181 protein-coding genes, 11 tRNA genes, 1 rRNA gene, 1 other RNA gene and 4 pseudogenes are annotated in these 190,865 nt (G+C 62.9%); 109 read left to right on the forward strand and 89 right to left on the reverse strand.

Translation table 11 applies throughout. The annotated features are described in order from the left end of the window. Nucleotides 1-146 precede the first annotated feature (146 nt). From ACSFC5_RS19090 to ACSFC5_RS19125, 8 genes are all read left to right on the forward strand, one after another. Nucleotides 147-1,448: a DUF8167 domain-containing protein gene (locus ACSFC5_RS19090; protein ID WP_440766813.1), complete on the forward strand. Its 1,302-nt coding sequence runs from the start codon at nucleotides 147-149 to the stop codon at nucleotides 1,446-1,448. Nucleotide 1,449: 1 nt separating this feature from the next. Continuing rightward, nucleotides 1,450-2,679: a DUF8167 domain-containing protein gene (locus tag ACSFC5_RS19095; RefSeq protein ID WP_440766814.1), complete on the forward strand. Its 1,230-nt coding sequence runs from the start codon at nucleotides 1,450-1,452 to the stop codon at nucleotides 2,677-2,679. 389 nt (nucleotides 2,680-3,068) lie between these two features. Then, entirely contained in the window at nucleotides 3,069-4,019 is a 951-nt protein-coding gene (locus tag ACSFC5_RS19100; protein WP_440766815.1) for an aminopeptidase, read from the forward strand. A 136-nt stretch (nucleotides 4,020-4,155) separates the two neighbouring features. After that, nucleotides 4,156-5,085 (forward strand): DUF7351 domain-containing protein, encoded by a 930-nt coding sequence (locus ACSFC5_RS19105; protein ID WP_440766816.1) that lies wholly within the window; start codon nucleotides 4,156-4,158, stop codon nucleotides 5,083-5,085. Between the two features lie 64 nt (nucleotides 5,086-5,149). Then, entirely contained in the window at nucleotides 5,150-6,193 is a 1,044-nt protein-coding gene (locus ACSFC5_RS19110) for a M23 family metallopeptidase (RefSeq protein ID WP_440766817.1), read from the forward strand. A gap of 154 nt (nucleotides 6,194-6,347) precedes the next feature. Continuing rightward, the gene (locus tag ACSFC5_RS19115; RefSeq protein ID WP_006087684.1) at nucleotides 6,348-7,007 is read left to right on the forward strand and encodes an HVO_0476 family zinc finger protein; all 660 of its coding nucleotides are present in this window, start codon (nucleotides 6,348-6,350) and stop codon (nucleotides 7,005-7,007) included. A 102-nt stretch (nucleotides 7,008-7,109) separates the two neighbouring features. Beyond that, nucleotides 7,110-7,742 carry a protein-L-isoaspartate(D-aspartate) O-methyltransferase gene (locus ACSFC5_RS19120; protein WP_440766818.1) on the forward strand — a complete coding sequence of 211 codons (633 nt, stop codon included), beginning with the start codon at nucleotides 7,110-7,112 and terminating at the stop codon, nucleotides 7,740-7,742. 64 nt (nucleotides 7,743-7,806) lie between these two features. Further along, nucleotides 7,807-8,556, forward strand: coding sequence for a protein-L-isoaspartate O-methyltransferase family protein (locus ACSFC5_RS19125; RefSeq protein WP_440766819.1), 750 nt, complete (start codon nucleotides 7,807-7,809; stop codon nucleotides 8,554-8,556). A 630-nt stretch (nucleotides 8,557-9,186) separates the two neighbouring features. Here ACSFC5_RS19125 and ACSFC5_RS19130 read toward each other — a convergent pair. The 4 genes from ACSFC5_RS19130 to ACSFC5_RS19145 form a co-directional block, all read right to left on the reverse strand. Beyond that, nucleotides 9,187-11,298 (reverse strand): bacterio-opsin activator domain-containing protein, encoded by a 2,112-nt coding sequence (locus ACSFC5_RS19130; protein ID WP_440766820.1) that lies wholly within the window; start codon nucleotides 11,296-11,298, stop codon nucleotides 9,187-9,189. Nucleotides 11,299-11,420: 122 nt separating this feature from the next. After that, complete coding sequence (locus ACSFC5_RS19135) at nucleotides 11,421-11,834, reverse strand: group I intron-associated PD-(D/E)XK endonuclease (protein WP_440766821.1); 414 nt, start codon at nucleotides 11,832-11,834, stop codon at nucleotides 11,421-11,423. A gap of 411 nt (nucleotides 11,835-12,245) precedes the next feature. Then, a tRNA-Asp gene (locus ACSFC5_RS19140) sits at nucleotides 12,246-12,318 on the reverse strand. A 385-nt stretch (nucleotides 12,319-12,703) separates the two neighbouring features. Next, nucleotides 12,704-12,776 (reverse strand) — tRNA-Asp (locus ACSFC5_RS19145). 311 nt (nucleotides 12,777-13,087) lie between these two features. Between ACSFC5_RS19145 and ACSFC5_RS19150 the strand changes: the two genes are divergently transcribed. From ACSFC5_RS19150 to ACSFC5_RS19185, 8 genes are all read left to right on the forward strand, one after another. After that, on the forward strand, nucleotides 13,088-13,315 hold the full coding sequence (locus ACSFC5_RS19150) for a DNA-directed RNA polymerase subunit H (RefSeq protein WP_440766822.1): 228 nt from the start codon (nucleotides 13,088-13,090) through the stop codon (nucleotides 13,313-13,315). Further along, a complete protein-coding gene (locus tag ACSFC5_RS19155; protein WP_090308556.1) occupies nucleotides 13,316-14,890 on the forward strand; it encodes a DNA-directed RNA polymerase subunit B'' in 1,575 nt (524 codons plus the stop codon). Nucleotides 14,891-14,896: 6 nt separating this feature from the next. Then, complete coding sequence (gene rpoB, locus ACSFC5_RS19160; protein WP_440766823.1) at nucleotides 14,897-16,726, forward strand: DNA-directed RNA polymerase subunit B; 1,830 nt, start codon at nucleotides 14,897-14,899, stop codon at nucleotides 16,724-16,726. Nucleotides 16,727-16,735: 9 nt separating this feature from the next. Further along, nucleotides 16,736-19,663 (forward strand): DNA-directed RNA polymerase subunit A', encoded by a 2,928-nt coding sequence (locus ACSFC5_RS19165; RefSeq protein WP_440766824.1) that lies wholly within the window; start codon nucleotides 16,736-16,738, stop codon nucleotides 19,661-19,663. Next, nucleotides 19,656-20,849, forward strand: coding sequence for a DNA-directed RNA polymerase subunit A'' (rpoA2, locus tag ACSFC5_RS19170; RefSeq protein WP_440766825.1), 1,194 nt, complete (start codon nucleotides 19,656-19,658; stop codon nucleotides 20,847-20,849). The genes ACSFC5_RS19165 and rpoA2 overlap by 8 nt, the downstream gene beginning before the upstream one ends. Before the next feature lie 3 nt (nucleotides 20,850-20,852). After that, nucleotides 20,853-21,296 carry a NusA-like transcription termination signal-binding factor gene (locus tag ACSFC5_RS19175; protein ID WP_440766826.1) on the forward strand — a complete coding sequence of 148 codons (444 nt, stop codon included), beginning with the start codon at nucleotides 20,853-20,855 and terminating at the stop codon, nucleotides 21,294-21,296. A 185-nt stretch (nucleotides 21,297-21,481) separates the two neighbouring features. Further along, nucleotides 21,482-21,910, forward strand: a complete 429-nt coding sequence (locus ACSFC5_RS19180) for a 30S ribosomal protein S12 (RefSeq protein ID WP_004267302.1) — start codon at nucleotides 21,482-21,484, stop codon at nucleotides 21,908-21,910. A 2-nt stretch (nucleotides 21,911-21,912) separates the two neighbouring features. Beyond that, entirely contained in the window at nucleotides 21,913-22,521 is a 609-nt protein-coding gene (locus tag ACSFC5_RS19185; protein WP_440766827.1) for a 30S ribosomal protein S7, read from the forward strand. Between the two features lie 72 nt (nucleotides 22,522-22,593). On the opposite strand, the gene ACSFC5_RS19190 is transcribed toward ACSFC5_RS19185, so the two are convergent. Next, entirely contained in the window at nucleotides 22,594-24,567 is a 1,974-nt protein-coding gene (locus ACSFC5_RS19190) for a hypothetical protein (protein WP_440766828.1), read from the reverse strand. A 195-nt stretch (nucleotides 24,568-24,762) separates the two neighbouring features. Here ACSFC5_RS19190 and ACSFC5_RS19195 point away from each other — a divergent pair, with 195 nt between their 5' ends. Together ACSFC5_RS19195 and ACSFC5_RS19200 are read left to right on the forward strand one after the other, a co-directional pair. Beyond that, nucleotides 24,763-25,332 carry a HalX domain-containing protein gene (locus tag ACSFC5_RS19195; RefSeq protein ID WP_440766829.1) on the forward strand — a complete coding sequence of 190 codons (570 nt, stop codon included), beginning with the start codon at nucleotides 24,763-24,765 and terminating at the stop codon, nucleotides 25,330-25,332. A gap of 163 nt (nucleotides 25,333-25,495) precedes the next feature. Then, nucleotides 25,496-25,618 (forward strand): DUF7503 family protein, encoded by a 123-nt coding sequence (locus tag ACSFC5_RS19200; RefSeq protein WP_436346662.1) that lies wholly within the window; start codon nucleotides 25,496-25,498, stop codon nucleotides 25,616-25,618. Here ACSFC5_RS19200 and ACSFC5_RS19205 read toward each other — a convergent pair. The 3 genes from ACSFC5_RS19205 to ACSFC5_RS19215 form a co-directional block, all read right to left on the reverse strand. Further along, the gene (locus ACSFC5_RS19205; RefSeq protein ID WP_440766830.1) at nucleotides 25,603-27,570 is read right to left on the reverse strand and encodes a hypothetical protein; all 1,968 of its coding nucleotides are present in this window, start codon (nucleotides 27,568-27,570) and stop codon (nucleotides 25,603-25,605) included. The genes ACSFC5_RS19200 and ACSFC5_RS19205 overlap by 16 nt on opposite strands. A gap of 183 nt (nucleotides 27,571-27,753) precedes the next feature. Beyond that, nucleotides 27,754-28,476 (reverse strand): DUF7504 family protein, encoded by a 723-nt coding sequence (locus ACSFC5_RS19210; RefSeq protein WP_440766831.1) that lies wholly within the window; start codon nucleotides 28,474-28,476, stop codon nucleotides 27,754-27,756. A gap of 505 nt (nucleotides 28,477-28,981) precedes the next feature. Further along, nucleotides 28,982-29,746 carry a DUF5781 family protein gene (locus ACSFC5_RS19215; protein WP_440766832.1) on the reverse strand — a complete coding sequence of 255 codons (765 nt, stop codon included), beginning with the start codon at nucleotides 29,744-29,746 and terminating at the stop codon, nucleotides 28,982-28,984. A gap of 364 nt (nucleotides 29,747-30,110) precedes the next feature. On the opposite strand from ACSFC5_RS19215, the gene ACSFC5_RS19220 reads away from it, so the two are divergent. Beyond that, on the forward strand, nucleotides 30,111-32,297 hold the full coding sequence (locus ACSFC5_RS19220; RefSeq protein ID WP_440766833.1) for an elongation factor EF-2: 2,187 nt from the start codon (nucleotides 30,111-30,113) through the stop codon (nucleotides 32,295-32,297). A 593-nt stretch (nucleotides 32,298-32,890) separates the two neighbouring features. Next, a complete protein-coding gene (locus ACSFC5_RS19225; protein ID WP_440766834.1) occupies nucleotides 32,891-34,567 on the forward strand; it encodes a S8 family serine peptidase in 1,677 nt (558 codons plus the stop codon). A gap of 77 nt (nucleotides 34,568-34,644) precedes the next feature. Here ACSFC5_RS19225 and serS read toward each other — a convergent pair whose 3' ends face one another. Beyond that, a complete protein-coding gene (serS, locus tag ACSFC5_RS19230; RefSeq protein ID WP_440766835.1) occupies nucleotides 34,645-36,024 on the reverse strand; it encodes a serine--tRNA ligase in 1,380 nt (459 codons plus the stop codon). Between the two features lie 143 nt (nucleotides 36,025-36,167). On the opposite strand from serS, the gene ACSFC5_RS19235 reads away from it, so the two are divergent. Continuing rightward, on the forward strand, nucleotides 36,168-37,376 hold the full coding sequence (locus ACSFC5_RS19235; protein ID WP_440766836.1) for a potassium channel family protein: 1,209 nt from the start codon (nucleotides 36,168-36,170) through the stop codon (nucleotides 37,374-37,376). Between the two features lie 55 nt (nucleotides 37,377-37,431). On the opposite strand, the gene ACSFC5_RS19240 is transcribed toward ACSFC5_RS19235, so the two are convergent. The 6 genes from ACSFC5_RS19240 to ACSFC5_RS19265 form a co-directional block, all read right to left on the reverse strand. Next, complete coding sequence (locus ACSFC5_RS19240; protein WP_440766998.1) at nucleotides 37,432-37,569, reverse strand: hypothetical protein; 138 nt, start codon at nucleotides 37,567-37,569, stop codon at nucleotides 37,432-37,434. A 317-nt stretch (nucleotides 37,570-37,886) separates the two neighbouring features. Further along, entirely contained in the window at nucleotides 37,887-38,165 is a 279-nt protein-coding gene (locus ACSFC5_RS19245) for a hypothetical protein (protein ID WP_440766837.1), read from the reverse strand. A 59-nt stretch (nucleotides 38,166-38,224) separates the two neighbouring features. Further along, a complete protein-coding gene (locus tag ACSFC5_RS19250) occupies nucleotides 38,225-38,809 on the reverse strand; it encodes a magnesium transporter (protein WP_440766838.1) in 585 nt (194 codons plus the stop codon). Next, nucleotides 38,809-39,378 carry a magnesium transporter gene (locus tag ACSFC5_RS19255; RefSeq protein WP_440766839.1) on the reverse strand — a complete coding sequence of 190 codons (570 nt, stop codon included), beginning with the start codon at nucleotides 39,376-39,378 and terminating at the stop codon, nucleotides 38,809-38,811. The genes ACSFC5_RS19250 and ACSFC5_RS19255 overlap by 1 nt, the downstream gene beginning before the upstream one ends. A gap of 566 nt (nucleotides 39,379-39,944) precedes the next feature. Beyond that, nucleotides 39,945-40,340: a fluoride efflux transporter FluC gene (locus tag ACSFC5_RS19260; RefSeq protein WP_440766840.1), complete on the reverse strand. Its 396-nt coding sequence runs from the start codon at nucleotides 40,338-40,340 to the stop codon at nucleotides 39,945-39,947. Then, complete coding sequence (locus ACSFC5_RS19265) at nucleotides 40,337-40,750, reverse strand: fluoride efflux transporter FluC (protein ID WP_440766841.1); 414 nt, start codon at nucleotides 40,748-40,750, stop codon at nucleotides 40,337-40,339. Before ACSFC5_RS19265 ends, ACSFC5_RS19260 begins: the two co-directional genes overlap by 4 nt. A 244-nt stretch (nucleotides 40,751-40,994) precedes the next feature. Between ACSFC5_RS19265 and ACSFC5_RS19270 the strand changes: the two genes are divergently transcribed. Next, nucleotides 40,995-41,900, forward strand: a complete 906-nt coding sequence (locus tag ACSFC5_RS19270) for a cation diffusion facilitator family transporter (RefSeq protein ID WP_440766842.1) — start codon at nucleotides 40,995-40,997, stop codon at nucleotides 41,898-41,900. Nucleotides 41,901-42,008: 108 nt separating this feature from the next. Here ACSFC5_RS19270 and ACSFC5_RS19275 read toward each other — a convergent pair whose 3' ends face one another. Next, nucleotides 42,009-43,253: an ATP-binding protein gene (locus ACSFC5_RS19275; RefSeq protein ID WP_440766843.1), complete on the reverse strand. Its 1,245-nt coding sequence runs from the start codon at nucleotides 43,251-43,253 to the stop codon at nucleotides 42,009-42,011. 158 nt (nucleotides 43,254-43,411) lie between these two features. On the opposite strand from ACSFC5_RS19275, the gene ACSFC5_RS19280 reads away from it, so the two are divergent. The 3 genes from ACSFC5_RS19280 to ACSFC5_RS19290 all read left to right on the forward strand — a co-directional run bounded on the left by ACSFC5_RS19280 (nucleotide 43,412) and on the right by ACSFC5_RS19290 (nucleotide 47,455). Then, on the forward strand, nucleotides 43,412-44,338 hold the full coding sequence (locus ACSFC5_RS19280) for an MBL fold metallo-hydrolase (RefSeq protein ID WP_440766844.1): 927 nt from the start codon (nucleotides 43,412-43,414) through the stop codon (nucleotides 44,336-44,338). Between the two features lie 359 nt (nucleotides 44,339-44,697). Then, the gene (locus ACSFC5_RS19285) at nucleotides 44,698-46,653 is read left to right on the forward strand and encodes an AMP-dependent synthetase/ligase (protein ID WP_440766845.1); all 1,956 of its coding nucleotides are present in this window, start codon (nucleotides 44,698-44,700) and stop codon (nucleotides 46,651-46,653) included. A 355-nt stretch (nucleotides 46,654-47,008) separates the two neighbouring features. Further along, a complete protein-coding gene (locus tag ACSFC5_RS19290) occupies nucleotides 47,009-47,455 on the forward strand; it encodes a DUF2391 family protein (RefSeq protein WP_440766846.1) in 447 nt (148 codons plus the stop codon). A 20-nt stretch (nucleotides 47,456-47,475) separates the two neighbouring features. Here the strand turns inward: ACSFC5_RS19290 and ACSFC5_RS19295 are convergent, their stop codons facing one another. The 3 genes from ACSFC5_RS19295 to ACSFC5_RS19305 all read right to left on the reverse strand — a co-directional run bounded on the left by ACSFC5_RS19295 (nucleotide 47,476) and on the right by ACSFC5_RS19305 (nucleotide 50,282). Then, nucleotides 47,476-48,078, reverse strand: a complete 603-nt coding sequence (locus tag ACSFC5_RS19295) for a magnesium transporter (RefSeq protein WP_440766991.1) — start codon at nucleotides 48,076-48,078, stop codon at nucleotides 47,476-47,478. Nucleotides 48,079-48,098: 20 nt separating this feature from the next. Then, a complete protein-coding gene (locus ACSFC5_RS19300) occupies nucleotides 48,099-48,671 on the reverse strand; it encodes a magnesium transporter (protein ID WP_440766847.1) in 573 nt (190 codons plus the stop codon). Nucleotides 48,672-49,022: 351 nt separating this feature from the next. Continuing rightward, on the reverse strand, nucleotides 49,023-50,282 hold the full coding sequence (locus ACSFC5_RS19305; protein ID WP_440766848.1) for a magnesium transporter: 1,260 nt from the start codon (nucleotides 50,280-50,282) through the stop codon (nucleotides 49,023-49,025). 219 nt (nucleotides 50,283-50,501) lie between these two features. Between ACSFC5_RS19305 and ACSFC5_RS19310 the strand changes: the two genes are divergently transcribed. Beyond that, nucleotides 50,502-51,698, forward strand: a complete 1,197-nt coding sequence (locus tag ACSFC5_RS19310) for a potassium channel family protein (RefSeq protein ID WP_440766849.1) — start codon at nucleotides 50,502-50,504, stop codon at nucleotides 51,696-51,698. 145 nt (nucleotides 51,699-51,843) lie between these two features. Next, nucleotides 51,844-52,116, forward strand: a complete 273-nt coding sequence (locus ACSFC5_RS19315) for a hypothetical protein (RefSeq protein WP_440766850.1) — start codon at nucleotides 51,844-51,846, stop codon at nucleotides 52,114-52,116. A gap of 140 nt (nucleotides 52,117-52,256) precedes the next feature. Here the strand turns inward: ACSFC5_RS19315 and ACSFC5_RS19320 are convergent, their stop codons facing one another. Continuing rightward, nucleotides 52,257-52,694: a DUF4260 domain-containing protein gene (locus tag ACSFC5_RS19320; protein WP_440766851.1), complete on the reverse strand. Its 438-nt coding sequence runs from the start codon at nucleotides 52,692-52,694 to the stop codon at nucleotides 52,257-52,259. Between the two features lie 70 nt (nucleotides 52,695-52,764). Further along, nucleotides 52,765-53,334: a DUF2391 family protein gene (locus tag ACSFC5_RS19325; protein WP_440766852.1), complete on the reverse strand. Its 570-nt coding sequence runs from the start codon at nucleotides 53,332-53,334 to the stop codon at nucleotides 52,765-52,767. A 172-nt stretch (nucleotides 53,335-53,506) separates the two neighbouring features. On the opposite strand from ACSFC5_RS19325, the gene ACSFC5_RS19330 reads away from it, so the two are divergent. Then, entirely contained in the window at nucleotides 53,507-55,192 is a 1,686-nt protein-coding gene (locus tag ACSFC5_RS19330) for an aldehyde ferredoxin oxidoreductase family protein (protein ID WP_440766853.1), read from the forward strand. Nucleotides 55,193-55,274: 82 nt separating this feature from the next. Here ACSFC5_RS19330 and ACSFC5_RS19335 read toward each other — a convergent pair whose 3' ends face one another. Continuing rightward, on the reverse strand, nucleotides 55,275-56,450 hold the full coding sequence (locus ACSFC5_RS19335; RefSeq protein WP_440766854.1) for an MFS transporter: 1,176 nt from the start codon (nucleotides 56,448-56,450) through the stop codon (nucleotides 55,275-55,277). 226 nt (nucleotides 56,451-56,676) lie between these two features. Between ACSFC5_RS19335 and ACSFC5_RS19340 the strand changes: the two genes are divergently transcribed. Genes ACSFC5_RS19340 through ACSFC5_RS19350 form a run of 3 tightly spaced genes read left to right on the forward strand, consistent with a single transcriptional unit; the run spans nucleotide 56,677 to nucleotide 60,292 of the window. Continuing rightward, complete coding sequence (locus ACSFC5_RS19340; RefSeq protein ID WP_440766855.1) at nucleotides 56,677-58,038, forward strand: ethanolamine ammonia-lyase subunit EutB; 1,362 nt, start codon at nucleotides 56,677-56,679, stop codon at nucleotides 58,036-58,038. Between the two features lie 2 nt (nucleotides 58,039-58,040). Then, nucleotides 58,041-58,829, forward strand: a complete 789-nt coding sequence (gene eutC / locus ACSFC5_RS19345; RefSeq protein ID WP_440766856.1) for an ethanolamine ammonia-lyase subunit EutC — start codon at nucleotides 58,041-58,043, stop codon at nucleotides 58,827-58,829. A gap of 14 nt (nucleotides 58,830-58,843) precedes the next feature. Then, nucleotides 58,844-60,292 carry an ethanolamine ammonia-lyase reactivating factor EutA gene (locus ACSFC5_RS19350; RefSeq protein ID WP_440766857.1) on the forward strand — a complete coding sequence of 483 codons (1,449 nt, stop codon included), beginning with the start codon at nucleotides 58,844-58,846 and terminating at the stop codon, nucleotides 60,290-60,292. A 43-nt stretch (nucleotides 60,293-60,335) separates the two neighbouring features. Here the strand turns inward: ACSFC5_RS19350 and ACSFC5_RS19355 are convergent, their stop codons facing one another. Together ACSFC5_RS19355 and ACSFC5_RS19360 are read right to left on the reverse strand one after the other, a co-directional pair. Then, entirely contained in the window at nucleotides 60,336-60,764 is a 429-nt protein-coding gene (locus ACSFC5_RS19355) for a PLD nuclease N-terminal domain-containing protein (RefSeq protein WP_440766858.1), read from the reverse strand. 418 nt (nucleotides 60,765-61,182) lie between these two features. Beyond that, complete coding sequence (locus ACSFC5_RS19360) at nucleotides 61,183-62,319, reverse strand: thiolase family protein (protein ID WP_440766859.1); 1,137 nt, start codon at nucleotides 62,317-62,319, stop codon at nucleotides 61,183-61,185. A 172-nt stretch (nucleotides 62,320-62,491) separates the two neighbouring features. Here ACSFC5_RS19360 and ACSFC5_RS19365 point away from each other — a divergent pair, with 172 nt between their 5' ends. After that, complete coding sequence (locus ACSFC5_RS19365) at nucleotides 62,492-63,250, forward strand: DUF5806 family protein (protein ID WP_440766860.1); 759 nt, start codon at nucleotides 62,492-62,494, stop codon at nucleotides 63,248-63,250. Nucleotides 63,251-63,614: 364 nt separating this feature from the next. Beyond that, the gene (locus ACSFC5_RS19370) at nucleotides 63,615-64,574 is read left to right on the forward strand and encodes a hypothetical protein (protein WP_440766861.1); all 960 of its coding nucleotides are present in this window, start codon (nucleotides 63,615-63,617) and stop codon (nucleotides 64,572-64,574) included. Nucleotides 64,575-64,622: 48 nt separating this feature from the next. Here ACSFC5_RS19370 and ACSFC5_RS19375 read toward each other — a convergent pair whose 3' ends face one another. Together ACSFC5_RS19375 and ACSFC5_RS19380 are read right to left on the reverse strand one after the other, a co-directional pair. Then, the gene (locus ACSFC5_RS19375) at nucleotides 64,623-65,120 is read right to left on the reverse strand and encodes a DUF7529 family protein (RefSeq protein WP_440766862.1); all 498 of its coding nucleotides are present in this window, start codon (nucleotides 65,118-65,120) and stop codon (nucleotides 64,623-64,625) included. Nucleotides 65,121-65,277: 157 nt separating this feature from the next. Next, the gene (locus tag ACSFC5_RS19380; RefSeq protein ID WP_440766863.1) at nucleotides 65,278-66,009 is read right to left on the reverse strand and encodes a lipoyl protein ligase domain-containing protein; all 732 of its coding nucleotides are present in this window, start codon (nucleotides 66,007-66,009) and stop codon (nucleotides 65,278-65,280) included. 62 nt (nucleotides 66,010-66,071) lie between these two features. Between ACSFC5_RS19380 and ACSFC5_RS19385 the strand changes: the two genes are divergently transcribed. Continuing rightward, complete coding sequence (locus ACSFC5_RS19385; RefSeq protein ID WP_440766864.1) at nucleotides 66,072-66,956, forward strand: DUF8155 domain-containing protein; 885 nt, start codon at nucleotides 66,072-66,074, stop codon at nucleotides 66,954-66,956. A gap of 11 nt (nucleotides 66,957-66,967) precedes the next feature. On the opposite strand, the gene ACSFC5_RS19390 is transcribed toward ACSFC5_RS19385, so the two are convergent. After that, a complete protein-coding gene (locus ACSFC5_RS19390) occupies nucleotides 66,968-68,368 on the reverse strand; it encodes a serpin family protein (RefSeq protein WP_440766865.1) in 1,401 nt (466 codons plus the stop codon). Between the two features lie 427 nt (nucleotides 68,369-68,795). Next, nucleotides 68,796-69,233: a DUF4385 domain-containing protein gene (locus tag ACSFC5_RS19395; RefSeq protein WP_440766866.1), complete on the reverse strand. Its 438-nt coding sequence runs from the start codon at nucleotides 69,231-69,233 to the stop codon at nucleotides 68,796-68,798. Nucleotides 69,234-69,386: 153 nt separating this feature from the next. Here ACSFC5_RS19395 and ACSFC5_RS19400 point away from each other — a divergent pair, with 153 nt between their 5' ends. Beyond that, the gene (locus tag ACSFC5_RS19400) at nucleotides 69,387-69,878 is read left to right on the forward strand and encodes a PaaI family thioesterase (RefSeq protein WP_440766867.1); all 492 of its coding nucleotides are present in this window, start codon (nucleotides 69,387-69,389) and stop codon (nucleotides 69,876-69,878) included. A gap of 23 nt (nucleotides 69,879-69,901) precedes the next feature. Here the strand turns inward: ACSFC5_RS19400 and ACSFC5_RS19405 are convergent, their stop codons facing one another. The 4 genes from ACSFC5_RS19405 to ACSFC5_RS19420 form a co-directional block, all read right to left on the reverse strand. Further along, nucleotides 69,902-70,867, reverse strand: coding sequence for a dimethylarginine dimethylaminohydrolase family protein (locus ACSFC5_RS19405; RefSeq protein WP_440766868.1), 966 nt, complete (start codon nucleotides 70,865-70,867; stop codon nucleotides 69,902-69,904). A gap of 231 nt (nucleotides 70,868-71,098) precedes the next feature. Then, nucleotides 71,099-71,257 (reverse strand): hypothetical protein, encoded by a 159-nt coding sequence (locus tag ACSFC5_RS19410; RefSeq protein WP_440766869.1) that lies wholly within the window; start codon nucleotides 71,255-71,257, stop codon nucleotides 71,099-71,101. Between the two features lie 75 nt (nucleotides 71,258-71,332). Beyond that, entirely contained in the window at nucleotides 71,333-71,494 is a 162-nt protein-coding gene (locus ACSFC5_RS19415) for a hypothetical protein (protein WP_440766870.1), read from the reverse strand. A 191-nt stretch (nucleotides 71,495-71,685) separates the two neighbouring features. Then, a complete protein-coding gene (locus tag ACSFC5_RS19420; RefSeq protein WP_440766871.1) occupies nucleotides 71,686-72,264 on the reverse strand; it encodes a cysteine hydrolase family protein in 579 nt (192 codons plus the stop codon). 224 nt (nucleotides 72,265-72,488) lie between these two features. Here ACSFC5_RS19420 and ACSFC5_RS19425 point away from each other — a divergent pair, with 224 nt between their 5' ends. From ACSFC5_RS19425 to ACSFC5_RS19445, 5 genes are all read left to right on the forward strand, one after another. Continuing rightward, nucleotides 72,489-74,114, forward strand: a complete 1,626-nt coding sequence (locus ACSFC5_RS19425; protein WP_440766872.1) for an Hvo_1808 family surface protein — start codon at nucleotides 72,489-72,491, stop codon at nucleotides 74,112-74,114. Nucleotides 74,115-74,204: 90 nt separating this feature from the next. Beyond that, nucleotides 74,205-75,638, forward strand: a complete 1,434-nt coding sequence (locus ACSFC5_RS19430) for an Hvo_1808 family surface protein (RefSeq protein ID WP_440766873.1) — start codon at nucleotides 74,205-74,207, stop codon at nucleotides 75,636-75,638. Nucleotides 75,639-75,768: 130 nt separating this feature from the next. Continuing rightward, on the forward strand, nucleotides 75,769-75,936 hold the full coding sequence (locus ACSFC5_RS19435; RefSeq protein ID WP_440766999.1) for a hypothetical protein: 168 nt from the start codon (nucleotides 75,769-75,771) through the stop codon (nucleotides 75,934-75,936). A 148-nt stretch (nucleotides 75,937-76,084) separates the two neighbouring features. Next, nucleotides 76,085-77,368, forward strand: a complete 1,284-nt coding sequence (locus ACSFC5_RS19440; RefSeq protein WP_440766874.1) for an RNA-guided endonuclease InsQ/TnpB family protein — start codon at nucleotides 76,085-76,087, stop codon at nucleotides 77,366-77,368. Between the two features lie 294 nt (nucleotides 77,369-77,662). After that, a complete protein-coding gene (locus tag ACSFC5_RS19445; protein WP_440766875.1) occupies nucleotides 77,663-78,823 on the forward strand; it encodes a nicotinate phosphoribosyltransferase in 1,161 nt (386 codons plus the stop codon). Nucleotides 78,824-78,841: 18 nt separating this feature from the next. Here the strand turns inward: ACSFC5_RS19445 and ACSFC5_RS19450 are convergent, their stop codons facing one another. The 4 genes from ACSFC5_RS19450 to ACSFC5_RS19465 all read right to left on the reverse strand — a co-directional run bounded on the left by ACSFC5_RS19450 (nucleotide 78,842) and on the right by ACSFC5_RS19465 (nucleotide 81,773). Next, on the reverse strand, nucleotides 78,842-79,741 hold the full coding sequence (locus ACSFC5_RS19450; RefSeq protein WP_440766876.1) for an ABC transporter permease subunit: 900 nt from the start codon (nucleotides 79,739-79,741) through the stop codon (nucleotides 78,842-78,844). Next, on the reverse strand, nucleotides 79,738-80,748 hold the full coding sequence (locus ACSFC5_RS19455) for an ABC transporter ATP-binding protein (RefSeq protein WP_440766877.1): 1,011 nt from the start codon (nucleotides 80,746-80,748) through the stop codon (nucleotides 79,738-79,740). Before ACSFC5_RS19455 ends, ACSFC5_RS19450 begins: the two co-directional genes overlap by 4 nt. A 2-nt stretch (nucleotides 80,749-80,750) precedes the next feature. Next, a complete protein-coding gene (locus ACSFC5_RS19460) occupies nucleotides 80,751-80,888 on the reverse strand; it encodes a hypothetical protein (RefSeq protein ID WP_440766878.1) in 138 nt (45 codons plus the stop codon). 102 nt (nucleotides 80,889-80,990) lie between these two features. After that, nucleotides 80,991-81,773: a sensor domain-containing protein gene (locus ACSFC5_RS19465; protein WP_440766879.1), complete on the reverse strand. Its 783-nt coding sequence runs from the start codon at nucleotides 81,771-81,773 to the stop codon at nucleotides 80,991-80,993. Between the two features lie 294 nt (nucleotides 81,774-82,067). Here ACSFC5_RS19465 and ACSFC5_RS19470 point away from each other — a divergent pair, with 294 nt between their 5' ends. The 4 genes from ACSFC5_RS19470 to ACSFC5_RS19485 all read left to right on the forward strand — a co-directional run bounded on the left by ACSFC5_RS19470 (nucleotide 82,068) and on the right by ACSFC5_RS19485 (nucleotide 83,972). Next, on the forward strand, nucleotides 82,068-82,424 hold the full coding sequence (locus tag ACSFC5_RS19470; protein WP_440766880.1) for a helix-turn-helix domain-containing protein: 357 nt from the start codon (nucleotides 82,068-82,070) through the stop codon (nucleotides 82,422-82,424). Next, nucleotides 82,421-82,858 carry a DUF7521 family protein gene (locus tag ACSFC5_RS19475; protein WP_440766881.1) on the forward strand — a complete coding sequence of 146 codons (438 nt, stop codon included), beginning with the start codon at nucleotides 82,421-82,423 and terminating at the stop codon, nucleotides 82,856-82,858. Before ACSFC5_RS19470 ends, ACSFC5_RS19475 begins: the two co-directional genes overlap by 4 nt. A 2-nt stretch (nucleotides 82,859-82,860) precedes the next feature. After that, nucleotides 82,861-83,130: a DUF7521 family protein gene (locus ACSFC5_RS19480; RefSeq protein WP_440766882.1), complete on the forward strand. Its 270-nt coding sequence runs from the start codon at nucleotides 82,861-82,863 to the stop codon at nucleotides 83,128-83,130. A 131-nt stretch (nucleotides 83,131-83,261) separates the two neighbouring features. Then, nucleotides 83,262-83,972, forward strand: coding sequence for a sensor domain-containing protein (locus tag ACSFC5_RS19485; protein ID WP_440766883.1), 711 nt, complete (start codon nucleotides 83,262-83,264; stop codon nucleotides 83,970-83,972). Nucleotides 83,973-84,045: 73 nt separating this feature from the next. Here ACSFC5_RS19485 and ACSFC5_RS19490 read toward each other — a convergent pair whose 3' ends face one another. Then, on the reverse strand, nucleotides 84,046-84,648 hold the full coding sequence (locus ACSFC5_RS19490; protein ID WP_440766884.1) for a TIGR00296 family protein: 603 nt from the start codon (nucleotides 84,646-84,648) through the stop codon (nucleotides 84,046-84,048). A gap of 213 nt (nucleotides 84,649-84,861) precedes the next feature. Here ACSFC5_RS19490 and rnpB point away from each other — a divergent pair. Continuing rightward, an RNA gene (rnpB, locus tag ACSFC5_RS19495) (RNase P RNA component) lies at nucleotides 84,862-85,265 on the forward strand. 557 nt (nucleotides 85,266-85,822) lie between these two features. After that, nucleotides 85,823-86,110 carry a hypothetical protein gene (locus ACSFC5_RS19500; protein WP_440766885.1) on the forward strand — a complete coding sequence of 96 codons (288 nt, stop codon included), beginning with the start codon at nucleotides 85,823-85,825 and terminating at the stop codon, nucleotides 86,108-86,110. Nucleotides 86,111-86,306: 196 nt separating this feature from the next. Here ACSFC5_RS19500 and ACSFC5_RS19505 read toward each other — a convergent pair whose 3' ends face one another. Then, on the reverse strand, nucleotides 86,307-87,209 hold the full coding sequence (locus ACSFC5_RS19505) for an alpha/beta hydrolase (protein WP_440766886.1): 903 nt from the start codon (nucleotides 87,207-87,209) through the stop codon (nucleotides 86,307-86,309). A gap of 203 nt (nucleotides 87,210-87,412) precedes the next feature. On the opposite strand from ACSFC5_RS19505, the gene ACSFC5_RS19510 reads away from it, so the two are divergent. Then, a complete protein-coding gene (locus tag ACSFC5_RS19510) occupies nucleotides 87,413-87,976 on the forward strand; it encodes a hypothetical protein (protein ID WP_440766887.1) in 564 nt (187 codons plus the stop codon). Nucleotides 87,977-88,303: 327 nt separating this feature from the next. On the opposite strand, the gene ACSFC5_RS19515 is transcribed toward ACSFC5_RS19510, so the two are convergent. After that, nucleotides 88,304-88,376 (reverse strand) — tRNA-Arg (locus ACSFC5_RS19515). A gap of 300 nt (nucleotides 88,377-88,676) precedes the next feature. Between ACSFC5_RS19515 and ACSFC5_RS19520 the strand changes: the two genes are divergently transcribed. The 3 genes from ACSFC5_RS19520 to ACSFC5_RS19530 all read left to right on the forward strand — a co-directional run bounded on the left by ACSFC5_RS19520 (nucleotide 88,677) and on the right by ACSFC5_RS19530 (nucleotide 91,668). Further along, nucleotides 88,677-90,140 (forward strand): single-stranded DNA binding protein, encoded by a 1,464-nt coding sequence (locus ACSFC5_RS19520; protein WP_440766888.1) that lies wholly within the window; start codon nucleotides 88,677-88,679, stop codon nucleotides 90,138-90,140. A 66-nt stretch (nucleotides 90,141-90,206) separates the two neighbouring features. After that, nucleotides 90,207-90,638 (forward strand): histone, encoded by a 432-nt coding sequence (locus ACSFC5_RS19525; protein ID WP_440766889.1) that lies wholly within the window; start codon nucleotides 90,207-90,209, stop codon nucleotides 90,636-90,638. A gap of 1 nt (nucleotide 90,639) precedes the next feature. Further along, a complete protein-coding gene (locus ACSFC5_RS19530; RefSeq protein WP_440766890.1) occupies nucleotides 90,640-91,668 on the forward strand; it encodes a histone deacetylase family protein in 1,029 nt (342 codons plus the stop codon). 31 nt (nucleotides 91,669-91,699) lie between these two features. Here the strand turns inward: ACSFC5_RS19530 and cca are convergent, their stop codons facing one another. Then, nucleotides 91,700-93,097, reverse strand: a complete 1,398-nt coding sequence (cca, locus tag ACSFC5_RS19535) for a CCA tRNA nucleotidyltransferase (RefSeq protein WP_440766891.1) — start codon at nucleotides 93,095-93,097, stop codon at nucleotides 91,700-91,702. Nucleotides 93,098-93,192: 95 nt separating this feature from the next. On the opposite strand from cca, the gene ACSFC5_RS19540 reads away from it, so the two are divergent. Both ACSFC5_RS19540 and ACSFC5_RS19545 read left to right on the forward strand, forming a co-directional pair. Continuing rightward, nucleotides 93,193-93,265, forward strand: a tRNA-Asn gene (locus tag ACSFC5_RS19540). Nucleotides 93,266-93,427: 162 nt separating this feature from the next. Further along, nucleotides 93,428-93,892, forward strand: a complete 465-nt coding sequence (locus ACSFC5_RS19545; RefSeq protein ID WP_440766892.1) for a group I intron-associated PD-(D/E)XK endonuclease — start codon at nucleotides 93,428-93,430, stop codon at nucleotides 93,890-93,892. A 13-nt stretch (nucleotides 93,893-93,905) separates the two neighbouring features. Here the strand turns inward: ACSFC5_RS19545 and ACSFC5_RS19550 are convergent, their stop codons facing one another. Continuing rightward, entirely contained in the window at nucleotides 93,906-94,328 is a 423-nt protein-coding gene (locus ACSFC5_RS19550; protein WP_440766893.1) for a CopG family ribbon-helix-helix protein, read from the reverse strand. Nucleotides 94,329-94,437: 109 nt separating this feature from the next. Between ACSFC5_RS19550 and ACSFC5_RS19555 the strand changes: the two genes are divergently transcribed. The 12 genes from ACSFC5_RS19555 (at nucleotide 94,438) to ACSFC5_RS19610 (ending at nucleotide 107,543) form a co-directional block, all read left to right on the forward strand. Next, nucleotides 94,438-95,643: a GTP-binding protein gene (locus ACSFC5_RS19555; RefSeq protein ID WP_440766894.1), complete on the forward strand. Its 1,206-nt coding sequence runs from the start codon at nucleotides 94,438-94,440 to the stop codon at nucleotides 95,641-95,643. Beyond that, a complete protein-coding gene (locus tag ACSFC5_RS19560) occupies nucleotides 95,644-97,026 on the forward strand; it encodes a CobW family GTP-binding protein (protein WP_440766895.1) in 1,383 nt (460 codons plus the stop codon). 82 nt (nucleotides 97,027-97,108) lie between these two features. Continuing rightward, on the forward strand, nucleotides 97,109-97,702 hold the full coding sequence (locus tag ACSFC5_RS19565) for a MogA/MoaB family molybdenum cofactor biosynthesis protein (protein WP_440766896.1): 594 nt from the start codon (nucleotides 97,109-97,111) through the stop codon (nucleotides 97,700-97,702). Nucleotides 97,703-98,029: 327 nt separating this feature from the next. Continuing rightward, nucleotides 98,030-99,562: an ABC transporter substrate-binding protein gene (locus ACSFC5_RS19570; RefSeq protein WP_440766897.1), complete on the forward strand. Its 1,533-nt coding sequence runs from the start codon at nucleotides 98,030-98,032 to the stop codon at nucleotides 99,560-99,562. Nucleotides 99,563-99,643: 81 nt separating this feature from the next. Next, entirely contained in the window at nucleotides 99,644-100,585 is a 942-nt protein-coding gene (nikB, locus tag ACSFC5_RS19575; protein ID WP_440766898.1) for a nickel ABC transporter permease, read from the forward strand. A 35-nt stretch (nucleotides 100,586-100,620) separates the two neighbouring features. Continuing rightward, nucleotides 100,621-101,499, forward strand: coding sequence for a nickel transporter permease (gene nikC / locus ACSFC5_RS19580; protein ID WP_440766992.1), 879 nt, complete (start codon nucleotides 100,621-100,623; stop codon nucleotides 101,497-101,499). After that, nucleotides 101,492-103,477 carry a dipeptide ABC transporter ATP-binding protein gene (locus ACSFC5_RS19585; RefSeq protein WP_440766899.1) on the forward strand — a complete coding sequence of 662 codons (1,986 nt, stop codon included), beginning with the start codon at nucleotides 101,492-101,494 and terminating at the stop codon, nucleotides 103,475-103,477. Before nikC ends, ACSFC5_RS19585 begins: the two co-directional genes overlap by 8 nt. After that, complete coding sequence (locus ACSFC5_RS19590; protein ID WP_440766900.1) at nucleotides 103,474-104,280, forward strand: NAD(P)/FAD-dependent oxidoreductase; 807 nt, start codon at nucleotides 103,474-103,476, stop codon at nucleotides 104,278-104,280. Before ACSFC5_RS19585 ends, ACSFC5_RS19590 begins: the two co-directional genes overlap by 4 nt. A 34-nt stretch (nucleotides 104,281-104,314) precedes the next feature. Then, nucleotides 104,315-104,421 (forward strand) — tRNA-Ile (locus tag ACSFC5_RS19595). A gap of 223 nt (nucleotides 104,422-104,644) precedes the next feature. After that, nucleotides 104,645-105,853, forward strand: coding sequence for an FAD-dependent oxidoreductase (locus ACSFC5_RS19600; RefSeq protein ID WP_440766901.1), 1,209 nt, complete (start codon nucleotides 104,645-104,647; stop codon nucleotides 105,851-105,853). 108 nt (nucleotides 105,854-105,961) lie between these two features. Then, nucleotides 105,962-106,567 (forward strand): helix-turn-helix domain-containing protein, encoded by a 606-nt coding sequence (locus ACSFC5_RS19605; protein ID WP_440766902.1) that lies wholly within the window; start codon nucleotides 105,962-105,964, stop codon nucleotides 106,565-106,567. Nucleotides 106,568-106,760: 193 nt separating this feature from the next. Then, the gene (locus ACSFC5_RS19610) at nucleotides 106,761-107,543 is read left to right on the forward strand and encodes a DUF3267 domain-containing protein (RefSeq protein ID WP_440766903.1); all 783 of its coding nucleotides are present in this window, start codon (nucleotides 106,761-106,763) and stop codon (nucleotides 107,541-107,543) included. A gap of 101 nt (nucleotides 107,544-107,644) precedes the next feature. Here the strand turns inward: ACSFC5_RS19610 and ACSFC5_RS19615 are convergent, their stop codons facing one another. Then, complete coding sequence (locus ACSFC5_RS19615) at nucleotides 107,645-107,971, reverse strand: hypothetical protein (protein WP_440766904.1); 327 nt, start codon at nucleotides 107,969-107,971, stop codon at nucleotides 107,645-107,647. A 358-nt stretch (nucleotides 107,972-108,329) separates the two neighbouring features. Between ACSFC5_RS19615 and ACSFC5_RS19620 the strand changes: the two genes are divergently transcribed. Then, on the forward strand, nucleotides 108,330-108,776 hold the full coding sequence (locus ACSFC5_RS19620) for an SRPBCC family protein (protein ID WP_440766905.1): 447 nt from the start codon (nucleotides 108,330-108,332) through the stop codon (nucleotides 108,774-108,776). Between the two features lie 222 nt (nucleotides 108,777-108,998). Here the strand turns inward: ACSFC5_RS19620 and ACSFC5_RS19625 are convergent, their stop codons facing one another. Both ACSFC5_RS19625 and ACSFC5_RS19630 read right to left on the reverse strand, forming a co-directional pair. Next, on the reverse strand, nucleotides 108,999-109,619 hold the full coding sequence (locus ACSFC5_RS19625; protein ID WP_440766906.1) for a CPBP family intramembrane glutamic endopeptidase: 621 nt from the start codon (nucleotides 109,617-109,619) through the stop codon (nucleotides 108,999-109,001). A 144-nt stretch (nucleotides 109,620-109,763) separates the two neighbouring features. Next, a complete protein-coding gene (locus ACSFC5_RS19630) occupies nucleotides 109,764-110,426 on the reverse strand; it encodes an SdpI family protein (RefSeq protein WP_440766907.1) in 663 nt (220 codons plus the stop codon). A gap of 132 nt (nucleotides 110,427-110,558) precedes the next feature. Between ACSFC5_RS19630 and ACSFC5_RS19635 the strand changes: the two genes are divergently transcribed. The 4 genes from ACSFC5_RS19635 to ACSFC5_RS19650 all read left to right on the forward strand — a co-directional run bounded on the left by ACSFC5_RS19635 (nucleotide 110,559) and on the right by ACSFC5_RS19650 (nucleotide 114,417). Then, complete coding sequence (locus ACSFC5_RS19635; RefSeq protein ID WP_440766993.1) at nucleotides 110,559-111,410, forward strand: ABC transporter permease; 852 nt, start codon at nucleotides 110,559-110,561, stop codon at nucleotides 111,408-111,410. 2 nt (nucleotides 111,411-111,412) lie between these two features. Next, nucleotides 111,413-112,321: an ABC transporter ATP-binding protein gene (locus ACSFC5_RS19640; RefSeq protein WP_440766908.1), complete on the forward strand. Its 909-nt coding sequence runs from the start codon at nucleotides 111,413-111,415 to the stop codon at nucleotides 112,319-112,321. Between the two features lie 115 nt (nucleotides 112,322-112,436). Beyond that, nucleotides 112,437-113,987, forward strand: coding sequence for a multicopper oxidase family protein (locus tag ACSFC5_RS19645; RefSeq protein ID WP_440766909.1), 1,551 nt, complete (start codon nucleotides 112,437-112,439; stop codon nucleotides 113,985-113,987). A gap of 1 nt (nucleotide 113,988) precedes the next feature. Continuing rightward, nucleotides 113,989-114,417 carry a hypothetical protein gene (locus ACSFC5_RS19650; RefSeq protein WP_440766910.1) on the forward strand — a complete coding sequence of 143 codons (429 nt, stop codon included), beginning with the start codon at nucleotides 113,989-113,991 and terminating at the stop codon, nucleotides 114,415-114,417. An 89-nt stretch (nucleotides 114,418-114,506) separates the two neighbouring features. Here the strand turns inward: ACSFC5_RS19650 and ACSFC5_RS19655 are convergent, their stop codons facing one another. Then, the gene (locus ACSFC5_RS19655) at nucleotides 114,507-114,944 is read right to left on the reverse strand and encodes a DUF6653 family protein (RefSeq protein ID WP_440766911.1); all 438 of its coding nucleotides are present in this window, start codon (nucleotides 114,942-114,944) and stop codon (nucleotides 114,507-114,509) included. 694 nt (nucleotides 114,945-115,638) lie between these two features. Beyond that, nucleotides 115,639-116,856 (reverse strand): ABC transporter substrate-binding protein, encoded by a 1,218-nt coding sequence (locus tag ACSFC5_RS19660; protein ID WP_440766912.1) that lies wholly within the window; start codon nucleotides 116,854-116,856, stop codon nucleotides 115,639-115,641. A gap of 154 nt (nucleotides 116,857-117,010) precedes the next feature. Here ACSFC5_RS19660 and ACSFC5_RS19665 point away from each other — a divergent pair. Further along, nucleotides 117,011-117,233: pseudogene (locus ACSFC5_RS19665) on the forward strand (amphi-Trp domain-containing protein); the annotation flags it as partial. Nucleotides 117,234-117,253: 20 nt separating this feature from the next. On the opposite strand, the pseudogene ACSFC5_RS19670 reads toward ACSFC5_RS19665, so the two are convergent. From ACSFC5_RS19670 to ACSFC5_RS19680, 3 genes and pseudogenes are all read right to left on the reverse strand, one after another. Further along, nucleotides 117,254-117,355: pseudogene (locus ACSFC5_RS19670) on the reverse strand (DNA starvation/stationary phase protection protein DpsA); the annotation flags it as partial. A gap of 228 nt (nucleotides 117,356-117,583) precedes the next feature. Further along, the gene (locus ACSFC5_RS19675; protein WP_006087766.1) at nucleotides 117,584-117,856 is read right to left on the reverse strand and encodes a PadR family transcriptional regulator; all 273 of its coding nucleotides are present in this window, start codon (nucleotides 117,854-117,856) and stop codon (nucleotides 117,584-117,586) included. Nucleotides 117,857-118,425: 569 nt separating this feature from the next. Continuing rightward, nucleotides 118,426-118,620 carry a cold-shock protein gene (locus ACSFC5_RS19680; protein WP_006087767.1) on the reverse strand — a complete coding sequence of 65 codons (195 nt, stop codon included), beginning with the start codon at nucleotides 118,618-118,620 and terminating at the stop codon, nucleotides 118,426-118,428. Between the two features lie 345 nt (nucleotides 118,621-118,965). Here ACSFC5_RS19680 and ACSFC5_RS19685 point away from each other — a divergent pair, with 345 nt between their 5' ends. From ACSFC5_RS19685 to ACSFC5_RS19695, 3 genes are all read left to right on the forward strand, one after another. Further along, nucleotides 118,966-119,703 carry a queuosine precursor transporter gene (locus ACSFC5_RS19685; RefSeq protein WP_440766913.1) on the forward strand — a complete coding sequence of 246 codons (738 nt, stop codon included), beginning with the start codon at nucleotides 118,966-118,968 and terminating at the stop codon, nucleotides 119,701-119,703. Between the two features lie 77 nt (nucleotides 119,704-119,780). Next, complete coding sequence (locus ACSFC5_RS19690) at nucleotides 119,781-120,875, forward strand: aminopeptidase (RefSeq protein ID WP_440766914.1); 1,095 nt, start codon at nucleotides 119,781-119,783, stop codon at nucleotides 120,873-120,875. A 366-nt stretch (nucleotides 120,876-121,241) separates the two neighbouring features. Then, nucleotides 121,242-121,856, forward strand: coding sequence for a DUF309 domain-containing protein (locus ACSFC5_RS19695; protein WP_440766915.1), 615 nt, complete (start codon nucleotides 121,242-121,244; stop codon nucleotides 121,854-121,856). 142 nt (nucleotides 121,857-121,998) lie between these two features. Here ACSFC5_RS19695 and ACSFC5_RS19700 read toward each other — a convergent pair whose 3' ends face one another. Together ACSFC5_RS19700 and azf are read right to left on the reverse strand one after the other, a co-directional pair. Beyond that, nucleotides 121,999-122,970: an aldo/keto reductase gene (locus tag ACSFC5_RS19700; protein WP_440766916.1), complete on the reverse strand. Its 972-nt coding sequence runs from the start codon at nucleotides 122,968-122,970 to the stop codon at nucleotides 121,999-122,001. A 129-nt stretch (nucleotides 122,971-123,099) separates the two neighbouring features. Beyond that, a complete protein-coding gene (gene azf, locus ACSFC5_RS19705; protein WP_440766917.1) occupies nucleotides 123,100-123,843 on the reverse strand; it encodes an NAD-dependent glucose-6-phosphate dehydrogenase Azf in 744 nt (247 codons plus the stop codon). Between the two features lie 145 nt (nucleotides 123,844-123,988). On the opposite strand from azf, the gene ACSFC5_RS19710 reads away from it, so the two are divergent. Continuing rightward, the gene (locus tag ACSFC5_RS19710; RefSeq protein WP_440766918.1) at nucleotides 123,989-124,351 is read left to right on the forward strand and encodes a dihydroneopterin aldolase family protein; all 363 of its coding nucleotides are present in this window, start codon (nucleotides 123,989-123,991) and stop codon (nucleotides 124,349-124,351) included. A gap of 275 nt (nucleotides 124,352-124,626) precedes the next feature. Here ACSFC5_RS19710 and ACSFC5_RS19715 read toward each other — a convergent pair whose 3' ends face one another. After that, entirely contained in the window at nucleotides 124,627-125,958 is a 1,332-nt protein-coding gene (locus tag ACSFC5_RS19715; protein ID WP_440766919.1) for a hemolysin family protein, read from the reverse strand. Nucleotides 125,959-126,360: 402 nt separating this feature from the next. On the opposite strand from ACSFC5_RS19715, the gene ACSFC5_RS19720 reads away from it, so the two are divergent. Further along, nucleotides 126,361-126,843, forward strand: a complete 483-nt coding sequence (locus tag ACSFC5_RS19720) for a DUF5790 family protein (protein ID WP_440766920.1) — start codon at nucleotides 126,361-126,363, stop codon at nucleotides 126,841-126,843. A gap of 45 nt (nucleotides 126,844-126,888) precedes the next feature. Here the strand turns inward: ACSFC5_RS19720 and ACSFC5_RS19725 are convergent, their stop codons facing one another. Further along, nucleotides 126,889-127,626 carry a creatininase family protein gene (locus tag ACSFC5_RS19725; protein ID WP_440766921.1) on the reverse strand — a complete coding sequence of 246 codons (738 nt, stop codon included), beginning with the start codon at nucleotides 127,624-127,626 and terminating at the stop codon, nucleotides 126,889-126,891. Nucleotides 127,627-127,748: 122 nt separating this feature from the next. Between ACSFC5_RS19725 and ACSFC5_RS19730 the strand changes: the two are divergent. The 5 genes and pseudogenes from ACSFC5_RS19730 to ACSFC5_RS19750 form a co-directional block, all read left to right on the forward strand. Then, nucleotides 127,749-128,345, forward strand: a pseudogene (locus tag ACSFC5_RS19730) (phosphatase PAP2 family protein); the annotation flags it as partial. A gap of 411 nt (nucleotides 128,346-128,756) precedes the next feature. Next, nucleotides 128,757-129,101: pseudogene (locus ACSFC5_RS19735) on the forward strand (DUF5789 family protein); the annotation flags it as partial. A 96-nt stretch (nucleotides 129,102-129,197) separates the two neighbouring features. Next, complete coding sequence (locus ACSFC5_RS19740) at nucleotides 129,198-129,830, forward strand: TetR/AcrR family transcriptional regulator (protein ID WP_440766922.1); 633 nt, start codon at nucleotides 129,198-129,200, stop codon at nucleotides 129,828-129,830. Between the two features lie 135 nt (nucleotides 129,831-129,965). Beyond that, nucleotides 129,966-130,937, forward strand: coding sequence for an ABC transporter ATP-binding protein (locus ACSFC5_RS19745; RefSeq protein ID WP_440766923.1), 972 nt, complete (start codon nucleotides 129,966-129,968; stop codon nucleotides 130,935-130,937). Beyond that, on the forward strand, nucleotides 130,934-131,782 hold the full coding sequence (locus ACSFC5_RS19750; RefSeq protein ID WP_440766924.1) for an ABC transporter permease subunit: 849 nt from the start codon (nucleotides 130,934-130,936) through the stop codon (nucleotides 131,780-131,782). Before ACSFC5_RS19745 ends, ACSFC5_RS19750 begins: the two co-directional genes overlap by 4 nt. Before the next feature lie 48 nt (nucleotides 131,783-131,830). Here ACSFC5_RS19750 and ACSFC5_RS19755 read toward each other — a convergent pair whose 3' ends face one another. Together ACSFC5_RS19755 and ACSFC5_RS19760 are read right to left on the reverse strand one after the other, a co-directional pair. Further along, the gene (locus tag ACSFC5_RS19755) at nucleotides 131,831-133,774 is read right to left on the reverse strand and encodes an ABC transporter ATP-binding protein (protein WP_440766925.1); all 1,944 of its coding nucleotides are present in this window, start codon (nucleotides 133,772-133,774) and stop codon (nucleotides 131,831-131,833) included. A gap of 92 nt (nucleotides 133,775-133,866) precedes the next feature. After that, entirely contained in the window at nucleotides 133,867-134,361 is a 495-nt protein-coding gene (locus ACSFC5_RS19760) for a DUF192 domain-containing protein (RefSeq protein WP_440766926.1), read from the reverse strand. 60 nt (nucleotides 134,362-134,421) lie between these two features. Between ACSFC5_RS19760 and ACSFC5_RS19765 the strand changes: the two genes are divergently transcribed. Both ACSFC5_RS19765 and ACSFC5_RS19770 read left to right on the forward strand, forming a co-directional pair. Beyond that, nucleotides 134,422-134,495 (forward strand) — tRNA-Val (locus ACSFC5_RS19765). 274 nt (nucleotides 134,496-134,769) lie between these two features. Continuing rightward, nucleotides 134,770-137,979, forward strand: coding sequence for a PAS domain S-box protein (locus ACSFC5_RS19770; RefSeq protein ID WP_440766927.1), 3,210 nt, complete (start codon nucleotides 134,770-134,772; stop codon nucleotides 137,977-137,979). A gap of 108 nt (nucleotides 137,980-138,087) precedes the next feature. Here the strand turns inward: ACSFC5_RS19770 and ACSFC5_RS19775 are convergent, their stop codons facing one another. Beyond that, nucleotides 138,088-139,875, reverse strand: coding sequence for an ABC transporter ATP-binding protein (locus tag ACSFC5_RS19775; protein WP_440766928.1), 1,788 nt, complete (start codon nucleotides 139,873-139,875; stop codon nucleotides 138,088-138,090). Between the two features lie 144 nt (nucleotides 139,876-140,019). Between ACSFC5_RS19775 and ACSFC5_RS19780 the strand changes: the two genes are divergently transcribed. Further along, entirely contained in the window at nucleotides 140,020-140,820 is an 801-nt protein-coding gene (locus tag ACSFC5_RS19780) for a hypothetical protein (RefSeq protein ID WP_440766929.1), read from the forward strand. A 116-nt stretch (nucleotides 140,821-140,936) separates the two neighbouring features. On the opposite strand, the gene ACSFC5_RS19785 is transcribed toward ACSFC5_RS19780, so the two are convergent. From ACSFC5_RS19785 to ACSFC5_RS19795, 3 genes are all read right to left on the reverse strand, one after another. Next, a complete protein-coding gene (locus tag ACSFC5_RS19785; RefSeq protein WP_006087788.1) occupies nucleotides 140,937-141,113 on the reverse strand; it encodes a hypothetical protein in 177 nt (58 codons plus the stop codon). 85 nt (nucleotides 141,114-141,198) lie between these two features. Further along, complete coding sequence (locus ACSFC5_RS19790) at nucleotides 141,199-141,993, reverse strand: hypothetical protein (protein ID WP_440766930.1); 795 nt, start codon at nucleotides 141,991-141,993, stop codon at nucleotides 141,199-141,201. A 510-nt stretch (nucleotides 141,994-142,503) separates the two neighbouring features. Continuing rightward, the gene (locus tag ACSFC5_RS19795; RefSeq protein ID WP_440766931.1) at nucleotides 142,504-142,950 is read right to left on the reverse strand and encodes a DUF7344 domain-containing protein; all 447 of its coding nucleotides are present in this window, start codon (nucleotides 142,948-142,950) and stop codon (nucleotides 142,504-142,506) included. A 224-nt stretch (nucleotides 142,951-143,174) separates the two neighbouring features. Between ACSFC5_RS19795 and ACSFC5_RS19800 the strand changes: the two genes are divergently transcribed. Beyond that, a tRNA-Phe gene (locus ACSFC5_RS19800) sits at nucleotides 143,175-143,248 on the forward strand. A gap of 509 nt (nucleotides 143,249-143,757) precedes the next feature. Continuing rightward, nucleotides 143,758-144,432: a cysteine dioxygenase family protein gene (locus ACSFC5_RS19805; RefSeq protein WP_440766932.1), complete on the forward strand. Its 675-nt coding sequence runs from the start codon at nucleotides 143,758-143,760 to the stop codon at nucleotides 144,430-144,432. A gap of 116 nt (nucleotides 144,433-144,548) precedes the next feature. Here the strand turns inward: ACSFC5_RS19805 and ACSFC5_RS19810 are convergent, their stop codons facing one another. Then, entirely contained in the window at nucleotides 144,549-145,130 is a 582-nt protein-coding gene (locus ACSFC5_RS19810; protein WP_440766933.1) for a carboxymuconolactone decarboxylase family protein, read from the reverse strand. A gap of 232 nt (nucleotides 145,131-145,362) precedes the next feature. Between ACSFC5_RS19810 and ACSFC5_RS19815 the strand changes: the two genes are divergently transcribed. Together ACSFC5_RS19815 and ACSFC5_RS19820 are read left to right on the forward strand one after the other, a co-directional pair. Continuing rightward, nucleotides 145,363-146,160, forward strand: a complete 798-nt coding sequence (locus tag ACSFC5_RS19815) for a putative sodium/potassium/calcium exchanger (RefSeq protein ID WP_440766934.1) — start codon at nucleotides 145,363-145,365, stop codon at nucleotides 146,158-146,160. Nucleotides 146,161-146,243: 83 nt separating this feature from the next. Then, entirely contained in the window at nucleotides 146,244-147,104 is an 861-nt protein-coding gene (locus ACSFC5_RS19820) for an aldo/keto reductase (RefSeq protein ID WP_440766935.1), read from the forward strand. A 15-nt stretch (nucleotides 147,105-147,119) separates the two neighbouring features. On the opposite strand, the gene ACSFC5_RS19825 is transcribed toward ACSFC5_RS19820, so the two are convergent. Then, nucleotides 147,120-148,397 carry a DUF2238 domain-containing protein gene (locus ACSFC5_RS19825; RefSeq protein ID WP_440766936.1) on the reverse strand — a complete coding sequence of 426 codons (1,278 nt, stop codon included), beginning with the start codon at nucleotides 148,395-148,397 and terminating at the stop codon, nucleotides 147,120-147,122. 96 nt (nucleotides 148,398-148,493) lie between these two features. Continuing rightward, on the reverse strand, nucleotides 148,494-148,661 hold the full coding sequence (locus tag ACSFC5_RS19830; RefSeq protein ID WP_440766937.1) for a hypothetical protein: 168 nt from the start codon (nucleotides 148,659-148,661) through the stop codon (nucleotides 148,494-148,496). Nucleotides 148,662-148,786: 125 nt separating this feature from the next. Between ACSFC5_RS19830 and ACSFC5_RS19835 the strand changes: the two genes are divergently transcribed. Further along, a complete protein-coding gene (locus ACSFC5_RS19835; protein WP_440766938.1) occupies nucleotides 148,787-149,665 on the forward strand; it encodes an alpha/beta fold hydrolase in 879 nt (292 codons plus the stop codon). A 676-nt stretch (nucleotides 149,666-150,341) separates the two neighbouring features. Here the strand turns inward: ACSFC5_RS19835 and ACSFC5_RS19840 are convergent. Continuing rightward, a tRNA-His gene (locus ACSFC5_RS19840) sits at nucleotides 150,342-150,413 on the reverse strand. A gap of 179 nt (nucleotides 150,414-150,592) precedes the next feature. On the opposite strand from ACSFC5_RS19840, the gene ACSFC5_RS19845 reads away from it, so the two are divergent. Next, nucleotides 150,593-151,048 carry a DUF5814 domain-containing protein gene (locus tag ACSFC5_RS19845; RefSeq protein ID WP_090308999.1) on the forward strand — a complete coding sequence of 152 codons (456 nt, stop codon included), beginning with the start codon at nucleotides 150,593-150,595 and terminating at the stop codon, nucleotides 151,046-151,048. Between the two features lie 220 nt (nucleotides 151,049-151,268). Here the strand turns inward: ACSFC5_RS19845 and ACSFC5_RS19850 are convergent, their stop codons facing one another. Further along, entirely contained in the window at nucleotides 151,269-151,688 is a 420-nt protein-coding gene (locus ACSFC5_RS19850) for a DUF8146 domain-containing protein (RefSeq protein ID WP_440766939.1), read from the reverse strand. 115 nt (nucleotides 151,689-151,803) lie between these two features. Between ACSFC5_RS19850 and ACSFC5_RS19855 the strand changes: the two genes are divergently transcribed. Together ACSFC5_RS19855 and ACSFC5_RS19860 are read left to right on the forward strand one after the other, a co-directional pair. Continuing rightward, nucleotides 151,804-152,793, forward strand: a complete 990-nt coding sequence (locus tag ACSFC5_RS19855; RefSeq protein WP_440766940.1) for a VOC family protein — start codon at nucleotides 151,804-151,806, stop codon at nucleotides 152,791-152,793. Beyond that, nucleotides 152,790-153,467: an alpha/beta hydrolase gene (locus ACSFC5_RS19860; protein WP_440766941.1), complete on the forward strand. Its 678-nt coding sequence runs from the start codon at nucleotides 152,790-152,792 to the stop codon at nucleotides 153,465-153,467. The genes ACSFC5_RS19855 and ACSFC5_RS19860 overlap by 4 nt, the downstream gene beginning before the upstream one ends. 4 nt (nucleotides 153,468-153,471) lie before the next feature. On the opposite strand, the gene ACSFC5_RS19865 is transcribed toward ACSFC5_RS19860, so the two are convergent. From ACSFC5_RS19865 to ACSFC5_RS19875, 3 genes are all read right to left on the reverse strand, one after another. After that, nucleotides 153,472-153,951 carry a VOC family protein gene (locus tag ACSFC5_RS19865; RefSeq protein ID WP_440766942.1) on the reverse strand — a complete coding sequence of 160 codons (480 nt, stop codon included), beginning with the start codon at nucleotides 153,949-153,951 and terminating at the stop codon, nucleotides 153,472-153,474. A 98-nt stretch (nucleotides 153,952-154,049) separates the two neighbouring features. Continuing rightward, a complete protein-coding gene (locus tag ACSFC5_RS19870) occupies nucleotides 154,050-154,694 on the reverse strand; it encodes an RPA family protein (RefSeq protein WP_440766943.1) in 645 nt (214 codons plus the stop codon). Between the two features lies 1 nt (nucleotide 154,695). Further along, a complete protein-coding gene (locus ACSFC5_RS19875; protein ID WP_440766944.1) occupies nucleotides 154,696-155,625 on the reverse strand; it encodes a replication factor A in 930 nt (309 codons plus the stop codon). 214 nt (nucleotides 155,626-155,839) lie between these two features. Between ACSFC5_RS19875 and ACSFC5_RS19880 the strand changes: the two genes are divergently transcribed. Continuing rightward, entirely contained in the window at nucleotides 155,840-156,157 is a 318-nt protein-coding gene (locus ACSFC5_RS19880) for a DUF7091 family protein (RefSeq protein WP_440766945.1), read from the forward strand. Nucleotides 156,158-156,173: 16 nt separating this feature from the next. Here ACSFC5_RS19880 and ACSFC5_RS19885 read toward each other — a convergent pair whose 3' ends face one another. The 4 genes from ACSFC5_RS19885 to ACSFC5_RS19900 are packed head-to-tail and all read right to left on the reverse strand — an operon-like array spanning nucleotide 156,174 to nucleotide 159,259. Continuing rightward, nucleotides 156,174-156,410 (reverse strand): CbaC protein, encoded by a 237-nt coding sequence (locus ACSFC5_RS19885; RefSeq protein WP_440766946.1) that lies wholly within the window; start codon nucleotides 156,408-156,410, stop codon nucleotides 156,174-156,176. After that, nucleotides 156,410-158,212: a b(o/a)3-type cytochrome-c oxidase subunit 1 gene (locus tag ACSFC5_RS19890; protein WP_440766947.1), complete on the reverse strand. Its 1,803-nt coding sequence runs from the start codon at nucleotides 158,210-158,212 to the stop codon at nucleotides 156,410-156,412. Before ACSFC5_RS19890 ends, ACSFC5_RS19885 begins: the two co-directional genes overlap by 1 nt. Beyond that, a complete protein-coding gene (locus ACSFC5_RS19895; protein ID WP_440766948.1) occupies nucleotides 158,205-159,059 on the reverse strand; it encodes a cytochrome c oxidase subunit II in 855 nt (284 codons plus the stop codon). Before ACSFC5_RS19895 ends, ACSFC5_RS19890 begins: the two co-directional genes overlap by 8 nt. After that, complete coding sequence (locus ACSFC5_RS19900; RefSeq protein WP_440766949.1) at nucleotides 159,056-159,259, reverse strand: hypothetical protein; 204 nt, start codon at nucleotides 159,257-159,259, stop codon at nucleotides 159,056-159,058. The genes ACSFC5_RS19895 and ACSFC5_RS19900 overlap by 4 nt, the downstream gene beginning before the upstream one ends. A gap of 99 nt (nucleotides 159,260-159,358) precedes the next feature. Between ACSFC5_RS19900 and ACSFC5_RS19905 the strand changes: the two genes are divergently transcribed. Together ACSFC5_RS19905 and ACSFC5_RS19910 are read left to right on the forward strand one after the other, a co-directional pair. Continuing rightward, the gene (locus ACSFC5_RS19905; protein ID WP_440766950.1) at nucleotides 159,359-159,565 is read left to right on the forward strand and encodes a DUF8131 family protein; all 207 of its coding nucleotides are present in this window, start codon (nucleotides 159,359-159,361) and stop codon (nucleotides 159,563-159,565) included. A gap of 239 nt (nucleotides 159,566-159,804) precedes the next feature. Then, nucleotides 159,805-162,318 (forward strand): heavy metal translocating P-type ATPase, encoded by a 2,514-nt coding sequence (locus ACSFC5_RS19910; RefSeq protein ID WP_440766951.1) that lies wholly within the window; start codon nucleotides 159,805-159,807, stop codon nucleotides 162,316-162,318. Between the two features lie 39 nt (nucleotides 162,319-162,357). On the opposite strand, the gene ACSFC5_RS19915 is transcribed toward ACSFC5_RS19910, so the two are convergent. Continuing rightward, a complete protein-coding gene (locus ACSFC5_RS19915) occupies nucleotides 162,358-162,588 on the reverse strand; it encodes a CDGSH iron-sulfur domain-containing protein (RefSeq protein ID WP_440766952.1) in 231 nt (76 codons plus the stop codon). Nucleotides 162,589-162,733: 145 nt separating this feature from the next. Between ACSFC5_RS19915 and ACSFC5_RS19920 the strand changes: the two genes are divergently transcribed. From ACSFC5_RS19920 to ACSFC5_RS19930, 3 genes are all read left to right on the forward strand, one after another. Further along, nucleotides 162,734-163,027: a DUF7521 family protein gene (locus ACSFC5_RS19920; protein WP_006087815.1), complete on the forward strand. Its 294-nt coding sequence runs from the start codon at nucleotides 162,734-162,736 to the stop codon at nucleotides 163,025-163,027. A 39-nt stretch (nucleotides 163,028-163,066) separates the two neighbouring features. Beyond that, the gene (locus tag ACSFC5_RS19925; RefSeq protein ID WP_440766953.1) at nucleotides 163,067-163,705 is read left to right on the forward strand and encodes a class I SAM-dependent methyltransferase; all 639 of its coding nucleotides are present in this window, start codon (nucleotides 163,067-163,069) and stop codon (nucleotides 163,703-163,705) included. Between the two features lie 111 nt (nucleotides 163,706-163,816). Beyond that, nucleotides 163,817-164,845 carry a lysylphosphatidylglycerol synthase transmembrane domain-containing protein gene (locus tag ACSFC5_RS19930; RefSeq protein WP_440766954.1) on the forward strand — a complete coding sequence of 343 codons (1,029 nt, stop codon included), beginning with the start codon at nucleotides 163,817-163,819 and terminating at the stop codon, nucleotides 164,843-164,845. 259 nt (nucleotides 164,846-165,104) lie between these two features. On the opposite strand, the gene ACSFC5_RS19935 is transcribed toward ACSFC5_RS19930, so the two are convergent. Beyond that, nucleotides 165,105-165,176: transfer RNA gene (locus ACSFC5_RS19935), tRNA-Thr, on the reverse strand. A gap of 90 nt (nucleotides 165,177-165,266) precedes the next feature. Then, nucleotides 165,267-166,016 carry a DUF7114 family protein gene (locus ACSFC5_RS19940; RefSeq protein WP_440766955.1) on the reverse strand — a complete coding sequence of 250 codons (750 nt, stop codon included), beginning with the start codon at nucleotides 166,014-166,016 and terminating at the stop codon, nucleotides 165,267-165,269. A 60-nt stretch (nucleotides 166,017-166,076) separates the two neighbouring features. On the opposite strand from ACSFC5_RS19940, the gene ACSFC5_RS19945 reads away from it, so the two are divergent. Further along, complete coding sequence (locus ACSFC5_RS19945) at nucleotides 166,077-166,787, forward strand: enoyl-CoA hydratase/isomerase family protein (RefSeq protein ID WP_440766956.1); 711 nt, start codon at nucleotides 166,077-166,079, stop codon at nucleotides 166,785-166,787. Between the two features lie 108 nt (nucleotides 166,788-166,895). Continuing rightward, on the forward strand, nucleotides 166,896-167,438 hold the full coding sequence (locus ACSFC5_RS19950) for a GNAT family N-acetyltransferase (RefSeq protein ID WP_440766957.1): 543 nt from the start codon (nucleotides 166,896-166,898) through the stop codon (nucleotides 167,436-167,438). A gap of 374 nt (nucleotides 167,439-167,812) precedes the next feature. On the opposite strand, the gene ACSFC5_RS19955 is transcribed toward ACSFC5_RS19950, so the two are convergent. Beyond that, nucleotides 167,813-168,607, reverse strand: a complete 795-nt coding sequence (locus tag ACSFC5_RS19955; RefSeq protein ID WP_440766958.1) for an NAD+ synthase — start codon at nucleotides 168,605-168,607, stop codon at nucleotides 167,813-167,815. Between the two features lie 263 nt (nucleotides 168,608-168,870). Between ACSFC5_RS19955 and ACSFC5_RS19960 the strand changes: the two genes are divergently transcribed. After that, nucleotides 168,871-168,941: transfer RNA gene (locus ACSFC5_RS19960), tRNA-Gly, on the forward strand. A 23-nt stretch (nucleotides 168,942-168,964) separates the two neighbouring features. Here the strand turns inward: ACSFC5_RS19960 and ACSFC5_RS19965 are convergent. The 3 genes from ACSFC5_RS19965 to ACSFC5_RS19975 all read right to left on the reverse strand — a co-directional run bounded on the left by ACSFC5_RS19965 (nucleotide 168,965) and on the right by ACSFC5_RS19975 (nucleotide 170,923). After that, on the reverse strand, nucleotides 168,965-169,456 hold the full coding sequence (locus ACSFC5_RS19965) for a PIN domain-containing protein (RefSeq protein WP_440766959.1): 492 nt from the start codon (nucleotides 169,454-169,456) through the stop codon (nucleotides 168,965-168,967). A gap of 13 nt (nucleotides 169,457-169,469) precedes the next feature. Then, a complete protein-coding gene (locus ACSFC5_RS19970) occupies nucleotides 169,470-169,772 on the reverse strand; it encodes a CopG family ribbon-helix-helix protein (protein WP_440766960.1) in 303 nt (100 codons plus the stop codon). 185 nt (nucleotides 169,773-169,957) lie between these two features. After that, complete coding sequence (locus tag ACSFC5_RS19975) at nucleotides 169,958-170,923, reverse strand: transcription initiation factor IIB (protein WP_440766961.1); 966 nt, start codon at nucleotides 170,921-170,923, stop codon at nucleotides 169,958-169,960. Nucleotides 170,924-171,267: 344 nt separating this feature from the next. On the opposite strand from ACSFC5_RS19975, the gene ACSFC5_RS19980 reads away from it, so the two are divergent. After that, nucleotides 171,268-172,176, forward strand: coding sequence for an NAD-dependent epimerase/dehydratase family protein (locus ACSFC5_RS19980; protein WP_440766962.1), 909 nt, complete (start codon nucleotides 171,268-171,270; stop codon nucleotides 172,174-172,176). Between the two features lie 34 nt (nucleotides 172,177-172,210). Here the strand turns inward: ACSFC5_RS19980 and ACSFC5_RS19985 are convergent, their stop codons facing one another. From ACSFC5_RS19985 to ACSFC5_RS20005, 5 genes are all read right to left on the reverse strand, one after another. Then, nucleotides 172,211-173,575: a hypothetical protein gene (locus ACSFC5_RS19985; RefSeq protein ID WP_440766963.1), complete on the reverse strand. Its 1,365-nt coding sequence runs from the start codon at nucleotides 173,573-173,575 to the stop codon at nucleotides 172,211-172,213. A 173-nt stretch (nucleotides 173,576-173,748) separates the two neighbouring features. Continuing rightward, nucleotides 173,749-174,183, reverse strand: a complete 435-nt coding sequence (locus tag ACSFC5_RS19990) for a universal stress protein (RefSeq protein ID WP_440766964.1) — start codon at nucleotides 174,181-174,183, stop codon at nucleotides 173,749-173,751. A gap of 153 nt (nucleotides 174,184-174,336) precedes the next feature. Then, nucleotides 174,337-174,699, reverse strand: a complete 363-nt coding sequence (locus ACSFC5_RS19995) for a hypothetical protein (RefSeq protein ID WP_440766965.1) — start codon at nucleotides 174,697-174,699, stop codon at nucleotides 174,337-174,339. A gap of 15 nt (nucleotides 174,700-174,714) precedes the next feature. After that, on the reverse strand, nucleotides 174,715-174,954 hold the full coding sequence (locus tag ACSFC5_RS20000) for an amphi-Trp domain-containing protein (protein ID WP_440766966.1): 240 nt from the start codon (nucleotides 174,952-174,954) through the stop codon (nucleotides 174,715-174,717). Nucleotides 174,955-175,067: 113 nt separating this feature from the next. Beyond that, nucleotides 175,068-176,123, reverse strand: coding sequence for a KaiC domain-containing protein (locus tag ACSFC5_RS20005; protein WP_440766995.1), 1,056 nt, complete (start codon nucleotides 176,121-176,123; stop codon nucleotides 175,068-175,070). A 261-nt stretch (nucleotides 176,124-176,384) separates the two neighbouring features. On the opposite strand from ACSFC5_RS20005, the gene ACSFC5_RS20010 reads away from it, so the two are divergent. Beyond that, nucleotides 176,385-177,242, forward strand: coding sequence for an NAD(+)/NADH kinase (locus ACSFC5_RS20010; protein ID WP_440766967.1), 858 nt, complete (start codon nucleotides 176,385-176,387; stop codon nucleotides 177,240-177,242). A 180-nt stretch (nucleotides 177,243-177,422) separates the two neighbouring features. On the opposite strand, the gene ACSFC5_RS20015 is transcribed toward ACSFC5_RS20010, so the two are convergent. Continuing rightward, the gene (locus tag ACSFC5_RS20015) at nucleotides 177,423-178,043 is read right to left on the reverse strand and encodes a DsbA family oxidoreductase (RefSeq protein WP_440766968.1); all 621 of its coding nucleotides are present in this window, start codon (nucleotides 178,041-178,043) and stop codon (nucleotides 177,423-177,425) included. 125 nt (nucleotides 178,044-178,168) lie between these two features. Here ACSFC5_RS20015 and ACSFC5_RS20020 point away from each other — a divergent pair, with 125 nt between their 5' ends. Then, nucleotides 178,169-179,233, forward strand: a complete 1,065-nt coding sequence (locus tag ACSFC5_RS20020) for a pyridoxal-phosphate-dependent aminotransferase family protein (protein WP_440766969.1) — start codon at nucleotides 178,169-178,171, stop codon at nucleotides 179,231-179,233. 20 nt (nucleotides 179,234-179,253) lie between these two features. On the opposite strand, the gene ACSFC5_RS20025 is transcribed toward ACSFC5_RS20020, so the two are convergent. Both ACSFC5_RS20025 and ACSFC5_RS20030 read right to left on the reverse strand, forming a co-directional pair. Further along, nucleotides 179,254-180,027 (reverse strand): DNA-directed RNA polymerase subunit epsilon, encoded by a 774-nt coding sequence (locus ACSFC5_RS20025; protein WP_440766970.1) that lies wholly within the window; start codon nucleotides 180,025-180,027, stop codon nucleotides 179,254-179,256. A gap of 341 nt (nucleotides 180,028-180,368) precedes the next feature. Beyond that, complete coding sequence (locus ACSFC5_RS20030; RefSeq protein ID WP_440766971.1) at nucleotides 180,369-181,301, reverse strand: nucleotidyltransferase domain-containing protein; 933 nt, start codon at nucleotides 181,299-181,301, stop codon at nucleotides 180,369-180,371. Nucleotides 181,302-181,793: 492 nt separating this feature from the next. On the opposite strand from ACSFC5_RS20030, the gene mptA reads away from it, so the two are divergent. Continuing rightward, the gene (gene mptA, locus ACSFC5_RS20035; RefSeq protein ID WP_440766972.1) at nucleotides 181,794-182,732 is read left to right on the forward strand and encodes a GTP cyclohydrolase MptA; all 939 of its coding nucleotides are present in this window, start codon (nucleotides 181,794-181,796) and stop codon (nucleotides 182,730-182,732) included. Between the two features lie 233 nt (nucleotides 182,733-182,965). Here mptA and ACSFC5_RS20040 read toward each other — a convergent pair whose 3' ends face one another. From ACSFC5_RS20040 to ACSFC5_RS20050, 3 genes are all read right to left on the reverse strand, one after another. After that, nucleotides 182,966-183,805, reverse strand: a complete 840-nt coding sequence (locus ACSFC5_RS20040) for a PGF-CTERM sorting domain-containing protein (RefSeq protein WP_440766973.1) — start codon at nucleotides 183,803-183,805, stop codon at nucleotides 182,966-182,968. Nucleotides 183,806-183,969: 164 nt separating this feature from the next. Beyond that, nucleotides 183,970-184,773: a TrmB family transcriptional regulator gene (locus ACSFC5_RS20045; protein ID WP_440766974.1), complete on the reverse strand. Its 804-nt coding sequence runs from the start codon at nucleotides 184,771-184,773 to the stop codon at nucleotides 183,970-183,972. Between the two features lie 86 nt (nucleotides 184,774-184,859). Continuing rightward, nucleotides 184,860-186,509 (reverse strand): DUF255 domain-containing protein, encoded by a 1,650-nt coding sequence (locus ACSFC5_RS20050; RefSeq protein ID WP_440766975.1) that lies wholly within the window; start codon nucleotides 186,507-186,509, stop codon nucleotides 184,860-184,862. Between the two features lie 159 nt (nucleotides 186,510-186,668). Here ACSFC5_RS20050 and ACSFC5_RS20055 point away from each other — a divergent pair, with 159 nt between their 5' ends. From ACSFC5_RS20055 to ACSFC5_RS20075, 5 genes are all read left to right on the forward strand, one after another. Then, nucleotides 186,669-187,280, forward strand: coding sequence for an FxsA family protein (locus ACSFC5_RS20055; RefSeq protein ID WP_440766976.1), 612 nt, complete (start codon nucleotides 186,669-186,671; stop codon nucleotides 187,278-187,280). 67 nt (nucleotides 187,281-187,347) lie between these two features. Then, nucleotides 187,348-187,421, forward strand: a tRNA-Ile gene (locus tag ACSFC5_RS20060). Between the two features lie 550 nt (nucleotides 187,422-187,971). Further along, on the forward strand, nucleotides 187,972-188,676 hold the full coding sequence (ric, locus tag ACSFC5_RS20065) for an iron-sulfur cluster repair di-iron protein (RefSeq protein ID WP_440766977.1): 705 nt from the start codon (nucleotides 187,972-187,974) through the stop codon (nucleotides 188,674-188,676). 221 nt (nucleotides 188,677-188,897) lie between these two features. Further along, nucleotides 188,898-190,244 (forward strand): RNase J family beta-CASP ribonuclease, encoded by a 1,347-nt coding sequence (locus ACSFC5_RS20070; protein WP_440766978.1) that lies wholly within the window; start codon nucleotides 188,898-188,900, stop codon nucleotides 190,242-190,244. A gap of 556 nt (nucleotides 190,245-190,800) precedes the next feature. Continuing rightward, nucleotides 190,801-190,865, forward strand: a 16S ribosomal RNA gene (locus ACSFC5_RS20075); the annotation flags it as partial.

The following is a 190,865-nucleotide window of genomic DNA, read 5'->3' on the forward strand; positions in this document are numbered from 1 at the left end:
TCACGATTAGCTATGAACTGCAGACGCACGACTCGGCGGTGTCCGGTGGACGGGAGTGAGACCGCTCCGAGCGGACGGAGAGCTTCGCGAATAACGCCCTCGAGAGCCGACCAGAACCGGTCTCGAGACCGACGTACGAGGTGTCGATGATCTCGTTGTTCGTAACGCCCGTCGAGATTCTCACGGGTGTGTCCATCGCCATCCTGTTCGGCACCGTCTGTGCCGCAGTCGTCGGCTGTGCCTCCGTCGTGATCGGCTACGTTGCAGACGAGGGGGTCCCGTCGGTTGGAGGCGGTGTGACGACCGTCGTGCTCACCGGCACCGGCCTGTACGTCGCGGCCGTCGTCGACTCGAGTACGATCCAGCCCGGATTGCTTCTCGGCGTCGGTCTCGGCTTCGTCTTCGGACTGTACGCGACGAGTTGGGGGAGTCGGCTCGCTACCGACCTGCCGCGGGCTACCGCCGGCTCGACCGAACGAACGCAACCGCTCGCAGCGGACGCGATCGACGCGGTCGACGCGATGGGGCAGGTGACGATTCGTTCGAGCGGCGGCGTTCGCGAGTTCGAGGGCTACCCGCCGCTGGGTCCGGCGCTCCGAGCCACACTCGAGGACGGTGCCTGGAGACTCCCCGCGGACTGCCCGATCGCCGCACTCGAGACGCGCCTCGAGGATCGGCTGCGGACGAGCTACGACCTCGAAGCGGCGTCCGTCTCCGTCGACGGCCGCGGCCGGGCGACGATCACCGCGGCGCCACCCGCCAACAGCGTCGCAAAGCGGGTGCCCGAGGGGTGGCGCGCCGTGTCGACTCGAGCGCTTCTCCCGACGGGACTGGCGCCAGGCGACGACGTCCTCGTCGTCACTGAGTCGACGACCGTCTCCGGAACGGTGCTCAGCGCGACCGTCGACCCAGTTGCAGATGGTGTGTATACCAGTCCGAGCACGGCTCCACATGGCGATGGGCCGAGTGACGACCGATCTAAGCGCGGCAGTGGTTCGCTCTCGCCTGACGCTGTAACGGATGGGGGCGACGGATACGTGACCGTCGCCGTTCCGACTACTGATGCGGATGTGCTTCTCGAGGGCGAACAGGCCAGGATCGTCGTCAGGCCGTCCGACTCCACCCACGAGTTCGACGCGGTTTCGTTGCTCGAGCGGGGTGGCACGTCGATTCGGCAGGTGACGGTGACCGACGTAGTGCTGGACGACGTCTCCGACTATGAGACCGAACTCGACGTGTTCGCGGTCCGAACCGGTGAAGCGAGCACCGACGAGCCGGCAGGCGAGTTCGAGTGGGGGTTCGAACCCGATTTGGGCGCACTGGAGGCCGGTACCGAGGCGTTTCTCCTCGGTCCTGGCGCGGCCGCCTTCGGGTCCGAACCGGTCGAACGGGACGAATCGAACGCGTTGGACGAACGAACACCGGCGGCTCCCGAGGTGAGTCACTGAGATGACGACCGCACTTGGACTCGAGGCAGTTATCGCGGCGTACCCGATGCAAGCCGGTGGGGAGTTCGGCGGTGAAACGACGCTCGAGTGGTCCCGAACCGCACTGCTCGGCATTCTCGGCTACGGACTGCTGGCGGGCGTCGGAGCGCTCGTGGTCGCGTTCGGGTATCGAGCACTGACCGTTCGCGAACTCCCGATCGGACCGGCAGTCCTCGCCGGAACCGCCCTGCCGGCGGGCTGGCTGACGGCGGAGGTGCTTCGCCACGGCGAGGTCGTCGCCGACTCGCCGCTGGTTCACTACACCTCGGGGACCTTCCTTCTCGGCGTGTTGTTCGTCGGCTGTGTCACCGCGATCGGTGGCCAGCGACTCGGCGACCACCTCGCCTGTGGCGTCTACGAAATTACGCCGATCGAGCACGGCGGTCCGGTCGCAGCGCTCGTCCAATCGGCCGGCCTCGCGAGCGTCGTGCAGTTGCCTGCATCGATCGACGACGCCGAAGGCTACCCGACCGTCGACGACGAACGCAAGCGAGCGCTCGCGGATCGGGAGTTCCTGCTCCCGAGCGGGCTGTCGGTCCCGGAGCGCCGGTCTCGACTGGAATCTCGTATCGAGTCGGATTTCGGCGTCGGCTACGTTCGCGCCGACCTCTCCGATGCAGGTGCCGTGACGGCGATCGCCGTCGGCGACCGACGGGTCGGGGTGAGTTCGACGCTCGGACCAGATCAGGTCGCCGTCGCAATCGAAGGCGAGCCGTCGCCGCGAGCGAGTGCCGGCGATCCGATCGAGGTTTGGACGGCCGACGAGGGCTCGAGCCGGCTCGTCACGACCGGATCGCTACGGGCGAGTGCCGGGTCGGCCACGACCGTAATCGTCAACGCGGACGATTCGGATGCGTTCGAACCGGGCGGCTGCTACCAGCTCACGACGCGGCCGGAGACGCCGAGCGACGGACGCGCGCTCGTCTCAGCGATCCGGGCTGGCGACGAGACGGTCACGGCAATTACCGTCGAGGATGACGGCCCGCTCGCGAGCGAGTTCGCCGGCTGGGTTTCCGGAACCGTCCTTGCGATCGACCGGGGCGAAGAGATCCTGTCGCTGCCGGCTGACAAGGAGCCGCTGCAGCCCGACGACAGGGTGTACGTCTTCGGGACGCCGACGGAACTCGAGGCGCTTGCTACGACGAAGACGAACCCGATACCGACGCCCACGAGCGCGGTGCCAAGGAAGTGAACGCCGATGACGATTTGCGAGAGCGCGATCAGGAAGATGATCGCGCCAGCGACAACCTACCGTTGGAGTCGGTGCCGGTGTCTGCGACCACGGCGAGCGCGCCGTAGGGTGTGGCATGTCCCTATCGCGTGTGCGCTCGAAACGCTGTCCCCTCCGTAGCCGCCCGATAGCTCCGGTCGAGGACGGACGAACACCCCTTTCATCTCGGCGCTGATCGCGAGCGCACCGAGTCCGATCGCCTCGTTCGTCGTTTCGTCTCGAAGACGTCCTCGAGCGTCGCCGTCACCGTGCGTTGCGTAAACGGTCGTCTGTCGGTCTGAAAACGGTATCGTCCGAGGCGATGGCCGATAAAGCCAACAGTTTTCGGGGTCGTTGCGTAGATATATTCTATGTCCGAACTCCGCGCAGCCGCCGAGACGGCTGTTCGTCAGTGTCTGGCCCTCGAGAGCGACGAATCGTGTGCGATCGTCACCGACGACAAACGCGAGCCGATCGGGAACGTGCTGTACGAGGTCGCCGGCGAGATCACCGACGAGACGGTGATCGTTTGCTATCCACCCGGAGAGACTCACGGCAGCGAGCCGCCCGCACCCGTCGCGGCGGCGATGGCCGGCGCGGACGTCGTGCTCGCGCCGACGACGAAGAGTCTGAGTCACACCCGCGCTCGAACCGAGGCCAACGAGGCAGGCGCTCGCGTCGCGACGCTTCCGGGGATCACCGAAGACGTCTTTACGACGGGGCTGGACGCCGACTACGAGTCCATTGCGGCCCACTGTGACGATGTGCTCGAGCAGGTCGCCGACGCGGACGAGATCCGGGTCACTACGCCGGCCGGCACCGACATCACCTTCGGGATCGGCGACCGGGAGTGGCTCGCCGATACCGGTATCGTCCACGAGCCCGGTATCATGTCGAACCTGCCGGCGGGCGAGGTGTTCGTCAGTCCTGAAACGGCAACCGGGACGTTCGTCGTCGACGGGACGATGCGTCCCCACGGATTGCTCGAGGAGGACCACCGGCTGACGTTCGAGGTCGAAGACGGTCTCGTCACGCATATTTCGGACGACGAGATCCGCGGGACGGTCGAGGGCGCGGCCGAAGACGTCGGAGATGCGGCGTACAACCTCGCGGAGCTGGGAATCGGGACGAACGTGGCTGTCACCGAACTCGTCGGCTCCGTCCTGCTCGACGAGAAGGCTGCCGGGACCGTCCACATCGCGATCGGTGACAACGCTGGCATCGGCGGCGAGACCGAGGCACCGATCCACCTCGACGGAATACTGCGGGAGCCGACGGTGTATGCGGACGACGCGGAAGTGGAACTTCCGCGGGCAGAGTGAACGGCGAAAGCCGCGAACAGGGCAGTCGTTAGACTTCCAGTAGCGAACGGCAACGAGCCGTGAGCAGGGGAGGTCGTAGACCTCCCGGGAAGTCGAACCGTAAAGACACTCGAGTCCGTCTACTCTCCCAGAGCGAATGAACGACGCCGAGACCACAACCGACGGAAACGATGCCTTCGCCGCCGAAGACGTCGACCCCGCAGACGCGTTTGCCGCGCTCGGCAACTCGACACGCGTCGAGATTCTGCAGGCGTTTCGCGAGCATCACCTAGCGAATCCGGCGGCGTCGGCGGTCGCGTTCTCGACGCTCCGAAAGGCCGTCGGAATTAGGGATTCGGGCCAGTTTCGGTACCACCTCGAGCAGCTTCGGGGGACGTTCGTCGAGAAGTGCGACGACGGCTATCGGCTCACGTACGCCGGATCGAAGGTGATCAACGCGATCATCGCGGGCACCTACACCGGTCGGACGCGACTCGGCCCGGTCGCCTTCGACAGCAGCTGTAGCCGTTGCGGAACGGCTGCCCACGCGAGCTACCGAGACGGCGTTCTCGAGGTGACCTGCGAGAACGATCATCCGCTGTTTTATTGGTCGGTGCCGCCGAACGCCGCGGTCGGGACCTCGCTCGAGGAACTGGTCGAACTGGCGACGACGCTGGCCGTACAGTCCTACGAACTGGTCGCCGACGGCATCTGTTCGGAGTGTTACTCTCCCGTCGAGCCGACCATCCGAACCGTCGATAGCGAGGATGCCGGCGGATCGGTCCGGTTCTCAGCCCGGTGTCGAGCCTGCGCTGCCACCTGGGACGCGCCGGTCGGCTTCGTCTTGCTCGGCCATCCCCAGGTCGAATCGCTGTACCACCGACAGGGACGGCCAATCGGCGGCCAGTACTGGTGGGAACTCGAGGTCGTCGATCGAACCGAAATTGCGGTCCTCGAGACGGACCCGCTCCGCGTTCGGCTGTCGGTCACCATCGGCGATACGGCCGTTCGGGCGACGGTCGACGAATCGGCTCGCGTCGCCGATCTCGACTGTTCGGCGGGAACCGACGGCTCTGGCGATAATTGATAGAATCGCAATAGAAAATCGCTTCACCAAACCTTGATTCATCCGCGTGTGCATTCGAGAGTGCATGACAGTCCGTCATCCGATCAGTTCGGACGCCGAGACCGAGTCGGGACGACTGGCAGCGATCCGTCGTCGGGTTCCCGATCCGATGTACGTATTCCTGCTGGGATTCCTCTCGGTTCCCGGCTACTTGTTCGACTCACTCGCGCGACTCCAACTCTTCGCGCTGTTCTTTCTCGCCGGTCTGTGGCCGCTGGTCGTCGCCGTCGTCGGAACGGTTCTCGGACTCGGGAGCGGATCCGACGGTGCAGACGAGGAAGCGCCGACCGACTGGATCGACATGGGTGACCGGGCCACCAACGTCCGCACGCTCGTCGCGATGCTGGCCCTCCAGTTTCAGCCGATCCTCCTCGTCACGGGGATACTGCAGACGGCCGGCCACGTTCCCATCCTCGCACGCTACCGCGGGAGCCTCCCCTCGCCAACGTCGTTCGAGAGCGACGTCGACTACCGGCTCCCTTTTGAGGGGACCTGGACCGTCGTTAACGGCAGTCCGGATCGCGACTACTCCCACTCGTGGGGGATCCTCACCCAGCGATACGCCCACGACTTTGTGATCACCGACGACGACGGCCGAACGCACGAGGGGGAGCGCGGCCCGCCGGCGGCGTACCACTGCTTCGGCGAACCGATCCTCGCGCCCGCGGACGGCGTTGTTGTAAGCACTCGAGTCGATCACCGTGACTACCACCGGACCGATGGCTGGATGGATCCCCTCCAGCGGAGCATTCTGGGCAATCACGTCGTGATCGAACACGCCGACGACGAGTACAGCGTGCTGGCCCACTTAGAACGGGGAAGCGTGCAGGTCGAACCGGGCGACCGAGTCGAGCGCGGCCAGCGGATCGCCCGCTGTGGCAACTCCGGCAACTCGACGGAACCCCACCTCCACTTCCACGTGCAGGACCACCCGAACTTCTTCCTCGGGGCCGGACTGCCGGTTCGGTTCGGACCGCTCGAGACCGACCACCCGCGGACCGGGCCGGAACGCCACGACGAGACGTACGTCCACGCGGGCCAGCGCGTGCGGCACGTCGGCCGTCGGTAGCTCGTCTCCACCGACTCCCAATTCGATCGCTTCGCCTCGCGTTCCGAGCGCATCCACGTGTGACTCGAGACCACTCCGCTGGTCCCCGGCCGCCGTTCAGTAGACCCAGCCCGCAGTTCAGTTCGCTTTTAGGTGCGCGCCGTCTACGACGGGTATGAACGATATTCCGGACCGGGTTCCGACGAACTGCCCGTCCTGTTCGCCGGACCTCGAGACGGTCCACGAGGTCCTGACGGTAACGGAAGGCGGCGGGACCGTGACCGTCCGCTGTAGCGAGTGCGCTCACGTCCACAAGATCCAGCCTGAACAGGAAAGCGAAGTAACCCTCGACGTCGTCGTTTCCCAGGAGGGCGAGTCTTTCACGGCGAACGTGACGACCCCCGAAGGCGAGACCATCGAGACGGGCGACGAGTTCATTCTCGAGACCGACGAGGTGCTCTCGACGGTCCGCGTCACGAGCCTCGAACTCGATGGGCAAAAGCGCCGGGAGGAAGCCGTCGTCGACGACGTCGAGACCGTCTGGACCCGCGAGGTCGACAACGTCGCGGTCAACGTCACTGTCCACCCCCAGGACGGCTCGCGAAACGACAGTCGGTCCATCACGGTTCACGTGCCCGGCGACTACGAGTTCACTGTCGGTGAAACGGAGGAGTTCGGCGACGACGAGTTCGAAATCGACGCCTTCGTCGTCCGCAAGGATTCCTCGGGCTACCACCGAGATCGGTACGAAGAGCGCGGCGACACGATCCTCGCGAAGGACGCGAAACGGGTCTACGCCTACGACGAACAGACCAGCGCCTGGTCCGCCTGGTAGCGCTATCGGTCTCGAGTGCGGTAGACTCCGTCGGCTCCCGGTCGCTGCCCGGCACTCGCCACGAACACCCTCTTGCTCGCGAGACACGAACACGCAGTATCCGTGTCCGACAGCGACGAGGCCGCTCGCGAGCGCATGGTTCGGACCGTCGCCTCGCGTGTCGACGACGAGCGCGTCCTCGAGGCACTCGAGTCGGTCCCTCGACACGCTTTCGTCCCGCCGAATCGCCGGGATAGTGCCTACGAGGACCGACCGCTGCCGATCGGCGACGGGCAGACGATCAGCGCGCCCCACATGGTCGCAATCATGGCCGATACGCTCGATCTCGAACCGGGAACGACGGTTCTCGAGATCGGGACCGGCTGTGGTTACCACGCCGCGGTGACGGCCGAAATCGTCGGCGCGGAACACGTCTATAGCGTCGAGTACGGCGATGAATTGGCCGAACAAGCCCGCAAGAAACTCGCACGAATCGGCTACGGAGACGTCTCGATCCGTATTGGCGACGGTCGCGAGGGGTGGCCCGAGCTCGCGCCGTTCGACGTCGCGTATTTCACCTGTGCGACCCCGGGGTTTCCCGATCCGGTCGTCGAACAAGTACGGTCCGGCGGACAGCTTCTCGCGCCGATCGGAACTCGATTTCAGACGCTCGTCGAAGCCACGAAACGCGAGGAAGGCGGACTCGAGCGCACCGAACACGGCGGCGTTCGATTCGTCGAGATGCGCGGCGAGTAACGCCGTCTTACCCGCCGGGTCGCGCAAGCGCGCCTTTGATTACCGACCGAGCGATACTCCGAGTATGGACCCCGCGGTACTGCGAGAAGATATGGTCGACGGCCTCGAGTCCGATGCCAAGGACGTCCTCCACGACGAGACCGTCGCCGTCTCGATGCGAGACGTTCCCCGCCACGAGTTTCTCGAGGACGATCGGTCGGCCTACGCCGACCGGGAACACGAGGTGCTCGGCACTCGCGTGCTCGCACCGAGTACGGTCGCCCGACTGTTGCAACCGCTCGATCTCGAGGACGGCCACGACGTGTTGCTCGTCGGTGCGGGTGTCGGCTACACGGCCGCCATCGTGGCCGAAATCGTCGGTGAGGCGAACGTCCATGCGGTCGACATCTCCCGGCCGCTCGTCATCGAGGCCCGCCAGAATCTCGCTCGAGCGGGCTACGACGGCGTGCTCGTCGACTGCCGCGACGGGGCGAACGGGTTCCCCGAGTACGCGCCGTTCGATCGTATTCTGCTCGAGGCTGCCGCCGTCGACCCGCCGCGAGCGCTGCTCGAGCAACTGACCGACGGGGGCCGAATCGTCTTTCCATGCGGGACCCAGCGACAGCGCCTCGAGGCCGTCTCCGCCGACGACGAGCGGGCGACGTTCGCGGCCGTCACGTTCGACCCGCTGCTGGTCGAGGGCGAACAGTCGGGTGCCGTCGAACGCAACCGAATGACTCGCGAGGACCGTGAACACGCGATGCGCCGAGCCGAATCGCGTCGCGGCTGGGAGCAGGAGTGGATCGAGTGGGAGGAATCGGTCGGCACCCGGTGAGCGGACTTTCGCGTCGCGAACACCACCAGTCGACGTGATCTACCGACGCAGCAAGGAGTGCATTCACGCCAGTAGTCAGCAACAACGACGGGCTAACGGCCCGTCGACCACTGTAGGAGTTCCATCTCGACGGATCGAACGGATACAGCGGACGCTCGCTGTCCGATACCGCGCAAAAGTGGGGGTGGGGGGATTGGGGGTGGCGAGAGGTATCGCAGATCGCCAGTTATCAGTACGATCGACTGGGCGTTAACTATACTTCCTAATTAGTTAGCTATGGCTTGTCAAGGATTACTATATAATTAGTACCCCATACTGAACGCACTGGTTAAGCAGTGGATAGTCCAGTTCAGTTCGAGCGTTCTACACGGATAGATGTCGACTTTATTGGTCCTGAGCGACCGACTACACGACACGATCTCGACAATACCAATCTCTCTTGGCGTCCGTTCGAAGCTGAACGTCGTCGATGACGGATGCCTCTCGAAAGGAGTAGTTCAGGGGGAAAGTTGGGGGGGTGGGGGATTGGGGGTGGCGATAGACTATCGCAGATCGCCAACGTATCGTACGAACTGATTGAAAGTAAGTATACCTCCTAATCAGTTAGTGGGGAACGAATATCGATACTAATCACCTAGATTTCCCGTCGAACGCCAGTGTGACGAGCTTTCGCTCGGCCGCTCGCAAGTGGTAATGGTACGTTGGCGGTGAGACGTCGAGGGCGTCCGCGAGCTCTTCACCGGTGCTCTCACGCGGCCACTCGAAGAACCCACTGTAGTGGGCCGCCTGTAGCGCCTCGAGCTGTTTGGCGGTGAGCCGTTCCTCGAGGTGCGTATCGAGCTGGCGCGCCGAGCGCGTGCTGGTCGTTTCGCGTCGAGCCTCGAGCTCCGTCTCCGGATACCCTTCCCTGATCGCTTCGACCAGCGATCGGGGCTCGACCTGCTGTGGCACGTCGAGGACGAGCGTCGTCGTCCCGTTTTTGGCTATCGCAGTCTGCAAGTGGACGTCGTAGGTCCGCAGGATGTCCAGGATCGGGGAGGACGTAACCGTCAGTTCGAACAGCGTCTCGTCGTCACCTTCGGAGACGATCGAGAGGGTATCTATCGACGCCCACTGATCCAGCGGCGCGAGATCCGCTGTCGTCGGGACGCTGACGAACACGACGACCTCGTCGTCCCGATAGATCACCCCCTCGATGGCGACCGTTCCGTCGATTCGCTCGGCGACGCGGTTCAAGAGCAATCGCGAGTCGTGAATCGCGAGTTCGAGCTCGAGCCGGCTATCGGTCAACATCGCGCGCGTGCGCTCGACCGATCGGATCGCGTGGCCGATCGTCTCACCGAGTTCGCCGAGCACCTCCCGCTCGCTGTCGCCGAGCGAGTCGACGCCCGCGACGTGGACGAGCAACACGCCGTACTGACGCTCGGTGTCGGCGAGCGGGACCGCGAGGATCGTCTGGTAGCCGTACGTCAGCGCCTCTTTCCGGCGTCGGTCCCAGCCGTCGGCCTCGAGGACGTTTCGGACGACCTGCACGCGCTCGGTCTCGAGGGTCTCTCTGACCACCTCGAGCTCCGGGGCTCGGTCGCCATCGTCACGGATCCGATCGATGAAGGCCGCGTCGATGCCGGCCCACGCGGTCGGCTCGGGCGGGTCGTCGTCGGCCGAGGCGACCCAGGCGAAACAGTAGCGTTCGGTGTCGGCAAGCCGATCACACACCGTCGTCTCGATCTCCGTTCGCGTCGAGGCCTGTGCGACGCTGTGGTTGATCTCCCTGACGATCTCGTTCGTGTGGTTGAGTCGTGTCAATTCCTCGTTCTGCTTGGTGAGCGTTCGATCGTGCTCCCGAAGCAACTGCTCGCGTTCCGCGCGGTCTAAGGCCGCTTCGGTGTTCGCCGCCAGAATGTGGAGCAGCTCCGTCATCGTCTCGTCGAATCCGTCGACGTCCTCGGTCCCCGCAACCAACACGCCGTGGGTTCCGAGCGGGACGATCAGCTCGCTTCGACTCAGCGTCTTGGCGTTTGCACCCTCACCCGCTCGCGTCGCATCCTCGTAGTAGGTGCTCTCCCCCTCGGAAAACACGTCCCAGATGTGGCCCTCGCCCTGTTCGAACTGCATCTCCGGATCGACGAGCTCTCGCGACTCTCGGGTCGACGCCGCGTGCTCGAGGCGTCCCGCCGTCGGTTCGAACGCGTACGCCGCGGCGATGGGGACGTCGAGGATCTCCCGCGCAGTATCGACCGCCGACTGGTAGATCTCGCGTTTCGTCCCCGCTCGCATCAGATCCCGCGTCGTCTCGTGGAGCGTCGTCAACGTCCGTTCGTATCGGCGCTCGCTCTCGCGCAACTCCGTCTCGGTCCGATACTGAGCGACGGCGTTCGTGATCTGGTTCGCGAGCAGCGCGTACTGTTCCTTGCCGGACTCCTTCTGGAGGTACTGCGTCACACCCGCGGCGATCGCCTCGCTGGCGATCTCCTCCGAGCCGCGACCGGTAAAGAGGATGAACGGGAGATTCGAATCGTCTCCGCGCACGCGTTCGAGCAACTCGAGGCCGGTTAGCGCCGGCATCTCGTAGTCGCTGACGATACAGTCGATCGAGCGTTCCTCGAGGATCTCGAGTGCCTCCTGGGCGTTCGTCGCCGCTTCGGCGACGATCGCGTCGCGTTCGCGTTCGACCATTTCGCCGGCTAGATTGGCGAATCCCGGTTCGTTGTCGACGATGAGGACGGTGATCGGGTTCGTCATTGGTGAGCGTCGACGGGCGTCGCAGCCGTCATGGGGTGGAAAGATGGCGTAGATACTAAATGATTAGTGTTCTCGACGAGTACTCCAATCTCCTGTCTCCGAGTGACTGAACAGTCCTTTCCTCAGGGAATCGTTCCATCGAACTCGTATGCGTCCGCCCAGTTTATTGATGGGTGGTTGATCTCTGATTCGAATCGAAGCTCCATCTTCTGCCCGGTCGCGTCGGCGGCGTCGATCCAGTAGAATGTCTCGTTTTTCGGGTAGTAGACCAGAAATGCGTCGATTTCCCCGTGATACGTCTGTTCGTGATACGAGCCGTCCCTCGTCGTCTGTGAGTGGGTATTGAAGCGCATCGTTTCGGTCTTATTCCGCCAGCCGGTCTTGCACTGCACACGATGCAGGTCTCCCTCGTCGTCAACGACGAGGTCGTACCTGTCGTTGTCGCCGAAGGGAATCGAAACGCTGTATCCGCACTCGAGTAGTTCTGTCAGTGCTTTCGATTCCGTTTTGTCTCCGACATGTTTCGAGTTTCGCATACGACGTTTCGTCCGGTCATCGATTATAAATCGTCAGTCGCAGACTCGCGATGACGAGCACCCGCTATGCGGTGCTCGTCAGAACTGTTCGCGGAAGAAGACGCCCGGAGCGGGATTTGAACCCGGCAGAGACGATCCGGGCCTGCGGCGCTTCGCGCCGTTCCGGGCCTGGGGCTCTTTGTTTTCAAATCCCCAATCGACGTTTCGCTGACGCTGTCGCTCGCTCGTCGTTACACGCCTCGCTCACGAGTTGGCGCCAGCAGAAAGCGCCCGGAGCGGGATTTGAACCACGGTCGTTTCGCTCACTCCGTTCGCGTTACTCCCTGATTCAAATCCCCCGTCTGCGTTTCTCGAAATTCGATTGTTCGCAACACAGCAAGCTGGTTGCTCACGAGTTTGAATTTCGAGAAGCGCCCGGAGCGGGATTTGAACCCGCGTCACAACCGTGACAGGGTTGTATGATGGGCCACTACACCATCCGGGCAACCTGCATCCCTTGGTTTCCCGGTGACACTCTTAAGGGTTGTGTTCCAGCTATCCTTCAACTGTGTTATCACACGATTTTGATACCATTCCCGTTACCGTTCAGCGTCGAGTGATGCAGCGTTCTCGCGTTCTGTTGGGCCGTCGATCCCCTATCAGGGTCCATCTCTGGGAAAGAAGACAGCTCACGGATGATGAGCACACGCTATGCGGTGCTCGTCGGAACTGTTCGCGGAAGAAGACGCCCGGAGCGGGATTTGAACCACGGTCGTTTCGCTCACTCCGTTCGCTTTACTCTCTGATTCAAATCCCTCGTCTGCGTTTCTCGAAATTCGATTGTTCGCAACACAGCAAGCTGATTGCTCACGAGTTTGAATTTCGAGAAGCGCCCGGAGCGGGATTTGAACCCGCGTCACAACCGTGACAGGGTTGTATGATGGGCCACTACACCATCCGGGCTTACAACACATCGTTTCCCGGTGACGGTATTAAGACTTTCCAATCGATCACCGTGTGGTACGGTGAATCGGGCCACGGAGTCGCCTCGATCCCGCTCTTTGCTACACAGTTACATGCTCCACAAGGAATTTAACTGATACTGGGGTACTGTCGCATGTGATCGGCACCTCCGATCAGGGCTGCCCCGGTCGGATAGCTGTCGCTCCCGCTCGAGTTAGTAACCGTTAAATGCGTCCCGCCGGTATCTGCCTGTAGTATCTCGTGACAGCCGCTTCTCTCCCGATAGCCGACACGCACACCAATCCCAACACATGGTAGACGTAAGCCAACACGAACTCGTACCGGAGCACACCGTGCTCGACGAGGACGTCCTCGAGGAGGTCCTCACCGAGTACAATATCGATCGTACAGACCTGCCGAAAATCAAACGCAACGATTCCGCCCTGCCCGACGAGGCGGAGATCGGCGACGTCATCAAAATCGTTCGGGACTCACGGACAACCGACCAGGCAGTCGTATACCGACTCGTGGTGGAATAAATGGCAACAGAACTGAACAGATCCAAACGACGCGACATTTCGCGCGAATACTTCTCGAGGGAACGACTCGCCGAACACCACTACCGATCGTTCAACGCCTTCCTCGGCCGAGGGATGCAGGAGGTCGTCGACGAGAAGGCGACGATCGATACGGATATCGGTGACAAGGAAGGCGAGGAGCCCGTCCACGTCGAACTCGGCGACGTCCGGGTCGTCACGCCCCGCGTTCGAGAGGCCGACGGCTCCGAAGAACTGCTGTACCCACAGGAGGCTCGCCTCCGGAACATCACCTACTCCGCGCCCGTCTTCATGGAGATGTCGATCGTCAAGGGCGAGGAGGGCGACGAGCGCGTCGTCGACTCGACCGAGACGAAGATCGGTCGGATGCCGATCATGGTCGGCTCCGAGAAGTGTAACATCGCCGGCTTCTCCGATCAGGAACTGATCGAGATCGGCGAGGACCCGGCCGACCCCGGTGGCTACTTCATCGTCAACGGCTCCGAGCGCGTGCTGATGACGAGCGAGGACCTCGCGCCGAACAAGATCCTCGCCGAATACGACACCAAGTACGGCGACGAGATTCAGGTCGCCAAGACGTTCTCCCAGCGCCGTGGCTACCGCGCCCTCGTGCTCTGTGAACGAACCCGTGACGGCCTGCTCGAGGTTTCGTTCCCCTCGGTGTCGGGATCGATCAACTTCGTCACGCTCGTTCGAGCACTCGGCCTCGAGTCGGACGAAGAGATCGTCCACAAGGTCTCGAACGACCCCGAGGTCGTCAAGTACATGCTCGAGAACCTGGAGGAAGCCGACGTCCAGACCGAGGAGGAGGCGATCGAGACCCTCGGGAAACGCGTCGCCTCGGGTCAGGGCAAGAACTACCAGCTCAAGCGGGCCAACTACGTCATCGACCGCTACCTCCTGCCACACCTTCACGAAGAGGGTGTCGAGGAGGAAGACGTCCGGATCAACAAGGCTCACTACCTCTGTCGGATGGCCGAAGCCTGTTTCGAACTCGCGCTGGGCCGACGCGACTCCGACGACAAGGACCACTACGCGAACAAGCGCCTGAAGGTCAGCGGCGACCTGATGAAAGACCTGTTCCGGACCGCGTTGAATAAACTGGCCCGGGACGTGAAGTACCAGCTCGAGCGCGCCAACATGCGAAACCGAAATCTGTCGGTTTCGACGGTCGTGCGCTCCGACGTGCTCACCGAGCGTCTCGAGCACCCGATCGCGACGGGGAACTGGGTCGGTGGCCGCTCCGGCGTCTCCCAGCTGGTAGACCGAACGGACTTCATGGGAGTTCTTTCCCACCTGCGTCGGCTCCGCTCGCCGCTCAGTCGCTCGCAGCCGCACTTCGAGGCGCGGGACTTACACGCGACCCAGTGGGGTCGTATCTGTCCCTCCGAGACGCCGGAAGGGCCGAACTGTGGGCTGGTGAAGAACTTCGCGCAGGCGATGGAGCTCTCCCAGAACGTCGAGGACGAACAGGGACTCAAACGTGAACTTGCATCGATGGGTGTCGAGGGGATTCCGGGTCTCGAGGGCATCGAACGATCGACTGCGGACGACTAATCAACAATGAGCAGCCAAGAGCGAGAAGCGAAAGTCTACGTCAACGGGTCGCTGGTGGGGACGCACCCCGATCCGCACGAGTTAGCCGCACAGATCCGCGAAGCGCGCCGTATCGGGGACGTCAGCGAGATGGTCAACGTCTCGGTCAAAGAGCGCACTCGCGAAGTAATCGTCAACGCCGACGCCGGCCGGGCGCGACGCCCGCTCCTGGTCGTCGAAGGCGGCGAACCTCGCATCTCCAATCAGGAGATCGAGGCGCTGCAGGACGGCGACCTCGAGTTTGAGGACCTCGTCGACCACGGCTACATCGAGTTCATCGACGCCGAGGAGGAAGAGGACATCCTCGTCGCCGTCGACGAAGACGATCTGACCGAGAAACACACCCACCTCGAGATCGATCCGTCGCTGATCTTCGGGATCGGTGCGGGGATGATTCCCTATCCCGAGCACAACGCCTCTCCGCGTATTACGATGGGTGCAGGGATGGTCAAACAGTCGCTCGGTCTGCCGAGCGCGAACTACCGGATCCGACCGGACACGCGCCAGCACCTGCTGCACTACCCACAGCTGTCGATGGTGAAGACGCAGACAACCGAACAGATCGGCTTCGACGACCGGCCCGCCGCCCAGAACTTCGTCGTCGCCGTGATGAGCTACGAGGGGTTCAACATCGAGGACGCGCTGGTCATGAACAAGGCCAGCGTCGAGCGCGCACTCGCCCGCTCGCACTTCTTCCGGACCTACGAGGGCGAGGAACGCCGCTACCCCGGCGGTCAGGAAGACCGCTTCGAGATTCCCTCCCAGGACGTCCGCGGCGCACGCGGGGAGGAAGCGTACGCACACCTCGACGAGGACGGCCTCGTGAACCCCGAGACGGAGGTCGACGAGAACTCCGTCCTGCTCGGAAAGACGAGTCCGCCGCGATTCCTCGAAGAGCCCGACGACATGGGCGGCCTGAGCCCGCAGAAGCGCCGAGAGACGAGCGTCACGATGCGGTCGGGCGAGTCCGGCGTCGTCGACACCGTCACGCTCATGGAGGGCGAGGACGGCTCGAAGCTCTCGAAGGTCTCCGTGCGCGACGAGCGAATTCCCGAACTCGGAGACAAGTTCGCATCCCGACACGGACAGAAGGGGGTCGTCGGCCACCTCGCACCGCAGGAGGACATGCCGTTTACCGAGGAGGGGGTCGTTCCCGACCTCGTTCTCAACCCGCACGCGCTGCCGTCGCGGATGACCGTCGGCCACATCTTGGAGATGATCGGCGGCAAACTCGGCGCGATGGAGGGACGCCGCGTCGACGGGACGCCGTTCCTTGGCGAGGACGAGGACGAACTCCGCGGCGGTCTCGAGGACGCTGGCTTCAACTCCGCGGGCAAGGAGACGATGTACTCCGGCGTCACCGGCGAGAAGATCGAGGCCGAGATCTTCGTGGGGATCATTTTCTACCAGAAGCTCTACCACATGGTCTCGAACAAGCTGCACGCCCGCTCGCGCGGGCCGGTGCAGGTGCTCACCCGCCAGCCGACCGAGGGGCGGGCCCGCGAAGGCGGACTTCGTATCGGGGAGATGGAACGGGACGTGTTCATCGGCCACGGGGCGGCGATGACGCTGAAAGAACGACTGCTCGATGAGTCCGACCGCGAGTTCATCCACGTCTGCGGCCAGTGTGGGATGAGCGCGGTCGAGAACGTCGAACAACGGCGTGTCTACTGCCCGAACTGCGACGAGGAGACCGATATCCACGAGATCGAGATGAGCTACGCGTTCAAGCTCCTCCTGGACGAGATGAAGGCGCTGGGTATCGCGCCGCGACTCGAACTGGCAGACGCCGTCTAAGCAACCACCATGCAACACAGTACACCAAAAGACATTGGATCGATCAACTTCGGGCTCATGGAGCCCGAGGAGTATCGGGAGATGAGCGCGACGAAGATCATCACCGCCGACACGTACGACGACGACGGCTTCCCCATCGACATGGGGCTGATGGATCCACGGCTTGGCGTTATCGACCCCGGACTCGAGTGCAAGACCTGCGGGAAGCACTCGGGATCCTGTAACGGCCACTTCGGCCACATCGAACTGGCCGCCCCCGTCATCCACGTCGGCTTTACGAAGCTCATTCGGCGACTCCTGCGCGGTACCTGCCGTGAGTGTTCGCGACTCCTCCTGACGGAGGACGAGCGCGACGAGTTCCGCGACGACATCACGGAATCCCGAAAGCTGGGCCGGGACCTCAACGACGTGACCAAGGCGGCGATCCGGCAAGCCCGAAAGAAGGATCGCTGCCCGTTCTGCGGCGAGATTCAGTACGACATCGACCACGAGAAGCCGACCACCTACTACGAGGTCCAGCAGGTCCTCACCAGCGAGTACTCCCAGCGCATCGCGGCCGCGATGCAGGGCGACGAGGAAGAAGGCATCGAGCGAACCTCGCCGGACGAACTCGCCGAACAGACGGAGATCGAACTCTCCCGGGTCAACGAGATCCTCTCGGGTTCGTTCCGCCCGCGAGAGAGCCAGCGCAAGGCCATCGAGAAGGCCCTGGATATCGATCTCACCGAGGAGGACACGAACAAGCTGATGCCGAGTGACATTCGGGACTGGTTCGAGAACATCCCGGACGAAGACATCGAGGTGCTCGGAATCGACTCCGACCGCTCCCGGCCGGAGTGGATGATCCTGACCGTGCTCCCGGTGCCGCCGGTCACCGCACGACCGTCGATCACCCTCGACAACGGCCAGCGCTCCGAGGACGACCTCACGCACAAGCTGGTCGACATCATTCGAATCAACCAGCGGTTCATGGAGAATCGTGAGGCGGGTGCGCCTCAGCTGATTATCGAGGACCTCTGGGAGCTGCTGCAGTATCACGTCACCACGTTCATGGACAACGAAATTTCGGGGACGCCGCCGGCCCGCCACCGCTCGGGACGGCCGCTCAAGACCCTTTCCCAGCGACTCAAGGGGAAAGAAGGACGGTTCCGTGGCTCCTTGTCCGGGAAGCGTGTAAACTTCTCCGCCCGGACCGTTATCTCGCCGGACCCGACGCTCTCGCTTAACGAGGTCGGGGTTCCGGACCGCGTCGCAAAGGAGATGACCCAGACGATGAACGTCACCGAGCGCAATCTCGAGGACGCCCGACGGTTCGTGTCCAACGGACCGGAGGGCCACCCCGGTGCGAACTACGTTCGACGACCGGACGGCCGCCGACTGAAGGTGACCGAAAAGAACTGCGAACAGCTCGCGGAGAAGGTCGAGGCCGGCTGGGAGGTCAACCGACACCTCATCGACGGCGACATCGTCATCTTCAACCGTCAGCCGTCGCTCCACCGGATGTCGATCATGGCCCACGAGGTCGTGGTCATGCCGTACAAGACGTTCCGACTCAACACCGTCGTCTGTCCGCCGTACAACGCCGACTTCGACGGCGACGAGATGAACATGCACGCCCTCCAGAACGAGGAGGCCCGCGCCGAGGCCCGCGTCCTCATGCGCGTCCAGGAGCAGATCCTCTCCCCGCGCTTCGGTGAGAACATCATCGGCGCCATCCAGGACCACATCTCGGGTACCTACCTGCTCACTCACGACAACCCGCGGTTCAACGAGACGCAGGCGCTCGACTTGCTTCGGGCCACCCGAATCGACGAACTGCCCGAGCCGAGCGGGATCGACGACGAAGGCACACCGTTCTGGACCGGACACGACGTCTTCTCCGAACTTCTGCCTGATGACCTCAATCTCGAGTTCACCGGCACCGTCGGTGACCAAGTCGTCGTCGAGGACGGCCAGCTCCTCGAGGGAACCATCGCCGAGGACGAGGTCGGCGAGTTCGGCGGCGAAATCGTCGATACCATCACGAAGGTCTACGGCAACACGCGCTCGCGGATCTTCATCAACGAGGTCTCGACGCTCGCGATGCGCGCGATCATGCACTTCGGGTTCTCGATCGGGATCGACGACGAAACGATCCCGGCGGAAGCACAGGACCGCATCGACGAAACTATCACCGACGCCAACGACCGCGTCGAGGAACTCATCGAGGCCTACGAGAACGGCGAACTCGAGAGTCTCCCGGGTCGAACGATCGACGAGACGCTCGAGATGAAGATCATGCAAACGCTCTCGCGTGCGCGTGACAATGCGGGGACCATCGCGGACGAACACTTCGAGGACGACAACCCGGCCGTGGTCATGGCCAACTCCGGTGCGCGTGGTTCGATGCTCAACCTCACCCAGATGGCCGGCGCCGTCGGCCAGCAGGCAGTTCGAGGCGAGCGAATCAATCGCGGCTACGAGGACCGAACCCTCAGCCACTACGAACCGAACGACCTCTCCGCGGAGGCCCACGGCTTCGTCGAGAACTCCTACACGAGCGGGCTGACCCCGCGGGAGTTCTTCTTCCACGCGATGGGTGGCAGGGAAGGGCTGGTCGACACGGCAGTCCGGACCTCGAAGTCCGGCTACCTCCAGCGCCGACTGATCAACGCCCTCTCGGAACTCGAGAGCCAGTACGACGGCACCGTCCGGGACACCTCGGACACCATCGTCCAGTTCGAGTTCGGTGAGGACGGCACCTCGCCGGTCAAGGTATCCTCGGGCGACGAGAACGACGTCGACGTCGAGGCAATCGCGGACCGCGTGCTCGACACGGAGTTCGAGTCCGAAGCCGAGCGCGAGGAGTTCTTCGGCACGAAACGAGAGGTGACGAACCTCTCGGAACACGCCGACGAGCGACTCGCCGAGGGAGCGGAGGTGACCTCCGATGACTAACGTCCACTACGATGTCGACGACGATATCATCGCAGTCGTCGAGGACACCAATCTGCCGCGACGACTCAAAGACGAGGTCTACGAGACGCTCGAGGACCGCGGCGACGCGACCGTCGAGGACGCCGACGAACTCTCGAAGGCCGTCGAGGCCCGCTATATCGATACACGGGTCGATCCACTCGACCCCGTCGGTACCGTCAGCGCACAGTCGATCGGCGAACCCGGAACGCAGCTGACGATGAACACGTTCCACTACGCCGGTGTCGCAGAGATCGACGTGACCCAGGGGCTGCCCCGACTCATCGAACTCGTCGACGCCCGGAAGACCCCCGACACGCCGATGATGACGGTCTACCTCGAGGACGAGTACGCCACCGAACGCGAGAGAGCCCACGAGGTCGTCTGGAACCTCGAGGCGACGAAGATTCTCGCACTCGGCGACGTCTCGACGAACGTCGCGGACATGCGCGTCCAGATCTCGCTCAACAAGGATACCTTAGAAGAGCGGATGATCACGGCCGAGGAAGTCGCCGAGATCATCGAGGACAACCTCGGCGTGAGCACGGTTCAGCAGGGTACCGAGATCCAGTTCGGTCCCGAAGAACCCTCCTACCGCGACCTGCTCCAGCTGGTCGAGGAGCTCCGCGATATCACGTTCAAGGGAATCGAAGAGGTCTCTCGAGTCGTCATCCGACGCGAGGAACTCGACGAGGGCGAGCAGTTCGTCCTCTACACCGAGGGATCGGCCTTCGGCGACGCTCTCGAAATTGACGGCGTCGACGCCTCGCGAACGACGTGTAACAACCTTCACGAAATCCACCGCAACCTCGGCATCGAGGCCGCACGCGAGACGATTATCGAGGAGACGCACAACACGCTCGCCGAGCAGGGCCTGGACGACGTGAACGTCCGCCACCTGATGCTGGTCTCGGACATGATGACGAACCGCGGCGAGATCGAGTCGATCGGTCGCCACGGTATTTCGGGCTCGAAGCAGTCCGTCCTCGCCCGCGCAGCGTTCGAGGTGACGGTCAACCACCTGCTCAACGCCGCGATCCACGGCGAGATCGACGATCTCGACGGTGTCACGGAGAACGTCATCGTCGGCAAACCGATCAAGCTCGGGACTGGCGACGTCGACCTCCGGATGGGATCGACGGACTCCGGTAGCAGTCAAGCCGACTGATCGATGGGTGTTACCCTCGACGACGACGCCCGTCAGTACCTCGCCGCGTTCGAGGACGTGACGGGTGTGAACGGCCAGGACTGCCTGGTAACTGACGCGACCGACGCCGATCCCGCGGACGAACGACTCGTCCTCGTCGTCTCGAGCGGGGGGATGAGCGAGGCGATCGGTCCTGGCGGCCGGACCGTCACGAAGTACGAAGACCGCGTCGGGAAGCCGGTACGGCTCGTCGAAGACGCCGACGATCCCGAAACGTTCGTCGCGAACACGCTCGCCCCGGCGGCGGTGTACAACGTCACGATCAGCGAGAACGAGGACACCGTCGCCTACGTCGAGGTCGCCAACGACGACCGCGGCGTCGCAATCGGAACCGGTGGTCAAACGATCGAGGCTGCACGGGAACTCGCTGATCGGCATTTCGGGATCGACGACGTCCAACTGATCTAACGTTCGCTCCGCTTCTCCGTTCGGCGACCTCACGCCCGCCGAGGCACGCTACGCCATTCTCCGTCCGTAACTTGATAAGCGAAACGCGCTCAGATTCGGCGAGCGGGGTACCTCGAGCGTTCTCGAGCCGTAACGGGTCGGTTCGAAACGGGTCGCTTAAGTGCCTTCAACGGATATCGCTTCCCATGGCAAACGGCAAGTACGCCGCGCGCAAGCTCAAGAAGGACCGCCAGAATCAGCGGTGGTCCGACTCTGACTACGCGCGCCGCGCCCGTGGACTTCGCGAGAAGTCCGACCCGCTCGAGGGCGCTCCACAGGCTCGAGGTATCGTACTCGAAAAAGTCGGCATCGAAGCAAAACAGCCCAACTCGGCGATCCGAAAGTGTGTCCGAGTTCAGCTGATCAAAAACGGCAAGCAGGTCACCGCGTTCTGTCCCGGTGACGGTGCCATCTCGTTCATCGACGAACACGACGAAGTCACCATCGCCGGTATCGGTGGGGCGAAGGGTCGTGCGATGGGTGACCTCTCCGGTGTCAACTACAAGGTCGACAAGGTCAACGGTGTCGCCCTGAAGGAACTGGTCCGCGGAAACGCAGAGAAACCGGTGCGATAATCATGGCGGCAGAAGACCAACCCGACCCGGACGCCCCCGCAGGTGGCGCAGATGTCGGCGCGAAGCTGTTCGGCACGTGGGAAATCGACGAGATCGCGTACAACGATCCGTCCACCGAGCGCTACATCACGGTGACGCCAGTCGCACACACCGCCGGCCGTCACGCCGGCAAGCAGTTCAAAAAGTCCCAGATCTCGATCGTCGAACGGTTCATCAACCGCCTCATGCAGACCGAGGAGAACACGGGTAAGAAACAGCAGTCGCTCAACCACGTCCGTGACGCGTTCGAACTCATCCACGAGCGCACCGAGGAGAACCCGATTCAGGTGCTCGTGACCGCTGTCGAGAACGCAGCTCCTCGAGAGGAGACCGTCCGCCTGAAATACGGTGGAATTTCGGTCCCCAAGGCCGTCGACGTCGCACCCCAGCGTCGCGTCGACCAGGCCCTGAAGTTCCTCGCCGAAGGTGTCTACAACGAATCGTTCAAGACGCCGACGCCTGTTTCGGAGGCTATCGCACGGCAGTTGATCGGTGCGTCGAACTACGACGTCCAGACCTACGCGATCAGTCAGAAAGAAGAGAAAGAGCGCGTCGCGGCAGCTGCACGTTAATCGCCTCGGGCTTTTTGGCCCGATAACGGGTGTCTGCAAGTTATAATGCTCTTCCTATAGCTGCGCCAACTGTTATATCTCACTCACTGTTATCTCGTCGCTCCAGCGCAACTCGCCATCCAGGAGAACTGGCATCGTTTCTATTTCAAGGAACTGAACGAGTTCTGGTTTTGTTACCGAAATTGGTCCGGCTATTTTCGGGGCCAAATTATACCATTCAACAGACTCGAGGTATGGAGACGATAGGCTTCCAATACTCCTATACCCGGCGAGATATCCGCTTATTTTGATTTCAATCCCATTTGTTGTGTTTATAATACAGATATTTGGCAGACCATTTTCGCGCTGTGATACTGTTGCTTGGCCCTCTCCGACAATATGATATTGTTTTCCAACTTTGTTTTCCTTCCGCACAATATCAATTGCTCCATAGAAAGAGTAACCAATGTTCAATAGACGTGCGATTGTACTTCCAATTTCGACAGCATCTTTATTTTGTACATCCCTATAAGTAACGATTCCGCTAACGCTTCCTGCTTCTATTAGATGCAATCCTTGATGATGAGACTGACATGCATTAAGGAAAAATGATTTTGCACCGACAGACCGTAACGACTCTGCGTTAAGCTGACCGTCTGAACAACGGAAACCTTGCTTATCTATGTGTCCTATGTAATGTATAAAATCGCTTTCTCTCTGTAGAACCTCTTTGAACTCCTTTGTAGAGAGTTCATGATGAATTGTAACATCAAATGGGAATTCGTCCCGACGCTTATAAACGCTATTAACAGACACAAATTCTTCACTCATAGCTGGATCATTACAAATAACCTCTATCTCTATCGGACCTATCTCTGGATCTCTATTAATGTTATTTTCGTACGATTGAATTGATGTTTCTCCCTTTATTTTAGAAGTTTTATTGCGTTCCCATGATTGTTCAATCGTTGGTGATGCTAATTCATTAGCTACCGCAAACCTTGACTGATTGGTTTCGTCTTTCACTTTAACGATTGCAAGATCATTAGCTATGAATGGAAGAAATGGGATGTTTTCGGGAATCGGTTCAATTTGTACCTTGAGTCGCCATTCTGGGAGAAAGGGCTTTACGGTAGAGAACGGAACTTTGAGGTAGGTATTGAGTTGTTCAGAGAGAGATTCCCCATACATACATTTAGAATTAAATCCTATGCTTTCCTCTACTTTCTTTCGCTCACGTAGGGGTATCTCTGTCACCCCTTCGGTTCGAACAATACAGTCGAAGAAATGGATTTTCTTCAGCGTTCTTTCAACTGTTTTTTCAAATCCTTCTGGCCCATTTAGTGAATATGTGCGTCCATCATCTGTCAGGATCTTTGGTTTGGCGCTAGGGACCATCTCAGCACCGAGATAGTAAGCTAATGGTGTTACTGTAAAGATTTGTGAAAGAGTTGGAACAACTCCGAGTGTCACGCCTGTTTTAGGCCGATCAACATTCTCAGGGACCATAAGTTCATTTCCCAACTTAAGCGTGGGTGGATGTCCGCGCATTGTTGGGAAGGACCGTTCGGCAGATTTAGTTTTCAGTGCCGAACTGAACTTAGATACTGCTTGCATTACGTCAGTTGGTGATTTTGTCGTAGTAATCGTCCCTGCTGGTTGTCTATGGTATGAACGGGCACCAACAGTTACACTTGTTAGATCATCTAGTTGAATATATGTCTGATTCCTGTCAGAGTATATTTCCACACCACCTTCGAATAAAGCATATACTTTTATCTGCCCAGATATATCTAAAATATATTCTCCTTGGCTAAAGGACGTGTGTTCACTTGGCTGAATCTCGCTTATCATTTGATTTTTATCAAGTACGTAGACCGTATTGATTACTGGTAGCGAGATATGGTCAGTTGTTATTTTGACTGCAGTATCGACTGGATACGGAACTCGATCACGGTCAACCGGTTGTGGTTCAATCGGTTCGTGTACTGTAAACTGATAGCGGTGTCGTTCGATTGGATCAATAATCTCCAACCTTTTTCCGGAGGATCTAAATTGTGGTTTCATCGATTCTTGGCGGAGGGCTATCGCGTACCCTCATTGAATTTGTATATTAAAATGAATCTAATAAAAATATATGTTGCGGCCATCTTTCGTGGCTCGACAGATATTGGACCACAGCTATCTCTGAAAATTGTTTGATGGATCTGCTTTTTCTCGGCTACATTTAATAGTATCTGCCCGAGTATATTGGTAGGAACTGTGTTGCTGAAATCCACATCCCAGTTGCTGGTGGTTCATCCTTCTTTATCTCTACCAGACATGGAAATAGATCAATCTCGGGTTGCTGCACAGATCAATAGAGCGGATTTCAATCGGTCGATCCTCGAGCAAATCGATGAGCGCTATGATCTGCTTGTGTTGGATTGGGGACTAGAGAGGCCAGACGCTCGTGGTATTCTTGATGCATTTCGACAGAACGCTCCAGAGACACAAATCCTTGTAATTGCAGGAGATACCCCTCCAGATGATCCAGTTGATCGCGGTGCTGATGAGCTTCTTATTGGTCCGTTTTCAGATGAGGCGTTACACTCAACGATTGAGCGGTTGCTTCTGCAAAAGGAATACGAGGCGGTGATAGACGAATTTTTTAGGTTATCGACCGAGCGTGCATTGCTCGAAAGTGAGCTACAATCCGGTCTCGATGTCGCCAACCAGTACCAGTCCGTTGTCTCTGAACTCTACGACTATCGCGAACGAGCAACTTCGATTCGAGACGAAATTTCAAGCGACGAGTTCAATCAGGCGCTTCGCCAATTGTTGGACGAATAGTTGGCTCTAAGTCAATTTTCCAGACTCCATTGGTTTACTTTATAGCCGGTTATAAATATGCTGCCTTTTCACGCAGTTGGATCATACAATAACACTACTATTTATTTATATGATTTATTAAAATAAATTTATATCTCGCTGTGGCAACGTCTAAGATGTACCAATGGAAGACCTAACCCAGTACCTAAAGAACCACCCACGAAAGATCGGCGTCCTGTTCACGATTATGCTGGCACTGTCCCAGGCTGGCAGTGTTGCAGCAGGCGGATATTACGGTGGGTTGTAGAGTTCGCTGAGCGTAACTTCGTTACTCCAGTAAACCGTTCCATCACAAAAGACTGGAAGTTCTTCTAGTTCAAAAAATTCGGTAAGCTGTGGCTTTGTTACTTGTATCTGTTCAGTTTTGCCTGGAAGTACGTGATATAAGCTAATTGGCTCTAGATACGGTTTGAAGAGACCACCTTTTCCAGTTGTGGAACTCACGTACATCGTTAACTCGACGCTGATAGCTTCGTTTGTACTGACCGTACAGAGAGTCGGTGTCCGGGTTTTCGATTGAGCGATTGTGGTTATTCCATCACCGACGATTCTATACTGTTCGCCAGTGACATTCTTTTTTCGGCTGATTTCGAGCGCTGCATAGAGTGGAAATCCTTGATTTAGCAACCGTGCAATCGTCTCGCCAATACTGATTGCACCGCTGTTTACTACGTCTCCAAACGTAACAATTCCACCAAGACTTCCGGCTTCTACCAGATGTAATCCCTGTTCGTAGGATTGGCAGGCGTTGAGCAAAAATGCTTTTGCGCCGACTGATTCTATTCTTTCTCCGTCAATTTTCCCATCAGAACACTGGTAGCCGTCGTGATCAATGTGACCGATGTAATGAAAAAAATCGTTTTCCCTCGATAAGACGTCAGTAAACTCCTCGCGGCAGAGGTCATAGTGAACTGTCACATCGAATGGAAGTTCTTTGTGGGATCCGTAGACCCCATTGACAGTCTGTAATTCTTCCCGCATATTTTGATCGTTGCAGACGACTTCGATAGCGATTGGGTCCTCTGTCGGCTTTCGGCCGATGTTGTTCTGAAATGCTGACAACGACGCGGTGCTTTTGACACTCGATGAACCCGCGTCATTCCAGAGTTGCTCGACCGTTGGAATCGAGTACTCTGTCGTAGACAGTTTTTTCGCTCCACGGACTGACCTTGTATTTCGAGTAGATGCACCTCGTACGAACCCTTCGATTGCGTTTTTTTCCGGTCGGTCGGTTACTTTCTTCCGGCTCCCCTCCTGGACGCTTACGATAGACAGCCTATCAGTTATGAACGGGAGAAATTCGATATTTTCTCCATTTGGAGTGAGGTAGGTTTTGAGTCGCCACTTTGGGAGATGTGACTCTACTGTGTCGACTGATTCAGAAAGATATGTTTCGAGTTGCTCGGCTAGCGGTTGGTCGTAGAGCGACTTGATATCGAACGTGAGGTTGGGCTCAATCGCTTCTCGTTCGGGGAGCGATAGTGGTGTCGCTCCTTCTGTCCGGAGGATACAATCAAACAGGAACACCTGCTTTAGAATCCGCTCGACCGTCTCTTCAAGTCCACCATCCTCGTCCAGTTTGTAGGTAAACCCACTGGTAGTGCAGACTTGTGGAACTGAACCAGGAACGACCTCGGCGCCGAGATAGTATGCCAACGAGGTGATAACGAAGACGTGACCAAGTGTTGGTGGGACCTCGATTCGGACACCTGTCTTCGGCCGTTCAAACTCATCAGGAATATCTAATTTGTCACCGAGTTCTATAGCAGGCGGATGGCCCCGCTGAGTCGGATAGGATCGTTCAGGTGCCGTTGATTTGAGTGCTGAACCGAAGGCCGATACCGCCTGCATTACGTCGGTCGGCTCTGTTGTCGTCGTAATCGTTCCTGCTGGTCGCCTGTGGTACGACCGTGCACCGAGGGACACTTGTGTTGAACTGTCGAACGTAATATATGTCCGGTCAGTATCCGAGTAGATCTGCATCCCACTTTCGATACACGCATACACTTTTATCGGGCCCGATAGATCAAGTGTGTACTTATCCCGAGAAAGCGTCGCTTGTTTACTTGGTCGAACTTCTGCGACCATTGCCCCATCTCCGTCACGAACATAAACCATGTCGTTCGTCGGCAACGTTATCATCTCGGCCGTAAACTTGACGGCCGAATCTACGGGATACTGAATCCGATCCGGATTCATTGATGTGATTGTCACTGATTCGTGTGTTGTAAGTCGATACCGATGCCGCTCTATCGGATCAATAATTTCAACCCCATCTTTTGTCGACTCAAATTTCGGTTTCATTGGAATAGATAGAAAATAAGCGACGATTGTGGACAACCTATCGCTAGTATCAGACGTAACGTTCGAGCAACCATAACCCTACGACTGATCGATCGAAATCCACCCAGAACTCTGATCACCATCGTTGATCGACCATCGCTCCTGAAAGTCTCCGCTTTGTTCTCGAAGTTCGACGATGATGTCGAACAGTGGTGCCAGCACGGAGACGACATCCGAGTCGCGGTCCATCGGGAGGTAGTAGTGAATCATACCGTTGGCGTCTCGAGTCCGACCGTTGGTCAGATGAACGAACTTGAAGACGCGTTCGGCACCGAACTCCTCGAGGAGCGGCACCAGCGAATTGATGCCAACGCGGAGCTCTGCGGGGGCGAAACCGTTCGCTTCGGACTCGAGTGCTTCGATAGCGCTCGAGATTTCGATGCCGAGGTCGGCAAGGGTGGTCGTGGTCGGCGACGACTCAAGCGATGGGGAGTCAGTCTCCGCCGTATCTTCTCCGGTGTCGCGTGCGGCGGTGCTGCGGGCCTGTGTGGCGTAGCTAACGAATCTGAGCGTATCCGACGTGTTGATGTCTGCGTCGACCATGTGTGAGACGTCGTGTAAATCGCCGGTGGTCGAAACCAAGACGCGTCGACGTGGCTGGACGGTCGCCTGTCCCAGTAGCCGTCGACAGACGTCTCGTCGCTGATCCGTTCGAACGGAACCGACGACGAGAACGCTTGCCCCCTCACGTTTCAGTCGGGATAGCGTTTCGGTGAACTGCTCGCCGTCCGACCCGCTCCCCCAGTCCTTGCGCGAAAACATCAATATATGTTACGCCATTCGTCGAATCATACATTAAATGTTCGGGTTGAAGCGAAGCCGCATACTTGAGCCTTATGGCCGCTACGTTCGATACACCGTTTTGAACACATCTCCGTGTACAACTTCGCGATGTCCGTTCGACAAAGGACCGATCCGTCTCAGTTCGCGCGATTCTCGCAGTTCGGATCGACAGGTGTGGATTACTCGTCGTCGCCGGTATCGCTTCCACCGTTGTCACCGTTCTCGCCGATCTCGTCGTCACCGCCTTCGTCGTCCGAGATGACGTTGGTGCCGTCTGCGGCGGCCTCGAGGACGTGCGCCCCAGTGTCGTCTGCTCGACGGACTACAGGAACTCGTACTCGTCGATCGGGAGTTCGCGTTCGTCGATCACCTGTGAGTCGTCCTTGAGCGCGTACGAATGGACTCGGAACGGTCGCATTCGGATATCTCGCTTCTCTCGGCGAAAGTAAGAGCGCCGAATCAGTTCGGTGACAGCCAGCGACGGTCAGTCCGCCGCGGGCGCCTCATGCCCGTCTCCACCGACGTACGCGCGGGTCGCGTCGACGAGCACCTGGCGATAGGTACTCGAGTCGGGATCGCGAGCGAGTTCACGAAAGCGGTGTTTGAACCCCTCGAAGTCCACCTGCGGAGCGTCCATTGCGGCCGCGTACGCGAGGTCGTACAGTCGGTGATCGTCCTCGACGAGGTCGTGGCGCTCGGCAAGCGCGAGCGCGAACGCGGCGTTGACCGCCGTGATATCCGGGTCGGCACTCGCCGAGAGACGCTCGAGTCCGGGTCGGGACGGCGTCTCGGGGCGGTCGGCGATCGCCATCGCGAGACTCGACTCGAGGAACGAGAGCAGTTTCTCGCCGGGGCCGACGGCGAGCGTGATGTCGTCGGCGTAGATGTCTTTCATGTGATTGGCGATCTGGTAGCAGTGGGCCAGTTTGCGCCGTTCGACGCTCTTTCCGGCGAGCGCGAGGTAGAGCACCTCCTCCGTCGACTGCGTGTGTGAGGGGTGTTCCTGTTCGTGTCGGGCCATGTGGGCGAACTCGTGGAGGGCCAGTTCGCGAGCCATGGCGCTCGAGGCGGCCTGTCTCGAGATGTTCAGGACGTGGCGGTCGTCGTGGTGACCGGCCCAGGTCCGTTCGTCGGGATCGTCCCGGAGCTGGACGTGAACCGGCAACGAGAGATCGTGTTCGGTCTCGAATAGGTCTCGAGCACCGAGGAACGGAGAGGTGGGACCGGAATCCTGCACGCGGAGATCCATGTGTGTAAGTACCACGTTCCGGCGGCCTATGTCTCTTGCGCCCGGTTTCGATGACCGAAGGTTGCCGTTGCGTGTCACGACCGACGGCCATCAATGAGGACGCGATACCGACTGTCCCGTTCGATCAAGTTTGTGATAGTACCGGTTTAGCGATTCGGAACGTGACAGCGGACCGGTTCTGTCGACACCACGGTCTCGACCAGAGTCCGCTTCGACGGGAAATACTCGCCAGATTCGCGCTGTTGCTTGTGTGGTATTCACTCACTTAAACTGGAAATTCCGGCGCGAAAACCGGGAAATTCGACGGATTCCGGCGGCGACGAAACACTACCCTTTTGACCCCGCTACCGGTAACAGGGTGTATATGGGCCGACGCAAGAAGATCGTCCAAGAGTGTGAACGGCTGATGGACGAACCGGAGAACATCCGGAACATCGCCATCGCCGCTCACGTCGACCACGGAAAAACGACCCTTTCTGACAACCTCCTCGCGGGTGCGGGCATGATCTCCGACGAGACTGCCGGCGAACAGCTCGCGATGGACACGGAGGAAGACGAGCAGGAACGCGGGATCACCATCGACGCGGCGAACGTTTCGATGACCCACGAGTACGAGGATACCAACCACCTCATCAATCTCATCGACACGCCGGGCCACGTCGACTTCGGTGGCGACGTCACCCGCGCGATGCGCGCCGTCGACGGTGCGCTCGTCGTCGTCGACGCCGTCGAAGGGGCCATGCCCCAGACCGAGACCGTCCTGCGACAGGCGCTCCGCGAGGGCGTCAAGCCGACCCTGTTCATCAACAAGGTCGACCGTCTCATCTCGGAGCTTCAGGAAGGACCCGAAGAGATGCAACAGCGTCTCCTCTCGGTCATCCACGACGTCAACGAACTCATCCGTGGCATGACCCAGGACATGGATGACATCGACGACTGGACTGTCTCCGTCGAAGAGGGGACCGTCGGCTTCGGGTCCGCCCTCTACAAGTGGGGCGTCTCGATGCCGTCGATGCAGCGCACCGGGATGGATTTCGGCGAAATCATGGAACTCGAGCGCAACGACAACCGCCAGGAGCTCCACGAGCGGACGCCGCTGTCGGACGTCGTGCTCGACATGGTCTGTGAGCACTTCCCGAACCCGGTCGACGCACAGCCGATGCGTATTCCGCGTATCTGGCGTGGCGACGCCGATTCGGAACTCGCAGACACGATGCGACTCGTCGACGAGGATGGCGAGGTCGTTTTCATGGTCACCGACATCGCAATGGACCCACACGCAGGCGAAGTTGCTTCCGGCCGTGTCTTCTCGGGCTCCCTCGAGAAGGGCCAGGAGCTGTACGTCTCCGGGACCGCGGGCAAGAACCGCGTCCAGTCCGTCGGTATCTACATGGGTGGCGAGCGCGAGGAAGTGGATCACGTTCCAGCCGGGAACATCGCCGCCGTCACCGGTCTCCGAGACGCTATCGCCGGTTCGACCGTCTCCTCTATCGAGATGACGCCGTTCGAGACGATCGAGCACATCTCGGAGCCGGTCATTACGAAGAGCGTCGAGGCCCAGACCATGGACGACCTGCCGAAACTCATCGAGACGCTGCGCCAGGTCTCCAAGGAGGACCCGACGATCCAGATTACGATCAACGAGGACACCGGCGAGCACCTGATCTCGGGACAGGGTGAGCTCCACCTCGAGGTCATCACCCAGCGTATCGAGAAGAACCAGGGTATTCCGGTCAACACCGGTGAACCGATCGTCGTCTACCGCGAGCAGCCCCAGCAGCCGAGCGCCGAAATCGAAGGCATCTCGCCGAACCGCCACAACCGCTTCTACGTCTCGATCGAGCCGATGACGGACGAGCTGGTCGACGTGATCAAGATGGGCGAGGCGTCGATGGACATGCCGGAGCAGGAACGCCGAGAGGCCCTGCAAGAGGCCGGCATGGACAAGGACGACTCCCAGGAAGTCGAGCACATCCACGGGACGAATATCCTCATCGACGACACGAAGGGGATTCAGCACCTGAACGAGACGATGGAACTCGTGATCGAGGGATTCGAGGACGCCCTCGACAACGGCCCGCTCGCGAACGAGCCGGTCCAGGGGACCCTCATCCGACTGCACGACGCCCGACTCCACGAGGACACCATCCACCGCGGTCCGGCACAGGTCATCCCGGCAACCCGAAACGCGCTCCACAAGGCGCTGATCGACGGGAAGATCAAGCTACTCGAGCCGATGCAGGACGCCCGGATCGACGTGCCGAACGACCACATGGGTGCCGCCTCCGGCGAGATCCAGGGTCGTCGTGGCCGCGTCGACGACATGTACCAGGAGGGTGACCTCATGGTCGTCGAGGGTATCGCCCCCGTCGGCGAGATGATCGGCTTCGCGAGCGACATCCGCTCCGCGACCGAGGGTCGTGCCTCCTGGAACACCGAGAACGCCGGCTTCGAGGTCATGTCCGACTCCCTCCAGCGCGAGAAGATTATGGAGATCCGCGAGCGCAAGGGCATGAAACTCGAACTGCCCCCGAGCATCGACTACATCTAAGACCGACGACTGCGGAGCGGCCACCAGATCAGCGCTCGGTTCCGGTCAGTCTCTGCGCGGACTATTCGGTCGACCGACGCCGCCACCGTTCGAAGTTCAGGCGGTGGTACCGTGACGAAAGATGGGGGGCATCGCCGCGAAGGCGAGTATCGCGCTCCTTCACGAAAACGGGACGCACCCGGAAACGAACAGGGTTCCGACGATTGTGTCGGTTGCATTCTAGCGCGTCTTCAGGCACAGGTGGATCGCAACGATACGGATACCTCGATATGATTTTCGTCCAGAGGTGTTCGGCGGATCGAACCGATTGTTGTCGGCCGAAGGGATACCGATAGTTGATTCCTGGATTCGAAATCGGTCGGTAACTGCATCTTCGCCCATAATCCGACTTTTTATGGTCGACAGAATTAATTTATCTAAACCTAAACTATGTTTATTCTTTTGACGAATATAGTAATGAGTAACCCCTCTGTGAAAAACACGATGAGCGCAGCGGGAACGCACGTGTTAGTGGAGACCCCTTCGATGTTTTATTGAATCCTGAAAGATTTAAAAAGTATTTAATAATTGGTTAGAATACGATCTTCCGGGTTATGTTAGAAAATAACACCCGTGATCTTGACAGGCGATCGGTGCTGCAAGCAGCCGGCGCGCTCGGCGCGCTGTTCGGCCTCAGCGGCGTCGCATCCGCGACTCCGGGTCGCAAACCGGGGCCAAAAAAGAACGAAATTGTCGTCGGTGTCGGCGCCTCAGTCTCGAGTCCGGAACAGGCGGTTAGGCCGCAGATTCCGAGTAACGCAAAGATCGTCCATACTAACGAAACGCTCGGCTATGCGGCCGTGGAGTTCCCCGAAAACGCGGCCGGAACGGCGAAAGAAAACTTCAAACAGAACGTTTTGCAGGGCAAGGGAATCGAGTACGCCGAAGACAACGTCACCTTCGAGACGCTCGAGATGCAGGCTCTCGAGAACGACACTGAGGACGATGGCGCGGGTACCGAAGACGTCGACGTAAGCGCCGTCAACGATCCCCTGTTCGACAGGCAATACGCGCCACAGCAGGTCAACTGTTCTGAAGCCTGGGAGACAACGCTCGGTGACCCGGACGTGACGATCTCGATCGTCGACCAGGGGGTGCAGTACGACCACCCCAACCTCGCGGAGAACATGGACGGTACCGTTTCGAACTACGGGTACGACTTCGTCTCGGGCGACGGCGATCCCTACCCCGCCAGCGTCGGCGAGAACCACGGTACCCACGTTGGCGGGATCGCGGCCGGTGGGACTGACAACGGTGAGGGCCACGCCGGCATCTCGAACTGTTCGATGCTGTCGGCTCGAGCACTGGGCGACGGCGGCGGCGGGTCTCTGACGGACATCGCCGACGCGATCCAGTGGTCTGCCGACCAGGGTGCCGACGTCGTCAACATGTCGCTGGGTGGTGGCGGGTACACGCAGCTGATGGCGGACGCATGTGCCTACGCCCAGAACGAGGGATCGCTACTCGTCGCAGCGGCCGGTAACGATTACGGCGGCAGCGTCTCGTACCCGGCCGCCTACGAAACGGTAATGGCTGTCTCCTCGCTCGACGAGGGTGAGACGTTGTCGGCGTTCTCGAACGTCGGGCCGGAAACGGAACTGGCCGCTCCCGGAGGCGACGTCCTTTCGACGGTCAACTGGGACGATTACGACTCCTTCTCCGGGACGTCGATGGCGTCGCCCGTCGTCGCGGGCGTTGCCGGACTTACACTTTCGGCGTGGCCGTCGCTCTCGAACGAGGAACTTCGAAGTCATCTCCACGAAACGGCCGTCGATATCGGCCTCTCGGACGATGAACAGGGATACGGCCGCGTGGATGCGGGCAACGCAGTGACGTCGGAGCCGGGAACAGAGCCGAACCCGGATCCGGACCCTGATCCTGACCCGGACGAGTGCGGCGACGAAGAAAACACCGCCAGCGCCGAGGGATCCCTCAGCGACGGCTGGTGGGGCAACCAGAGCGACAGCTACAGCTACGAACTCGCGACGGAGAACCCCTGTAGCGCTACCGTCACGCTAGACGGTCCCTCCACTGACGCGACGTTCGATCTCTATCTGACCCTCGACGGTCGCCAGCCGACGACTAGCGACTACGACGAGGCGTCGGCCGACTGGGGCGCTGACGAGGTGATTGAGGTCAATCTCGACGGCGACGAGGCGTTCGGGATCCTGGTTAATCGGTACAGCGGCAGCGGCTCCTACACGATCACGGTCGAGGAATTGGGTCAGTAATGCGGTAACCGATTCCGACGCGGACCCACAAACACATTTCTTCGGACGGTGATATCAGGACAACGGAAGAGCGGTCGTCACTCCCGTTCGCCTGCACCGAGCGCACTCTCGCCGACCTTCTCGTGGCCTTCAATGACCTCTTGTCCACCCATGTACGGCTGCAGCGCCTCGGGAATCTCTACTGTGCCGTCGTCGTTCTGGTAGTACTCGAGAATCGCCACCATCACGCGCGGAATCGCCAGTCCCGAGGCGTTCAGGGTGTGGAGGTACTCGGCCGACTCGTGGCGCTCGGGCCGGTAGCGCAGGCCGGCGCGTCGGGCCTGGAACTCCTCGAAGTTCGAGGCCGACGAGACCTCGAGCCAGCGGCCGCCGTCTTCGGGGCCGTCGTCCATATCGTCGCCGGGAGCCCAGACCTCGATGTCGTACGTTTTGGCGCTGGCAAAGGTCAGATCACCGGTGCAGAGCTCGAGGATGCGGTAGGGCAGTCCCAGCTGCCGGAGCACTTCCTCGGCCTCGCTGAGCAGGGCCTCGAGGCGGTCGTAGCTTGCCTCGGGTTCGACGAAGTTGACCAGTTCGACCTTGTTGAACTGGTGGACGCGGACGATGCCGCGGGTTTCGGTGCCGTGCTCGCCGGCTTCGCGACGGAAGTTCGGGGTATAGGCCTGGTGTTTGAGCGGGAGATCGTCCTTCAGGAGGATCTCATCGGCGTACATGTTGGTGACCGGCACCTCCGCGGTGGGACAGAGCCAGAGGTCGTCGTCCTCGTACTCCTCTTCGTTGCTCCCTCCGAGCCGGTAGGCGTCGTCGGCGAACTTGGGGAGTTGGCCGGTGCCGCGCATCGACTCGCTCGTGACGGGAACCGGCGGGAAGACGTCGACGTACTCCTGTTCACGGTGGAGATCCAGCATGAACTGGATCAGCGCGTGCTCGAGTCGCGCGCCGTCGCCTTTGAGGAAGTAAAAGCCCGAGCCGGTGGTCTTGGCACCGCGGGCCTCGTCGATGATGTCCAGGTCCTCGCCGAGTTCGTAGTGGGGGGTGATCTCGTCGGCGTCGACGCGGAGGTCGTCGAACCCCCAACGCCGGTCCTCGACGTTGTGGCGTTCGTCGACGCCTTTCGGGACGCTCTCGTGGGGGAGCTGTGGCACCTCGAGCAGGCGCTCTTCGAGTTCGTCCTGCAGTTCGGTGGCCTCGCTCTCTACCTCCTCGATATCGGTTTTGAGCTCCTTCGACTGGGCGATCGCCTCGTCCTTCTCCTCCTGTTTGCCGTCGGCGACCAGTTCGCCGATCTGCTGAGTGACCTGGTTGCGCTCGTGACGGAGTTCGTCGCCGCGAGCTTTCAGTTCCCGCCAGCGTTCGTCGATCTCGAGGAGTTCGTCGAGATCGACGTCGGCACCTCGAGCCTCGAGGCCATCGCGTACCGCCTCGGGGTTGTCGCGTAGATAGGTCCGGTCGAGCATTGCTCGTGCGTTCTTTGCGCCCGGCCAAAACCGTGTCGGAAGCCAGCGTCGAGCGACTGCGCTGGTCGGTGCGGTCGATCGATGGCTCGTCGGCCCGGTTCTCGCGGGAAACGCTTTTTTCGACGGGCGACCGAGTTCGACCTATGGACCCGCTCGAGGGCGAAGCGTCGTCGGTATCGGTGGAGTACGAACCGGTTAGCGTCAAGGACGTGCTCATCGAGATGAAAGACACCGCGGAGTTACTCATCGACCTCTCGTACTCGGCCGTCCTCCACCGCAACGCGGATCTCGCACAGGAGGTGCTTCGACTCGAAGAGCGGATGAACGTCCTCGAGCTTCGCGCGCGGATGAGCCTCATGATGGCCGTCCGCAAGCCGGCCGACGCAGAAGAGCTCGCGCCCGTGCTGGGGATCGTCGCGGCCGCCGACGCGATCAGCGACGCGGCGGGCGACATCGCGAAGATCGTCTTAGAGGAGATGGGACTACCAGAAGCCATGCGCGCCGCCCTGCCCGAGGCCGCCGAAGTGCTCGTTCGCGGCGTCGTCGATCCCGACTCGGAGTACGCCGACCGCACGCTCGAGGATATCAACCTCGAGTCCGAGACCGGCGTGCGCGTAATCGCGCTCCGACGCGGTCAGGACTGGCTGTTGAATCCCGGGCCGACGACGACCGTCTCGAGCGGCGACGTCGCGCTCCTCCGCGGTCCCGATACGGCGATCGGCAACGTCTGCGAGGTGTTGACCGGCGACATCTACGAGACGCCGACCGTCGATGATCCGGGCATTCCGGACCTCGAGCGCGCCGTGGACACGATTATCCACATGAAGAATCTCTCGGAGCTGGCGGTCGATCTGGCCTACAGCAGCGTGCTGTTCGACAGCGCGGAGCTGGCCGAGGAGGTCCGCAATCTGGAGGTCGAGGTCGACGCCATGCAGTCCCGGTTCGAGGCCTGGACGCTCCGGGCGGCCGCCGACGCGGAGGACCCGGTGGCGCTGCGGGGACTCATCCGACTGGGGACCAGCACGGAAGTTATCAGCGACGCGGCGATCGACATCAGCGAGGGCGTGCTCCGGGATATCGAGGTTCACCCCGTCGTCCAGCTTGCCGTCCAGGAGAGCGACGAAATCATCACGCGCGTCGAGATCGAACCCGGGAGCGAACTCGACGGGACCGCGGTGGCGGCGGGCGTTCCCGATGTCGAGTCGACGATGTCGGTGATCGCCATCCGTCGGCCCGATGAGGGGTGGCTGCTAGTGACCGATGCTGACGCCGAACTCCGCGGCGGCGACGTCTTGATCTCGAAGGGGACCCGAACAGCCGCGGAGGCGTTCGAAGAACTGGCTCGAGCGTGATCGAGTCGCGAGGGTGTCCGTCTCGATTCCGATTCTCTGTTTCTGTAGTCGACTGCTATCCGGCGTAGGCGAGCAGCATCGAGACGAGTTCGAGGTAGACGAGCGCGCCGAGGACGGCGACGACGATGGCGAGGGTGAGCGGCACGAGCGTCGGTGGCTGTTTCTGGAACTGGATCGTCCGGAGCAATCCCATCATCGGTCCGCTCGCCTCCGTCCTGGGGGCTCTCGGTGGGGGGACTGTCGTGGTCGGCTGCGTCGGGTCGGGTGGGTGACCATACAGATGAGGCCCACATCGTCACACTTGAAACTCAGTCAGACGTCCGACGGACGGGCAGCAGACGGCGATTTCACGAGTTCGCGGACACCGTCCGAAGCGGTTCTCTACGCCCCGTTAGCCCGCGGCTCGCTCGTTGCGCGTCACCGGTGTTCTCATCACTCGTCAGCAGTACACTCGTCGCTCGTCAGCAGTACACTCGTCGACTACCGGTGGGCCGCTCGCATCGATCGCCGTTACTCGTCTCGAAGCGCGCTCGCGACCGATTCGAGTTCCGCCTTTCGGAGCGGACGCTCGGCGCGCTCCGGATCGTCGTCCTCGAGGACGCCGATTTTCCAGAGAATCCCCGCACGCATCTGGGGTTTCGAGGGGAGGCCGTTCGTCCCGAGATCGTAGTCGACGGACTCGCAGATCGCCGCGAGCGCTTCTTTCGTAAAGGCGGTCGACTCCACGCGCTCGTACCGACCCACGGCCTGTCGGATTTCGTTTCGGAGATCGTCGACGGTTGGTGACACGCGTACAGCAACGAACGGATTCCCCGTGTAGATTCCGGTCACGTACCGACCGCGCCGAGTCAGAAACCGAGTACGACCGCCGAAACACCGATGAAGATGACCATCCCGAAGACGTCGACGACGTTGGTGACGATCGGAATCGTCGTGTCGTCGGGGTCGATCCCCAATCGGTAGGAGCCGTAGGTCGCCGCGAAGCTGAAGACGATCGCGATGACGGCGACCGACATCCCGCTGACGAGCGAGATGAGGAGGAGCGGACCGAAGCCGACGACCCTGCCGAAAACGATCGCGTCGATCGCGGCTGCACCGATCGCCAGCGCCGTAAAGATCGTCGCCGCGAGTGCGAGAATCGCCGCCACGTTCGCCCAGAGTTCTCGATCGCGCGGGTCGAGTTCGGTCGTCCCCAGGTGAAAGCGCGTCGACAGCCGCGAACTCAAGATCGCGCCGAGGTTGCCGCCCATGTCGACCATCGTCGGCACCATCACGGCGAGGACGGCGAACTCTTCTAACATCTCCTCGGCTCCCTCGAGCGTGACTCCGGCCCAGAGGACGATGATCGAGAGCGCAACGAGCAGCGGGAACATGTTGGCGACGATGCGTTTCCACTCCCAGGTCCCGAGCGAGCCGCCGGCGGGGGCGACCATCAGACGAGCACCTCCACGAGACCGATCGCGAACAGCATGAACAGCATTCCGAAGATGTCACCGAGGGTCGTCACGATCGGGCCGACGAGGTTGTCCGGATCGTAACCGTACTCGTAGCCCAGAAAGATCAGCGCGAGCAGGCCGAAGATGAGGACGACCGAGGTCAAAACGCCGGCGATCAGCATAATGCCGACGAGTTCGTACAGGGCGGCGACCTCCCAGCCGAGCACCAGCAACGCGGCCCAGGTAACCACGCCGATGATGACCGAGATGCCGATCCCGTTGACGAACGAGGCGACGACGGCGTTGACCAGCCGATCGTTCCGCTCGAATCGGGGTTCGAGAAGCCCCTGGTGGAGCCCGCTCGAGATACGCCCACCCAGCGCGCCGTAGACGTTTCCTCGCGTCGCCAGAAACACGGGCACCATCACGAGCAGGCCGGGAAACCGCTCGACGCTCTCGAGGATTCCCTCGAGAACAAGCCCGGCGAAGAGTCCGCCACCCAGTGCGATCAACAGGATGGGGAGCGCCTCCCGGTAGATGGACCAGAAGTCACCGCGAACGCTCATATCAGCAAATCACTGAGTCCGATGTTAAACGTACCGGGACTGAAGCGACAGCAGTGGGAACGACGAGCGTCTCTGCGGGTCGACGGTTCGGTACGATCGACGGGATCGATCGCTCCCGTTCCCAGACGGTCCGGAACCGATCCGATCGCTGCCCTCCGGACGCCGGCATTCGATCGAGTTTCTGTTTCTGACTTCACCGTCGCCTGACGGCGATGTCGAACGACGAGTTCGCGTTTCGCACAGGTATACTAGCCACTGCAAGTCAGTGGACACCTGATCGCCGGACGGGTCGGCGATCAGTGTGTAAACCGTTGCAGTGACTACGATACGTCTCGAGACAGCGGTGACCGGGCTGGGGAGGTCTTGTCAACAGACGGTGCTCTCCGGGTCGAATCAGCACTCGATCCGTGACTGGTATTTCTTTTTGCGTACGCTCCGGCTACAATCGTATCGACTGCCAGATTCTCGTCCCCGTCGACGGCACGAGACTCGCGCGACCGGTCCTCGAGTACGCACTCGAGAAATTGTTGGACGCCCGACTGACGCTGCTGTACGTCGTCGGACGATTAAAACGGACCGAGGGAAACGAGCCCCCACGCGAGCCCGATCGCCAGAAGCGAGAGCGCGAGGTTTCCCCCGGCGTTGACGACGGCGAGCAGTCGGTCGCCGCGCTCGTACAGTCGGACGGTCTCGACGGAGAACGATGAGAACGTCGTGAACGCGCCGCAGATTCCGGTTCCGACGAACTGGAGCGTCGACTCGCCCGCGCCGGCGAACATCGCGAGTCCGAAGACGAAACTGCCGAGCACGTTCACCGCGAGCGTCGGCCAGGGGAACCGATCGCTCGAGAACTGCAGGTAGACCCAGTGGCGCAACACGGCTCCAATCGCGCCGCCAGTGCCGACGATGTGTGCGGGTTCGGGGTCGAAGGTAACGAACCCGGGAAACGTGTTTTCGATCACGCCGTCTCACCTCCCGCAGCGGGAGTGGGGTCGTCGTCGCGAAGCCGGCGTGCGAGCTCTCGACTCGCGAGGACGGCGGTAAAGCCGAGTCCGTAGTTCGCAGCGACGATGGCGACGAATAGGAGCGGGTCGGCCGCAAGCGCGGACTGGATCGCGAACGTGCTGTAGGTCGTCAGCGACGAGAGGAAGCCGGTCGTGAAGACGGTTCGGGAGCTTCCGGCGACGAGCCCCGCGTACTCGGCTTCGTAGACCAGAAACCCGAGCGCGAAACAGCCGAGGACGTTGACCAGCAATACGGCCTGGACGTCCGAAAACAGGCCGAGGACGAAGTACCGAAGGTTCGCGCCGGCGAAGCCGCCGATACCGATCAGTGCGAGCGTCTCGAGTCGAACGATGGGGTGGGCTGTCATGGCTGATGAGGTACCAGGGACCGTCAGCCGCCCTCGCGTCCGATGCGACCGTCGGCGAACCGACCTCGGTCACGTCGGCTGCGAGCGTTCGGCAGTTGGGTCGGGCGGGCCCCATCGCCCGGATACGCCGGTGTTCTCACAGGATGGGATTGAGGATTGCGGATTCGTCACTCTGACCGACGGTCGTCGCGTCGACCGAAACCAGAAGGAAAGACCCAAGTTTAGACTCCCTCTAATCCCTGCCATGACCGACGCCGAGGCGGATCGACGCGGGTTCATGCGAGCCTCGTGGGCGAACGTTCTCGGCAACGCCGTGAAAATCGTCGTCGAGGGGGCAGTGGGGCTTGCGTTCGGCAGCGTTGCGCTGGTCGCCGACGCGGCCCACTCGGTCGCGGATCTGGTCGCGAGCGTCGTCGTGTTGATCTGGGGCCGGAGTTCCTACGATGAACCCGACGACACGCATCCGCACGGACACGACCGGATCGAGCCGCTGACGGCGCTGTTCGTCGGCGCGATCATCGCCGTCCTCGGCCTGCTGTTGCTCTCGGAGTCCATCCAGGGGCTCCTCGAGCAGGAGCCGCCGGACGCGAGCCTGCTGTTGCTCGCCGCGTTGGCGTTTGCGATCGTCGACATGTATCTCGTCTACTGGTACACGACGCGGGTCAACGAGGACCTCGACTCGACCGCGCTGAAGGCGCTTGCGACGGACTGTCTGAACGATATCTACACCTCCTTTGCGGCCGTCGTCGGCGTTCTCGGAGTCTTCCTCGGATTCCCGCTGCTCGATCCCATCGCCGGCGGTCTCGTCAGTCTGCTGGTCGTCTACCAGGGCGTCGAGATCGGCCGCGAGAACGTCGACTACCTCATCGGGGCCGCACCGGACCCCGAAAAGCGCGTAGCGATCACCGAGCGCCTGCGCAATCACCCAGAGGTTCGGGGCGTCCACGATCTGACCGTCTTTTACGACGGAACCGTCCTCGAGGTGGAAGTTCACGTCGAGGTCGACGGCAACATGCCGTTCCGACAGGCTCACGACATCGAGTCGGAACTGGTGGACCGGCTCCGGGAACTCGAGGACGTCGGTGACGCGCACGTCCACCTCGATCCGTCGGGGATCGGCGAGTGGAAAGACTGCCTCGAAGAGCGATAAGCTGCCGTCGGTGATTGATCGACGGTCTCCTCGGTAGTCACCGCTCGTGACCGCTCCGTTCGGAGACGAGCGATCACCGGCCCGCGGCCGGCGTCTCGAGACGTTAGTTCAAGGAAATCCCGTCCCCGCCTCCCCGTCGTCCGACTCTGAACCCGTGTTCGGGATCGATTCGGTCTCCGCGCGTTCCGCAGTCGCCGTCTCCGACACGTCCCCGTCCGTAACCGGAGCGCGTGCCGGTTCTCCATCCGTGTCGTCCGGACCGTGCGCTCGAGGCAGCGTGACGGTGAAGACGCTCCCATCGGGTCCGGTCGCCGTCAGTTCGACGGCTCCGCCGTATCGGCCCACCAGGATCCGGACGAGGTACAGCCCCAACCCGTGGTTCTCCGACTTTCGCTCGAACAGCGTCTCGCGCGTTTCGGGCGGAATTCCCGGCCCGTCGTCCGCGATTTCGACGGCCACCGTCTCGGGTCGGGTCGCGACGGTGACCGCGACCCGCGGTTGCTCGCCGTCGTTGTGTTCGACGGCGTTCTCGAGTAGGTTCTCGAAAACCCATCTGAGGCCCTCGTTTCCCGCGACGAACACGTCGTCGGGGACATCGGCGTCGATCTCGAGTGCATCGAACCGGTCGTCGAGGCTCCTCAGTTCGGCCTCCAGCAACGCACCGATGTCGACGGTCCCGGACACGTCCGGCTCCCGATTCGCGTTCAACATCGCCCGGACGTCGTCGATCACGTCGGTGAGCGCGTCGCTCTCGCGATCGATCGTCTCGAGGTGGGGTCGCGAGCGGTCGTCGGCGTCCTCGAGCAGCAACGAGGCGTGGCCGCCGATGATCTGGGTACTGTTCAGCACCTCGTGTCGCAGGAGATCGTTCAGGTAGGTGAGCACCTTCCGTTCGTCCGCGAGTCGCTCCGCGCGGACGGCGGCCGCCGTCGCCTCGACTTCGCGCTGGATCGCTCGGGCTTCGACGTAGCCGACGGCGAATCCGCCGACGGCGCCCACGTTCAGCGAGAACTGCGCCCAGGAGATGTTGCCGGTAGTGGACGGCCAGGGGAAAAAGACCATGATGAGGACGTTGATCGCCAGAAAGCCGATCCCACCGCCGAAACACCACTGCGCGATGCGCCCGTACCGGTCGAGGCCGACCGTGCTTCGCTCGAGTCGATAGCCGCCCCAGACCAGTCCGAGCGCGGGGACGGCGACCGTTAGGAAGCCCAGTGCGATAGCCGTCGCGTCGAGTTCCGACGCGAACCAGCGACTCCAGCCGAGAAAGAAGGCGAACGAAAGACTACCGAAGCCGCCGATGAGCCACGGCACTGTCGGGTTGGTTGGTTGCCGAACGGCGCCGCCGCTCATGGCAGTCTCGTCGATGCCGGCGCGGTGTGCTCCCCCATACAGGGTAGCAACGGCTTCCCGTGGTAATGGGTGTAACGGCCACGACCGACGCGAGACCCCACAGTCGTTCATTCGGCCGCGACGCCAGCTTTTATCCTGCACGGCGACAGGCTACCGGTATGGAACCGGATATCGGCGACGTTCGCGAGGTGACGGTCGGCGACTGTACGGACTGTTACTATCTCGACACCGGCATGTACGACGTACCGGAGTACGGGGCCGCCTACATTCTCGACGACGAGCGACCCGCCGTCGTCGAAACGGGACTCGGCACCAACCACGAACTGATCCTCGAGGCCCTCGACGAACTCGGGATCGAGCGATCGGCCCTCGAAGTGATCGCGGTGACCCACATCCACCTCGATCACGCCGGCGGGGCGGGCTTTCTCGCCGAGGCGTGCCCCAATGCGGACGTTTACGTCCCGGCCGCCGGGGCGGGGCTGCTCATCGACCCCGAGCGACTCGTCGCCGGCACGAAAGCCGCCGTTGGCGAGCAGTGGGAGTACTACGTCGAGCCGCGACCGCTCGACGAGGAGCGCGTCGTCGAGATCGAAGACGGCGACGTCGTCGACCTCGGCGACCACGAACTGCGCGTCCACGAGGCACCGGGCCACGCGTTCCACCAGGTCGTCTTCGAGGACCCGGCGAACGACGCCGTCTTCACCGGCGACGCGGCGGGAATCTGGGTGCCCAGCACCGAGGAGATTCGGGAGACGTCGCCGCCGTCGGACTTCCACCTCGAGCAGTGTCTCGAGGACTGCGAAACGCTGAAATCGATCGATCCGGACGTGCTCTGCTATACGCACTACGGCCCGCGGGAGGTCGGCGACGACGTCGACCGGGCGCTCGAGGAGTACGCGACCGTCCTCGGCGAGTGGGTCGATGCCGTCGAGACGAAGCGGGCGGAACTCGGGGACGACGACGCCGTAATCGAACACTTCGCGACCTCGAGCGAGATGGTCGACGTCTGGGGCGAGGAGAAGGCCACCGCCGAGGCGGCGATGAACACGCGGGGCGTTCTGGGTCACCTCGACGGGCGCGACTGATAGTCGGCACGAGTGCGTCGAACAGTGAGTGAACCGCGTCTCCGCCGGTCATCGGGTGCGGTTCTGCCGGTCATCGGGTGCGACCCGACCGCACCGCTACCGATCGAACTGTACGAACGTTCGCTTCGTTCCGCGTATCCGATCGATCTCCGTGCTCGATGCCGATTCTCGACCTAATTGTGTCGGTTGTTACCATAAACCTCTGAACAGTGGGAAAACGGGTCGGATATTTTCGGTACAGCGGTCGATATCGGGCGGGACAGATCCGCTGAGTCGTTCTCCGGAACGTGAATAAACGCGACCACAGATGAATTCCGTTTCATCACGTTTTATCGCACGGGAGGTACTGTCACACGTATATGAACTGGCGGGATGCCGAACGAGAGTACGAGGACGAGGTAATCGGGGAGACGACGCTCGCACGAATGTTCGAGGAGTCCGCCGAACGGAACGCGAACCGTCCGGCACAGAAGTACAAGGGTGGGATCTACGACCGATCGCTGACCGACTCGGTGCTCCCGGCCGCGACGCCTGGCGAGTTCCGGACCATCTCTTACACCGAGATGCGCGACATCGTCCGCAAGCTCTCGGCGGGCTTTCACGATCTCGGCGTCGAACAGGGGGATCGCGTGGGAATCTTCGCCGACACTCGGATGGAGTGGGCCCAGTCGGACTTCGCCCTGCTCGGCGCCGGGGCCGCCGTCACGACGGTCTACACGAGTTCCTCGCCGAATCAGGTCGAGTACCTGCTCGACGACCCAGACGCCTCCGCCGTCGTCGTCGAGAACGAGGAGCTACTCGAGAACGTCCTCGAGGTCGAGGACGAACTCGACCTCGAGTTCATCGTCTCGATGGACGAGCTTTCGGGGTACGACGACCGCGACGACATCTACACCTTGGACGAGGTCTACGACCGCGGCGAGGAGACGTTCGACCTCGAGGCCTACCAGACGCGCGTCGACGCGCCCGACCTGGACGATCTGGCGAGCCTGATCTACACGAGCGGGACGACGGGCCAGCCGAAGGGCGTCCAGTTGACCCACTGGAACTTCCGATCGAACGTGAACGCGGTGCGCAAGCGGTTCGCGCCGCGGCCGGACAAACCCGACGGCGTGCCGGCGCTCGACGAGGAGTCCCAGGCGGTCTCCTACCTGCCGCTGGCGCACGTCTTCGAGCGGACGGCGGGCCACTTCGTCCTCTTCGCGACGGGCGCCTGTGTCGCCTACGCGGAGAGTTCGGAGACGCTCCAGGAGGACTTCAGCCTCGTCCAGCCGACGACGGCGACGAGCGTCCCGCGGGTGTACGAGAAGATCTACGACGCGATCCGCGAGCAGGCCAGCGAGTCGTCGGTCAAAGAGCGGATCTTCGAGTGGGCGACGGACGTCGGCGTCGAGTACCAGCGAGCCGACTCGCCGGGTCGGATTCTGAACGCCAAACGATCGCTCGCGGACAAACTCGTCTTCTCGACGGTCCGGGAGGCGCTCGGTGGCGAAATCGAACTGTTGATCAGCGGCGGCGGCAGCCTCTCCCCGGAGCTCTGCCAGCTTTACCACGCGATGGGGCTGCCCATCTACGAGGGGTACGGCCTGACCGAGACCTCGCCGGTCGTCACGACGAACCCGCCGGAGGCGGTGAAGATCGGGACGATCGGCCCGGCGCTTCCGGGGATCGACCTGCGGGTCGACGAGACCGTCGTCGATCAGGAGACGTTCGACGACCCCGGCGAGGTCGGCGAACTCCTCGTCAAGGGACCGAACGTCACCCAGGGCTACTGGAACAAGCCCGGCGCGACCGAGAGTGCCTTCACCGAGGACGAGGACGGCGACCGGTGGTTCCGCACCGGCGACATCGTCCACATGCGTCCCGACGACTACATCGAGTTCCGCGACCGCGCGAAACAGATCATCGTCCTCTCGACGGGGAAAAACGTCGCGCCCGGACCGCTCGAGGACGGCTTCGCGGCGAGCGAGATCATCGAACAGGCGATGGTCGTCGGCGACGGCGAGAAGTTCATCGGCGCGTTGCTGGTGCCGAACACGGAGCACGTTCGCGAGTGGGCCGCCGAGGAGGGGATCGACCTGCCCGACGACCCCGAAGCGATGTGTGACGACGAGCGCGTTCGGGAGTACGTCCAACAGGAGGTCGATCGGGTCAACGCGGACTTCGAGAAGCACGAGACGATCAAGCAGTTCGAACTCGTGCCCCGGGAGTTCACTGAGGAGAACAAGATGCTAACGCCGTCGATGAAGAAGAAGCGGCGCGTCATCTTGGACGAGTTCGAGGACCGCGTCGACCGGATCTACGCGGACGACTGATACGGCTCGCTGTAACGATGTATCAGTGCAACCGCGAGCCGTTTTCGGTTGCACCGTCACTGACTGACAGTAGTCCGTATGAGCGGGCTGGGAAACCGATTCGGTTTTCGCTCCGTTCACCCACCGATTCGACCGCGACGTCTGAAATCCGGCTGCGACTTGATCGAACCGTCAAGACGTCTCGCCGCTAACTCCCGATCTCTGGCAGCGAACGACCGCCGCTCCTTCCCCAGCGTTCATCCGTCATAGCGGGGGTTTCGGCTGACCGGTGGCTGCTCTCCGAACCGTTCTCTCGGAATTCGATACGGCTCTCCCGATCGGTTGGTATTTCGTCGCCAAGTCGGAACACTCCGGTATGAAATTCCAACGGCTGAGTCGTTCTCGACGATTTCGACCCGCTGATTCGGCACAGCAAATCGTCGGTGGCTTCCTGCTCGCCGGCCCGTTCGTCGTGACGGAGGAAGTCTGGCTCTTGGCGGCGAACATGAGCCTCCTCCAGGCGCTGGCGACGGTGAGCATCGTGTTCGGCATCGGGTACGCGACGTTGTACAAGGCGGATACGAACCGGGATGCGACGGAGGAGCAGCACATTGGTGGTATCCCGATCAGATTCATTTCGTTGATGTGCGTTTCGTTCGGATCGGTGACGGTTCTTGCACTCTTGTTCGATGCTCCCGATACGTTCCTCGAATTTACCGAGACGACCGGCGAAGTCGCGCTGATCACCTTCAAAGCCGTGAGCGTTGGTTCCGTGTTCAGCGTCGTCGGGGCGGCGACGGCCGACAGCGTCTTCTCACGGTAGAACGGGTGTCTCGTTCCGTGTTAGAGCACGATCCAGACCACGGTGAAGAGGATCAGAACGCCCGTGATGTCACAGACGTTCGTGACGACGGGGATCGTCGTGTCGTCGGGATCGTAGCCGAGTTTGTAGGAGCCGTAGACGGAGAGGGTACTGACGAAGACGACCCAGCCCGCGAGCACCATTCCGCTGACGACCGTGATGAACAGGAGCGTGCCGAGACCGAGCGTCCCGCCGAGCGCGCGACCGATGCCCCACGAGGCGATGCCGAGCAGGACGAAGACGGTCGCCGCCAGCCCGAAGACGGCCCCGATGTTCGCCCGGATGTCGGGGTTGGCCGGCGAGAACTCGAGGGTCCCCAGGTGCAACTGCGTCGAGAGCCGCGAGCACATGATCGAGCCGAGATTCCCCGCGGTGCCGATCATCACGGGCACTAACACGAGCAGGGAGGGGTTCTCGAGCAGTTGCTCTTCGAACGTCTCGAGGACGGTCCCCGAGATCATCTGCAGGATCGAGAGCGCGATCAGGAGTGGGACGAGCGTCGAGACGATGTTGCCGACGGTCCAGTCGGCCAGCAGGTCGTCCTCCAAGTCCTCGCCCTGCAGGAGGTCGCTGCCGACGCTCAACGGATCCTTGTCGCTGGAACTCACAGGACCACCCCGGCGACGGCGATGCCGACGAGCAAGAAGGCGACGCCGAAGACGTCACCGACGGTCGTCACGACGGGGCCGATGACGTTGTCCGGGTCGAGTCCTCGACGATAGCCCTTGAAGATCACGGTGAGTAACACCCCGAGCATCGCGAACGCCGACAGGAGCGCGGCGACGAACAGGATGATGACGAGTTCGAGCAGGCTTCCGCCCCGACCGAGCGCGAGCAGGATGCCCCACGCCAACACCGCGATGAAGACGGAGACGATCAACCCGTTCAAGAACGAGGCGACGACGGCGTTCCGCAGGCGGTCGTTCCACTCGAAGTGAGGATCGATCAGTCCCTGGTGGAGTCCGCTCGAGAGGCGTGCGCCGAGCGAGCCGTAGACGCCGCCGCGCGTCGCGAGAAATGCGGGGAGCAAGAGCAAGATACCGGGGACGCTTTCGATCCCCTCGCGCATGGTTTCGGTGCCGAGCAGCGTGCCGGCGAACAGTCCTGCCACGAGACTGACGAGGATAACCGGCAACGCCTGTCTGTAGACGTCGGCGGCGGAGTCGTGGCCTACCATCTGTCCGTACGTGACGCTACGGCACATTAGTTTTCGCGATTGTATCCGCACGAGTGAGGAAGTACAGCTTCAGTCGTACACTCGCCGTCGAGTGTCCGTCTCGGCGGTTTCCGAACTCGTTCGAATCAGTCCGGGGCGACCACGACAGGCGTTCGGTTGTGGTCGTTCCGTTGACCGCCGATGTTGAACGTTCGATGAGGGGTTCCGGTCGTCCAGTTCGGCTGGCGTCCCGACGGCTCGGTATCCGTTTGAGTGGCGTCAGCGGTTGCCGATCGCTCGACTGTCGAACCGAACGACGGTAGGGTGTTCACCGAAGCGAACCACGCACTGGCTCTCACCGCGATACAGCGGTCACAGGAGCACTGCCTGGGCCAGTCCGAGGAAGACGAAAAAGCCCAGCACGTCGGTCGCGGTGGTGATGAAAATCGTCGCGGAGGTGGCCGGATCGTAGCCGATGCGGTCGAGCAACAGCGGGGTAATCGCCCCAAAGAAGCCCGCGATCACCAGGTTTGCGACCATCGAGACCCCGATAACGGCGCCGAGCAGGATGCCGAACTCACCGAAGGAGAACGCGATCGCGATGACGGCGACGAGCGCACCCGTGATGAGTCCGTTCGCGGCGCCGGCGATGACTTCGTTAGCGACGACGCGCTTGCCGGTCTTGAGCGACACCTGGTCCAGAGAGATCCCCCGGACGGTGACCGCCATCGCCTGCGTTCCGGCGTTGCCACCCATACCGGCGACGACCGGCATGTAGGCTGCCAGAATCGCGACGGCGGCGATCGTCGACTCGAACAACCCGACGACCGCGGCGGCCATAAACGCCGTTCCGAGGTTGAGGATCAGCCATTTGTATCGCCGCCGAACTTTCTCCACCGGCCCGTCGAGGACGCTCTCCTCCTCGGCGACGCCGGTGAACTCGTAGAGGGTTTCGCCGGCGGCCTCCTCGATCATCATCAGCAGGTCGTCGGCGTGGATGACGCCGAGAATATCGTCATCCTCGTCGAGCACCGCGACGTTCCGCTCGCGGTTCTGTCGGAACACCTCGAGTACGTCTTCGTCGTCTCGGTCGTACCGGATGTGTGGCGTCTCCTGGACGTAGTCTGCGATCGTCTCCGTCTCTCGGTCGGCCACTGAGAGCGCTGCCCCCGGAAGCTCACCAAGGAGCGTCCCCTTGTCGGTGACGAAAATCGTCGGCACCTGTCCCGTTCGATCCTCGAAGCGCCGAATGCGCTCGACCACTGCGGGGAAATCCCGGGTTTTGTCGACGGTGACGTAATCGAGGCTCATCAGCCCGGCCGCGCTCTCGGGGTTGAACGACAGCAGAAAGTTGATCTTCTCGCGGCGCTCGCTGTCGAGCGTCGCGAGGACGGCCTCGCGGGTCTCCTCGTCGGCGTATCCGAGGACGTCGGTCACTTCGTCCGGATCGAGCCGATCGATGAAGGTCTCCAGCTCCGAGCGGTTCAACTCCGCAACGAGTGGTTCCCGAACGTTCTCCGGAAGCGCAAAGAACACGTCGCGCCACTCGTCCCGTGGCAACGACGTAAACGGATCCGATGGATCCGAAGACATCGCGATTGTTTCCTGTACGTCCCGTATCTGACTGCTCATACGCTGGAACTATAGAGGGGACACTAAACGATACCGGAGCCGTCACCGGCTTCTCGATCTTCTCGCGTGTCAGCTCTCGACGCCTCGCTGTCGCTCGTCATTCCGTTGTTCGATACCTCGTCGGTCTTCGGCACTCCGGGTAGCCACCCCGTCGTCTCTCGGCACCTCGTCTGGCCGCCGTCCCAACCCTGATTACGGAGCCATCCCAGTTCAGGGGTAATGCGCGAAATCTCCTACGAGCCCCGGAACGTCCGGAAGACGCTCGTCGAACTCAAAGACTCCTCGGAGCTCGCGATCGATCTCGCCTACTCTGCCGTGCGCTACGACGACGCCGATCTCGCCGACGAAGTCGTCGAACTCGAGGCCCGGGTGAACTACCTGCAGTATCACAGTCGAATCGCCCTGATGCTCGCCGCGAAACGCGCCGAGGAGGCCGAACGCCTCGTCGGGCTCTTTCAGGTCGCCTCGAGCGCCGTCCGGATCACCGAGGCCGCGGGCGACGTTGCCCGAATCGTCCTCGAGGAAGACGGCGTTCCGGCCGCGTTCGAACACGCTTTCCCGGACGCCGACGAGCGACTCGTTCGGACGACCGTCGGCGAGGACTCCGACTTCGCCGGGAGCCGATTGCGGGACCTCGAACTCGACCTCGAGGAGGGCGTCCGACTCATCGCGATCCGACGCGACGGCGAGTGGGCGTTTGCGCCCGACGGTGGCGACCAGTTGCAGGCGGGCGACGTCATCGTCGGTCGCGGTCCACGCGATGGGATCGAGACGGTTTATCGACGGGCGACCGGCGAGGCGTTCCCGGCCCCGACCGAGCCGCCGGAGACGACCGACGACCTCGAGCGCGCGGCCGATGCCGTCGTCGAACTCAAGGACATGGCCGAACTCGCCGTCGGGCTGGCCTACGGCGCGGCCCGATTCGACAGCGACGAACTCGCGCGGGAGGTCATCTCGCTCGAGGAACAGTCCGACGTCCGGAAGGCCGACCTCGAGACGTGGGTTATCGAAACCGGCGGGGACTGGAACGCCGACGAGCTTCGGGGACTGCTCCACCTCGCGGCGGCCTCCGAGGCGATCTGTGACGCCGCCGTCGACATCGCCGAGGTCGTCCTCCGAGACGTCGAACTGCCGCCCGTGTTCGGCGCGGCGCTCGAGGACAGCGAGGAGGTCATCGCGGCCGTGACCGTCGTCGCCGGGAGCGATCTGGACGGGACGACGATCGCAGACCTCGAGTTCGAAGAGGGCGCGGGCGTGGTCGTCCTCGCGATCCGTCGGGGTGACGGCAACGGGTGGACGTTCGATCCGACCGGGGACCTGGTCTGTGCAGCCGACGACTCGCTGCTCGTTCGCGGCCCGCCCGTCGGCGTCGATCACCTGCGCGAACTCGCCGGTGACGGGGCCGGGTTCGCGTAATCGGATTCGATCGATCGTCACGCAGTCGTGCGGGTCTGGTCGTGCTCTCGTGCGAGTTTGCTCTCACTGCCGTTCGATACCCTCTCGCCGCGTGGTCTGGGGCGTGCTCCACAAGAGATATAATCGCCTCCGAACGTGCTCGCGTATGGACTTTCCCCGTCCGCTTCCCCTCCAAACGACCGCTGCGGCCCTCTTTCCCGGCACGACCGTCCACTACGCCTACCGAACCGGTGACTCGCTCGCGACCGTCGTCGAACGCACCGATCGCTTCGTGACGTTCGTCGGCGCGGAGTGCGACGGCCGGTTCACCCACGAGCAGATTGATCGACTGATCGACGACGGGCGGCTCGAGGTCGTGCTCGACGACGAGCTGCACGTTCCGGACCACGAGATTCCGAAACTGCAGTCGTCGGAGTAGGGTTCTCGAGCGATCCGCGGCTCGCTCTTTTCTCGTCCGATCCTCGGGTGGACGCGAGGTGTCGTAGAACGGTTCGCATACCTTCTCTACGATTACCCGGTGAACGGTAGGTACGGTGTGTATGCAGCGGCGCAGGTCAATTACCGATCGGATTCGGCAGCGGTCTCGAGTGGAGCGGGCTGGGTAGAGAGATGCGTATCCTTGAACCCGGATTCGAACTTGAGCCCATAACCGAATAATCGGTCAGCGCCGATGTGTCCGGCCCAAATCAGTGCAATGAGAAGGGCCAGTGGAATAGTAGCCCAGAATCCGAGCGCTCCGAGAGCAAGCGGTAATGTGTACGTATGGACGACATTGTAGCTCAGACTCCCCAGTCGAGGGCCAGCGAGATATGCGACCATTGATAGGTCCGGAGCCAGTGCAAGGATGACCAGCAGCCAAATCGGTCCGTCGAGCGTGAAATAGCCCCCCAAAGCGATACCCAGAACCATCAGTCCTTCAATACGTAAAATTGTTCGCGGTTCCATAGTCACCCCTTCTATGCGCGACATTGAAAATCCGGAGATCGTGGTACTCATACGCACGTGTAGTGAACGGACAGCAGTCCAAGTCGAGCGAGAAGACGGCCATTGCTTGTGACGGAACCGATCACTCCTCGCCGGGAATGATGTCGCCCAGCGAGCCGCCGATTGCCATCGCGGTGAAGACCACGGACACCTGACAGAGGTTGACCCAGGGCTCGTTCCACGCAACCCGGCCCCACAGCGTCATCATCGCCGTCGCCGTCACGAACGCGATGCCCAGGACCCACACCGGTCGGCGCGGCACGAGGCCGAAGTAGGGGTTGTGGATCTGGACCTCGCGGAAGTCGGCGACGTAGAGGATGCCGACGACCAGCGAGACGGCGAGTGCGATGTTGACGGCGAAAAACGCCGGGGTCGTCGCGAGGAACGCGCCGATGTCGATGACGCCGTCCTCGACGAGCATCGGGAGTCCGATGATGACGCTGCCGACGAACGCCTCCGCCTTGTCCTTCCCGGTGAACTGCGTGATCACCCGGTTGACCACCCCGTTGTGTGAGAGTCGGTCGGCCAGTCGCATCGTCCGTCGGACCTCCGTCCGCTCGTCGGGATCGTCGACCGTCTCCGCCAAGGTCTCGAGTTGCTCGTAGAGATCGTCCAGCGTCGGATCGTCGGACGTCCCTTCCGATCGTGACATTGCCGAGTGCTCACACCAGGGCGGCTAAAGTTCGTCGGACTGCGCGTCTGCGTGACAGCTATCGTACCGGTTTCGGACGAGACGGTCTACGTATCGGTCAGCGAACCGGACCCTGTGTCCGCGTAACAGGAACCGGTACCATTTTGCAGTCAGGGAGGGCATGATCCAGTATATGAAACACGTACAGGGACCGCTGTGTACGGTCGACGTCGGCGCACGAACGAGCGAGACCGAGGACATCGACGATGTCCTCGAGTCGTTCCTCGGCGGGCGTGCGCTCGGTACGAAACTGGCACACGACCGCGTCCCGTTCGACGTCGACCCGCTGGGGGCCGACAACCGCCTCTACTTCGCGACGGGGCCGCTTCAGCACTCGACGATGAGCTTCACCGGCCGAATGTCGGCGACGAGCGTTTCGCCGCTGACCGACGGCCTGCTCTCCTCGAACGCGGGCGGGTTCCTCTCGCGAAACTTCACCGGGACGGGCTACAGCGCCGTCGAGATCACCGGCGCGAGCGACGACCTCGTCATCGTCCACGTCACCGACGAGGGCGTCGAGTTCGAGGAGGTGCCGGATCTCGAGGAGGCAACGGTGCCCGAGACCTGCGAGTACATCGAGGACGAACACGGTCTCGAGAACGAACACACGGTCGTCATCGGGCCCGGCGGCGAGAATCAGGTTCGCTTCGCCTCGATCATGACCTCGAAGGAGCGCGCGTTCGGCCGCGGCGGCCTCGGTGCGGTCCTCGGCGCGAAGAACGTCAAGGCGATCACCTTCGACGGCGACTCGACCAACGAGATCGAGATTCCGCCGGTCCAGATGGAGATCCACGGCGAGGCCGCCCAGGCCGAGCACCCGATGAAGGAGTCGGGAACGACCTCCGTCACCGAGTACGCGAACATGGTCGAAGCGCTGCCGACCCGCTACTTCTCGGAGCTGTCGTTCGAGGGTGCCGCCGGCATCGGCGGCGACGCCGTCGCCGAGAAGAAGTACAAGAAGGGGACCTGTTCGGCCTGTGCCTTTGCCTGCAAACTCCCCACGAAAGACGAGGAGTCGGGCGTCGTCACCGAAGGCCCCGAGTACGAGACCGTGATGGCCTTCGGTTCGAACTCGGGCATCGACGACGTCGTCGACGTGATGAAGTCGAACAAGCTCTGTGACGACCTCGGACTCGACACGATTTCGGCCGGCGACGCCGTCGCGGCCTACCTCGCCAGCGAGGACGAGTTCGGTAACGCCGACCTCATCCACGAGACGGTCGAGAAAATCGCTTACCGAGACGGGATCGGCGACACGCTCGCGGAGGGCATCGACGAGTTCCACGACGAACTCGGCGTCGAGAACTGGACCGTCAAGGGGATGGAGTTCCCCGCCCACGACGGCCGCACGCTGAACGGACAGGGACTCGCCTTCGCCACCTCGAACCGCGGCGCCGACCACATGTACGCCGAGTTCTATCCCTACGAGTACCCGCTCGTCGACGCCGACGACGCCTTCGACAAGGACGGCCTCGAGAACAAGCCGCCGAAGGTGATCGAACTCGAGAACGTCAACGTGATCAAAGACAGCGGCGTCCTCTGTAAGTTCTCCCGGGACTTCGTGACGCCCGAGCGCCTCGAGACGCTGCTTGACGCCGACTACGAGGAACTCCTCGACCTCGGCGGCGAGGTCGTCAGCCTCGAGCGCCACTTCAACAACCAGCGCGGCTTCGACCGCGGCGACGACGCGCTGCCCTACGAGATTCCCGACTTCGATCAGGGCCTCACGGAGTACTACGAAGAACGCGGCTGGAACGACGACGGCACCGTTCCCGACGGGCAGTTCGGCGGCGATACGGCCGCCCCGGCGGACGACTGACCGGGATCCGACGGCGCCGATCCCGATCCCGGCGCCGGTGCGGTCGTGCGGTCGTTTTCTTCGACTCGCGCGTTCGGGACGATCACTCCGCGGCGGGCCCGGCCGTCGGCGCGTTCGCCGTGCCGGTCCACGCCCACGTTCCCGCGATCGTCACCGAGAGTGCAGCCGCGAATGCCACGGTGAGCCACAGGCTCCGGCCGATACCGTACCACTCCGCGAGGACGCCCACGACGGCGGGCGCGATCGCGATCCCGGCGTACGTCGCGCCGGCGGTCAGGGCGGTGAGGGGCCCGCTGTACGCCGGTGCGGCCTCGACGGCGTACGCCGACAGCGTCGGGAATCCGCTGGAGAGTCCGGCACCGGCGACGAAGACGGCGAGAAATAGCAGCGGGCCGGTGATCCCGGAGAACGCGAGCGCGAGCGCCGGAATCGCGGGTAGCGTCGCCGCGAACAGCAATGCCAGGTGAGGAACCCGTTCGACGACGACCGTGTAGCCGGCCCGTGCGGGGACGTACGCAAGCAGGTACGCCGACAGCAGCAGGTTGGCCGTCGCCGTCCCGTAGAAGCCGCTCGCGTAGTAGGCGAGCCAGGTGAACACGATTCCCTCGACGCTTCCGACGAGGAACATCCCGGTACAGGCACCGACGACGGCGGGTCGCCGAAGCAGGGCGCGAAGGGCGTCTCGAGAGATCGATCGTTCGGCGTCCATCGCGGGGAGATCGACGCGGCCCGCGACGACGACGACCGGCACGAAACAGCAGGCGATGACGAGGAAGACGACCCGCCAGTCGGCGACGGCGAGCACCGCGCTGACGAGCTGCGGGCCGAGGACCGCACCGATCGCCCAGACGAGCGCGTAGGCGGTGAAGATCCGCCCGCGTCGGGCGGTGTGCAGGTGGCTCAACACGACCCGGTCGAGGCCGCGAAACACCCCGGCCGCCGCCCCCTGTGCGAGCAGCGCGACCAGAAAGAGCGCGTACAGCGGCGCACCGGCCATCAGGACGAGTGCGATACAGACGCCGGTCACGCCGAGGAGCAGGGTCCACCGCATTCGGAGTCGGCCGGCGAGGACGCCGGTCGCGACGACGGCGACGACGAAGCCGACCGTTCCGGCGGGTGCGACCAGCCCGAGCGCGGCCTCGGAGACGCCGAAACTCGACTCGAGGCTGGCGAGGAGCGGTCCGCGGGCTTGCATCGCCATCGCGTCGCCGAAGACGAACAGAAAGATCGCTGCCGTCCAGATGCGGGCCCGGTCCATATCTGCTCTGCCGTCCCGCGGATAATGACGCTGGCCATCTCGACCGACGCGCTCCGACCGTCTGGCCGACGCGTGATTGGGTCGCCGTCCCAGTCAGTCGCGACCGGAACGGCGACGAACGGGTGTTCTCACCGCCCGCATCGCCGGCTCGAGTCGCACCGCTGGACTATCGGATCGGGACCAAACTGTGAAGCCGATTCGCGGTGTAGCCGTCGCCATCCGTGCCATGTCTATTCAAACCACGCATTCGTCCGCCGGGGACCGGTTCGACTCCATCGTCGAAGTGCTGGCGAAAGCCAACGAGCCGAAAACGGGGGACGAACTGGCCGGAATCGCCGCCGAGTCGGACGCCGAACGGGTCGCCGCCAAACGTGCGCTGGCCGGGATGCGTCTCGAGACGCTCCGCGAGAATCCCGTCGTCCCGTCCGAGGAGGACGAGGTAACCCGAGTCATCCAGGACGCGGTCCGAGAGCCGATCTACGAGGAAATACGGGAGTGGACCGTCGCCGATCTCCGCGAATTTCTCGTGGCCAGCGAGACGGGCGACCGCGAGATCGCGGCGATCCGTCACGGACTCACCAGCGAGATGATCGCCGCGGTGACGAAGCTTATGTCGAACATGGACCTCGTGCTCGTCACCTCGAAGCTGGAGGTGACGGCCCGCTGCAACACGACCGTCGGCGAGGACGGCACCCTCTCGTTTCGACTCCAACCCAACGACCCCGCGGACGATATCGACAATATCATCGACGCGACGCGGGAGGGACTGGCTTACGGTGCCGGCGACGCCGTGATCGGCGTCAACCCGGTCACGGACACCGTCGAGACGACGACGCGGATTCTCGAGGCGACCCACGAGTTCATCGAGGAGTGGGACGTCCCCACGCAGAACTGCTGTCTCTCCCACGTGACGACCCAGATGGACGCGATGCGGGAGGGTGCGCCGGCCGACCTCGTCTTTCAGAGCCTCGCCGGCACCGAGACGGGTAACGACGAATTCGGTGTCGACGTCGACCTCCTCGACGAGGCGTACGACCTCGCCCAACGTCGCTGTACCTCGTCTGGACCGAACGTCATGTACTTCGAGACGGGACAGGGCGCAGAGCTCTCAGGTGACGCCCACCACGGCGTCGATCAGCTAACCCTCGAGGCCCGCTGCTACGGCCTCGCGAAGCGGTACGACCCGTTCCTCGTCAACACCGTCGTCGGCTTCATCGGCCCGGAGTACCTCTACGACGGCCAGCAGGTCATCCGCGCCGGCCTCGAGGACGTGTTCATGGGCCAGTTGCACGGCATCTCGATGGGGATCGACGCCTGCTACACGAACCACATCCAGGCCGACCAGAACGACATCGAGAACCTCGCCGTGCTGCTCGCCGCGGCGGGGACGAACTACTTCATCACCGTCCCGATGGGCGACGACGTGATGTTGAACTACCAGTCGAACAGCTATCACGACGCCGCCGCGCTCTGGGAACTGTTCGACCTCGAGCCGACGGCGCCGTTCCGGGACTGGCTCGCCGACACGGGGCTCTGGGAGAACGGGCGACTGACCGACCGCGCGGGCGATCCGACCATCTTCACGTGATCATGGCATCCGATTCAAATCGCACTCACGACGCCGATTCGACCGGCAAATCCGAGCAGTCAGACGACCGACGCGACGAAACGCTCCGGCGCATCGTCGACCGAACCCCCGCTCGGTTGGGCGTCGGCCGCGCCGGCCCGCGACCGACGACGGCGTCGCTCCTCGAGTTCCGTGCGGACCACGGACTCGCGCGCGACGCCGTTCACTCGCGGGTCGACGAGGCCCTCGTTGACGACCTCGGGCTGGTACAGTTACGGACGCAGGTCGCGGACACGGACCAGTATCTGGCCCGTCCGGACCTCGGCCGGGAACTCGCCGACGAGAGCCTCGACAGGCTCCGAGACGAATGCGAGCACGCGCCCGAGGTCCAGCTCGTCGTCAGCGACGGGCTCTCCTCGACGGCCGTCGAGACGAACGTCCCGGAGCTGTTGGCGGTCCTGCGGGACGGCCTCGCCGACCGCGATCTCGAGGTCGGGACGCCGGTCTTCGTCGAGTTCGGACGCGTCGACGTGATGGACGCCATCGGCGAGGAGCTCGAGGCCGACTGCTGTATCAATCTCGTCGGGGAACGCCCGGGTCTCAGAACTGCCGAGAGTTTGAGCGCGTACCTCGTCTACGGGCCGGAACGTGGGCTGCCGACGGCGAAAAAGTCCGTCGTCTCGAACATCCACGACGGCGGGCTGCCGCCGATCGAAGCCGGCGCGGAACTCGTCGACCTGATAGCCGAGATGCTCGAGCGGAAGGCCAGCGGGATCGACCTCCGCGACGACGACCGTGAGTTCACGACGTAGCGGGGGCGGTCGCCGTGGCTGACGCCCGGCGAACGCTCACCAGCATCGGCGTCGACGTGGGGACGACCACGACGCACGCGATCGTCAGCCGACTGCGAGTCGAGACGCCACCGGGCGGTGCCGCCAGTCCCGAAATCACGGAGCGCGAGATCGTTCACCGGGGGACGGTTCGGGAGACCCCGCTGCTCGATTCGGAGACGATCGACGTCGACCGCGTCGCCGCGTTCGTCGACCGCGAACTCGAGGTCGCGGGCGTGACGGCCGCCGACATCGACACCGGCGCGGTCATCGTCACCGGCGAGACCGCTCGCCGGGAAAACGCCGAACCGCTCGTTCATCGACTGGCCGCCGACAGCGGCCAGTTCGTCGCCGCGGTGGCCGGCGCGTCGCTCGAGGCCGTCCTCGCTGGTCGGGGCTCCGGCGCGGCGGCTCGCGCCGCCGAGACGGGTGGGCTGGTCGCCAACGTCGACGTCGGTGGGGGGACGACGAACGTCGCGATCTTCGATGGGGCTGGGGCCGGAAATAACGGGACTGCTGTCCGGGAGACCCGTTGTCTCGACGTCGGCGGTCGACTCGTCACGTTCGACGATCGGCGACGCGTCGGCTCCGTCTCGCCGCCCGCCCGAACGCTCGTCGAGGCGCTCGAGGTACCCATCGCGACGGGTGAGTCACCGACTGCGGATGCGCTGGACGACCTCGCGACCGCGATGGCCGACCTGGTCGTCGACCTCTGTGCGGGACCGCCGTTCGACGACCTCACTCGCAGCCTCGCGATCGGTCCGCTGCCCGACGAGTCGCTCGAGTTCGACGGCGTCGTCTTCAGCGGCGGCGTCGGTCGACTCGTCGGCTCGCCACCGGAGGATCCCTTCGCCTATGGCGATCTCGGCGGTTCGCTGGCCGCTGCGCTCGCGGATCACGCGGTCGTTCGATCGTGGCCGGTACTCGAGGCCGCGGCGGACATTCGAGCGACCGTCGTCGGCGCCGGGACGGAGACGACAGCCCTCAGCGGCCGGACCGTCTCGCTCGAGCCGTCGGCGCTCCCCCTTCGAAACGCGCCAGTTGTGGCGGTTCCGGCGGTTTCGGAGCGTTCGGGCGAGGCGCTCGAGCGGCGCTTCGAAGCGAGCGTTTCGCGGCTGCTCGAGCGTCACGATCCCGACGAGGTCGACGCGGTCGCGCTCTCGATCGACGACGTCGGGCCGCTCGCGTACGACCGGCTGCGAACGATCGGCGACGCGCTCGTGCCCGCGCTCGAGGCGCTTTCGCCGTCGCTCCCGGTGGTGGTCCTCACGCGGCAGAACTGCGCGAAGGCGCTCGGACAGGTGCTCCGCAGGCGAACGGATCGCCCCCTCCTCGTCCTCGACGAACTCGTCGTCGGCGACGGGGACTACCTCGACGTCGGCGAGCCGATGCCGGGCGGCGAGAGCGTCCCCGTCGTGGTGAAGACGTTGGCGTTCGGGGAGTAACGTCGGGCTTTGTCCTCCTGACGGACGTACAGTAAAGCGGGCTCTACCGACGCTTGCGCGCTTCGTCGCCGTCGTCTCGGCTCCCCCAGTCGCCCTCGCGACCGCCCCACTCCTCCTCGTTCGCCTCGTTCCGGTCGCTCGTTCCCTCCCAGTCGTCGGTGCCGTTCCAGTCTGCGTCGTCGGGGTCCGGCCGGTCGTCGCCGCGAGACCGCAGCGGCGCGTCGTCTGCTCTCGAGGGGTGGATGTTGAAGTTGTGCCCCCGGTAGGGATCCTCTTCCGGCTTGTAGTCGAGTTCGCTGCGCTCGAAGAGGTAGATGAAGAAGCCGAAGATGGGGATGCAGAACGTGATCGCGGCCCACTTCTTCGGGGGCTCGAGGCCGACCTTCCCCGCGTCGTAGTAGGCGAACGCCGTGAGGGCGAGGTGCCAGGCGAGCGGGATGCCGACGATCGCCGCCAGCAGGAGGTTGCTCATGCGTGTTCTTCGGGTTCTGGCTATCTAAACTCCCGGCCAAACTGGGTATTCGGTCGGATCGTTGACGGTGTTTGATTGCCGCTAGAACCGATAGCGGAGGACTCGAAGGTCCCGAGACGTATTGGAACGGTAATGGGCGTACTGCCATCGCTGGCAGCGGTGATTGCCACGTCCTCCCCAACCGATTCACTCACTCACTGCGTTCCTTCGTTCATCTAAAGGAAGACGCTTCGCCTCTTCCCAGCCGCCACTCGCTACCGCTCGCGACGACCTCGCACGGCTCGTTCCGCGTCTCACTATTCGTTCGCCACGGAACAGCGCGCGCCACCGCACGTGGATCACTCTCGCTCCCCGTCGCCGTGTCGTTCACGAGAAAAATAGCGTTCGAACGGGCTGGACTCGATTGAGGTCGAACGCGTTAATTGACGTCGAACTCGATCGCTGCACCCTGTCCGAAGCCGACGCAGAGCGTCGCGAGACCGAGGCCGCCGCCGCGTTTCTGGAGTTCGTGGATCAGCGTGACGGGGAGGCGCGCACCGGAGGCCCCCAGCGGGTGGCCGATGGCGATGGCGCCGCCGTTGACGTTGAAGATCTCGGGATCGATGCCGAGTTCGTCGCGCGAGTAGACCGACTGGCTCGCGAACGCCTCGTTGAGTTCGACCAGATCGTACTCGTCGATGTCGCGGCCGTTGCGCTCGAGCAGCCCCTCGGTCGCCGGCACCGGGCCAATCCCCATGACGGTCGGGTCGACGCCGGCGACGTTGTTCATGCCGACTTCGGCCATGATCTCGAGGTCGTGCTCCTCGGCGAACGCCTCGCTCGTGACGAGCAGCGCGGAGGCGCCGTCGGAGATCTGGGAGGCGTTGCCGGGCGTGACGGTACCGTCGGATTTGAAGACGGTCGGCAGCCCCGCGAGTTTCTCGGCGGTCGTTCCTGGGCGGATCCCCTCATCTTCGGAGACGGTGCCCTCTTCGGTCTCGATCGGGACGATTTCGTCGTCGAAGCGGCCTTCCTCGGTCGCTTCCTCGGCGTTCTGCTGGCTGCGGGCGGCGTACTTGTCCTGTTCTTCGCGGCTGACGCCGTACTCCTCGGCGACCTTCTCGGCGGTCATTCCCATCTGAAGTTCGCCGATGTTGTACATCTCGGCGAGTCGCGGGTGGACCTCCATCGTGTTCTCGCCCATCGGGACGCGGGACATGCTCTCGACGCCGCCGGCGATGACGGCGTCGCGGTTACCCGCCGCGATCGCGTCGGAGGCGGAGATAACCGCCTGCATGGAGGAGGCACACCAGCGGTTGATCGTCGTCGCCGGGACGCCCTCGCCGAGCTCCGAAAGGAGGGCGATGACGCGGGCGACGTTGTTGTCCTGTTCGCCGCGCTGCTGGGCGCAACCCCACATGAGGTCGTCGACCTCCTCGCCGGAGAGACCAGTCTCGGCGAGGATCTCGTCGATCAGCGGCACCGAGAGGTCCTCGCTGCGGACGTCGGCGTACACGCCGTCTTCTTTCCCTTGCGGAGTTCGTACTGCCTTCACCACGACTGGCGTCTGTGACATATCGTAGCGAACATCCCTCACGAACTTAAACCCGGTAGAACTCCTGTACACAGAGCAACTGTTTACGATGGCGACGAGGCTCCTCGACGCGAATTCCGAACGGCTGATCACATCCGTCGACGAGACACACTCGAGAACAACGCTTATCCCGAGTTGTTCGCAATACGCGGTTATGGACGACGACGGACCGAACGCCGCTCGAGTCGACGCCGAACCCGAACCGGCGTCCGACGCCGATCGTGACGCCGAACCCCCCGCCGAATCGAACGCTCAATCCGAGACGCCCGAAACTGACGCCGCTACGAGTGCTGAGGACGCCGCTACGAGTGTTGAGGACGACGGTGCTGTCGCTGCGAGTGCTGACGACAACGCTGATGCCGCGGATACCGACGGCCCGATGCCGAACGTCCCGGATCCCGAACCGGAGGAGTCCGACGTTCCCGAGGACGTCCAGAAGTACGCCCGGTTCACGAAGATGGACGGTGCGCAGTACGACCGGGTCAACGAGTTTCTGCGGGATCGAACCTACATCACCGCCCGCGAGTGGGCCATCGCGCGACTCTGTTCCGATTTCCGCACCGAGACCGGCGTCGAGATGACCAAGATCGGCGAGAATCTGCCCGAACTCGTCCCCTTCATGACCGACACCTACACGCCGCAGGCGGTCAACCAGGCCCGATCCTCCTTCGAGGACAAGGTCCGGACGGCCGGCGCGACCTTCCTCTACGGCGCGATGTGTGACTTCTTCACCGCCGAGGAGCTCGACGACGTCATGTACGAGTCGACCGAGGTTGCCAAATTCCTGCTGGAGGTGGAGGGCGTCGACCTCTCCGTCGAAGACGAACTCGAGGCCGAAGAGCGAATCTCGAGTGTCATGCGCGAGGTGCGTGCGGCGAGCGAGGAGCTGCGGGTGCAGGAAGACGCGGAGTAAGTCGTCCCGCGTTCGCACGTTCGATTCGAAAGGGCGGACCGTCCGTCGACCGCGCGTAAGGGAGTCCCTGTCTACTGTTGTTCGTGAACGAACGATCGGCTCCGCCGGTATACCGCCGGTAACGCGGCGAACGTCGGTCGGCTCGACGCCCACTACGCGAGTCGTCCACGCCGCAGGCGCCGAACGAAGCGTGGCTATTGCCATCCGTAGCGGACTTCCGTCCGCAATCGCTCGAGCGGACTGAGTAATCACGGCACTACGACTGTCTCGCGTTCGACAACGGTTCGTGCGGTGGTTCGTGACGGATCCCGGGTTTCGTAGTCCATTCGATACAATGGACGACCCTCGCACACCGATAGAGTGGATGCCTGCGAATACCACAGAGGCGAACCCGCGTGCGGGCGATGAATCGAGCGAAAAACCAACTAGCGGCGGTGTCACCAGACGTCGGACGCTGCAGCTTGGCAGCCTCGTCGGCGCCGGCAGTCTGCTCGGCGTGACCGGACTCGGAACCGATACCGCGGCTGCGAGCTGTAACCGACCGGATTCGATCGTCCACCTCGACTACGACGACTACGGTAGCTGGGAGGAGATCTACCGCGTGTCGAACGGCGACCCCGACAACATGACGATCGTTTCCGATCCGACGGCGTTCGGAGAGAGCGCCTTGCAACTCCGGGTCAACGAAAACGACCACTGGGGCGTGAGTACGCACTACGACTTCGAGGACGGACTGTTCGAACTCAACGGGCGCGTCACCTTCGCGCTCAACACCAACTGGACGATGGGCGGCCGCAATGCGCCGTCGAACTGTCGGCTCTGGAACTGTGCGATCGCCCGCGGCGAAGGGAGCGCCGGCGGCGGTAACCCCGACGGAACCAACGGCTGGAGTAATCGCATGTACGTCACCGACGGAGGTGGCGGTTCCAATGGTCCGTTCCGTCTCCTCTCGAACACGTACCACATGGGGAACGGCGACGGAACCGGGGATCACGATTACCTCGTCGACGGCGCGGAATACGCGCGGGGATCGCCCGAGATCGAACCCGGCGTGTGGTACGATTTCGAGTACTACGTGTGCGTGAATACGGTCACCGACGGAGAGGCGAACGCCGACGGAATCGTGCGGTACTGGCTCGATGATGAACTCATCTTCGAACGTGAGAACTTCAAGTTCACAGAGGACTACGACGATAACATCATCGACACGAACGGTCCCGTCGGCCACTACGGCGGGCGATACACCGCACCGCAAAACCTCTATGCGTACTACGAGGACCACTCGATGGCGCTCAACGGTGAGTTCGAGTTCGATTCGTGCTGAACAGTTCCGCCTGGCCGGAATAACCGCCGGCCGAGCGGGAGCCGTTCCTCACTGACTCCACTCCCGGACGTCGGATTCCTCGAGGAACAGCGACGGGTCGTCGTGCGAGAAGGTGACCCAGCCGTCGTCCGCCGGCGCGGCGGTCGTCACGTGAAGGAGGAGCTCCTCCGCCCGCAGCGCCGTCTCGAAGACGGCTCGCGAGTCGTCGAGATCGTATTGCAAGGGGATGAACACGGCCGTCTCCGTCTCGTCGTCGCGCTCGACCGCGAGGGCGATCCGTGGATCGGTGTCGGTCTCGGGCGGGCGGTAGTAGACGTCCGCCGTCGTGACGGTGACCTCGCTGCTCTCGATGAGCCGCTCGAGGAACGCGTACTCGTCGGGCGACACCTCCACGTCGAACCCCGTTCGCTCCTCGGCGTCGACCGGTGAGACGGCGTCGGGCTCGAGGACGACTGCGTCCCAGCCGTTCTCCTGGTACTCCTCGGCGATCGCCGTCGCGTCCTCGAGGACGGCCGTCCACTGCGAGTCGGCTGCGTCCGTCGTCATCGCGCTTCCTCCACGGGTGGTCGGACTCGAGTCATACTCGACCCCGACGGCACCGAGACGAAAAACCTTGTCTCATCGCCACGATACCGTCCCGTCGACAGCCCTCAGTCGCCAAATATCGTCCGTTGAACTCGGTGTTAGCCACCGTTGGATCGACTCAGTTGCCGTCGAGGTCGGGTACGGAGTCGACCGTTACGGTCGATCGCACGTCGCCGACGAGGGCGTCCTCGAGCGCCGACCGAACGACCGCCGGATCCGACGGCCCGCCCGCGTCCGCGACGGTGCCGACCGTCTCGGGATCGAACGGCACCGCGAGCGCGTCGTAGACCGACTCGAGAACGGCTGCGAGACCGTCTCGGTTCGAGACCAGGACGCAGCCGGCGACCACGGCGGCGTCCTGCCGAACGCGTTGGGCGATGCCGACGACCTTGCGCCGGCGGCCGTCCGCTCCCTCGAGCGACAGCGAGTGCGTGCCGGGACAGAACGAGTCGTCGGGCTCGCCGCGAACCGGCTCGAGCGATTCGCCGCCGGACTCGAATCCTCGAAGCGCCTCCTCGACGGCGGCGGTGGCGCGTTCGTATCGGTCGTCCGTGCCGCGACGAAAGTCCGCAACCGGCTCCGCGCGGGCGAACGCGAGCGCCGTCTCGCCGTCGTAGGCCACCGCCCGTCCGCCGACGTCGCGATCGACGGGCGGAAACTCGCGCGTCCGAGCGCGCTCGCGAGCCAGTTCGTATCCCTCGAGTCGCTGGTCCCGACGCCCGAACGCGACCTGTCGGTGGGGCGTCCAGACGCGAACCGCGGGCTCGCCGGCGGCGGCCGTCGAGAGCAGTCGCTGTGTCACGTCGCGGTCGGCCTCGATTGTCGCCGCGCGGCCGCGAAATACTCGCATCGGCACGCGGTTGGTCCCGACGGACCTAAACGCTCCCGCTGCGCAGACGGTACTGATAACCGATGGTCGTGACGCTCCCCGAACCGCTGCTGGGGCAGTACAAGCGCTTCTCGCTGTACAACTCACCGTACCCCGCCCACGACGAGGGCTGTGCGATCGATTGCTACCCCGGCACGCTTCGAGACGGCCGCACGACCGAAGCGCCGAGTCCGGTCTCGGGGACGGTCCTCGAGACCAGAGCCGTCCGCGCGCCGCCGAAACCCTACGCGCCCGAGCACGACTATCTGATCTTGGTCGACTGCGACGGCCCCGCCGACCTCGAGGGGCTGACGGCTCGAATCCTCCACGTCGACCCCGCAGTGGAGACGGGACAGCGAGTCGACCGGGGGGAGTCGCTCGGCGAACTCGTCCGCGCGGGCTTTTTCGCCCCGTGGGTCGACAACCACCTCCACGTCGGCTTCCGGCGACCCGATCAGAACCCGCATCGGGCGTCGGGATCGCTCCCGCTCGAGGTGGGCGTCGAGATTCGGCCGCTCGAGTGGGACGGCACCGGAACGGTGGTTTCGACCGGCGACACCTACGCCGTGCTCGACGCGCCGGTCCATCCCGACCCGGGCGAGACGTTCGTGGGGGTTCGGGCCGACGGTGGTGGGGTACTCGACGGTGGCCTGCCGCACTACGACGGCGGCGGGGTTCACGGCCGAGACGAGACGCTCGAGCGCGAGCCGACGCCCATTTCGCTGAACGGCGACCGACTCGGCGTCGCTCGAGGGCGGACGATCGAGTGGGACGACGTCGTCGTCACTGCGAACGGCGAGGCGATCACCGGGCTCTCGCTGTTTTGCGCTCGAGACGCCGACTTCGGGGCGAAGCTAATCTGTCCGGACACGGATTTCGAGGTCGGCGAGGCGGTTCGGGTGCGGGTTCGCTCGAGCGTCGGCGACTGATTCTCGTTTCGTCAGTCGTCCTGGAGCGTCTCGCCGTCGACGACGCGGCCGACGAACAGCGGCGTTTCGGTCGGCCGGTCGCGGATATAAAAGAGGAACGGCCGATCGACGGTCATCTCGACCTGCTCGGCCGCCGCTGATTCGTCCATCACGACGGCCGTCGCGGCCGCCGCCTCGGTCCCCTCCTCGTCGACCTCCACGAAGCTCTGGTGGACGATCTCGGCGATGAATAGCTCGTTAGTATCGGGTTCCGTCATCCCGCCGAAGTCCGCGCCGCTGGTGAACGCCCGCTCCATTCCGAGTTCCTGCATCGTCTCGACGAGGCTGAATTTCGATTGGATGCCGAACTTCGGGAGCGCGAGGTCGACCTCCGGACGGGACGTCTCCTCGAGCATCGTGGCGAGTCGGTCGACATTGAACGATGCTTCGAACGACTCGAACTCGCCTTCGGCGGGAAGGACCACGACCATGCTCGTGTCGCCGTTGGCGTGGGGTAACTCGACGAGTTGGTGGCCGTCGATCTCGGCGTAGGAGAGTTCCTCGCGCTGGTGCATCAGTTCGACATCGGTCTCGCTGCCGTCGAGGCTCGTGAACGGCTTCGTCTCGGTGTCCGCGGGGTCGAACTCGTACTCCCAGGCGGCGAGGAAGTAGACGGCGTTGGTGAGCACGAGTCGGGTCGCACTGCTGATCGAGCCGCCGGGGAGCAGGTCCTCGATTCGGTCGTTCGTCCGCTCCTCGACCCAGCCGTTGATCTCCTGGCGGGCTTCCTCCGGACTGCCCGAGAAATCGACGAGGTGATCGCCGGCGTCGTAGGAGGCCTCGAGCAACTCGAGGTAGTCGTCGTCGAACGGGTACCCCTCATCGGCCCAGGTGGCGTTGGCGCTCGAGAGCTGAAAGCCGAGGTCGTCCTCGTCGCCGTCACCGTCTTCCTCGGGGTAGCCGCGGTCTACCTCCTCACCGTCCGCGTTTCGCTGTTCGAACTCGGCCTCCAACGCGGCGAACGCGCCGTGGAGGTCCTCGCCCTCGAGCACGTAGCGCAGGGCTTCGCCCATCTCCGCGGCCGTCCCGCCGCGCGCGCCGGCGTAGGTCATCGCCAGCGCGACGGAGACGCTGTACGGCGAGAAAAATAGGTTCTCGTTTGGCTCGTCCTCTCGAAGCTGTGCGAGCAACGCGAGGGCGAAGTCGACGTTGCCCCGCACCTGCTCGGCGAGCAGGCCGGTCTCGATGTCGTGGTCGGTGGTGGGCTCGATTCGGGGGAACTCGGGGGTCTCGTAGCCGTCGAACGGGTCGTCCTCCGTCCCGTTGTCGTTCGTGCCGTTCGTATCGTTCGGATCAGTGGTACCCGCACAGCCGGCGGCCCCGGCGAGGAGGGCCCCGGTCAGCGCGAGCACGGTTCGCCTGTCGGCGCTCATACTCGAGTCCCCACCGACCGTCGATAAACGCTTTCCGTAGGCTGAAAAATCAGTTTGAGTTTGGCGTTCGTTGCCGTCGGTCGTCCCCTGGGTGTCGCCCTCGATCAATCGTTGGGCGTAGTGAATGGTGCTGTTTCGATTCGGATGTGACCAGAACGAGCGTGTTGCTGCCGCTGGCGGCGATGAGTGCCACGTCCTCCCCAACCGATTCGTTCGCGCCGGAGGCGCTCACTCATCCACTGGAAGACGCTTCGCGCCTTCCAAGCCGTCGTTCACTCCGTTCACGACGACCTCGCACATATTCGAGCCGCGGTTCACCGTCGGTTCACCGCGGCTCAGCGCGCCACCGCAACGCTGTTTGATCGGCCCGAAGCGGTAACGCCTCAGGCTGTATTGAGCGCTGCATGCCGTTTGCTCCTCCCCCGTCTTATCGCCCTCGGTGGGCGTCTTTCGCCTCGAGATAGGCTTCGTCCTCCCGAACCCGCTCCCAGTAGCGCTCGAAGACGAGCGCGGCGTCCCGTTTCTCCGGGTCGGCCCAGTGCTGGGGCTCGCGCTCGTTATCGTCATCGTACTTTTTCCCACCGGGGTACTTCGCGTAGCGCATCGCCCGCGTGTACCCCATCTGGAGGTACTTTCGAGCCATATCCATCCCGGGAAAGTCGTCGTCCTCGAGGTAGCGTTCGTACCGCTCGTAGATTGCCTCGGCGGACTCGCGGGCCGCCTCTTCGTCTTTGTACGACCAGAGCGGGAGGAGTTCGCTCTTGTACGGTTCGACCTTAAACACGCCTTCTTCTCCGCGGCCGATTTCGTACTGGTCGGGGTGTGCTCGAAAGTCGACGTCGTACTCGGGGTCGGTGTCGGACACTGAGATCACCACGAGACCTGCGGGGCAGGCTCGTCTGCGTCTACGGCGCGGGAGACGGGTGAGGACGCTGCTTGCGACAGGCGGTATGAACGGTTGTCAACGGGCAAACCCTGAAGCGGAGGCGTAAAGAACGTCGGTCCGGGAGCAACGCACATGACCGAGGACATGCGGACGATGGTAGACGAGTTCGACGACCTCGAGAGTCTGCTCCAGCACTTTATCGACGAGAATCAGGAGTTCCTCTCGTGGATCGGGACGCGCGTGGACGACGTCGGCGACGGCACGATGACGCTCGCGCTTCCCTACGACGAGAAACTGAGCAACACGCGCCCGAACGCGCCGTTGGACGAGCGCGCTGACCTCCACGGGGGCGTCGCCGCGACGCTGATCGACACCGTGGGCGGCCTCGCGCTCCGGACGGCGATGGACGACCCGTTCGGCGCCCGAATCGCGACGATCAACCTGAACGTCAACTACCTCCGGCCCGCGGTCGGCGACCTCTCCGCGACGGCGAACGTCGTCCGTCTCGGCGGCAGCGTCGGCGTCAGCGAGATCACCGTCGAGAGCACGACGCCGGACGGCGAGACGAAGGAGGTCGCGACCGGGCAGGGCGCGTATCGGGTGTTTCGGCCGGAACGGGAGTGATCGGTCCACACGAAGCGATTCGTTCAGGCGACCGACCCGAGTTCGAGTTTCAGACAGCAGACGGAGCCGCCGGCCTTCTGAAACTCGTCGGTCGGGATCGCCATCGGCTCGTATCCCGCATCCGAGAGCACGCGTTCCGTCTCGGGGTTCCCGGCACCGAGGAGGACGGTATCGCCGTCGACGCAGTGGCAGTTCCCGGCGAGTCCGTCGCGTGACTCCTCGCGGGGGACCTCGAGAACGCGCTCGAAAACCGATCGGATCGTCGCGAGCCCGTCGCCGGTGAACGCCTCGGGTTGAATCAGGACGGTCGATTCGCCGAGCGGGGCGAAACAGACGTCGAGGTGGTAGTAGTGGTCGTCCGTGAGTTCGAGCGTGAGCACGGTGGTCTCGAGCCGGTCGGCGAGCTCGTCGTAGGCCTCGCGATCCGTTCGGACGCCGTAGCCGCCCCAGAGCAGTCGCTTGCCGGGGTGCCAGATGGCGTCGCCGGTGCCCTCGAACCGGCAGTCGGGTGCCTCGAGGACCTCGTACCCCCGTTCGTCACACCACGCCGCGAAGTGGGCCGGTTCGCCGGCGCGTTCTGCGGTCGCCATTTCGGCCAGGACGACCCCGGTCCCGTCGGGCGTCGCGACGCCGTGGTTCGCACAGAAGACCATGTCGGGGAGGCGGTCGGGGGCGACGGCTGTCCCGTCGGAACTATCGACGGGATCGCGTTCGGCTTCGCGCTCGAGCGTCGCCCACGTCTCCGCTGGATCGAGGACGGCGACCGAGTCCGCGTGGGTCTCGTAGGCCGCTTTGAGCGTTCGCCACTGCTCGCGTGCGCGGTCGGCGTCGACGCGCCCGCCCATGTAGGGGTTGATTCGGTACCGAACGTCGAAATATCGTGGCCGAACGAGCAACACCGTCGAATGGTCGGGTCGGGAGGGGACCTCGTCTAGCTGAAACGGACGAGTGTCCTTCTGAATCAGGGTAGAGGGAACGTATGTAGTCATATCCTCCATGAATACAATCATACGTATATCCTTTTTGCCGATTGGACTCCGTACTCCATCTTTATTCGGTTCGGACCGCCGTTCGGTCGGATATCGGCTCCAGTTGCCCCTCGTCGGTCAACTGGCGAGCGCCGAATGAGTCGTCTGAGACGCTGTACGGGCGACGAGAACAGGACCTCGAGGATTGATAGCCGCACCGACGCTCTCTGTGACGTGCGGTGGTGGGACAGCTTAGCTCTCGATACCGGGCGTCTCGTCGGCTAAATCGTCACTATTCCGGCTCCGAGCGCCGATCCAGAGGCGCCCGTGGAGGTAACAGCCGATCGCCGCGACGAGGAGGAAGTAGCCGTAGATAGCCGTTTCGACGAGTGGAGGGACCGACTCGAGCATCGGTTTTCGGTACAGTCTCGCCGTCGATACTGTTTCACCTGAACTGCGACACGCTTCTTAGGCGGTCGCGATCGGTTAGGCCTTCGAAACCATCCAGTAGCGCACCCCGAGGTAGATCATGACGATGCCGAACGTGACCGCGAACAGCGGCGAGCCGTCCATCGCCGCGTAGATCAGCGCGACCGCGTTCAGCGCGATTCCAACGGCGTACATCGTCTGCATTCGTCGTTCGTTCATGCGGTTTCACCCGTCTCGTCTGCGAGGCGCTTGAGCCGCCGGTCCCGAGGCCGCCGTGGGCTTCTCATACCACGCCCTTGGAACGGGGGGTAGAAAACGCTCCTACTTCGGCTCGATCGGCGGTCGCCGACTGTGGCTCGAGCGTAGTCGCGTCTCATCGCACAGTCCCACCGCTCACCCGTCCTCGCCACTCACTCGGCACCGAAGTCGAGGTCGTCGCTGTCGACGACCTCGCCGAACAGCCAGTCGGCGTGGTCGATGGCGTACTCCTTGTGGGCGTCCTCGATCGCGCCGATACAGTCTTCGACCATGAGCGGGCGGAAGTCCCGAAGTCCGGCACTGCCGCCCGTGTGGAGCACGCAGACGTTCGCGAGGGTGCCGCAGATGACGAGCTCGTCGATCCCGCGGGCGTTCAGCCAGCCCTCGAGTTCCGTGTTGTAGAACGCGTCGTAGGTGTGTTTCTCGACGACGTGGTCCGCCGCTTCGACGGGGAGTTCGTCGACGATGTCGGCCTCCCACGACCCCTCGAGAACGTGTTCGCCCCACTGCTCGAACTCGTCGTAGTAGTGGGCGTCGTCGAACTGTTCGGGCGGGTGGACGTCTCGCGTGTAGACCACCGCGGCGCCGGTCTCGGCGGCCTGCTCGACGAGGTCGGCGATGGGCTCGATGACGGTCTCGCTGCCCGGCGCGTACAGCGACCCGTCGGGGTGACAGAAGCCGTTTTGCATGTCCACGACCACGACCGCGGTGTCGGTTGGCTCGAGGTGCATCACTACGGTATCGTACGAACTCGGCGCTAAAAACGTTCGTGACGGGGCTGTCGTCACTGGCGATGTAGACGCCGATCGCGCAGGGCTGAATCGACCGACTGTCGACGATACGGAACTGACTGAGAGCCGACGATCCAGTACCGGACCGACTGAGAGCCGACGAGTACAGCACCAACCAGCGACCTTTTTAGACTCCTCTCCCTACTGCCTGTCAACGCACCCAAATGACGGCCACACTGACGCGAACACGGGTCCTCGCCGCGCTGGTCGCGGTGTCGACGCTCGCACTGCTGTTCGTCGCGGCCAGCGGCGCGGTTCCGCTGTTGCCCGCGGGCGACTCCGTCGACCGGCCCGACGATCCGTCCACCGAAGACACCGTCGGCTACGTCGAGGGCTACTGGCACGACGACGAACTGGACGTCGACGACCGCGACGACGCCGCCATCGAAGACGAGGACGAACTCGAGGCGGTGATCTACCGATCGATGGCGCGCGTCGAGGAGATCCGCGGGCTGACCTTCGAGGACGAGGTCCCGGTCGACGTGATCTCCCGCGAGGAGTTCCAGGAGGACCACGACGAACTGTTCGTCGAACTCTCTGCGGAGGAACGAGTCCAACAGAACGTCACCTACGAGGCGCTGTTCATGGTCGACGGCGAGACCGATGCGGAGGCGGAACTCGAGAACATGTACGGCGATAACGTCGGCGGCTACTACGACCCGGGCGCCGACGAGATCGTCCTCGTCTCCGACAGTCCGGAGTCGCCCGAGGTTGACGAGGTGATCCTCGGACACGAACTGCTTCACGCGCTGCAGGACCAGCACTTCGATCTCTCGGGGTACGACCGCGAGACCATCGATCAGGACAACGCGAAGAACGGCCTGATCGAGGGCGACGCCGTAACGGTGGAGACCGAGTACGACCGCAACTGCGGGACCGAGTGGGACTGCCTCCCCGAGACCGACGTCCAGCCGTCCCAACCGAGCGACGTCAATTGGGGACTCTACACATTGCTGTACCATCCCTACGACGAGGGGCCGGCGTACGTCGACTTCCTGCTCGAGGCCGACGACGGCTGGTCGGCAGTCGATGCGGCCTACGACGATCCGCCACAGCACTCCGCCGAGGTGATCCACCCCGACGAGGACCGTGCACTCGCCGACGTCAGCGTCGCGGACGAATCCGACGATTCCTGGGAACCGTTCGAGGTCGACGGCGAGGTCGCGACCGAGACGGCGGGCGAAGCGGGAATGGTCGCGATGTTCGGCGGTAACGCCCTCGACCCGAACCAGCCGTCGGTGATCGAGGACGACGCGTTCCTCACCCCCGATTTCCGCATCGACTACGATCAGCCGTACACGGACGGCTGGGCGGGCGACCAACTCGTCACCTACGTCGATTCGGAGGCGGCGAACGGAACGCCCGCGACCGAGGAGACCGGCTTCGTCTGGCGGACCGAGTGGACCTCGAGCGAGGACGCCGACCAGTTCGCCGACGGCTACGGCGAGTTGCTCGAGATCAACGACGCCGAGACCGTCGACGACCGCGACGGCCTCTACGTGATTGACGACGCCTACCCCGGCGCGTACGCCGTCCGGACGGACGGCGAGACGGTGACGGTCGTTCGTGCGCCCTCGGTCGACGAACTGGACGCCGTCGCGGCGGGTATCACCGCCGAGGGCGAGTCGACCGACGGGACCGACGAGACGAGCGGATCGGACGAGACGGATAGGGCGGAGAGCGAGGACGATGACACTGGGGCCGACGACGACTCGATCCCTGGATTCGCCGCCCCCGGTGCGGTGATCGCCATCGTGGCCGCCGTGCTCGCGGCGCGCCTCCGGAACTGAGCGGTCCGACTGCGGACTCCTTCCACGACGGGCGCCCGCGAGTCGCGGCGAGCGATGAACCTATGGCCCCGCCGTCGAAAGAGATGCTCGATGCAACGGGGCCACCTCGGACTCCTCGCGGTCGTCTCCCTTCTCGTGCTCTCGGGCTGTGCACTTCCCGACGCTCCGGACCGGTTCGACACCGACCGAGAGCTCGGACACGTCGGCGGCTACGCGCACGACGACGCCTTCGAGTTCGACGACGCGGACGCGCTCACCGAACGCCAGGTCGAGGCCGTCAAGTACCGCTCGATGGCCCGAATCGAGGTCGTTCGCGGGCTGCAGTTCGAACACGACGTCAGGCTCGAAGTGATCTCCAGGGACGAGTATCGAAGCCAGCGCGGCGCCCCCCGATCGGCGTCGCCGTTCGTCAACGAGGTCTGGCGCGGCGCGTTCGTCGTCGACGGCGAGACGGACGTCGGTCAGGCGATGAACACCCTCTACGGCGGGGCCGTCCAGGGCTACTACACGAGCGATCGGATCGTCATTATCACGGATAACACGGACGAAATTCGGATCAATCGGAACACGCTGGTCCACGAACTCGTCCACGCACTGCAGGACCAACAGTTCGGGCTCGACCGGAGCGGGCAAACGATCGACGAACAGCGAGCCGAGATCGGGCTCACCGAGGGCGAGGCGAACTACATTCCGCACCTGTATGACCGGCGTTGCGGCGAGGAGTGGCAGTGTCTGGCCGAGTACGAACGCCCGCCAGCCACCAATCTCGGCGGGACTCCGTTCAACGCCGGACTGTTCCTCTCGATCTACGCGCCGTACTCGGAGGGGCCGCCGTTCGTCGATCACCTCCGCGATCGGGGCGGCTGGGCGGCCGTCGACGACGCCTACGACGATCGACCTGCGAGCACGAGCCAGCTGATCCACCCCGAGCGCTACCCGGACGATTGGCCGGTCGACGTCGAAGTACCGGACCGCTCGAGCGACGATTGGGAGCCGTTCACTCGCGGGAGCGAGCCCCGCACGGAGACGGTCGGCGAGGCGACGCTGTTCGCCGCCCTCTGGACCAACAACGCCGTCGATCGGTGGCTCACCGACGGCGCGACGGAGCTCTCGCCGTACAACTACTCCTACCCGGCGACGGACGGCTGGGCCGGCGATACGATCCAGGTCTACCACGACGCGGACGACGAGGACCGGACCGGCCACGTCTGGTATCTCGCCTGGGAGAGCGACGACGACGCCGACGAGTTCGCCGCGGTCTACCGAACCCTTCTCGAGAATCGCGGGGCGACGGCGGTCGAGCGCGCGGACGACGTTTACCGAATCGAAGACGGCGAGGCGTTCGCCGGCGCCTACCGCGTGACCGTCGACGGGGACACCGTCGAAATCGTCGGCGCGCCGACGGTCGACGATATCGAGGCGATTCACGGGTCGGAAACGGCCTCGGCGACGCTCGAGCGGCCGGTCACGGCGCCGACGCCGGCGACGACCGTGCCGGGGCCGGTTGTGGCTGCGCGGCCGTAGAAACTGCCGTCTCCGTTCGACGACGTGTCGGTGCGAGCCGTGCTCTGTTGCCGTCCTCGCGTTCCCCACCCGTTTTCGAGGGACGTGTCGTTCGGTACGTTCAAGCAGGGATGCGGACAACACCTGGTTCGTGACCCGATATCGGAACGGCGGCCTGTTTCTCACCCTCTGTCTCATCTGGGGAACGACGTTCGTCGCGATCAGCGCCGGCCTACTGCACTTTCCGCCGGTGCTTTTCGCCGCGTTTCGGTACGATCTGGCCGCGATACTGCTGCTCGCGTACGTCTATTTCACCTAAATTTCAAGGCGGAGGCCCCTTCCTCTACGGAGTGAGCGGAGCGAACGGAGTAGGGAGGGGAGGAGCCGACAATCCCTCAACGTACCACGGTCTCTGGCAGGCTCACTCCCGAACGTTTAAGTAACACTCCCATATTATGTGAAACGTCGTGGAATACCGTCGTACCGCCATAATCAAGCTCGACGTGGATCAGGACGCCGATGCGTCCCTCCGTGAGACAGTCGAGCAATTCAAACATTGTGCGAACACCGCGAGCGAACGGTGTTGGCATGGCGACGACGGATACCACGTTACCTCGAAGGCCAAAGCCGAACGTGCCTTGTACGACCAACTGCGGGACGAAACCAACCTCACCGCAAACCTCGTTCAGAAAGGGATTCGTCGAGCAGTTGAAGCCGTCAAGAGCGGTGTAGAACGACTGAAGCGCGGTGAACGCACGTCGCAACCCTACTTTTCTGCCGACAGCGCGGTCTACGATAAGCGCAGTGCGACGTTCCACCGCGACCACGTTTCGCTTTCAACTGTCAATGGGCGTGTTGAGTGTGACTACATCCTCCCCGACGACTCGGAGACACCGCCCACGAAGTACGTCTCCGATGAGGACTTCGAGTTTCGGATGGCTCACTTGCAGTACCGCGACGGTGACTGGTATCTCCACGCTTCGATGCGGAAAGTCGAAGCAGACGAGGAATCGCCTGAATCCGAATCCAAGCACAGAACAGTCCTTGGTGTGGATTTAGGCGTCAACAATGTCGCTGTCGCTTCAACGGGGCGCTTCTGGTCGGCAGACGAGTTTAACCACTGGCGTCAAGAATACGAGAAACGCCGTGCATCGCTTCAGCAGTGTGGTTCTCGACAGGCCCACGAGAACATCGAATCAATCGGGCAGAAAGAGTACGGACGGTTCGAGATATACCTACACACGGTGGCGAACGAACTTATCGAGGAGGCTGTCGAGAACGACTGTTCGCACATCGTGTTCGAGGAGTTGACCCACATTCGGGAGAACATCCCTGAGGCGACGTGGCAACACATCTGGGCGTTCCGACGCCTCTACGAGTACGTTGAATACAAGGCTGAAGAACACGGCATTGAAGTCGTACAGGTTGACCCGCGAAACACATCGAAGCGCTGCTCGACGTGTGGGTTTACCCACGACGACAATCGGCATCAAGAATCGTTCGAGTGTCAACAGTGTGGGTATGAGAACCACGCCGACTACAACGCCTCCAAGAACATCGGTTTGCAGTATCTCCGTCGCAGGCAAAATGCAGGCGACGGAGGCGCACCAGTAGACGTGCGCTTGAATCGCGGGACGCTGAACGTGAGTGGGGAGTACGTCCCCCCTGCTACCACCGACGGTGGCATAGAACGGGAGTCCACGCGAAAGCCCTACCCTCAACGAGCGAGGTCGTCAGACCGAGCGAAGTAGGGTAGGGTAGTTTACGAAGCGGCGGTTTATCGTGCGGGAGCTGTCGGCGCTAAAAGCCGAATCGACTGCCGAGTAACGTCCGCGGGAACGCAAATCGGACGTTTGCCAGTTCTTCTCGCGGTCGGAGTCGCTCCGGTACTGTGCCCTGTTACTGATCTCGACGGCTATCGCCCCCTCACTTGTGAGGCTGTCAAAATATCACTCGATCTGGGTTTCGACAGCGACAAAACGGACGCAATCGTGGCTCCGACCGCAGACGAGTAGCTTTTTTGTCCGCCCCGGAAAACCGTCGGTATGTCAAACCCGTTCGGAACCGTCCCAGCGGAGGCGATTCTCGAGGGGCGTGCCACCGACGCCTACTTCGAGCGTACCCGGGACACTCTCGAGCACGCGGGGAAGAACCCACACGTCGTCGCCGAGGTGACGGCAGACCAGTTCCCGACCGGCGATTTCGAGGTGTTCACCGGGATCGCCGACGTCGCGACGCTCTTCGAGGGCCGCGACGTGGATATCGACGCGCTGCCCGACGGCCAACTGTTCGACGGCGGCCCGGTGATGCGAATCGAAGGGCCGTACCTCGAGTTCGCCGAACTCGAGACCTCCCTATTGGGATTCCTCTCGCAACCCAGCGGATTCGCGACGGGCGCACTCGAGGTTCGACAGGCCGCGCCCGACTCCCTCGTGCTCTCGTTCGGCGCGCGCCACGTCCACCCCTCGATCGCGGCGACGGTCGAGCGCGCCGCGTTGCTCGCCGGCCTCAACGGCTTCTCGCACGTCGCGGCGGGCGACATTCTGGGTCGCGAGGCCGGCGGGACGATGCCCCACGCGCTCATGTTCTGTTTCGGCGAGGGGAACCAGGCCGAGGCCTGGACGGCGTTCAACGAGGCCGTCGGTGAGGACGTCCCGCGGATCGCGCTGACCGACACCTTCTGGGACGAGAAGAGCGAGAGTCTGCTGGCCGCGGAGACGCTCGGGGACGACCTCGAGGGCGTCCGCCTCGATACCACGGGCTCGAGACGCGGCGACTTCCGTCACATCGTCCGCGAGATCCGCTGGGAACTCGACGCGCGCGGCCACGAGGACGTCGACATCTTCTGTAGCGGCGGGCTCACCCCCGAGTCGATCCGCGACCTGCGAGATATCGCGGACGGCTTCGGCGTCGGCAGCCACATCACGGGCGCCGACTCGGTCGATTTCAGCCTCGATATCGTCTCCCTCGAGGGAGAACCGGTCTCCAAACGAGGCAAGCTTTCGGGGGTCAAGGACGTGTACCGAACGTCGGCGGGGGGTCACCACGTCGCGCTCGCCGATCGTGAGGGGCCCGAAGACGGCGAGGCTCTGCTCGAGCCGCTCGTTCGCGACGGCGAGGTGGTTCGGGAGTTCGACCTCGAGGACGCCACCGAACGGTGTCTGGCTGACGCGGAGCGAGTCGGCTTCGGCGGCGACGCAGCGTAGTTCTCCGGCGACCGTCGGTCAGTTCAGATCCGCCCGCTCGAACCGCCAGTAGCCGATCGCGAGCGGGATCACGATCCAGCACAGCAGGACGACGGCGGCGAACCAGTCGCTGAGGTAGAACGGCAGGTCGCCGCTCACGCGGTTCGAGACCAAGAGCGCGTCCGGATTCTCCATCGTCTCCTCCGGAATATCCTCGACCATGGTCTGCCAGCCGAGCATCGGCCAGATGAACTGGTCGGCGAGTTCGCTCGAGACCGCGCGGTAGGCCTCGAGCGGGTTCAGCTGGAGGAGGAAGAAGTACCACTCGGGGGCCTCGAGTCCCGGTAAGTTGCCCTCGAGGAGGTAGTGGACGGCCGTGACGGCCGGATGCCAGACGAGCGTGAAGACGACGTAGCTCCCGATCGCACCGCCCATCGCTTGCATCCTCGAGGACGACATCGCCGAGACGCCGACCGCGATGGCGGTAAAGGCCATGCCCAGCAGGATCGTCAGCGCAGAGAATCCGAGGAACGTTTGGAGGGGGACGTCGTCGAACAGCCCGACTGCGATCACGATGGCGACGAGGCAGGCCACGACCGACGCGACGGCGATGACGGCCAGTCGGCTCAGCAGTTTGCCGGCGAAGACATCCCAGCGGCTGTGGGAAAGGCCGAACAGCACTCGCAGGCTGCCCGACTGCCGCTCGCCGACGACGGCCATGTAGCCGACGAGCAGTGCCAGGATCGGGATGAGGAGGAGTCCGCCGATGTTGGCGACGACGCCGATGACCGCCGTCGGCTCGGTCTCGGCGAGGTTGTCGGTCGCGGCGCCGACCGCGATGATCCCCATCAGGAAGACGAAGACGCCCATCACGGCCCAGATCATCCGCGAGCGGATCGCGTCCTCGAAGTCCTTCCGAGCCAGCAGCGTGGTGCTCATCGAACCACCTCCTCGTCCGCCACGCCGCCGTCGGCTGCCGTTCGGTGTGCGACCGCCGAGTCGTCGGCCGCCGTCGCCCGCTCACGGGCGGACGCCGCATCGACGCCGGTGAACGCCGAGAAGAGGTCCTCGAGCGTCGCCTCTTCGATGTCGAAGTCGACGATCGGCGTTCCGGACTCGACGAGGCGGTGGATCGCGTGCGCCTTCGCGGCCGGATCGGCGTACGTGACTCGGAGGCGGCCGTCCTCGGTCGTCACCTCGGTGACGCCATCGACGTTGGCGAGTTCGGCGTGGTCAACTGCAGGCTCCCCCGCCACGTCGACGACGAGACTCGAGCCCACGCCCGAGCGCTCGCGCAGTCCGGCGATGGTGTCGACGGTGACCAGTTCGCCGCCGTCTAGGATGCCGACGCGATCGCAGACCGCCGCGACCTGGCCGAGGATGTGACTCGAGAAGAAGACGGTCGTTCCGTCCGCGGCTTCCTCGCGGATGATCTCCTGAAAGGTCCGAATGCCGTGGGGATCGAGCCCGCTCGAGGGCTCGTCCAGGACGAGGAGGTCGGGGTCGCCGACGAGCGCCATCGCCATCGCGAGTCGCTGTTTCATCCCCTTCGAGTAGTCGCCGACCGGCCGCTCGGCGTCGGCGAGGTCCAACCCGACGCGCTCGAGCAGGGCGTCCGGCGATTCGGTCCCGCCCTTGGAGTCGAGGGCGAACTCGAGGTGGCGGAAACCTGAGGAACGCTCCCAGAGGTCGAAGCCGTCGGGGAGGATGCCGACGCGGTCGCGAACGGCGTCGGTCTCCTCGTGGGTGTCGTAGCCGAGCACCGTCGCCGACCCCTCGGTTGGTCGGATGAAGTCCAGCAGGAGATCGATCGTCGTCGTCTTCCCCGCGCCGTTCGGCCCGAGGAAGCCGAACACCTCGCCCGCCTCGACGGTCAACTCGAGAGCCTTGAGGGCCGTCTCCTCGCCGTAGCGTTTCGTCAGCCCGGTCGTTTCGATCGCGGTCATCGTTACACCTCCCTCGCCGGCTGTTGGCGACGGTTCCGGCCGTCGCTGCGCTTGAATCGCCGGTACTGGTCGTCTCGATTCGGGTCCGCTGCGTCGACCGGCCCGGTTCCGGAGCCGGTATCGGTCTGCGTGTCTCCCATTGCGTCCTGACCGTCGACCGGGAGCATCCTATAAGCGGATTCACAGTTGTCTGATCGCCAGTCGTGGCGAACAGTTATATACGAGTTGTGCGCCCCGGCGAGTTAGTTGGCAATCCGTTCGCGCACGGACTCGAGTGCGTCCCGTCCGGCCGTCCCCAGAAACAGCCGGCTGACCTGCCCGTTGAGCCACGCGAACGCGTTCAATAGCGCGAGCGAGGCGACCAAGACGACGACTCCGACGACCGAAACCGCCAGCGCCTCGGGGAGCGTCGTCGCCTCCCACTCGGCGATCGTGACGGCGAACTCGACCCCGACGAGCAGTTCGTTCCACGGGAGTTCCAGCGACGGCGTGAGGCGGATCGGTTCGCCCCCGTTGATTAGGCCCACCTGTACGTTCGGCCGGTCGTAGTACAGCGGTGTCAGGAGCAGGGCGACCGACGTGGTGAGCATCGTCGTCAGCAGGACGAACGAGACGATGCCGACGACGAACTTGAGGAAGAGGTAACAGATCGCCGCGTAGGTTTCGAGGCCGAAGACGAGCAATCGAACGCCGTCGACTCCGTCCTCGCCGTCGAGAAACGGGTAGCCGGGCGAGTCGATCTCGACCGACAGCAGGTGTCTGGTCGTCGCGCGCTCGAACGCCGCGAAGACGTGGCTCGCGGCGAGGACGAGGAGCAGGACCGGGACGCCGACCGCAATAATTAGCAGACTGAACCCGAGCGAGAAGCCGGTAACTAAGAAGACGAAGTAGACGATGCCGAGGGGGAACGCGAGCAGCAGGTAGAGGAGATTCAGATAGGTCTGCGGGCGGAACGGACTCAGCGCTGCGGCCCGCACCGTTCGACCGACGTCGTCGATGCGGACGGATCCCGCTCGAAGACTCACGTCCGAACTCTCGTCGATCAGTTAACATAAACCTTGGTGGGTAGCTCCGAACTCGGGGAGTGCGGGCCGGGACCTCCGCTAATCACGGATCCGCACCGCAAACGGTTCGCGGATCCGAACGATTATTGCCCTTCGAGCGGGAGTCGAGAGGGACGTGTCGGCTCGGCAACCCGATCCCGGCGGCGACCCGCGGTCACCTACCCGCGGGACTCCCGGTTCGGTCGCGACGGCCGTGCGACTCGAGCGCCGCTCGGACTCGCAGAGTGCCGTCGACACTCGAGGGAAGGATCACCGATGACGACCGTCGTCGACGCCGACACCGAGGAGCTACTCGCCCTGCTCGAGGACGAGTACGCGCGGACGATCATTCTCGAGACCTACCGCGACGCACAGTCCGTCGAGGCGCTGAGCGACGCCTGCGACGCCGATCCCTCGACCGTCTACCGCCGAATCGATCGCCTCCAGGAGCGCGACCTCCTGGCGGACCAGCAACGACTCGACCCGAACGGCCACCACTACAAGGTCTACGTCGCCCGCCTCGAGCACGTCGCGATCGACGTGACCGACGACGGCTTCGACGTGACGGTCGACTACCGCGAGGAAGACGCCGCGGACACCTTCACGCGGCTCTACGAGGAGTTCTCCGGATGAGTGGAGCGATCAGCACACCGACGAGCGGGCTCGAGGCGGCGCGCCGAGTCACGACGGTCGGCGATTCGGTCGGCTCCGAGTTGGCGACGTGGATTGGGGCACTCGAGCCCTCGCTGCTCGCCTCGTTGCCGCTGCAGGTCGACGTCGAGGGCGGCTCGACGCCCGTCGTGCTCGCCGCCGTCGTGACGTTCTTCGTGGCGTCCGTCCTCGCCGTCCTCGTCACCTACCGGTTCGTGGAAGGCTACCGGCGGACGCGGGCGCGTCCGATTCTGCTGCTCGCCGTCGGGATGTTCCTGCTCGCGCCGGCCCCGATGTTCGTCCGACTGCTCTCGGGGAATCTCGAGGCCGTGCCGCTTGCGGCCCAGTTGCTGCTCACGACGCTCTCCGAGTTGTGTGGGTTGCTGGTCATCCTCTACGCCGTCTACACCACCTGACCATGCTCGAATCCATCACCGCATTCGCGTCCGCCCTCACCGCAGTCGTGGGGCTGTTCGTCGCCCACCTCGCCTACCGGGGCTACCGGCGGAACGACAGTCAGACGATGCGCGCGCTCGCGATCGGGATCGTCTGCATCGCCGTGATTCCGTATCTGATCCTCTACCTCTTCGATCCCGTCCTCGGACTCAGAGACGCCCAGAGTCTCCTCGCGATCACGCTCTTTCACACCGCCGGACTGCTCGCGATCTACCGGACGTTCGATCGGTGACCGGCGGCGGTCGACGGTCGATGGCGGGAGTCGCGATCGACCCCGGTATATAACCGTTGTGCAGGGTTGGTGACCCGCCAACTCGTCGGCTCGGTATAGGGTCCGTCGGCCCGTCGCCTCGAGCGAGGCCAATGACACATGCAACGACGACCGCTCGAGACGGCACTGACGGACCGGACGACCGACCGCTGCGCTGGTTCTTCGGGGTCCCGTTTCGCGCGCGGACCTACCTGAACCTCTGTTATCTGCTGCTCGCCTTCCCGCTCGGTATCGTCTATTTCACCGCCGTTACCGTCGGGTTTTCGCTCGGGTTCGGCCTGCTCGTGACGCTCGTCGGACTCCCGCTGTTCGTCCTGACGCTGATCGGCACGACGGTGCTCGCGGCGTTCGACGCGCGACTGACGAGCCACCTCGTCGGCGTCGACGCGCCGCTGCCCGAATCGCTCCGCGCGGAGAACCCCCGCAGTCTCTCGCGAGCCGAGGACGGCGTCCTCGACGCCATTTCGGCGCTGGTGACTGCGCCGACGACCTGGACCAGCCTGGTGTTAGTGGCCGCTAAATTCGTCTACGGCATCCTCGCGTTCACCGTGATTGTTACCGCCGCCTCCGTCGTCTTGGTCGCGCTCGCCGCACCGTTGGTGTACGCGGACCCGACGATCACGTACACCGTCGGCGCGCACGACGTCAAGACGCTCCCGGCGGCGCTCGCCGTCTCCGTGGCTGGCGTTCTCGGCGGCTTCCTCGCCATGCACCTCTGTAATGGCCTGGCGATCGCCGGCGGTCGGCTGTCGGCCGCGCTGCTCAAGATCGATTCGTCGAACCCAACGCGATATCAGGAGTAGGATCGGGACGGCACGCTGCAGCGGCCCTCGCTAGCGTCGGCGGGTCGACCAGCACGCCTCGTCGCGTCGTCGGTTAGAGTTCCTCGATGCTGCCGTCGGCGTCGCGCTCGCGGAAAACCTGTCCTTCGAACAGCGTGACGATGACGTCGTCGTCCTGCCAGGCCTTCGGTGCCAGCCCCGCCTTTCGGCTGGTTCGATCGAGATACTCCTCGGCGCTCCACTGGTTCTCGACGGGGACTGTCGGATAGAGCCAGCCGCCCTCGCCGCCGCCGTCGATGGCGACGCCGTGGGTCCCCAACTCAAGGTCGGCCAGCGGATCGTCGGTCAGGACGACGTTCCGGACGGCACAGACCGAGACGGTGAGATTCGGGAGTTCTGAGGGAGTCACTTCGGAGCCACAGGAATCCTCGCTCGCGGCTTCGATCGCCGCGTCGACGATGACGTGGCCGAGTTGCTCGCCCGAGCGATAGCCACCGGCGCAGCCGCGCAGGCTGCCCCGGCCGCGAGTGGACTCGAGGCGAACGAACGCGCCGGTTCGTTCGTAGAAGGCCTCGCGCATGCTGCCCGGTTGTTCTCGTTGCCCGTGTTGTACGAAAGATTCGACGGATTCGCGCGCGAGTTCGACTGCGCGTGCACCGTCTTCGTAGGAGAGGTTGACGCCCTGTCGCTGGGACATACAGATATACATGGGAATTGTTCTCCTAAAGCGCTTCCATTCGAATCGAACGGTGAGTCGTCGCGTCGACCGGGGGACTTATTCGGCCGACGCCCCTACGATAGCTGGGAGAGAGAGCCTGGCTGCCGCGGTAGCGGTCCCGGAAACGGGGTCGCTATCTGACGTGGCCCATCTCTCCGAGATGCGCCACGCTCTGACGTTGGCCAACTCTTTGAGTTGCTCGACGCACGCGAGGAAAGTCCCCCCACCTGTTCGGGCAGGTGACCGGACGCAAGTCCGGAGCGGGAGACCGCTGGCTCTGGAACAGAAACGACACGTCTCGGCCCGACCGATGATGCGCGCGAACCCGACCGAGAGGAAGGGGAGCTAACCCGCAGAGGATTGCGGTTGATACCCCGTGGTTCGAATCCGCGGATCGTGTACGCGGTTCGAAGCGTCTTCGGCGCGAAAACCGCGAGTCACGATCGACCGCACGCAGACGGCCGAGGAGCGATGGAACGGCGAACCCTCACCGGTGCAAGTCCGCGCCGTGGTAGCCCGAACGCCCCGCGGCCTCGCCGCGGACGGCGCGGACGCTCAGCCGAATGCCGGGATGAACAGAAGGGGGCTTACTCCTCTCACCCGACTCTGCTACCTCGAGTGACGACGCTACCCGACGCTGGAATCTCGTGTCACTATTCGGCGGACTCTCTAGCGATCGTCGGTCCGCTGTCGCTCTGTACACCCGTAGACGAACGATCAGGCGTTCCGGATTCGTTCGAGGGGAATAGCTCACCGCTCTACTCTCGGAGATGTTCTACCTCGCAGTTCGAAAACAAAAACGAGGTACCGTGCGGTGCGATCGCTGAACCAGAAACGGACGTCGATCGAACGACACAACGGACGAGCTACGCGACAGAGGCCGGGAATGGAGAAGCACGTGCCGACTCCTGTCAACAGTTGTCGACGGGTAATCGTCGAACAGCGTACGATCTTGGCGTGTGAATTCGTGCAGTTGTTCCATCGACGTTCGTCGGTCGACGGTTCACACTGGTCTCTATGAGTTTCCGTTCACTAGTCTAATTCCCATATAATTTCAATAATTCAAACCAGTCAGAGATATTTACGGTCGAACCGGGGTGCAGGAATATAATGGGTGTCAGTTTATACACATTGGCGACGAATGATTTTTGTCATGGAACGAGATGATTTACTGACGCGGCGACGAGCGCTCCAGATAGCGGGTGTCGGAGCTTCAACGACACTGATCGCTGGTTGTACTGGCCCCGGTGACGGCGGCGATAACGAGACGGAAGAAGATCCCGCAGAAGAGGAGAACGAGACCGAAGACGGGATGAACGAAACCGAGGAGAACGAGACCGAAGACGGGATGAACGAAACCGAGGAGAACGAGACTGAGGAAAACGAGACTGAAGAGAACGAGACTGAAGAGAACGAAACCGAAGAAAACGAGAGTGGATAACGCACAGCGTATCGACGGGAACAGCGATTCACGTCCACGTCGCCTATACCAGCGATAAGACGACCGTAGGGATAGTTCCGCGTAGCAACTAGTTCGTAGCGGTATCAAGAGGTAACTGTCCAGTGTGCCACCGCTACTGGACAGAAATAGGGACTATCGGTTCGCCTTTCAAGAGTCAGCTCGTTACTCGAGCCCCTCACTCGAACCCGGCGACGATCTGTGGCACGCAGCCCACCTCGGGCTTCGTGTAGTCGCAGTGGTCGTCGACCGCGTCGGTGACGTCCACGTCAGTGTAGTTGTCCGGCACGGAGCCGCTGTCGTCGGTGACCCAACCGCCGTCGCAGTCGGATCCGCCACAGCCGAGGCCGCTCGAGAGCGACTGGAGGTCGTAGCCGTAGCAGACGCTGTCGTCGTTCTCCGAGTGATAGTTGGAGACCGCCTCGACACCGGTGTCGATGCCGTAGGCGTACTCGCCGTCCGTACAGACCGAATCGTCGTCTGCCGCGGTGCCGAGCAGGGCGACGGTATCGCCCGTCGCTTCGCCGTCGAGCGCCGTCAGCGTCTTGAGACAGAGTCGCCCGCCGAGCGAGTGGCCGACCAGTCTGATCGTTCGCTCCTCGAGATTCGCTCGATCGGATGCGAGCCACGACGCGAGCCGCTGGCCGGCCATTTCGGTCCTGCTCTCTGCCCGCCAGTAGTTTCGGGTGTCCGCTTCCCACGAGGCCGCGACCACCGGCGTGTCGTACTCGTTCTCCGCGAAGGCTTGCTCGAGCGTGTAAGCCTGGTCGGTGCTGGTCTCGAGGCCGAGCCAGCCATGGACGGAGACGACGAGTTCGGTTTCGTCCTCGAGAGACTCGAAGTTCGATGCGGACGGATTGCTGCGCGTGAGATCGATCTCCGGGTACTCCGCCGGGGCGTCCAGCCACTCGTCACAGCCCGTGAATCCGCTCCCGGCGGCCGAGCCGGAGGCGCCGGCGAGACCAGCCCCACCGACTGCGATTGCTGCCGGCGACTGAAGCAGTCGCCGTCGGCTGACGGTCGTCGATTTATCGTCGGTTCCGTACGCTTCACCTGCTGTGTCTGCGTAATTGTCACTCATGTGTCCCACCGATTGCACTGCTGGTTGGCTGCGTGTCGGGGGCGGAGACGGGTACCGTCCCGGCCGGCATGTTCCAGTTGGGGTTGGTAGGCGTGCTCGAGCGCCGAAGAGACGAACACGGAAGCGCTGTGTCCCGTGCGTTGATTCCGGTTTTTGGCACCGTTTCAGATAGACTATACGGCCTGAAATTCGACGTGGCTATCATGAGTACTGCTGGACTCGGGGAGCAACTGGTTGGGGCCTACCACAAACTGATCAACGAGTGTGAGGTCGTCAGTTACAACGAATTTTCTGAGAAAGAGGGCGATCAGATGGAGGTCGACGTTTTGGCGCTTGGGACTGATAACGGACGACAGTGTGTCTACATCTGTGAAGTCGTGACTCACCTCGATGGGCTCAACTACGGGGGGACCCCTTCGGACGGCTCCTGGAGCGACTTCGGCGGTAAATCGTATCAGGGGACCCTGGATACGATCTACCAGAAGTTCGAGGCCGACTACGAGTATGCGACTCGAGTCTTCGACGATGCTGACGCCTACACCCTGCAACTCTGGTCACCGTACGTTCCGAACGGAAAACTGACTGACGGACTGGACGAAGTATCCGCTCGATTCGAACGGGAGCACGGCGAACGAGTGGCACTCAAGATCAACGAAGCGTACACGGCCGAAATAGACCAATTACGAGCGAAGGCCGGAACGGAGACGAAACGCTACGGAGAGCCAGCCTATCGATTTTTACAGATTTTGGAACATATGCGGCGGTAATCCCGCCCGAGTTTCTCCCCTGCTAGCTATCTAACGTAAAACGCCCTGACGGAGTCCAACGCGAGCGGTAGCGAGCGTTGGGCACGTCAGGACCGAACGCAAGAGCGAGTGCTGAACAACGTGAAGCACTCGCGATAAGTGAGCGTCCTGACGGAGATTTGAACACGGAAAGACGGTCGCCCTCGCTTCGGTCGGCCGCTGCGACTTTCCTGCTCAAATCTCTGGGGAGTTTCGTCGACACCAGCAGCTCGCTGCTCACGGCTACGCCGTTCGCTTTTCGTGGCGCTGTCGCGCCACGCATCGCTCGCGGTTTGGTGTCGACAGAAACGTCCTGACGGAGATTTGAACTCCGGTCCCTGGCTCCGCAAGCCAAGAGGATAGTCCACTACCCTACCAGGACTCATCTCTTCGTAACCCGGTGGACACTAAAGCCCTTTCGAAAGAGACCGGCAGACGGCCGGCGAATCGCCGGTTCGTGCGTGGCTGCATCTCCCACGGTCGAGCCTCAAGAGTCACCTACCGAGCTACGAGTTTATATACGATGACGGGACCAGCAGGAGTATGCTCTCGGACGCGATGGCGGGCCGGCCGAAGTGGCGGAACCGAGCGCGGGCGAGCCGAGCCGATCCCCGTCGAAACTCCGGTCGACGACACCGAATGAACAACGCTTATGCGCGACCTACGCATGCACGAACCTAGAATGAGCGACATCGAGGGCGTGTACGAAGACCTCGAGGCCGACGTTTCTCTCGAGAAGTTTCGCGAGGCCGTCGAGGCGAAAGTCGAGCAGATGGGGGGTCTCGCGGACGAGGAGACGGCGGCGATGCTCGTCGCTCACGAGATCGGCGAGAGCGAGGTCGGCGGCATCGCCGACATCGAACCCGGCATGGAGGACGTGAAGTTCGTCGCCAAAGTCACCAGTATCGGTGAGGTTCGCACCTTCGAACGCGACAGCGAGGACGAAGACGGCCGCGTCGTCAACGTGGAAGTCGCGGACGAGACCGGTTCCGTGCGGGCCGCCTTCTGGGACCAGCACGCCGAAGCGGCGATCGAGGAACTCGAGGAGGGCCAGGTGCTGCGCGTCAAGGGCCGCCCGAAGGAGGGCTTCTCGGGCGTCGAGGTCAGCGTGGACGACGTCCAGCCCGATCCGGACACGGAGGTCGACGTGCAGGTTGCCGACACGCACACCGTCGAGGCGCTCTCGCTCGGGCTCTCGAACGTCAATCTCGTCGGCCTCGTGCTCGACACCGACAGCGTCCGCACGTTCGACCGCGACGACGGCTCCGAGGGGAAGGTCTCGAACCTCGTGCTCGGCGACTCGACCGGTCGCGTACGCGTGACGCTATGGGACGAGCAGGCCGACACCGCGACGGCGATCGACCCCGGCACGACCGTCGAGGTGATCGACGGCTACGTCAAGGATCGCGACGGGACCCTCGAACTCCACGTCGGCAACCGCGGCGCCGTCGAGGAGGTCGACGAGGAAGTCGAGTACATCCCCGAGAGCACGCCAATCGAGGACCTCGAGATCGACCAGATGGTCGACATCGCGGGCGTCGTCCGCTCGGCTGATCCGAAGCGCACCTTCGACCGCGACGACGGCTCCGAGGGCCAGGTTCGGAACATCCGTGTCCAAGACGCGACCGGCGACATCCGCGTGGCGATGTGGGGCGAGAAGGCCGATATCGACATCGGTCCGGGCGACGAGGTCGCCCTCGGCGACGTGGAGATTCAGGACGGCTGGCAGGACGACCTCGAAGCCTCCGCTGGCTGGCAGTCGACGGTCACGGTGCTCGAATCCGACTCCGCCGCTGCCGGCGACGCAGCCGACGAGTCGGGCGACTCGAGCGACGCGAACGCCGGACTGTCGGCGTTCGCCGGTGGCGACGGCGACGACAGTGACGACAGCACCGAGACGGATTCGGACGCCGAGACGGCCGCTACCGACACCTCGAGCGACGCGGCCACCGAGTCGGACGACCCGACTGACGGCGAGGAACTCGAGTTCACCGGAGTCGTCGTGCAGGCCGGCGATCCGGTCGTCCTGGACGACGGCGAGTCGACGATGAGCGTCTCGACCGACGTCGATGTGGGTCTCGGCGAGGAGGTAACCGCCCGAGGGGTCGTCCGCGACGGTCGCCTCGAGGCAAACGACGTGTTCTGACGCCGCGAGCAACCTCATCGAGCGGCTAGGAAAAGCGTTAAGGGAGTTAGCTTCGCCTATCATGGTATGAACGTCGAACTCCCGTTCGCCCCGGTGGACACGATAATCCGGCGGAACGCGGGCGAACTTCGGGTGAGTGCCGACGCGTCGAAAGAACTCGCAACGCGGATCCAAGAACACGGAAGCGAGCTCGCGATCGATGCCGCCGAGCACGCGACCGAGGACGGGCGCAAGACGCTGATGGCGGAGGACTTCGGCGTCGCACGGGTCGTCGACAAGGACGATCTCGAGCTCCCCGTTGCCCCCGTCGACCGCATCGCCAGGCTGGATATCGACGATCGCTATCGCGTCTCGATGGACGCTCGCGTCGCCCTCGCCGATATTCTCGAGGACTACGCGGACAACGTCGCTCGGGCGTCCGCGACCCTCGCCCACCACGCCGACCGACGAACGATCACCGAGGACGACATCGAGACGTACTTCTCGCTGTTCGAGTGAGATGCAATTCGGCTACAGCGAGATCTGTCTCGCACACGATCCCGGTTCGCGCCACCCCGAGTCGCCGGACCGGCTACGAGCGATTCGGGAGCGACTGAAGAAAAAACACGGCGTCGAGTACGTCGAGGCCGACCCCTGCGATATCGATCGGATGGCGGCCGTCCACGAACGGAAGTACATCGAATCCGTCGAGGAGTTCTGCGCCGACGGCGGCGGTAACTGGGATCCCGACACGACGGCCGTCGAGGAGAGTTGGGACGCGGTCTGTCATAGCTCCGGACTCGCCTGTTGGGCCGCCGAGGCCGCACTCGAGGGCGCGACCGGGCGGAAGACGCCGTTTTCGATCGGCCGACCGCCGGGCCATCACGCCGTCTACGACGACGCGATGGGGTTTTGCTTCGTCAACAACGCCGCGGTCGCGGCCCAGTACGCGCTGGATTCCGAGGAACACGACGTCGATCGAGTCGCAATCGTCGACTGGGACGTCCACCACGGGAACGGCACGCAGGACATCTTCTACGACCGCGACGACGTCTTCTTCGTCTCGATTCACGAGAAGGGGCTGTATCCGGGAACCGGCGCAATCGACGAGACCGGCGAGGGCAACGGTGCCGGAACGACGATGAACATCCCGATGCCCGCCGGGACGGACGACGGCGAGTACCTCGCCGCGGTCGAGGGCCCAATTACGGCGGCGTTGACGGACTACGACCCCGACCTGCTGCTGATCAGTGCGGGTTTTGACGCCCACCGGCACGATCCGATTTCGCGAATTCGGCTGTCGACGGAGGCCTACGCCCTGATGACCGATCGGTTCCGAACGCTCGCCGACGAGACCGACGCCGCGCTCGCGTTTATCCTCGAGGGCGGCTACGGACTCGACGTGCTCGCCGACAGCGTCGCCATCGTCCACGAAACGTTCGACGGCCGGGAGCCGATCGAGCCCGACTCGGCGTGCGACGAGAAGGCGGAGTCGACGCTCGAGGATGTCCTCCAGGCGCACGAACTGGATACCGATCTCGATAACTGAGTGGTTTCGGACGTTCTGACGCTGGCTCTGATCAGGGGCACGGCTCGAAGTACCGGCCGAGTTCAGATCCGAACTCCTCGAGTAGCGCCGTGATCTCTTCGCTCACGAGGACCTCGTACTCGTCCGCGAGTGCCGTCTCGACGTGGGCACCGAGGCCGACGTCGAAGAGGCGGTCGCTCTCGAGGAACTCGCGGGCGGTGGTGAACTCCCGCGGCCGTTCGGTGACGTAGCGATCGCCGGCGATGAACGGGCCGTACGCTTCGGGATCGTCCGCGTAGGCGTCGTAGAACCCTTCGGCGTGGCTGCGGACGTGGATCGGTGGTCCGCGGTGGGCTTCGACCGCGGGACGTTCGCTGACGGCGAGTTCGACGAAGATCACCGCGGTATCGTCGGCCATCGTCGTCGCACGAAAGACGTCGAAGCCGCGGTCGTCGAGCCCGGTTGCGATGCCGTCGACGGATTTCTGTAACTGGGGGTAGAGCTGGTCCTCGACGAGATCCGGCGCCTCGAATCGGACGGCGACGGGCGTCGTCCCCCGGCGCTCGAGGTGCTCGTGAAGATCTGACCGGGTGAGCGGCTCTGGCACCGCGGGTTCGAAGACCTCGATTCGAGGGGTCTCGAGGAACGAGCGGGCGTAGTGCTGAAGGCGCGCGACGTTTTCGGGCGAGCAGACGGCGGCGACGTTACGTTCGGGGTCCGTGGGATCGATGACGACGAGTGGGTCGTGGAATGTTTCTCGCCCGTGGTCTTCGGGATCGAGTTCGACCTGCGGGTGCCAGTTTTCCGCTGCCTCGAGCAGGGTACGGAAGCCGCCGTACTCGACGACGAGCAGTTCGGTCAGGTAGCCGCTGAAGCCCCGGGTCCGGAGGTCGCTGCCATAGGCGCCGATCCCCTTCAGGAACTGCTTGGTGAGGCGAACGTCGGCGGCGAGGTCGTCGTCGAGGCGGGCCTCGAGGTACTGCGTGTGAAACGGTGTGCGATCGACGGCCGAGCGAATCTCGGTGGCCGACTCGAGGCGAAAGCAGGGGACGACGTCGATATCGAACCCCTCGACCGTCCCTTTGACGTAGGGGTGTTCGGCGTACTCCTCGTGGCCGTCGGGGAGGGTCGCGTGACCGACCTCGAGGCCGTATCGCTCGAGCCGTTCGCGCTCGAGATCCGGCGGGAAGCGCACGAAGATGTCGATGTCGCGGTCGCCGCTAATCCAGGTGTTTCTGGCGGTCGAGCCGACCTGGATGACGTCGGCGTCGGGACAGCGGTCGGTCGCGGCGGCTTCGGCGCGGGCGACGAGTCGGTCGGCGACCGCACGGAGGCGTTCTCGTTCGTCCGCGTCGGGTTCGATTCGCTCGTGGATGGTGGCGACGACCGACTCGAAGCCGTCGTCGCTGGTCGGGTCGGGGTCGTCGCTCTCGGCGTCCTCCTCGCTCATTGGGAGATAGTACTCGAGGGGTGCGTGAAAGGGTGTCGAACACGGAGCAAGCAAAACGAAAGCCCTATCAAACACACCCGACTATTTGGAAATGAGCCGAAGTAGCTCAGTTGGTAGAGCACCTCGCTGTTAACGAGGTTGTCCCAGGTTCGAGTCCTGGCTTTGGCGCTTCTTCATACGTCTTTTCGCCGATAGAGCGAACAGTAGTCGACTCGAATCGCGTTCTACTCGTCGTTTCGTCTCCGTCACGGTCGAACGTGGTCGTGAACGCTCTGCTGTCTGTAACGAGCAGTCCGGTAGTTTATATGGAATAGCGCGGCGAAACCGTGCATGCTCGACCGAAGCACGCGATACGAACACCTCGAGGAGCCACAAAAGCGCGGCCGGGCCACCGAAGCGATCGTTCGGGCGGCGTTCGCCGTCTGCGACGTTCCAGTGCTCGTGCCGGCCTCCGACGACGAACCCTACGATCTAGTCGCTGAAGTCGGTGGTCGATTCTACCGCATTCAGTGCAAGACGGCGTACCGGAAGACTGCGGGAACCGTCGCGTTCGAGACGGCCAGTACACGCCAGCGACGTGAGCGGTACGACCGTCGCGGAGACGACGGCCGTGCGGAATACTTTGCCGTATACGACCCGATAAACGACAACCGATATTTGATCCCCGTCGCGGACGCTGCGAGCGGGACGATGGAGATCCGATTTCGGGCGCCGAAAAACGGCCAGCGAGACGGAATCAACTGGGCCGAGGAGTACCTGTTCGACGAGCGACTCGAGGACCTGCACCGACCCTGAGACGCGCTTCGAATCAGGCGTCCTGCAACTGCCCGATGGACTCGAGCGGAACCAGCGAGTAGTCGACGGTCTCGACGCCTTCGATCGCTCGCAGTTTGCCCACGAACGTTGAAATCGCCTCGAGATCGCTCTCGAGGACGAAGCAATCGACGCAGTAGTCCGCGACGTGGCTATGGTCGTTGGAGGCGATGTTAGCGTCGTGTTCGTGGCGCAGTTCCGTCACACGGCGCTCGACGCGCTGGGTGCCGAAATCGTAGAACACGGTGACGACGCCGGCGAGGGACTCCTCTGCGAGCCGCTCATCGTCGAACTCGGTGAGTAACGACCGTGCACTCTCGCGGACGACCTCGCTGCGGCCGGTGTAGTCGTGTTCGGTGGCGTGTGCATCGAGTCGGTCGATCAGTTCGGCGGGCATCGAGACGCTGACGACGGGCATTGTCAGTATGAACTCGAGGGTCTTAGATAATAGAATTTGTTATGAGATGGCAGTCGCTTACGTAATAACTAACATTAACAAGGATCGGGTGCACATTCACAATCGATCTATGAGCAGCAACCGTATTCCCGTCACCGTTCTCAGCGGCCCGCTCGGTGCGGGCAAGACGACCGTCCTCAACCACGTGCTGACTGCAGACCACGGTCTCGAGGTGGCCGTCGTCGTCAACGATATGGGCGACGTGAACGTCGACGCCGAGCACGTCACCCAGCAGACCGACCTGGGCGGCGACGAAGAGATCATCGAACTCTCGAACGGCTGTATCTGCTGTCGCCTGCGCGGCGACATGCTGGACGAAGTCGGCCGACTGGCCGACCGGCGCGACTTCGACTACCTCCTGGTCGAATCGTCGGGCATTTCGGAGCCGATTCCGGTCGCCCAGACGTTCGCGATGGGGTTCGAGGACGCCGACTTCGATCCGACGGACACCTACGAACTGGACACGATGGTCACCGTCGTCAACGCCCACAGCATCTGGGAGTCGTTCGACACCGGGACCGCGCTGACGGACCAGCAACTCGAGGGCGACTCCGGTCGCGTCCCGGAGGAGGTCCTGCTGGACCAGATCGAGTTCTGTGACGTCCTCCTGTTGAACAAATGCGACCTCGTCCCCGACGAGGCGCTCGAGGAGATCGAGGCCGTCTTAGAGCGGCTTCAGCCACGGGCTGACATCGTCCGAACGGAGTTCGGGAACGTCGATCCCGACGCGATTCTCGGCACCGGCCAGTTCGACTTCGAGCGCGCACAGGCGTCCGCGGGCTGGAAACACGAACTCAAACACGACCACCACCACGACCCACAGGAAGAACACGGCGTTACCTCCTTCGTCTACCAACGCGACCGACCGTTCCACCCCGAGCGGATCGCGAGCCTGCTCACGGAACTGCCGGACGAACTCGTCCGCGCGAAGGGCTTTTTCTGGAGCGCGGGCCGCGAAGACGTCGCGATGGGCATCGACAAGGCCGGCACGTCGGTCCGTGCCGGCCCGTCGGGTCAGTGGCTCGCGACCTTGCCCGAAGCCCAGCGCGAGCAGTACTTCGCCGCTCGTCCCGGCTTGAAAGACGACTGGGACGACCAGTGGGGCGACCGGATGACGCGGCTCGTTTTCATCGGCCGCGATTTCGAAGACGAGGACCTGATCGACCGCCTCGACGACTGCGTACTGACCGACGCGGAGATGGACGACGACTGGGAGCGCTACGCCGATCCGTTCGAACCGGAAGAGCAACGTGAACTCGCGCTCGCGAACGAGTAAATGAGCGTTCCCGTCACCATCCTCTGTGGCGAACTCGGCGCGGGTAAGACGACGCTGTTGTCCGGCCTGCTCGAGTCGACCGACCGAGAGATCGCCGTCCTGGTCAACGACGTCGGCGCGGTCAACGTCGACGCCAACCTCGTGGAGGCTCGAACCGACCTGACGACCGGCGAGGAGGTGCTCGCCCTCGAGAACGGCTGTATCTGCTGTAGCCTCGGCGGCGAGCTTTCCCGGTCGGTGATCCAACTCTGGAAGGAACACGACTTCGACTACCTCGTCGTCGAGGCCTCGGGCGTCGGCGAACCCGAACCGATCGCGCGCCAGTTCGTCCGCGGCCCAGCCGGCGGTCCCTACGATCTGGACGCGGTCGTCACCGTCGTCGACGCGCGGCGGTTCTACGATCGGTTCGCGGCGGGCAGTTCGGACGAACGAACGGATCCGCCGATTCCGGAGCCACAGGGCCCCGACGAGACCGGGAGCCGACCGCTCGGCGATCTGCTGCTCGAGCAAGTCGAGTTCTGCGACCTGCTCGTCGTGAACAAGTGCGACCTCGTGAGCGACGACGAACGCGAGGAGGTCGTCGCCCTGCTCGAGACGCTCCAGCCCCGCGCCGAGATAGTCACGACCGAGTACGGCGCGCTCGAGCCCGAGGCGTTGCTCGACAGCGAGCGATTCGATCTCGAGGCCGCAGCGGAGTCGGCGGGCTGGAAGCGGGCGATCGAGACCGACGCTGCCGATCCCGACGAGGACGGTGCGCACGAACACGATGCGGACGACTCGGCTCACGGCCACGATGGCGGCGAGCACGGTCACAGTCACGACGATCACGATCCGAGCCACGACGAACATGATCACAGTCACGGCGACGAGCACGACCATGGCGAGCCACACGGGCATGGGGATCACGATCACGCCCACCCGCCCGAGCGGTACGGTATCGAGGTCGACACCTACCATCGACGACGGCCGTTCCATCCCGAGCGCCTCGCGGCCTTCCTCGCCGATCTTCCGGACACCCTCGTGCGCGCGAAGGGATTGTGCTGGATCGCCGGCCGCGAGAAGCAGGCGATCACGGCGAGCTACGCCGGATCGGAGACCAGTCTCGAGGTCACCGGCCGCTGGATCGCCAGCTTCTCCGAGGAGCGACGGGCGCAGTACCGACGCGGCCAGCCCGATCTCGCGTGGGACGAGGAGTGGGGCGACCGCGAGACGCGACTCGCACTTATCGGCCGAAATATCTCGATGGAGGACCTGCAGTCCAGACTCGACGACTGTCTGTTGACCGACGAAGAGATGGAAGCGGACTGGACCGCCTTCGAGAATCCCGCACCGACGGGGATGAGCGAGACGGTAACGATTTCGCACGGGGGGAGCCGATCGTGAGCCACGCGTACGGAACCGGTCGCTCGCGTCGACGGCTCCTGAGAGGGGAGCTATTATCGCCCTCCGGCGAGGATATCGTCCCATGACGACCGACACCGACGACCGCCGGAGCACCGACGATCACGGCCACGATATCATCGATCCGCTCTACGTGGGGATCGTCACGGTCTCGAGTTCGCGCGCGCAGGCAGACGAGCCGGATCCCGACGATCCGGGCGGGGATACCATTCAGGAGTGTTTCGAGACCGAGGGTCACGAGGTCCACGAGCGGCTGCTGGTTCGGGACGACTACTCGTCGATTCGGACGGCGGTGCGCGGACTGGTCGCCCGTCGAGATATCGACATCGTGCTCACGACCGGTGGCACGGGGGTCACCGCGGACGACGTTTCGCCCGAGGCCACGGCCTCGCTGTTCGAACGCGAGTTGCCGGGTTTCGGCGAACTGTTCCGTTCGCTCTCGTGGGACGAAGTCGGTACCCGCGCGATGGCCTCGCGCGCGACGGCCGGAATCGCCGTCGACACGCCGGTGTTCTGTCTCCCCGGGAGCACGAACGCCTGCCGGACGGCCTGTGAGCAACTGATCGTCCCCGAAGCGCCGCATCTGGCCGGCCTCGCGACCCGCCACCGACAGGGTGGAACCGATCAATCGCTGTCGGCTTACCAGAACGAGGAGTAAGCAGGCTCCCCGTTCACGACGGCTCGACTAATTTCGTTTTCGGCACTGTGCGCTGCTCGAGCAGCCAGCGCCGTCTCTGTCCGTCCGCGTGGAAGCCGGTTCCGTATCCCGTTGGTATTAAAACTCAGTTTCACTTAGACAAATATATTTGCCTTCAGACGAGAGGCACGACGTGATGGCTGCGTCAGCACTCCCTCCATCCGACACTGCCTCTATTGTACGGTCCCAGTCTATGCAGCGGTCCCGTTCGGACGGGCTAGCCTACTTGTTAGACATGAACTCTAAATTAGCAAGATATATTAAAATAGAGTTTAGATTTAGTAACACATGACTGGACGCCAGACGCGACGGGCCGTTCTCGGTGGTATCGGAGTCGGTGTCGCGACGCTCGCAGGCTGTCTCGGTGACTCCGCCCCATCGGGCGACGGTGAGTCGGTAACGGTCGCTCGCCCCCAATCGTCTCAGGACGGCGAGTGGGACGTCTACGGTGGCGTCATCCCCTACTTCACCGGCGTGTTCGAACCGCTCGTCGGGACGAACCAGGAGATGGAACCGGCGCCGCTGCTCGCGACCGACTGGATGCACGAGGACGAGTACACCTGGCGATTCGACCTGCGCGAGGACGTCACCTTCCACAACGGGGCGGCGCTTACCGCCGACACCGTCGTCGACTCCTTCCGGGCGATCATCGACGACCGCAGCGCTACCGGCTGGATCAACGTCGAACCCGACGGCGTCTCCGCGATCGACGACACTACCGTCGAGTTCGAGACGATCGAACCGTTTCCGTCGCTGCCGGGAACGATCTCGCACAACTACTTCGGCGTCGTCCATCCCGACACCGAGGTGGACGACGATGTCGCGATCGGCACGGGGCCGTTTCAACTCGAGGAGCGCAGTGGAGACGACGTCACGCTCGCTCCCTACGACGATCACTGGGCTACCGTGCCGTCCGTCGAACGACTTTCGTTCGAGGTCGTCTCCGACGCGACGACGCGGGTTACCGCACTCGAGAGCGACGACGTACAGGTCGCGATCGACCCGCCGCGAAACACCGTCGCCGGACTCGATTCGAGTGCGGACACGGCTACCGCGAGCCAGCGGACGCCCCGAACCTGTTTCGGCGGGGTCAACATCTACAAAGCGCCGACGGACGACGCGGCTCTTCGGCGGGCGCTCGCCCACGCAATCGACCAGGACCAACTCGTCGAGACCATCCTCGAGGGCGTCGGCGATCCGGCCCGCGGACCGATCTCTCCCGAGATCCCGTGGTCGAGCCACGCCGACCTGCCGGCGTTCGGTCCGGACCACGACCGGGCGCGCGAACTCGTCGCCGACTCGAGTTACGACGGCGAGACGCTGACGATCCTGATCGACGGCAGCGAGCCGGACGATCGAAACGTCGCCGAGCGACTCCAGTACCAGTTCGAGGAGATCGGCGTCGACAGCGAGATCCGCAGCGTCGAATCGGCCGCGTTCTACGAGACGTTCACCGACGGCGACGCCCACGTCTCGATCGTTACGCTGGGCTCGAACAGCGCCGCGGCCGATTACCTCATCCGCGCGATGTTCCACTCGGAAGGCAGCGACAACGAACAGCGCTACGAGTCGGAGGGAACCGGCGTGATGAATCTCGGCGCCGAGGTCGACGCGCTCATCGAGGAGGGGTATTTTGCCGAATCCCTCGAGGACAAACGCGAAGTCTACGGCGAGGTTCAGCGGCGAGTCGTCGAGGAGGCCGTCGCCCTCCCGCTGTACTACGTCGAGTACGTGCTCGCCCACCGGGAGGGGGTTTCGCTTCCCGATCTCCACCCGATCAATCCGATGACCGACTATGCACACCTCGAGTACGAGGGCTGACCGTGGGTCGGTTCGGGCTCGGCCCGGAGCCGGCGATAGAGCGGACTCGTCCGGCGGCGACCGACGACTGACACCCATCCCATGAGCTATCTGTTCCGTCGCCTCGCGAGTTCGACCGTCGTCCTGTTCGGCGTTACCGTCCTCACCTTCGGGCTGGTTCATCTGACCCCCGGTGATCCCGCGCGGACGGTCCTCGCCGAGCGGCAGGGACGACAACCCTCCGAAGCGGACGTTCGGGAGTTCCGGGCCGAACAGGGGCTGAACGACCCGGTTCCGATACAGTACGGTAACTGGCTCGGTGACGTCCTGCGGGGGGATCTCGGCCGATCATACTACGGCGACGGCGATATTCTCGAGTTACTGCTCGCGTACCTTCCGAACACGATCGAACTCGCCGGCGCATCGATTCTGGTCGCGGTCGCGATCGCGATTCCGGCCGGCGTAATCAGCGCCGTCTATCGGGGAACCTGGATCGACTACGCCAGTCAGGTAACCTCCTTGATCGGCGTCTCGATGCCCAACTTCTGGCTCGGCTACCTGCTCATCATCGGCGGCGCACTTCGACTCGGACTGTTTCCGGTCTACGGGGCCGGGGCGCTCGCCCATCTCGTGCTCCCCGCGATCACGCTCGGAACCGGGATGGCCGCCGTCCTCACCCGTCTCGTGCGCTCGTCGCTGCTCGAGACGTTGGAGGAGCCGTACGTCGACGCGGCCCGCGCTCGCGGGCTCGCCGAACGCGGCGTCGTGACCGCTCACGCGCTGCGAACCGCGCTGTTGCCGGTCGTGACGATGATCGGGCTGCAGCTGGGGTACGTCCTCGGCGGCGCGGTCGTCGTCGAGGTCGTCTTCCAGCGGCCCGGACTCGGCACGCTGCTCGTCGACGCCGTCTTCGCGCGGGACTTCCCCGTGATTCAGGGCGTCACGCTCCTGGTCGGCGCGACGTTCGTCGTCGTCAACCTGCTGACCGACCTCGCCTATCACCGACTCGATCCCCGCGTCTCGCTCGGTGGTGGTGGCGCGTGAGCGTCACCGGCGTCCTCGCGAATCGTCGGTCCACGCTGGCTGCGGTCCTCGAGCACCCGACCGTCCGCGCCCTCCGTCGCAATCCGTCGGCGGTCGCCGGCGGCCTCGTCGTCGCGGCCATCACTGTCCTCGCGATCGTCGGCCCCGTTCTCACGCCGTACGATCCGAACGCACAGCACCTCGGCAACCGGCTGCAGGGACCGTCGCTCGCCCATCCGTTCGGCACCGACCAACTCGGGCGCGACGTCGCGACCAGATTGCTCTACGGCGCCCGCATCACGCTGGGACTGGCCGTCCTCGTCACCGTCGTTCGACTGACGATCGGCGTCGTCGTCGGGCTCCTCGCGGGCTACTGCGGCGGCTGGGTCGACGAGGCGCTGATGCGACTGGTCGACGTGCTGCTCGCCTTTCCCGGGATCGTCCTCGCGCTCGTCGTCGCCGGTATCCTGGGTCCGAGCCTGACCAACCTGGCGCTCGCACTCGCCGTCGTCGGCTGGACGCGCTACGCCAGGGTCGTCCGCTCGAGTGTCCTCGAGATGCGCGAGCGACCGTTCGTCCAGGCGTCGCGGTTGACAGGGGCACCGCGTCGCCGCGTGCTTCGACGCCACGTCCTGCCCAACGTCGCGGGGCCGGTCGTCGTGTTAGCGACGCTCGACCTCGGCGGCGTGATCCTCGCGGCGGCCGGCCTCTCCTTTCTCGGCCTCGGCGCACAGCCGCCCGCACCCGAGTGGGGAACGATGCTCTCGACGGGTCGCCACCACCTTCGGGAGGCCTCGTGGCTGGTCAACGCGCCCGGTCTGGCCATCGTCATCGCCGTGCTCGGCTCGAACCTGTTGGGCGACGGCCTTCGGGACGCACTCGACCCGAATGATCGGGCCGACCGCGGCGGCCGGGAGGTGAATCGCCGTGACTGACCCGCTACTGTCCGTCGACGAGCTGGCGGTTCGGTTCGAGACCGGCGCGGAACCCGTTCGTGCGGTCGACGGCCTCTCGCTGTCGGTCGAGGCGGGCGAGACCGTCGGCCTCATCGGCGAAAGCGGGTGTGGCAAATCGGCTGCGGTCCGTGCGATCGCGGGATTGCACGACGACAACGCACACGTCGACGGAACCGTCACGTTCGACGGCATCGATCTCCGTTCGCTTCCCGACGAACGACTTCGGCGGATTCGCGCGACCCGACTCTCGACGGTCTTTCAGGATCCCGCCGCGACGCTGACGCCGACGCGCCGGGTCAGTTTCCACCTCGAGGAGGCGCTCCGGCTCGCGGACCGTCCCGACGACCGTTCGCTTCGGTCGGCGCTCGGTCTCTCCCGGCGCGACTGGGGAGAGCCGAGCCGAATGCGCCGGGAGCGAGCGCTCGCCCTCCTCGAGCAGGTGGGCCTCGACAACCCAGACTACCTCGAGCGCTATCCCCACGAACTGAGCGGCGGTGAGGCCCAGCGGGTCTCAATCGCGACCGCACTGGCGTCGGACCCCGACCTGTTGCTGGCCGACGAACCGACGACGGCCCTCGATGCGACGACGCGCGAGGCGATCCTCGATCTGCTCGACGACCTCGTCGCCGAGCGCGACCTGGCGACGGTGCTCGTCAGCCACGATCTGGGGCTCGTCGGCGAGCGCTGCGATCGCATCGTGGTCGCCTACGCCGGCGAGGTGATGGAGGCCGGACCGGCCGATCGGGTGATGAAATCGCCTCGCCACCCCTACACGCGGGCGTTACTCGCCTGCCGACTCGAGGGGACGACGCCCGGCGACCCGCTCCCCACGGTCGACGGGACGCTCCCGGATCCGACCGCCGAGACGACGGGCTGTCCGTTCGCGGCCCGTTGCGTGCACGCGACCGAGAACTGTCGGACGACGGCCCCGCCGACGGTCGATCGCGAGGACGGCGGACGGCTCCGCTGTGGCGAACTCGAGTCGATCGCTGCCGTCAGCGTCGACGGCGGGACGGTCGTCGACGATACCGGCACACCGTCGTCGCCATCGGGAGCACCGGCTGTCGACGCGCTCGGTTCGAATGCGTCCGCGAGCGTCGCCAGCACTGACCCGATTGATGGCCCGATCCTCGAACTGCGTGGCGTTTCGAAACGGTATCCGATCGACGACTCGTGGCTCGCACGTTTGCGCGGGCGAGACCGGTACACGAACGCCGTCGACGACGTCTCCCTTGCCGTCGGACGCGGCGAGACCCTCGGCATCGTCGGCGAGAGCGGGGCCGGCAAATCCACCGTTATCGATCTCGTGACGGGCCTCGAGTCGGCAACGTCGGGCGAGGTCGTCGTCGACGGCGACGCGCTCGGCACGGTCGACGATCGCTCGCGCGACCAACTGGCCGCGATCGGTCGGCTCTTTCAACATCCACAGTCGAGTCTCGATCCGCGACAGCGCGTCCGGGCGGCGATCGCCGAACCGCTGCTCGAGGCCGGCTGGAAGCGCGACCGACGGCGGGAGCGGATCTCAGAACTGCTTTCGCTCGTCGGCCTCGACGACCGCCACGCCGACCGTCGACCGCACCAGCTCTCGGGCGGCCAGTGCCAGCGGATCGCGCTCGCCCGGGCTATCGCCCTCGAACCGGCGCTCGTCGTCCTCGACGAGCCGACCGCCGCGCTGGACGTCTCCGTGCGCGCGCAAGTGTGCAACCTGTTGCTCGACCTGCAGGCGCGACTGGACTGTGCGTTCGTGCTCGTGAGCCACGATCTCGGCGTCGTCCGTCACCTCGCCGACCGTATCGCCGTCATGCGAGACGGCCAGGTCGTCGAGTCCGGCACCGCGGAACGGCTCTGTACCGATCCCGCCACCGCGTACACCGAGCGGCTGCTCTCGGCTGCAACCGGACTCGAGGATACTGATACTGAATCACCCGCTGCTCACCAGCGCACATCCAACCAATGACGAACCCCAATCCATCGACCGACTCGACCGCTGCATCGGAGCCGACGACCACACCAGCCGACGACGTCCCGACCTACGACGTCGCCGTCATCGGCGGCGGCCCCGCCGGCTGTTCAGCCGCGGTCTTCACTTCGCGTGGGGACCTCGAGACGGTCCTGTTCGAACACGACCGCTCGGCGCTGTTGAAGTCGGCCCACCTCGAGAACTACCTCGGCTTTCCGTTCGGCATCCAGCCGGCACAGTTCCTCGAACTGGCCCGCGAGCACGCTCGCGAGGCCGGTGCTCGCACCCACCGAGCGGGTGTGACGACAGTTCGGCGCGTCGAGGACGGCGACGAGAGCGATTGCGGGTTCGTCCTCGAGACCGAGGACCGAACCGTCTTGGCCGACCGACTCATCGTTGCGTCGTGGGCCCGGACGGCATTTCTCGAGGACCTCCCGGTGACCCGCAAGCCCGAGGAGCCGGGGCCAGTGATGGTGGTTCCGACCGATTCGGACGGCCGCACCGACTGCGATGGGCTGTACGCGGCCGGACGAATCACGAGTCAGAATCATCAGGCCATCGTCAACGCCGGCAACGGTGCCGATGTCGCGCTGACACTCATTCGTGACGTTCGACCGGACTACTACAACGACTGGGTCGTCCCCGACGGCTACTACGAGTCGTACGACCGAGCCGTTCCTGAGGGCGTCGAGGAGATTTCCGTTCCAGAACGACGACGGCGGCACGAGGAGGCCCAAGCGGGGATGCTCGAGTTCTTCGGCGAGACGGCTGGAGCGGGACTCGAGCAGGACGGAGAGTAAGGGTTAACTATATTCCTCGATTTCGTTTGCGTGAGGGCCCTTAGCTCAGTCTGGTTAGAGCGCTCGGCTCATAACACGGTCGCAACCGCTGCGGGTGTGTGAGATACCGAGTGGTCGATGGTTCGAATCCGTCAGGGCCCATGGTTCCCGTAAAATCGACTTTGAGGCGTTTAAACGGCTGAATTTGGCATTTCGCCCATTTTCGGCCGACGGGGTAATCCAAAATTTGCGGGGTTCTGAGCCATCAATATTCGAGGGAATGACGTGTCCAGAGGCCTGGTCTACATGTTCATCTGAATCTTGAATCACGATTAAGTGCTAACACTCATTGATGAACCGACATAACGGTCGTGACATTAAACAAATGAGTAGTAATCCATCAGAGGCCTCAGATCAAAAAGCACTACTCATCGGTTGTGGGGTCGCAGGACCAGTCCTTGCGATGTTTCTCCAGCAGATTGGAGTCACATCGATTATTTACGAAGGGAGACCCCAACCGCGAGACGATGCGGGTTTTTTCCTCAATCTGGCGGCAAACGGGACTAACGTACTCGAAACCCTCGGGGTCGAAGAACAGGTTCTCAAACACGGTCACCTATCGGAGAAAATAGTCTTCCAGAACCACGCGGGCAAACGACTTGGTGAAAATCAACAGGAAACCGTACTCCTCAAGCGCGGGCACCTTACGAAGGCGCTACGAGAAGAAGCGCTTGAACGTGGAATCACCATCAAGTTCGGAAAGCGCCTCACTGACGTCAAGAGCTCGCATGAGGACATGGCCATCGCATACTTCGATGATGGAACAGAAGCCCATGGGGATTTCGTCGTCGGTTGCGATGGCATCCACTCCCAGACCCGGAAGTCAATCTTCCCAGACGCACCTGAACCGGAGTACACCGGGATCATCGATTCCGGTGCATTCACGCGAAACGAGTCGGTCCCGCCATCCGACGGAATCATGCAAATGACCTTCGGCGTGAACGGGTTTTTTGGCTACCAGAAAGTCCCGACGGGGGAAATCTACTGGTTCGAGAATCACGAACGGCCGCAGGCACCGAGGCGTAGGGAACTGGACGAAATCTCTCGGAGCCAGTGGAAAGACAAGCTGCTCGGGCTACACGAACGAGATCACGAGCCAATTACCGAGATCCTTCGTTCGACTGATGGGGACATCGGCAAGTGGCCAGTATACGACCTTCCATCGCTTCCGACGTGGCATCGAGACACGGTCTGTCTGATCGGTGACGCTGCTCACGCAACGTCTCCACACGTCGGTCAAGGAGCGTCGCTGGCTATGGAAGACGCGATCGTACTGGCAAAGTGCCTACGTGACGTTGAGGGAGTGCCAGATGTCTTTGCAGCGTTCGAAGCACTTCGGCGAGAACGAGTTGAAGCGATCGTAAAGATATCTCGGGAGACCGGAAATCAGAAGGCTCCCTCGAACGTGATAACTCGAAAATTCCGGGATCTCGCCCTTCCGTTTTTCCTCAAACGAGGAGTTGAAAGCTTCGAGCAGATCTACTCGTATCGAGTAGATTGGGATGTTCCGACGGAAGTAGGAAAATTTGATTGAAACCTTTCATCACGGGAACGCCAACATGTTCACCTGTACCCCCAATAGGCCACCTCTCCAAGGGAACGTATGCCACGAGTTCGTCTGAAAGTTGGACCGATGCCGGATATGAAAGCATTGGCAGAGGAGTTTCCAGAAATCTCTATCCGGTTTCTAGCGAATTATCCGATAGACGAAGATGTTTGTAGCGTACTGGAAGTTCGAACGGATGAAACGGAACGGTTCAAAGAGACGATGGAGTACTGGGACACGAAGACTGTGGAATTGTTGCACAGTGATGACGAGACGGTGGTCGTAATGCTGGAAGGGCAACCACCGGAGGGGTATTTTGTTTCCGATGATATCGGATATCACCCCACGTCTCCCGTCGTCGCTCGTGACGGCTACCTGTTCATCGAGTTTGTCATGCCAAAATCGAAGATGGATACCTTGTGGAAGTCCCTTGATGAACGAGATGTTGATTACGACGTGTTATCAATCACAGAAGGATACGACGTGGTCGATTCACTCACGGCTCGTCAGCGCGAGATAGTGACCGTTGCTATCGAACGAGGGTATTACGATAATCCACGTGAGTGTTCACTTACTGATCTCGCCAACGAATTTGACGTTAACAAATCAGTTATCAGCGGCGTCCTCCACCGGGCAGAAGGAGAGATTATCAAGGATGCTCTCGGGGATCCACGAGATTCCGAAACAACAGTTCAAATATGACACTCGGATATTTCGGTAGTTATTCACAGAAAGTAGTCCGCGTTTCAGGTTTGATCGAAGAGACGAAATGAACAGCTCTACGGATACAGCAATAGCCGCTACTGATCGGCCTCAACTACTGAAAGAGTGGCACCTGACTCGTCGCGTAGCCGGTCACTGGCTACTGGTTTCGACGGGAAGTTTCTTCGTCGCTATGTTTGCGTTCGGTTGGCTCTTTCACTATCTCACCGGACATCCTCCGGACGTAACCTTCTCTATCGAAAGTGGGCGAGATGGGCTACTAACGTTCGGAACGTTCGCTGCATTGTTGCTCGCAGCAATTGTTCCCCACGAGTTGATTCATGGTGCAGCAATGTCCAGATGCGGTGGTAAGCCCCGATACGGAGTTGGTGTCGCCTATTTCGTCCTTCCATACGCGTATGCGACGAGCGACGAGACGTACACACGCAACCAGTTGTTGGGTATTCTCCTCGCACCCCTCGTTCTCATCTCACTCGCGGGTCTGGTAATAATGGTGATCGTTCCATCGAGTTGGTTGTTCGTCCCGCTCGCTGCAAACGTGGCTGGTTCCGTCGGGGATCTTTGGATGGCAATCTTGCTACTTGAGTACTCATCGAACGTTCGTATCCAGGAGACGGCCAACGGAGTCGGAATCGGAATCTACGGCTCCGAAACCGATCGGCAGACGTATTCGTACGCGTCACTCTTCTGGAATACGATTCTAGGCTCGACCGTAACATTCGGAACACTTGCTGGGGCTAGTATTCTCGCGGTCTTCGGTGCGCTCATATTTGGGGCCGAGTCGCTTACAGTCGGTGACCCCGAGACGTGGTGGTACGTCCTCGATTACCACCGCGATCCTGATGGAAGCGGTGCTAGCTTCGGAGTCGGGGTTCGATTACTCGGCGTTCTTAGCGTCATTGGCGGCGGAAGTTATGCACTGCTAACCATCGTTCATGAGCGCTATCCGAAATAAGCGAATTACCCAGTGTCGGTCAGAAATCGCATCGTTACACACCGCGTGACTGGGCGCTAATAGTTCCTATTTAAGAGCACACTCCCGCTCTACGCATGCTTCTAATTGTCAAAAACCACCGGTTCTAGTTTCGCACCGAGAATCCCGGCGATGATAGTGAGCAGGAACCGAACTCCCATCGTCGGATCGAGTGCGCCGAAGGCGAGCCCGATTGCGGCGACGAGGAATCCGACGGCGAATCCGTGCGTAGTGGCGGCCTTCGAATCAACTTTGCTGGCGACCCACGCCGCAACCGGTATCGTGAGCAGAATTGTCACCAGGGGAAATAGCTGCGTCCCGACTACCGCGTTGAATTGGTCCAACGATCCCTGGTCGGGTTCACCACCAGTCCCGAACGCGAGGAGGAACGTATAGGCGACGATTGCCACGATCAACAGGCCTAGTGAGAGAACGTGGGGTACGGTGCCGCCGATTACGATCCGTCTCCACTGCATGTCTGATAATTCCGTCATCAGCTAGAAGATGGTCGCGCTGACGGTTGAGAATTGACGACCACATGTTCACTTCGGGGTTCTGGGCCGTTACCGGACGCGGGATAGAGATCCTCTAGGTAGACTGCTCCTCCGTACTCGCTCATTGTCGCTTACTTCTTGCGACTAGGACGCCATCTCGGTTTGTACTGAATATAGCGGTTATGTGTGTCGAAGCGGTTCGGACGGTGCAAAATTGTACAACTGGCACACCGAGAGTACGTTTATCTAGAGAGGCAGCGACTGACGAACTAGAATGCTGTTGGAAGAGACGACGGGCATGAAGGCGTCGCCAAGAGAAGTCTACCACTTTTTTGAAAAGATGGAGGAGAATTACGAGCGGTGGCATCCCGATCACATTACGTTTCGATGGCTCAATGAAGGTGCTTTAGAGGAGGGTAGCAAAGCCTATTTTGAGGAAGAGATCGCGGGAAAGATGCAAAAGAAAACGGTTCGATTCACGCGGATCGAACCGGATCGACACATCGAATTCGAACCGACGTCACGTGTGATCAAGCTTCTCATGCCAACCATCAGCTTCACTATCTCGCCTCGCTCTGACGGCTGTGAACTTACGCAACACATCAAGGTACGAACAGGGCCGATCGGCGCTCGACTCAATCGACGGGAATTCGACGCCGTTCGAAAGCATATGAAAGAGGAAGGCGAAAATCTAAAACGCATCTTAGAAAGTGACGAGTAACCACTACCCGAGAGAATCGTCACGTCGCAAGTAGACCATCCGTAGCAGAGCGTCTCGTTCAGCCTCCTGTTCCGGTTCTGCCGACTACGCGGTGTGTGTCTTGCGGAGGTTCGCATACCAAGGCAGAAGTGTGAGCACGCGGATACGAGAGACGCTCCTTCCACCAATTATTCAGCCGACTATCTCTCACCGTTGACTCTTGATCCAGAGATTCGAAGATGTCTACGTGAGAATCCCCGATGCCAGTAACGTGGCAATCATAATGGCACCGTTCACGACGTTGTGGGCGACGATCGGTGCGACCAGACTCTCCGTCTCGTGGTATGCGATCGCGTAGTAGATTCCGAGGACGAACGCGAGCGCGATCTGTGGGATCTGAAGGTGATAAATTCCCAGTGGAAACACCGTGAACCCGACGTGGGCGACGGTGAAAATCACCGCCGCAATGAGTCCTGATAGTGGGAGCACGTGGCCGAATACGGTGAACGTTCGATCGAAATACTGGGTCAGATACGTTTGAATGAATCCCCGGAACAGGATTTCCTCGGAGAGGCCCGAAACGATCCCCATGAAGACCAGGATCCCGATCACGTTCACGACAGTGACTTCGTACCCGAATTCCGGCGGTGTATCAGTCAGCAAGGGGACGAGCAACTCACCGAAAAACAGGAATAGGACTAGAACCGGAAAGAATCCCCGAGTGAGCAGCCGCTTCGACTCGCCCAGATTCTTCGTGTTCAGGCCCCACGAACGCCAGTCACCGCCGCTGAGATACCAGATACAGCCGAGTGCGAAACACAGCTGTACGACGTGGTGGTCAATCGCGCCGACCCACTGAACCATCCTCAGATCGCTACCGAGCGGTAGGTACGCTCGGAGTCGTACCACGTCCGTGAGCCACTGGCTGAGATAGTAGAGAGAAACCGCGACGACGACGGCGAGTAGTTGTGAGCTCCGAAGTGGAAGGCGCGGACGAGTCGTGGACATTCAGGTACCCTCGGCATCGACTTCACGTTCGACCCGTTCGTACAGGTAATAAGAGTATACAACCGTCACGACCGCGGTCAGGAGCGCCGGAACGAGCAAGAAGTAGATCGCCCACTCACCGAACAAAAGCCCGACGAGCGCCAGGATCGCCGTGAATTTGAACAGCCGTCCGCCGAGTTTGTTGGTTCGGTCCCACACTTCGTCGCTACTGAGCGTCCACGGAGTTCGAATCCCGATGAACCAGTTCCGTTTGGATTTTGTCAGAATGACTCCGGTATAGTAGAACAGGAGCGCTACTCCGGCGAGTAACAGGTGTACGAAGTGAAACTCGTACCCAAGGTTGAACGCGAGAATTCCGGCGTGAACGAGAAAGAGGAAGGCGGTGAGGACGACGACGAACCAGTCGTAATACCGGCGGAAAGTAGCGATGTTCTCTCGGAGCGGGTCGATCCGCGGAAGCACGGCGAATAGTCCGATGAGGACAGCCATGAGCGCGGGCGGGAGCCACAGCGCCTGTTCTTTCGGCATGGTTCCGCTCGGCTCGCCAGCGGCGTCCCAGTTCGTGACGAGTTGTTCGGGTACTGAGTCTCCGACGAAGGAACTCAAGAGCGCTGCGAGTACTGCAATTCCACCTGCTATTGCGAGCCTGTGCGCTGGCTTCATGCACCAGTGTTCTCACTGCATCGTATCAAGGTTCACCGATGATGATCGACTCACGAACCGAAGAATCATACTCCTACAAATCTTCCCACCTGTTTCCAAAGGGGGGGCGTCCATGTCTACATGTTCACCACAATGGTGAGACTCATTGATGAGCGACCTCTTCTCGTGTATCCCAACCCAACCACTGTACGATGGACGCACCAGGTCGGTGTATTCGCGCAACGGTACCTTCGGAGTCTCTCCCGAAGTAAGCTCATACTCGCTCTTGCAATCGCCTGGCCGGTAGCGTGGTACCTGCTAACGATGGAATTTTTCATTCCGTTGGAGGAACAGGTCGGAGCGATCAAGGCTAACAACGCGATTTCGTTCGGGCTCTTCGGCGCGTTTACCGTCACTGTCGCGGTCTTTGCAGGGGCGTTCGCGGGAGACCTTGAATCTGGTCGCTTCCGCATGTTTCGGTCGCTTCCGATCTCGCCGACCGCGGATCTAACGGGTCGATTTCTCGCTGGGTTTGCGATTGCTGTCCTATCGTTTCTCGTGACGATCGGCGCGGGATACGTCCACGGCGCAACCTACAGCCCTCGCGGGATCCTCTCGATCCCGGTCGCGTTTCTGACGCTCCTCGTGTTCTGTCTCATTGCGATGGCGCTCTCGATGGGACTCGCAGTGCTTATCACGAAACCGGAGTACATCACGACGCTCGCGGTCGTTATCGTCATCATGTCCTTTTTTCTCACTGGGTTCAACGGCGTCCAGCCAGCGATGCTGTCCGAAAATCAAGCGCTCGTCAACTACGTCCCGAACGCGCTGGCAGCCCGCGTTCAGATTTTCTACCTGACCGACGCTGACTTCGCTCACTGGGGGTTGACACCACCAACGATGCCTGATGGAGCCGAACACTTGGGACTGCTCGTCGGATACGGCCTCGTACTGCTCGTCACGTCCGTCGTCGTTATTCAGCGGGTTGCCTATCGGAGGGAGTGAAAATGACTGTACTCGAAGCCACAAACGTACACAAGCGATTCGGTGACGAACAGGTTCTACGAGGTATTGACATGCTCGTTGAAGAGGGAGAAATCGTCCTCTTGATGGGGCCGAACGGGGTCGGGAAATCAGTGTTCATGTCCTGTCTCGCAGGAAGCAACCGGATTACGGAGGGGAGCATCACACTGTTCGACTCGTACGATCCCGTCGAAGCGCGATCGATGATGAGCGTCATGAAACAGGGTGAGATGACCGTTCCTGACCTTACCGGCCGAGAGAATATCGAGTTCTACCGTGGGCTTCATCCACGGGGGACCGGTGACGTCGAACAGATACTCGAGCGACTCGAAATGGAAGACGATGCCGATCGTCTCGTCCGGTCGTACTCCGGCGGGATGAAACGAAAAATCGAAGTTGCAATCGCACTGTCGGTGGACGTTCCGTTGTATCTCCTTGATGAGCCCGTCGCCGAACTTGATCTGTCGATGATTCGGGTGCTACACGATATGATCCTCGAACGCAGGGAAACCGGAGCTGCGTTCCTCATCACGAGCCACACACCGCTCGATGCACAGATCGCCGATCGTATCGCCTTCGTTCAGCACGGGCGGATTGTCACAAGTAGCGCACCGGAAGCGCTCCTCGAAACGCTTCCGCGCGTGCTTCGGATTCGTGGCGGCGTGCCACCGGAAGAGTTGCTCGTTGGTGGGCGTGCGTTCCACCGCGGCGACGAAGTGCGTGGGTTTCTCTCGGAGGGAACCTCACTCACCGACGTAAAGAGCGCACAGGACGCGAATTTCGAGAGTGCACTCGTCGAAATTGATCGGCCATCCTACACAGATCTGTTCAATTTCTACACCTACCTCGAACCGTCTGTAATGGATGGGATTCAGCCCGTCGCCGAACAATAGCTGGCTGTCACTTGCAGAGTCAACCCGCGAACCTACACCGGGATCCGTTTTCTGTTCGAGAACAACATGTTCACCAGCATCTTGAACGGAATCTGACTCCAGATCCGAGTGTCGCATGGAATTCACCCGCAGACGGCTGACGAAGCTCGGACTGACGGCCGGAGTCGGAGTGGCCCTCCCGGTCGGTGCGCTCTCGCGCCCTGTTGCGCGCCTCCTTGAAGCGAATCAGGTTTCGAGTCCAGAAATCAAACGATTCGAGGTGTCGCTTCCCGTTCCACCGACGGCGGAACCGATCCGTACCGATGAAACGACCGACTACTATGAAATTACACAGCGGGAGGAAATGATCGAAATTCTCCCCGGATACGAAACAACGATCTGGGGGTACGACGGGCTCTTTCCCGGTCCAACGATCGAAGCAGATAGCGGACGGGAGGTCGTGATCGAACAGCAAAACGAGTTACCCGTTCCGGTCGCCGTACATCTCCACGGCGGCGTCACACCTCCGGAGAGCGATGGATACCCGACGGATCTTCTCTTTCCCCAAGACCTCGATCACGATGCGATCCCCAGTCATCACACTGCTGGCACTGTTGATGGGGTTTCCCACGGGTCCAAAGAGTACACGTATCCGAACGAACAGCGGGCGGCGACGCTCTGGTACCACGATCACCGGATGGATTTCACCGGGCCACAGGTGTACAAGGGCCTCGCAGGCTTCTACATCATCCGCGACGAAATCGAAGACGACCTTCCGCTCCCATCGGGCGAGAAAGAGATTCCACTCCTGATCTGTGATCGGACCTTCCGAGAGGACGGCGAACTGTATTACCCGTCACTTGACCCGTCGCTTCTCGGCGAACACGGGGTCCTGCCGGTTGCGAGCGACGGCTGGTACGGCGATACGATACTCGTCAACGGGGCACCGTGGCCCAAATTAGAAGTTTCGAACACGAAGTACCGCTTCCGAATGCTCAACGGATCGAACGCGCGGGTGTACGATCTCGAACTCGATCCGGCACCATCCGATGGCAGTGCGTTCGTACAGATCGGAAGCGATGGTGGCCTGCTTGAAACGCCACTCTCACACGATCGTCTACGTATCTCACCAGCGGAGCGATTCGACGTCGTCATCGATTTCTCGAACTATTCGATCGGGACGGAAGTAACCCTCACGAACCGGCGTGGATCGGGAAGGACGGCCGATGTCATGCAGTTTGAGGTGACCCGCGAGGAATCCGATAAAAGTGAAATCCCCTCGACGCTCGCACCCCCATTGGAGTTCCCCGATCCAGACAACGCTGTTGAAACTCGCCGGTTCAACTTCCTCGCGGGAATGGAAGGGGGAATGTCTACGATCAACCTCCAATCGTTCGACCCGGAGCGAATCGACGCCAAGCCGAAACTCGATACGACCGAAATCTGGGAGCTCGATAGTGACCCCGCCCATCCTGCTCATCTCCATCTGGTTCATTTCAAAGTCCTCTCTCGAAATGGCGATCCACCCGGACCGTACGATAGAGGATGGAAAGACACGGTATTTTTAGATGGAGACACTGTCGAAGTCGTCGCTCGATTTGGACCGTACCGTGGGAAGTACGTCTTCCATTGTCACAACCTTGAGCACGAAGACATGATGATGATGGCAAATTTCGAGGTGGTCTGACGTGAGTTTGGATCCCCAGCCGGACTCGGAGAGAACACTGGTTGGCGCTCTCACCAGTGAGTCGGTTACTCGCCTGCAATATTTCACAGCCGGTCTTGCGTTCGTTGTGGAACTGCTCTATCTCTGGGTAGCGGCGGAGGCGCTGTTATTTTGGCCAGTACACGGGGCGTTTTTTGCAGCGCTTGCTATTGGACAGGGCCTACTGGCTGTCAACTTGTTATTCGATCCCGGTCGGTGGACGTTCAGACTGGGAGTTCTATTCAACGCTGGTCTTCTCGTGTTCTGGGTTCTCGTTCGTGCCATTGAGACTATGTTCCCAGTATGGATTATTTCTGTCCGAACCCCTATTGATGGCGTTGAATACATCGTGATGGCACTAGTACTCTCACTACTACTGTCCTTGATGTGGATGTGGAATAATTCGAACTAACCGCAGTAAAGCCACGCCGAGAGGATACCGCGTTACGTACAGGTGACGCACGCATCGTTCTGGACGGAGGATCAATATGGGATATATTCTTACTGCGAATCGACTTCTTCGTAGTACTCGATAATCTCCGTCAAACACCACTGGTTGAGTCCTTGTGATGCGAGCGTGAAAACCAACGTTGAGACGGGCTTGCGTTTGTACGCCGCGTAGAGACCATAGAGCCCGATTGGGATACTCACGGTGTTTAGGATCTGTGGGTAGCCGAGACCGATGAGGCGGTGCCCGTCATTAGTCCAGCGTTCTTCAGCACGTACGACCTTGTACATCCAGTCATCCAACTCTTCACTTGGTTCGCGGAATAGCACCGGATTGATGATTAAGAATAGGAGAATGAGCCCCAACAACTTCCATTGCCGATGGTAGAGTGCGCCCACGGCCACGAACCCTGCTGCCATTCGACTCCACCCGCTCTTCGGATTGGAGTGTCTGGCCCACATATTCTCCATCTCCGTCAACTCTTTGAGCATATCAACTATCTCGAAAGTGAGACGTTCCACTGTCACATTAACATTCCGCCACAGCGTTGAGTAGGCATTTGAACATAACAGATAGTTCTGATCACTTGCGGTATTAGGGTGTAGAAATTTGCCCCAAATAAAACGACACCAATGACACGGTAGTGAGGATCAGCAGCATCAACATTCTCGCGTCCACTAACAGCTGGCTGAGAGCCCCGAAGATTGTGGACGTTCCCCGTCAGGGCCCATTATTTCCGCAAAACTGGCTTTGAGACGTTAATACGTCGGACACGTCATTTATAATTTCAACCCAAAGGAAAATCTAAAAATTGCGGGAGTCTGAGCCAGCTACATTCGAGGGAATGAAGGTTCCAGGGACGAATATCCCTGTTATTGACTCTCTCACATAATAGAAAGTGTGAAAATCCTAATTGAATTGCATTTTGTCTGTATATTCGTCTGAATCTTGAGTCGAGATCGAATGTTACTATATTAACCAACCGACATAGCTATTGAAGCGCCGAGCACACGGCTAACAAATCATTTGGAAATTTTAAATCAAAGAACACTACTCATCAGCGTGGTGTCGTAGAGCCGTTCCTTGTGGTATTTCTCCAGTGAATTGGTGTTCAACTGATTATTCACGAGCAGATCCGAACCACGTGATTGTCAAGTATTTTAAACTAAACGGTGCCGCTCATATTCAAATGTCTCCGGTGATGATGTTCGCAATTCGCTGGCGGTCGAACAGCTGTTCCTCATCAGGCACGTTCAGCGGTGCGTCCAAATCGAGTTCTCCGAATTCCTCCGGATAGAACAGTCGTGCTGTTAGTTCCGTCTGGAAGGCATTGACGAGCGGCCCCTGTTCGGCTGTCGGTCCGGGGAGCACGCGACCCTCCTGAACTGCAGTCAGTTGACTACCAACCTCGTGGTTCTCCATCGGCTCGATGAACTGCTCGCGGAATTGCTCGCCGTCGAATGCGCCGTCGCCGCCGAACGTTACCGACCCAGTCGTGATTCCCCAGTGAACCAGGATCAGATCCGGGTCGACCTCGATCATCGTTTCGTAATCGGTGAGGCCATACTGGCCGGTCTCGACGCCCCCGAACGCATCGGCGTCAACCAGTTCGAGGTCGCGATACGGCTTCATCTCGTAGCCGTTATCCTCCAGATACAGCACGTAGAATTCGCCTTTTTCCGGGGACGAGCCGCTATTTATCAACCCGATAGAGGGTGGCTCGTCGTTGGGAATTCGGGACTTAACCTCGGACAGCAGTTCATCGTGCAGGTCGAGCCACGCCTCCGTGCGCTCTCGCTCGTCCATGACGGTCCCGACTGCGTCGAACGCCTCCATCAGCGAGGGTGCCTGCTCCGGGTAGCCCAGCTCCTTCTGCCAGTCGCCGCGGATTCGGCGGTTATGACAGCCGAAGAACGGGGCGACGTTCTGCCCAAGTTCCGCGGTGTCCTCCTCGGACCAGTTATCGCTCCATTGACTCATCAGGTTCGGGTCGATGAGGAAGACGTCCGGGTCAAGTTCGTACATCACTTCCTTAGACCAGCCGCCGTCCTGCCACAGCGCGGGGTAGTCGGCGTCCCAGTCGATATCGAAGCGGTCGTAGAACAGTGTCGGCGCAGTCAGCCGGTTCGTCTTGAGCTTGTCCGCCTGTCCGAGCGAGACGAGCATGTCTGCCCAGCCCATGTTGTACGGTGTTACGGATTCTGGAACCGACTCGAACTCCACCTCACCTACCGGAAACATTGAAACGGAATAGGAGTCGCCGGCCGACCCGTTCTCGTCGGATTGTGCTCCCCCATCATCTCCGGTACAGCCGGCGAGCAGTCCCCCGCCAACGACCGCCCCACCGTACTTCATGTAGTCGCGCCGCGTTGATGCCTTCTGCCGTGTGTCGTCCCTCGACATGTGAATTAGGCTGGCCTAAAACACTAAAGTGCTTTCGAATCTTAGGCTGGCCTAAAACAGATAACTCCCATGGAATCGCAGGGTGAACCGGATACCACCGACGACAAGACGGGTGAAGCCAACGAAAAGCCGTTGATCACGGCATACGAACTCGTATCGTCTTACTGCGAGCGACGCGGGTGAGTTCCTGATCGAACTGGGCGAACAACTTCAAGATGACGACAATATCACAGTTGTGGATAAGGAATGGGAACTCCCATTTGCCTTCGGTGAACCGATTGTTGGAGATTGATTTCGACGGTGTTGGAGAATCGGAGCTCGAAACCGAGACGGAACTCCCCGGACCCACGGACGACGAAGCGCCAGATATTGTCTAAAAACGGGACCAGATGGCGGGTTACTTCGTTTCTTCTTTGAGGACCAGTGTATCGTCTTCGAGGTAGTGGTCGATCACGTGGATGCGCTCTTCGAGGTAAACCAACTGTTCGCGGAGCAATTCGAAGCGGCCGCTGGACTGGACGTCTCGAGAAGAGTTCATCAACTGCGAGAGGCCGAAACGTGAGACCCAAAGATGACACTCACAAATCCGCCGGCTGGTGCTCGTCCCGGCGGAGATCGGATCGCTCGAGCCGCCGCTGAAGCCCCGAGTGGCCGCCGTCGTGCGACGGTAAAGCGCCTGCACGACATCGACTGTCACGCGCCGCTCAGTCGATCGGCTCGAATTCGATTACTCGATGTACTGTTGTTCCCACTCTCTCCGGTCTTCGATTTGCTCGAGGCCGCTGTCGCTGATCGCGTAGTAGTTCGTTCGGCGATCGAGCTGCCCTTTCTCGACGAGCGCTTTGTTGACGAGCGTGTCAAGATTGGGGTACAGCCGGCCGTGATTGATCTCGCTGTTGTAATACTTCTCGACTTCGTCTTTTACTTCCTGGCCAGACGGCTCATCGGCGCCGGCGATCACGTACAGCAGATCGCGTTGAAATCCGGTCAGATCGTCCATGTTGCAACCACACCGACACACCAACTGTTCGACTATTTGTTATCGTTCTCGTATCAACTGTTTCTCGACTGTGTGTACGGTCTAACTGAGATAATTACAGTGAGAGTCTGTTTCATTGTCGGTAACAGCGGGCTACACGTGACGCTCGCCGGTACACCGCTTGCTGGTGATTCGTCGCTCGAGGTATCGTATCTGTGTGTCTCGCGTCTCTGTGGGCTAGTGTTAGCTCTGCGAGACAGTCAACGACCGCTTACTATCGAAATGGAACGTGAACGGATCGTGAAACGATCGTTGCGTCTCCAAGTACGTGACAGCGGGCGTGAACGTGACGGAACGAGGCACGTTCGCTGACGATCGTCCTCCGCGTCGGCTGACGAGCGGGTGGGGACTCACTTAGGTATCGGTCTGAGTCACTCGACTATCGGTACCGATGATATGCGAGCGAGCAACTCGTCGACGTTCGTCGTACTCAAGCGACTCCCCTGTCGCTATCGCGGTCGCTTGCCGTGTAGTCTACCGAAGAATGTGTATTGAATTGTGAAATCCGCTACCGAACGTGTAGAGCCGTTTTACAGGCGGGTGACGTTGGTGGCGCGGGGGCCCTTGGGGGCCTGTTCGATGTCGAATTCGATGTCTGTGCCTTCTTCGAGGTCCGGACCGCCAACGTCTTCCATGTGGAAGAAAACGTCATCGTCCGCGTCGTCCGTCGAAATGAAACCGTAGCCGCCTGTGTCGTTGAAGAAATCAACGTTTCCTTTCGCCATTGCAATCCAAGAGAGTGCCGGGTTACGTATAACAGTTGTGTTATACTCGTCCTCTCGAGAGACAGACACACGCTCGAGTAAACCGTGTCACACGTCGAATTTCGGCTCCCGAGCGACGGTTTCATAACGGTGCTGAATCTGACTATATAATCCTCACGACCGTAAGAAATGCCCGTTCAGGGGTGTACGTTCGCCCGATCTCACTCGTACTCGGGTGATACGTTCGCTCGTCCTCGCCTCGACCGTTCGCTTCGAGTACCGATCGGACCGGTCGCAACGAGCCGCTCGAGGCGGGCTCGAGCCCGTCTCGAATCGTTTAGGTGGCTCCGCTGATACGCGACGGGCATGACAGAGTCGAACTCGCCATCGCAGCCGCCCACCGGCCCGACGGTCGCGCAGGTGGCGTTGATCGGGCTGTTCGTGACGGCGCTCGTGACCGCGCAGTTGACGGCCTCGAAGGTGCTCGCGTTCTCGCTGCCGTTCTCGCTTCCGGTCACGGGCGCGGAGTTAGTGTTACCCGGTGCCGCGCTCGCCTACGCGCTGACCTTTCTGGCCAGCGACTGTTATGCGGAACTGTACGGCCGACGGGCGGCACAGATCGTCGTCAACGTCGCTTTTGCAATGAACTTCGTCGTCCTCGTGCTCGTCTGGTCGACCATCGCGGCTCCCGCGGCCGCGACCAGTATCGACCCGGGGATGTTCGCGGACGTGCTCGGTGCGTCGACGAACATCGTCCTCGGAAGCCTGCTCGCGTACGTCGTCAGCCAGAACTGGGACGTGATCGTCTTCCACCGGATCCGCGACTACACCGGCCGTGAGAAACTCTGGCTGCGAAACGTCGCGTCGACGGCGAGCAGTCAGGCCATCGACACCGTCATCTTCGTCGCCGTCGCCTTCTCGCTCGCGCCGGCCGCCCTCGGCGTCGGTCCCGTCCTCGGCGTCGGCGACCTGCTGGCGCTGATGATCGGCCAGTACCTGCTAAAACTCGCCATCGCCGTCGTCGACACCCCGATCGTTTACGCCGTCGTCTCGTTCGTCCGCTCGCGCGAGGCGACGGCCGACGAGGAGACGACGGTCGCCTGAGCGACGGGGCGCTTCCCGCGCATCCGCTTTTCGCGTCGAACGAGGACGTTTAGTAACCCGCCTCGAGAGAGGTCGGTATGGACGAACGCGTACGCGAACACGCCGAGGTACTGGTCGACTGGAGTGCCCGCGTCGAGGCGGGCGACGACGTCGTGCTCGCCGTCGGACCCGACGCCCACGAACTCGCGGTCGCGGTCGCCGAGGCGCTCGGCGAACGCGGGGCGAACCTGCTCGCGACCTACAGCTCCGGCGAGGTCACGCGCGCGTATCTCCGCGCCCACGACGGCGAGTTCGACGAGAACCCGGCCCACGAACTCGCACTGGTGGAAAACGCCGACGTCTACCTCTCGCTCGGCGGCGGACGCAACACGAGTGCGACGGCCGACGTTCCGGGGAAGACTCGACAGGCCTACGGCAGCGCAAGAGACGAGATCCGCGAGGCACGGATGGACACTCGCTGGGTGTCGACGGTCCACCCGACCCGGTCGCTCGCCCAGCAGGCGAACATGGCCTACGAGGAGTACCAAGAGTTCGCGTACGACGCGATCCTTCGGGACTGGGAGGCATTAGCCGAAGAGATGGGCCGGATGAAGGACATTCTCGACGACGGCTCCGACGTTCGTCTCGTCTCGAGCGGAACCGACCTCACGATGCAGATTGAGGGTCGAACGGCAGTCAACAGCGCCGCATCGGTCGCGTACGACTCGCACAACCTCCCCAGCGGCGAGGTCTTCACCGCGCCGTACGCGACCGAGGGCGAGGTCACCTTCGACGTTCCGATGACGCTCCACGGCGAATCGGTCCGGAACGTCCGCCTCGAGTTCGATTCCGGCGAGGTCGTCGACTACGACGCCGAACAGGGCGAGGACGTGATCGCCGAGATCCTCGAGACCGACGCGGGCGCCCGCCGACTCGGCGAACTCGGCATCGGCATGAACCGCGGCATCGACCGCTACACGGACAACATCCTCTTCGACGAGAAGATGGGCGATACGATTCACCTCGCGCTCGGCCGGGCCTACGACGCGAACCTTCCGGACGGCGAGTCCGGCAACGACTCCGCGGTCCACGTCGACATGATCACCGACGTCAGCGAGGACTCGCGACTCGAGGTCGACGGGACCGTCGTCCAGCGTAATGGCCGCTTTCGGTGGGAAGACGGCTTCGAGTAACGCACGATCTGCGGATTTCGCGTCCCGTTCACGTTCGCACGTTAGTCACTACAGCCGATAGTAGCAGCCCGTTAATACCCTCTTATGCGCTGACAACCCATACCACGAAACGGCGAAGCGGCTGCATAATAATGTAGGGAATCGTCGTTGGAATCGAGTACCGCCATGACCGGTGGCGGCGAAGTAACCGGTCGGGACTCGCTGCTCGTCCCGTACGCTGCCGCCGACTGAGCATCGGTGGGCAGCGTATTCCCTTTCCACAGTTGTCTGCCCGCCCCGCCGGAGGCGGTACGTATCCGGCGATCACCGTCTTCGGTGTTCAGTATCCTCCGACAGTCTCACCCGTCTCGAGCGCCTACGCCGACTATGCGCGATCAGCTCCGGGCCGGCGCCGCCATCTACAACGCCGGCTTCTATCACGCCGCCCACGACGCCTGGGAGGAGCACTGGCTCGACCTCGAGACCGGCACGGAGGACGAGCGGCTGCTCCACGGCTTGATCCAGTTTACGGCCGCGATCCACCACGCTCGGCACCACAACTGGGAGGGCGCCGTCGGGCTGACCGAGAGCGCTTGCGAGTATCTCGAGGGGCTGCCCGCCGACTACCGCGGCGTTTCGCTCGAACCCGTGCGGTCGTTCCTCGAGGCCCTCGCGGCGGATCCCGAACTGCTCGAGCGTCGGCGACCGATTCGGCTCGAACACGAGGGATCGCTGCCGACGCTTGCGGACCTCGGGTTCGAACCGACCGCGGTCGCCGCACCGGTCCTCGCGGCGGAACTGGGCTACGACGAGGAGCCGATCGAGCGGGCCCGAGCGTACGCTCGTCGGGACCTCGAAGCCGGCGACGACAGCAGTCGGTTCATCACGCTGCTGTTCGATTTCGTTCGCAAGGACGACCACCGCGGAATCATTTATCAGCGCCTTACGGACCACGTCGACCGACAGGAAGCTCGAGAGACCGACGTTGAGGGACTGTTCTGACGGCCGGTGGCCGCTCGGTTCGCGACGCGAATCGACCCGTCGGATCGAGGTGTCCCTCCCGTTTGCGCTGGTTTACGTCGTCGTCTCCTTTCAGGAGCGGTTCGACTGGGACGGCAAAAGCAGGGTTTCGGTCTCGGACTGGTTACTCGTGGCCGGCGATCCGCAACGGTTCGTACGGCTCCTCGAGATAGGCCATGTCCGACGCCGAGAGATCCAGTTCGATGGCCTCGACGGCTTCCTCTAAGTGTTCGACGCTGGTCGTCCCGACGATGGGAGCGTCGACCCGCTCCTTGTGGAGCAGCCAGGCCAGCGAAATCTGTGCCATCGTGACGCCCTTCTCAGCGGCCAGTTCCTGAATACGCTCGTTGATCTCCTCGCCGCCGCCCTGCAGGTAGGGAATCTGCTCTAAGTACTCGTCTGTCTGCCCGCGCGTCGTCGACTCGAGGGCCTCGAGCGGGCGGGTGCCGACGCCGCGGGCCAGCGGCGACCACGGAATAACGCCGATTCCCTCCTTCTCACAGAGGGGTAACATCTCGCGTTCCTCCTCGCGATAGAAGGCGTTGTAGTGGTTCTGCATGGTCGCGAATCGCTCGAGTCCCAGGTCGTCGCTCGTCTGTAAGGCCTCGGCGAACTGGTGGGCCCACATCGAGGAGGTGCCGACGTATCGGGCCTGCCCCCGTCGCACGGCGTCGTCGAGCGCTCGGAGCGTCTCGTCGATCGGCGTGTCGTAGTCCCAGCGGTGGGTCTGGTAGAGGTCGACGGTGTCCATCCCGAGTCGCTCGAGGCTCGCCGCGAGTTCCTGCTCGATGGTCTTCCGGGAGAGCCCGCCGGAGTTCGGGTTGTCGGGGTCCATTTCCGCGTACACCTTCGTCGCGACGACCTGCGAATCGCGGTCGTAGTCCGCGAGCGCGTCGCCGAGGATTGCTTCGGATTCGCCCGTCGAGTAGACGTTCGCCGTGTCAAAGAAGTTGATTCCGAGGTCGATCGCGCGCTCGATGAGTTCGGTGCTCTCCTCGCGGTCGAGCATCCAGTCGCGGCCGCTGCCGAAGCTCATGCAGCCGAGCCCGATGCGACTGACCGACATGCCGGTCGACCCGAGCGTCGTGTACTCCATAGGAGTTGCTGCGACCGCCGAGCGTTAAAACGTCGCGGCTCGAGGTCGGATTGCCGGCTTCCGGTTGCGACGCCGGAGAACGAAACAGCCCGCCTCAGTCGTGCTCGGCGAAGAACGAAACGGCCGGCATCAGTCGTGATCCGCGGAGTTGTCCTGTGGCGCGTAGCCCAGCGCCTCCTTCGCGCGCTCAAGGGAGTAGTACTTGCGGTTGTTGTCGGAGATGCCGTAGACGATTTCGTACTCGTAGTCGGCCCGAATACAGCGATCGAATAAGTGTGCACAGTCGCGGTAGGAAAGCCACATCGCCTGTCCGCGCTCGTAGTCGATCGGCGGGTGGCCCCGGGTGAGGTTTCCGATGCGGACGTTGACGACCGAGAGCCCGTACTCGTCGTGGTAGTAGCGCCCGAGGGACTCGCCGGCGACCTTCGAGACGCCGTAGAGGTTGCCCGGGCGGGGGAGTTCCGTCCCGTCGAGCAGGTAGTCGTCGTCTGCACGGTACATGTCGGGCGTTCGCTCCTCGGTCTCGTAGTGGCCGACGGCGTGGTTGGAGGAGGCGAACGCGACCTTCTCGACACCCGCGTCGACGGCGGCCTCGAAGACGGTTTGGGTCCCGTCGATGTTGTTCGTCAGGACGCTGTCCCACGGTGCGGTCTTACGGGGGTCGCCCGCGAGATGGATGACGACGTCGATGTCTTCCATCGCCTCGCGGACGGCCTCGTCCTCGGTGATATCCGCGACGACGAACTCGCCCGGATAGTCCTCCGTTGGCGGATCGCGATCGAGCAAGCGCCACTCGTGGTCGTCCGCGAGGCCCTCGAGGATGGCCTCTCCGACGCGCCCCGCAGCCCCGGTCAGCAGGACCGACTGTGCCATTCGTTCGGTGGGAGGGAAAGCGGCGATAAGAACCATGCGATTCCGAGTCGGTTCGGTTACGTGTCGCACCCCTCAGTCCCGCGGAACAACGCGACACGCCGCTCGCATCGCAATCCCCTTGCCGACCGCACTCGAGCACTCCCACATGACCAGCGATACGGACCCCACAGTCGCCGAGGCCGCCTGCTTCGAGGCCGGCATCAAGTTCGGGACGCTCTACCACCAGTTCGCCGGCACGCCGGTTTCGCCGGATAGCGCTGCGAGTCTCGAGCGGGCGATGGAGGACTCGATCGAAAACCAGCCCCACTGTGCCGATGTGACCGTCGACGTGATGATCGACGAACTCGAGGCCGAACTCGCCGATTCGGCGGCCGACTACACCGAACTGACCGGACGATTCCTCGAGGTCGAGATCGTCGTCGACTACGAGGGCTGTGAGGTCGTCACGCGGATGGCGATGGAAGACGGCTATCCCCTGATGCGCGTGGCGTCAGTTCGGGGTCGGTAGTGTAAGGGCTTCCGAACACTCTGTAGACTTCTTGAGCACTGCGGGCTCTATCAGACAAAGTGCTGTTCACGAAACCTTGCTGAATACAGGGCGCGTATCTTACAGTGCCTTCCATCTGATTATACCGCAGATCTGCTTCCTCCGCTGAAACCCAAGACTCATCAATTGTCGATCCATTCGATGAACAACTACGGATCAGACCAGTAGAGAACGAAACACCAATTAAACGGTGGCGTGAGGCTGAACAGACCTAAACGATCAAGTTCATACCCCACTCAGTCTACCGCTGGATCATCGACATCTCTTTCGTGGACCCATACCGTCGAAATTCGGGCCCCCTCGACGCTCGTTATCTCAACGACGTGACCGTCGACCTCGACGCGGTCGCCAGGTTCTGGCGCGCGGTTGAGTTGCCCGAGCACCAGTCCACCGATCGTTTCGACCTCCTCGCTTTCGAAGTCCCCAGCCAGAGTATCGTTAACGTTCGACAATTGGACTCCTCCGTCAATGTCGTACCCCTCATCGTCACGCTGGCGTATCGAGGGTTCGCGCTCATCGAGATCAAACCCGTCCCGAAGGTCACCGACGAGGGCCTCAACGACGTCTTCAACCGTTGCAATCCCCTCGAACGCTCCCCACTCGTCGATGACTGCGGCCAGCTGCTGCCGATCCTCCCTGAACTGTATCAGGAGATCGCTAATTGTCATCGTCTCCGGAACGATGATAATCTCGCGGGCGATGTCACCGACTATCTCGGCATCCCCATCGTCCACCTCTGCTCGCAGCACGTCCTTGACATCTACGAATCCGACCACTTGGTCACCGTCGTTGGCATCAAGAACCGGATAGCGCGTGTGTTCGGCCTCTAAGACGATCGAGTGAAGTTCGGATAGTGTGGCATCCGCCGGAACGCTCACCACGTCCGGTCGTGGGACCATGACCTCCCGCACCACGGTGTCGTCAAGATCGAAGACGCGCTCGATCATCGTCACTTCTGTCACGTCAATGTCCCCGCCCTCGCCGGATCGTGTTAGTACCCGAAGGAGCTCCCGCTCACCGAGTGTCTCATCCGTTTCGGAAGCGGGTGGCACACCGAGCGACCGCGTGAACGCGTTGGCCGCCCCGTTGAAGACGACAATTCCCGGATAGAGTATGTAATAAAAGGCCTTCATGGGCGGGGCGAGGAACAGCGAGAGTCGCTCGGTCTTGGCAATTGCGATCGTCTTCGGCGCGAGTTCACCGAAAACGACGTGGAGAAACGTGATGATACTAAAGCCGATTGCAAACGCGACGAGATGGATGAGATTCGCCGGGAGAACCGATTCCAGTATGGGCTCGATGAGTGCTGCCACTGCGGGTTCGCCAACCCATCCCAATCCGAGTGAGGCGATGGTGATGCCGAGTTGCGTCGTGGCGAGGTAGTTGTCGAGATTCGTCATCACTTCTTGGAGCGTCCCCGAGCCGGGCCGCCCCTCCTCGACGAGCTGGTCAACGGATGTCCCCCGAATTCGAACGAAGGCGAATTCTGCAGCGACAAAAAAGCCGTTCAATACCACGAGAAACAGCGCTAAGACGAGTTGTCCCACCGAGAGCGCGATGTCTACCATCGGGTATCCCAGTAAATACTGCCGTTCGATTGGAGTGTGGCCATATCTATGAATCTCGTTCTATTTACTAAAATCCTCTACAGGATTCCGCCAACTACCTGCGAACATAGGGCCTCGAGATTCATCAGGCAAAGCAGCATCCGGGTCTGCTGAAGAGACTCTCTGTATTCAACACCCTCATCCTGACAAGATCCATAGAAATGCAATTCTGCCCCCGGTAACTGTTCAACCTGTACCGATCGGTTCGAAGTCAGCCCACGCCACCGCTCGTTCCGTCCTCGAGGCCGACCGACCTCCCTTTCGAAATTCCGCTGCCGTTCGGTCGATATCGGCCCGCTCGAGTCGCTTTTCACTTTCACTTTCGGGCGACCTTTTAACCCCAGTCACCGTGAAGGGAATGACATGAGCCAAGCGACATTCGGCGACGACGAGGAACTGTTCGGCGAAGCCGCCAACGAGATGCGCGAAGACGTCGAAGCATCGCTCGAGGAGGCCTGGGATGCGCTTCCGAGCGCCGACGACGTCTGGGAGACCGACGCGGACAACGTGCTGGGCGTGCTCAACGGACTGAATTCGGCGCTGAACGCCGGCGACGCCGAAGACCACCTCCGCGACGCCAAGAAGTGGTTCACGATGGGCCAGCGAGCTGACGCCTTCGAGGACGCCGACGACCTCGAGGAGGAGATCGGCGATCTCGAGGCGGCCATCGAGGACATCTCCGACGCCGGCGAACAGGTCGGTGAACTCACCTCGACGATCCCGGCCCTCCGCGGCACGCTCGAGGACGCCGGTCCGGCCGAGGACGACGCGGACGACGCGGACGACGAGGAGGCGGAGGAGGCGGACGCCGACGAAGACGACGACGAGGAAGAAGACGAGGAGTAATCCCGAGTCGGGTACGATCGTCGACTATCGGCGCGCTCGAGTCCGTTATCGACGCTCAGGTCGGGAGACGTCTCGCTCCGCGACGGCCTCGAGCAGCCTCGCCAGCGCGTCGCCCGCTAGCTCGAGCAGTTCCTCGCCGCGCCGTTCGTCGCCCGCGGCGGGGTCCCCGACGACGCCGTTTTCGCTGAACTCCGCTGAATCGTAGGCCAGATTCGTGTAACTCACCCACTCGCCCCAGCCGTCGGCTCGTCCGGCCTGTGCTTCGTCCATCCGATCCTCGCGAATCAGGTCGGGCTCGCAGTGGCGAAGCAGGGCGGTCTCGAGCGGGCCGCCGTGGCCCATTTCGGCCGAGTGTTCGCCGACGGCTTCGAACCAGGTGAACGGGACGGCGTAGGCGTCGCCGTCGCGGGTGAGCCGGCCGCCGACCTCCCGCAGCGCGTCGACGTTGCCCCCGTGGCCGTTGACGATGACCACCCGGTCGAAGCCGTGGTGGGCGAGGCTCTCGACGGCCTCTCGGACGTAGTTCCGGAACGTCTCGTCGGAGACCCACATCGTCCCGGGGAACTGGCGGTGCTCTTCGGCGACGCCGACCGGAATCGCCGGCGCGCGCACGACTTCGCGGTCGACGCGCGCTATCCCGGCGTCGGCGACCGCCTCAGCGGCGATGACGTCCGTCCCGAGCGGCGCGTGGGGACCGTGTTGTTCCGTACTCCCGACGGGGACGACCGCGAGATCGGTCTCGCAGTCGCGAACGTCCGTCCACGTCGCGTCGCGTAAATCCATGGGGGAGTACTCCCACGGAGCGGCCAAGAAACCCCCGGTGGCCGCGACCCGTTTTGCCCCCATTTAGTGCTCTTGCCCCTGCCGGTCCCGACGGTATCCGGCGGTGCGTGGAATTCGACGCCATGTATCGCGGCGGCGACGTTCTCGAGGCCCTCCACGGCTCCGTTCCGGAATGGCTGCTCCTGCTCGCTGCACTCGTGACCCGCCTCGGCGACGTCGCGACCCTCATTTCGATCGCGATCGTGGCGTCGTGGCTGTTGACGTGGCGAGGAACGGTCGCTGGACTCGAGCGATCCGATGCGGGTTCGGAGGCAGACTCGATCCCGGCGAACGCCAATCGCGCGCCCGCCGTCTGGCTCGTGGGCGTCGTCGTCGGCGGGCTGGCCGCGATGACCGCGCTGAAGTATCTCTTCGCGTTACCTCGGCCGGAACTCGTCGCGGCGACGCCCAGCACGCTGCCGACGGCGCTCGAGTCGACGTACGTCTCGACGGTGACCCTCGGCGGCTACGGCTTTCCAAGCGGCCACGCGGTCGGAGCTACCGTCGCCTACGGAGCGCTGGCGCTGGCGATCCCGATCGGTAGGCGTCGCAGCCGACTCGCGGTCGCTGCCGTCCTCGCACTCGCGGTGAGTCTCTCGCGGGTCATCCTCGCCGTCCACTACCCCGGCGATATCGTCGCCGGCATCGCCGTCGGAGTCGGCTATCTCGCCGCGGTCTGGTGGCTGCTCGAGCGGTCGCCAGTCGATCGCACGACGACCGCCTTCGGGGTTGCGCTGGGCCTCGCGCTCGTCGCGATGGCCGTCAGCGGCGGCGCGGGTCGATCGGTGGCGTACGCCGCGCTCGCGGCCGGCGGTCTGGCGGTCTGGTCGCTCGCCCGTCCTCGCTCCGGTCGGCTCTCGCCGGCACGGCCCGCCTACCACGCGGAGTCGGCGACGATCGCGCTCGCTTTCCTCGTCGGTGTTATCGTCGTCGGTGGCGGGCTGCAGTCGGTCGGTCCGGCCGCCGGGCTCGGTGCGCTCGTCGTCGCGCCGGCGGTGGTTTGGTTCCGACGAGCCTCTGGCTCCCGCCGGCCCTCGCGAGTGGCGAACGCAGGGCCAACCGGTTTCCGACGCCTCGCCAACAGTTCTCGTATGACCGACGACAACCGACAGCTCGGCGTCGAACTCGGCAAGCTCGGCGACGAACTCGAGTCCGCGGACTACCCGATGAGCGAGGACGAACTGCTCGAGGAGTACGGCAACGAGGAGATCGAAATGGAAGGCGAGACGTCGACGCTCGAGGACGTCATCGGCCCGCTGAACGAGGACGAGTACCGGGACTACGGCGAGGTCGAGCAGGCGATCATGAACATGGTCGGCGACGAGGCCATCGGTCGGAAGAACTACAGCGACCGCACGCCCCCCGCAACGGGCGAGGACCGCCAGGACGAGGGCGCACCGGATCAGGACGACCAGGAAGGCCAGGAATCGTTCTAAGCCCCCGGTTGGGGCAGGTTCGTCGTCGAAGACACGTGTGTAAGGTGATCAGTTCAAGTTGGTTCAGCGTCTAGACCCAGGTCACGCTCGCCCGACATGACCGCGACAAACTCTCCGTCGATTCCGCCCGATACGTACGAGGAACTCATCGAGGCGACCCTCGTTGCGCTCTCTAAAAACGGATACGTCAACCTCCGCGTTCGAGATATCGACGCCGAATTTCCGAAGAGTCGCCAGCTCATCCACCACTACTTCGACGGGAAAGACGAGTTGGTGACCGAGACGCTCTCGTACCTCGTCGACCACTTCTCCGAGGAACTGGACAGTTCGGCGGGCGACGATCCGCTGGCGAAACTGAACGACGAGATCGATCGTCATTTGTTGGGCGAACCGTCCGACGACTTCGATTACTGGACGTTCGCGACCGCGCTCTACGAAATCATGGGGCAGTCCCACCACAACCCCGACCATCAGGAACAGATCAACCGTCTGACCGACGAACTCGTCGCTCACTTCGATTCGATCATGCGGGATGGCGTCGAACAGGGCGTCTTCGCCGACGTCGATACCCTCCGACTCGCGAAGGTTCTCGACGACCTCATCACCGGCGCACAGAGCAAGAAGATTTTTCTCGGCAACGACGCCGCACTCGTGGAAACGCGGGAGATGATCGATCGGCTCGTCATCGCCCAGTTGAACTCCGCGAGTCCATCGTCCGAAGCGAACTAACCGCTCGAGAAGGCGTTCGCCGAGTTCTCTCGAACCCGGTCGTCTGATTCTACGGATCGGCTCGACCATTGATTTCACACCGAACTAATCGGTACCGTTATGCTGTTTCCCGCTTGGTAAACTAGGAGTGATCGAATGACAGCTATCCAAACCAGCGCACTCGGCCGACGGTTCGGTGACGTCGTCGCCGTCGAGTCGCTCGACCTTCACGTCCGAGACGGCGAGGCTTACGGCTTTCTCGGCCCGAACGGCGCGGGGAAATCGACGACGATCAACATGCTGCTCGGCTTCACGCCGCCGTCGTCGGGCTCGGGAACGGTACTCGGCTACGACATCGAAGACGAGTCGCTCGAGATACGCCAGTCGATCGGCGTGCTCCCGGAGGACTTCGGGATGTACGACCGTCTGACCGCCCGAAAGCACGTCCAGTTCGCCATCGACACCAAGGGAGCGGCGGACGACCCCGACGAACTCCTCGCACGCGTCGGACTCTCTGACGCCGCCGACCGCAAGGCCGGCGGCTTCTCGACGGGGATGAAACAGCGCGTTGCGCTCGCGATGGCTCTCGTCGGCGAACCCGAGTTACTCATCCTCGACGAGCCCTCCTCCGGGATCGACCCCAACGGGGCCCGCGAGATGCGTGCGATCATTCAGGAAGAACTCGACCGCGGGGCGACGGTGTTCTTCTCGAGTCACATCATGGAGCAGGTCGAGGCGATCTGCGACCGCGTCGGGATCATGAGCGGCGGCCGACTCGTCGCCGAGGACTCGATCGACGCGCTGAAAAACCAGTTCGACGACGAATCCCGGCTCATCCTGACCGTCGACGCCGTTCCCGACGGGATCGTGTCACGACTCGAGCCGGTCGACGGCGTCCTCGACGTCCGCGTCGATGGCACGGACATCGTGACGTCGGTGTCGAACCCGCGGTCGAAGGCCGTCGTCATCAACACGGTCGAAGACGCGGGCGGGGTTATCGCCGACATCACCGCCGAGGACCACTCGCTCGACGATCTGTTCGCCGCGTTCACCACCGGCGACGGGGCGACCCGCGGCGACGCGCGAGCGTCTCGAGCCGAATCGGCTCTCGAAGAGGTCGACGCATGAGCTGGGTGCAGATCGCTCGCAAGGATTTCTCGGACGCGAGCCGATCGATGATGCTCTGGATCCTCTCTGCGCTGATGATCCTTCTCGTCGCCGGCATCTCGTCGATTCCGCACCTCATTCACACCTCCGGCCAGGGACCGGCCCCCGGGTTCGACGAAGCGCTGAGTTTCCTCTTTACGGTGGTCGTGACGATGATCTCGATCATCGGGCTCGTCGTCGGCTATCAGGCGATCGTCGGCGAACGCGAGTCCGGGAGCATTCGGTTCCTGCTTGGCCTGCCGAACACCCGTCTCGACGTGATCGTCGGGAAAGTGCTCGGCCGGGCCGCCGTCGTCGCCGTTCCGACGGTAATCGGCTTCGTCGTCGGTGGCATCGTGATCGTAATCCTCTACGACGGCTTCGACGTCGTGACCTACGTCAGTCTCCTCGCGTTCTCCGTGCTCATCGGATTGGTGTACGTCTCCCTTGCCGTCGGCGTCTCCGCAAGCGTCAGCACCCGCGCGAAAGCGGTCGCCGGCGTGCTCGGTATCTACATCGTTACCGACTGGCTCTGGTGGGCCGTTCCGATGGCGATCTACTGGCTACTCGAGCGCGAACTCCCCGGTGCCATCGTCCCGACCTGGTACCTCTTCGTCGAACGGCTCGGCATCTGGGAGCCGCTCGCGGTGATCTCCGGGACGCTCGTCGACATCCCCGGCGTCGAGACCGTCCAGCCGGCGGACCGACTCGCCGGCGAGGTTCCGTTCTACCTCGAGCCCTGGTTCGCCTGGGTGTTCGTCGCCGCCTGGATCCTGGTTCCGCTCGCGATCGGCTACTACCGGTTTGATCGGACGATCCTCAGCTAACTATCGACGCGGTTTGAGTGGCGGTACCGATGATAACGGCGTCGTCGATCAGTCGTCGTCATCGGTGCTGGCTTCCGTGCGGGCGGTTCGGCGCTGGGCGCGCTCGATGAACTCCTGGGGCAACTCCTCGATCTCGCCGGCCTGGACGCCCCAGAGGTGCGAGTAGAGCCCGCCGTTTGCTAACAGTTCGTCGTGCGTGCCGCGTTCGGCGATACTCCCGTCCTCGAGCACCAGGATCTGGTCGGCGTCCTTGATCGTCGAGAGGCGGTGAGCGATGGCGAAGGTTGTTCGCTCCGCGGTCAGGTCGTCGATCGAGCGCTGGATGAGCATCTCCGTCTCGGTGTCGACGTCGCTGGTCGCCTCGTCCAGCACGAGGATGTCGGGATCCTTGAGCACCGCGCGGGCGATGGCGACGCGCTGGCGCTGGCCGCCCGACAGTTTGACGCCGCGCTCGCCGACCATCGTGTCGTAGCCGTCGGGCAGGTTCAGAATGAAATCGTGAGCCTCAGCGGACTTCGCCGCCTCGACGATCTCCTCGCGGGAGGCGTCGAAGGTGCCGTAGGTGATGTTCTCCTCGACGGTGCCGTAGAAGAGGAACGACTCCTGGCCGACGTAGCCCATCGATTGGCGCAAACTCGGCAGCGAAACCTCGCGGATGTCCTGGCCGTCGATCCGGACGGCTCCGTCGTCGACGTCGTACAGTCGAAGGAGGAGTTTGAGAACGGTCGACTTTCCGGCCCCCGTCGGGCCGACGAGCGCGACCGTCTCGCCGCCGTCGACATCGAACGAGACGTCGTCGATGATGCGCTCGTTCTGTTCATACCCAAATTCGACGTTCTCGTACTTGACGCGACCCTCGGTTACCTCGAGATCCGCGGCCCCCTCGTCGCGTTCGATCCGCCCCTGCTCGTCCATCAGGCCGAAGATGCGCTCGCTCGAGGCCTCCGCTCGCTGATACATGTTGATGACCTGGCCGAACTGGGCCATCGGCCAGACCAGCTGCTGCGTGAAGAGGATGAAGGCGACGAAGACACCTTCCTGGAGCGTCCCCGTGAACGGTCCCGGCGCGGTGCCGGTGAAGACCCAGTAGCCCCCGACGACGAACGTGAGGACGAAGCCGATCCCCGAAATGAGTTGGAGGCCGGGGAAGAATCGAATGCGCAGCCAGATGGCCTCCCAGTTCGTGTCGTAGTACTTCCGGGAAACGTCCTCGACGCGGTCTGACTCGTAGGGCTCGGTGTTCGAGGACTTGATGACGCCGATCCCGCCGAGATTGTTCTCGAGTCGCGAGTTCACTTTCCCGACCGAGGAGCGGACGGCGGCGTACTTCGGCTGGATCTTCTTGACGAAGATGTAGGTGAAGATCGCGATCAGGGGCACGGGTGCCAGCGAGACCAGCGCGAGTTGCGGGTTGAGCCAGAACAGGAGGAAGGAGATGCCGACGACCATCACGATCAGCCGCGTTGCCGAGTTCATCCCCTCGTTGAGGAAGCGCTCGAGTTGGTTGACGTCGTTGCTCAGGACGGACATCATCTCGCCGGTCTGCTTCGAGGCGAAAAACTCCATGTCCAGGCGCTGCATCTTGTCGTAGGTCGCGGTCCGGACGTCGTGTTGAATGTCCTGCGAGAAGGCGTTAAAGCCCCAGTTGCGCAGCCAGTGGAAGATCGCACCGAGGGCGAACGAGCCCGCGATGGCGGCGGCGACGAACCAGAACTGGCCGTCGCGCGTCGCCGGCAGCCACGCTTCGGGCAGGATTACTAGCGGGACCTGCTCCGCGAAGGCCGCTTCGCCGAAGATCGCGTCGATCGCGACGGCGAGCAACAGTGCGGGCAGCAGATCCAGCGCCCGTGCGAGCACGCTCGAGATCAGCCCGACGGTGGCCGAGAACCAGTAGGGACGACCGTACTCGAAGAGCAAGCGACGCATCGGACTCTCGACCTGTTCGCGCTGCTCCTCGAAGGGATCGTCATCGTCCCAGTCGACGTCCTCCATTGCGTTCGGTTCGGGGACCGTTGCCAATAAGGGTTGCTACGAACCGAAACATCTCGGCCGCCGAGCGCGCTCCGGTCGCTCTCGTGTGGGGCTCATCGGTACTCGATTTCGATCTCGTCGCCCGGTTCGATTCCCATCTCGTCGGCGTAGCCTCGCGGCACCTCGAGAACGTACTGGGCTCGTCCGGTGTACTCGAGGTCCTCGCCGTCCTCGTCGGCCTCGGGTGCGCGGGCCGCCTCGATGGACGTGATCTCGCGGTCGGCGTCGACGAAGATGATGTCGATGTCGAACGCCATCTCGCGCATCACGTAGGTTCGCTCGCCCTCGCTCGAGTGGACGAACAGCATGCCCTCGCCGTCGGCGAGCGAGTCGTGATCGCTCAGCCCGGTGTAGCGCTCGGCGCGGGTGTCCGCGACCGCCGCGTCGACGACAGCGAGTTCGTTGCCGGTGTCGGCCTCGAGGACGCGGACCTCGGCTTGCTCCTCGGCCCAGGGCGGGGTGATCAGTCCCAGTTGGAGGACGAGTAGGCCGACCAAGGAGACGGCGACGAGGAGGAGAAGCGACTTCCAGACCCGCTCGAGGACCATACCCCTCCTGCGGCGCGAGAAAGTAAAGGTTATTCGGACGGGGGGATTTGGTCGGCATACGGGCTCGTGGTCTAGCTGGTTATGACGCGGCCTTTACAAGGCCGAGGTCGGTGGTTCGAACCCGCCCGAGCCCACTATTGCTGGCGCGAACAAATTCGTGAGCGCCGGCACTGTGATGCGAGTGGCGGGTTCGAACGAGAGAAGTCGCAGCCTGCACAGCCGAGCGAAGCGAGGCGAGCAGGACCGTCTTCGCGTTGTTCGAACCCGCCCGAGCCCACTGCCCCGTCGACTGTGTCGGACACTCGCTCGTGTCCGAACCGGTCGGTGCGTGCATCCGGATACGAGGCTACTCAGTCGGGATCGTGTTGAACGGTAACCGTTTATGGGGGAGAGGCGATATATGCGTCTATGGGATCCCCCGGTTCAGCTCCAGACGCGACTCGAGAGGAGGTTCGGGGTGTTTTTACGCAACTCGAACAGCCGTCGGCGCCGATCACGACTGATGACGTCGCCGAGACCCTCGACTGTCCGCGGCAGACTGTCCGACGCAACTTGCGAGAACTCGTCGACCGCGGCGTCCTGCAGACCAGAGAGGTCGCCGATGGGGTACGTGTCTGGTGGCTGTCCGAGTCCGGTCGACTCCCCGGACGGCCTGAGCGGGAGGAGTTCGCGTCCTTCGTGGACGTCGTCAAGGACTACGCAATTTTCATGCTCGATTCCGACGGTACCGTTATCAGTTGGAACGAAGGCGCAGAACGGATCAAGGGGTATCGGCGGGGCGAGATCGTCGGCGAACACGTTTCGACCTTCTACACCGACGCCGATGCCGCCGAGCAGGTGCCCGAACGGAACCTCGACGCGGCGGCGAACGCGGGCCGCGTCGAGGACGAAGGGTGGCGCGTCCGCAAGGACGGGACTCGGTTCTGGGCGAACGTCACCATCACCGCGATCCGCGACGACGACGACACGCTCCGGGGCTTTACGAAGGTCACTCGAAACATGACCGAACGCCACGAGTACGAACAGCAGCTACGGCGGGAACGCGATCTCATCGAGCAGATCCTCGAGACCGTTCCGGTCAGTATCTGCGTGCTGAGCGCCGACGGCGAGTTCGTCCGCGCGAACCGGCGGATGCTCGACCGGCTCGGGATCGAAGAATCGGCACTGTCCTCCTACGACGTCGATTCGTGGGCGGTATACGACGCCGAGGGCGAGCCGGTTCCGGTCGACGAACGGCCGTGGGCACGGGCTCTCGCCACCGGGGATCCGGTCTACGACTATCGGTGTCAGATCGACCTGCCGGATATCGGTCGTCGGTGGCTCTCGCTCAATGCCGTTCCGCTCGAGGACGGAGCGAGGGACGGTACCGAGGTCGTCGTGTCCGTCGACGACGTTACCGAACAGCGAGAACGCGAACAGCAGCTTCGCCGCCAGTACAGCCAGACCGAACAGCTGTTGCAGATCGCACCGGTCGCTATCGCGGTGCAAAACGCCGATGGCGAGACGGTGATGGCGAACCAGCGGGCACAAGACGCCCTCGGTCTCTCCGAGCGGGAATTCATCGACGAACCCGACGATACCGAGGAGTGGCAACTCTATGACGAGGCCGGTGAGCCGATCACCTCGGAGGAAACGCCGTCCGCCCGGGTCCTAGCGACCGGGGAACCGGTGTTCGACGAGGAGCTCACGATCGACCCGCCGAACGGGAATCGGGTGCGGTTCCGTTTGAACGCCGCGCCGCTTTTCGGCTCCGACGGTTCGATCGCTCGCGTCGTCACGGCCGGGAAGGATATCACCGAACTCAAAGAGCGCGAGCAGCAACTCGAGCAGCGAAAGACGGAACTCGAGACCGAGTTGAGCGAGGTTTTGGATCGGATCTCCGACGCGTTTTACGCGCTCGACGACGAGTGGCGGTTCACCCACCTCAACGACCAGGCCGCCGAGATCCTCCACCAATCCAAGGAGGAGTTGCTCGGTTGCGAACTGTCGGCGGTGTTTCCCGATGCGACGGCCGGCGTCTACTGGAGAGAGTTCCGGACGGCGATGGAGACACAGGAGCCGGTCAGTTTCGACGTGTACGGTGAGGATCTCGACGCCTGGTTCGAGTTCAACGTCTATCCGTCCGAGTCGGGGCTCTCGATCTACTTCCGCGACGTGACCGAACGGGTAGCGCGCGAACGGGAACTGGCGAAGTACGAAACGATCGTCGAGACGATCAACGACGGCATCTACGTCAAAGACGAGGACGGCTACTTCACGATGGTTAACGACGCGTACGCGGAACTGACCGGTTACGACCGCGAGGAACTCGTCGGTGCACACGCGTCGCTGGTCGTCGACGAAGCCACGATCGGGAAATCGCAGGAGCGAATGGAAACGCGCGACACCCGAGCGGGTACACCGGCCATGGAAGCGGACATCCACACGGCAACGGGGGATCGCGTCCCCGCCGAAGGGACTTTCGCGACGGTACGGACCGGCGACGAACGGGAAGAGATCGGTGTCGTTCGCGACATCACCGAACGCAGGGAGCGCGAGCGGGCGCTTCAGGAGCGCGAACGCCGCCTCAAACGGTACAACGAGTACACGGACGATATTCTGAACGCCGTCGACGACCTCTTTTACCTTCTCGACGAGAACGGCGACCTTCAACGGTGGAACGAGAGCATTAGCGACGTAACGGGGTTCTCCGACGAGGAGATCGGGTCGATGCACGTCCTGGAATTCTTCGCTGAGGACGATCGCGAAAAGATCGCGACCGCCATCAAAGAGGGCTTCGACACCGGGAGTACGCAAGTAGACGTGGAAGTCCGCACGGAGGACCACACGAACATGCCGTACGAATTCGTCGCGTCGACGCTCGAGGATCCAGACGGGAACGTGGTTCTCGCGGGAATCGGTCGAGATATCACCGACCGCCGCGAGTACGAGCACAAACTCGAGGCGTCCAACGAACGCCTCGAACAGTTCGCGTACGCCGCCTCACACGACCTCCAGGAGCCGCTTCGGATGGTCACCAGTTACCTGCAGCTTCTCGAGAACCGCTACGCCGACGCCCTCGACGAAGACGCAGCGGAGTTCATCGAGTTCGCCGTCGACGGGGCCGAACGGATGCGCGAGATGATCGAGGGGCTGTTACAGTACTCGCGGGTCGAAACGCAAGGCGACTCGTTCGAACCGATCGATCTGGACGACGTCCTCGAAAGCACGCTCGAGAACCTCGCCATACAGATCGAAGAGACCGACGCCGAGATCACGACGGAATCGCTTCCGCGGGTCCGCGGGGATCGGAGCCAACTCCAGCAGGTCTTCCAGAACCTGATAAGCAACGCGATCGAGTACAGCGGCGACGCGCCGCCGCAGGTGTGCGTTTCCGCCGAGCGGAACGGATCGGTCTGTGACGTCTCGGTCCGCGACGAGGGAATCGGGATCGACCCGGAGAACCGAGAGCGAATTTTCGACGTCTTCCAGCGGCTTCACAGCCGCGAACAGCACTCGGGTACGGGTCTCGGCCTCGCGCTTTGTCAACGAATCGTTGAACGCCACGACGGGGAGATCCGGGTCGACTCCGAACCCGGCGAGTGGACGACGTTCACGTTCACGCTTCCGGCAGCGTGAGGCGCTCTTCGATCGAAGGGGGCGACGCGGTACCGTCGCACCGTCGCGTCGACCCGACGCGGACCGAGCGCCACCTTCCGTTCGAACATCGGAGCTTCGAACCCCGCTTCACTGCGCCGAGTACAGTTCCGCGTACGCACCGTCCAGTTCGAGCAACTGCCCGTGTTCGCCGCGCTCGGCGATGGTGCCGTCCTCGAGCGTGTAGATCCGGTCCGCGTCCCGAACCGTCGAGAGGCGGTGGGCGATAGCGAGGATCGTGTACTCCCGGGACATCGATTCAATGCCGTCCTGGACGCGGCGTTCGATGTTCGCGTCGAGGTCGCTCGTCGCCTCGTCCAACACGAGGATGTCGGCGTCCTCGAGCAGGGCCCGTGCGAGGGCGATGCGCTGGCGCTGGCCGCCGGAGAGGCGAACCCCGTCGTCGCCGAGTTCGGTGTCGTAGCCCGCGGGCAGTTCGTCGAGGAACTCGGTGACCTGGGCGATCTCGCAGGCCTCTTCGATCTCCGCTTGGGTGGCCTCGCCGTTCCCGGCGGTGACGTTCTCGAGGAGCGTCGTGTTGAAGATGTACGGATCTTGGCGAACGAACGCGAGTCGCGAGCGCCACTCGTCGGTGTCGAACTCGTCGATCGGCTCCCCGTTGGCGGTGATCTCGCCGCTGTCGGGCTCGTAGAGGCGGGCGACCAGCGCGGCGATGGTCGATTTCCCCTCGCCGGACTGGCCGACGAACGCGACGAACTCGCCGTCGTCGACGCGGAAGGAGAGGTCGTCCAACACCGGCTCGTCGGGTTCGTAGGAGAACGAGACGTCTTCGAACGCCAGCGGCGTCGGCGGCTCCGGAACCGGACGGTCGCCGCCCTCGTGATCCCGGTTCGCCTCGAGTTCCTCGATGAACTGCTGCGTTCGGACGAGGTGCGGGAGGCGTCCCTCGACCTTGTAGAAGTACTCGTTCGCGTTGCTGACGCGCGGGCCGAGCTGGAACATGATGAACAGGAACGCGGCCAGCGCGCCCAGGGACATATCCGCGAACGTGATGGAGACGTAGATCAGGCCGAAGACCATGACCGCGATCCCGAGGTTGTACGCACAGCCGATCGCGGCCTCGTTGCGGCCGAGTTTGATCGACGAGTTCGTGAAGCGCTCGAGGTGGGTGGAGAACGTGTCGTAGATCTCGTCGTGCTTTCCGATGAGTTTCACGTCCCGAATCCCCTGGGTTCCCGTCTGGACGCTCTGTTGGATCCCCTCGTTCGCGTCGGCCACCTGATCGCCGACGTCGTAGCCGCCCTCGAGCACGTGTCGAACCAGGAAGGTCAGGCTGACGATGGCGACCCCGGCGACGACGGTCATGAGCGGCGAGATGTAGAAGGCGATGGCGAGGTACATCCCGATCAGGAGCACCTGTTCGAAGAAGCGAACGAAGTCCCGGATCACCTTCCCGGCGTACTCCGCCTGCGTGACGATTGCGTTGAGGACGTCGTCGGATCCCTCCTTGTCGAAGTAGGCGACGCGAGCGTCGAGCGCGCTCCGGAAAGCCTGAGACTGGAGGTCGCGAACGTAGTGGGTCCGGAGCCAGACGCGCATCCAGCCGACGGCGAACGACGCGAGATACCGGACGGTGATGACCGCGCTGACGGTCAGGACGATATACCCCAGCGTAAAGGGGATCCCCACGAACTCGAAGGCGGTCAGAAAGACGCCGACGAGTCCGTCGTCCGCTGCGGCCTCGCCCGATCCCTGCGCCATCTCGATGATCGGGACGATGAAGCTCACCCCGACACCCTCGAGTACGGCGACGATCCCGCTGAAGAGGATGAGGAAGACCGTGAGTGCCGGGCGATAGGTCGCAACGAGGGACAACCCCCGGAGCTTCTCGCGACGCGTGAGATCCTCAGTAGACATGAATTCGATTCGGATTACTGCTCGAGACGGTATTGTTATGGGAACGTTATCCGTGTAGAGAGTGTTCACGCCCGATGGTAGTATTCGGCTATGGACCGTGAACGATTCTGCCACCTTTTGCGCCGCCGGAGCGTTTCCCGCCGTATGTCACTGCCCGATCGGTCGTCGCTGCCGGTTCGGACCATAGAGCGCGTCTACGCCGATCTGCCGCTCGAGGTCCCCTCGCCGGTCAAGAACGCGTACATTCGCCGAACGGTCGACGACGACTTCGGTCCGTTCGATCACCCGCCGGATCCGTTCGCGACGCTGACGGCCGATCCGGCCGACGTTCGATCGTTTACCGGCCGCCCCTATCCGCCCTATCACGAGAAAGCGGCACAGCTCGGCACCGTCCGCGACGGCGACTGGGATCGGACCGACGACGCGGCGATCGTCGACGACGACTATCGGGAACGATACGACCTGTACCGGGCCGATCGGTTCGCCGAGAGCGTCTTCTTCGAGTCGATGCGCGCGCATTTCGAGGACGGCCTCGACTGGACCGAGACCCCGTTCGTCGAGCGCTGTCTCGAACTGGCCGACGCCGGCGAACCGTCCTGGCGGAGTCTGACCTCACGCGAGGACATCTTGGATCGGTGTGGGGCGATCGATGCGCTCTACGAGCGGATCGAACGCGACGGCTACCGCTCCCAGCGAGACCTCGGCTACGGCTCCCTGCTCGGCGTCACCGAAGAAGTGCTCGTCGACGTCGGCCGCGACGGCGACCTCCTGTTCGTCAACGGCCGACACCGATTGGCCATCGCGAAACTGCTGGGCCTCGAGTCGATTCCTGTGGGCGTTCTCGTTCGCCACCGGGACTGGATGATCTATCGAGACGGCTGCGCCCGATCGGGGACAATACCCGACCATCCTGACCTCCGCGATCTGGCCGAGGCCGACGGCTGAGTGGACTCGGTGCTCGCGAAACTGACCCACGAAAACGACCGCTCGTCGAAATCGAGACGTCTGGCGGGCCCGAGCGAGGCTCGAGCTACGTCGTCGTCGCGACTGCCACCCAACCGCTAGCGCTTCGCGACGAGGTCCAGCCACCGCGAGGACCAGATCCACTCCGTCGACGACGGCCGATCGTCGTCCGTCGTCGCGATTCGAACGCCGACGACGCCGGACATCGACTGCGGATCCCACTCCGCGTCAGCGGGGGCCGGCCTGAACGCGTCGTCGTCTCGATTCTCGAGCATGCTTCGTACCCGTTACGACGCGACGAAGGGGGTTAGTTAGGCGCGACTGAACGGCGACCACGCGGCCCATACCGCTCGATTCACCTCAGTAATCGCTGATAACCGGATCGGGATCGAATCCGTGCAACTCGCACACGTCAGGATGCTCGAGGTTCGACCGCGCCCGAGCAGTCAGCGCCGACTGTCGCGTTTCAGTCGAGAGTTCGTCGCGGATCGACTGCCAGCGTGCGTGTCGGCGACGGACCAGTACGGGAATCTCCTCGAGGTCCAGCAGTTTCGCGATGGCCAGTCGGTGATCGCCGCGGTCGCCGTGTAACACCGTTCCGTCCCTGCCGATGCTCACCGTGATCTCGTCGAGCCGCGGATCGAGCGTCCGATCCCACTTGTAGAAGACGTCTCGCTGGTAGTCGGGCCGGTCGGCCCAGAGTTCCGGCTGCGAGCGGTAGCCGTCGGTCGTGATTCGCTCGTAGATCGCGTCGAGTTCCTCGAATCGCGCCTCGAGTTCGGTCTCGGTCGCACAGCCTTTCGGCTGCTCGCCGGCCGCGAGTCGATCGCAATATTGCTCGAACTCGGCCGTTTCTCGCCAGGGAACGCCCCGATCGACGTGTGCCTCGACGCTTCTGTAGGCAGCCGTCTCTCCGAACGGGACCGTGTCCCGATCCCAGTCCCCACCGTCGACTCGTCCCCAGCGTTTCGACGGCGTTCGGACCTGTCGATCGATTCGGGCCGGATCGATCCATAGTCGGACGAATGGATCCGCGTCCGTGATCGACTCGGGATCGAGTCGCCGTCGCGCTCGGAGATACGTCCGTCCGGCAGGAATGCCCCCGGCTCGAGACAGCAGCCGTCGACAGAGCCGATCCCGTCGACGTCTGTACACCGGAAGGCTTCGTCGGTACAGCTCGTGCGGTCCCTCTGACCGCGCCGTCGAGGCTGCACGTCCGAGTAGTTCCCACACGTGGGGATCTCGAGCCATTTTGCGGGGCTACGCGGCTTTACGACGTCAGTAATGGGTCCGTGATAATCATGTCCACTGTTGTTTCCAGTGCATACGAACATTTTGAGAGTGGCCGGTGACGCTCGTCGAGAGCGACCGTCCACCACTGTCGCTCCCGCTCACACCATAGCTTTCCATTACCTTCCACCCACGGTCGAGAACTGGGGATTACTGACGCGAAGCGCCCCCTTCGAGTTCGGTAACTCGAGGATACGCTCACAGTGGACGCTTCCGATCCGCAGGAATCGCTCCCGGCCGTAGATACCGGTCGCGACGGCGGTCGTGGCTGCTGACCCGAACAGTGTCGAACCTCTGGTCTCGCGTCAGAAAAGCGGTCCCCGTGCCCCGAGTTGAACTGTCGTTGCTCGTCGCCGTCCAGCCGTATGCCACGCCTTAGTGTTTGAGTCGGGCGACGTTCTCTCGGATCTGTCCCAGCAGGCCGTCACCGGACTCCCGTGTGAGGGCCGCGTGGAGCGTCGAGTTTTCCGGTTCGTCCTTGACGACGACGCGGAGGTACGGCTCGAGTTGGGTGAAGTTCTCCGAGAGGACGACGGTGTGGTTGTCCTCGTTGTGATCGACGACACCCGCATCGGCCAGTTTCGGAACGTGACATTGCACCGAGGAGACGTAGACGCTCTTGTACTCGTTTTTGGCGACTTCGTCCGGCGGGACGTCGTGTTCCCAGCCGGCGACCTGTTCGGCCAGCGTCGATAGCTCGATCGGGCCGTCTTGTCCGCGCAGCGCGTAGAGGAGGTATCGGCGGCGACGGTTAGCAAGCAACTCGAGGATGGTGTCAGCAGAGAGTTCTTGATCCTCCTGACTCGAGGTAAGTGCTTCCATAACACGATATTACTCGCCAGCCCGGAAAAGGGTGTCTTGAATATCCCGAAATCCAACAGACGCCGATCAATGGGTCATGAACGTGACCGTATTCTCCCCGTTATTGTTCGATACGTGTTCCTACCGGGAATTACTGCCCGAAGAATTCACCGTGGGTGATACTCACACGAACGGCAACTTCGATTCGAAATCCTTTTTTATACCATCGACGGATGTGTGAGTGAGCCGCCTTAGCTCAGACTGGGAGAGCACTCGACTGAAGATCGAGCTGTCCCCGGTTCAAATCCGGGAGGCGGCATGTTTCAAACCCGCGAGCGTAGCGAGCGGGTGCAGAAACTGACGCCGGACGGATTCTGAACCCTGAAAGTCACAGCCCGCGCAGCGAAGCGAGCAGGAATGTCTTCCTCCGGTTCAAATTCGGGAGGCGGCACTTCTGCTGCGAGCAACACCGCGAGCAGCAGAAATCTATCCGGGAGGCGGCTCCCCTTCTCACACGATATCCACTCGAGGCGCTCTCAGACTTGACCACCAATCGACGCAGTCCCGACGTGTTCCCGTTCATCCGAGCGGAGACCCTACATCCTGTCGGGAGCGACACACGGCGAGCGCCGACTGCCAGCCCGGGTGAAACTCCGAAACGGCCGGATGACGACGTTCCTCACGAACCGGTGTCCGACGATCAGCCCTCAGAAACGGGCGAAGCGAGCAGCTGATGGGTTCCGTCGGTTCGAAAACGGGACGTATCTCTCCGAACGACGCGGAACGGTGCCGAACGAGAGTTAAGTCGTTTCGCGGGTAAGGGAGGGTATGACCGAAGAATGGCACCTCGACAACGAGCGCATCCGGTCGTTCATCGACACGGTGGACGAAGCCGCAGACACACACGAGGAGATTCCGGATCTCCTGGCAGCGCTCCGCGATCCCTTCCGAGAGCTTCTGACCGACGACAACTGGCTTCCCGAGCCGTACGACGGCCTCGTTCCCGACGGCTACGACGACAAGGGAGAGATGGGGCGCGACATCGCCCAGTGGCTGCTGTACCGCCGTCCGGAGAAGCTCACGATATTCACGCTCGTGCTCCCGCCGGGCGTCGAGACGCCGGTCCACGACCACCTCGCGTGGGGACTCGTCGGCATCTACTCGGGGACGCAGACGGAGGATTTCTACCGCCGAGCGGACGACGCGGACAACCACATCGGCCACGCCGATCTCGAGCATCTCCGTACCGAGGAGGTAGAACGGGGCGATTTCTACGAACTCATCCCGCCGAACAACGACATCCACAAGGTCCGGACGTCGTCCGACGTGCCGAGCGTGAGCGTCCACCTGCTCGGGGCGGACGTGGGGTGTATCCAGCGCCACCAGTTCGATCCCGACGACGAGTTCGTGGAACTGTTCCAGTCGCACTACACGAACGTTCGGTGCGAGCGGTCGCTGTCTCCGCCAGACAATCACGGCCACTCGCATGGCCACCAGCACTGAGTGACGACTCCGTCGCCTCGCGGTGGCCTCGCGCCGTCTCCGTCGAATCCGGACGGTGGGGTTTCTGCTGCGAAACATACGGGGTCGATCGGAAACCGGCTCCCGACCGTTCTTTCTCACAGATTCTCGAGGTCCCACCCCACGAACTCGTCCTCGAGGTCCACCTGCAGCCCCTGCAGGACCCGTGCCAGCCCGAGATAGCAGCCGGAGAGCATCCCGACGCCGAGGATGACGGCTTCGTCGTAGTGGGTAGCCAGCCGCTCGTGGGTGTCGTCCGCTACGTTTCCCTCGACGAACTCTTCGACGTACGCGACGAGGGCCGCGTACTCGTCCGCGAGTCGGTCCGGTTCCTCGCGCGAGACGGCGAGGATCTGCTCCGGCCCCATCCCCTCGTCGAGGGCGACGCGAACGTGCTGGTGCCACTCGTAGGCCGTCTCCGCGTAGTAGGAGGTTGCGAGGATGACGAGTTCCCGTTCGTGCGGCGAGAGACCGCTGTTGTCCCAGACGACGGAGCCGTAGGTTCGGAATCCCTCGAGCAGCGCGACGTTCCGCCCGAGCGTCCGGTAGACGTTCAACGTGCCGCCCGTCAGCGAGTGGCCGCGGTCCGCGTCGTCCACGTCGGCGTCCGAGAGCGTGTCGAGCAGGTCTCGTTTCTCGGCCGGCAGATCCTCCGGATCGACGTAGCTGATTCGTGCCATACCGTGGCGTTTCGCTCGAGGGGCATATAGTCACGCCAGCAGCGGATCGTGGCGATGAGTGCGTCCTCGAGCGCCGATCCGTCTCCGCGACGGTGAACGCGGTGTGCCTCTGTTATTCCCTCGATCGCGGCAACGATCTATCGTGTCGTTCCACTATACGTTCATAATACCACGATTCGTTCCCACGATTTCTTTAGCGTATTTTTTGGAGTCTATCGGTAGTGATAGAGTTATGCGACGAAGAAACTATCTGGCGGGGACGGCTCTTGGTGCGGTAACATCGACATCGGCGCTCTTGGGCGGCTGTCTCGATAGTTTGGAAACGGATGGTCCCGATCCCAGTTCCGGAGACGAGGATGACGCCGATACGGACGACACCGGCACGAGCGACGCCGACGATTCGGCCGGTGACGAGGAAGGTGACGCGAGTGACGACGACGATACGAATTCCGCGGACGGCGAGGTGCAGGACGGTGATGGTTCGGAGCAAGACGACGAGGAAGATTCGGAGCAAGGTGGTGACGAGAGCAGCGACCGAGACGACGAAAGCGAGCACCGAGGGGAGGACGAACAAACGGACGACGGAACCGACGAGGGCGAACAAACGGACGGAGCCGACGAATCAGAAGGCGATGAGACTGTCGAGTTCGAAGTGATCGACATGACGCCCAGCGTAGAATCGGGGACCGAATTCACCTACATCGTACTGGCTCACGCGGACGGGCCCGAATCGGTCCCAGGTGAGGCGTCGTTGGTCGACGACACCGGTGCGACGGTCGACTCGACGAGTTACGAGGCGACGTCGGGCGGTGGAAGCTTCGAACTGACGTACCAGGCACCGACGGTAGACGAGGAGATCGACGTTGCACTGACGATCGAGACCGATCACGGAACGGTGAACCTCGGCAGCGTGCGCGTCTTTCCGAGCGAACCGGCCGAGAGCGATGGTTCGAGCGATACAGCGGAGAACAGTACCGAGAACGACGGCTCGGACGGTCCGACCGAGAACGCTACCGAAAGCGGCGACTGAACTCCCACGGAGCCACGGAAGGCGTTGCAGTCGTGGCAACTGAACGGCGAACGGTTATCCGTCTCGTTCCTGTTGCTCCGTCCGTGAGCAGCGAGACGATCACCAACGAGAGCGACACGTTCGAGATCGGCGATACGACTATCCACCGACTCGGCTTCGGGGCGATGCGCCTCTGTGGCGGGGAGATCATCGGTCCGCCCGAGGACGAGGAGGCGGCGCGCGAGGTCCTTGAGCGCGCGGTCGACTGTGGCGTCGACTTCGTCGATACGGCGGACTCCTACGGCCCCGGCGTCAGTGAACGCCTCATCGGCGAAGCACTCGGCGATCCGGACGACGTACTGATCGCAACCAAAGCCGGCCTCCTGCGCAACCGGGAGGGCGAATGGCTCGCCCACGGCGACCCGGATTACATCCGCAATCAGGTGCTCGCCTCCCTCGACAGACTGCGAACCGACACCATCGATCTCTACCAGTTCCATCGTCCGGATCCGGACACGTCATACGAGGACTCGATTCAGACGTTCGCCGAACTCCAGGACGAGGGGCTCGTCGAGCAGGTCGGCGTCAGCAACGTCTCCGTCGAGCAACTCGAGACCGCCCGCGAACACGTCGACGTCGCGACGGTCCAGAACCGGTTCAATCTGGGCGACCGCTCGAACGCGGACGTGCTCGAGGTCTGTGAAGCGAACGACATCGGCTTCATCCCGTGGGCGCCGATCGACGGCGACGACCTCGACGAACACGGCGACCTGCTCGACGAAATCGCCGACGAACACGAGGCGACGCGACGGCAGGTCGGCCTGGCGTGGCTGCTCGAGCGCTCCGACGTGATCCTCCCGATCCCGGGTACGTCGGACCCCGACCACCTCGAGTCGAACGTCGCCGCCTCGCAGCTGTCGCTGTCCGACGACGAGGTCCGGCAACTGACCGACGCGGCGGAGTGAGCCCAACGCGTAGCCTCAGCCCTCGAGTTGGCCCGCAATCCGTTCGGAGAGGTCGGTGAGGTAGAACGATCCCCAGACCGCGGCGACGAGGGCGCCGACGACATCGTAGACGAGGTCGACGATCGTATCGTCGATGCCGTGCTGGGCGACGACCGCCTGGAGGCCGAGTTCTCCGGCGCTCCAGTCGATGGCGAACTCCATGAGCTCCCAGAGGACGCCGAAGGCCAGCACGAACACGAGGATGAACGCGAACAGCATCGTCGGCGGGACGTAGATCTCGTCGGTGTGGAGGTCGATCGCCCGGACGACGGCGTACCCCGCCGCGGCGACGATCGACGCCGAGACCGTGTGCGTCAGGCTATCCCACGGCCCGATCATCCCGTACAACCCGGCCGATCCGAGCGCGTGCAGGAAGACGGCCGCCGTGAGCCAGAAGACGAGTCCGGGCTCGAGAGGCAATCGGGCGTCGCGCTCTAAGACGGCGGGGAGGAACGTGATCGAGAGCGCGATCGCGGCGTTGACGACCGTCGTCAGATCTCGCGAGACGAGGCCGTACAGCAAGATCGCGGCGAGGGCCACCTGCATTGCCCGCGAGAGCACCTTTACGATTCGTTCGGGTGCGTCCAGCCGATCGCGGATCAGGGTCGGAACCGGATCCGGTTCATCGTCGGGCGAGGTTTTGCGGGGCGTCGGCGTTCGATCGGAAGTGCTCTCGGCGTACGTCCCGAAGTACCGATCGAAGAGGACGCCAGCGAACAGGCCGGCGAACGCCGCGTAGGCGAAGTCGACCATCAACGCGTGGTTGGCCGCGTCCTGCGACCGGCCGTCGAGGATGTACTCGGTCCCGAACAGGGCGTCGGACAGCCACTGCGCGACGTTCCACGCGCCGGCGACGGACAGCGTCGTGAGCACGACCAGCCCGATCGCGAACGCGTGGTTCATCCGGACCGCCGTGAACCGGTCGATCTCGACGGTGGCGACGAGCGCGATCGCCGCGACGGCGACGTAGACGCCGATCGTCGTCAGCGGAGACTCGCCGAGTATCGTCGCGTCGGCGACGGGGAGCGCGACGAGCACCAGCAGTTCCCACGGCGGCATCACGTGCGGGTCCCGGAACGACGCGGCTGGCAGGACGACGATCAGGACCGCAAATCCGGTGAACGCGAACCAGCGATAGGATCCGGAGAGACCGTGAGCGACTGCGAGGGACGCGAGCACGACCGTGACGAGCCAGGCCAGCGTCGCGTTTCGCCGCGTCGCGTCCAGCGTTCCGTCGACTCGAGCGTCAGCCATACCGTTCACAACGGGACGGAATCGCTAAACGGGTGAGCCTGCGTACGGGTACGATCGCGGTCGAACACTCGAGGTCGCGGAGGGGTGGATGGGCGGTTAATCCCCGACGTACACCGTCCGCAGCCGCGAGCCACAGTCCGGACAGCACAGCGTCTGCCACTTCGCGGGGTCGAGTCCGCCCATCGTCTTCGTGCGGCGGGCGTCCTCGAGCGCTACTGCGGCACCGCAGCCATCACAGTCGAAGGGACCGTCCGAGTCGGACATCGACGGATCGTACGCACGGGTGAGTATTGGCTTGTCGGTCCCGCGACCGACGTTCGGTGTCCCGATCGTGCAGTTCCGCCGTCGGCAACCGAAGAGTAAACTGACTGTGTGCGAACGAGTGACGTATGGGAGTCGCGACCGATATCGACGAGTTCGACGGCCTCGAGCACGGACTGGCTCGCGTCAACGACACCAAACTCCACTACGTGACGGCCGGCGAGGGGCCGCCGCTGGTCCTCTGCCACGGCTGGCCCCAGACCTGGTACGAGTGGCGCGAGGTCATCCCCGCGCTCGCGGCCGACTACACTGTCATCGCGCCGGATCTGCGCGGCATGGGCGACTCCGAGACGCCCCGTGCGGGCTACGACAAGGACACCGTCGCGACCGACGTCCGCGAACTCGTCCACCATCTCGGATTCGGCGACGATCCAATCGCGCTCGTCGGCCACGACTGGGGAATGGCGACGACCTACGCGTACGCCGCCCAGTACCGCGACGAGGTCGCCGCGCTCTGCGTGCTCGAGGCCGGCCTCCCGGGGATCAACGAGGACGGAAAACGCAAGCTCTGGCACACCCGATTTCACACCGTTCCGGATCTACCGGAGCGGCTGGTCGCCGGCCGGGAGCGGCTCTACCTCTCGTGGTTCTACACCGAAGGAGCCTACGATCCCTCGGCGATCACCGACGACGCCCGCGACGAGTACGTCCGCTGTTACTCGCAGGCCGGCGGACTGCGCGGCGGATTCGAGTACTACCGGGCCTACGAGGAGGACGCTGCAAACAACGAGAGTCACGCCGAGGAGCCACTCGAGATTCCGGTGCTCGCACTCGGCGGTGCCGCGTCGTTCCGCGAACTTCCGATTCGCGATATGGAGGCGGTTGCGACGAACGTGGAGGGGGAGGTCCTCGAGCGAGCGGGCCACTGGATTCCCGAAGAGCGGCCCGAGTACTTCGTCGAGCGGTTGACCGGATTTCTCGAGGACGCGATGTCGTTCCGGGAGTGAAAAACGGGCTCGACGGATGGTATCGACTTCGCTGCTCGTCTTCGAGACTTATGCTATCAGAATGCCTTCTGATCAATCTAGATCCGATTCGAACTGCGAAATCGCCTCGGCGACGTCCTCATCGGTTGCATCCGGTGGGTGCTGCTCGTCGTCCGTTTCGTCAGTCATTTTTCGTCTCCCTGTCGGCGTCCTGTCTGTATAGTGAATGGTGGAGATAGTTCACAATCCGTTCTGCTGGGTATCCACAGCGCTGGCAGATGCTCTCCCCGTGTCGGGGATCCCACGCTGGCTTGTGTTCTCCATCGTCACACGTCGGTTTCATTGGATATCGCTTCCCTTCCCCATACCGTTGGACGAAGCCAGTATGCTTAGCTATCAGGTAATGTCTACGTTAGCTCGTAGGTTACCCTCGAGTAATCGAGATCGCCGGTTTCGGCCCGACAATTTCTGCGGCTCACGAAGTCGTTTCCCGGAGCAGTACGGCTGCTCCGAGCCATCGCTCACTCCGTTCTCTGACGACTCCTGCGGTTCACGAATTTGTCTGCTGCAGGAAGTCCGGGTGCGAGAATCGAACCACGGTCGATCGCTTCCTTCCTCGCTTCGCTCGGAAGACTGCGCTCTCCCTGGTTCGATCTCGATCGGATTTTCGACTCCTCCGTGAAGTCGTCGTCAAAAAGTCCGGGTGCGAGAATCGAACCCGCGTCTCAGCCTCCACAAGGCTGAAGGATAACCACTACCCCAACCCGGACACGCTTGCAAGAAAAAATACGCGCGGTCGGACTGAAATACGTTACGACTCGAGTACGCACCCGTGCGACTCCGTACCGCGGGATTTCCAGACGCACTGTCGACGAGACCGCTACACGCCACACCAGCGAGCGTCGACCGGGACGTTTTTCGGCACACGGGCCCTAACGCCGCCAACGCGTGGCCATCACCGACAAAATCTACGTCAAGAATCACCGCCAACTCAGCTCCCAGCTCGAGACGAACATCCCCAAGGGCGCGTTCAAGGGCGCGACGTTGGACATGCTCTTCCAGGGCCAGGGGCTCGAGAAACTCGACGACGCGACCCGCGACCGGGTCCTCGATTTCACGGAGGATTTCCTCGACTGCGGCTGTGACAACAACCCCTACTGTGGCTGTCCGGAGCGGAAGTTCCTACAGTACCTCCTCGAGTTGCGCGCACAGGGGCTGGGTCCGGACGCCATCGTCGACGTGATGACCGACGATTACATGGTGTACGCCTACCCCGGCGACGTGCTCTCCTTCCTCGACAACGCGGTTCGGACGCTCGAGGCGGCCGAAGGGCTCGCGCAGGTCGACGGCGCGAACGAAAAGTACGACGAGATCCGACGGGAGAAGCAGAATCTCACCCGCTGATCGCAGTTGGCAGGGGGCCACCCGCAGTTCGTGTACGGAGCGAACAGCTGCTCGTACTGGCAACGGTGATTTCCACGCCCTCCCCAGCCGATTCGCTCACGGCTCGCTTCGCTTGCCGTTCGCTCATCCCTCGCGCAGCTTCGCCGACGAACTCTCGCCGTTGCTCGAGCCCGTCGACAGTACGCGCCACCGCAGATAGTACGCTGACTCCTGCCGCGTTCTACCGCAGCTGGTAGGACTCGTCCTCTTCGTCCAGTTCGTCGAGTAACAGCACTTCGTCCTCCTCGTCCTCGAGTCGGTCCTGCAGGTCGTTGACGTAGCCCTTGTACTCGTCGAGCTGTTCCCGGAGGTGGTCGGCCTCGAGTTCGAGCCGTTCGTGTTCGCGGATGAAGCTCTTCGGGACCTCGACGCTCGGCGGGAACGTCCGGTCGCCGTCCTCGCCGCCCGGCCCGGCCGCCCCTCGCGCCGCGAGTTCGTCCTCGGGGACGACCTCGACCTGGCCGTCGTGTTCGACGAGGAGGTCGACGTAGTCACGAAAGACCGCGGACAACGAGATGTCGCGTTCCTCGGCGATGTCCTGGAGCGCCGCGAACGCGTCCTCGTTCACGCGAAACGAGATCGTCTTGTTCTTGTTGCCCATTGGCATCCATTCGTCGGTCCTGATACTTAACGGTTCGTCAGACGAGGTGCCGCGTCCCGCGTCTGCAGGCCCTCACGACCGGACAGGCTATCCGACTCCGGTTCGAATCTCACCTATGCTCACCGACACGCCGGGACTGCACCACGTGACGGGGATCGTCGGCGACGCTCAGGAGGCGATCGATTTCTACGCGGGCGTCCTCGGCCTGCGACTCGTCGCACAGACGGTGAACTACGAGGACATCCTGCAACACCACCTCTACTTCGGCGACGCGGCCGGCTCCCCGGGAACGGTCCTGACGGGGTTTCCGGACCCACACGCCGATCCGGGTCGCCGCGGCAAACCGCAGGTCGCGTCGGTCTCGTTCGTCGTTCCGGCAGACGCACTCGAGTTCTGGCAGACGCGACTCGAGGACCACGATATCGCTGTCGAAGGGCCCTCGGAGCGATTCGACGAGCGCGTGCTGCAGTTCGAAGATCCCGTCGGAACGGCACTCGAGTTCGTCGCCGAACCGACATCGGACCCCGGCCCCGACCCTGACGCCGGTCTCGAACCGTGGACGGCGGGCCCCGTCCCCGAAGCCAGCGCCGTTCGCGGACTCCACGGCGTCTCGCTCCTGTCGGTCAATCCGTACTCGACGGCGAGCACGCTCGAGACGCTCGGGTTCGATCTCGAGGCCGAATTCGAGAATCGGATCCGGTATCGCGCGTCTGGGGCTCGAGGGTCGGATTCTCGAGCGACGGCGATCGATATCCTCGACCGCGAGGCTCCCTTTGGTCGCGAGGGACCGGGGACGCTCCACCACGTCGCCGTCCGCGTCGACGACGAAGAGGCCCTCTACGAGTGGCACGACCTCTTCGACGAGCGCGACTACAACGTTTCGCGGGTCAAGGATCGTCACTTCTTCCACTCGCTGTACGTCCGCGAACCGGGCGGCGTGCTCTTCGAACTCGCGACCGAGACCGACGGCGTCGCCGCAAGCGGCGAGACGGGCGGCCCCGGCGAGTCGTTGTACCTGCCGGATCGGTTCGAGGCGGACCGCGACCTGATCGAGAGTCAACTTCCCGAACTGACGGCTCCGGCAGGAGCCGATCGCGACCGATGACCGGCGCCGGTCGTCGGATGGACGCCGTCTCCGGACCCCACGCCGGCCAGCCGCTGCTCACGGCCGGCGCTCCCGCGCTGGCCGCCGAGGCCGCGTTCGTCGTCTGTCACGGCCGCGGCGCGACGGCACAGGGCGTCGTCAACCTCTTCGAGCCGACCTCTCGCCACGGACTCGCGGTGCTCGCCCCGCAGGCCGAACGGAGCCGCTGGTACCCGCGTCGGGCGACCGCACCGCGAGCGGACAACGAGCCGTGGCTCTCCTCGAGCGTCGACTGCGTGGCCGCAGCGCTCGAGCGAGCCGAATCGATCGGTATCCCGCCCGAACGAACCGTCCTCGGCGGCTTCTCGCAGGGCGCCTGCGTCGTCGCGGAGTTCGTCCGCCGAAATCCGGCTCGCTACGGCGGACTCGTCGTTCTCTCCGGCACGCTCCCCGGCTCGCTCGACGACCTCGAATCGACCGAGATAGACGGCTCGCTCGCGGAAACGCCGATCCTGCTCGGCTACGGCGAGGACGACCCTCACGTCGATCCCGACCACGTCGCCGAAACGGTTCGCCTCTTCGAACGGGCTAGCGCGACCGTCGACGAACGGTGCTATCCAGAGACGGGACACGAAGTCACCGACGACGAGTTCGACGCGATCGGTGGACTGTTCGAGCGCGTTCTCGAGTCGTAACGAGCTACGTCGAATCCGGTGCCAGCCCTTTTTCCGAAAGCTCCTCGAGTGCGCCGTCGGTCTTTCCGAGGTCGCCGAGTCCCATCCCCTCGAGCACGTGGTCCACCTTCGTGAACTGGATCTCCTCGTAGTCGACGATCTGAACGCGGTTGCCCCACGGATCGTGGAACTCGAGTCCGGGGACGTCGAGTCGGTCGATATCGAGTGCTGCGAGTCGCCGTTCGACCCGATCCGCATCGTCGACGACGAGTCCGAAGTGGCGCGCGTCGTCGGTCGTCTCGCCGGCCGCATCGGTTGCGGCGAGCGCGACGAACTGGTCACCCATATCGATGAACGCATTCGTGTCGCTTCGGCTCCGGAGATCGAACGCGAACAGCGAGCGGTAGAACTCGAGCGCGTCGTCAATGTCGCCGACTTCGAGTGCGACGTGGTTCGTCCCGACGAGTCTGGCGGGGTCATCACGGTTGTCGTCTGTTTCGCTCATACCAGTCACTCGTCGCTCAAGTCCGGTAACCGCTGTGCTGGCAGCGTCGCTTGAGTCGGGACAATTGACTCCCAAAAGAACGGCGTCGGTCGACCGTTTCAGGCCGGCGCTTCGGCTTCGTCCTCGTCTTCCAGCCCCTCGAGCCCCTCGAGGGCCTGGATCACGTCGTTGCGGTAGTTGACGACCGGCGAGTCGTAACGCTCGCGGGCCATCTGGGCGTACTCGTTGGTGGGGGCCGTCGAGCCGCTTTCGGGGGCTTCCTGCTCGGCTTCCCACTCCTCGAACGCTTCGATGCGGTCGAGGGTCCGTTCGGCGGTTTCGACGACCCAGCGGTCGCGGGTGGCGTCGTCGACGACCGCGATGGATTCGGGGCGGACGGAGACGTTGACGGTGCCGTCGTCGGTCTCGTAGGTCCGCGGTTTGCCGACGATGGCGACGTACGCCGGCGGTTCGGTGTCCCGAAGCACGGCTGCGGCTTCGGGCTGGTACTGGCCGGCGTAGACGAAGAACGTCCCGGTCGGATCGACGACGCGACCGCGCCAGTACTCGCTGTCGTCGCCGACGTCCTCGGTTTCGGTGAGGGTGCCGACGATGAACACGCGGTTCGCGCGGTCGCCGGTCGGGAGGAGCGCGTAGTTGGGTGCGCGCTCGTCGTCGCTCTCTTTGAAGGAATACGTCGAGTCGTTGAATTCGGAGGCGAAGACGCGGCGGGCGACTTCGCGGGTGAGTTCTGCCTGGCTCATGTTACATCGACCTCGCTTTGATCAGCAGCTGTTCCGGATCGGCCGGCCCGTCGAGCTCTTCGACGTCGTCGGCAAGCACGTAGCGGCCGAACGTTGGCCCCTCGATGCGGTAGTAGGTGCCGACGATGTCGTCCATGATCTCGTCGGCGACGATGGTCGTGTCTAAGGCGTCCATCGCCATCTCCTTGGCCTCCTCTAAGCTCAGCCCCGTCAGGTCCTCGGTGGCCTCCTTGTCGAAGATGACCTCGTGGGCGTCGATGCCGTCGTCGACGACGGCCTTGATGCGGAGGTCGAACTCGCCTTCGACCTCGCCGTGTTCGTTACAGCGGCCGTTCTGGAGGACGCGCGTGCAGTCGTCCTTCGGGCAGCGCTTGATAAGGCCGCTGCCGCTTTGCATGTCGACGAGTGCGCCTTCGATCTCGCTCGTGTCGTCGCCGACCTCGAGCTCCTCGTCGAGTTCTTCGATCACCGTCGTCGAGTTGAGTTTCACCGAGTACCGTCCCTGGTACTCGTCGGTGACGACGTTTCGGAGTTCGTAGACGCCGCCTTCCTCGAGTGCGGGGAGGTCGGACTTTGCCCACTTGGTAAACTTGATCGTGCCCGTCGGGTCGCCCAGCAGGCCGACCTGTGCGACGGAGTCGCTCCGGGGATCCCAGAGCTCGATGACCTTCGCGGTGAGGTCGATCCACTGCTCGGGTTCGTCGACGTCCTCGACGTTGGCGGCCTCGCTGCCGCCCCGCGAGATGTCCTCGCGCTCGAGGCCGGCCTCCTCTAAGTAGTGGTTGGTGACGCTTCGGCGTGCCTCGTCGATGGGTACCTTGTACTCGTCGACGAGCGTGGTCAGGCGCTCCTCGACGTCGTCGACGCTCACGTCGATGTGGTCTGAAAACTGCGCGTGTATGTCGTCCGCGTGCTGTCGTACGTCGCTCATTGTGTCACGCCTCCTCTTTGGTTTCACTGGGAGGCATACGTCGGTTCGCGCCCAATAGTATTTAAAGTATCGGGGCCGCGGTGAAAGTGAACGTTGACGGATCGAACCGGGAGACGGCGGCGAGGCTATGATCACGTCGCTCGCCGGACCCCGCGCGACGTCGGTCCGCGTGACGGCGACGGGTCTATAGTTCTCGCGGGCCAACGGGATGGTAATGTCGGATCGTCGTCGGCTCGAGCAGTTCTTGCGCTCGCGGTTCCGGGAGGCGGGCGAGCAGTACGAACGCGCTCGCGGATCGACGAACGATCAACTCGCGGAGGCCCGCGAAGCGTACGAGGCGGCGAAGAACGCCCGCGGCCTGCCCACTGACGAAGCGGGCCGAGCGAAGATCGTCTGTCGCCGCTACGCCGAGCGCCGAGCCGCGAAGCTCGACGAGCAGTACCGACCGGCGTGTTACGAGGACGGCCATCCGGACTGCGAAGGCTGCGTGGAGGACGTCCTCGAGGGGCGGATCGAAACCTGGGGGAACTGATCGACTGCATTACGGCTTAGTTACCGTTCGGCACGTCTCCGTCCGACTGCTCGTCGTCTCGTTCCTGACGGTCGTCCTCCCGTTCGGGCAGCAACGCCCAGACCACGACGAGTCCGACGATGACGAGACCGATCGCGGCCGACTCGAAAAGGCTCAGATCGATGTTGACCCAGGCGAGGACCGTCCGAAGCTCGACGACTAGCGGAACGGTAAACGCGAGGACGACGAGCAACGCGCCCTTCGAGATGCGCACTACGGCGTCACCTCCGTGACGATCGAGTTCGCGAGTTCGCCCGCAGTAGCGAGGGCGGTAGTGGCGTACTGTTCGAACATCAGTCCGAGGACCGGAAGCGTGTCGACGCTGAGCGGGAACGGATTGATATCGGGACCGAACAGACCGCCGCGGTCGACGATGCTCAGGATCGGGAACGTGTACGCGAAGATCACGAGCACGACGGCGATGGCCGTCCAGAGCTTGAGATTGTCGAGGACAAGCGGCGCGTCCTCGGGCCCCGAGAGCGTTTCGGCGTAGCCGTTCGCGGGGAGGACGTCGCTTTTGCCGTTGAACGCCGTGCCGACGACGTTCGCGAAGAATAAGGCGAGCGAGAGCGTGAGCAAGATTCCGCCCAGTGCGATCTGGGCGTTCAGTTCGCCGACGCTGCCGACGGCGGCCTCGAAGGTCACGCCGTCGTACTGCGGTTCGGCAGTCCGTCGCGGAATCCCGAGGAGGCCGGCGCGGTGCATCGCGTTCGACATGAGCGTCATCCCGACGAACCAGAGCACGACCTGGACGAGCGCCACGGAGCGGTTCCAGAGGGCCCTGCCGGTTACCTGTGGGAGGAACCAGTAGGTGACGGCCATGAACGTCAGGGCGACGGCCGTCCCCACGGTCAGATGGAAGTGGCCGACGACCCAGAACGTGTTGTGGACGAGGTAGTTGATGTTCATCCCGGCGTTGATCATCCCCGAGAAGCCGGCGGCGGCGAACATGAGCCCGGCAAGCGCCATCCCGGTGAAGACGGGGTCACGCCACGGCAGCGCTTTCAGCCAGCCGAAATAGCCTTCTCCGCCGCGCTGGCGGGCGCCGTGTTCCATGCTGGCCACGACGGTAAACGCCGTCAACAGGCTCGGCAGCAGGAGGAACATCGTGTTCGTCATCGCGATGAACTTGAATCCCTCCGCGATACCGGGATCCAGGTACTGGTGGTGGATCCCCGTCGGCACCGAGAGGATCAGGAAGAGCACGAACACGACGCGTGCGAGCGGGTCGCTGAACAGCTTTCCGCCCGAGATCTTCGGCAGCATGATGTACCACATCATGTACGCGGGCATCAACCAGAAGTAGACGACCGGGTGGCCGAAGAACCAGAACAGCGTTCTGGTCAGCAGCGGGTTGACAGTGTCGATCAGGCCGAGCGACCACGGAAGCAGGAAGGCGAGAATCGAGATGGCGACACCCAGCGTCGCGAGGTACCACATCAGCATCGTCGTCAGTACCATGAACGTCGGCAGCGGAATGCGCTCGTCGGGGTTTTCGGCCTTCCAGGCCCACCACGAGCGGAACCAGTCGACGCCGGCGAGCCAGGTGCCGACGACGAACAGCACGAGACCGAGATAGAACAGCGGATGTGCTTGTAGCGGGGCGTAGAACGTAAAGAGCACCGACGCGCTGATATCAGTCGCGTCAGTAAAGCCGGCCAGAATCGCAACGCCGGTCAGCGTTATTCCGATCGCCATCAGTCCGTACCAGCCCCACGTAAACCGGAGATCTTCGAGGCTGCGATCGAGGCTGGTCGTTATCGCCCACGTGAAGATCCCGACGAGGAAGAAGATCGTAAACGAAATAACGAGGAAGACGCCGTGGGCGGTGAGAACGGTGTAGTAGTCCGCCGAATCGATGAACCGATAGTAGCCGGTTCGGTGTAGCGTCTGGATGACGCCGAACACGCCACCCAACGCGAGCGCGAGGAAGGAACTATAGAAGGCTGCTCGGATTACCTTCGCCTCTGCCGGGAACGCCTCGATATACGTTGCTGTCGAATTGGCTTCACTCATCGTCGTCACCTCCGTCGGTTTCGCCGTCGTCGTTCTCGTCGTCGTCACCGTTGCCGCTCTCGGTTTCCTCGTCCGTCTCGAGTTCCTCGACGACGGTCAGCGTCCCGCTTTCCTCTTCGTCGTCGACGGTGACCGTCCAGTCGTGCTCGCCCTCGCCGAGATCGTTCGTGTCGACCGTGAACGTCGTCTCCTCGAGATCGCCGCCGGCGACGGTGAGTTCCTCCTCGAGCGTTTCGTCGCCGATTTCGAGCGCCGCGGTCGTCTCGAGGTCGTCGAGCAGACGGTTCTCGACGGTGACGTTGAACGTCGCTTCGTCGCCGAGTTCGAGTTCGTCGTCCGCGTCGACCGACAGCTCGGTCATGTCGAACTCGTCTTCGGGAACGACGTGGAGCTGTCCCTCCATGTTGTGGTGGCCGGGGCCACAGTACTCGTTACAGACGATCCCGTACTCGCCGGGCTCGTCGAACTCGACGGTCATCTCGGAGATCTCGCCGGGGATGACCATCGTGTTGATGTTGGTTCCGACGACGCTGAAGCTGTGTATGACGTCTCGAGCGGTCACGTAGAACGTCACCTCGCTGTTCGCGGGGACTTCGATGGGGTCGGGGTAGAACGCGAACGTCTGTGCAACGACGTAGGCTTCGTACTCGTTCTCACCGACGTGTTCGACGCGTGGCTCACCGAAGCGTTCGTCATCGCTGATCTCGCTGGGTTCGATAGTAGGCTGTTGATCGCCGACCATCGTGATTCCGAGACCGACCGAGCCGTACGTGATCGTCGCGATAAAGCCGACGATCAACACCATCGCTGCGACCAGCCACACCTTCTCGTACGTGTGTATATTCATGCGAGACCCACCACCGAGAGCAAGAGCCCGGTAACCGTCGGATCGTTTCCGAGGAATTCGACGAAGTACATGAAAAACCACAGGAGTACCAGGATGAGGAAGTACAACCCGATCAGGGCCAGCGTCCCGATCGGATCGTACTCGTCGTGCCCAATCTCCCGTATTTGTTCCGACTGGTCGCTCTCTGTCGACTGCGTCATATGTTCGTGTTGGAATAGTCGTGGGTTAACAGCTAGAGAAATTCCCGGCCCGTAGGAACGAGAGGGGTATTTACGTACTATCCACCGATATACAACGGCATGAACCTCGAGGAGCTCTCACCGCGACAGGCGCTTCCGGTCGGTTTGCTGGCGTTACTTCCCCTCTCCTGGTACGCACTCGAGAGTTCGTTGGCGGCGGGTGTCGTCTCCGCAGTCAACGTGTTACTCATCGTTGCATGCCTCTACGTTGCGTTTTCGCCCGTTCCGGGGCATCACGATCACGACCCGAACGGCTCGTCATCCTAACTGCGGATGATCGCCCTCGACGCGCTCGCCCGGGACCACGACCACGGCACGACTGTAGCGGGCACCGATCACGTCGACTCGTTCGTCGATCTCCTCGCGGGGGCGCACTGTCGGATTGTACGGGCCGCTCGTGACCACTGGACTGCTGCTGTACGGAATCCACCTGCTGCAGCCACCGATACCGTTCTCCCACGCGCTGTGATCTCCCCCTCGACCGCTGTGATCGTCCCTTCGCTTCCATGAGCCGATTTCCCACTCGTTCCGAGTCCGAACACGCCGCCGACATCGGCGACAGTCGAGATAGTGGAGGGGGCGCGGAATCCGATCGGAGCGAACAGGGCTCTGCCGGCTGTACGCTCTGTTCGCTTCCGACGCCGGCCGGGCCGATTACGGCTCCCGATATCGAGGGGGCCTTCTGCTGCCGAGGGTGCCTCGAGATCCATCGCACCCTCGACGACGTCGACGACGCAGACGCCGACGCTGTCCGCGACCGTCTTGACGATGGCGGATCGACCCTAGACGATCTCGAGGGCGAGGACGCCTTCCTCGCGGTCGATGGGATGCACTGTTCGACCTGTGAGGCCTTTCTGGAGACGCGAGCGACCGCCACGCAGGGGATCCTGGGTGCCGAGGCGAGTTACGCCACGGACACGCTCAGGCTCGTCTACGACCCCGATCTGATCGAAGGCACTCGGCTCCCGGAGATCGTCTCGGGCTACGGTTACGACGCTCGAGACCGGGCTGAGGGTCGCGAAGAAGCTCCTCGGGATGCCGCGCTCGTGAAGTTCCTGATCGGCGGCGGGCTGTTCGGGATGATGGTGATGGTCTGGTACGCCGTCTTTCTGTATCCGACGTACTTCGGCTACGAGCCGGTGGCCGATTTCGGCGGCTACGACGGCTACTATCTGGTCGTGAATATCTGGCTCATGACGTCGTTCGTGCTCTTTTACACGGGGTATCCGATCCTTCGAGGTGCGTACGTCAGCCTCAGGGCGGGGTTACCGAACATGGATCTACTCGTCTCGTTGGCCGCGGGCGGGTCCTACGCGTACAGCACGCTCGCGATGGTCCTCGGGCGGACGGATCTGTACTTCGACGTGACGGTCGCGATAATTCTCGTCGTCACGGCCGGAACCTACTACGAGGGACTGATCAAGCGCCGAGCCGCGGGCTTGCTGTCGGAGCTGACCGAAGCGCAGGTCGACGAGGCTCGACGCGCGGACGACGGCGAGACGGTCCCGCTTGAGGCGGTCGAACCCGGCGACCGTCTGCTCGTTCGCCCGGGCGAACGCGTCCCGCTCGATGGCACCGTCAGCGAGGGGACGGCAGCAGTCGACGAGTCGCTGGTCACGGGCGAGTCCCTGCCCGTCGAGAAGGAATCCGGGGACTCGGTCCGAGGCGGGACCGTCGTTACCGACGCGCCGCTGGTCGTCGCCGTCGGCGAGGACGCCGAGAGCACGCACGATCGACTCGTCTCGCTGCTCTGGTCGATCCAGAGTTCTCGGCCGGGCGTCCAGCGGCTCGCGGACAAACTCGCGACCATCTTCGTTCCGCTGGTCGTCTTCCTTGCTGTCGCAGTGACCGTCGGGCTGCTCGCGACCGGCTCGAGTCCCGCAACGGCGTTTCTCGTCGGCCTCACGGTCGTGATCGTCTCCTGTCCGTGCGCGCTCGGATTGGCCACGCCGCTGGCGATTGCTTCGGGCGTCCAAACTGCGGCGGGACGCGGCATCGTCGTCGCCGCCGAGACGCTCTTCGAGGACGCCCCCGACGTGGACATCGTCGTCCTCGACAAGACGGGCACGCTCACGGAGGGGGCGATGTCGGTCGAGAGCGTCTCCGTCGAGGACGGTGACTCCGATGACTCGAGATTCCGCGCGGACGAACGGACCGTCCTCCGTCGCGCCGCAGCCGTCGAAGCCCTCTCGGAGCACCCGATCGCCGCCGCCATCGTCGATGCGGCCCGCGAGTGCGACGCGATCGACGGTGACGACGAGGCGGATCCGGAGGACGACGATCACACCGCCGCCGTCGCCGGCTTCGAACGCCACGCCCGCGGCGTCGTCGGTCTCGTTGACGGGGAGCGCGTCGTCGTCGGCCACCCCGATCACTGTCGCGACCGGGGACTCTCAGTATCGCCGTCGCTCGAGTCGCGGCTCTCGGCGGCGAGAGTCGCCGGCGACGTCCCGGTCGTCGTCGGCTGGGACGGTCGGGCGCGCGGCGTGATCGTCGTCGGTGACGCCCCGCGAGAGCACTGGCGGGAGGCGGTCGAAACGCTCTCCGACGGCCGCGAGGTCGTCGTTCTCACGGGCGACGAGGGCGCGGCGGCGGATCGATTCCGCGACGTTGACGGCGTGAACGAGGTGTTCGCCGGCGTGCCGCCCGAAGCGAAGGCGGAGACGGTTCGCCGACTCCGGACGCGAGGCACCGTCGCGATGGTGGGCGACGGCAGCAACGACGCACCGGCGCTCGCCGCGGCCGACGTCGGCATCGCCCTCGGCAGCGGAACCGAACTCGCGACCGACGCCGCGGACGCCGTGATCGTCGGCGACGACCTCGAGGCCGTCGCGGAGACGTTCGCGCTCGCGGCCGGGACCCACCGGCGGATCCGACAGAACCTCGGCTGGGCGTTCGTCTACAACGCGGTCGCGATCCCGCTGGCGATAGCCGGACTGTTGAACCCCCTTTTCGCCGCGGTTGCGATGGCCGCAAGCAGTTTGTTGGTCGTGGTCAACTCCGCGCGATCGATTCGGTGACGGGGTCTGGCTCGTCGTCGTTGCACCCGAGTTCGACAGCTACCCCTCGTCGGCCGTCACCACTCGCTCGACTTCTCGCCGATCGCCATCTTCGTAGACGTAGGTCGTCTCCGGCTCCTCGTCTTCGGTTTCTCGGTGACTCCCGTCACAGAACGGAAACGACGCCGAGAGCCCGCACTGACAGATCGCGACGTCGCCCTTCTCGTCGTCGATATCGTCGGGATCGAGCTTCCGCGGTCCCGTCGCCTCGAGTTCGACCAGTCGTGTCATGGGCCTCGGTTCGGAGCGGTCGGTGAAAAGCACGCGGCCCGACCGAACGGTTCGATCGCCTCGAGCGGCGCTCGGCTGGCGCGGCCGAACCCGTCGTGAACGCAAGCTACTTGGTTCCAGTTTGTCACTCTCGACGTGGAACTACATGAGCGTCCACGATGGAGGAACGTCGATCGCTATCGCACTCGCAGTCGTCAAGACGCTCATCCTGCTCGTTGGCAGCGTTATCACGTTCTTCGCGTACAAAGCCTACCGCCGAACGCGACAGCGCGCGCTGGGCTTGCTCGCCGCCGGCTTCGGTCTCGTCACGCTGGGGCTGGTGCTCGCCGGCTTGCTCTACGAACTGCTCGAGGTCTCGCTGATGACGGGCATTCTGCTCGAGAGCCTCCTCATGCTCGTCGGCTTCACCGTTATCGCCTACTCGCTGTACGTCTCCTGAGGCGACTACCTAAGGGACTGCGCCCCGGGAGTACGACCAGTGACCGACGACGAGTCACCGACGACGGACGATCCGTCCCACCGTGCTCAGCCACGGCACTCGGGGGACATCTCACCGGTTCTGGGGCGGATCATCGACGAACTCCCGGCGGGACGGGCCATAGACGTCGCCACCGGAACCGGACGAAACGCGCTCGCCCTCGCGGTGCGCGGCTGGACCGTCGACGCCGTCGACCTCTCGAATGCGAAACTGGCCCGAGCGCGCGAACGGGAGCAGGCCCGTGACCGAGGGGCTGATCAGCCACCCGTGGAACCCGTGAACTGGATTTTGGCCGACGTCGACAGCTACTGCTTTCCGGACGGCGTCTACGACCTGCTCGCGGTGAGTTTCTTCGACGCGCGCGACCGGGTATCGGATCTCGTCGACGCGCTCGCCCCCGGCGGCGTACTCTGGTACGAACACTACCTCAAGCCACCGGCGGCGGAGTCCAGCGCAGGGAATCCGTTCCGATTCGAGGCCAACGAACTCCTGACAGCATGCTCGCCTTCGAGGCTGACGATTCTGTACTACGCCGAGTACGTTGTTGGTGACGAGCCACGCGTGGTGCTGGTGGCGCGTAATGAGGAGGGCGTCTCCCGCTGGCGGCCTGCGCTTCCGGCACCGTATCCTACCAACTGAAACGAATCTACATTCGGACACCCGAACCGCGTACGGACAGCCTGCGACGGGGCGGTTCGAGTCTGCCTTCCGTCGACCACCGTTTTGGGTCCAGCCGTCGTACGCTCGCGCATGTCCACCGCCGGCGTTCGAACGACGACGATCGCGCTCGGATTCGTCATCGCGTTCGGTCTCGTCTTGCTCGTGCTCTCCGCCGTCGGCGTTCGCGAGACGGCGGCCGCGCTCGCGGCCGCCAACGGCGTCGGACTGGCCGGGCTGCTGGTCGCTGCCGTCTGCTGGGCCGGCGCGTGGACCTACACGTTCTCGATCGTCCTCCGCATTCTCGACGTCGAACACGGGCCGGTCGGCGCTGTGCTCATGTTCGGCGACGTCCTCTTCGCCAACAGCGTCGCCCCCTCGACGTACCTCGGCGGCGAACCCCTCGCCGCGTTTTTCCTGACCCGTCACACCGGTCGCGACTACGAGACCAGTTTCGCCACGGTCTCGAGCGTCGACCTGCTGAACTACACCCCGATGCTCCCGCTGGCCGGAATCGGCGTCGTCTACGTCACCGTAACGGCGGCGCTGGGTCGGCGGGTCGAACTCGCGCTTCTCGCCGTAGTCGCCGTGTTCGGACTCCTCGTCGGCGGCGTCGCGCTGGGCTGGCGACACCGTCGCCGGGCGATTGCGGCCGCGGCGACGTTCTTCGGCGGCGCCTCGGCTCGGATCAGTGCGCTCGTCCCCGGCGTTCGGGCCGTGTCGCCCGCCAGACTGCACGAACGCTTCGAGTTGTTCGTCGAGGAAGTCGAGCGCGTGACGGCCGATCGGCGCAATCTGAAGCGCGCGCTCGTCGCCTCGACGGTCGGCTGGTGCTGTCTCGCCCTCGCCCTCTGGCTCGCCGCCTACGCGGTCGGCTACGCGATCCCGCCGGAACTCGCCCTGTTTATCGTCCCCATCGGCGCCGCGACGAACGTGTTGCCGTTCCCGGGCGGGTTGGGTACGCTCGAGGCGGTGTTCATCCTGCTGCTCGTCGCCACCGCCGGCGTCCCCGTCGTCGAGGCGACGGCCGCGACGCTGCTCTACCGGGCCGGGACGTACTGGCTGCCGCTGCTGTTCGGCCTCGGGACCGTGATGGCGTCGTACTCGCCGTGGCGGAACTGATAGGCACGACGACCGTGAGAAGTTGACCTCGCCGGATTGCGTTAGGTAATCGATCGAAGAACGGGGACCTCTCCGACACCCCTGAACGCACCAGTAGTAATACCTCCGACCTGCCGCTTCTCGAGGTCGGTCAGTAGAAAGTCTAGGCGAATTTGAACCCGACTGCGAGACGATCTCTCTCGCTTCGCGCGATCGCTGCGACTCGCGTGCCTCAAATCCCGGATCTGGCTTTCGCTCCTCACGATTGTTCGTCGCAGAAAGCCTAGGCCGGGATTTGAACCCGGGCTCTCGTCCTTACCAAGGACGCGCTTTACCGCTAAGCTACCCAGGCGCGCATTTCTCAGTTGACTCGAGTCGTCTTTAGGGCTTTCGATTCGCCATCGGGCGTGGGTGGGTGTCTCTCGGTCGGGTGACGCCCGTTTCAGGGGTCGGTCGCCGATGTCGCTCGATCGGTCGGGTGCTCCTCGAGCGACTGCTCGGAGCGCGTTGGCTCGAGGTCGGCGAGGTACGTCGCGGCCGGCGGGAACGGGGCTTCGACGCGATCGGCGACCTCGTCGACGGTCGCGAGCAGCCGCGGGGAGGGCGTTTCGCCGACGGCAGCGGCGCCGGTGAGCACGGCGAGTTCGAGGATGTCCCGTTCTAGATTGGCGTCGATGGTCGCAGGATCCGTCTCCCCACCGTCTCCCGCGGTCCGTCGGGACTGATCGCGGCCGAACGCCTGGACGGTCCGGACGGCTTTGCCGGCGGCGTCGGTGCGAGCGAGCAGGTAGAAGCCGCGGGCGACGAGGATGTCGGCCGCGAGGATCTCGAGATCGCCCGCTTCGGCGCTGTCGTCGCCAGTCCCGTTCTCGAGCCACGGCTCCCCGTGTGCGAGCGCCCTCGTCAGCCGCAGGCCCTCGTAGATAAGCTGGACGCCGGCAGCCTGGGTGGCGACCCCGCTCGCGTCGTCGAGGTCGTCGCTGCACTCGGTCCCACGGTCCGACGCTGGTGTGTCGACGTCGAGCACGCTGTGCCCGTCGGCTGCCGTCGCCGCGGCGCTCTCGATCGTGAGCACGCCGGGAACCATCGAGGCCTCCGCGAGGCTGGTTTCGATGTAGTCGTGTAGCTCGGGTGGTTCCACGTCTGCGACGGCCTCGTAGGCGGCACGCCGACAGCTGTCGGCTTTCTCCATCAGCAGAGGCTTACGACGGTGTAGGCAAAGACCTTTGGAAACGTCCGATCGACTGGTGGCATGATCGATCTGGAGGTCGATACCGACCGCTCCGTCCGTACCGTGGCGCTCGACCGCCCCGACGCCCGAAACGCGCTGACCGTGACGGGTCTCGAGACGCTCGAGCGCGCGATCAACGATGCCGATGAGACCGTGATCTACCTCACCGGGAACGGTCCCGCCTTCTGTGCCGGTGCGGATCTCTCCGCGGTCGGCGACCTCGACGGTGATCGTGAGCGGGCCGTCGAGTTCGCCCGGCTGGGCCAGCGCGTCGCCCGAGCCATCGAGGACTCACCGGCCGTCGTCGTCGCCGGAATCGACGGTCCCGCACGCGGCGGCGGGCTCGAACTCGCGCTCGCCTGTGACGTCCGCGTCGGAACCCCTGATTCGACGTATGGCGAACCCGGCGTCACGTTCGGCCTCTTCGGTGCCTGGGGCGGCACCGTCCGCCTGCCGCGGGTCGTGGGTGAGGGGGATGCCCTCGAGTTCGCGCTCTCCGGCCGAACCGTCGACGCCGAAGAGGCCCTGCGGATGGGGCTACTCTCCCGAATCGAGGGCGACCCGCGAACCGTCGCGGAGGCGATCGCCGAAAACGCCGACGACGCGCTCGCCGTTCTGAAACGACGGCTCCGAGACGACCGGGAGCGAGCGACCCAGGAGCGACTCGAGGCGCAGGCGTTCGGCGAACTCGTCGAGAGCCACGCCGACGATATCGACGCCGTGCTTGAGTGACGGCCGTCGAAGACGTATTCGCGTGATATCTGTCGCGTGTGCGCCCCGATCGCGTCGGACGTGTGGGGAAACCAACTATTTTTATCCCACCGGTGTGACCGATACCCAATGACAGATTCGGTGTTTCTCTCCGGCGACCGCGTCGATCTTCGACCGATCGAGGAGGACGATCTCGAGTTTCTGCAACGGGAGATCAACGACCCGCGAATATGGCGGGCGATCGGCCGCTCGAGACCGGTCAATGGTCCCCAAGAGCGGGAGTTCTTCGAGAACGTCGTCTGTAACGACGAGACGGTGACTCTCCTGATCGTCGCCGACTCGTCGCCGGTCGGGACGATCGGCTTCAACGCGATCGAGTGGGAGCCTCGGCAGGCGGAGATCGGCTACTGGGTTGCCCCGGAGCACCACGAACGGGGGTACGGCACCGACGCGGCGGACCGGCTCGTCACCTACGGCTTCGACCAGCTCGGTTTGCACAAGATCACCGCTCGCGTCTTCGAGTTCAACGAGGCCTCGAGACGACTCCTCGAGTCCGTGGGCTTCACTCGCGAAGGCGTCCACCGCGACGACGTGTTCGTCGACGGCGCGTTTCGGGACACCTACTGGTACGGGCTGCTCGAGGACGAGTGGCGCGACCGAAGCGAACACTAACCGTGGGGCTGACGGCTCTGGTCGGTACCACTCGGAAAGCCCCCGGAACGCTCGACCATCCGCGGCTCGCTGTGCGCGCTCGCTGCGCTCGCGTGCTTTCGTCGCCGAGGATGGATCGACCGCCCGGCCCCTTTCGATCCCACCCACGACACCTCGCCCTCCCCAACCGGCTCGTTCGCTGCGCTCACTCACCCCTCGCGCAGCACCGGCGGCACATCCTCGTGAGACTCGGATGTGACGCCAGCGCGCGCCAACCGGCCGGGATCACGGCTCGAGTACTGTGTGCGTCGTTCGATTCCACTGGCTAGCGGGTGCTCTCGACCGTTGCAATACACGATTCCGCCCAGCGGGGACGGGAGGATCGCTCGTTCCAATTAGTCTAGCGGTTCGGGCGCCGGCGGCACCTGTCGTTTGTGCTCGCTGCGCTCGTACATGCCGCGGATCTTCTCGACCGTTTTCTCCTCGATCTCGAGCAGCCGAGCGGTCGCGGCGACCGACAGCGGGCCGTCGATGTGTGTCGCGAGGATCGAATCCAGCGTCTCGTAGCTGACTCCCATCTCGTCCTCGTCGGTCTGGTCGTCCCACAGCTCCGCCGTCGGCGTTTTCGTGACGAGATCCTCGGGCACGCCGACGTGGTGGGCCAGCTGTCGGACCTGGGCCTTGTAGAGATTCCCGATCGGGTGGCAGTCGACGGCCCCGTCACCGTACTTGGTGAAGTAGCCGACCGCGGCCTCGCTGCGGTTGCCGGTCCCCAGTACCAGCCGCGCCTCGTGGTTCGCGACGAGATAATTCAGGACGGCGCGGACGCGCGCTCGAGCGTTGCCGACGGCCTCGCGGTCGCCCTCGGCGTCGGGGTAGGCCGCGAGCAGCGAGTCGACGATCGGTTCGATTTCGATCACGTCGTAGCTGATCTCGAGGTCCTGGGCGACCCGTTCGGCGTCGCTCATGTTCTCGCCGCTGCTGACGGTCGCGGGGAGGACGAGTCCGTGGACGTTCTCGGCCCCGAGTGCGTCGACGGCGAGGGTGGCGGTGAGCGTGCTGTCGATTCCGCCGGAGAGACCGAGTACGGCTCCCTCAGCGCCCGCGGCGTCGACGCGGCCGCGAATGAAACCCGTGATGTGTTCGCGGTGCCGATCCAGTTCCCCCTCCGAAAAGCGAAGGTCGATCATGGTCGCCTATACGGGTGGCTCGTTCTAATAGCCTCCCCCTACGGGAAAAAAGTGTACGAGTGTTGGGTTCTCGAGGGGGTGACGGCGAAGAGGCTGCAGGGAGCGCTACGTTGAAGTGCGATCGTCGGCTACAACGGGGTGAGCGCCGGTGTCTCACCGAGCGAAGCGAAGTGAGGCTCGATACACGTCGGAGACGTGTTTCGGTGGTGAGTAGTTCCTTCGGAACTACGAGTCTCGGCGCGCGAGGAACGCAGAGACGAAGCGCGCCGGTGGTCCAGTGGTAGGACTCGAGCTTCCCAAGCTCGCGGCCCGGGTTCAATTCCCGGCCGGCGCATTTCTATCGCGAACAGTTCGCGATCACTGGTCAAATAGACTGCGTGCCCGTCGGTAAATGGGAGCTCCGAGCCAATCACGGTTCTCGGCCATCGTCTCCAATCGATTCTGTGCCGCTTCGTTCTCGAGAGCGCCGCGTTTGACCAGTGCCTTCAGTAGGAGCGGTGAGATCGCAACTGTGGTCGTGAGAAGCGTCTGTAGTTCCGGCAGTGCTCGGAGATCGTCGGTGATCAGGAAATCCGCTTCGAGCTGCTGACAGAGATGGACACAGCTAGCCTCACCCGTATCGATACGTGATGATTCGATTGCCGGTTCTGGAACAGTCCGGACGGTGAATTCCACGCGGTCATCGAGTGCGTTCTCGGCGGCAGTGCCGTGGGTATCGGTGTACTCTGCGGTCGCCTCCAACTCTCGAATCACCGCGCCAGTTGTTTGAACGTCGAACTCGTCGAGAACGAGCGTCAGTGTGTGTGCGGTACTGAGTGAAATAACGGCGCTCGTATCGAGGACGATCATGTTCTGGGATCGCCTACAGATCTGCGAGTTCGTCCGCGATCTCGTCGCCCTGATCGAGAATCGTTTTCGAGGCGCGAACGGACTCGGCGTCCTGCCGACCGACGAACTCTTTCAACGTCTCGAAGGTGATCCGGTCGTCGAGATACAGTTCGACGACCGATTCTTTGAACTTCTCGTCGTCTTCTACCTCCTCGAGGTATTCGTTGAGTGCGTCTTTGAGTATCTCCGTCCGGTTTTTGTGCGTCACTTCGGCTGCGACGTCTGCCTTTTCTAGTAACTCGTCCGGAAGCCGGAAGTTGACTCGAGTCGTTCCCATCGAATTCACCAACTGTACATACATTGTATGTACAGAGTAATAAAGACTCCCAGTGGGCCGCTCGGTTTTCGCCTCTTCGGTCCGACCGTCGTGATGTCCGTCTCGGACACCGCAATACCAGTCGCTCGAGCCCCGAGTCCACCCGAAAATGACAGTACAGTTGACTGCCGAAATCCAACCGCGCCTTACTCGTAGATGCCCATCGCTTCGATCTGCTCCTGATAGCGGTTCCGGATCGTGACCTCGGTCACCTGCGCGACGTCGGAGACCTCGCGCTGGGTCTTTTTCTCGTTACAGAGCAGGGAGGCGGCGTAGATCGCGGCCGCGGCGTAGCCGGTCGGCGACTTGCCTGAAAGCAGCCCCTTTTCGGTCGTCGTGTCGATGATCTCGTTGGCTTTCACCTGTACCTCCTCGGAGAGTTCGAGCTCCGAGCAGAATCGAGGGACGTACTTCTTCGGGTTGACCGGCTCCATCTCGAGGCCGAGTTCCTGGGCCACGTACCGATAGGTCCGGCCGATCTCCTTGCGCTCGACCCGGGAGACGGCGGCGACTTCCTCGAGTGATCGCGGGATGCCCTCCATGCGGCAGGCGGCGTAGAGTGTGCTGGTCGCGACGCCCTCGATGGAGCGCCCGCGGATGAGGTCCTCGTCGAGTGCGCGTCGGTACATCACGCAGGCGACCTCGCGCACGGATCGCGGGATCCCGAGCGAGGAGGCCATGCGGTCGGTCTCGGAGAGGGCGAATTGCAGGTTCCGCTCGCCGGCGTCCTTGGTGCGGATTCGTTCCTGCCACTTGCGCAGGCGGCGCATCTGGTTGCGCTTGTCCGAAGAGATCGATCGCCCGTAGGCGTCCTGGTTCTTCCAGTCGATCGAGGTCGTCAGGCCCTTGTCGTGCATCGTCTGGGTCGTCGGCGCGCCGACGCGGGACTTGTTCTGCCGTTCGGAGTGGTTGAACGCGCGCCACTCCGGGCCGCGGTCGATGTTCGCGCCTTCGACGATGAGTCCACACTGGTCACAGACGAGTTCGCCCTGATCCTCGCTTTTGACGAGCGTGCCACCGTCACACTCGTCACACACCCGCGCATGTGTTTCTTCGTTCGTTTTCTCGTCAGTTTCAGAATCACGTTGGCGTTGGCGGGTGGAACTTGCCATTTCATGTAGATACCGAGTTGCAGGACCTTAAGGCCTCGCCGTCAAATAGTGACCTCATTTACTGTGTCCCGTTCTGCTAGCGGTCGCGTCTCGAGCCGGAAACCCAGTTGAAATCGCCGCAAAGCGGAGCGAACGGTGCTCGATTTACGCTCGAACGGAACCGATTTCCGCAATCACCCGTCCAGCGTGGAAGCTGTGCGATTTAGTAGCAGCCGGTTCGAAGCGACCGACATGCACCACAGAAGAGCGGACGCGGTGGCGCGAACCGACCGTTTCGCCGTGACCGCACAAGTGTTAGCCGAGAGCAGCCCGCACTATCGGCCGAACTCGACCACCAGGAACCGATGCGCGTACTGGTGACCGGCGGGGCCGGGTTCATCGGCTCGAATTTGGCGAACCACCTCGCCGATAGCGACGAGGTGATTGCGATCGACGACGAGTCACTGGGCGACCCCGAAAACCTCCGGGACGCCGTCGATTATCGCCGCCGATCCGTCCTCGAGGACGACCTCCCGACCGATGTCGACGTCGTCTTTCACCTCACCGCGCGCTCCTCGTACGCGATGCACGAAGGCGATCCCGCGGACGGCGCGCGCGTGAACGTCGAGGGCTTCGTCAACACGCTCGAGCAGGCCCGCGACGACGGCTGCGAGCATGTCGTCTATGCCTCGACGTCGTCGGTCTACGGCGACCGAACCGCACCGGTTTCGGAGAGCGCGGCCGTCGAGGCCGCGAGCGGCTACGAGGCCTCGATGCTCGCCAGGGAGCGCTACGCGGAGTATTTCGACGCTCACTACGGGACGACTATCTCCGGCGTTCGGCTCTTCTCGGTCTATCAGGGCTATCACGGGGCGGAGCGACACAAGGGGCCGTACGCGAACGTCGTCACGCAGTTCGCCGACGATATCGCACGCGGCGCCAGCCCGGCACTCTACGGCGACGGCAGCCAGACCCGCGATTTCGTCCACGTCGACGACGTCGTCCGCGGGCTCGAGGCGGTCGCCGACGCCGAGCTAACCGGACTCTACAATCTCGGAACGGGCACCGCTCACAGCTTCGTCGATGTCGTCGACCTGCTCGCCGACGAACTCGAGTCCGACGTCGAACCGGTGTTCGTCGAGAACCCGATCCCGGGGGACGTCTATGTACACGATACCTGTGCGGACGCGAGTGCCCTCCGGCGCGAGACCGGGTGGGAGCCGACCATCTCGCTCGAGGAGGGGGTTCGACGCGTGTGCGAACCGTATCTGTAGCAGTGAACGGCCGCGGTGCCGCGGGCGCGACGCTTTAGAAGTAGCCGAGCAACGTCCCGCCGAGGACGACGATCCACATGACGACGCCGGCGATCAGCATGTCGTTGAACCGCGACTCGCGCGTCGCGCGTTTGGCCGCACCGCCGGCGATCAGCCCCAGCGCGACGACCACGAGCATTCGCTGGAGGATGACGTCGACGGGCAGCGAGTTCACGCCGAGCAGGCCGTAATCCAGCCAGATCGCCGCCGCGAGCGAGCCCGAGGCGACGATGGCGGCGTCAAGCCGCCGCGTGAGCGTTCCGGCGATCAGATACGTCGCCACGGGAATCCCGAGGGCGATCACCGGGTACAGCAACGCGGCGATCATGTGCGGCGTCATGAACCCGGCGTTACGGTCGAGGGCGACCCCGCCCAGTCGCACACCGAGGAACAGCGCGAGGATGGTAAACACGAGGATGATGTGGCCGGCCTCGAGCCGGTCGTAGGCGGCCGCGATCCGGCGGCGGTCGACGTCGGTCAGGTGGTCGTCGATCGCGTCGGGCGTGTGATCGGAGACCTGCTCGGAATCGGTTTCTCTGCTGATGCCGGTACTGGCGGTTTTGGTGCGTCGCCTGGCCGCGAGTCCGACGCCGGCGGGCAGGAGAACCATGCCGGTGAGATCGACGACGGTCGCCCAGCCGTTCGCGTCCGAGGGGCCGTCGTTATCGAGGTAGACTCGACGCACGTCCTGTTCGACGTCGACCCGCGGGTGATTCATGAAGTCCCGCTCGATTTTCGTCTGGGCGGCTTCCACGCCGTCGACGCGGTGGCGAAGCGTAAACCAGTCGAAGTGTTCCGTGTGGGCCTGCATCGCAACCCACTGATCGTCCGGGTTCGGGCTCTCGTAGAGCCGTATGTGGTAGCGCTGACCGTAGTAGTCTCCGTCCTCGAGCTGTCCCGACTCGTCGGTCCAGTAGGCGTCCTCGTCGGGTCCCGGATCGACGTACGCGTAGCGGGTCGTCCCGTGGGCGTCACCCCACTCGATCCCCGTGGCGTGTCGGTCGTGTTCTTCGAGGAACTCCTGTTCTTGAAGGACGGTTTCGTTGTCTTCGTACTGTGCTTCGACTTCTTCGACCTCCTCCCAGTCGCCGTCCGCCTCCTCGGTCATCATTCGCAGGATGTCGTCGGTGTCTCCGCGAACGATGACGTTGAGCGGACTGCGTTGTTGGAAGCGTTCCGTCGGGCTGAGATACCGCCAGAACTCGCTGTCCGACTCCTCGAGGGAGCTCATTCTGGGCGTCACCTCCGTTTCGTCGGGTGCAACGGTGTCGGTTGAGGGAGAGAACAACAACGACGGACCGCCGACGAAGAGGAAAGAGAGCGCAAGTAACGTGACGGCGATGACGATCGAACGGCGCATTCGAACACACATAGTGACTACCGACATATCAATATAGGTGGTCGATTCCCACCGATATCGATGCCAACACGGCTGTTACCGGCGGTTACTGTGATTTTCTCGATCACAACGACTGACAAGTTCGTTGCGACGGTGACCGGCAGCCGGATACCGCGACCGACTCTGCCACTGGATTAGTCGTCGACATCCGGCCCGACGGTCAGGACGGGTGTCGGAGCCTGCCGAACGACGCGCTGGGAGACGCTGCCGACGACGTTGGTCTCGTACTCATCACCGCTCGTCCCCATAACGATCAGGTCGACGCCGTGGTCGGCCGCGTAGTCGACGATACGCTCGGCTGGATGACCCGTCTCGATCGCCGTCTCGACCTCGAGATCATGACCGAGTGCGTCCGTCGCGAGGTCGTCGACCGCGCCGCGGGCGTTCGCCCGGAGGTCGGCCCGAACTGCGTCGACGCGGTCGTCGTCGAGCACCAGAAACGCCCGGTCGTCGACGATCGAGAGGACGTGTATCGCCGCGGATCTCGTCGTCGCGATATCGATCGCGTGCGCAGCGGCGACTGTCGCCTGATCGCTACCGTCGGTGGGAACGAGGATTGTGTCGTACATTGCGGCCCTATACCAGAGTCTCGAGTGCGGTGAAAAAGCGGTTGCTGTGGTTCTCCGCTGGTGGGAACGCCGACGCACGACGCTCCGGCGGGTGACGATCGGAAGTCGCCACATCCGGACCGCTAACCGCTCGGAAGCCGCGACGTCCGGCAGCTAGATGCCAGGAATGCCGAGCGCCTCCGGCGTGACGAGACCGACCAGTGCGGTGGCGTAGACGATCGCGACCGCGACGATCCAGGCGACGATTCCGATCGCGGCCGCGGTTCCCCAGCCGCCGGGATACCGCCAGTTGATCACGCCGATCCAGGCGGCGAGCATCACGACGATCCCGAGCAAGGGAATCCAGCCGGCGAAATAGCTCGTCGCCGCCCAGACGGCCGCGCCGATCAGTGCGGTCACCGCGGCGTTGGCGATCCCCGCGTCTCGATCCAGGACGATCCGGACGCCGCCCAGAATCGCGACCGTCCCGACGGCGAGACTGAGACCGAAGATGACGGCGGCATCGATGGCAGACATCGGTTCAGGAGTGGATCAGGGCTTCCAGCTCAGTTCGATTTTGATCGTCTCGCGGCTGCCCCGAAGCATCGAGGAGCGTTCGACGACGTCCACGGAGCAGTCGATCTCCTCAGGTGGATTCAGCGATACCGTCTTGTTGCCGACATCGACGTGAATCTCCTCGCTATCTCGGTCGAACTCCTCGGAGAGCCCGGCTAGGTACGCTGCGAGTTCGGATCGCGGGAGTTTCTCGTCGGCCGTCGTCCGTTGTGCCATACGAATACGGTGACGGTGAGAGCCGCAAAAGTATGGGCAACGAACGCGGCCCTAACACGCTCTTACTGGTGACTGAGCGCCGTCGTATCCGCAAAACAGCGTTGAAACACATCTCAGAAGAGGTTCGCCTGTTGATAGACCGAGAGTCCCTCGTTCGTGATCTCGTAGGGCTTCTTCTCGCGGGAGTGGTTCGCGTCCCGAATCTTCTGGATCTCGATCGCGAGTCGCGTCTCCCGAAAGTCGTCCGGTCGGACGTACTGGAGGACGAACACCGCGTCCGTGAGATACTCCACGATGCCGTACCGGGAGGCGTACGGCGTCTCTGCGGACACCTCGCTGGTCACCAGCGCGGTGACGCCGGCCTCCTTCAGACTCCGGGTGAAGTCGTAGATCTCGCTGCGCCGCGTCGCGCGATCCTCGTACATCATCTCGAGCAACGAGACCGAATCCAGCACGAGCCGCGACGCGTCGAACTCCTCGATGAGCGCCGGGAGTTCGTTCTTGATCGACGCGAGACTGTTGGCCATCTCGATGGGGTCGACGTCGACGACCGCGAGTCGGTCCTCGGCGACGTACTCGTCGAAAGGATACCCCTTCTCGGTCGCGCTGTCGATCACGCGCTCGCGGCTCTCCTCCAACGTGATGAACACCGCGTGCTCGCCCCGCGCCAGCCCGTGGTCGAGAAACTGCAGTCCGAACGTCGTCTTCCCCGTCCCGGCGCTGCCCATCGCGACGATCAACGAGCGTTCGGGGACGCCCCCTTGAATCATCCGATCGAGCCCCTCGATCCCGAGTTCGAGTCGCGGCAGTTCCGAGTCGAGCTCCGCGTCGAAGTCAGGTTCGTCCGCGCCCTCGAGCCCGAAATCGAGGTCCGAAAACCCCTCGGGACCCGGCGCGTCCCCGACGTTCGGCACGTCGACGTCCTCGAGCGCCGCCCCGAAGTCGTCGTCGAACAGCGAGTCGCCGCCGGTGTCGTCGCTCCCGTCCGGCGACTCGAACCCGTCGCGATCCGCGTCGACCGCCGCCGGCCCATCGTCCCCGTCGCCATCTGACACTTGCTCGTCGTCCAGCGTCGCCGGATCGTCGTCTGATTCTCCCCCCGGCTCCTCCTCGTTCGCCTCGAGGGCGCGTTCGAACCAGTCCTCGCGGTCGTCACTCACGGGGACCACCGTCGTTCGTCGGCTCGAACCGTTCAACGCTGCGGGCGTCGCGGAGTCCATCCGCTCGTCGGACAGCCATCGACGAATCGATCGGGGTGTTCGAGGACGTGCTCATGCGAGGTGGGCGACACGCGCGTCGCCGTTCAGGTAGCTCGAGTGTGCCCCACGACGATGAATGTTGTTGCCGTCCGGATTCTCGGGCAGACAAGCCGGCTGGGACGGTCCCACCAAAACGTGGCTTTTTGACGACGGGAGGGCTACTCGCCGGCAATGGACGTCGCCGTCGGTATCGTCGCACAACGGGACAACGAGCGCGCACAGGGACTCGCCGCCAAACTGGTCGAGACGCTTGAGCGCGGCGTCGAGGACGGAGAGACGGGCGGCGTAGACGCTGTCGTCGACGACGCGACCGGCGAAGCGATCGGCGAACCCGCGGTGTCGGTCGCCGCGATGGCCGACCGGGACCTCGTCGTGAGCATCGGCGGCGACGGCACGCTGCTGTTCGTCGCCCGTGAGGTCGGCTCCACGCCGATTCTCGGGGTCAACCTCGGCGAGGTCGGCTTTCTCAACGCCGTCGCGCCCGCCGACGCCGTCGACGTCGTCACCGATCTGGTCGCGGAGTGTCGCGACACCGGTGCACTCGAGGGGCGCGAACTCGCCCGACTCGAAGCCACCTGTGCCGACGGGGAGTGGACGCTCGAGCCGGCGCTCAACGAGGTCGTCGTCCACGGGAAGCGACGGGGCCACGGCGGCGGCGCGACGGTCGAGGTTCGGGTCGACGGCGACCGGTACGCCGAGAGCCACGCCGACGGCGTGCTCGTGGCGACGCCGACCGGCTCGACCGCGTACAACCTGAGCGAGGGCGGGCCGCTCGTCCACCCCTCGATGGACGCCCTCGTCGTCACGCAGATGGCCGCCGCCGACGCGATGCCGCCGCTGGTCGTCGACCCCGACACGGACCTCGAACTCGCCGTTTCCGGATCCGACACCGCCTACGTGATCAGCGACGGACGGAACCGGCAGCGACTCGAGCCGCCCGCGACGGTCGCCGTCTCGGTCGCGGATGCTCCCGTCACGCTCGTGGGCCCGCGAGGCGATTTCGTAGAGAGTCTCGGGAAACTCGAGTGAGTCAGCGACGTCTCGGGTGAGTGCTCTACGGTGGCGTGGGCTGTCTCGCGTGAACGGATCGCTCGCGCGCCTCCGCCTTCATCGTAAAGACGGGATGAGTGCGGTCGGACGGAACAAAACTCCCCCTCGAAACCCCGCCTCGAAATCCGTCACCGAAACCGATTCTGCACGACCGTCGTCTCAGCCGAGTAACTGCTCGAGTTGGGCCGGGGGTACGGCACCGCGGGCGACCCGTTCGCCGGAAACGAACGTCGGGACGCCGGTGATCCCGCGGCGCTGGGCCATGGAGAATCGGTCCTCGAGTTCGGTTCGAAGCCCGTCGTCGGCGATCGCGGACCGAACGTCGTCGACCGGCAGTCCGACCGTCTCGGCGATGTCGGCCAGCACCTCCTCGTCGCCGATATCCCGTTCGTCCTGCCAGAGCGCGTCGTAGATCGCCCCGTCGAAGGCAGCCCACTGATCGGGGTACTCCTGTTTGACGTACCACGACGCCTGCTGGGCGGGCAGCGAGTCGACCTCGATCGCCAACTCCTGGGCCATCTCGACGCCGTACTCCTCCTGGAGACGGCGAACGTTCTGTCTCGCCTGCTCGAAGTACTGGTCGTCCTTCCCGTCTTCGGCGTCGTGATCGATCGAGCCGTCCGGGTTCCGCTTCCCGCTGCGGAGGTCGAACGGCCGCCAGTCGACCTCGAGCGGCTCGTCGCGCTGTGTTCGGTACTGCTCGAAGGATTTCGTCCCCAGATAGCAGAACGGACAGACGTAGTCGGCGTAGAGTTCGACTCGCTGAATGTCGTCGGACATACGCTCAGTAGGGAGTCGCGACGGAAAAGGCGACGGCAACCGGCACCCTCCGCACGCGACGTCTCGAACCGGCTACTCGAGCACGTCCCGTAACGGGCTAATGGGTGCGGACCGCACGGGGTCGTATGCGATTCACGCCAGGTCCGACGACGGTCCCGCCGACGGTCCGGGAGGCGATGGCCGCGGAGCAACCGAACCCCGATCTCGAACCCGAATTCGCCGACCGCTACGACGACGTCTGTACGAAACTCGCGGCGATCTACGACACGTCACACGACGTCGTCGTTCCCGGCGGCGAGGGAATCCTCGGCCTCGAGGCGGCCATCGCCTCGCTGGTCTGCCCCGGCGACCGGGTGCTCTGCGTCTCGAACGGACTCTACGGCGACGGCTTTGCGGACTTCGTCGACTCGTACGACGGCGAGGCCGAACTCGTTGCCGCGCCGTACGACGAGGGCTACGATCTCGAAGCGATCGCGACGGCGCTCGAAGAGGCCGACGAAGCGGGCGATCCGTTCAAATTGGCGACGCTGGTCCACTGCGAGACGCCGACCGGGACGCTCAACGACATGGGCCCCGTCCTGGACCTGCTCGAGGAGCACGATGTCCTGAGCGTCGTGGACGCCGTCTCGTCGCTCGGCGGGACGTCGGTACCGACCGACCGGATCGACGTCTGTCTGGGGGCCTCCCAGAAGTGTTTCAGCGCGCCGCCGGGGCTGACGACCGCGGCGATCAGCGACCGCGCATGGGCGGCGATGGAGGAGCGCGATCCGTCCTCGCTCTACACGAACTTCCTCCCGTGGCGGGACGTCTCCGACGGCTTCCCCTACACCCATCTGGACGCGAACGTCGCCGCGCTCGACGCGGCGCTCGATCGACTACTCGCGGAGGGTCTCGACTCCGTCTTCGCGCGCCACGAGGCGGCCGCCGAACGGTGTCGAGAACGGGGGGCCGAACTCGGCCTCGAGCTGTATCCCGACCTCGAACGGGCGTCACCGACGGTAACGGCGTTTCACCTCCCGGGCGAGGCGAGACGGATCCAGCAGCGAGTCGCCGACGAGGCGGGAATCGTGCTGGCGACCGGGCTGGGAGAGCTGGAAGACGACATCCTTCGGCTCGGGCACATGGGGTACAACGCCGACGTCGAAAAGGTCGATCGGGCGATGAATGCCGTCGCTGCCGTGTTGGAGTAACGTTCCGCTACAAATCGGCGTTAGCTCCCGTTCGCGTCTCCGCCCGCAGTCGCGCTCGCGCTCTCGTCGGTCGTCCCCGTCACGTCCGGCAGGTTGGGATCCCGGTACGGGTTTCGGCCGTAAGCCGGCAACTCGTCCTCGAGTTGGGCCTTGAGCACGCGTCGAAGCCGGTTCAGGCTCGTCGTGTCCAGTCCGTAGTCGGCAGCGAGGCGTTTAAACGTCTCTTCGTCGGTGATATCGTGGGCGCGATACTGCCCGAACAGCTCCTCCATGCGGTCGGGCGACAGCGCCTGCGTGTCGATATCGTCCAGTCCGAAGTACTGCTGGCGGTCGACGTCGACGACGTGGCGGATGACGACCAGCGCGACCTTCTCGATCGCGCGCTGGCTGCCGAACTCGGTGAGGTCGATTTCGTCCATGACGCCCAGTGCCAGATCGCGCTGCCATGGCGTCACGTCGAGGGCGTTACACAGCGCCTGCGTCGTCCGCAGCCGGTCTAAGTGGTGGGCACGCTCGCTGTAGCCCGGCGTCGCGCCGTGTTGCTCGTCGTGGAGCCGGCGGATGCTTTCGGAGAGGTCCGCGTCGGGAGACTCCGCGCGGCCGATGACGGTCGCACTCGGCGTGACGACGCCCCACTGTCGGACCGTCGAGTCGCGCTGGACGTCCGCCCGGGAGAGCGAGCCCGAGCCGGGGCGCGTCTCGAGGTGACGGTCCTCGTCGTACTCGAGTTGCTGGCCGTCGCCGACGGCGGAAGGGTGGTCGACGCCTGCGGGTTCAGCACCGTCGTCTCTCATTACCTCCCGCTCAGACAGGCAGACGGAAAAAGGCTCGCTCCAGTCGGATGGTCTCTCAGGCTGACTGACACTGGAATGGATAGGTTTCCGCGCCACTCGCGTCGGTTTCTTCGACGTACGCAGCGCTGGAACTCTCGAGGATCTACGGTTCGCGAAAAGCTCTTCGTAGCTTCACCTTGTGACTAGAAGCACTTAAAGAACTGCTGCGGTGTCCTTGCGTGGCCACGGCTTTCGAAACGGAGACTGCTCTCGACTGGCGAATGCGAGTGCGTTAGAACGACCGTTCTCCCGTCGTATCTACACCTTGTGACCAGAAGCACTTAAACGCCGACTCGACTTTGCTACTCGGTCGCAGCGATCAGTTCGTCGACGAACTCGTCCAGTGTCGCGGCATCCGGTCCCTCTCGTGCGTGAATCCCGGGATCGATCTCCCGCGGCGGATGGGCGAACTTGCGGCCGACGGCGTCACCGATTTCGACGGCTCCTTCGCCAGCCCGTTTCCGCTCGAGCAGTTCTCGAGCGCGCTCGATCCGGTCCGTCTCGAAGACCGCTGGCGCTTGCTCGGTCAGGAAAGTCCCGAACTCGAGCGCCGGCAAGTCGTGCTCGCTCCGCTCGCCGGTCGCCCGCAGGTATCGAGCCGACATCGCGGCCCGACAGATCGTCAGGTTCCGTTTTACTGTGGGTTTCGTCTGCGTCTCGGTGAACCGCTCATCGTCGACCGGGATCCGCTTCGTTCCGTCGTCGGTCTCGACGAGGTACGCGCCTTCGGCCTCAAGCACCTCGAGGATTGGAACCAGTTCGTCGTCGGTAGCCACCAGATGGTGTGAGATGTACTTGCGGTAGTTGCTGGTCGCGATGCCGCGCCACGCGTGATAGAGATCCATCGGGTTGTACGTGCGTTCGATGTATTCGGCGAGTTCGGTCGGATCGTACGCGCTGCGATAGCGGATCGGACTCCGAAGCAGATCGATCGCGCCGTCGTTGGAGTCCGCGAGCAGTTGCGCGAACGTGCGGACGTCCCAGCCCTGCAGTTCGATGCCGTTGCTCTCGGCCTCGTCGTGGATCGCCGTCGGTGGCTCCTCGAGATGGGCGTAGCACCGTAGATCCTCGGGGACGAAGACGAAGCCGACGTCGTAGTCGCTTGCGGGGCTCGCTGCACCCCAGGCGTGACTACCGCGGGCGACCGCCAGTGCGATGGAAACGCCGTGCTCGCGTTCGATCACGTCCAACAGGTCGTCGACGGCTTCGCGAACGCGGTTCGGAACGGTGGCCATAGCTGTCGCTCGAGTACTGGAAGAGAGAGAATCGAAACCGCGGTGTGACCGCGCCGAAATGCCCTTCGTAGCTTTACCTTGTGACTAGAGGCACTTAAAGAACGCCGGCTGCGGCACTGACCGCCGCTCGACGAACTGTGATGGATCCGTTCTTTAGACGAGTCGGTTTTGCACCCCTGCTGGGCGTCGTGAACTCCTGAGAAGCGCCGTTCTCCTTGTAACATCACTATGCACCAGAGACATAGTAAACCGTGGCCGACGCTTCGATCATCACTCGAGAGCATAGTCGCGACTACTCCGTGTGATTCCTCGAGAAGCGCTTATCTCCCGTCGTATCTTCACCTTGTGACCAGAAGCACTTAAAGAACGGTCGAGCGCGAGATTCGAGTCGAGCACCGACGACACGCGTTGTAGCTGGCAATAGTGGCCAGCCGTCCACCGAGGACTGCAGCTTTCGAAAGGTTGAATCGCCCCCTGCCCTGAATGCGGACAATGAGTCACCAGCTCCCGGACGTGCAGGCAACGTCACCCGACGTCACCGTCGGTCTGAGTCAGGTCGGCGTCACCGGCGTCGACAAACTCGTCAAGATCGCCCGCGAGGGCAAACGCCCGATCGTCCTCACCGCCGAGTTCCAAGTCTTCGTCGATCTCCCCGCCTGGCGCAAGGGTGCGGACATGAGCCGCAATATGGAGGTCATCGACGAGATCTTGGAGGAGGCCACCCGCGAGGAGGCCTACCGCGTCGAGGACGTCTGTGGCGACGCGGCAAAACGGCTGCTCGAGAAACACGACTACACCTCCACCGCGAAGGTCTCGATGGAAGCGGAGTTCATGCGCCGCGAGCAGACGCCCGCGAGCGACCGCGAAACCCAGCACACGGTCGATATCATCGCCTCCGCGACGGCGACAGAGGAGGGAACGCGCGAGGAGATCGGCGCGGAAGTGACGGGGATGACCGTCTGTCCGTGCTCGCAGGGGATGTCGGCCGCGCGCGCGAAACAGACGCTCGAGGATCTAGGCGTCGAACAGGAGACGATCACCGAGTTCCTCGAGGAAGTCCCACAGCCGGGCCACTCCCAGCGCGGCCACGCGACCCTGACCGTCGAAGCGAGCGGCGACCCCGAGGTCGATCTGAACGACGTCATCGACATCGCGCGCGACGCGATGAGCGCCCGGATCTACAACCTCGCGAAGCGACCGGACGAAGATCACATGACCTTCGACGCGCACTCGGACGCGAAGTTCGTCGAGGACTGCGTGCGCGCGCTCGCCGAGGGCGTCGTCAACGAGTTCGACCACCTCGCGGACGACGCCGTGATCACGATGAAACAGTCCAACGACGAATCGATCCACCAGCACAACGCCCACGCCGACCGCGTCGTCGAGATGGGGACGCTGCGCGAGGAGGTCAACGGCGACCTCGAGCGCTAAGCCGTCGATCGATATTCGTTACTGTCCGTTCTGTTCGTCTACAGTCCCTCCGCCGGCACGTCCGTCAGTGACGGCATGGGTTTCGTCCGGTTCTCGCTCGAGACGCTCGATGGCTCGGTCTCAGTGTTTTCGGACGACCCCCCGTCTGAGTCTACTGCGCGCGTGAACTGCTTCGGGGTGAAGTGGTTCGAGACGCGAAGCGTCTTTGCGAGTCGTTACCGGGGTCCCGTCCGCTACCGGGAGTCCAGTCGTCGACGTCCCGTCAACAGCGCGGCGAGACAGAGGGCAGCGAGGGCGACGGCACCTCCGAAGCCTGGCATGCTATCGTCGTCGCCGTCATCGCCGTCGTTCGCGGACGTACTCTCGGTGTCGTCCTCGGTATCGGTTCCGTCGTCGCCCTCGTCGTTCGTCTCAGTCTCGGATTCGTCGTCGGCACTCTCGGTATTCGTTTCCGTCTCTTCTTCGACCTCGAGTTCGATACCGCCGTCGAGGGCCGCCTGGGCGAACAACTCGTCCGTGTGTTCGTCGTGGTGATTCCACACCGCAACGTTGCCGTCGACCTCGTCGGCGTTCGAATCGGTGATCTCTCCGGGCATGTTCACCCGATGCGTTGACTCCGTGATATCAGGATCTTCGGCAGGATCCGGGACGTCGAACTCCTCGTAGATGACTGACTGTTCTTCTATTTCGATGTTGACCTGTGGTTCCTCGCTCGTGTCGACGTCGACGAGTTCGATCGAGAGCGCGTATCCGCCGTCGATCTCCGTCGTCGTCACCGAGGAATCCCCGATCCAGTCCTCCTCTTCGTACAGTGATTCGAACCAGTCGTCAACCTGCTCATATCCCTCCCACTCTGCGTACATCTCGTACTCTTCGTAGGTTTCCTCGTCCATTCCCCAGGCAACCTCCATCCGCTCGACAGACCCGTCTTCGGACACGGTGATATCCATGGTTCGCGAGTCGACGTCCTCCTGAGCGGCGACGGGCATTGCGACGGTGCCGAGTGTCATGGCTACCAAGACGATCGCCGTCAACCCGATCGAACCGATTCTCTCGTTCGTAATTGCACTCATATCCTGAATTCCTGTGTTATTATCATAAATGTACCTGGTCAGAGAGCCAGGACTCTCGGTGGGCTCTCGCCGACGAACTGCCGTTCCGGTCGCTCGTGGGTGGAGTAGGAGGGAGCGAACTGCGCGTCGATGATCGCCAGGAACGAAACCGTGCGGTCGCGGACTCAGAACTCGAGCGGGTCGGCCACGTCCCACCGCGGGACGAACTCCTCGTGGACGTTCGCGGCGAAATCGGGATCTTTGAGGTCGATCATCCCGAACGCGTCGCCCGAGGAGAGGGGATTCGGCACCTGAATACAGACCTCGACGCCGTCGATAATGTTGAACGAGCCAGAAACGTCGTCGTTCGTCCGCACGTCGAAATCGTCGCGCTGCTGGAGGGTCTCTCGGTAGCGTCGGCCCACGTCTTCGGAGAGCGACGAGACCATCTCGCGGGTCATCAAGAGATCGACCGTGACACCCCGATCGAGGGCGTCTTCGACCTCCGCGTTAACTTCCTCGCTGACGGCCTGCAGATCCCACTGCGGGGCCGGATCCGCGGAGACCATCACGATGTGGTCGTCGGCGGCCGCGAGTCGTTCGAGGAGGAGGTCTATCGTCTCGTCGGGACCGACGGCGGCCGTCCAGAACTGGTCTTCGACCGGCTCCGCCGCGTCGAGTTCGTCGGCCAGATCGTCGACGATCGACTCGTACTGGTCGGCCTTCTCCTCGAGTTCGCGCTTCTTGTCGTCGAGCAGCCGATCGAGGGCCGTCGACGGCTCGACGGCGACGTACTTCTTCGGTCGGCTCGCGGTCTGGCTCCGGACGAGGTTGTACTGTTCGATGCTGTTCAACACGTCGTAGATCCGTCCCATCGGCACGTCGCTCGCCCGCGACAACTCCTTGGCCGTTGTGGGGCCGGTGTTGAGGAGCGCTCGATACGCTCGAGCCTCGTATTCCGAGAGCCCGAGATCCCTGAGACTGGCCATGTGCCGACAGACCAACCGAAGAAACATAAACGCTGTGGTGGTTTGACAGCCGAGTGATTCCCCCGACACAGACGAGCAGTCGGGCGTTACTCCAGGATCGCCTGTACGCGTTCACTCAACTCGGCCGGGGTTTTGGCGGGCTCCGAGACGGTCTCCCCGCGTTCGACTCGAGTCGTTCCAGACTCGAGATCAGCGGCGTCGGGAACGACGACTTTCTCGTGATCGGCCAATCGAAGGGCGGCTCGATGGAGGTCGGTTCCGGGTTCGGTCGCGACGCGGATCACCAGCGGTCCCTCGAGTAATCGCGCGGTAGCCGTCGCGTACCGGGTTATCTGGACGCCGAAGCGATCGCTTGCGCCGGCAAACGCCTCGAGCGTTTCTCGCGCGACGTCGCGGTATCGTTCCTCGCCGGTCAGCACCGATAGCTCTAGAAGCGCGTCCGCGAACGCGACGTTCGCGTCGAGCGGTCGAAGCGGGCGGTCGACCAGTCCGACGCCCGTCGCCGGCCCGTCGAGGAACGATGACCCGTCGTGAAGCCGATCGATCGTCGCGTCTGCGACCGCGGTAGCGTCCTCGAGGACGTCTCCCTCGAGGGTGCTCCCGGCGGTCGTCAGTGCAGCTAACGTGCGCGCCTGGTTGGTGAGCAGCGGGGTTGGTTCGCCGCTCTCGTCGGATTCTATCCCGCCCTCGAGGGCGTGAGCGGCGACGCCGTCCGTAAGCAGGTCGTCTCGCAGGGTTCCGAGTGCGCGTTCGGCGTACCGCCGAGCGCGTTCGTCATCGGTGTAGGCGAAGTAGGTCAGGAGCCCCTCGATCGCCAGCGCGTTCGGCCCGGCGAAGACGCCGTCGTCGATCGGTGGCTCGTCGGCTGCAGCGCGGTCGGTCGCGTCGAGGCTGTGTGCGGCGTCGTCGCCGGGCGCCTGACTGTTCGCGAACGCGTCGGCGTCGTCGTTCCACAGCGTCGTCGTGAGGTACTCGATGGTTCGTTCGGCGGGTTCTCGGTACTCGTCTTTGCCCGTGTGCAGGTAGGCGTTCGCGAACGCGCGTACGAGTGCGCCGTTGGAGTCGAGTAACTTCTCGTACTGGAGTCCGGACCAGTCGCGATCGGTTGCGAATCGGTAGAAGCCGCCGTCGTACTCGTCCAACAGGTTCGCGCCGACCGCGTCGAACGATCGCAGCGCCATCTCCCGGTCGCGTTTGAGCGCGAACTCGAGGGCGTCGGGGAGCGGAAACTTCGGGCTCTGGCCCCAGCCGCCGGCGACCTCGTCGTAGGTCTCGGTCAGCTGGCCGAGCATCGCGGATTCGATATCGGTCGTGAGTTCGCCCGCGGGCGGGCTGTCCTCCCGAAGCGGCCGTGGAACCCGTCCGGCGCCGCTCCCTTTGGTGTCCCACATGGTCCGAACGCTGTCCAGTACCTGTCGCATTCCGTCGTGGCCGAGGTAGCCCGCGCCGGTCAACACCGTCCCGTCGGGGGCGAGAAAGACCGTCGAGGGAAAGCCGCCCATGTTGTACCGATCACGCACGCGCGGGTAACGATCCACGTCAACCCGTATCGGGACGAAACTGTCGTTGACGTTCGCCGCGATTCGGGGCTCCGCGTACGTCTCTCGGTCCATTTCGTGGCAGTGGTCACACCACGTCGCCGTGAGCGAGAGCAAGACGGGAACGTCCGCCTTCGCCGCTTCGTCGAAGGCGTCCGGTCCCCACTCGCGCCACTCGACGCGTGTCGGATCGTCCATACCGACACCTCGGCTGTCGCCGGCGTAAGCCCTTCGTTCGATCGTGGCTCGAATTCGCAGTGTCCGGGCCCGAGGCTCGCCTGTCACTCGAGGCCAGCGAAATCACCGAACGCGAAACGAGAGTAAAGCGTTTTCACCCTCCCCCGGCTATATCGGGGCATGCTCCGGTGGATCTTCGCGCTGTTGCTCATCCCCTTTCTCGACGCGGTGATTCTCGCCGTCGTCGTCAGCCAGACGACGTACATCGGCTGGGTCGGGATGGTGTTGCTCGTCGTCCTGACCGGGCTCATCGGCATGTTGCTCGTGCGCGCCGAGGGTCGCCGAACCATCCGGAAGATGCAGCGGTCGCTGATGGAGGGGAAGCCGCCGACCAACGAACTGCTCGACGGCGGCCTGCTGATTGCCGCCGGCGCGTTCCTGCTCACACCCGGCCTTGTCACGGACCTCATCGGCTTCCTGCTCGTGATCCCGCTGACGCGGATCCCGATCCGCGCCGGACTCAAGCGCTTCGTGATCGTCCCCTACGCGGACAAGAAGACCGGCGGATTTACCAGCGGACAGGTCTGGACCTTCGGCTTCCCGGACGAGGGGATGGCTCGAGAGGGGCACGACGCCTCGAGCGAGAACGGAACGTACGATCTCGGTGCCGACGACTACTCCGTCGACGACGGAACCGGTGGCGAGTCGTACACGATCGATTTCGGCGACGAGCGGACCTCGGATCTGTCGGACGAATCGGACGACGACGCCGGGGACCACCCCACGCGGTAGCGGTTCGCACGGGCCACCAAGAAAGAAACGCTTAAACATCCCACCCGGCAACTATTGATTGCGACGCGGGCCAATAGCTCAATCAGGTTGAGCGCCACTCTGATAAGGTGGAGGCTCTCGGTTCAAATCCGAGTTGGCCCATTTCTACTGCGAACAATGCGAACGTAGTGTGCCGTGAGCAGCAGAAATACATCCCACTCGGATTTTGAACCCTGGAAGTCACAGCCCGGGAGTGAACGAAGTGAGCGACCCGGAATGTCTTCCTCCGGTTCAAATCCGAGTTGGCCCATACTTTTGCGGCGAGCAATTCCGCGAGCCGCAAATATGGAATCCTACTCGGATTGTAACTACGCGAGTCGCATGCTCGGGAAGCGAGTGGAACGAGCAACCCGGAACGTCTCGAGGTGGTTCACATCCGGGAACTCTCATTCGGTTTCTGTATCGTCCACAGTCGGCCACTATCTACAGCGTACTCGCTAGAATGCCTTCCGACATACCCAGCAGCTACCGACCCAACAGCGGAACATATTCGGGAGAAGTGGCTTTCTCGGACAGTGATTTCCATCACCTGGAGTCAGATAGGCAACCCGAAGCCGGACGAGTCCCTCGGTGGCGGTCACTCGAGCGGTACCAGGAACTTCCGGGATCGTTCCGCTACCGACCGATCAGATACCGACTCATATCACAGACAATGACATCGACAATCGATCCGGAGACGCACCTGGGACAGCTCGTCAGAGCAAACCCCGAACTCGCACCGGTGTTCGAATCACTCGGTCTCGACTACTGCTGTGGCGGTGACACCGCGCTGGAACAGGCTTGCAAGGAAAACGGGCTCGCGGTCCAGCCGACCCTCGAGCGGCTGGCAGACGCTCGGTCGACTGATTCGAGCGACCTGACCGACGCGTCCCTCTCGAAACTCGTCGACGACATTGTCGAGACCCACCACGAGTTTCTCCGGTCCGAACTCCCGTCGCTCGAGCGTACCGTTCGGAAAGTTACTCGCGTGCACGGGCAGAACCACCCTGAACTCGAGGCGATCGAATCCGAATTCCTCGCCCTCGAGGCGGACGTTATGGAGCACATCGCCGACGAAGAGGAGACTGTCTTTCCCGAGATCGTCACGTTGGACGACGAAACGGTTCGGACCGACGCGGAGGCGGAACGGATCCGCGATGCGATCGATCATCTCGAGTCGGACCACGACGCAGCGGCGTCTCATCTCGAGGCGATTCGAGACCTGAGCGACGACTTTACGATTCCGGCAGACGCCTGTACGAGCTGTCGAAATATGCTCGATCGGCTGCAGTTGCTCGAGGAGGATATGCACGCACACATCCACAAGGAAAACAACGTGCTATTTCTCGACGCCAAGGCAGTGCTGGCGTCGGCGTGATCTGCCCGACCAACTCGAGACCCGGAGTACTTACGTCTGGAGTTTCATTAGATAGCTAACCGAAAGAAGCGCTGTCCGTGGCACACAGTCGGGACCGAACGGTCGATATTGCGAGGACGTGACCGACGGATTTGTTCACGTCGCCGACCGTTCCGACTCCCACAACCCAGCCACGTCGGCTGCGAGACTGTCCCACAGGACTGCTATGATCGGGTCTACTAATGGACATTGAAATTGCAACGATAGGCGGCTACGAAGAAGTTGGGCGACAGATGACTGCGGTCCGCGCTGGTGACGATATCGTGATCTTCGACATGGGGCTGAACCTGTCGAAGGTTCTGATCCACGATAACATCCAGACCGAGGGGATGCACAGCCTCGATCTGATCGACATGGGTGCCATCCCCGACGATCGAGTAATGAGCGACCTCGAGGGCGACGTGAAAGCGATCGTTCCGACCCACGGTCACTTAGACCACATCGGTGCGATCAGCAAGCTCGGCCACCGATACGACGCACCGGTCGTCGCGACGCCGTTCACTTGTGAACTGGTCGAGGAGGAGGTCGGTGACGAAGAGAAGTTCAGTTTCGACAATGAGATCATCAGGATGGAGGCTGGCGAGACGATGTCAATCGGCGACAGCGGGCAAGTCGAACTCGAGTTCGTTAACGTCACGCACTCGATCATCCAGGCGATCAATCCCGTGCTCCACACGCCGGAGGGCGCAGTCGTCTACGGACTGGACAAGCGGATGGACCATACGCCCGTCATCGGCGATCCGATCGATATGGATCGCTTCCGTGAGATCGGCCGCGAGGGCGACGGCGTCCTCTGTTACATCGAGGACTGTACCAACGCGAACAAGAAGGGCCGAACGCCCAGCGAGAACGTCGCGCGCGAACACCTCCGGGACGTCCTCTACAGCATGGAGGACTACGACGGCGGCATTGTCGCCACGACGTTCGCGAGCCACATTGCCCGCGTGACGAGCCTCATCGAGTTCGCTCGAGACATCGGTCGCGAGCCAATTCTGCTCGGCCGCTCGATGGAGAAGTACTCGGGAACCGCGAAACGAATGGGGGTGGATTTTCCGTCCGACGTAGATATGGTCGGCTACCGTCGGTCCATCGATCAGACGTTAGAACGGATCATGAACGAGGGCAAGGAGAACTTCCTGCCCGTCGTGACGGGTCACCAGGGTGAGCCGCGGGCACTGCTCACGCGAATGGCCCGTGGAGAAACACCGTACCAACTCGATAACGGGGACAAGGTGCTTTTCTCTGCACGCGTGATCCCCGAGCCAACGAACGAGGGACAACGGTATCAATCCGAGAAGCTGCTGGGCATGCAGGGTGCGCGCGTGTACTCCGACATCCACGTCTCCGGTCACCTCTGTCAGGAGGGGCACTACGAGATGCTCGACGCGTTGCAGCCACAGCATATCGTTCCGGCTCACCAGAATCTGAAGGGGTTGTCGGGATACGTCGATCTCGCCTCTAACCAAGGGTACACGCTTGGACGAGACATTCACATTACGTCGAACGGAAACATCATCGAGCTCGTGTAACCCCTCTCAGACACAGGGCTGTCGCGCGTGCGATCGGGCGTGTTTCGGCTCGAACCGGTGTGCTCGAAACGACGGTGGCCACAACCCATTCTTTGCTGACCTCACCCGGTGAGCCACGGCCAGACGAGTTCGGTCCCTATCGCCCGTTCCAGTTTTCACTCGAGCGTAATTGTCGTAGATACACTATTGGGTCACTTCGACCATAATAGTAGCTGAAATTGGCGTTGGAACCTCGCGCATCTGCACTTACTGGCCGATCGAATGATCGTCCGATAACCACCGTTAGAATGCGTGAGACTCCCTCTCGTTGAAGGTTCGATTCGCAGGCCTTATGTAGTGGTCGGCGATTACAATTTAATCCGAAGGAGATGAGGACCCTTCCCCTGCGGTCCGCCGTACAGAAGGGGTCTGATGTTAGCCTTGGTAGTTCGGTGACGCCTGACCGGTCGTCGGTCTGGGTCGCCGAACGTGGACCCATTTATGTGTGAGTGTGTACAAGAAGTTACATTCACCGCCAAATGAACCCTCCCGACCACAAGGTCGGGAGTAATATAGCATTCCGGTTGATCCTGCCGGAGGTCATTGCTATTGGAGTCCGATTTAGCCATGCTAGTTGTACGA

This window comes from Natronorubrum marinum (assembly GCF_052040125.1).
Classification (GTDB): domain Archaea; phylum Halobacteriota; class Halobacteria; order Halobacteriales; family Natrialbaceae; genus Natronorubrum.

What these genes read in the sequence shown, in the direction of transcription:
- ACSFC5_RS19090 (WP_440766813.1), top strand. Translation starts at nt 147, where the DNA reads ATGATCTCGTTGTTCGTAACGCCCGTCGAGATTCTCACGGGTGTGTCC.
- ACSFC5_RS19095 (WP_440766814.1), top strand. Translation starts at nt 1,450, where the DNA reads ATGACGACCGCACTTGGACTCGAGGCAGTTATCGCGGCGTACCCGATG.
- ACSFC5_RS19100 (WP_440766815.1), top strand. Translation starts at nt 3,069, where the DNA reads ATGTCCGAACTCCGCGCAGCCGCCGAGACGGCTGTTCGTCAGTGTCTG.
- ACSFC5_RS19105 (WP_440766816.1), top strand. Translation starts at nt 4,156, where the DNA reads ATGAACGACGCCGAGACCACAACCGACGGAAACGATGCCTTCGCCGCC.
- ACSFC5_RS19110 (WP_440766817.1), top strand. Translation starts at nt 5,150, where the DNA reads ATGACAGTCCGTCATCCGATCAGTTCGGACGCCGAGACCGAGTCGGGA.
- ACSFC5_RS19115 (WP_006087684.1), top strand. Translation starts at nt 6,348, where the DNA reads ATGAACGATATTCCGGACCGGGTTCCGACGAACTGCCCGTCCTGTTCG.
- ACSFC5_RS19125 (WP_440766819.1), top strand. Translation starts at nt 7,807, where the DNA reads ATGGACCCCGCGGTACTGCGAGAAGATATGGTCGACGGCCTCGAGTCC.
- ACSFC5_RS19130 (WP_440766820.1), bottom strand. Translation starts at nt 11,298, where the DNA reads ATGACGAACCCGATCACCGTCCTCATCGTCGACAACGAACCGGGATTC.
- ACSFC5_RS19135 (WP_440766821.1), bottom strand. Translation starts at nt 11,834, where the DNA reads ATGCGAAACTCGAAACATGTCGGAGACAAAACGGAATCGAAAGCACTG.
- ACSFC5_RS19150 (WP_440766822.1), top strand. Translation starts at nt 13,088, where the DNA reads ATGGTAGACGTAAGCCAACACGAACTCGTACCGGAGCACACCGTGCTC.
- ACSFC5_RS19155 (WP_090308556.1), top strand. Translation starts at nt 13,316, where the DNA reads ATGGCAACAGAACTGAACAGATCCAAACGACGCGACATTTCGCGCGAA.
- rpoB (WP_440766823.1), top strand. Translation starts at nt 14,897, where the DNA reads ATGAGCAGCCAAGAGCGAGAAGCGAAAGTCTACGTCAACGGGTCGCTG.
- ACSFC5_RS19165 (WP_440766824.1), top strand. Translation starts at nt 16,736, where the DNA reads ATGCAACACAGTACACCAAAAGACATTGGATCGATCAACTTCGGGCTC.
- rpoA2 (WP_440766825.1), top strand. Translation starts at nt 19,656, where the DNA reads ATGACTAACGTCCACTACGATGTCGACGACGATATCATCGCAGTCGTC.
- ACSFC5_RS19175 (WP_440766826.1), top strand. Translation starts at nt 20,853, where the DNA reads ATGGGTGTTACCCTCGACGACGACGCCCGTCAGTACCTCGCCGCGTTC.
- ACSFC5_RS19180 (WP_004267302.1), top strand. Translation starts at nt 21,482, where the DNA reads ATGGCAAACGGCAAGTACGCCGCGCGCAAGCTCAAGAAGGACCGCCAG.
- ACSFC5_RS19185 (WP_440766827.1), top strand. Translation starts at nt 21,913, where the DNA reads ATGGCGGCAGAAGACCAACCCGACCCGGACGCCCCCGCAGGTGGCGCA.
- ACSFC5_RS19190 (WP_440766828.1), bottom strand. Translation starts at nt 24,567, where the DNA reads ATGAAACCACAATTTAGATCCTCCGGAAAAAGGTTGGAGATTATTGAT.
- ACSFC5_RS19200 (WP_436346662.1), top strand. Translation starts at nt 25,496, where the DNA reads ATGGAAGACCTAACCCAGTACCTAAAGAACCACCCACGAAAGATCGGC.
- ACSFC5_RS19205 (WP_440766830.1), bottom strand. Translation starts at nt 27,570, where the DNA reads ATGAATCCGGATCGGATTCAGTATCCCGTAGATTCGGCCGTCAAGTTT.
- ACSFC5_RS19210 (WP_440766831.1), bottom strand. Translation starts at nt 28,476, where the DNA reads ATGTTTTCGCGCAAGGACTGGGGGAGCGGGTCGGACGGCGAGCAGTTC.
- ACSFC5_RS19215 (WP_440766832.1), bottom strand. Translation starts at nt 29,746, where the DNA reads ATGGATCTCCGCGTGCAGGATTCCGGTCCCACCTCTCCGTTCCTCGGT.
- ACSFC5_RS19220 (WP_440766833.1), top strand. Translation starts at nt 30,111, where the DNA reads ATGGGCCGACGCAAGAAGATCGTCCAAGAGTGTGAACGGCTGATGGAC.
- ACSFC5_RS19225 (WP_440766834.1), top strand. Translation starts at nt 32,891, where the DNA reads ATGTTAGAAAATAACACCCGTGATCTTGACAGGCGATCGGTGCTGCAA.
- serS (WP_440766835.1), bottom strand. Translation starts at nt 36,024, where the DNA reads ATGCTCGACCGGACCTATCTACGCGACAACCCCGAGGCGGTACGCGAT.
- ACSFC5_RS19235 (WP_440766836.1), top strand. Translation starts at nt 36,168, where the DNA reads ATGGACCCGCTCGAGGGCGAAGCGTCGTCGGTATCGGTGGAGTACGAA.
- ACSFC5_RS19240 (WP_440766998.1), bottom strand. Translation starts at nt 37,569, where the DNA reads ATGGGATTGCTCCGGACGATCCAGTTCCAGAAACAGCCACCGACGCTC.
- ACSFC5_RS19250 (WP_440766838.1), bottom strand. Translation starts at nt 38,809, where the DNA reads ATGGTCGCCCCCGCCGGCGGCTCGCTCGGGACCTGGGAGTGGAAACGC.
- ACSFC5_RS19255 (WP_440766839.1), bottom strand. Translation starts at nt 39,378, where the DNA reads ATGAGCGTTCGCGGTGACTTCTGGTCCATCTACCGGGAGGCGCTCCCC.
- ACSFC5_RS19265 (WP_440766841.1), bottom strand. Translation starts at nt 40,750, where the DNA reads ATGACAGCCCACCCCATCGTTCGACTCGAGACGCTCGCACTGATCGGT.
- ACSFC5_RS19270 (WP_440766842.1), top strand. Translation starts at nt 40,995, where the DNA reads ATGACCGACGCCGAGGCGGATCGACGCGGGTTCATGCGAGCCTCGTGG.
- ACSFC5_RS19275 (WP_440766843.1), bottom strand. Translation starts at nt 43,253, where the DNA reads ATGAGCGGCGGCGCCGTTCGGCAACCAACCAACCCGACAGTGCCGTGG.
- ACSFC5_RS19280 (WP_440766844.1), top strand. Translation starts at nt 43,412, where the DNA reads ATGGAACCGGATATCGGCGACGTTCGCGAGGTGACGGTCGGCGACTGT.
- ACSFC5_RS19285 (WP_440766845.1), top strand. Translation starts at nt 44,698, where the DNA reads ATGAACTGGCGGGATGCCGAACGAGAGTACGAGGACGAGGTAATCGGG.
- ACSFC5_RS19290 (WP_440766846.1), top strand. Translation starts at nt 47,009, where the DNA reads ATGAAATTCCAACGGCTGAGTCGTTCTCGACGATTTCGACCCGCTGAT.
- ACSFC5_RS19300 (WP_440766847.1), bottom strand. Translation starts at nt 48,671, where the DNA reads ATGGTAGGCCACGACTCCGCCGCCGACGTCTACAGACAGGCGTTGCCG.
- ACSFC5_RS19305 (WP_440766848.1), bottom strand. Translation starts at nt 50,282, where the DNA reads ATGAGCAGTCAGATACGGGACGTACAGGAAACAATCGCGATGTCTTCG.
- ACSFC5_RS19310 (WP_440766849.1), top strand. Translation starts at nt 50,502, where the DNA reads ATGCGCGAAATCTCCTACGAGCCCCGGAACGTCCGGAAGACGCTCGTC.
- ACSFC5_RS19315 (WP_440766850.1), top strand. Translation starts at nt 51,844, where the DNA reads ATGGACTTTCCCCGTCCGCTTCCCCTCCAAACGACCGCTGCGGCCCTC.
- ACSFC5_RS19320 (WP_440766851.1), bottom strand. Translation starts at nt 52,694, where the DNA reads ATGAGTACCACGATCTCCGGATTTTCAATGTCGCGCATAGAAGGGGTG.
- ACSFC5_RS19325 (WP_440766852.1), bottom strand. Translation starts at nt 53,334, where the DNA reads ATGTCACGATCGGAAGGGACGTCCGACGATCCGACGCTGGACGATCTC.
- ACSFC5_RS19330 (WP_440766853.1), top strand. Translation starts at nt 53,507, where the DNA reads ATGAAACACGTACAGGGACCGCTGTGTACGGTCGACGTCGGCGCACGA.
- ACSFC5_RS19335 (WP_440766854.1), bottom strand. Translation starts at nt 56,450, where the DNA reads ATGGACCGGGCCCGCATCTGGACGGCAGCGATCTTTCTGTTCGTCTTC.
- ACSFC5_RS19340 (WP_440766855.1), top strand. Translation starts at nt 56,677, where the DNA reads ATGTCTATTCAAACCACGCATTCGTCCGCCGGGGACCGGTTCGACTCC.
- eutC (WP_440766856.1), top strand. Translation starts at nt 58,041, where the DNA reads ATGGCATCCGATTCAAATCGCACTCACGACGCCGATTCGACCGGCAAA.
- ACSFC5_RS19355 (WP_440766858.1), bottom strand. Translation starts at nt 60,764, where the DNA reads ATGAGCAACCTCCTGCTGGCGGCGATCGTCGGCATCCCGCTCGCCTGG.
- ACSFC5_RS19360 (WP_440766859.1), bottom strand. Translation starts at nt 62,319, where the DNA reads ATGTCACAGACGCCAGTCGTGGTGAAGGCAGTACGAACTCCGCAAGGG.
- ACSFC5_RS19365 (WP_440766860.1), top strand. Translation starts at nt 62,492, where the DNA reads ATGGACGACGACGGACCGAACGCCGCTCGAGTCGACGCCGAACCCGAA.
- ACSFC5_RS19370 (WP_440766861.1), top strand. Translation starts at nt 63,615, where the DNA reads ATGCCTGCGAATACCACAGAGGCGAACCCGCGTGCGGGCGATGAATCG.
- ACSFC5_RS19375 (WP_440766862.1), bottom strand. Translation starts at nt 65,120, where the DNA reads ATGACGACGGACGCAGCCGACTCGCAGTGGACGGCCGTCCTCGAGGAC.
- ACSFC5_RS19380 (WP_440766863.1), bottom strand. Translation starts at nt 66,009, where the DNA reads ATGCGAGTATTTCGCGGCCGCGCGGCGACAATCGAGGCCGACCGCGAC.
- ACSFC5_RS19385 (WP_440766864.1), top strand. Translation starts at nt 66,072, where the DNA reads ATGGTCGTGACGCTCCCCGAACCGCTGCTGGGGCAGTACAAGCGCTTC.
- ACSFC5_RS19390 (WP_440766865.1), bottom strand. Translation starts at nt 68,368, where the DNA reads ATGAGCGCCGACAGGCGAACCGTGCTCGCGCTGACCGGGGCCCTCCTC.
- ACSFC5_RS19400 (WP_440766867.1), top strand. Translation starts at nt 69,387, where the DNA reads ATGACCGAGGACATGCGGACGATGGTAGACGAGTTCGACGACCTCGAG.
- ACSFC5_RS19405 (WP_440766868.1), bottom strand. Translation starts at nt 70,867, where the DNA reads ATGACTACATACGTTCCCTCTACCCTGATTCAGAAGGACACTCGTCCG.
- ACSFC5_RS19410 (WP_440766869.1), bottom strand. Translation starts at nt 71,257, where the DNA reads ATGCTCGAGTCGGTCCCTCCACTCGTCGAAACGGCTATCTACGGCTAC.
- ACSFC5_RS19415 (WP_440766870.1), bottom strand. Translation starts at nt 71,494, where the DNA reads ATGAACGAACGACGAATGCAGACGATGTACGCCGTTGGAATCGCGCTG.
- ACSFC5_RS19420 (WP_440766871.1), bottom strand. Translation starts at nt 72,264, where the DNA reads ATGCACCTCGAGCCAACCGACACCGCGGTCGTGGTCGTGGACATGCAA.
- ACSFC5_RS19425 (WP_440766872.1), top strand. Translation starts at nt 72,489, where the DNA reads ATGACGGCCACACTGACGCGAACACGGGTCCTCGCCGCGCTGGTCGCG.
- ACSFC5_RS19430 (WP_440766873.1), top strand. Translation starts at nt 74,205, where the DNA reads ATGCAACGGGGCCACCTCGGACTCCTCGCGGTCGTCTCCCTTCTCGTG.
- ACSFC5_RS19445 (WP_440766875.1), top strand. Translation starts at nt 77,663, where the DNA reads ATGTCAAACCCGTTCGGAACCGTCCCAGCGGAGGCGATTCTCGAGGGG.
- ACSFC5_RS19450 (WP_440766876.1), bottom strand. Translation starts at nt 79,741, where the DNA reads ATGAGCACCACGCTGCTGGCTCGGAAGGACTTCGAGGACGCGATCCGC.
- ACSFC5_RS19455 (WP_440766877.1), bottom strand. Translation starts at nt 80,748, where the DNA reads ATGACCGCGATCGAAACGACCGGGCTGACGAAACGCTACGGCGAGGAG.
- ACSFC5_RS19460 (WP_440766878.1), bottom strand. Translation starts at nt 80,888, where the DNA reads ATGGGAGACACGCAGACCGATACCGGCTCCGGAACCGGGCCGGTCGAC.
- ACSFC5_RS19470 (WP_440766880.1), top strand. Translation starts at nt 82,068, where the DNA reads ATGACGACCGTCGTCGACGCCGACACCGAGGAGCTACTCGCCCTGCTC.
- ACSFC5_RS19475 (WP_440766881.1), top strand. Translation starts at nt 82,421, where the DNA reads ATGAGTGGAGCGATCAGCACACCGACGAGCGGGCTCGAGGCGGCGCGC.
- ACSFC5_RS19480 (WP_440766882.1), top strand. Translation starts at nt 82,861, where the DNA reads ATGCTCGAATCCATCACCGCATTCGCGTCCGCCCTCACCGCAGTCGTG.
- ACSFC5_RS19485 (WP_440766883.1), top strand. Translation starts at nt 83,262, where the DNA reads ATGACACATGCAACGACGACCGCTCGAGACGGCACTGACGGACCGGAC.
- ACSFC5_RS19490 (WP_440766884.1), bottom strand. Translation starts at nt 84,648, where the DNA reads ATGTCCCAGCGACAGGGCGTCAACCTCTCCTACGAAGACGGTGCACGC.
- ACSFC5_RS19500 (WP_440766885.1), top strand. Translation starts at nt 85,823, where the DNA reads ATGGAACGAGATGATTTACTGACGCGGCGACGAGCGCTCCAGATAGCG.
- ACSFC5_RS19505 (WP_440766886.1), bottom strand. Translation starts at nt 87,209, where the DNA reads ATGAGTGACAATTACGCAGACACAGCAGGTGAAGCGTACGGAACCGAC.
- ACSFC5_RS19510 (WP_440766887.1), top strand. Translation starts at nt 87,413, where the DNA reads ATGAGTACTGCTGGACTCGGGGAGCAACTGGTTGGGGCCTACCACAAA.
- ACSFC5_RS19520 (WP_440766888.1), top strand. Translation starts at nt 88,677, where the DNA reads ATGAGCGACATCGAGGGCGTGTACGAAGACCTCGAGGCCGACGTTTCT.
- ACSFC5_RS19525 (WP_440766889.1), top strand. Translation starts at nt 90,207, where the DNA reads ATGAACGTCGAACTCCCGTTCGCCCCGGTGGACACGATAATCCGGCGG.
- ACSFC5_RS19530 (WP_440766890.1), top strand. Translation starts at nt 90,640, where the DNA reads ATGCAATTCGGCTACAGCGAGATCTGTCTCGCACACGATCCCGGTTCG.
- cca (WP_440766891.1), bottom strand. Translation starts at nt 93,097, where the DNA reads ATGAGCGAGGAGGACGCCGAGAGCGACGACCCCGACCCGACCAGCGAC.
- ACSFC5_RS19545 (WP_440766892.1), top strand. Translation starts at nt 93,428, where the DNA reads ATGCTCGACCGAAGCACGCGATACGAACACCTCGAGGAGCCACAAAAG.
- ACSFC5_RS19550 (WP_440766893.1), bottom strand. Translation starts at nt 94,328, where the DNA reads ATGCCCGTCGTCAGCGTCTCGATGCCCGCCGAACTGATCGACCGACTC.
- ACSFC5_RS19555 (WP_440766894.1), top strand. Translation starts at nt 94,438, where the DNA reads ATGAGCAGCAACCGTATTCCCGTCACCGTTCTCAGCGGCCCGCTCGGT.
- ACSFC5_RS19560 (WP_440766895.1), top strand. Translation starts at nt 95,644, where the DNA reads ATGAGCGTTCCCGTCACCATCCTCTGTGGCGAACTCGGCGCGGGTAAG.
- ACSFC5_RS19565 (WP_440766896.1), top strand. Translation starts at nt 97,109, where the DNA reads ATGACGACCGACACCGACGACCGCCGGAGCACCGACGATCACGGCCAC.
- ACSFC5_RS19570 (WP_440766897.1), top strand. Translation starts at nt 98,030, where the DNA reads ATGACTGGACGCCAGACGCGACGGGCCGTTCTCGGTGGTATCGGAGTC.
- nikB (WP_440766898.1), top strand. Translation starts at nt 99,644, where the DNA reads ATGAGCTATCTGTTCCGTCGCCTCGCGAGTTCGACCGTCGTCCTGTTC.
- ACSFC5_RS19590 (WP_440766900.1), top strand. Translation starts at nt 103,474, where the DNA reads ATGACGAACCCCAATCCATCGACCGACTCGACCGCTGCATCGGAGCCG.
- ACSFC5_RS19600 (WP_440766901.1), top strand. Translation starts at nt 104,645, where the DNA reads ATGAGTAGTAATCCATCAGAGGCCTCAGATCAAAAAGCACTACTCATC.
- ACSFC5_RS19605 (WP_440766902.1), top strand. Translation starts at nt 105,962, where the DNA reads ATGAAAGCATTGGCAGAGGAGTTTCCAGAAATCTCTATCCGGTTTCTA.
- ACSFC5_RS19610 (WP_440766903.1), top strand. Translation starts at nt 106,761, where the DNA reads ATGTTTGCGTTCGGTTGGCTCTTTCACTATCTCACCGGACATCCTCCG.
- ACSFC5_RS19620 (WP_440766905.1), top strand. Translation starts at nt 108,330, where the DNA reads ATGCTGTTGGAAGAGACGACGGGCATGAAGGCGTCGCCAAGAGAAGTC.
- ACSFC5_RS19625 (WP_440766906.1), bottom strand. Translation starts at nt 109,619, where the DNA reads ATGGTTCAGTGGGTCGGCGCGATTGACCACCACGTCGTACAGCTGTGT.
- ACSFC5_RS19630 (WP_440766907.1), bottom strand. Translation starts at nt 110,426, where the DNA reads ATGAAGCCAGCGCACAGGCTCGCAATAGCAGGTGGAATTGCAGTACTC.
- ACSFC5_RS19635 (WP_440766993.1), top strand. Translation starts at nt 110,559, where the DNA reads ATGGTGAGACTCATTGATGAGCGACCTCTTCTCGTGTATCCCAACCCA.
- ACSFC5_RS19640 (WP_440766908.1), top strand. Translation starts at nt 111,413, where the DNA reads ATGACTGTACTCGAAGCCACAAACGTACACAAGCGATTCGGTGACGAA.
- ACSFC5_RS19645 (WP_440766909.1), top strand. Translation starts at nt 112,437, where the DNA reads ATGGAATTCACCCGCAGACGGCTGACGAAGCTCGGACTGACGGCCGGA.
- ACSFC5_RS19655 (WP_440766911.1), bottom strand. Translation starts at nt 114,944, where the DNA reads ATGCTCAAAGAGTTGACGGAGATGGAGAATATGTGGGCCAGACACTCC.
- ACSFC5_RS19660 (WP_440766912.1), bottom strand. Translation starts at nt 116,856, where the DNA reads ATGTCGAGGGACGACACACGGCAGAAGGCATCAACGCGGCGCGACTAC.
- ACSFC5_RS19675 (WP_006087766.1), bottom strand. Translation starts at nt 117,856, where the DNA reads ATGGACGATCTGACCGGATTTCAACGCGATCTGCTGTACGTGATCGCC.
- ACSFC5_RS19680 (WP_006087767.1), bottom strand. Translation starts at nt 118,620, where the DNA reads ATGGCGAAAGGAAACGTTGATTTCTTCAACGACACAGGCGGCTACGGT.
- ACSFC5_RS19685 (WP_440766913.1), top strand. Translation starts at nt 118,966, where the DNA reads ATGACAGAGTCGAACTCGCCATCGCAGCCGCCCACCGGCCCGACGGTC.
- ACSFC5_RS19690 (WP_440766914.1), top strand. Translation starts at nt 119,781, where the DNA reads ATGGACGAACGCGTACGCGAACACGCCGAGGTACTGGTCGACTGGAGT.
- ACSFC5_RS19695 (WP_440766915.1), top strand. Translation starts at nt 121,242, where the DNA reads ATGCGCGATCAGCTCCGGGCCGGCGCCGCCATCTACAACGCCGGCTTC.
- ACSFC5_RS19700 (WP_440766916.1), bottom strand. Translation starts at nt 122,970, where the DNA reads ATGGAGTACACGACGCTCGGGTCGACCGGCATGTCGGTCAGTCGCATC.
- azf (WP_440766917.1), bottom strand. Translation starts at nt 123,843, where the DNA reads ATGGCACAGTCGGTCCTGCTGACCGGGGCTGCGGGGCGCGTCGGAGAG.
- ACSFC5_RS19710 (WP_440766918.1), top strand. Translation starts at nt 123,989, where the DNA reads ATGACCAGCGATACGGACCCCACAGTCGCCGAGGCCGCCTGCTTCGAG.
- ACSFC5_RS19715 (WP_440766919.1), bottom strand. Translation starts at nt 125,958, where the DNA reads ATGGTAGACATCGCGCTCTCGGTGGGACAACTCGTCTTAGCGCTGTTT.
- ACSFC5_RS19720 (WP_440766920.1), top strand. Translation starts at nt 126,361, where the DNA reads ATGAGCCAAGCGACATTCGGCGACGACGAGGAACTGTTCGGCGAAGCC.
- ACSFC5_RS19725 (WP_440766921.1), bottom strand. Translation starts at nt 127,626, where the DNA reads ATGGATTTACGCGACGCGACGTGGACGGACGTTCGCGACTGCGAGACC.
- ACSFC5_RS19740 (WP_440766922.1), top strand. Translation starts at nt 129,198, where the DNA reads ATGACCGCGACAAACTCTCCGTCGATTCCGCCCGATACGTACGAGGAA.
- ACSFC5_RS19745 (WP_440766923.1), top strand. Translation starts at nt 129,966, where the DNA reads ATGACAGCTATCCAAACCAGCGCACTCGGCCGACGGTTCGGTGACGTC.
- ACSFC5_RS19750 (WP_440766924.1), top strand. Translation starts at nt 130,934, where the DNA reads ATGAGCTGGGTGCAGATCGCTCGCAAGGATTTCTCGGACGCGAGCCGA.
- ACSFC5_RS19755 (WP_440766925.1), bottom strand. Translation starts at nt 133,774, where the DNA reads ATGGAGGACGTCGACTGGGACGATGACGATCCCTTCGAGGAGCAGCGC.
- ACSFC5_RS19760 (WP_440766926.1), bottom strand. Translation starts at nt 134,361, where the DNA reads ATGGTCCTCGAGCGGGTCTGGAAGTCGCTTCTCCTCCTCGTCGCCGTC.
- ACSFC5_RS19770 (WP_440766927.1), top strand. Translation starts at nt 134,770, where the DNA reads ATGGGATCCCCCGGTTCAGCTCCAGACGCGACTCGAGAGGAGGTTCGG.
- ACSFC5_RS19775 (WP_440766928.1), bottom strand. Translation starts at nt 139,875, where the DNA reads ATGTCTACTGAGGATCTCACGCGTCGCGAGAAGCTCCGGGGGTTGTCC.
- ACSFC5_RS19780 (WP_440766929.1), top strand. Translation starts at nt 140,020, where the DNA reads ATGTCACTGCCCGATCGGTCGTCGCTGCCGGTTCGGACCATAGAGCGC.
- ACSFC5_RS19785 (WP_006087788.1), bottom strand. Translation starts at nt 141,113, where the DNA reads ATGCTCGAGAATCGAGACGACGACGCGTTCAGGCCGGCCCCCGCTGAC.
- ACSFC5_RS19795 (WP_440766931.1), bottom strand. Translation starts at nt 142,950, where the DNA reads ATGGAAGCACTTACCTCGAGTCAGGAGGATCAAGAACTCTCTGCTGAC.
- ACSFC5_RS19805 (WP_440766932.1), top strand. Translation starts at nt 143,758, where the DNA reads ATGACCGAAGAATGGCACCTCGACAACGAGCGCATCCGGTCGTTCATC.
- ACSFC5_RS19810 (WP_440766933.1), bottom strand. Translation starts at nt 145,130, where the DNA reads ATGGCACGAATCAGCTACGTCGATCCGGAGGATCTGCCGGCCGAGAAA.
- ACSFC5_RS19815 (WP_440766934.1), top strand. Translation starts at nt 145,363, where the DNA reads ATGCGACGAAGAAACTATCTGGCGGGGACGGCTCTTGGTGCGGTAACA.
- ACSFC5_RS19825 (WP_440766936.1), bottom strand. Translation starts at nt 148,397, where the DNA reads ATGGCTGACGCTCGAGTCGACGGAACGCTGGACGCGACGCGGCGAAAC.
- ACSFC5_RS19830 (WP_440766937.1), bottom strand. Translation starts at nt 148,661, where the DNA reads ATGTCCGACTCGGACGGTCCCTTCGACTGTGATGGCTGCGGTGCCGCA.
- ACSFC5_RS19835 (WP_440766938.1), top strand. Translation starts at nt 148,787, where the DNA reads ATGGGAGTCGCGACCGATATCGACGAGTTCGACGGCCTCGAGCACGGA.
- ACSFC5_RS19850 (WP_440766939.1), bottom strand. Translation starts at nt 151,688, where the DNA reads ATGGGCAACAAGAACAAGACGATCTCGTTTCGCGTGAACGAGGACGCG.
- ACSFC5_RS19855 (WP_440766940.1), top strand. Translation starts at nt 151,804, where the DNA reads ATGCTCACCGACACGCCGGGACTGCACCACGTGACGGGGATCGTCGGC.
- ACSFC5_RS19860 (WP_440766941.1), top strand. Translation starts at nt 152,790, where the DNA reads ATGACCGGCGCCGGTCGTCGGATGGACGCCGTCTCCGGACCCCACGCC.
- ACSFC5_RS19865 (WP_440766942.1), bottom strand. Translation starts at nt 153,951, where the DNA reads ATGAGCGAAACAGACGACAACCGTGATGACCCCGCCAGACTCGTCGGG.
- ACSFC5_RS19870 (WP_440766943.1), bottom strand. Translation starts at nt 154,694, where the DNA reads ATGAGCCAGGCAGAACTCACCCGCGAAGTCGCCCGCCGCGTCTTCGCC.
- ACSFC5_RS19875 (WP_440766944.1), bottom strand. Translation starts at nt 155,625, where the DNA reads ATGAGCGACGTACGACAGCACGCGGACGACATACACGCGCAGTTTTCA.
- ACSFC5_RS19880 (WP_440766945.1), top strand. Translation starts at nt 155,840, where the DNA reads ATGTCGGATCGTCGTCGGCTCGAGCAGTTCTTGCGCTCGCGGTTCCGG.
- ACSFC5_RS19890 (WP_440766947.1), bottom strand. Translation starts at nt 158,212, where the DNA reads ATGAGTGAAGCCAATTCGACAGCAACGTATATCGAGGCGTTCCCGGCA.
- ACSFC5_RS19895 (WP_440766948.1), bottom strand. Translation starts at nt 159,059, where the DNA reads ATGAATATACACACGTACGAGAAGGTGTGGCTGGTCGCAGCGATGGTG.
- ACSFC5_RS19900 (WP_440766949.1), bottom strand. Translation starts at nt 159,259, where the DNA reads ATGACGCAGTCGACAGAGAGCGACCAGTCGGAACAAATACGGGAGATT.
- ACSFC5_RS19905 (WP_440766950.1), top strand. Translation starts at nt 159,359, where the DNA reads ATGAACCTCGAGGAGCTCTCACCGCGACAGGCGCTTCCGGTCGGTTTG.
- ACSFC5_RS19910 (WP_440766951.1), top strand. Translation starts at nt 159,805, where the DNA reads ATGAGCCGATTTCCCACTCGTTCCGAGTCCGAACACGCCGCCGACATC.
- ACSFC5_RS19915 (WP_440766952.1), bottom strand. Translation starts at nt 162,588, where the DNA reads ATGACACGACTGGTCGAACTCGAGGCGACGGGACCGCGGAAGCTCGAT.
- ACSFC5_RS19920 (WP_006087815.1), top strand. Translation starts at nt 162,734, where the DNA reads ATGAGCGTCCACGATGGAGGAACGTCGATCGCTATCGCACTCGCAGTC.
- ACSFC5_RS19930 (WP_440766954.1), top strand. Translation starts at nt 163,817, where the DNA reads ATGTCCACCGCCGGCGTTCGAACGACGACGATCGCGCTCGGATTCGTC.
- ACSFC5_RS19940 (WP_440766955.1), bottom strand. Translation starts at nt 166,016, where the DNA reads ATGGAGAAAGCCGACAGCTGTCGGCGTGCCGCCTACGAGGCCGTCGCA.
- ACSFC5_RS19945 (WP_440766956.1), top strand. Translation starts at nt 166,077, where the DNA reads ATGATCGATCTGGAGGTCGATACCGACCGCTCCGTCCGTACCGTGGCG.
- ACSFC5_RS19950 (WP_440766957.1), top strand. Translation starts at nt 166,896, where the DNA reads ATGACAGATTCGGTGTTTCTCTCCGGCGACCGCGTCGATCTTCGACCG.
- ACSFC5_RS19955 (WP_440766958.1), bottom strand. Translation starts at nt 168,607, where the DNA reads ATGATCGACCTTCGCTTTTCGGAGGGGGAACTGGATCGGCACCGCGAA.
- ACSFC5_RS19965 (WP_440766959.1), bottom strand. Translation starts at nt 169,456, where the DNA reads ATGATCGTCCTCGATACGAGCGCCGTTATTTCACTCAGTACCGCACAC.
- ACSFC5_RS19970 (WP_440766960.1), bottom strand. Translation starts at nt 169,772, where the DNA reads ATGGGAACGACTCGAGTCAACTTCCGGCTTCCGGACGAGTTACTAGAA.
- ACSFC5_RS19975 (WP_440766961.1), bottom strand. Translation starts at nt 170,923, where the DNA reads ATGGCAAGTTCCACCCGCCAACGCCAACGTGATTCTGAAACTGACGAG.
- ACSFC5_RS19980 (WP_440766962.1), top strand. Translation starts at nt 171,268, where the DNA reads ATGCGCGTACTGGTGACCGGCGGGGCCGGGTTCATCGGCTCGAATTTG.
- ACSFC5_RS19985 (WP_440766963.1), bottom strand. Translation starts at nt 173,575, where the DNA reads ATGCGCCGTTCGATCGTCATCGCCGTCACGTTACTTGCGCTCTCTTTC.
- ACSFC5_RS19990 (WP_440766964.1), bottom strand. Translation starts at nt 174,183, where the DNA reads ATGTACGACACAATCCTCGTTCCCACCGACGGTAGCGATCAGGCGACA.
- ACSFC5_RS19995 (WP_440766965.1), bottom strand. Translation starts at nt 174,699, where the DNA reads ATGTCTGCCATCGATGCCGCCGTCATCTTCGGTCTCAGTCTCGCCGTC.
- ACSFC5_RS20000 (WP_440766966.1), bottom strand. Translation starts at nt 174,954, where the DNA reads ATGGCACAACGGACGACGGCCGACGAGAAACTCCCGCGATCCGAACTC.
- ACSFC5_RS20010 (WP_440766967.1), top strand. Translation starts at nt 176,385, where the DNA reads ATGGACGTCGCCGTCGGTATCGTCGCACAACGGGACAACGAGCGCGCA.
- ACSFC5_RS20015 (WP_440766968.1), bottom strand. Translation starts at nt 178,043, where the DNA reads ATGTCCGACGACATTCAGCGAGTCGAACTCTACGCCGACTACGTCTGT.
- ACSFC5_RS20020 (WP_440766969.1), top strand. Translation starts at nt 178,169, where the DNA reads ATGCGATTCACGCCAGGTCCGACGACGGTCCCGCCGACGGTCCGGGAG.
- ACSFC5_RS20025 (WP_440766970.1), bottom strand. Translation starts at nt 180,027, where the DNA reads ATGAGAGACGACGGTGCTGAACCCGCAGGCGTCGACCACCCTTCCGCC.
- ACSFC5_RS20030 (WP_440766971.1), bottom strand. Translation starts at nt 181,301, where the DNA reads ATGGCCACCGTTCCGAACCGCGTTCGCGAAGCCGTCGACGACCTGTTG.
- mptA (WP_440766972.1), top strand. Translation starts at nt 181,794, where the DNA reads ATGAGTCACCAGCTCCCGGACGTGCAGGCAACGTCACCCGACGTCACC.
- ACSFC5_RS20040 (WP_440766973.1), bottom strand. Translation starts at nt 183,805, where the DNA reads ATGAGTGCAATTACGAACGAGAGAATCGGTTCGATCGGGTTGACGGCG.
- ACSFC5_RS20045 (WP_440766974.1), bottom strand. Translation starts at nt 184,773, where the DNA reads ATGGCCAGTCTCAGGGATCTCGGGCTCTCGGAATACGAGGCTCGAGCG.
- ACSFC5_RS20050 (WP_440766975.1), bottom strand. Translation starts at nt 186,509, where the DNA reads ATGGACGATCCGACACGCGTCGAGTGGCGCGAGTGGGGACCGGACGCC.
- ACSFC5_RS20055 (WP_440766976.1), top strand. Translation starts at nt 186,669, where the DNA reads ATGCTCCGGTGGATCTTCGCGCTGTTGCTCATCCCCTTTCTCGACGCG.
- ric (WP_440766977.1), top strand. Translation starts at nt 187,972, where the DNA reads ATGACATCGACAATCGATCCGGAGACGCACCTGGGACAGCTCGTCAGA.
- ACSFC5_RS20070 (WP_440766978.1), top strand. Translation starts at nt 188,898, where the DNA reads ATGGACATTGAAATTGCAACGATAGGCGGCTACGAAGAAGTTGGGCGA.